Annotated in this window: 206 protein-coding genes, 12 pseudogenes and 1 riboswitch (1 of these 219 running past the window's edge); of the genes and pseudogenes, 100 read left to right on the top strand and 118 right to left on the bottom strand. The window is 72.2% G+C overall.

What is annotated here, in order from left to right; translation table 11 throughout:
• Positions 1–7 precede the first annotated feature (7 nt).
• Positions 8–2,800, bottom strand: coding sequence for a lysylphosphatidylglycerol synthase transmembrane domain-containing protein (locus tag DRB89_RS14935; RefSeq protein ID WP_239516151.1), 2,793 nt, complete (start codon positions 2,798–2,800; stop codon positions 8–10).
• A 158-nt stretch (positions 2,801–2,958) separates the two neighbouring features.
• Here DRB89_RS14935 and DRB89_RS14930 point away from each other — a divergent pair, with 158 nt between their 5' ends.
• The 5 genes from DRB89_RS14930 (at position 2,959) to nudC (ending at position 13,264) form a co-directional block, all read left to right on the top strand.
• A complete protein-coding gene (locus tag DRB89_RS14930; RefSeq protein ID WP_239516150.1) occupies positions 2,959–3,315 on the top strand; it encodes an MGMT family protein in 357 nt (118 codons plus the stop codon).
• A gap of 222 nt (positions 3,316–3,537) precedes the next feature.
• Positions 3,538–7,146, top strand: coding sequence for an ATP-dependent DNA helicase (locus DRB89_RS14925; protein WP_112463858.1), 3,609 nt, complete (start codon positions 3,538–3,540; stop codon positions 7,144–7,146).
• 47 nt (positions 7,147–7,193) lie between these two features.
• Entirely contained in the window at positions 7,194–10,784 is a 3,591-nt protein-coding gene (locus DRB89_RS14920; RefSeq protein WP_239516149.1) for an ATP-dependent DNA helicase, read from the top strand.
• 10 nt (positions 10,785–10,794) lie between these two features.
• Positions 10,795–12,249, top strand: a complete 1,455-nt coding sequence (locus DRB89_RS14915; protein WP_204357883.1) for a dipeptidase — start codon at positions 10,795–10,797, stop codon at positions 12,247–12,249.
• Between the two features lie 79 nt (positions 12,250–12,328).
• Positions 12,329–13,264, top strand: coding sequence for an NAD(+) diphosphatase (nudC, locus tag DRB89_RS14910; protein ID WP_112451929.1), 936 nt, complete (start codon positions 12,329–12,331; stop codon positions 13,262–13,264).
• Positions 13,265–13,334: 70 nt separating this feature from the next.
• Here the strand turns inward: nudC and DRB89_RS14905 are convergent, their stop codons facing one another.
• On the bottom strand, positions 13,335–13,595 hold the full coding sequence (locus tag DRB89_RS14905) for a mycoredoxin (RefSeq protein WP_112451930.1): 261 nt from the start codon (positions 13,593–13,595) through the stop codon (positions 13,335–13,337).
• 182 nt (positions 13,596–13,777) lie between these two features.
• On the opposite strand from DRB89_RS14905, the gene DRB89_RS14900 reads away from it, so the two are divergent.
• The 5 genes from DRB89_RS14900 (at position 13,778) to DRB89_RS14880 (ending at position 17,707) form a co-directional block, all read left to right on the top strand.
• Complete coding sequence (locus DRB89_RS14900; protein WP_204357885.1) at positions 13,778–15,955, top strand: ATP-dependent DNA helicase UvrD2; 2,178 nt, start codon at positions 13,778–13,780, stop codon at positions 15,953–15,955.
• 168 nt (positions 15,956–16,123) lie between these two features.
• A complete protein-coding gene (locus DRB89_RS14895; RefSeq protein ID WP_112451932.1) occupies positions 16,124–16,465 on the top strand; it encodes a hypothetical protein in 342 nt (113 codons plus the stop codon).
• A 196-nt stretch (positions 16,466–16,661) separates the two neighbouring features.
• Positions 16,662–17,033, top strand: a complete 372-nt coding sequence (locus DRB89_RS14890; RefSeq protein ID WP_112451933.1) for a WhiB family transcriptional regulator — start codon at positions 16,662–16,664, stop codon at positions 17,031–17,033.
• A complete protein-coding gene (locus tag DRB89_RS14885) occupies positions 17,030–17,362 on the top strand; it encodes a hypothetical protein (protein ID WP_112451934.1) in 333 nt (110 codons plus the stop codon). The genes DRB89_RS14890 and DRB89_RS14885 overlap by 4 nt, the downstream gene beginning before the upstream one ends.
• 138 nt (positions 17,363–17,500) lie before the next feature.
• The gene (locus DRB89_RS14880) at positions 17,501–17,707 is read left to right on the top strand and encodes a hypothetical protein (RefSeq protein WP_112451935.1); all 207 of its coding nucleotides are present in this window, start codon (positions 17,501–17,503) and stop codon (positions 17,705–17,707) included.
• 40 nt (positions 17,708–17,747) lie between these two features.
• Here DRB89_RS14880 and DRB89_RS14875 read toward each other — a convergent pair whose 3' ends face one another.
• The 3 genes and pseudogenes from DRB89_RS14875 to DRB89_RS14865 form a co-directional block, all read right to left on the bottom strand.
• Positions 17,748–19,079 carry an AarF/ABC1/UbiB kinase family protein gene (locus DRB89_RS14875; protein WP_112451936.1) on the bottom strand — a complete coding sequence of 444 codons (1,332 nt, stop codon included), beginning with the start codon at positions 19,077–19,079 and terminating at the stop codon, positions 17,748–17,750.
• 93 nt (positions 19,080–19,172) lie between these two features.
• Positions 19,173–19,712 (bottom strand): annotated as a pseudogene (locus DRB89_RS14870) (TOMM precursor leader peptide-binding protein); the annotation flags it as partial.
• Positions 19,713–19,885: 173 nt separating this feature from the next.
• Positions 19,886–20,107: pseudogene (locus tag DRB89_RS14865) on the bottom strand (proton-conducting transporter membrane subunit); the annotation flags it as partial.
• A gap of 32 nt (positions 20,108–20,139) precedes the next feature.
• Between DRB89_RS14865 and DRB89_RS14860 the strand changes: the two are divergent.
• On the top strand, positions 20,140–21,837 hold the full coding sequence (locus DRB89_RS14860; RefSeq protein ID WP_112448918.1) for an NAD(P)/FAD-dependent oxidoreductase: 1,698 nt from the start codon (positions 20,140–20,142) through the stop codon (positions 21,835–21,837).
• Positions 21,838–21,909: 72 nt separating this feature from the next.
• Here the strand turns inward: DRB89_RS14860 and DRB89_RS14855 are convergent, their stop codons facing one another.
• From DRB89_RS14855 to DRB89_RS14840, 4 genes are all read right to left on the bottom strand, one after another.
• Positions 21,910–22,536, bottom strand: coding sequence for a hypothetical protein (locus tag DRB89_RS14855; RefSeq protein WP_112448919.1), 627 nt, complete (start codon positions 22,534–22,536; stop codon positions 21,910–21,912).
• A gap of 43 nt (positions 22,537–22,579) precedes the next feature.
• Complete coding sequence (locus DRB89_RS14850) at positions 22,580–23,230, bottom strand: DUF5995 family protein (RefSeq protein WP_112448920.1); 651 nt, start codon at positions 23,228–23,230, stop codon at positions 22,580–22,582.
• A 76-nt stretch (positions 23,231–23,306) separates the two neighbouring features.
• A complete protein-coding gene (locus DRB89_RS14845) occupies positions 23,307–24,746 on the bottom strand; it encodes a solute carrier family 23 protein (protein ID WP_112448921.1) in 1,440 nt (479 codons plus the stop codon).
• A gap of 65 nt (positions 24,747–24,811) precedes the next feature.
• Positions 24,812–26,062, bottom strand: a complete 1,251-nt coding sequence (locus DRB89_RS14840; RefSeq protein ID WP_112448922.1) for an MFS transporter — start codon at positions 26,060–26,062, stop codon at positions 24,812–24,814.
• Positions 26,063–26,296: 234 nt separating this feature from the next.
• Here DRB89_RS14840 and DRB89_RS14835 point away from each other — a divergent pair, with 234 nt between their 5' ends.
• Positions 26,297–27,379, top strand: a complete 1,083-nt coding sequence (locus DRB89_RS14835; protein WP_239516790.1) for an ROK family transcriptional regulator — start codon at positions 26,297–26,299, stop codon at positions 27,377–27,379.
• A 119-nt stretch (positions 27,380–27,498) separates the two neighbouring features.
• Entirely contained in the window at positions 27,499–28,962 is a 1,464-nt protein-coding gene (locus tag DRB89_RS14830; RefSeq protein WP_239516148.1) for a S41 family peptidase, read from the top strand.
• A gap of 102 nt (positions 28,963–29,064) precedes the next feature.
• Here the strand turns inward: DRB89_RS14830 and DRB89_RS14825 are convergent, their stop codons facing one another.
• Positions 29,065–31,434, bottom strand: coding sequence for a chitinase C-terminal domain-containing protein (locus DRB89_RS14825; RefSeq protein WP_112448923.1), 2,370 nt, complete (start codon positions 31,432–31,434; stop codon positions 29,065–29,067).
• Positions 31,435–31,792: 358 nt separating this feature from the next.
• Positions 31,793–31,922, top strand: a riboswitch (FMN riboswitch).
• Between the two features lie 252 nt (positions 31,923–32,174).
• Here DRB89_RS14825 and ribD point away from each other — a divergent pair.
• The 10 genes from ribD (at position 32,175) to DRB89_RS14775 (ending at position 40,895) form a co-directional block, all read left to right on the top strand.
• Positions 32,175–33,275, top strand: a complete 1,101-nt coding sequence (ribD, locus tag DRB89_RS14820) for a bifunctional diaminohydroxyphosphoribosylaminopyrimidine deaminase/5-amino-6-(5-phosphoribosylamino)uracil reductase RibD (RefSeq protein WP_239516789.1) — start codon at positions 32,175–32,177, stop codon at positions 33,273–33,275.
• A complete protein-coding gene (locus DRB89_RS14815) occupies positions 33,276–33,899 on the top strand; it encodes a riboflavin synthase (RefSeq protein ID WP_112448925.1) in 624 nt (207 codons plus the stop codon).
• Positions 33,896–34,552: a nicotinamide mononucleotide transporter family protein gene (locus DRB89_RS14810; protein WP_112448926.1), complete on the top strand. Its 657-nt coding sequence runs from the start codon at positions 33,896–33,898 to the stop codon at positions 34,550–34,552. Before DRB89_RS14815 ends, DRB89_RS14810 begins: the two co-directional genes overlap by 4 nt.
• Positions 34,549–35,853 (top strand): bifunctional 3,4-dihydroxy-2-butanone-4-phosphate synthase/GTP cyclohydrolase II, encoded by a 1,305-nt coding sequence (locus DRB89_RS14805; protein WP_239516147.1) that lies wholly within the window; start codon positions 34,549–34,551, stop codon positions 35,851–35,853. Before DRB89_RS14810 ends, DRB89_RS14805 begins: the two co-directional genes overlap by 4 nt.
• 85 nt (positions 35,854–35,938) lie before the next feature.
• The gene (ribH, locus tag DRB89_RS14800) at positions 35,939–36,427 is read left to right on the top strand and encodes a 6,7-dimethyl-8-ribityllumazine synthase (RefSeq protein ID WP_112448927.1); all 489 of its coding nucleotides are present in this window, start codon (positions 35,939–35,941) and stop codon (positions 36,425–36,427) included.
• Positions 36,428–36,459: 32 nt separating this feature from the next.
• Positions 36,460–36,741, top strand: coding sequence for a phosphoribosyl-ATP diphosphatase (locus DRB89_RS14795; RefSeq protein WP_112448928.1), 282 nt, complete (start codon positions 36,460–36,462; stop codon positions 36,739–36,741).
• 113 nt (positions 36,742–36,854) lie between these two features.
• Positions 36,855–37,703: an ATP phosphoribosyltransferase gene (gene hisG, locus DRB89_RS14790; RefSeq protein ID WP_112448929.1), complete on the top strand. Its 849-nt coding sequence runs from the start codon at positions 36,855–36,857 to the stop codon at positions 37,701–37,703.
• A 92-nt stretch (positions 37,704–37,795) separates the two neighbouring features.
• A complete protein-coding gene (locus tag DRB89_RS14785) occupies positions 37,796–38,260 on the top strand; it encodes a PH domain-containing protein (protein ID WP_112448930.1) in 465 nt (154 codons plus the stop codon).
• Positions 38,261–38,463: 203 nt separating this feature from the next.
• Positions 38,464–39,855 (top strand): hemolysin family protein, encoded by a 1,392-nt coding sequence (locus DRB89_RS14780; protein WP_112448931.1) that lies wholly within the window; start codon positions 38,464–38,466, stop codon positions 39,853–39,855.
• Positions 39,852–40,895, top strand: a complete 1,044-nt coding sequence (locus DRB89_RS14775) for a hemolysin family protein (protein WP_112448932.1) — start codon at positions 39,852–39,854, stop codon at positions 40,893–40,895. The genes DRB89_RS14780 and DRB89_RS14775 overlap by 4 nt, the downstream gene beginning before the upstream one ends.
• A 58-nt stretch (positions 40,896–40,953) precedes the next feature.
• On the opposite strand, the gene DRB89_RS14770 is transcribed toward DRB89_RS14775, so the two are convergent.
• On the bottom strand, positions 40,954–42,906 hold the full coding sequence (locus DRB89_RS14770) for an AAA family ATPase (protein WP_204357727.1): 1,953 nt from the start codon (positions 42,904–42,906) through the stop codon (positions 40,954–40,956).
• Between the two features lie 400 nt (positions 42,907–43,306).
• Positions 43,307–43,951, bottom strand: a complete 645-nt coding sequence (locus DRB89_RS14765; RefSeq protein WP_112448934.1) for a hypothetical protein — start codon at positions 43,949–43,951, stop codon at positions 43,307–43,309.
• Positions 43,952–44,155: 204 nt separating this feature from the next.
• Here DRB89_RS14765 and DRB89_RS14760 point away from each other — a divergent pair, with 204 nt between their 5' ends.
• The 3 genes from DRB89_RS14760 to DRB89_RS14750 all read left to right on the top strand — a co-directional run bounded on the left by DRB89_RS14760 (position 44,156) and on the right by DRB89_RS14750 (position 46,382).
• Complete coding sequence (locus DRB89_RS14760; protein WP_112448935.1) at positions 44,156–45,592, top strand: peptidase C39 family protein; 1,437 nt, start codon at positions 44,156–44,158, stop codon at positions 45,590–45,592.
• Positions 45,593–45,683: 91 nt separating this feature from the next.
• Entirely contained in the window at positions 45,684–46,106 is a 423-nt protein-coding gene (locus DRB89_RS14755; RefSeq protein ID WP_112448936.1) for an SPW repeat protein, read from the top strand.
• A gap of 117 nt (positions 46,107–46,223) precedes the next feature.
• Positions 46,224–46,382 (top strand): SCO1431 family membrane protein, encoded by a 159-nt coding sequence (locus DRB89_RS14750; protein ID WP_112448937.1) that lies wholly within the window; start codon positions 46,224–46,226, stop codon positions 46,380–46,382.
• Here the strand turns inward: DRB89_RS14750 and DRB89_RS14745 are convergent.
• The 3 genes from DRB89_RS14745 to DRB89_RS14735 are packed head-to-tail and all read right to left on the bottom strand — an operon-like array spanning position 46,357 to position 49,033.
• Positions 46,357–47,301 (bottom strand): hypothetical protein, encoded by a 945-nt coding sequence (locus tag DRB89_RS14745; RefSeq protein WP_204357728.1) that lies wholly within the window; start codon positions 47,299–47,301, stop codon positions 46,357–46,359. The genes DRB89_RS14750 and DRB89_RS14745 overlap by 26 nt on opposite strands.
• The gene (locus DRB89_RS14740; RefSeq protein WP_239516146.1) at positions 47,298–48,347 is read right to left on the bottom strand and encodes a DUF6114 domain-containing protein; all 1,050 of its coding nucleotides are present in this window, start codon (positions 48,345–48,347) and stop codon (positions 47,298–47,300) included. Before DRB89_RS14740 ends, DRB89_RS14745 begins: the two co-directional genes overlap by 4 nt.
• Positions 48,338–49,033, bottom strand: a complete 696-nt coding sequence (locus DRB89_RS14735; RefSeq protein WP_343234518.1) for a DUF6230 family protein — start codon at positions 49,031–49,033, stop codon at positions 48,338–48,340. Before DRB89_RS14735 ends, DRB89_RS14740 begins: the two co-directional genes overlap by 10 nt.
• A 100-nt stretch (positions 49,034–49,133) precedes the next feature.
• Between DRB89_RS14735 and DRB89_RS14730 the strand changes: the two genes are divergently transcribed.
• Together DRB89_RS14730 and DRB89_RS14725 are read left to right on the top strand one after the other, a co-directional pair.
• Positions 49,134–49,745 (top strand): TetR/AcrR family transcriptional regulator, encoded by a 612-nt coding sequence (locus tag DRB89_RS14730; RefSeq protein ID WP_239516145.1) that lies wholly within the window; start codon positions 49,134–49,136, stop codon positions 49,743–49,745.
• A 144-nt stretch (positions 49,746–49,889) separates the two neighbouring features.
• Entirely contained in the window at positions 49,890–51,062 is a 1,173-nt protein-coding gene (locus DRB89_RS14725) for an acyl-CoA dehydrogenase family protein (RefSeq protein ID WP_112448939.1), read from the top strand.
• A 261-nt stretch (positions 51,063–51,323) separates the two neighbouring features.
• On the opposite strand, the gene DRB89_RS14720 is transcribed toward DRB89_RS14725, so the two are convergent.
• Positions 51,324–51,548 carry a hypothetical protein gene (locus tag DRB89_RS14720; RefSeq protein WP_112448940.1) on the bottom strand — a complete coding sequence of 75 codons (225 nt, stop codon included), beginning with the start codon at positions 51,546–51,548 and terminating at the stop codon, positions 51,324–51,326.
• 131 nt (positions 51,549–51,679) lie between these two features.
• Between DRB89_RS14720 and DRB89_RS43730 the strand changes: the two genes are divergently transcribed.
• Positions 51,680–52,261, top strand: a complete 582-nt coding sequence (locus DRB89_RS43730; RefSeq protein WP_204357653.1) for a MarR family transcriptional regulator — start codon at positions 51,680–51,682, stop codon at positions 52,259–52,261.
• Positions 52,262–52,575: 314 nt separating this feature from the next.
• On the opposite strand, the gene DRB89_RS44515 is transcribed toward DRB89_RS43730, so the two are convergent.
• Positions 52,576–52,851, bottom strand: a complete 276-nt coding sequence (locus tag DRB89_RS44515; protein ID WP_239516144.1) for a hypothetical protein — start codon at positions 52,849–52,851, stop codon at positions 52,576–52,578.
• Positions 52,852–52,862: 11 nt separating this feature from the next.
• A complete protein-coding gene (locus DRB89_RS44510) occupies positions 52,863–53,135 on the bottom strand; it encodes a hypothetical protein (RefSeq protein ID WP_239516143.1) in 273 nt (90 codons plus the stop codon).
• Positions 53,136–53,467: 332 nt separating this feature from the next.
• Between DRB89_RS44510 and DRB89_RS14705 the strand changes: the two genes are divergently transcribed.
• The 3 genes and pseudogenes from DRB89_RS14705 to DRB89_RS14690 all read left to right on the top strand — a co-directional run.
• Complete coding sequence (locus tag DRB89_RS14705; RefSeq protein WP_112447396.1) at positions 53,468–54,262, top strand: hypothetical protein; 795 nt, start codon at positions 53,468–53,470, stop codon at positions 54,260–54,262.
• 436 nt (positions 54,263–54,698) lie between these two features.
• Entirely contained in the window at positions 54,699–55,184 is a 486-nt protein-coding gene (locus DRB89_RS14700) for a hypothetical protein (RefSeq protein WP_112447394.1), read from the top strand.
• A gap of 482 nt (positions 55,185–55,666) precedes the next feature.
• Positions 55,667–56,032 (top strand): annotated as a pseudogene (locus DRB89_RS14690) (tyrosine-type recombinase/integrase); the annotation flags it as partial.
• A 370-nt stretch (positions 56,033–56,402) separates the two neighbouring features.
• On the opposite strand, the gene DRB89_RS14685 reads toward DRB89_RS14690, so the two are convergent.
• Both DRB89_RS14685 and DRB89_RS42920 read right to left on the bottom strand, forming a co-directional pair.
• Positions 56,403–56,873 carry a hypothetical protein gene (locus DRB89_RS14685; RefSeq protein ID WP_112447390.1) on the bottom strand — a complete coding sequence of 157 codons (471 nt, stop codon included), beginning with the start codon at positions 56,871–56,873 and terminating at the stop codon, positions 56,403–56,405.
• A gap of 86 nt (positions 56,874–56,959) precedes the next feature.
• Positions 56,960–57,142 carry a hypothetical protein gene (locus tag DRB89_RS42920; protein ID WP_162688586.1) on the bottom strand — a complete coding sequence of 61 codons (183 nt, stop codon included), beginning with the start codon at positions 57,140–57,142 and terminating at the stop codon, positions 56,960–56,962.
• 1,986 nt (positions 57,143–59,128) lie between these two features.
• Between DRB89_RS42920 and DRB89_RS14670 the strand changes: the two genes are divergently transcribed.
• Positions 59,129–59,581, top strand: coding sequence for a hypothetical protein (locus DRB89_RS14670; protein WP_112447386.1), 453 nt, complete (start codon positions 59,129–59,131; stop codon positions 59,579–59,581).
• 392 nt (positions 59,582–59,973) lie between these two features.
• A complete protein-coding gene (locus tag DRB89_RS14665; protein WP_162688585.1) occupies positions 59,974–60,495 on the top strand; it encodes a hypothetical protein in 522 nt (173 codons plus the stop codon).
• Positions 60,496–60,726: 231 nt separating this feature from the next.
• Here the strand turns inward: DRB89_RS14665 and DRB89_RS44505 are convergent.
• Positions 60,727–60,901, bottom strand: a pseudogene (locus DRB89_RS44505) (IS110 family transposase); the annotation flags it as partial.
• Between the two features lie 99 nt (positions 60,902–61,000).
• Between DRB89_RS44505 and DRB89_RS14655 the strand changes: the two are divergent.
• Entirely contained in the window at positions 61,001–61,273 is a 273-nt protein-coding gene (locus tag DRB89_RS14655) for a hypothetical protein (RefSeq protein ID WP_112447382.1), read from the top strand.
• A gap of 414 nt (positions 61,274–61,687) precedes the next feature.
• Here DRB89_RS14655 and DRB89_RS14650 read toward each other — a convergent pair whose 3' ends face one another.
• Together DRB89_RS14650 and DRB89_RS45965 are read right to left on the bottom strand one after the other, a co-directional pair.
• Positions 61,688–62,011, bottom strand: a complete 324-nt coding sequence (locus DRB89_RS14650) for a hypothetical protein (RefSeq protein WP_112447381.1) — start codon at positions 62,009–62,011, stop codon at positions 61,688–61,690.
• Between the two features lie 152 nt (positions 62,012–62,163).
• A complete protein-coding gene (locus DRB89_RS45965) occupies positions 62,164–62,289 on the bottom strand; it encodes a hypothetical protein (protein WP_275431883.1) in 126 nt (41 codons plus the stop codon).
• A 285-nt stretch (positions 62,290–62,574) separates the two neighbouring features.
• On the opposite strand from DRB89_RS45965, the gene DRB89_RS14645 reads away from it, so the two are divergent.
• Positions 62,575–63,624: an amidinotransferase gene (locus DRB89_RS14645; RefSeq protein ID WP_162688584.1), complete on the top strand. Its 1,050-nt coding sequence runs from the start codon at positions 62,575–62,577 to the stop codon at positions 63,622–63,624.
• Between the two features lie 156 nt (positions 63,625–63,780).
• Here DRB89_RS14645 and DRB89_RS14640 read toward each other — a convergent pair whose 3' ends face one another.
• On the bottom strand, positions 63,781–65,493 hold the full coding sequence (locus DRB89_RS14640; protein ID WP_162688583.1) for a hypothetical protein: 1,713 nt from the start codon (positions 65,491–65,493) through the stop codon (positions 63,781–63,783).
• A gap of 322 nt (positions 65,494–65,815) precedes the next feature.
• Between DRB89_RS14640 and DRB89_RS14635 the strand changes: the two genes are divergently transcribed.
• From DRB89_RS14635 to DRB89_RS14630, 3 genes are all read left to right on the top strand, one after another.
• Positions 65,816–66,169, top strand: coding sequence for a PRC-barrel domain-containing protein (locus DRB89_RS14635; RefSeq protein ID WP_112453240.1), 354 nt, complete (start codon positions 65,816–65,818; stop codon positions 66,167–66,169).
• Positions 66,170–66,198: 29 nt separating this feature from the next.
• Positions 66,199–66,366: a hypothetical protein gene (locus tag DRB89_RS42915; protein WP_162688401.1), complete on the top strand. Its 168-nt coding sequence runs from the start codon at positions 66,199–66,201 to the stop codon at positions 66,364–66,366.
• A gap of 145 nt (positions 66,367–66,511) precedes the next feature.
• On the top strand, positions 66,512–66,700 hold the full coding sequence (locus tag DRB89_RS14630; RefSeq protein WP_112447375.1) for a DUF6381 family protein: 189 nt from the start codon (positions 66,512–66,514) through the stop codon (positions 66,698–66,700).
• A gap of 179 nt (positions 66,701–66,879) precedes the next feature.
• Here the strand turns inward: DRB89_RS14630 and DRB89_RS42910 are convergent, their stop codons facing one another.
• A complete protein-coding gene (locus DRB89_RS42910; protein WP_239516787.1) occupies positions 66,880–67,035 on the bottom strand; it encodes a DUF6131 family protein in 156 nt (51 codons plus the stop codon).
• A gap of 242 nt (positions 67,036–67,277) precedes the next feature.
• Between DRB89_RS42910 and DRB89_RS14625 the strand changes: the two genes are divergently transcribed.
• Complete coding sequence (locus tag DRB89_RS14625) at positions 67,278–67,820, top strand: GNAT family N-acetyltransferase (RefSeq protein ID WP_162688582.1); 543 nt, start codon at positions 67,278–67,280, stop codon at positions 67,818–67,820.
• A gap of 81 nt (positions 67,821–67,901) precedes the next feature.
• Here DRB89_RS14625 and alaS read toward each other — a convergent pair whose 3' ends face one another.
• The 6 genes from alaS to DRB89_RS14595 all read right to left on the bottom strand — a co-directional run bounded on the left by alaS (position 67,902) and on the right by DRB89_RS14595 (position 74,349).
• Entirely contained in the window at positions 67,902–70,556 is a 2,655-nt protein-coding gene (alaS, locus tag DRB89_RS14620; RefSeq protein WP_112447371.1) for an alanine--tRNA ligase, read from the bottom strand.
• 225 nt (positions 70,557–70,781) lie between these two features.
• Entirely contained in the window at positions 70,782–71,453 is a 672-nt protein-coding gene (locus tag DRB89_RS14615) for an HAD-IA family hydrolase (RefSeq protein ID WP_112447369.1), read from the bottom strand.
• Entirely contained in the window at positions 71,450–72,001 is a 552-nt protein-coding gene (locus DRB89_RS14610) for a phosphoribosyltransferase family protein (protein ID WP_239516142.1), read from the bottom strand. Before DRB89_RS14610 ends, DRB89_RS14615 begins: the two co-directional genes overlap by 4 nt.
• Positions 71,998–72,597, bottom strand: coding sequence for an LOG family protein (locus tag DRB89_RS14605; RefSeq protein ID WP_239516141.1), 600 nt, complete (start codon positions 72,595–72,597; stop codon positions 71,998–72,000). The genes DRB89_RS14610 and DRB89_RS14605 overlap by 4 nt, the downstream gene beginning before the upstream one ends.
• Complete coding sequence (locus DRB89_RS14600; protein ID WP_112447367.1) at positions 72,594–73,466, bottom strand: hypothetical protein; 873 nt, start codon at positions 73,464–73,466, stop codon at positions 72,594–72,596. Before DRB89_RS14600 ends, DRB89_RS14605 begins: the two co-directional genes overlap by 4 nt.
• A gap of 49 nt (positions 73,467–73,515) precedes the next feature.
• Positions 73,516–74,349, bottom strand: a complete 834-nt coding sequence (locus DRB89_RS14595; protein WP_112447365.1) for an aspartyl/asparaginyl beta-hydroxylase domain-containing protein — start codon at positions 74,347–74,349, stop codon at positions 73,516–73,518.
• Between the two features lie 384 nt (positions 74,350–74,733).
• Between DRB89_RS14595 and DRB89_RS14590 the strand changes: the two genes are divergently transcribed.
• Both DRB89_RS14590 and DRB89_RS14585 read left to right on the top strand, forming a co-directional pair.
• Positions 74,734–76,143, top strand: coding sequence for an XRE family transcriptional regulator (locus tag DRB89_RS14590; RefSeq protein ID WP_112447363.1), 1,410 nt, complete (start codon positions 74,734–74,736; stop codon positions 76,141–76,143).
• 23 nt (positions 76,144–76,166) lie between these two features.
• On the top strand, positions 76,167–76,787 hold the full coding sequence (locus tag DRB89_RS14585) for a GNAT family protein (protein WP_239516140.1): 621 nt from the start codon (positions 76,167–76,169) through the stop codon (positions 76,785–76,787).
• Between the two features lie 428 nt (positions 76,788–77,215).
• Here the strand turns inward: DRB89_RS14585 and DRB89_RS14575 are convergent, their stop codons facing one another.
• The 5 genes from DRB89_RS14575 to DRB89_RS14555 form a co-directional block, all read right to left on the bottom strand.
• Positions 77,216–78,088 (bottom strand): ParB N-terminal domain-containing protein, encoded by an 873-nt coding sequence (locus DRB89_RS14575; protein WP_162688581.1) that lies wholly within the window; start codon positions 78,086–78,088, stop codon positions 77,216–77,218.
• Positions 78,089–78,237: 149 nt separating this feature from the next.
• Positions 78,238–79,905, bottom strand: a complete 1,668-nt coding sequence (locus DRB89_RS14570) for a mobilization protein (RefSeq protein ID WP_112447356.1) — start codon at positions 79,903–79,905, stop codon at positions 78,238–78,240.
• A complete protein-coding gene (locus tag DRB89_RS14565; RefSeq protein ID WP_112447354.1) occupies positions 79,906–80,553 on the bottom strand; it encodes a plasmid mobilization relaxosome protein MobC in 648 nt (215 codons plus the stop codon).
• 119 nt (positions 80,554–80,672) lie between these two features.
• Entirely contained in the window at positions 80,673–81,617 is a 945-nt protein-coding gene (locus DRB89_RS14560; RefSeq protein ID WP_112447352.1) for a DUF2637 domain-containing protein, read from the bottom strand.
• Between the two features lie 628 nt (positions 81,618–82,245).
• A complete protein-coding gene (locus tag DRB89_RS14555; protein ID WP_239516786.1) occupies positions 82,246–83,367 on the bottom strand; it encodes a DUF3631 domain-containing protein in 1,122 nt (373 codons plus the stop codon).
• Positions 83,368–83,572: 205 nt separating this feature from the next.
• Between DRB89_RS14555 and DRB89_RS44500 the strand changes: the two genes are divergently transcribed.
• A complete protein-coding gene (locus DRB89_RS44500; RefSeq protein WP_239516139.1) occupies positions 83,573–84,973 on the top strand; it encodes a VWA domain-containing protein in 1,401 nt (466 codons plus the stop codon).
• Positions 84,974–85,078: 105 nt separating this feature from the next.
• Here the strand turns inward: DRB89_RS44500 and aspS are convergent, their stop codons facing one another.
• Positions 85,079–86,896 (bottom strand): aspartate--tRNA ligase, encoded by a 1,818-nt coding sequence (gene aspS, locus DRB89_RS14545; RefSeq protein WP_112448862.1) that lies wholly within the window; start codon positions 86,894–86,896, stop codon positions 85,079–85,081.
• Positions 86,897–87,034: 138 nt separating this feature from the next.
• Between aspS and DRB89_RS14540 the strand changes: the two genes are divergently transcribed.
• The 5 genes from DRB89_RS14540 (at position 87,035) to DRB89_RS14520 (ending at position 92,611) form a co-directional block, all read left to right on the top strand.
• A complete protein-coding gene (locus tag DRB89_RS14540) occupies positions 87,035–89,227 on the top strand; it encodes a SpoIIE family protein phosphatase (RefSeq protein ID WP_112448863.1) in 2,193 nt (730 codons plus the stop codon).
• 39 nt (positions 89,228–89,266) lie between these two features.
• Positions 89,267–90,328 (top strand): AI-2E family transporter, encoded by a 1,062-nt coding sequence (locus tag DRB89_RS14535; protein WP_239516138.1) that lies wholly within the window; start codon positions 89,267–89,269, stop codon positions 90,326–90,328.
• 92 nt (positions 90,329–90,420) lie between these two features.
• Positions 90,421–91,326, top strand: coding sequence for an NAD(P)-dependent oxidoreductase (locus DRB89_RS14530; protein ID WP_239516137.1), 906 nt, complete (start codon positions 90,421–90,423; stop codon positions 91,324–91,326).
• 68 nt (positions 91,327–91,394) lie between these two features.
• Complete coding sequence (locus tag DRB89_RS14525) at positions 91,395–92,312, top strand: RNA polymerase sigma-70 factor (RefSeq protein WP_112448866.1); 918 nt, start codon at positions 91,395–91,397, stop codon at positions 92,310–92,312.
• Complete coding sequence (locus DRB89_RS14520; RefSeq protein WP_112448867.1) at positions 92,309–92,611, top strand: hypothetical protein; 303 nt, start codon at positions 92,309–92,311, stop codon at positions 92,609–92,611. The genes DRB89_RS14525 and DRB89_RS14520 overlap by 4 nt, the downstream gene beginning before the upstream one ends.
• A gap of 74 nt (positions 92,612–92,685) precedes the next feature.
• On the opposite strand, the gene DRB89_RS14515 is transcribed toward DRB89_RS14520, so the two are convergent.
• The 7 genes from DRB89_RS14515 to DRB89_RS14490 form a co-directional block, all read right to left on the bottom strand.
• Entirely contained in the window at positions 92,686–93,687 is a 1,002-nt protein-coding gene (locus tag DRB89_RS14515) for a pirin family protein (protein ID WP_112448868.1), read from the bottom strand.
• Between the two features lie 160 nt (positions 93,688–93,847).
• Positions 93,848–94,204: a hypothetical protein gene (locus DRB89_RS42905; RefSeq protein WP_162688580.1), complete on the bottom strand. Its 357-nt coding sequence runs from the start codon at positions 94,202–94,204 to the stop codon at positions 93,848–93,850.
• Between the two features lie 2 nt (positions 94,205–94,206).
• Complete coding sequence (locus tag DRB89_RS14510) at positions 94,207–94,590, bottom strand: hypothetical protein (RefSeq protein ID WP_162688579.1); 384 nt, start codon at positions 94,588–94,590, stop codon at positions 94,207–94,209.
• Positions 94,591–94,721: 131 nt separating this feature from the next.
• On the bottom strand, positions 94,722–95,681 hold the full coding sequence (locus tag DRB89_RS14505; protein ID WP_112448870.1) for a helix-turn-helix domain-containing protein: 960 nt from the start codon (positions 95,679–95,681) through the stop codon (positions 94,722–94,724).
• Positions 95,682–95,704: 23 nt separating this feature from the next.
• Positions 95,705–96,157 carry an SseB family protein gene (locus DRB89_RS14500; RefSeq protein WP_112448871.1) on the bottom strand — a complete coding sequence of 151 codons (453 nt, stop codon included), beginning with the start codon at positions 96,155–96,157 and terminating at the stop codon, positions 95,705–95,707.
• A 48-nt stretch (positions 96,158–96,205) separates the two neighbouring features.
• The gene (locus tag DRB89_RS14495) at positions 96,206–96,409 is read right to left on the bottom strand and encodes a DUF397 domain-containing protein (protein ID WP_112448872.1); all 204 of its coding nucleotides are present in this window, start codon (positions 96,407–96,409) and stop codon (positions 96,206–96,208) included.
• Positions 96,390–97,247 (bottom strand): helix-turn-helix transcriptional regulator, encoded by an 858-nt coding sequence (locus DRB89_RS14490; protein ID WP_112448873.1) that lies wholly within the window; start codon positions 97,245–97,247, stop codon positions 96,390–96,392. Before DRB89_RS14490 ends, DRB89_RS14495 begins: the two co-directional genes overlap by 20 nt.
• A gap of 114 nt (positions 97,248–97,361) precedes the next feature.
• On the opposite strand from DRB89_RS14490, the gene DRB89_RS14485 reads away from it, so the two are divergent.
• The 5 genes from DRB89_RS14485 (at position 97,362) to DRB89_RS14465 (ending at position 102,263) form a co-directional block, all read left to right on the top strand.
• The gene (locus tag DRB89_RS14485) at positions 97,362–97,568 is read left to right on the top strand and encodes a hypothetical protein (RefSeq protein WP_112448874.1); all 207 of its coding nucleotides are present in this window, start codon (positions 97,362–97,364) and stop codon (positions 97,566–97,568) included.
• The gene (locus DRB89_RS14480) at positions 97,565–97,978 is read left to right on the top strand and encodes an ATP-binding protein (RefSeq protein WP_112448875.1); all 414 of its coding nucleotides are present in this window, start codon (positions 97,565–97,567) and stop codon (positions 97,976–97,978) included. Before DRB89_RS14485 ends, DRB89_RS14480 begins: the two co-directional genes overlap by 4 nt.
• A 67-nt stretch (positions 97,979–98,045) precedes the next feature.
• Positions 98,046–99,872, top strand: coding sequence for an acyl-CoA dehydrogenase (locus DRB89_RS14475; RefSeq protein ID WP_112448876.1), 1,827 nt, complete (start codon positions 98,046–98,048; stop codon positions 99,870–99,872).
• Between the two features lie 199 nt (positions 99,873–100,071).
• Positions 100,072–100,812: a hypothetical protein gene (locus DRB89_RS14470; protein ID WP_112448877.1), complete on the top strand. Its 741-nt coding sequence runs from the start codon at positions 100,072–100,074 to the stop codon at positions 100,810–100,812.
• A 155-nt stretch (positions 100,813–100,967) separates the two neighbouring features.
• The gene (locus DRB89_RS14465) at positions 100,968–102,263 is read left to right on the top strand and encodes a M18 family aminopeptidase (protein WP_112448878.1); all 1,296 of its coding nucleotides are present in this window, start codon (positions 100,968–100,970) and stop codon (positions 102,261–102,263) included.
• 30 nt (positions 102,264–102,293) lie between these two features.
• Here the strand turns inward: DRB89_RS14465 and DRB89_RS14460 are convergent, their stop codons facing one another.
• From DRB89_RS14460 to DRB89_RS14440, 4 genes are all read right to left on the bottom strand, one after another.
• On the bottom strand, positions 102,294–104,132 hold the full coding sequence (locus DRB89_RS14460) for an NHL domain-containing thioredoxin family protein (RefSeq protein WP_112448879.1): 1,839 nt from the start codon (positions 104,130–104,132) through the stop codon (positions 102,294–102,296).
• 165 nt (positions 104,133–104,297) lie between these two features.
• Positions 104,298–104,933: a hypothetical protein gene (locus DRB89_RS14455; protein WP_239516136.1), complete on the bottom strand. Its 636-nt coding sequence runs from the start codon at positions 104,931–104,933 to the stop codon at positions 104,298–104,300.
• Positions 104,911–105,441, bottom strand: a complete 531-nt coding sequence (locus tag DRB89_RS44495) for a recombinase family protein (protein WP_239516785.1) — start codon at positions 105,439–105,441, stop codon at positions 104,911–104,913. The genes DRB89_RS14455 and DRB89_RS44495 overlap by 23 nt, the downstream gene beginning before the upstream one ends.
• Positions 105,442–105,572: 131 nt before the next feature.
• Entirely contained in the window at positions 105,573–106,376 is an 804-nt protein-coding gene (locus tag DRB89_RS14440) for a hypothetical protein (RefSeq protein WP_112448882.1), read from the bottom strand.
• 32 nt (positions 106,377–106,408) lie between these two features.
• On the opposite strand from DRB89_RS14440, the gene DRB89_RS14435 reads away from it, so the two are divergent.
• Positions 106,409–106,924: an LURP-one-related family protein gene (locus DRB89_RS14435; protein ID WP_112448883.1), complete on the top strand. Its 516-nt coding sequence runs from the start codon at positions 106,409–106,411 to the stop codon at positions 106,922–106,924.
• Here DRB89_RS14435 and DRB89_RS14430 read toward each other — a convergent pair.
• Positions 106,921–107,382: a hypothetical protein gene (locus DRB89_RS14430; RefSeq protein ID WP_112448884.1), complete on the bottom strand. Its 462-nt coding sequence runs from the start codon at positions 107,380–107,382 to the stop codon at positions 106,921–106,923. The two genes, DRB89_RS14435 and DRB89_RS14430, sit on opposite strands and share 4 nt — an antisense overlap.
• 55 nt (positions 107,383–107,437) lie before the next feature.
• On the bottom strand, positions 107,438–108,217 hold the full coding sequence (locus DRB89_RS14425) for a carbon-nitrogen family hydrolase (RefSeq protein WP_112448885.1): 780 nt from the start codon (positions 108,215–108,217) through the stop codon (positions 107,438–107,440).
• A gap of 155 nt (positions 108,218–108,372) precedes the next feature.
• Here DRB89_RS14425 and DRB89_RS14420 point away from each other — a divergent pair, with 155 nt between their 5' ends.
• Entirely contained in the window at positions 108,373–109,203 is an 831-nt protein-coding gene (locus DRB89_RS14420; protein ID WP_112448886.1) for a maleylpyruvate isomerase family mycothiol-dependent enzyme, read from the top strand.
• Between the two features lie 55 nt (positions 109,204–109,258).
• Here the strand turns inward: DRB89_RS14420 and DRB89_RS14415 are convergent, their stop codons facing one another.
• From DRB89_RS14415 to DRB89_RS44490, 6 genes and pseudogenes are all read right to left on the bottom strand, one after another.
• The gene (locus DRB89_RS14415) at positions 109,259–110,755 is read right to left on the bottom strand and encodes an MFS transporter (protein WP_112463297.1); all 1,497 of its coding nucleotides are present in this window, start codon (positions 110,753–110,755) and stop codon (positions 109,259–109,261) included.
• Entirely contained in the window at positions 110,752–111,402 is a 651-nt protein-coding gene (locus tag DRB89_RS14410; RefSeq protein WP_112453424.1) for a GntR family transcriptional regulator, read from the bottom strand. The genes DRB89_RS14415 and DRB89_RS14410 overlap by 4 nt, the downstream gene beginning before the upstream one ends.
• A gap of 63 nt (positions 111,403–111,465) precedes the next feature.
• Complete coding sequence (locus tag DRB89_RS14405; RefSeq protein WP_162688578.1) at positions 111,466–111,783, bottom strand: protease inhibitor I42 family protein; 318 nt, start codon at positions 111,781–111,783, stop codon at positions 111,466–111,468.
• Positions 111,784–111,821: 38 nt separating this feature from the next.
• Entirely contained in the window at positions 111,822–113,762 is a 1,941-nt protein-coding gene (locus tag DRB89_RS14400) for a C1 family peptidase (RefSeq protein ID WP_112448889.1), read from the bottom strand.
• Positions 113,763–113,980: 218 nt separating this feature from the next.
• Complete coding sequence (locus tag DRB89_RS14395; protein WP_112448890.1) at positions 113,981–114,811, bottom strand: hypothetical protein; 831 nt, start codon at positions 114,809–114,811, stop codon at positions 113,981–113,983.
• A gap of 621 nt (positions 114,812–115,432) precedes the next feature.
• Positions 115,433–115,558 (bottom strand): annotated as a pseudogene (locus tag DRB89_RS44490) (metal-sensing transcriptional repressor); the annotation flags it as partial.
• Positions 115,559–115,560: 2 nt separating this feature from the next.
• Here DRB89_RS44490 and DRB89_RS14380 point away from each other — a divergent pair.
• Positions 115,561–115,791: pseudogene (locus DRB89_RS14380) on the top strand (YbjN domain-containing protein); the annotation flags it as partial.
• Between the two features lie 39 nt (positions 115,792–115,830).
• Here DRB89_RS14380 and DRB89_RS14375 read toward each other — a convergent pair.
• Positions 115,831–116,892 (bottom strand): annotated as a pseudogene (locus DRB89_RS14375) (3-deoxy-7-phosphoheptulonate synthase); the annotation flags it as partial.
• Between the two features lie 603 nt (positions 116,893–117,495).
• Between DRB89_RS14375 and car the strand changes: the two are divergent.
• Positions 117,496–120,924, top strand: a complete 3,429-nt coding sequence (gene car / locus DRB89_RS14370; protein ID WP_343234699.1) for a carboxylic acid reductase — start codon at positions 117,496–117,498, stop codon at positions 120,922–120,924.
• A 551-nt stretch (positions 120,925–121,475) separates the two neighbouring features.
• Here the strand turns inward: car and DRB89_RS14360 are convergent.
• On the bottom strand, positions 121,476–122,090 hold the full coding sequence (locus DRB89_RS14360; protein ID WP_112448840.1) for a DUF308 domain-containing protein: 615 nt from the start codon (positions 122,088–122,090) through the stop codon (positions 121,476–121,478).
• Between the two features lie 407 nt (positions 122,091–122,497).
• Between DRB89_RS14360 and DRB89_RS14355 the strand changes: the two genes are divergently transcribed.
• Positions 122,498–123,331 carry a class II glutamine amidotransferase gene (locus DRB89_RS14355; RefSeq protein ID WP_112448839.1) on the top strand — a complete coding sequence of 278 codons (834 nt, stop codon included), beginning with the start codon at positions 122,498–122,500 and terminating at the stop codon, positions 123,329–123,331.
• Positions 123,332–123,361: 30 nt separating this feature from the next.
• On the opposite strand, the gene DRB89_RS14350 is transcribed toward DRB89_RS14355, so the two are convergent.
• A complete protein-coding gene (locus DRB89_RS14350; RefSeq protein WP_112448838.1) occupies positions 123,362–124,984 on the bottom strand; it encodes an MFS transporter in 1,623 nt (540 codons plus the stop codon).
• A gap of 246 nt (positions 124,985–125,230) precedes the next feature.
• Between DRB89_RS14350 and DRB89_RS14345 the strand changes: the two genes are divergently transcribed.
• Complete coding sequence (locus tag DRB89_RS14345) at positions 125,231–126,571, top strand: DUF2252 domain-containing protein (RefSeq protein WP_112448837.1); 1,341 nt, start codon at positions 125,231–125,233, stop codon at positions 126,569–126,571.
• Between the two features lie 91 nt (positions 126,572–126,662).
• Here the strand turns inward: DRB89_RS14345 and DRB89_RS14340 are convergent.
• Positions 126,663–126,854: pseudogene (locus DRB89_RS14340) on the bottom strand (calcium-binding protein); the annotation flags it as partial.
• A gap of 85 nt (positions 126,855–126,939) precedes the next feature.
• Between DRB89_RS14340 and DRB89_RS14335 the strand changes: the two are divergent.
• The 3 genes from DRB89_RS14335 to DRB89_RS14320 all read left to right on the top strand — a co-directional run bounded on the left by DRB89_RS14335 (position 126,940) and on the right by DRB89_RS14320 (position 131,449).
• Positions 126,940–128,217: an Nramp family divalent metal transporter gene (locus tag DRB89_RS14335; RefSeq protein WP_112448836.1), complete on the top strand. Its 1,278-nt coding sequence runs from the start codon at positions 126,940–126,942 to the stop codon at positions 128,215–128,217.
• Between the two features lie 869 nt (positions 128,218–129,086).
• Positions 129,087–129,929 carry an acetylxylan esterase gene (locus DRB89_RS14325; protein WP_239516134.1) on the top strand — a complete coding sequence of 281 codons (843 nt, stop codon included), beginning with the start codon at positions 129,087–129,089 and terminating at the stop codon, positions 129,927–129,929.
• A gap of 119 nt (positions 129,930–130,048) precedes the next feature.
• On the top strand, positions 130,049–131,449 hold the full coding sequence (locus tag DRB89_RS14320) for a carboxylesterase family protein (protein WP_112448835.1): 1,401 nt from the start codon (positions 130,049–130,051) through the stop codon (positions 131,447–131,449).
• 13 nt (positions 131,450–131,462) lie between these two features.
• Here the strand turns inward: DRB89_RS14320 and DRB89_RS14315 are convergent, their stop codons facing one another.
• Positions 131,463–132,611 (bottom strand): helix-turn-helix domain-containing protein, encoded by a 1,149-nt coding sequence (locus DRB89_RS14315; RefSeq protein WP_112448834.1) that lies wholly within the window; start codon positions 132,609–132,611, stop codon positions 131,463–131,465.
• Positions 132,612–132,794: 183 nt separating this feature from the next.
• Positions 132,795–133,477, bottom strand: a pseudogene (locus DRB89_RS14310) (AMP-binding protein); the annotation flags it as partial.
• A gap of 177 nt (positions 133,478–133,654) precedes the next feature.
• Here DRB89_RS14310 and DRB89_RS42895 point away from each other — a divergent pair.
• The 3 genes from DRB89_RS42895 to DRB89_RS43725 all read left to right on the top strand — a co-directional run bounded on the left by DRB89_RS42895 (position 133,655) and on the right by DRB89_RS43725 (position 134,829).
• The gene (locus DRB89_RS42895; protein ID WP_162688577.1) at positions 133,655–134,050 is read left to right on the top strand and encodes a hypothetical protein; all 396 of its coding nucleotides are present in this window, start codon (positions 133,655–133,657) and stop codon (positions 134,048–134,050) included.
• Positions 134,020–134,436, top strand: a complete 417-nt coding sequence (locus tag DRB89_RS42890) for a helix-turn-helix domain-containing protein (RefSeq protein WP_162688576.1) — start codon at positions 134,020–134,022, stop codon at positions 134,434–134,436. The genes DRB89_RS42895 and DRB89_RS42890 overlap by 31 nt, the downstream gene beginning before the upstream one ends.
• A 210-nt stretch (positions 134,437–134,646) precedes the next feature.
• A complete protein-coding gene (locus DRB89_RS43725) occupies positions 134,647–134,829 on the top strand; it encodes a hypothetical protein (protein ID WP_204357723.1) in 183 nt (60 codons plus the stop codon).
• A 47-nt stretch (positions 134,830–134,876) separates the two neighbouring features.
• Here the strand turns inward: DRB89_RS43725 and DRB89_RS14300 are convergent, their stop codons facing one another.
• Both DRB89_RS14300 and DRB89_RS14295 read right to left on the bottom strand, forming a co-directional pair.
• Positions 134,877–135,290: a recombinase family protein gene (locus tag DRB89_RS14300; protein WP_239516133.1), complete on the bottom strand. Its 414-nt coding sequence runs from the start codon at positions 135,288–135,290 to the stop codon at positions 134,877–134,879.
• Between the two features lie 105 nt (positions 135,291–135,395).
• Positions 135,396–136,826 carry an NAD(P)/FAD-dependent oxidoreductase gene (locus DRB89_RS14295; protein ID WP_112448832.1) on the bottom strand — a complete coding sequence of 477 codons (1,431 nt, stop codon included), beginning with the start codon at positions 136,824–136,826 and terminating at the stop codon, positions 135,396–135,398.
• Positions 136,827–137,128: 302 nt separating this feature from the next.
• Between DRB89_RS14295 and DRB89_RS14290 the strand changes: the two genes are divergently transcribed.
• The 3 genes from DRB89_RS14290 to DRB89_RS14280 all read left to right on the top strand — a co-directional run bounded on the left by DRB89_RS14290 (position 137,129) and on the right by DRB89_RS14280 (position 138,525).
• Positions 137,129–137,485: a hypothetical protein gene (locus tag DRB89_RS14290; RefSeq protein ID WP_112448831.1), complete on the top strand. Its 357-nt coding sequence runs from the start codon at positions 137,129–137,131 to the stop codon at positions 137,483–137,485.
• A gap of 381 nt (positions 137,486–137,866) precedes the next feature.
• Positions 137,867–138,037, top strand: a complete 171-nt coding sequence (locus DRB89_RS42885; RefSeq protein ID WP_162688575.1) for a hypothetical protein — start codon at positions 137,867–137,869, stop codon at positions 138,035–138,037.
• Entirely contained in the window at positions 138,034–138,525 is a 492-nt protein-coding gene (locus DRB89_RS14280) for a hypothetical protein (protein WP_112448829.1), read from the top strand. The genes DRB89_RS42885 and DRB89_RS14280 overlap by 4 nt, the downstream gene beginning before the upstream one ends.
• Before the next feature lie 75 nt (positions 138,526–138,600).
• On the opposite strand, the gene DRB89_RS14275 is transcribed toward DRB89_RS14280, so the two are convergent.
• From DRB89_RS14275 to DRB89_RS14215, 13 genes and pseudogenes are all read right to left on the bottom strand, one after another.
• The gene (locus DRB89_RS14275) at positions 138,601–138,906 is read right to left on the bottom strand and encodes a hypothetical protein (protein ID WP_112453416.1); all 306 of its coding nucleotides are present in this window, start codon (positions 138,904–138,906) and stop codon (positions 138,601–138,603) included.
• Entirely contained in the window at positions 138,903–139,370 is a 468-nt protein-coding gene (locus DRB89_RS14270) for a hypothetical protein (RefSeq protein WP_162688574.1), read from the bottom strand. Before DRB89_RS14270 ends, DRB89_RS14275 begins: the two co-directional genes overlap by 4 nt.
• Positions 139,371–139,612: 242 nt before the next feature.
• Complete coding sequence (locus DRB89_RS42880; RefSeq protein WP_162688573.1) at positions 139,613–139,804, bottom strand: hypothetical protein; 192 nt, start codon at positions 139,802–139,804, stop codon at positions 139,613–139,615.
• 86 nt (positions 139,805–139,890) lie between these two features.
• A complete protein-coding gene (locus DRB89_RS14265) occupies positions 139,891–140,733 on the bottom strand; it encodes a helix-turn-helix transcriptional regulator (RefSeq protein ID WP_112448827.1) in 843 nt (280 codons plus the stop codon).
• Positions 140,730–141,263 carry a DUF6879 family protein gene (locus DRB89_RS14260; protein WP_204357721.1) on the bottom strand — a complete coding sequence of 178 codons (534 nt, stop codon included), beginning with the start codon at positions 141,261–141,263 and terminating at the stop codon, positions 140,730–140,732. The genes DRB89_RS14265 and DRB89_RS14260 overlap by 4 nt, the downstream gene beginning before the upstream one ends.
• A 2-nt stretch (positions 141,264–141,265) precedes the next feature.
• Positions 141,266–141,469 carry a hypothetical protein gene (locus DRB89_RS14255; RefSeq protein ID WP_112448826.1) on the bottom strand — a complete coding sequence of 68 codons (204 nt, stop codon included), beginning with the start codon at positions 141,467–141,469 and terminating at the stop codon, positions 141,266–141,268.
• Positions 141,470–141,595: 126 nt separating this feature from the next.
• Positions 141,596–142,132 (bottom strand): hypothetical protein, encoded by a 537-nt coding sequence (locus tag DRB89_RS14250; RefSeq protein WP_162688572.1) that lies wholly within the window; start codon positions 142,130–142,132, stop codon positions 141,596–141,598.
• Positions 142,133–142,576: 444 nt separating this feature from the next.
• Positions 142,577–143,008 (bottom strand): thioredoxin family protein, encoded by a 432-nt coding sequence (locus tag DRB89_RS14240; RefSeq protein WP_239516132.1) that lies wholly within the window; start codon positions 143,006–143,008, stop codon positions 142,577–142,579.
• A gap of 108 nt (positions 143,009–143,116) precedes the next feature.
• On the bottom strand, positions 143,117–144,556 hold the full coding sequence (locus DRB89_RS14235) for an aldehyde dehydrogenase family protein (protein WP_112448824.1): 1,440 nt from the start codon (positions 144,554–144,556) through the stop codon (positions 143,117–143,119).
• 200 nt (positions 144,557–144,756) lie between these two features.
• On the bottom strand, positions 144,757–145,956 hold the full coding sequence (locus DRB89_RS14230; protein ID WP_112448823.1) for a thiolase family protein: 1,200 nt from the start codon (positions 145,954–145,956) through the stop codon (positions 144,757–144,759).
• Positions 145,957–146,326: 370 nt separating this feature from the next.
• Positions 146,327–147,403 carry a LacI family DNA-binding transcriptional regulator gene (locus DRB89_RS14225; RefSeq protein ID WP_112448822.1) on the bottom strand — a complete coding sequence of 359 codons (1,077 nt, stop codon included), beginning with the start codon at positions 147,401–147,403 and terminating at the stop codon, positions 146,327–146,329.
• A 277-nt stretch (positions 147,404–147,680) separates the two neighbouring features.
• A pseudogene (locus DRB89_RS14220) lies at positions 147,681–148,298 on the bottom strand (ATP-binding protein); the annotation flags it as partial.
• A gap of 131 nt (positions 148,299–148,429) precedes the next feature.
• Entirely contained in the window at positions 148,430–148,969 is a 540-nt protein-coding gene (locus DRB89_RS14215) for an RNA 2'-phosphotransferase (protein ID WP_112448078.1), read from the bottom strand.
• Positions 148,970–149,102: 133 nt separating this feature from the next.
• Between DRB89_RS14215 and DRB89_RS14210 the strand changes: the two genes are divergently transcribed.
• Complete coding sequence (locus tag DRB89_RS14210; RefSeq protein ID WP_112448077.1) at positions 149,103–149,999, top strand: aquaporin; 897 nt, start codon at positions 149,103–149,105, stop codon at positions 149,997–149,999.
• 105 nt (positions 150,000–150,104) lie between these two features.
• On the opposite strand, the gene DRB89_RS14205 is transcribed toward DRB89_RS14210, so the two are convergent.
• The 4 genes and pseudogenes from DRB89_RS14205 to DRB89_RS14190 all read right to left on the bottom strand — a co-directional run bounded on the left by DRB89_RS14205 (position 150,105) and on the right by DRB89_RS14190 (position 153,946).
• Positions 150,105–151,019 (bottom strand): MerR family transcriptional regulator, encoded by a 915-nt coding sequence (locus DRB89_RS14205; RefSeq protein WP_112448076.1) that lies wholly within the window; start codon positions 151,017–151,019, stop codon positions 150,105–150,107.
• A gap of 10 nt (positions 151,020–151,029) precedes the next feature.
• A pseudogene (locus DRB89_RS44485) lies at positions 151,030–151,182 on the bottom strand (metal-dependent hydrolase); the annotation flags it as partial.
• A 128-nt stretch (positions 151,183–151,310) separates the two neighbouring features.
• On the bottom strand, positions 151,311–153,083 hold the full coding sequence (locus DRB89_RS14195; protein ID WP_112453313.1) for an SDR family oxidoreductase: 1,773 nt from the start codon (positions 153,081–153,083) through the stop codon (positions 151,311–151,313).
• Between the two features lie 5 nt (positions 153,084–153,088).
• A complete protein-coding gene (locus DRB89_RS14190) occupies positions 153,089–153,946 on the bottom strand; it encodes a M24 family metallopeptidase (RefSeq protein WP_112448075.1) in 858 nt (285 codons plus the stop codon).
• Between the two features lie 227 nt (positions 153,947–154,173).
• Here DRB89_RS14190 and DRB89_RS14185 point away from each other — a divergent pair, with 227 nt between their 5' ends.
• The 5 genes from DRB89_RS14185 to DRB89_RS14165 all read left to right on the top strand — a co-directional run bounded on the left by DRB89_RS14185 (position 154,174) and on the right by DRB89_RS14165 (position 158,475).
• A complete protein-coding gene (locus DRB89_RS14185) occupies positions 154,174–155,181 on the top strand; it encodes an ABC transporter ATP-binding protein (RefSeq protein WP_112448074.1) in 1,008 nt (335 codons plus the stop codon).
• Complete coding sequence (locus DRB89_RS14180) at positions 155,171–156,058, top strand: ABC transporter permease subunit (protein WP_112448073.1); 888 nt, start codon at positions 155,171–155,173, stop codon at positions 156,056–156,058. The genes DRB89_RS14185 and DRB89_RS14180 overlap by 11 nt, the downstream gene beginning before the upstream one ends.
• Positions 156,055–156,966, top strand: coding sequence for an ABC transporter ATP-binding protein (locus DRB89_RS14175; RefSeq protein WP_112448072.1), 912 nt, complete (start codon positions 156,055–156,057; stop codon positions 156,964–156,966). The genes DRB89_RS14180 and DRB89_RS14175 overlap by 4 nt, the downstream gene beginning before the upstream one ends.
• A gap of 14 nt (positions 156,967–156,980) precedes the next feature.
• Positions 156,981–157,700, top strand: coding sequence for an ABC transporter permease subunit (locus DRB89_RS14170; protein ID WP_112448071.1), 720 nt, complete (start codon positions 156,981–156,983; stop codon positions 157,698–157,700).
• Between the two features lie 103 nt (positions 157,701–157,803).
• Positions 157,804–158,475 (top strand): rhomboid-like protein, encoded by a 672-nt coding sequence (locus DRB89_RS14165; protein ID WP_112448070.1) that lies wholly within the window; start codon positions 157,804–157,806, stop codon positions 158,473–158,475.
• On the opposite strand, the gene DRB89_RS14160 is transcribed toward DRB89_RS14165, so the two are convergent.
• Both DRB89_RS14160 and DRB89_RS14155 read right to left on the bottom strand, forming a co-directional pair.
• Positions 158,476–159,120: a response regulator transcription factor gene (locus DRB89_RS14160; protein WP_112448069.1), complete on the bottom strand. Its 645-nt coding sequence runs from the start codon at positions 159,118–159,120 to the stop codon at positions 158,476–158,478.
• A gap of 10 nt (positions 159,121–159,130) precedes the next feature.
• Positions 159,131–160,117 carry a histidine kinase gene (locus tag DRB89_RS14155; protein ID WP_239516131.1) on the bottom strand — a complete coding sequence of 329 codons (987 nt, stop codon included), beginning with the start codon at positions 160,115–160,117 and terminating at the stop codon, positions 159,131–159,133.
• Positions 160,118–160,277: 160 nt separating this feature from the next.
• Between DRB89_RS14155 and DRB89_RS14150 the strand changes: the two genes are divergently transcribed.
• Positions 160,278–160,871, top strand: a complete 594-nt coding sequence (locus tag DRB89_RS14150; protein WP_112448068.1) for a hypothetical protein — start codon at positions 160,278–160,280, stop codon at positions 160,869–160,871.
• 142 nt (positions 160,872–161,013) lie between these two features.
• Here DRB89_RS14150 and DRB89_RS14145 read toward each other — a convergent pair whose 3' ends face one another.
• From DRB89_RS14145 to DRB89_RS14105, 9 genes are all read right to left on the bottom strand, one after another.
• Positions 161,014–161,826, bottom strand: coding sequence for an HAD family hydrolase (locus DRB89_RS14145; protein WP_112448067.1), 813 nt, complete (start codon positions 161,824–161,826; stop codon positions 161,014–161,016).
• Positions 161,823–163,100: a serine--tRNA ligase gene (gene serS / locus DRB89_RS14140; protein ID WP_112448066.1), complete on the bottom strand. Its 1,278-nt coding sequence runs from the start codon at positions 163,098–163,100 to the stop codon at positions 161,823–161,825. The genes DRB89_RS14145 and serS overlap by 4 nt, the downstream gene beginning before the upstream one ends.
• Positions 163,101–163,627: 527 nt before the next feature.
• Positions 163,628–164,563: a prephenate dehydratase gene (gene pheA / locus DRB89_RS14135; RefSeq protein ID WP_112448065.1), complete on the bottom strand. Its 936-nt coding sequence runs from the start codon at positions 164,561–164,563 to the stop codon at positions 163,628–163,630.
• 42 nt (positions 164,564–164,605) lie between these two features.
• Complete coding sequence (efeB, locus tag DRB89_RS14130) at positions 164,606–165,907, bottom strand: iron uptake transporter deferrochelatase/peroxidase subunit (RefSeq protein WP_239516130.1); 1,302 nt, start codon at positions 165,905–165,907, stop codon at positions 164,606–164,608.
• 5 nt (positions 165,908–165,912) lie between these two features.
• Complete coding sequence (locus DRB89_RS14125; protein WP_112448064.1) at positions 165,913–167,955, bottom strand: copper resistance protein CopC; 2,043 nt, start codon at positions 167,953–167,955, stop codon at positions 165,913–165,915.
• A 22-nt stretch (positions 167,956–167,977) separates the two neighbouring features.
• Positions 167,978–168,487, bottom strand: a complete 510-nt coding sequence (locus tag DRB89_RS14120; protein WP_112448063.1) for a copper chaperone PCu(A)C — start codon at positions 168,485–168,487, stop codon at positions 167,978–167,980.
• Positions 168,484–169,137, bottom strand: a complete 654-nt coding sequence (locus tag DRB89_RS14115) for an SCO family protein (RefSeq protein ID WP_112448062.1) — start codon at positions 169,135–169,137, stop codon at positions 168,484–168,486. Before DRB89_RS14115 ends, DRB89_RS14120 begins: the two co-directional genes overlap by 4 nt.
• Before the next feature lie 97 nt (positions 169,138–169,234).
• On the bottom strand, positions 169,235–169,951 hold the full coding sequence (locus tag DRB89_RS14110) for a YcnI family protein (RefSeq protein WP_112448061.1): 717 nt from the start codon (positions 169,949–169,951) through the stop codon (positions 169,235–169,237).
• 109 nt (positions 169,952–170,060) lie between these two features.
• Entirely contained in the window at positions 170,061–170,885 is an 825-nt protein-coding gene (locus tag DRB89_RS14105) for a hypothetical protein (protein WP_112448060.1), read from the bottom strand.
• Positions 170,886–171,143: 258 nt separating this feature from the next.
• On the opposite strand from DRB89_RS14105, the gene DRB89_RS14100 reads away from it, so the two are divergent.
• Positions 171,144–171,602 carry an ATP-binding protein gene (locus tag DRB89_RS14100; RefSeq protein WP_112448059.1) on the top strand — a complete coding sequence of 153 codons (459 nt, stop codon included), beginning with the start codon at positions 171,144–171,146 and terminating at the stop codon, positions 171,600–171,602.
• A 57-nt stretch (positions 171,603–171,659) separates the two neighbouring features.
• Here the strand turns inward: DRB89_RS14100 and DRB89_RS14095 are convergent, their stop codons facing one another.
• On the bottom strand, positions 171,660–173,126 hold the full coding sequence (locus tag DRB89_RS14095) for an aminopeptidase P family protein (RefSeq protein ID WP_112448058.1): 1,467 nt from the start codon (positions 173,124–173,126) through the stop codon (positions 171,660–171,662).
• A 126-nt stretch (positions 173,127–173,252) separates the two neighbouring features.
• Positions 173,253–174,866 (bottom strand): PP2C family protein-serine/threonine phosphatase, encoded by a 1,614-nt coding sequence (locus DRB89_RS14090; RefSeq protein ID WP_112448057.1) that lies wholly within the window; start codon positions 174,864–174,866, stop codon positions 173,253–173,255.
• A 420-nt stretch (positions 174,867–175,286) separates the two neighbouring features.
• On the opposite strand from DRB89_RS14090, the gene DRB89_RS14085 reads away from it, so the two are divergent.
• A complete protein-coding gene (locus DRB89_RS14085) occupies positions 175,287–175,985 on the top strand; it encodes a bifunctional DNA primase/polymerase (protein ID WP_112448056.1) in 699 nt (232 codons plus the stop codon).
• Positions 175,986–176,079: 94 nt separating this feature from the next.
• The gene (locus DRB89_RS14080) at positions 176,080–176,736 is read left to right on the top strand and encodes a hypothetical protein (RefSeq protein ID WP_239516129.1); all 657 of its coding nucleotides are present in this window, start codon (positions 176,080–176,082) and stop codon (positions 176,734–176,736) included.
• Positions 176,737–176,974: 238 nt separating this feature from the next.
• On the opposite strand, the gene DRB89_RS14075 is transcribed toward DRB89_RS14080, so the two are convergent.
• The 3 genes and pseudogenes from DRB89_RS14075 to DRB89_RS14065 all read right to left on the bottom strand — a co-directional run bounded on the left by DRB89_RS14075 (position 176,975) and on the right by DRB89_RS14065 (position 179,590).
• A complete protein-coding gene (locus DRB89_RS14075; protein ID WP_112448054.1) occupies positions 176,975–177,949 on the bottom strand; it encodes a DUF5926 family protein in 975 nt (324 codons plus the stop codon).
• A gap of 153 nt (positions 177,950–178,102) precedes the next feature.
• Positions 178,103–178,704 (bottom strand): annotated as a pseudogene (locus tag DRB89_RS14070) (ATP-binding protein).
• 85 nt (positions 178,705–178,789) lie between these two features.
• On the bottom strand, positions 178,790–179,590 hold the full coding sequence (locus tag DRB89_RS14065) for a glycerophosphodiester phosphodiesterase (protein WP_112448053.1): 801 nt from the start codon (positions 179,588–179,590) through the stop codon (positions 178,790–178,792).
• A 511-nt stretch (positions 179,591–180,101) separates the two neighbouring features.
• Here DRB89_RS14065 and DRB89_RS14060 point away from each other — a divergent pair.
• The 12 genes from DRB89_RS14060 (at position 180,102) to DRB89_RS14010 (ending at position 189,447) form a co-directional block, all read left to right on the top strand.
• On the top strand, positions 180,102–181,037 hold the full coding sequence (locus DRB89_RS14060) for a DUF2520 domain-containing protein (protein ID WP_112448605.1): 936 nt from the start codon (positions 180,102–180,104) through the stop codon (positions 181,035–181,037).
• Positions 181,034–182,056, top strand: coding sequence for a pantoate--beta-alanine ligase (gene panC / locus DRB89_RS14055; protein WP_239516128.1), 1,023 nt, complete (start codon positions 181,034–181,036; stop codon positions 182,054–182,056). The genes DRB89_RS14060 and panC overlap by 4 nt, the downstream gene beginning before the upstream one ends.
• Positions 182,053–183,801: an L-aspartate oxidase gene (locus tag DRB89_RS14050; RefSeq protein ID WP_112448607.1), complete on the top strand. Its 1,749-nt coding sequence runs from the start codon at positions 182,053–182,055 to the stop codon at positions 183,799–183,801. The genes panC and DRB89_RS14050 overlap by 4 nt, the downstream gene beginning before the upstream one ends.
• Before the next feature lie 2 nt (positions 183,802–183,803).
• Positions 183,804–184,826, top strand: a complete 1,023-nt coding sequence (gene nadC, locus DRB89_RS14045; RefSeq protein ID WP_112448608.1) for a carboxylating nicotinate-nucleotide diphosphorylase — start codon at positions 183,804–183,806, stop codon at positions 184,824–184,826.
• Positions 184,827–184,829: 3 nt separating this feature from the next.
• Positions 184,830–185,639: a type III pantothenate kinase gene (locus DRB89_RS14040; RefSeq protein ID WP_112448609.1), complete on the top strand. Its 810-nt coding sequence runs from the start codon at positions 184,830–184,832 to the stop codon at positions 185,637–185,639.
• Positions 185,640–185,751: 112 nt separating this feature from the next.
• Complete coding sequence (locus DRB89_RS14035; RefSeq protein WP_112448610.1) at positions 185,752–186,501, top strand: GntR family transcriptional regulator; 750 nt, start codon at positions 185,752–185,754, stop codon at positions 186,499–186,501.
• Between the two features lie 125 nt (positions 186,502–186,626).
• A complete protein-coding gene (locus DRB89_RS14030; protein ID WP_112448611.1) occupies positions 186,627–186,812 on the top strand; it encodes a DUF397 domain-containing protein in 186 nt (61 codons plus the stop codon).
• Positions 186,813–186,878: 66 nt separating this feature from the next.
• Positions 186,879–187,541, top strand: a complete 663-nt coding sequence (locus tag DRB89_RS14025; protein ID WP_112448612.1) for a hypothetical protein — start codon at positions 186,879–186,881, stop codon at positions 187,539–187,541.
• Between the two features lie 77 nt (positions 187,542–187,618).
• Positions 187,619–187,792, top strand: coding sequence for a hypothetical protein (locus tag DRB89_RS43720; RefSeq protein ID WP_204357709.1), 174 nt, complete (start codon positions 187,619–187,621; stop codon positions 187,790–187,792).
• A 131-nt stretch (positions 187,793–187,923) separates the two neighbouring features.
• Entirely contained in the window at positions 187,924–188,397 is a 474-nt protein-coding gene (locus DRB89_RS14020) for a BlaI/MecI/CopY family transcriptional regulator (protein ID WP_112448613.1), read from the top strand.
• A gap of 9 nt (positions 188,398–188,406) precedes the next feature.
• Entirely contained in the window at positions 188,407–188,937 is a 531-nt protein-coding gene (locus DRB89_RS14015; protein WP_112448614.1) for an amino-acid N-acetyltransferase, read from the top strand.
• 165 nt (positions 188,938–189,102) lie between these two features.
• A complete protein-coding gene (locus DRB89_RS14010; protein WP_112448615.1) occupies positions 189,103–189,447 on the top strand; it encodes an Lsr2 family protein in 345 nt (114 codons plus the stop codon).
• On the opposite strand, the gene DRB89_RS14005 is transcribed toward DRB89_RS14010, so the two are convergent.
• Positions 189,420–190,055, bottom strand: a complete 636-nt coding sequence (locus DRB89_RS14005; RefSeq protein WP_239516127.1) for an SCO3374 family protein — start codon at positions 190,053–190,055, stop codon at positions 189,420–189,422. The genes DRB89_RS14010 and DRB89_RS14005 overlap by 28 nt on opposite strands.
• Before the next feature lie 475 nt (positions 190,056–190,530).
• On the opposite strand from DRB89_RS14005, the gene DRB89_RS13995 reads away from it, so the two are divergent.
• Entirely contained in the window at positions 190,531–193,056 is a 2,526-nt protein-coding gene (locus DRB89_RS13995; protein WP_112448616.1) for an ATP-dependent Clp protease ATP-binding subunit, read from the top strand.
• Between the two features lie 78 nt (positions 193,057–193,134).
• On the opposite strand, the gene DRB89_RS13990 is transcribed toward DRB89_RS13995, so the two are convergent.
• Positions 193,135–196,116: an NACHT domain-containing protein gene (locus DRB89_RS13990; protein ID WP_239516126.1), complete on the bottom strand. Its 2,982-nt coding sequence runs from the start codon at positions 196,114–196,116 to the stop codon at positions 193,135–193,137.
• A 370-nt stretch (positions 196,117–196,486) separates the two neighbouring features.
• Between DRB89_RS13990 and DRB89_RS13985 the strand changes: the two genes are divergently transcribed.
• Positions 196,487–197,107, top strand: a complete 621-nt coding sequence (locus tag DRB89_RS13985) for a M23 family metallopeptidase (RefSeq protein WP_112453389.1) — start codon at positions 196,487–196,489, stop codon at positions 197,105–197,107.
• Between the two features lie 52 nt (positions 197,108–197,159).
• On the opposite strand, the gene DRB89_RS45960 is transcribed toward DRB89_RS13985, so the two are convergent.
• The 7 genes from DRB89_RS45960 to DRB89_RS13950 form a co-directional block, all read right to left on the bottom strand.
• Positions 197,160–198,458 carry a LamG domain-containing protein gene (locus DRB89_RS45960; protein ID WP_112448617.1) on the bottom strand — a complete coding sequence of 433 codons (1,299 nt, stop codon included), beginning with the start codon at positions 198,456–198,458 and terminating at the stop codon, positions 197,160–197,162.
• 63 nt (positions 198,459–198,521) lie between these two features.
• Complete coding sequence (cseC, locus tag DRB89_RS13975; RefSeq protein ID WP_112448618.1) at positions 198,522–199,850, bottom strand: two-component system sensor histidine kinase CseC; 1,329 nt, start codon at positions 199,848–199,850, stop codon at positions 198,522–198,524.
• A complete protein-coding gene (cseB, locus tag DRB89_RS13970) occupies positions 199,847–200,557 on the bottom strand; it encodes a two-component system response regulator CseB (protein WP_112448619.1) in 711 nt (236 codons plus the stop codon). Before cseB ends, cseC begins: the two co-directional genes overlap by 4 nt.
• A 26-nt stretch (positions 200,558–200,583) precedes the next feature.
• The gene (locus tag DRB89_RS13965) at positions 200,584–201,240 is read right to left on the bottom strand and encodes a hypothetical protein (protein ID WP_112453390.1); all 657 of its coding nucleotides are present in this window, start codon (positions 201,238–201,240) and stop codon (positions 200,584–200,586) included.
• A gap of 38 nt (positions 201,241–201,278) precedes the next feature.
• On the bottom strand, positions 201,279–201,839 hold the full coding sequence (locus DRB89_RS13960; protein ID WP_112448620.1) for a SigE family RNA polymerase sigma factor: 561 nt from the start codon (positions 201,837–201,839) through the stop codon (positions 201,279–201,281).
• 175 nt (positions 201,840–202,014) lie between these two features.
• Positions 202,015–203,001: an A/G-specific adenine glycosylase gene (locus DRB89_RS13955; RefSeq protein WP_239516125.1), complete on the bottom strand. Its 987-nt coding sequence runs from the start codon at positions 202,999–203,001 to the stop codon at positions 202,015–202,017.
• A 17-nt stretch (positions 203,002–203,018) separates the two neighbouring features.
• Positions 203,019–203,627 carry a phosphatase PAP2 family protein gene (locus tag DRB89_RS13950; protein WP_112448621.1) on the bottom strand — a complete coding sequence of 203 codons (609 nt, stop codon included), beginning with the start codon at positions 203,625–203,627 and terminating at the stop codon, positions 203,019–203,021.
• A 222-nt stretch (positions 203,628–203,849) separates the two neighbouring features.
• On the opposite strand from DRB89_RS13950, the gene DRB89_RS13945 reads away from it, so the two are divergent.
• Positions 203,850–204,581, top strand: a complete 732-nt coding sequence (locus tag DRB89_RS13945; RefSeq protein WP_343234823.1) for a hypothetical protein — start codon at positions 203,850–203,852, stop codon at positions 204,579–204,581.
• Between the two features lie 46 nt (positions 204,582–204,627).
• Here DRB89_RS13945 and disA read toward each other — a convergent pair whose 3' ends face one another.
• Both disA and radA read right to left on the bottom strand, forming a co-directional pair.
• Positions 204,628–205,752 (bottom strand): DNA integrity scanning diadenylate cyclase DisA, encoded by a 1,125-nt coding sequence (gene disA / locus DRB89_RS13940; RefSeq protein ID WP_112448623.1) that lies wholly within the window; start codon positions 205,750–205,752, stop codon positions 204,628–204,630.
• Between the two features lie 156 nt (positions 205,753–205,908).
• A complete protein-coding gene (gene radA / locus DRB89_RS13935; protein WP_112448624.1) occupies positions 205,909–207,324 on the bottom strand; it encodes a DNA repair protein RadA in 1,416 nt (471 codons plus the stop codon).
• 228 nt (positions 207,325–207,552) lie between these two features.
• Between radA and DRB89_RS13930 the strand changes: the two genes are divergently transcribed.
• Entirely contained in the window at positions 207,553–209,367 is a 1,815-nt protein-coding gene (locus DRB89_RS13930; RefSeq protein WP_112463295.1) for a sigma-70 family RNA polymerase sigma factor, read from the top strand.
• A 67-nt stretch (positions 209,368–209,434) separates the two neighbouring features.
• On the opposite strand, the gene DRB89_RS13925 is transcribed toward DRB89_RS13930, so the two are convergent.
• Complete coding sequence (locus DRB89_RS13925) at positions 209,435–210,277, bottom strand: hypothetical protein (protein WP_112452959.1); 843 nt, start codon at positions 210,275–210,277, stop codon at positions 209,435–209,437.
• 63 nt (positions 210,278–210,340) lie between these two features.
• On the opposite strand from DRB89_RS13925, the gene DRB89_RS13920 reads away from it, so the two are divergent.
• Together DRB89_RS13920 and DRB89_RS13915 are read left to right on the top strand one after the other, a co-directional pair.
• A complete protein-coding gene (locus DRB89_RS13920) occupies positions 210,341–211,279 on the top strand; it encodes a Ppx/GppA phosphatase family protein (protein ID WP_112452958.1) in 939 nt (312 codons plus the stop codon).
• 3 nt (positions 211,280–211,282) lie between these two features.
• A complete protein-coding gene (locus DRB89_RS13915; protein WP_239516124.1) occupies positions 211,283–212,269 on the top strand; it encodes a sugar phosphate isomerase/epimerase in 987 nt (328 codons plus the stop codon).
• Positions 212,270–212,297: 28 nt separating this feature from the next.
• Here the strand turns inward: DRB89_RS13915 and DRB89_RS13910 are convergent, their stop codons facing one another.
• Entirely contained in the window at positions 212,298–213,077 is a 780-nt protein-coding gene (locus tag DRB89_RS13910) for a hypothetical protein (RefSeq protein WP_112463294.1), read from the bottom strand.
• A 112-nt stretch (positions 213,078–213,189) separates the two neighbouring features.
• Between DRB89_RS13910 and DRB89_RS13905 the strand changes: the two genes are divergently transcribed.
• Positions 213,190–213,921 carry an HNH endonuclease family protein gene (locus tag DRB89_RS13905; protein WP_239516123.1) on the top strand — a complete coding sequence of 244 codons (732 nt, stop codon included), beginning with the start codon at positions 213,190–213,192 and terminating at the stop codon, positions 213,919–213,921.
• Between the two features lie 36 nt (positions 213,922–213,957).
• Here the strand turns inward: DRB89_RS13905 and DRB89_RS13900 are convergent, their stop codons facing one another.
• The 4 genes from DRB89_RS13900 to DRB89_RS13885 form a co-directional block, all read right to left on the bottom strand.
• Positions 213,958–215,019: a hypothetical protein gene (locus DRB89_RS13900; RefSeq protein ID WP_239516783.1), complete on the bottom strand. Its 1,062-nt coding sequence runs from the start codon at positions 215,017–215,019 to the stop codon at positions 213,958–213,960.
• Positions 215,020–215,268: 249 nt separating this feature from the next.
• Entirely contained in the window at positions 215,269–215,802 is a 534-nt protein-coding gene (locus DRB89_RS13895; RefSeq protein ID WP_112453269.1) for a GNAT family N-acetyltransferase, read from the bottom strand.
• A gap of 49 nt (positions 215,803–215,851) precedes the next feature.
• A complete protein-coding gene (locus tag DRB89_RS13890) occupies positions 215,852–216,889 on the bottom strand; it encodes a 2-oxoglutarate and iron-dependent oxygenase domain-containing protein (RefSeq protein ID WP_112463293.1) in 1,038 nt (345 codons plus the stop codon).
• Between the two features lie 47 nt (positions 216,890–216,936).
• Entirely contained in the window at positions 216,937–218,004 is a 1,068-nt protein-coding gene (locus DRB89_RS13885) for a GNAT family N-acetyltransferase (RefSeq protein ID WP_239516122.1), read from the bottom strand.
• 200 nt (positions 218,005–218,204) lie between these two features.
• Here DRB89_RS13885 and DRB89_RS13880 point away from each other — a divergent pair, with 200 nt between their 5' ends.
• Positions 218,205–218,960 carry a VOC family protein gene (locus tag DRB89_RS13880; protein ID WP_112453267.1) on the top strand — a complete coding sequence of 252 codons (756 nt, stop codon included), beginning with the start codon at positions 218,205–218,207 and terminating at the stop codon, positions 218,958–218,960.
• On the opposite strand, the gene DRB89_RS13875 is transcribed toward DRB89_RS13880, so the two are convergent.
• A complete protein-coding gene (locus DRB89_RS13875) occupies positions 218,920–219,963 on the bottom strand; it encodes a PHP domain-containing protein (protein ID WP_112447678.1) in 1,044 nt (347 codons plus the stop codon). The two genes, DRB89_RS13880 and DRB89_RS13875, sit on opposite strands and share 41 nt — an antisense overlap.
• Positions 219,964–220,035: 72 nt before the next feature.
• Entirely contained in the window at positions 220,036–221,088 is a 1,053-nt protein-coding gene (locus DRB89_RS13870) for a hypothetical protein (RefSeq protein ID WP_162688571.1), read from the bottom strand.
• Positions 221,089–221,272: 184 nt separating this feature from the next.
• Between DRB89_RS13870 and DRB89_RS13860 the strand changes: the two genes are divergently transcribed.
• Together DRB89_RS13860 and DRB89_RS13855 are read left to right on the top strand one after the other, a co-directional pair.
• Positions 221,273–221,785, top strand: a complete 513-nt coding sequence (locus DRB89_RS13860) for a DinB family protein (RefSeq protein WP_112447675.1) — start codon at positions 221,273–221,275, stop codon at positions 221,783–221,785.
• Complete coding sequence (locus DRB89_RS13855; protein ID WP_112447674.1) at positions 221,785–223,488, top strand: carboxylesterase family protein; 1,704 nt, start codon at positions 221,785–221,787, stop codon at positions 223,486–223,488. The genes DRB89_RS13860 and DRB89_RS13855 overlap by 1 nt, the downstream gene beginning before the upstream one ends.
• Here the strand turns inward: DRB89_RS13855 and DRB89_RS13850 are convergent.
• Both DRB89_RS13850 and DRB89_RS13845 read right to left on the bottom strand, forming a co-directional pair.
• Positions 223,485–225,008, bottom strand: coding sequence for an MFS transporter (locus DRB89_RS13850; RefSeq protein WP_112447673.1), 1,524 nt, complete (start codon positions 225,006–225,008; stop codon positions 223,485–223,487). The genes DRB89_RS13855 and DRB89_RS13850 overlap by 4 nt on opposite strands.
• 54 nt (positions 225,009–225,062) lie before the next feature.
• Positions 225,063–225,620 carry the 3' portion of a TetR/AcrR family transcriptional regulator gene (locus DRB89_RS13845; protein ID WP_112447672.1) on the bottom strand. 3 nt of this gene lie beyond the right edge of the window, so 558 of the gene's 561 nt are visible here — the last part of the coding sequence; its start codon lies off the right edge, out of view; it ends in the stop codon at positions 225,063–225,065.

Raw genomic sequence — 225,620 nt, 5'->3', positions numbered from 1 at the left:
CAAGGCTTTAGATCGCTTCCTTGCGCGTCAGGAAGTTGAACGAGATCCACCCCGGCAGCACCGGCAGCCAGAACGTCATCACCCGGAACAGCAGGACCGACGCCGCGGCGACCTGCCCGTCCAGCCCCGCCGCGATCAGGCCCAGCGTCAGCGTGGTCTCCACCGCGCCGATGCCGCCCGGGGTCGGCGCCGCCGAACCGAGGGCGTTGCCCGCCAGGAAGACGACCGCGATGCTCGCGTAACTGATGGCCTCGCCGCCGCCGAAGGCGCGGATCGAGGCGTCCAGGCACATCACGAAGCAGCCGGTCAGCAGCAGCATCCCGCCGATGCCCGTCAGGAGCTTCTGCGGCCGCTGGAGCACGTCCAGCATGCGCGGGACCACTCCGGCGAACAGCGCCCGTACCCGGGTCGCCACGAACTTGCGCAGGAACGGCACGGCCGTGACCACCAGCACCAGCACCGCCACCGTGAGCAGACCCGCGATGACCGTCCTCGACGGGGTCATCTCCGGCGTCTTCTCCGTCCCCGTCAGATAGCCGAAGGACAGCAGCAGCAGGATGTGGCTGGCCAGGCCGAAGAGCTGCGAGGCGCCGACACTGGCCACCGCCAGCCCCGGCCGGATCCCCGCCCGCTGCAGGAAGCGGGTGTTCAGCGCGACCCCGCCGACCGCCGCCGGCGCCACCAGCTTCACGAAGGATCCGGCGACCTGCGCCAGTACCGTCCGCAGGAACGGCACCCGCTCGGGCACGAAGCCCAGCAGGCTCATCGCCGCGGCGAAGTAGGTCAGCGCGGAGAAGCCCAGCGCCGCCCCGACCCAGCCCCACCGCGCGTCGCTGATGGTCGTCCCGAAGTCCACGTGCGCGAGCTGCGTGATCAGGAAGTACGCACCGAAGGCGCCCGCGATGAACGACACCAGGGTGCGCGGCCGGATCCGCTCCAGCCGGGCCGGCTCCACCGGCGCCTGCGGGCGGATCAACAGCACCTGCTGGCGGATCTGGCTCAGCAGGTCCTCCTCGCGGGCCCCGTCGAGCGCATCGTCCAGCGCCTTCTTCTCGGCCTTGCGGTCGGCCGCCGAGCGCGCCGCGGACGAGGCGGAGTCGGCCCCGCGCGCCGCCTTCGCCGCCCGCGAGGACTCTAGTACCGCTTCCCGCTCCCGGTCCGCTCGCTCCCGCGCGAGCCTGCGCAGCGTCGCCCGGGTGGAGCGGCTCAGCGCGATCGGCTGGAGCAGCGGCAGGCAGTCCGCCACCGCGTCCGGACCGAGCACCGACACCGCCGAGGCGACCGAACGCTCGGCGCCGACCCGCAGGCCGAGGGTGGTGAGCAACTGCGCGATGTCCATGCGCAGCACGAGGTCGCCGGCCGCGATCTCGCCGCCGCGCATGTCGGTCAGGGTGATGGTGCCGGTGGTGCCGGTGCCGGAACGATCCACCACCAGGGCGTCCCCGGTCAGCCGCCGGTGCGCGATCCGCCGCGACTGCAGCGCCCGTACCTGCTGCCACGCGTTGCGGCTCAGCTCGTCGGTGATCTCCTCGTCGGCCAGCTGGTCCAGGCTCCGGCCGCCCAGGTGCTCGTAGACGAGCATCACGGCGTCCGGGCCCAGCTCGGAGGTGGCGATGAGCTTGGGCGCGTTGGCCCCGGCGGCGATGGCCGCGTACGCGAGCAGTGCCTCCTGCTCCAGGGCCTGGCGCAGCGACTGCAGGCTGCGCCGGGTGGTGATGCCGCGCAGCGTCAGCCGGCGCCAGACCCGGTAGTAGAAACCGTGGGCCTGCTGCTCCCGGTCGACGACGGTGACGTCGAGCGGCGGGCCGTCCTCCAACGTGACGTGGTAGCGCCGGCCGCGGTCGCTGACATCCGTGCTGTCGGGCCCCTCGGGGGACTCGGCCCGCATCGCGCTGACCGGCTGGAAGCCGACCCGGCGCAGCCCGGCGAGGAGGTTCTGCCCGGTGGGCCGCACGTTCGGAGAGCCGACCGCGTACAGCGTTCCGTACGCGACGCTCCAGCCGATCAGCACGGTCAGGACGATCGAGAAGGGCGTGGTGTAGCCGCTGACCAGCATCGCGAAGGCGTCCAGCAGCAGGACCACCCACAGCGCGACCCGCCAGCGCGGCCGCCGGGTCATCCCGACCGCCGTCATGTACGCGATCACGGGCGCGAGATAGCCGTGCACCGGGTCGGTGAGGGCCCCGCCGGCTCCGGTGGGGCGGGTCAGGGCGTCCTGGATGGTCTCGGAGGCCGCTTGGGAGACCCACAGGTCGGTGGCGAGGGTGACGCCGTGCGCGAGGACGGCGGCGAGCACGCCGTCGGCGATGCGCAGCCCGTCGCGTTTGATCAGCCGCTCGATGGCGAAGGCCACCGGCACGAGGAGCACGGCGATGCTGGACACCAGTCCGGCGACCTTGATCAGCATGTCCGGCGCCTGGCCGGTGCCGTCGCTGATGTCCTGCTCCAGACCCGCGGTGGTGCGCTGGGCGAAGGCGGCGATGCCGAGGACCAGGGCGATGCCCAGGATGCCGACGAGGAGCCGGACGAGGTCGGACGGGCGGTGCACGCGGGCGGCCAGCAGCGGTTCGTCCACTTCGACCTGGTCGACGGCGGCCGGCGTGTGGTCGTGCGGGGCCGCGGGCGCCGGGGAGCCTGTGGGGCCTGTGGGGCCTGTGGGGCCCGTGGGGCCCGTGGAGTCCGGGTGGCCCGGCGAGTCCTCGGCCGCGGGGTCCCCGGCCGCGGGGTTCTCGGGGCCCTTGGTGTCTCCGGCGCCCGTGGAGTCCCCGGCGTCTCTGGAGTCTCCGTCCGGAGGACTCACACCCTGCTCCCTTCCCGTCACTGCCGTCTCTTTTTGATCACGTATCACGCGTCACCGCCCGGAAGATGGTGGCACGGACCGGCGGCCGACCGGGGCATCAGGGTGCGAGCCGGTACGGAACCCGGGCTTCCACACCCGTGCCCGTCCCGTGCGGCACCATGGGCCGAATGAGCGAAGAGCTGCCCGCGTACGCGGAGCGGGTGCTGGAGGCGGCCGAGCGGATTCCGCCCGGCCGGGTGATGACGTACGGCGACATCGCCGAGTGGCTCGGCGAGGGAGGCCCCCGCCAGGTCGGCCGCGTGATGGCGCTGTACGGGGGAGCCGTGCCCTGGTGGCGCGTGGTGCGGGCGGACGGCCGCCCGCTGCCCGGCAGTGAGGCGCGCGCGCTGGAGCACTACCGCGCCGAGGCCACCGCGCTGCGCCTGACCGGTGACGGCGAACCGCGCCTCGACATGCGGCGGGCGCGCTGGGACGGGCACGGCGGGGACGCAGCGCGGGACGAAGGTCACATCTGACAGCTTCGGCCATGTGCGGCCCGAACGGGCGGTCGAAGGGACGTCCGAAGCCCCGTACGAGGGATGCGTGGGACCGGATGGCACTGCGCGGGGCGCGCGGGTTGCCGTAGCGTTGCCTCTTCGGCTCCGGCCGGCACCACCGCGACGCCCGCAGACCCACCAGGACCGGCACCCCACGTGAACACCTCTTCCTCCGACGGCCACCGCTCCGAGCGGCGGCGCATGCGGACCCCCGACGCGTACCGCCTGGTGCGCACCGGGCCGCAGCGGGTGGATCCCCCTGTGCTGGACGCAGCACAGCGCGCGGTGGTTGACCACACGGGCGGCCCGCTGCTGGTGCTCGCCGGACCGGGCTCCGGCAAGACCACCACACTGGTCGAGGCCGTCGCCGCCCGCGTGGAGGCCGGCACCGACCCCGCCCGCGTCCTGATCCTCACCTTCAGCCGCAAGGCCGCGGTGGAACTGCGCGACCGGACCGCCCTGCGGCTCGGCGGCGCCCGCGCCCCGCAGGCCACCACCTTCCACTCCTTCTGCTACGGACTGGTCCGCGCCCACCAGGACACCGACCTGTTCGCGGACCCGCTGCGGCTGCTCTCCGGTCCGGAGCAGGACGTCATGGTCCGCTCCCTGCTGGAGGGCCAGCGCCGGATCCGCCCCGGCGCCGCCATCCGCTGGCCGGACGACCTGCGGGCCGCGCTGACCACGCGCGGTTTCGCCGACGAGGTCCGCGCGGTGCTGGCCCGCGCGCGCGAGCTGGGGCTGGGACCGGCCGCCCTCTCCGACTTCGCCTCGCGCCTGGGCCGCCCGGACTGGAAGGCGGCCGCGGCCTTCCTCTCCGAGTACCTGGACGTCCTGGACCTCCAGGGCACCCTGGACTACGCCGAACTGCTGCACCGCGCCGTGCTGCTGGCCGAGCGCACGCCCGAGGTGTCCTCCCTGTACGACGTGATCTACGTCGACGAGTACCAGGACACGGACGCCTCGCAGCTGCGGCTGCTGCGCGCGCTGGCCGGTCCGGCCGGCCGGCTGACCGCCTTCGGCGACCCGGACCAGTCGATCTACGCCTTCCGCGGCGCCGACATCAACAACATCCTGGACTTCGAGACCTCCTTCCCGGGCGCGGCCGTGCGGGCCCTCACCGTCTCGCGCCGCTCGTCCTCCGTGCTGCTGGCCGCCACCCGGCAGCTGACCGCGCGCATGCCGATGCCGCGCCTGCCCTCGGCGGCGGTACGGGCCCACCGCGCGCTCGCGTCGACCCGCGAGGGCGGCCGGGTCGAGGTGTCCACCTACCCGACCGCGGGCGCGGAACTCGACAACATCGCCGACATCCTGCGCCGGGCCCACCTGGAGGAGGGCGTGCCGTGGCAGGACATGGCCGTCCTGGTCCGCGCGGGCGGCCGCACCCTCCCGCAGATGCGCCGCGCGCTGATCGCGGCGGGAGTCCCGGCCGAGACGGACGGCACGGACATCCCGCTGCGCCACGAACCCGCCGTGGCCCCCCTCCTGACGGCCCTGCGCATCCTCGCGCTGACCGGAGCGGAAACCGCCCCGGAGCCGGAACCGGCCGCGAAGCCCTCCGAACCCGCCGAGCCCTCCGAACCCGCCGAGCCGGCCGAACCCTCCGAACCCGCCGAGCCGGCCGAACCCGCCGAGCCCTCCGAAGCCGCCGAGGGGGCCGAAGCCGCCGGGTCCCCCGAGCCAGCAGAGCCGGCCGAAGTCGCCGGGTCCGCCGAGCCGGCCGAAGCCGCCGAGCCCGCCGAGGGGGCCGAAGCCGCCGAGCCGGCCGGGTCCGCCGAGCCGGCCGGGTCCGCCGAGCCGGCCGGGTCCGCCGAGGCGGCCGGGGCGGGCGACGCCGCCGAGGGCGCGGAAGCCGCCGGGCCCGCCGACGCCGACCGGGCGCCGGACCCGGCCGACGCGCCCGCCGACGCCGACGCCCGGGACGAGGGGTGGATCGGGGTCGAGGCCGCGCTCGTCCTGCTCGCCTCGCCGCTCGGCGGCATGGACTCCGCCGACCTGCGCCGCCTCGGCCGCGCCCTGCGCGACGAGGAGCGGGCCGCCGGGATCAAGACCCCCGCCCCCTCCGACGTACTCCTCGCCCGCGCCCTCGCCGAGCCCGAACGGCTCGTCGCGCACGACCCCTCCTACGCCCGCGGAGCGCAGCGCCTCGGCCTCCTGCTGCGCAAGGCCCGCGAACTCCTCGCCGGCGGCGGCACCGCCGAAGAGGTCCTGTGGACCCTCTGGGACGGCACCCCCTGGCCGCAGCGCCTGGAGCGCGGCGCCCGCCGGGGCGGGCCCGGCGGCCGCAACGCCGACCGCGACCTCGACGCCGTCTGCGCGCTCTTCGACACCGCCGCCCGCGCGGAGGAGCGCACCGGCGGAGCGGGCGCGCTCAACTTCCTCGAGCAGCTCGAAGCCGAGGACATCGCGGGCGACACCCTCACCCCCCGCGCCACCCGCCGCGAGGCCGTCCGCCTCATGACCGCGCACCGCTCCAAGGGCCTGGAGTGGTCCCTCGTCGTCGTCGCCGGCGTACAGGAAGGGCTCTGGCCGGACCTGCGCCGCCGCGGCTCCCTCCTCGAAGCCGACCGCATCGGACGCGACGGCCTCGCCGAGCCCCTCACCCCCGGCGCGCTCCTCTCCGAGGAGCGCCGCCTCTTCTACGTCGCCGCCACCCGCGCCCGTGACCGCCTCGTCGTCACCGCCGTCAAGGCCCCCGCCGACGACGGGGACCAGCCCTCCCGCTTCCTCACCGAGCTCGGCACACCCGTCAAGGACGTCACCGGACGCCCCCGCCGCCCCCTGGCGGTCCCCGCGCTCGTCGCCGAGCTCCGCGCCACCACCGTCGACCCCGCCGCCTCGCCCGCGCTCCGCGAGGCCGCCGCCCGCCGCCTCGCCCGCCTCGCCGTGCTCACCGACGACGAGGACCGCCCGCTCGTCCCCGCCGCGCACCCGCAGCGCTGGTGGGGCCTGTACGAGCCCACCCGCAGCAGCGTCCCGCTCCGCGACCGGGACCGCCCCGTCGCCCTGTCCGGCTCCGCCCTGGACCAGCTCGCCAACACCTGCTCCCTCCAGTGGTTCCTGGGCCGCGAGGTCAAGGCCGACGCCCCCTCCACCGCCGCCCAGGGCTTCGGCAACGTCGTCCACGTCCTCGCCGACGAGGTCGCCTCCGGCCGTACCCCCGCCGACCTCGCCGTCCTGATGGAACGCCTCGACACCGTCTGGGACTCGCTCGCCTTCGACGCCCCCTGGAAATCGCGCCAGGAGAAGGACAACGCCCGCGCCGCCCTGGAGCGCTTCCTGCGCTGGCACACCACCGACCGCGGGGGCCGGGCGACCGTGGCCACGGAGCACGACTTCGACGTCACGCTCGAAGCGGGCGAGTACGCCGTCCGCGTCCGGGGCTCCATGGACCGCGTCGAGGCGGACCCGCAGGGCCGCGCGTACGTCGTCGACTTCAAGACCGGCAAGTCCGCGCCGACGGCCAAGGAGGTCGACCGCCACCCGCAGCTCGCCGTCTACCAGCTCGCCGTGCGCGAGGGCGCCGTCGACGAGGTCTTCGAGGGACTGCGCCCCGAACCGGGCGGCGCCGAGCTCGTGCAGCTGCGCCAGGGCGCCGCCCAGCGCGAGGGCGGCGACACGGTCCCCAAGATCCAGGCGCAGCAGGCCCTGGAGGGCGGCTCCTCCGGGGAGTGGGTCGGCGACCTCCTCGCCACCGCCGCCGGCCGGGTCCTGGAGGAGCGCTTCGCCCCCGTCCTCGGCAAGCACTGCGACCACTGCTCCTTCCGCAACGCGTGCAGCGCCCGTCCCGAAGGCCGCCAGACGGTGGAGTAGTCCGGCCGACGGCGGGGAGTGTCGGTGCGGGCGGCTAGCCTTTTTACGTGTCCGCGCGTCCGCCCGCCCCTCCGGTACTCACCGATCCCGAGCAGCTCAAGGAGCTCCTGGGGATCCCCTTCACGCCCGAACAGATGGCGTGCGTCACGGCCCCCGCGGCCCCGCAGGTCATCGTGGCCGGCGCCGGATCCGGCAAGACCACCGTCATGGCCGCCCGCGTGGTGTGGCTCGTCGGCACCGGCGCGGTCGCGCCCGAGCAGGTCCTCGGCCTGACCTTCACCAACAAGGCCGCCGGCGAGCTCGCCGAGCGCGTGCGCGGGGCCCTGGCGCGGGCCGGCATCAGCGATCCGGACCCCTCCCCGGCCGAGGCCGACTCGGCGGGCGGCGAGCCCCGCATCTCGACGTACCACGCCTTCGCCGGACAGCTCCTGAAGGACCACGGCCTGCGCATCGGGCTGGAGCCCAGCGCCCGGCTCCTCGCCGACGCCACCCGCTTCCAGCTCGCCGCCCGGGTGCTCCGCGAGGCCCCCGGACCGTATCCGGCGCTCACCAAATCCCTTCCCGACCTGGTCAGCGACCTGCTCGCGCTCGACGGGGAGCTCTCCGAGCACCTCGTACCGCCGGAGCGGCTGCGCGCGTACGACACGGAGCTGCTCTCCGTCCTCGCCGGCACCAAGCTGAGCAACGAGGACCTGCGCAAGGTGCCCGAGGCCGTGCGCGGCCGGCTCGAACTGCTGGAACTGACCGAGCGCTACCGCACCGCCAAACGATCCCGCGACCTCCTCGACTTCAGCGACCAGATAGCCCTCTCCGCACAGCTCGCCACCACCCGGCCCGAGGTCGGGGCGCTGCTGCGCGAGGAGTTCCGCGTGGTGCTGCTCGATGAGTACCAGGACACCTCCGTCGCGCAGCGACTGCTGCTGTCCGGGCTGTTCGGCGCGGGCACCGGGCACGCGGTGACCGCCGTCGGCGACCCCTGCCAGGCCATCTACGGCTGGCGCGGCGCCTCCGTGGCCAACCTCGACGACTTCCCGGAGCACTTCCCGCACGCCGACGGCAGCCCCGCCACCCGCTTCTCCCTCAGCGAGAACCGGCGCAGCGGCGGCCGCCTGCTCGAGCTGGCCAACGAGCTGGCCGCCCCGCTCCGCGCGATGCACGAGGGCGTCGAGGCCCTGCGCCCCGCGCCGGGCGCCGAGTACGACGGCACGGTGCGCTGCGCCCTGCTGGAGACCCACGCGCAGGAGCTCGACTGGCTCGGCGACTCCGTCGCCCACCTGGTCCGCACGGGTACGGAGCCGCGCGAGATCGCCGTCCTGTGCCGCTCGGCCGGGGACTTCGCGCGCATCCAGGCGGTCCTGGTCGAGCGGGACGTCCCCGTCGAGGTGGTCGGGCTCGCCGGGCTCCTCCACCTCCCGGAGGTCGCGGACCTCGTCGCCGTCTGCGAGGTCCTCCAGGACCCGGGCGCCAACGCCTCCCTGGTCCGGCTGCTCATCGGGCCGCGCTGGCGGATCGGCGCGCGGGACCTGGCACTGCTGGGCCGCCGGGCGCGCACGCTGATCGCCCGCGGGCCGGGCGGCGAGGGCGACGCCGACGACCGCCTGGCGGCGGCCGTGGAGGGCGTGGACCCGGCGGAGATCGTGTCACTGGCCGATGCGCTCGAAACGTTCCTCGACGGCTCCGGATCCGGTTCCGGTTCGGGCCCGGGCTCCGGTTCGGGCTCCGGCCCCGACGAGCTCCCCTTCTCCGCCGCCGCCCGGGTCCGGTTCGCCCACCTCGCGCAGGAGCTGCGGGACCTGCGGCGCTCACTCGCGGACCCGCTGATGGACGTACTGCACCGGGTGCTGTCGGCGACCGGCCTCGATGTGGAACTGGCCGCGTCCCCGCACGCGCTGGCGGCCCGCCGCCGGGAGACCCTGTCGAGCTTCATGGACGTGGCGGCCGGCTTCGCCTCCCTCGACGGCGAGGCCTCCCTCCTGGCCTTCCTGGCCTTCCTGCGCACGGCCGCCCAGTACGAGAAGGGCCTGGACCACGCGCTGCCCGGCGGGGAGAACACGGTCAAGGTGCTCACGGCCCACAAGTCCAAGGGCCTGGAGTGGGACGTGGTGGTGGTCCCCGACCTGTGCGCGGGCTCCTTCCCCAAGGAGAAGGCCCCGGAGGCCTGGACCTCGTACGCGAAGGTCCTCCCGTACGCCCTGCGCGGGGACGCGCCGACCCTGCCGCCCGCCCCGGAGTGGACCTCGCAGGGCATGAAGGCCTTCAAGTCCGCCCTCAAGTCCCACAAGGCCGTCGAGGAGCTCCGCCTCGGCTACGTCACCTTCACCCGGCCCCGCTCGCTCCTCCTGGCCTCGGGCCACTGGTGGGGTCCGACACAGAAGAAGCCGCGCGGCCCCTCCGCCTTCCTCTCCGCGCTGTACGACCACTGCGTGTCCGGCCACGGCGAGATCGAGGCCTGGGCCGACACCCCGGAATCCGGCGCCGAGAACCCGGCCCTGGCCACCGAGTCCACCCCGGACACCTCCTGGCCCCTCCCGCTCGACCCCGGGTCCCTGGCCCTGCGCCGCGCGGCGGCGGCCCTCGTCGAATCCCACCTGACCGCCGCGGCCGCCTCCCCACGGGCGCCGGCGTCGACGCAGGCGTCCCCGTCCCCGTCCCCGTACACGTCCGCGTCCCCGGACGAGGACGGCTACCTCTGGCCCCCGGACTGCGAGGACCCGGCGTACGAGGAGGAGCCCGCCTGGCCGGACCCCGGCCCCGCCGACGACGACCTCCGGCCCGAGGCCGCTCCCGCCGACGACGGCGCCGGCGACCTCTGGCCGCGGGCCCCGGCGCCCGCCGGGCAGGACCTGTGGCCGCAGGCCCGGGACGAGGCCCCGGCGGAGCCGCGCCCCGCCGCGCCGGCCGGCCTCACCCCGGAGGACGCCCGCGCCATCGCCTCCTGGGACCGCGACCTCGACGCCCTGGAGGGCGAGCTCCGCCGCGCCAGGGCCGCCGTCCGCGACGTCGAGCTGCCCGCCGCGCTCTCCGCCAGCCAGCTGATGCGCCTCGCCGCCGACGAGCAGGGCTTCGTCCGCGACCTCGCCCGCCCCATGCCCAAGCCCCCGCAGCCCGCCGCGCGCCAGGGCACCCGCTTCCACGCCTGGGTGGAGTCCCGCTTCGACGAGCTCCCCCTCCCGCTCCTCGATGTCCTCGACCCCGCGACCGAGCTGCCCGGCGCCGGCGCGGAATCCGGCCAGGACATCGCCGACGAGGCCGACCTGGACTCCCTCAAGGCCGCCTTCGAGCGCAGCGAGTACGCCGACCGCACCCCGTACCGCATGGAGGTCCCCGTCCAGCTGACCCTCGCGGGCCGGGTGATCCGCGGCCGGATCGACGCCGTGTACCGCGGCCCCGACGGCACGTACGAGATCGTCGACTGGAAGACCGGCCGGACGGCCGAGGCGGACCCCCTCCAGCTCGCCGTCTACCGCCTGGCCTGGGCGGAGGCCACGAACACCCCCCTCGCCGAGGTCACCGCCGCCTTCCTGCACGTGCGCAGCGGCCGCGTCGTCCGCCCCCGCAACCTCCCCGGCCGCGCGCGTCTTGAGCAGATCCTCCAAGGCAAAACGGACACGGAAAGCGACCTCCGAACAGAAGGCTAGGCTCGTGTCCATGAGCGACACCCCGGCGGACAGCGTCGTCCGCACGTACATCGACACGCACCGCGCCGCCTTCCTCGACGACCTCGCCGAGTGGCTCCGCATCCCTTCGGTCTCGGCCCAGCCCGAGCACGCGGACGACGTACGGCGCAGCGCCGACTGGCTGGCGGCGAAGCTCAAGGAGACCGGTTTCCCGGTCACCGAGGTCTGGCGGACGGGCACCGCGGACGCCCCCGGAGCGCCCGCCGTCTTCGCGCACTGGCCCAGCGACGACCCCGCCGCGCCCACCGTCCTGGTCTACGGGCACCACGACGTGCAGCCCGCCGCCCTCGCCGACGGCTGGCACACCGACCCATTCGAACCGGTCGTCAAGGACGGCCGGATGTACGGGCGCGGCGCCGCCGACGACAAGGGCCAGGTGTTCTTCCACACCCTCGGCGTGCGCGCGCACCTGGCCGCGACCGGCGCAGCAGCCCCCGCCGTGCACCTCAAGCTCATCGTCGAGGGCGAGGAGGAGTCCGGCTCCCCGCACTTCCGCGCCCTGGTCGAGCGCGAGGCCCGGCGCCTCGCCGCCGACATCGTGATCGTCTCCGACACCGGGATGTGGTCCGAGACCACCCCCACCGTCTGCACCGGCATGCGCGGCGTCGCCGACTGCGAGATCGACCTGTACGGCCCGGACCAGGACATCCATTCGGGCGCCTTCGGCGGCGCCGTGCCGAACCCGGCCACCGTCGCGGCCCGCCTCGTCGCGGCCCTGCACGACGCGGACGAGCGGGTCACGGTCCCCGGCTTCTACGACGGCATCGCCGAGCTCACGGACGCCGAGCGCGAGCTGATCGCCGAGCTGCCCTTCGACGAGGGCGAGTGGCTGCGCACGGCCAAGTCGTACGCGGCCGCCGGCGAGGCGGGCTACTCCACGCTGGAGCGCGTCTGGGCCCGCCCGACCGCCGAGGTCAACGGCATCGGCGGCGGTTACCAGGGTCCCGGCGGCAAGACCATCGTGCCCGCCTCCGCGCACCTGAAGCTGTCGTTCCGCCTGGTCTCAGGGCAGGACCCGTACGCGATCGAGGCCGCCGTCGCGGGCTGGGTCGCGGAGCGCGTCCCCGCCGGAATCCGGCACTCCATCACTTTCGGCGCCCCCACCCGGCCGTGCCTGACCCCGCTGGACCACCCGGCGCTGCAGTCGGTCGTCCGGGCCATGGGCCGGGCCTTCGGGCAGAAGATCCGCTTTACCCGCGAGGGCGGTTCGGGTCCGGCGGCGGACCTCCAGGACGTGCTGGCCGCACCCGTACTCTTCCTCGGGATCTCCGTGCCCTCCGACGGCTGGCACGCGCCGAACGAGAAGGTGGAGCTCGACCTGCTCGCCAAGGGGGTGGAGACGACGGCGTACCTCTGGGGCGACCTGGCCGCCCACTGGAAGCCCGCCGGACCCGCCGGGCCCGCTGGAGCCGCCGTCACCGCCTGATCCGCCGCCGTCACCGCCCGCCGCACACCGTCCTGCTGAGCCTGCCCGTGTCCCGCCACCGGGGGAGTTGGAAGTACCTGTGAGCACCCATACCGAGCACGAGCGCCCGATCTCGCTGGCCGCGCCCAGCGGAATCGACCGGGCCGCGCACCACCGCCTCGACGAGGCGTGGCTCGCCGCCGCCTGGAGCCACCCGAGCACCCGCGTCTTCGTCGTCTCGGGCGGCCAGGTCCTGGTCGACGACACCCCCGACGGCGGCACCGGCATCCTGATGACCCCGGCCTTCGAAGCCCCGGTCACCGAGACCCACCGGTACTTCCTGGGCACCGACGAGGACGGCGTACGGTACTTCGCGCTCCAGAAGGACTCGCTGCCCGGCCGCATGGACCAGTCGGCCCGCCCGGCGGGCCTGCGCGAGGCCGGCATGCTGCTCTCCCCGCGGGACGCCGGGCTGATGGTGCACGCGGTGGCGCTGGAGAACTGGCAGCGCATGCACCGCTTCTGCTCGCGCTGCGGCGAGCGCACGGTGGTCGCGGCCGCCGGGCACATCCGCCGCTGCCCGGGCTGCGGCGCCGAGCACTACCCGCGCACCGATCCGGCCGTGATCATGCTGGTCACGGACGAGCAGGACCGGGCGCTGCTGGGCCGCCAGGTGCACTGGCCGGAGGGGCGCTTCTCGACGCTGGCCGGGTTCGTGGAGCCGGGCGAGTCCATCGAGCAGTCCGTCATCCGCGAGGTGTGGGAGGAGGCGGGCGTCAAGGTCGGCGAGGTCGACTACGTCGCCAGCCAGCCCTGGCCGTTCCCGTACAGCCTGATGCTGGGCTTCACGGCCCGCGCCACCACCTCCGAGATCAACGTCGACGGCGAGGAGATCCAGGAGGCCCGCTGGTTCTCCCGCGAGGACCTGCGCGCGGCGATCGAGGCGGGCGAGGTGCTCCCGCCGGCGGGCATCTCCATCGCGGCCCGGCTGGTCGAGCTCTGGTACGGCGAGCCGCTGCCGAGGCCCACGGCGTAACGTTCGTCACAGCAGAAGGCCCCCGCCGAGGCGGGGGCCTTTCCTGTGCGCGCGGCGGGGCGGGCGCCGGTCAGACGGCGAGGGCCTGCTTGACCTGGGCCAGCGACGGGTTGGTCATGACCGACTCGCTGCCCGCGGAGGACGTCACGAGCACGGTGGGAACCGTCTGGTTGCCGCCGTTCGCCTTCTCCACGAACGCCGCGGACGCCGGGTCGAGCTCGATGTTGATCTCGGTGTAGGCGATGCCCTCGCGGTCCATCTGGCTCTTGAGCCGGCGGCAGTAGCCGCACCAGGTCGTGCTGTACATCGTGACCGTGCCCGTGTCCTGCATGCTGCGCTCTCCTCTGTGAAGGCTCGTTGGTCCGAGTACTCGAACGCACGGGACCGCGCCGCCATTCCCCCGCGCGGCCCCTCGTCCGTGAGCGGGCCGCTCCCGGTCCGTAAATACGACCGCACCCGCGAGCCTGTGGACGAGTTTCCCGCCCTCCCCACGAGACCTGGCAGCATGGCGGGGTGACATCAGCAACGCACTCCTCATCCTTCACGGCCGGCGCCGACTCGGCCGACGCGGTGCTCCTGGGCCTGGACCCGGAGCAGCGCGAGGTCGCGACGACCCTGCGCGGGCCGGTGTGCGTGCTGGCCGGAGCGGGCACCGGCAAGACCCGGGCGATCACCCACCGCATCGCCTACGGGGTCCGCTCGGGGCAGCTGATGCCGGCGAGCGTGCTGGCCGTCACCTTCACCAACCGCGCCGCCGGAGAGATGCGCGGCCGCCTGCGCGAGCTCGGCGCCGGCGGGGTGCAGGCGCGCACCTTCCACTCCGCCGCGCTGCGCCAGCTCCAGTTCTTCTGGCCCAGGGCGGTCGGCGGCGATGTGCCCCGGCTGCTGGAGCGCAAGATCCAGTTCGTCGCGGAGGCCGGCGCCCGCTGCCGCGTCCGCCTCGACCGGAACGAGCTGCGCGACGTCACGGGCGAGATCGAGTGGGCGAAGGTCACTCAAACAGTGCCCGCGGACTATCCGGCGGCCGCCGTCAAATCGGGCCGCGAGGCCCCCCGGGACCTGGCCGAGATCGCCCAGATCTACGGGATGTACGAACAGCTCAAGCGTGACCGCGGCATGATCGACTTCGAGGACGTGCTGCTCCTCACCGTCGGCATCCTGCAGGACCGCCACGACATCGCCGAGCAGATCCGCACCCAGTACCAGCACTTCGTGGTCGATGAGTACCAGGACGTCAGCCCGCTCCAGCAGCGCCTGCTCGACCTCTGGCTCGGCGAGCGCGACAGCCTCTGCGTCGTCGGCGACGCCAGCCAGACCATCTACTCCTTCACCGGCGCCACCCCCGACCACCTGCTGAACTTCCGCACCAAGTACCCGCAGGCCACCGTGGTCAAGCTGGTGCGCGACTACCGCTCCACCCCGCAGGTCGTGCACCTCGCCAACGGCCTGCTGAACCAGGCCAGGGGGCGCGCGGCCGAGCACCGCCTCGAACTGGTCTCCCAGCGCGAGCCCGGCCCCGACCCGGTCTACGCCGAGTACCCCGACGAGCCCGCCGAGGCCGAGGGCGTCGCCCGCCGGATCCGCGACCTCATCGCCGCCGGCGTCCCGGCCGGCGAGATCGCCGTGCTCTACCGCATCAACGCCCAGTCCGAGGTCTACGAGCAGGCCCTCGCCGATGCCTCGGTCCCCTACCAGCTGCGCGGCGCCGAGCGCTTCTTCGAGCGAGGCGAGGTGCAGAAGGCGATCCTCGCGCTGCGCGGAGCCGCCCGCTCCGGCGGCAACGACCCCCTGCTCGACGACGTCGTGGAGCTCGGCTCCCAAGTCCGGGCCGTGCTCAGCTCGACGGGCTGGACGGGCGAGCCGCCCGCCGGCTCCGGCGCCGTGCGCGACCAGTGGGAATCGCTGGCCGCGCTGGTCCGGCTCGCCGAGGACTTCGCCCGCGCCCGGCCCGGCGCCAACCTGTCCGACCTGACCGCCGAGCTCGATGAGCGCAAGGCCGCCCAGCACGCGCCGACCGTCCAGGGCGTCACCCTCGCCTCGCTGCACGCGGCGAAGGGCCTGGAGTGGGACGCGGTGTTCCTCGCCGGCCTGACCGACGGCATGATGCCGATCACTTACGCCAAGACCGACGAGCAGATCGAGGAGGAGCGCCGGCTGCTCTACGTCGGCGTCACCCGGGCCCGGCACCACCTGACGCTCTCCTGGGCCCTCTCCCGGGCTCCGGGCGGCCGGGGGTCCCGACGGCCCAGCCGCTTCCTGAACGGCCTGCGGCCGGGCTCCGTGGCCCCGGGAACCGCGGCGGGCGGCGCGGGCGGGCCCGCCGGCACGGGACCGGCCCGCAAGCGCGGCCGCCGCGGCCCGGTCCTGTGCCGGGTCTGCGGCAAGACGCTGACCGAAGCCGGCGAGCTGAAGCTGATGCGCTGCGAGGACTGCCCGTCGGACATGGACGAAGGGCTCTACGAGCGGCTGCGCGACTGGCGCGCCGTCCAGGCGAAGGAACAGGGCATGCCCGGCTACTGCGTCTTCACGGACAAGACGCTGATGGCGATCGCGGAGGCCACGCCCGCCGAGCCGGGGGAGCTCGCGATGATCTCCGGAGTGGGTGCGCGCAAGCTCGAGCGGTACGGAGCCGATGTGCTGGCCATCTGCGCAGGTGGGGAGCCGGAGGGGGCGGATCCTGACGGCGCGTAGAAACTCGTCGGAAAAATAGTTTGCACATGCCCAGCGAATCCCCATAGGTTCTTAGCAACGGAAACGGTGGCTTCTCCGAAGCCCCGGATCCGTGCTGTACTTATCCGAATACGCATGGGACCAGGCCTCCGGGCCGGGTCCCCGAGACGCCGAGAGGAGGCGAGACCAGTGACCAGCTTCATCACCACCACCAAAATGACCGATCGCTCGGTTGCCGCTTCCTGCACGCTCGGCTCCTCCACGCTTGCTGCCCTCAGGGGTACCGGTCTGTCCGCGATCTGCGCCGGCAGCCCCGCCCTGATCGCCGCCCCCGTGGCGCTGCTGGTCAGTGAGCGCAATGAGCGACCGGCGCAGGCACCGGTGGCAGTACTGGCAGCAGAAGCGCAGGCGCATGGCGCCTATGGCTTTGCGGCCGCAGCCGGTGCCGGATCCAAGACGAAGCAGACGAAGAAGCAGCACCACCTGATGTGGGCCCACCGCGGGCTTGAACCCTGGAGTGATCCAGTCTGATCGCATGATCAGACCGGCGCCTTCAGGGCCGCGGAACCCCACCCGGGATCCGCGGCCCTTCTGTTTGTCCCCGAACAGGGGGCGACGGAGCGAAGGGGCCTCGGGACTGGCAAGTCAGTCGGTGTGACGAGGTAGACCAGCAGCCCCGGCCGACCGGCCGGAACGACCAGACGCAAAAGACGAGGAAGAAACCACCGTGCAACTCGAAGCGCACGCCCCGTCCGTACCGAAGTCCCAGACCCTCTCCCCGCCCGCAGTCCCGGAGGACTCCACCTTGACTCCCCTCACCGCGCTGACCGCGCTCGACGACGCCATCGAGAACCTCGGCGTACCCGTCGCCTGTCGCACCTACGACCCCGAGGTCTTCTTCGCCGAGTCCCCGGCGGACGTCGAGTACGCGAAGTCCCTCTGCGGCACCTGCCCGCTGGTCGAGGCCTGCCTCGCCGGTGCGCTCGAGCGCCGCGAGCCCTGGGGTGTCTGGGGTGGCGAGCTCTTCGTCCAGGGTGTCGTCGTAGCCCGGAAGCGTCCCCGTGGCCGTCCGCGCAAGAACCCGGTTGTCGCGGCATGACCGCCAACGGAACCATCGACCGCCCCCTCACGCGCGACCCCCTGAAGCAGGCCCTCATGTCCCCCCACGCCACCACGAGCGAGCAGCCGCACGGCTCCGCCACCGCAGACTTCATCACCGCCGGCGCGATCACCTCGCGCCAGAACAGGACCCGCGAAATGCAACTCATCCCAGAAGCCATGGCTCGTGCCCATATGGCCGACCGTATGCGTGAGGTCGACGGCGAGCGTCGCGCCCTGCGCGTGGTCGCCGCGCGGCGCATGCAGAAGCGAGCCGAGCGCGTCTCGCTGCGCGCCCGGCGCGCGCTGGCCATGGCCGTCATGCACTAAGAGCGCAAAGGAAGCAGCGCCACAGGCAGCAGGGAGCGTCCGCTCCCGCTGAGACACCCGGGGGGACCGGTCCGAACGGACCGGTCCCCCCGGTGCGTTGCGGACCGCCTCCCGCCCCGGCGGGGATATCGTCTGGAGGTGGACCAGCCGAAGCCCCGCCCGGCCCCGCCGGGAACCGAGGCCCCGCCCGTCGACTGTGCGCGCTGCGGCGCCCAGGCCCCGGCCGGCGCCCCACCCACCTGGACCTGCTCCGTGGAGAACGGGACCAGACAGTACTTCTGCGTCGACTGCGCGCGCGCCAACCTCCGCGCCATCGAGAGCCGGCTCGACTCCGCCTGGTGGTGAGTGCCGGCCGCGCCCCCCGAGGAAGACGCGGCCGGTCCGCTCAGTCCTCCACGGGCCGGAACCCGGGCAGCCAGGAGTCCAGTTCGTCGCGGAGCCGGACCGTCGCACCCAGCTGGCACAGCACGCCGATCGTGCTCAGCGTCACCCGGTGGATCAGCAGGTACGAGGGCGGCAGGTTGATCTGGCGCCCCAACTGGTGGGCGGGGGAGCGGGGATCGGCGATCCGCGCCGCCTGGCCGCGCAGCCACGGCCGGGTGAAGGTGAACTCCTCGGCCTCGGCGGGCTCGAGCATCGGCTTCAGGTAGTCGAGCACCGCGTCGGGATCCAGCTTGATGGACTCGCGCACGAACCCCTCGCCGCGCAGGTGCCCGTAGACCCCCTCGGCGTCACCGTCCAGTCCCAGCCGCAGCGAGGTGCCGATCGACTTGGGCCAGCCGCCCGGCAGCCGGTCGACCGTCCCGAAGTCCAGTACGCCCAGCCGGGTCCGGCCGTCCGCCCCGGACACCAGCCGGAAGTTGCCGGGGTGCGGATCGGCGTGCAGCAGACCGGTGCGGGCGGGGCCGGAGAAGAGGAACCGGGCCAGCAGCTGCCCGGCGCGGTCGCGCTCCTGTGGGGTGCCGTCGGCTATGACCTCCGACAGCGGGGTCCCTTCCATCCACTCCGTCACCAGCACCTGGTCGCCCTGGTGCACGACGTCCGGCACGAGCACGTCCTCGTCGCCGTCGAAGGCGTCCGCGTGCGTCCGCTGCGCCTCGGCCTCGAGCTCGTAGTCCAGCTCCTCCGAGACCCGGTCGCGCAACTCCTTGATGAGCGGCTTGATGTCCATGCCCGGGATCAGCGGACCCAGCAGCCCCGCGAACCGGCCCAGCTGCTTCAGGTCCGACAGCAGCGCCTCGCCGGCCCCCGGGTACTGCACCTTGACCGCCACCTGCCGGCCGTCGTGCCACACCGCCCGGTGCACCTGCCCGATCGAGGCCGCCGCGGACGGCTTGTCCTCGAACTCCTCGAACAGCTCCCGCCAGTCCGCGCCCAGCCGCTCCGCCAGCACCTGGTGGACGGTCGCCGCGGGCAGCGGCGGGGCCGCCTCCTGCAGTTTGGTCAGCGCCGCACGGTAGGGGCCGGCGACCTCCTCGGGCAAGGCCGACTCGAAGACCGAGAGCGCCTGCCCGAACTTCATGGCGCCCCCCTTCAGCTCGCCCAGCACGCGGAACAACTGCTCGGCGGTGCGCTGCTGGAGCTCGCGCGCCACGATCTCCGCCGACTTGCCCCCGATCCGCTTGCCGAGCCCCCACGTGGCCCGCCCGGCGATGCCGAGCGGCAGCGCGGCCAGCTTGACGGTACGGGTGACCGCCTTCCGGGGAAGATCAGACATACGCCCCTCCAGTTCCCAGACAGCTGAGCCGCGAGCGGCGCTTCGGGAGAGCCCCGACGGCCTTGGACGGCACCTCGGTCACGAGCAATCCTGTCATGGCCCCCTCCGCGTCCCGGAGCCCGATCCCACAGTCGTGCCGAGCGGTGCTCCCGCGGTCGACTCCATCCCGACAGACTCCGGGCCTCCGCTCGCGCCGCACGGGCAGTCGGGGTGGAGGAGCACCGGGTTCGGCTGCCAGTGCAGGGCGGGCAGGGAGGCCTCCCAGCGGGTGGCCGTGGAGGCGGGCAGCTCCCCGTCGAGGAAGGACAGCGCGTGGGCCGCGGCCAGCCCGGCCACCGCCGTGGACAGGCCCAGATCGCAGGCGCCGACGCTCCGGCGGCGGTGGGCCGAGCGCCACTGGACCAGCATCCGCGGCCAGGCCGGATCCCGCTCCACCCGGTCGCGCTCCATGCACCCGGCGCAGGCCGTGGCTCCGGGGAGCACCAGCGGCCCCACCAGCCCGGTCCCCTCCAGCACCCCCGCGTACAGATGGGGGGTGCCGGTGGCGATCCAGTCGGCCGCGGCCTGCGGGTCGGGGGCCCAGGCGTGCAGCCCGTCCCGGGGCGCGACCACCACCAGCGACAGCCCCGGCTCCGGCCCGCCCTCCTCGCGCACGACCCGCCGCACCTCCCCGCCTCCCCCACGGACCCGCCCACGGACGGCTCGGCCGCGGTCGGCGGCGGGGGGGGAGCCGTGAAGGTTCTCGAGTCCGCCCCGGGGGCCACGGAGGGGGGAACCAGGCGCTTGTGGGGCTGCCCGGGCGCCGGCGGGCCGTCCGTCGCGTCGCGGAGCCAGGACTGCCGCGGCACCTGAGCCGACTTGCGGCAGGCGGCGAGCCGCAGCATCAGGGCGATGGCAGTCAGCTTGCCCTGGCCGGCCTCGGAGACCGAGCCGGGGAGCGGGCCGAAGGCGAAGGTTCGGAAGGTGGTGAACATCAGCATGATGGCGATCGAAAGGCCCATGTCGCCGACCCGGTTGACCAGGAAGGCCGCAGCGTCCAATGTTGATAAGAGCCCGCCCCATGACGTCCACGGTGCCCACCACCGCCGTCCCGCACAGCGACGGTCAGCCGCCGATCACGATGTTCGGTCCGGACTTCCCCTACGCGTACGACGACTTCCTCGCCCACCCGGCGGGCCTCGGCCAGATACCGGCGACCGAGCACGGCACCGAAGTCGCGGTCATCGGCGGCGGGCTGTCCGGCATCATCTCCGCGTACGAGCTGATGAAGATGGGCCTCAAGCCCGTCGTGTACGAGGCCGACCAGATCGGCGGCCGGCTGCGCACCGTCGGCTTCGAGGGCGCGGGCACCGAGGAGCTGACCGCGGAGATGGGCGCCATGCGCTTCCCGCCGTCCTCCACCGCCCTCCAGCACTACATCGACCTCGTCGGCCTGGTCACGGAGCCCTTCCCGAACCCGCTCGCCGAAGCCACCCCCTCGACGGTCGTCGACCTCAAGGGCGAGACCCACTACGCCGAGACCATCGCCGACCTCCCGCAGGTCTACCGCGACGTGTCCGCCGCGTGGAACGCCTGCCTCGACGAGGGCGCCGACTTCTCCGACATGAACACCGCGATGCGCGAGCGGGACGTCCCGCGCATCCGCGAGATCTGGGCCAAGCTCGTCGAGAAGCTCGACGACGAGACCTTCTACGGGTTCCTCTGCAAGTCCGAGGCCTTCAAGTCCTTCCGCAAGCGCGAGATCTTCGGCCAGGTCGGCTTCGGCACGGGCGGCTGGGACACCGACTTCCCGAACTCGATCCTCGAGATCCTGCGCGTCGTCTACACCGAGGCCGACGACCACCACCGCGGCATCGTGGGCGGCTCGCAGCAGCTCCCGCTGCGCATGTGGGACCGCGAGCCCGAGAAGATCGTCCACTGGGCGCAGGGCACCTCCCTCTCCTCGCTCCACGGGGGCACTCCGCGCCCGGCGGTGACCCGCCTGCACCGCACGGCGGGCAACCGCATCACGGTGACGGACGCCTCGGGCGACATCCGCACGTACCGCGCCGCGATCTTCACGGCCCAGTCGTGGATGCTGCTCTCGAAGATCGCGTGCGACGACACGCTCTTCCCGATCGACCACTGGACGGCGATCGAGCGCACCCACTACATGGAGTCCAGCAAGCTCTTCATCCCCGTGGACCGGCCGTTCTGGCTGGACAAGGACGAGCAGACGGGCCGCGACGTCATGTCGATGACCCTGACCGACCGCATGACCCGCGGCACCTACCTCCTGGACAACGGCCCGGACAAGCCGGCCGTCATCTGCCTCTCGTACACGTGGTGCGACGACAGCCTCAAGTGGCTGCCGCTGTCCGCGAACGAGCGGATGGAGGTCATGCTGAAGTCCCTCGGCGAGATCTACCCGAAGGTCGACATCCGCCGCCACATCATCGGCAACCCGGTGACCGTGTCGTGGGAGAACGAGCCGTACTTCATGGGCGCGTTCAAGGCCAACCTGCCGGGCCACTACCGCTACCAGCGGCGCCTGTTCACCCACTTCATGCAGGACCGCCTCCCCGAGGACAAGCGCGGCATCTTCCTCGCGGGCGACGACATCTCCTGGACGGCGGGCTGGGCCGAGGGCGCGGTCCAGACGGCGCTGAACGCGGTCTGGGGCGTCATGCACCACCTCGGCGGCTCCACGGACTCCACCAACCCGGGCCCGGGCGACGTCTACGACGAGATCGCCCCGGTCGAACTCCCGGAGGACTGAGCCCTCCCGGCCCCTCCCGGCCCCGTGACCACGGGCCGCCCCCGCGCGCGCGAGCGCGGAGGCGGCCCGTCCTCATGCCTCCAGCGCCCGCGTCCAGATCAGGTGCTCGTGCCGCCGGAACGCCTCGCGGACCTCGTTGCGCTGCCGCGTGTCCGGGAAGGCGGGCGGCCGGCGGGTCAGGCCGAGGCCGCACCCCGCGCACAGGGCGTGGATCCCGAAGCCGTCGCCGTCCCACTCCACGGTGCCGCGGTCGCAGCGGCACACCGGGCAGGTGCCGTCCCGTCGCGCCTGGTGGACTCCGAGGATCGTCCGGCCGCGCATCACCCCGGGCAGTACCTCGACCAGGCGCCCCCCGGGGTGGAACTCCGGGTTCGGCCAGTACAGCCCCTGCGAGGGCTGCGGGGGATCCGCCCGGCGCCTCCCGGCCCGCTTCTGCGCCCGCCGTCCGATCTGCCAGGCGGCGAGTTCCGCCAGCCACAGCTGCCGCGCCTCGTGCAGTTCCTCCACCGCCCGCACCAGCGACTCGGGATCCTCGTCCAGGTCGCGCGGGATCCCCGCGCTGCGGCACAGGTGGTGGTAGGTGGCGTAGAAGCCGTACGGGGCGAACTCGGTCAGGCAGGTGCGCAGCGCGGACAGCCGGCGGTACGGCGGGCGGGCGGTGTCGTGCACCCGGAGCCGGTGCGTGGCGAAGCTGGTCACCGCCCCAGGCTATGGGGGTGCCCGGCCGGGCCGCACCGGAACATCAGCCCGTCGGGGTCAGCAGGCAGCGGCCGACCAGGCCGACGCCCGCGTCGAGGGACTCGGTGAACTCCTCCGCCAGCTCGGGGGAGCGGCGCAGCGACCACAGCAGGCGGGCCGAGGCCCAGGCCCCCGCGCGGGCGCGTTCCAGGCTCCAGGCGCCCAGCAGGTGCGTCAGCGGGTCCGCGATCTCCAGGAGGTCCGGACCCGGCATCAGGTCCTCCCGGATGTGCTCCTCCAGGGAGACCAGGGTGTCGCCGACCCGGTCGAAGTCGGCTTCGAGGGCGGCTGGCTCGCAGTCCAGGGAGCGGCACGTGGAGACCACCGCCAGCGCCAGGTCGTGGCCGATGTGCGCGTTGATCCCGGCCAGGGCGTGCTGGAGCGGCCGGATGCCGGGGTGGCGGCGGTACTGGAGCAGCGGCCGCCAGCACGCCGGTGCCCGGTCCGACTCCACCGCCGCCAGATAGCGCTCGGCGAAGCGGACGCTGAGGGTCTCCGCCCTGCGCGGCGAGGGGAACGCCCCGTACGAGATCCGCTCGTGGAGCGTCTGCGTCACCGTGAGGTACACCCGGTTGAAGACGGCGACGCCGTCCCGCTCGGGGAGCCGCTCTTCCAGGGCGCGCATCCGCGCCAGCACCGCTTCCATGGGGACCATGGGAGGCAGCGTCCCAGTCGCGGGCCGGGATCCGGGGAACTTGGCCGTACGCTTCGCCGGTTCGGGCGAAACCGCGTCAACCGCGCTTGTCCCGGGAGCCCTCGGAGCCCTCAGTACCCGCGGAGCCCTCGACGCCCGCGCCGCCCCGGTCGTCGTAGGCGGAGGTGCCCGAGTCGAGCAGCGGCTCCTGCTGCTTCAGGTGCGCGGGGGCGAAGTACCGCAGCGCGTGGTAGCCCGTGATGACGACGATCGTGCCGAGTGCGATCCCGCCGAGCTCGAAGCTGTCGCCGATGTTCAGCTCGACCCCGCCGACGCCGATGATGATGCCCGCGGCGGCCGGCACCAGGTTCAGCGGATTGCGCAGGTCCACCCGGCCGTTGATCCAGATCTGCGCGCCGAGCAGGCCGATCATGCCGTAGAGGATCACGGTGATGCCGCCCAGCACCCCGCCGGGGATCGCGGCGACGACCGCGCCGAACTTGGGGCACAGGCCGAAGAGGAGCGCGAACCCGGCGGCCGCCCAGTAGGCCGCCGTCGAGTACACCCGGGTGGCGGCCATGACGCCGATGTTCTCGGAGTAGGTGGTGTTCGGCGGACCGCCGAGCGCCGTGGAGAGCATCGACGCGGCGCCGTCGGCCGCGATCGCGGTGCCGAGCTTGTCGTCGAGGGGGTCGCCGGTCATCTCGCCGACGGCCTTGATGTGGCCGGCGTTCTCCGCGATCAGCGCGATGACGACGGGCAGGGCGATCAGGATCGCCGACCACTCGAAGGCCGGCGCGTGGAAGGCGGGGAGGCCGATCCAGTCGGCCTTGCCGACCCCGGACAGGTCGAGCCGCCAGTGGTCCACCGCCTCGGGCCCGCCCATCGTGGAGTGGATCTTCCCGAAGACCAGGTCGAAGACCCAGGAGATGCCGTACCCGAAGATCAGGCCGAGGAAGATCGCGATCCGCGACCAGAAGCCCCGCAGGCAGACCACGGCCAGCCCGGTGAACAGCATGGTCAGCAGCGCCGTCCACTGGTCCTGCGGCCAGTACGTGGAGGCCGTCACGGGTGCCAGGTTGAAGCCGATCAGCATCACGACCGCGCCCGTCACCACCGGCGGCATCGCCGCGTGGATGATCCGCGCCCCGAACCGCTGGACGGCGAGCCCCGCCAGGAACAGCGCCGCGCCGACGACGAACACGGCGCCCGTGACGGTCGCGCTGTTCCCGCCGCCCGCCCTGATCGCCGCCGCGACGCCCACGAAGGACAGTGAGCAGCCCAGGTAGGAGGGGACCCGGCCGCGCGTCGCGAGCAGGAAGATGACGGTGGCGACGCCCGACATCATGATGGCGAGGTTCGGGTCCAGCCCCATCAGGACCGGGGCGACGAAACTCGCCCCGAACATCGCCACGACGTGCTGGGCGCCCAGCCCGGCGGTCCGCGGCCACGTCAGCCGCTCGTCCGGCCGCACCACCGCGCCGGGGGCGGGGGTCCGCCCGTCTCCGTGCAGGGTCCAGCGCACGCCGAGGCCCATGTTCCACCGCTTTTCGTTCGTCAGGTCAGGTCGAGCTACGAGGCCGCGGGCGACCAGGCGACATATTACGGCTGGATAGCAGCAGGTTCGTCCTGGTTGGCGCCATCGCCGGACCCGGACCCGGACCCCGGCCCCGAGGCGGCTCCGGCCGCCGCCGGCCGCTGCCGCAGTACGGCCGCCCCCACGATCAGTGCGAAGGACAGCAGCGTGACCAGCCCGAACGACACCACCAGCGAGGTCGCGTCGGCCACCGCGCCGATCGCGGACGGGGCGATCAGCCCCGAGGTGTACGTGATCGTCGCGACGCCCGCGATGGCCTGCGCCGGGGCCGGGCCGCTGCGCGCGGCCGCCGCGAAGGCCAGCGGGACCACCACGGCGATGCCGAGCCCGATCAGCCCGAACCCGGCCAGGGCCGCGGCCGGATGGTGGACCGCGACCACGAGCAGCCCGCCCGCGGTGGCCAGCGCACCGCCCGCGCGGACCGTGCGCACGGCCCCGAACCGGTCCACGACCTTGTCGCCGACGAGCCGGGCCAGCGCCATGGTGAGCGCGAAGGCGGTGGTGGAGGCGGCGGCGAGGCCGGCGTCCGTGTGCAGCACGTCCCGCAGGTACACCGCCGACCAGTCCAGGCTGGCGCCCTCCGCGAAGACCGCGCAGAAGCCGATCGCGCCGATGAACAGCGCGGACTTCGGCGGCAGCGCGAAATGCGGCGGCGCCTCCTCCCCGCCGGTGTCGGTGCGCAGGTCCAGTACGCCCCGTACGGCGAACAGCCCGCCCGCCGTCAGGGCGAGCGCGGCGATCAGGTGGTGCAGGCGGGCGTCGGCGCCGACGTGCGCGGCCAGCGTGCCGGCGGCCGAGCCGATCAGGGCGCCCACGCTCCACATGCCGTGCAGCGAGGACATGATCGAGCGCTTCAGCCGGTTCTCGGTCTCCACGCCCAGCGCGTTCATCGCCACGTCCGCCATGCCGGCGGTGCCCCCGTAGACGAAGAGGACGAAGCAGAGGGTCGCGAGGTTCGGGGCGAGGCTCGGCAGGATGAGGGAGAGCGTCCACAGGGACAGCAGGATCCGCAGGGCGGTGCGCGCGCCGAGCCGGTGGTTGATCCGGCCGGCCAGCGGCATCGTGAGCGCGGCGCCGAGGGCGGGGAAGGCGAGGGCCAGGCCCAGGGTGCCCGCACTGAGCTGCGCGTGGTCCTGGATCCAGGGGATGCGGGTGGCGAAGGAGCCGGTGACGGCGCCGTGCGCGCAGAAGACCCCGGCTATGGCGAAGCGGGCATGGCGCAGTCGCGCCGGGCTGAGGTTGGTTTCCCCGGTCATGGCACGCAAACTATCAGGGACCCTGCCTGATGGTTAATCCCCCGGAGCTCCTAGGATGGCGGAGTGACTCCCGCCAACGCCCTGACGAGCGCCGCTCCCGCCCCGCTGCCCGAACCTTCCGCGTCCGCGCCGTCCGTGCCCTCTGCGCCGTCCGCGTCCGCGTCTGCGTCCGCGTCTGCGCCGTCCGCGTCCGCGTCCGCGCCGTCCCCGGCCTCGCCGAGCACGGCCCGCGCCATCAACGACCGGCTGGCCCTGCGGCTGCTCCAGGACGAGGGCCCGCTGACGGCCACCCAGCTCAAGAAGCTCACCGGTCTGTCCCGCCCCTCCGTCGCCGACCTGGTGGAACGGCTCGCCCAGGCCGGGCTGATCGAGGTCGTCGGAGAATCCGGCGAACAGCGGCGCGGACCCAACGCCAGGCTGTACGGGATCGTCGCGCGGCGGGCCTACCTCGCGGCGCTCGACGTGCGCACCGACAGCGCGACCGCGGTCGTCGCCGACCTCCTCGGACGGCCGCTGGCCCAGGCCGCGCTGCCGGTCGACGCGGTCGACGAGGCGGTGGACCGGCTGGAGGAGCTCGCGCGCGAGGCGGGCGCGGACCGGCTGCACACGGTGGTGATCGGCGCGCCGGGGCTGGTGGCGCCCGGCAGCGGCGAGCTCGGCAACACCATCGGACTGCCCGCCTGGCACCGGGACCTGGTGGCCGCGCTGCAACGGCGGCTGCCCGCACAGGTCGTGGTCGAGAACGAGACCAATCTGGCGGCCCTGGCCGAACAGCGCGTCGGGGCGGCGCGCGACGTGGACTCCTTCGTCCTGCTCTGGCTCGGCGAAGGGGTCGGCGCCGCGGTCGTCCTGGACGGCCGGCTGCGCCGGGGAGCCTCCGGCGGGGCGGGGGAGATCGGCTTCCTGCCGGTGCCGGGCGCGGGCGGGCTGCCGTCGGCCACGGACTGCGCGGGCGGCTTCCACTCACTGGCCGGGCGGGGCGCGGTGGCCGCGCTCGCGGCCTCGTGCGGATTCCACGGCCCGGTGGAGGAGGCGGCCGCGGGCGCCGCGGGCGGGGCCTTCCTGGACGTCCTGGCCGACCGGCTGGCGCTGGGCGCGGCCGCCGTGGCGGCGATCCTGGACCCCGGCTGCGTCGTGCTCGGCGGCGAGCTGGGCCGCGCCGGCGGCCCGGCGCTGGCGGACCGGGTCGCGGCCCGCCTCGCCGCGATGTCCCCGGTCCGGACCGAGGTCCGCGCCACCGCCCTCGGCGATCCCGCGGTCCTCACGGGCGCCCGCCTGGCGGCGCGAGAAGCGGTCCAGGCGGTGCTCTTCGGCTGAGCACGGATCGGGTGGGCCCCGCCGGCGGTCGGGTTTCCCCTACCAGGGGCCGGGTGGCTGCAGGATGTCGCCGCCCCCTCGCCGCCCCGGATCCTGGTCAGCGTCAAGGGACTTCCACCATGGGGGACAGCACGATGGCCGACACCGGTACACCCACGCCCATCCACACCTCTGCACCAGCGGGGCGGCGTCCGCGTCCGCACGGGCGCACGCTCCGCCGCGCGGCCGCCACCGCCGTGCTCCTCGCCCTCGCGGCCGCCGGCCCCGCCGCGGCCACCGGGAACACGGGGCGCCCGACCGCCGCCCCCGTCGGCGTATGGCAGCTCGACGGATACGGCACCGTGCTGAGCGTGGAGTCCGACCGCCTCCAGGAGTACCAGCTCACCGGCATCAGCTGCCTGCCCGGCGCGAGCGTCGTGCGCGTCCCGGGCGGCGGCCCGGCCCGCTACGCCACCGGGGACAACGAGGTCCTGACCGTGCGCCCCGGGTCCGTGCACATCGACGGCTCGGTCGGCGACCGCGGCGCCCGGCGCCTCGGCGCCCTGCCCGACCTGTGCCGCAACGCCCCGGCCCCCGACCCGACCGCGGACCCGGTCGCCACCTTCGACGTCTTCTGGCAGACCTTCGCGGAGAACTACCCCTTCTTCGCCGCCAAGGGCGTCGACTGGAACGCCGTCCGCGAGAGCCACCGGCCCCGCGTGCACGCCGGCACCACCGAGGACGAACTCTTCGCCGTCTTCCGGGAGATGCTCGCCCCCCTGCACGACGCGCACGTCCGCCTCGTCGGCGGCGATCGGTTCTTCGGAGAGGGCCGCCCCGGCACCGCGGTCCCGACCCTCGAACTGGAGACCCGCGTCAAGGAGTACATCCAGGAGGTGGACCTCGGCGGACGCGCTCCGCAGGAGTTCGCCCAGGGCCGCGTCTCCTACGCGGACCTCCCCGACGGCCGCGGCTACCTGCGCCTGTCCGGCTTCGGCGGCTACACCGAGAGCGGGGACTTCGCCTCCGAGAGCGCCGAGCTCGACCGCGTCCTGGGGACCGTCTTCACCGCCGAGCGCACCGCGCGCCTGCGCGGCCTGGTCATCGACCTGCGGATCAACGGCGGCGGCTCCGACGAGCTCGGCCTGCGCCTGGCCGCCCGGCTCACGGACCGCCCGTACTTCGCCTACGCCAAGCGCGTGCGCAACGACCCCGCCGACGCGACCCGGTTCACCCGCCCGCAGCCCCTGTACGTCCAGCCCGCGCGGGGCCCCCGCTACACCGGGCCGATCGCCGTGCTCACCGGCGGCTCCACCGTGAGCGCGGGCGAGACCTTCACCCAGGCCCTGATCGAGCGCCCCGGCCGCACGCTGCGCATCGGGCAGCCGACCCAGGGGGTCTTCTCCGACGTCCTCGGCCGCACCCTCCCCAACGGCTGGGAGCTCGGCCTGCCCAACGAGCAGTTCCTGACCCGCACCGGGAAGACCTTCGACGGTCCGGGCATCCCGGTCGACGTCACCACCCCGGTCTTCACGGAGGAGGAGTTCGACGCGCGCCGCGACTCCGCCTTCACCGCGGCCCTGCGCCGTCTTCCCCGGTCCTGACGACGCTCCGCGCGCCCGCGAAGCGCACCTGCGCGCACGCGAGAGGACCCGGTGGCCGCCGGGCCACCGGGTCCTCACGTCGTCCCCTTTCCGGTCACGGCACTAGCAGGCGCCCTGGTCCTTCCAGACGCCCCACTCGCCGGTGGTGCCGGGCTCTTCGTTCTGCGTCCACCACTGGGCCTTCCAGTTGCGGCCCTTGTGGGAGACGACCGTCCCGCCCGTGGTCACACTGCCCGCGACGTACGCCGGGTTGGTGCAGGTGCCGCCCGGAGGCGTGGTGGGAGGCGTGGTCGGCGGCGTCGTGGGAGGCGTCGTCGGGGGAGTGGTGGGCGGCGTGGTCGGCGGGGTGGTGGTGCCCGGCTGGACCACGGTGGTGCCGCGTGCCAGGTCGCCGGCGAGCGCGTACGTCGTGCCGGAGATGTTCACCGTCCAGTTGGAGGGCGTGGAGACCGGCAGGTAGTAGTTGAAGGCCAGGTCGACCGAGGCGCCCGGGGCGAGCGTCTGCCAGGCCGGGAGCTTCAGCGAGACCCGGTGGAAGTCGCCCTTCAGGCCGCCGACGTTGCTGCCGGTGTGGTCGCTCTTGATCACCTTGGTGCCGAAGCCCGACTGGTCCGAGGCGTTGGCCGGAGCCGCCGTCGAGTAGTCGAACTGGAACTCGGTGCCACCCGGAAGCGTCGCGTTCGTGTTGTTGGTGATCTTGAGCTTCGGGGTGATCGGGTAGTTGGAGTCGCCGAGCTTGAACTCGCCGAACTCCGTCTTGATGTCCACGGCCTGCGTCGGCAGCGCGGTGTTGGACTTCTTGGCGCCGTACGGGGAGGCCGCCTTGAACTTGTCGTACATCACGGAGGTCAGCGTGTCGCCGATCTCGTACTGGCCCTTCGCGGCGTTCCAGCCGTAGTCGCCGGCCATCTCCCAGACCATGGTGCCGCCGATGCCGCGGTCGACCACGTAGTCGGCCTTGGCCGCCACCGACTGCTCGTCCTCCGTGGAGAGGAAGACCTTCTTCTGCGCGTTCCACAGCCACGGGGCGACCAGGGTCGCGTCGTACTTGCGGACGTAGGTGCCGGTCAGCGTGGTGTTCGCCGGGAAGCCGTACTTGGTGACGTAGTCGCCGACGATCCCCTTCTCGAGGTTCTTGGCGTGCCACATCGGGTTGGAACCGGCCGGGGACTCGGCCCCGTTGGTGTCCTTGTCGTGCCACAGGTTGTCGATGCCGACCGCGCCGTCGCCGCACTTGGTCAGACCCGCGCCGGCCGGGCAGTTGGTCGCTGCCGCCTTGCCCCACAGGCCGTCGGTGCCGCCCTGCACGTTCTTGTGGCCGCGGGTGTAGTAGGGCAGGCCGATGTTGATGCGGCCGGCCGGCATGGAGCCGCGGAAGTAGTGGTAGGCCCAGTCGGTGTTGAGGTAGCCGACACCGCCGTACTGGGAGCTGCCGTAGACGTTCGCGGCGGCCAGCTCGGCGTCCTTGCCGTCGTCGAAGAGCGAGGCGTTGGGGCCGACGAATTCGTTCCAGGCGCCGTGCAGGTCGTAGGACATGATGTTGACGTAGTCCAGATACTTCTGCATCTGGAAGGTCTCCATGCCGCGCAGCAGGTAGCCCGAGGAGGGGGCGGCGACGGTCAGCAGGTAGTGCTTGCCGTCGGTGGCGCCGGCCCGGTCGAGCTTCTCGCGCAGGGACTTCATCAGGACGTCGTAGCCCTTGACCAGTCCGGCCCGGCGGGCGTTGGAGAGCTGCCAGTCCAGCGGGTTGCCCGCGTCCTTCATGGTGGTCGGGTACTCGTAGTCGATGTCGACGCCGTTGAACCCGTACTTGCGGATGAACTCGACCGAGGAGTCCGCGAAGGTGTCGATGCCGGCCTGGTTGACCGAGCCGTCGGCGTTGGTGGCCATCGAGTAGAAGCCGCCGGAGGCGACGCGGTTGCCGTCGTCGCCGAAGTAACCGCCGGTCTCCGCCCAGCCGCCGACCGAGATCAGCGTCTTGACGTTCGGGTTCTGCTTCTTGAATTTGTTCAGCAGGTTGAAATTGCCCTTGTAGGGGAGGGCGGGGTCCATCTCGGCGCCCGCGACGCCCGGCCAGGTCATCCCGGTGGCCGAGTTGTTCGCGTTGTCGGCGCCGACGGAGATCTTGTTGTTGCCGTCGACGTGGGCGAAGGCGTAGTTCAGGTGCGTGACCTTGGACCACGGGATGTTGTGGGGCAGGTAGGCCGGCGTGCCGTCCTTGCCCGTGCGCCAGCCGGTGAAGTAGCCGATGACGCGGCGCTGGTGGTCCGCGCCCATCTTCTCGCGGCCCTCGGTGTCGTAGACCGAGCAGTAGGGGACGTCCACGCCCGCGGTCTTGTACAGACCGTCGGGGCGACAGGACTCGTTGTCGGCGGCGTGCGAGACGCCCGCCGAGAGACCCGCTACCAGCAGACCGGCGATTGCGGCGCCGGACGTCAGGAGCATGGCCCTCGTCCGAGTGGGGGACAGCATTGTGCCTCCTGGGGAGGGGAGGATGGCAGGACACAACAGGCTGAAACGTGGTGCGTGTTGGCCCGCGACGTGCGCACATCTGACGGGCTGACTCCCGGGGAAGATGAAGGGAACGTTAAGAGGACTAGACCAACCCGTCAATAGGTCTGGACCAAAGTTGCCGCCGGACCGGTGAGGGTCCGCGCCGAATCGATCCGGATTCGGGCAGGACCCCGGTGTCGCCCGAGCGGAACCCGGCGGGATCGGCCGAACGGCGCAAAGAAGGCGCCGGAGAGTGACCGAATGTGTGACCCAGGCCACATTGACTCACTCGCATGGCTGCCGATCACCCGTGGCACACTGGCTCTAGTACCAGTAGCAGCGCACTCCGGGGTCGGTGTAATTCCGAACCGGCGGTATAGTCCGCGACCCGTCCGCAGCCAGCGGCCGGTTGACCAGGTGAAATTCCTGGACCGACGGTGAAAGTCCGGATGGGAGGCAGTGCGCGGCGGGCCAGTCACCGGTACGCCGCCGTCGGCGGTCCAACGGCACATCCCTCGGGGTGTGCGAGCGAGCGGACCGTTCTCTTCCGGCCTCGGCGTCCCCGCGTGTGCTACCCGCTTCATCTGTCGTATCCCGACAGGCCCCGGAGTCCGTGCCCTATGAGGCAGGAGGACCCGGTGGCGACACACGCCGACGCGCAAGACAACGGCAAGCCCGTCAACGGCACCGCCGACGCGGCAGCCCGCGACGCATCCGCCATGGCCCGTGCCATCGAGCTCGCCGCCCGCGGAATCGGCTCCACCCGCCCCAACCCGGTCGTCGGATGCGTGATCACCGACGCCGCGGGCACCGTCGTCGGCGAGGGCTGGCACGAGCGGGCCGGCGGCCCGCACGCCGAGGTCAACGCCCTGCGCGCGGCGGGCACCGCCGCCCGGGGCGGCACCGCCTACGTCACCCTCGAGCCCTGCAACCACACCGGCCGCACGGGCCCCTGCGCACAGGCGCTCGTCGAGGCCGGGGTCACCCGCGTCCTCTACGCCGTCTCCGACCCGAACCCGCAGGCCAGCGGCGGCGCCGCCACCCTGCGCGACGCCGGCGTCACCGCGGAGGCCGGGTTGCTGGCCGCCGAGGCCGAGGAGGGCAACGCCGCCTGGCTGACCTCCGTACGGCTCGGGCGCCCGTACATCCTCTGGAAGTACGCCGCGACCCTCGACGGCCGCGTCGCCGCCGCGGACGGCACCAGCCGCTGGATCAGCTCCCCCGAGTCCCGGGCCGACGTCCACCGGCTGCGCGCCGAGGCCGACGCCGTCGTCGTCGGCTCGGGCACCCTGCACGCCGACGACCCGCACCTCGCGGTGCGCGGGCGGGACGGCTTCGCCGCCGCCGACCAGCCGCTGCGCGTCGTGCTCGACACCCGCGCCACCATCAGGCCGACCGCCCGGGTCCTCGACGAGGCGGCTCCCACCCTGGTCGTCGTGGCCGAGGACCTCGAGGACGGGGCCACCCGGCACCTCGCCGGAGTGGAGCTGGCCCGCCTGCCCCACGACAAGTACGGGATCTCGGTCGACGCACTGCTCGCCGAACTCCACCGCCGCGGGGTCCGGTCCGTGCTCCTCGAAGGCGGTCCGACCCTGGCCGGCGCCTTCGTCGCCGCCGGGGCCGTCGACAAGGTCGTCGGCTACCTCGCCCCGGTCCTCCTCGGCGCCGGCCCGAACGCGCTGGCCGACGCCGGCATCTCCACCCTCTCCGAAGCGCTCCGGCTCGAGATCACCGAGACCGTCCGCATCGGCACGGACATTCGCGTCACCGCCGTACCCGCAGCGGCCCCTTCCGCCCCCACAGCCCTCAAGGAGCACTGAGTGTTCACCGGAATCGTCGAAGAACTGGGCGAGGTCGTCGCCGTCGAGGAGCTCGCCGAAGCCTCCCGCTTCCGCCTGCGCGGCCCGGTCGTCACCGAGGACGCCAAGCACGGCGACTCCATCGCCGTGAACGGCGTCTGCCTGACGGTGGTGGAGACGGGCGCGGGCGAGTTCACCGCCGACGTCATGCAGGAGACCCTGAACCGCTCCAGCCTCGGCGCCCTCACCCAGGGCTCCCGGGTCAACCTGGAGCGCCCGATGGCCCTGGGCGGACGTCTCGGCGGCCACCTGGTCCAGGGCCACGTGGACGGGACCGGCGAGATCCTCTCCCGGACCCCCTCGGAGCACTGGGAGATCGTCAAGGTCGCGCTCCCGGCGAACCTCTCCCGCTACGTCGTCGAGAAGGGCTCCATCACGGTCGACGGCGTCAGCCTCACCGTGGTCGAAGCCGCCGCGGACTGGTTCACCATCAGCCTCATCCCCACCACCCTCGCGCTGACCACCCTGGGCATCAAGAAGCCCGGCGACCCGGTCAACTTGGAGGTCGACGTCCTCGCCAAGTACGTGGAGCGCCTGCTCGCCGCCGGCGTCAACCCGCTGCACGGTGAGGGGGAGCCGAAGTGAGCGCCCTGACCTGGCTCAACACCGAGGCCTTCGAGGTCTTCGGCCAGCGGGTCATCTGGTCCGACATGATCGGCAACCTGATGGGCCTGGGCGCCCTCGCCCTCGGCTGGCGGCGTTCCATATGGACCTGGCCCGCCCAGCTCCTCTCCGGCCTGATCCTCGTCGGCGCCTACGCCTCCGTCCCGTTCGCCGGCGGCGTCGGCAAGCAGCTCCTCGTCATCGGCATGGCCGTGTGGGGCTGGCGCGCCTGGCAGAGCGGCAGGCAGAAGGCACAGGACGGCTCCATCGCCGTACGCACCGCCACCTGGAAGGAGCGCGGCTACCTCCTGGCCGGCGCGGCCGCCGGGACCCTGGCCGTCGGCGGGCTGTTCACCCTCTTCCCGAGCCTGTCGCCGTGGAGCCCGTGGGCCGACGCCTACATCTTCGTCGGCACGATCGTCGCGATGGTCGCCCAGGCCCGCGGCCTGGTCGAGTTCTGGTTCGCCTGGCTCCTCGTCGACCTGGTCGGCGTCCCCCTCGCCTTCAACGGCGGACTGGCCTTCTCCGGCCTCGTCTACGTCGTGTACTTCGCCCTCGTCGTATGGGGCGCCTACGACTGGTACCAGCGCTCGCGCACCACCCCCGCCCCGGCCCTGGAAGGAGCAACGGCATGATCTCCCCGAACCCCGTCCTGAAGCCCGTGCCCGACGTCGAGCTCGAAGAGGCGTTCCGGCTCGACCCCGTCGAGCAGGCCATCCGCGACATCGCGGCCGGCCGCCCGGTGGTCGTCGTGGACGACGAGGACCGCGAGAACGAGGGCGACCTCGTCATCGCGGCCGAGAAGGCCACCCCCGAGATCATCGCGTTCATGATGAGCGAGTGCCGCGGCCTGATCTGCGCCCCGATGGAGGGCGACGAGCTGGAGCGGCTCGAACTCCCCCAGATGGTCCAGCACAACACCGAGTCCATGCAGACGGCCTTCACCGTCTCCGTCGACGCGAGCGGCGCCCACGGCGTCACCACCGGCATCTCCGCCGCCGACCGCGCCACCACGTTGCGGCTGCTGGCCGACGGGGTCTCGGGTCCCGGCGACTTCGTCCGCCCCGGCCACATCTTCCCGCTGCGCGCCAAGCCCGGCGGCGTCCTGGTCCGCAACGGCCACACCGAGGCCGCCGTCGACCTCGCCCGCCTCGCGGGCCTGCGCCCGGCCGGCGCCATCGTGGAGATCGCCGGCGAGGACGGCGTCATGCTGCGGCTGCCCGAGCTGATCCCCTTCGCCCGCAAGCACGGCCTGACGATCATCTCGATCGAGGACCTGATCGCCTACCGCCGCTCCGCCGAGCCGACCGTGCGCCGCGAGGCCAAGGTCAGCCTGCCCACCGCCTTCGGCCACTTCACGGCGTACGGCTACCGCTCCACCGTCGACGGCGTCGAGCACGTCGCCCTCGTCCACGGAGAGGTCGGCGACGGCGAGGAAGTCCTGGTCCGGATGCACTCCGAGTGCCTGACCGGAGACATCTTCCAGTCGCAGCGCTGCGACTGCGGGCCCCAGCTGCACACCGCCATGGAGCGCGTCCAAGCCGCGGGCCGCGGTGTGATCGTCTACCTGCGCGGCCACGAGGGCCGCGGCATCGGACTGCTGTCCAAGCTGCGCGCGTACGAGCTCCAGGAGCGCGGCCGTGACACCCTCGACGCCAACCTGGAGCTGGGCCTGCCCGCGGACGCCCGCGACTACGCGGCCGGCGCCCGGATCCTCGCCGACCTCGGCGTCCACAGCGTCCGGCTGCTGACCAACAACCCCGACAAGGCGGCAGCCCTCGTACGCGGCGGCATCAAGGTTTCCGACCGGGAGCCGATGCCCATGGAGGCGGGCGAGCACAACCTGCGCTACCTGCGCACCAAGCGGGACCGGATGGGCCACGACCTGCCCTGGCTGGAGGCGGTCACCACCACGTCCGCCTGCGGCAACCAGTAGGGCGTCCCGTCACCCCCCGCCTCCACCTTTTTCACCCCGAGACACCTTTCATCACCAGACCCGGAAACACCTGAGGAGCAGAGCTGTGAGCGGCAAGGGCGCACCCGAACTGAGCGTGAAGAACTGCGGAGACCTCCGAGTCGCCGTGATCGCGGCCCAGTGGCACGAGAAGGTCATGGACGGCCTGGTGGACGGTTCCCTGCGGGCCCTGCACGAGCTGGGGATCGACGAGCCCACCGTGCTGCGCGTCCCGGGCAGCTTCGAGCTCCCGGTCGTGGCGAAGGTACTGGCCGGTCGCGGTTACGATGCCATCGTCGCCCTCGGCGTGGTCATCCGCGGCGGCACCCCGCACTTCGACTACGTCTGCCAGGGCGTCACCCAGGGCCTGGTGCAGGTGTCGATCGACACCGGAGTCCCCATCGGCTTCGGCGTACTGACCTGCGACAACGACGAGCAGGCGCTGGACCGCGCCGGGCTCGAGGGGTCGAACGAGGACAAGGGGCACGAAGCGGTCACCGCCGCCGTCTCCACCGCCATGACGCTGCGGACCGTCAGCGAACCCTGGCGCCAGTAGCCGGCCGCGCACACCGTATTCTGAGGACCATCATGGCGAACACAACCCCCAAGAGCTTCGAAGAGCTTTTCACCGAGCTCCAGCTCAAGGCCGCCAACGGCGACCCCAGCACCTCCCGCACCGCCGAGCTCGTGGGCAAGGGCGTCCATGCCATCGGCAAGAAGGTCGTCGAGGAGGCCGCCGAGGTCTGGATGGCCGCCGAGTACGAGAGCAAGGAAGCCGCCGCCGAGGAGATCTCCCAGCTGCTCTACCACGTCCAGGTGATGATGGTGGCGCGCGGGATCTCCCTCGACGACGTCTACGCGCACCTCTAGGCCGCGCAGTTCTCAGGCCGCCGCAGTTCCGCGCGGGCCCCGGCACACCCTGCCGGGGCGTCCGCGCGCCCGTACCCGCACACCTTTCGCACCTACGCACCAAAGGAAGCCCCATGCTGCGCATCGCCGTCCCCAACAAGGGTTCACTCTCCGGACCGGCGTCGGCGATGCTCCATGAGGCCGGCTACCGGATGCGCAAGGAGTCCAAGGAGCTCGTGGTCGTCGACCCCGACAACGAGGTGGAGTTCTTCTACCTCCGCCCCAAGGACATCGCGATCTACGTGTCCTCCGGCAAGCTCGACATCGGCATCACCGGCCGCGACCTGCTGCTCGACTCCGGCGCCAGCGCCGAGGAGATCCTGCCGCTGAACTTCGGCCGCTCCACCTTCCGCTACGCGACCATCCCCGGCACCGCGAAGGGCCCCGAGGACTTCCACGGGATGACCATCGCGACCTCGTACGAGGGAATCGTCGCCAAGCACCTCGCGGAGAAGGGCATCGAGGCCTCCGTCGTCCACCTCGACGGCGCGGTCGAGACCGCCATCCAGCTCGGCGTCGCCCAGATCATCGCGGACGTCGTCGAGACCGGCACCAGCCTGCGCAACGCCGGCCTGGAGGTCATCGGCGAGCCGATCATGACTTCCGAGGCCGTCGTCATCCGAGGCAACGGCACCGACCCGGAGGACCCCCAGGCCCAGCAGTTCCTGCGCCGGCTCCAGGGCGTCCTGGTCGCCCGCAGCTACGTGATGATGGACTACGACTGCCGCGCCGAGCACCTGGAGCGCGCGGTCGCCCTCACCCCGGGCCTGGAGTCGCCGACCGTCTCCCCGCTGCACAACGAGGGCTGGGTCGCCGTCCGCGCCATGGTCCCCGCCAAGGAGGCCCAGCGGATCATGGACGACCTGTACGAGCTCGGCGCCCGCGCCATCCTCACCACCTCGATCCACGCCTGCCGCCTCTGACGCGCACGTCGGCCCCCCGGGGCCGGCGCCCGATCCGCCCCACACCACCGCCCCACACCGCCGTCCCGGCACCACCGAAGGCACTGACGAACATGGCCGACGCCACCGCCCAGCCCGCACCGCCCGCACTCCCGGTCACCTTCCGGCCGACCCGCACCCGGGCCGTCCTGCTGGGCGTCGGCGCCGCCATGTTCGTCACGATCACGGCGATCGCCCTGATCCTCGAGACCCTGCACCCCGGTGAGCGGATCGCCTTCGTCTTCACCGCGGCCCTGCTGTCCTGCGTCCTCGTCCTGCTCAGCCGCCCCAAGGTGGTCGCCGACGAGGCCGGGGTCACGGTCGTCAACCTCACCACCACCCGCCGGCTGGAGTGGGCGCAGATCCTGCGCGTCAACCTCCGCCCGGGCGACGCGTGGGTGTTCCTCGACCTCAGCGACGGCACCAGCCTGCCCGCCCTCGGCATCCAGCCCGGCGTGGCCAAGGCCCAGGCGATCGCCGACGCCCGCGCCCTGCGCGCCCTCGCCGAGATCCACGGAACCGGCTCAAAGAACGACTGAGCCCGGCCGACCTCGTCGCTGCGTCCCATTGCGGCGGCGATCCCAGTGACTACCCTGGTGGGCGGGGCGCGCGCACGCGTGCCCTCCCACACGCCCCGGGACCCCGTGGCCCGTGGGCACCATCGACCTGAGGAGTGACTCCCTCCAGCAATGGACGGATCGTCCGGTAGTACACGCGCCGCCCTCCCCCCGGAGGCGGCGGCATGACCATCCCGCTACTCCTGCTCGGGGCGGCATTCGCCCTGATCCTCGCCAACGGCTTCTTCGTGGCGGCCGAATTCGGCCTCGTCACGGTCGAGAGACCCGAGGCCGAACGCGCCGCAGCCGAAGGCGACCGCCGTGCCCGCACGGTCGTCAAAGCCCTGCGGGAGCTGTCCTTCCAGCTCTCCGGCACCCAGCTCGGCATCACCATCACCTCCCTCGTGGTCGGCATGCTCGCCGAGCCCGCCCTCGCCGCACTGCTGACCGGGCCGCTCGCCGCGACCGGCCTTCCCCGGGGCGTCGTCCCCGGCGTCGCCGTCGTCATCGGCATGCTGCTCGCCTCCGCCGTCCAGATGGTCGTCGGCGAGCTCGTCCCGAAGAACTGGGCGGTCTCCCGGCCGCTCCAGGTGGCCCGCTTCGTCGCCGGCCCGCAGCACGCCTTCTCCAGCGCCTTCCGGCCGGTCATCGCGGCCCTCAACGCCATCGCCAACCGGCTCGTCCGGGCGTTGGGCGTGGAGCCCACCGAGGAGATGGCCTCGGCCCGCACCCCCGGCGAACTGGTCTCCCTGGTCCGCCACTCGGCCCAGGCCGGCGCCCTCGAACAGGACACCGCCGACCTCTTTGTGCGCACCCTCTCGCTGGGCGAGCTCACGGCCCAGCTGGTCATGACCCCCCGGGTCAAGGTCAGCGCCCTGCAGCACACGGCCACCGCCGCCGACGTGCTCAACCTGACGCGCGCCACCGGCCTGTCCCGCTTCCCCGTCTACCGCGAGCGCATCGACGAGATCACCGGGGTCGTCCACCTCAAGGACGCCCTCGCCGTGCCCGAGTCCGAGCGCGCGCGCACCAGCGTCAGCCGGATCTGCGTCGCCCCCCTGCTGGTGCCCGGCTCCCTGCCGGTGCAGCCGCTGCTGGAACGGCTGCGCAGCGAACAGCCGATGGCCGTGGTCGTCGACGAGTACGGCGGCACCGCTGGTGTCGTCACCCTGGAGGACATCGTGGAGGAGCTCGTCGGCGAGGTCCGCGACGAGCACGACCTCGCGGAGGACCGGAGGCCCGAACTGGCCGCCGTACCCCCCGAGGACGGCCGCCCCTCCTGGGAGGCCGACGGCAGCTGCCGCGTCCAGACCCTGCGCCGGATAGGCCTGGAGGTCCCGGAAGGCCCGTACGAGACCGTCGCCGGCCTCGTCGCCGACCTGCTCGGCCGCATCCCCGCCCCCGGGGACCGCGCCGAACTCCCCGGCTGGAAGCTCTCCGTCCGCCAGGTCGGCCGCTACCGCGCCGAACGCGTCCGCCTCGTGCGCACCGCACCGCTGGGCTCCGTCCCGCCGGGCTCCATCCAGCTGGGCTCCGTCCCCGCCCCCGCCGAGCTCGAATCGGTGGGCGGCCGGTGAACGCGCTCCAGCTCCTGTTCGCCCTGCTCCTCGTCCTGGCCAACGGCTTCTTCGTCGGCGCCGAGTTCGCGCTCGTCTCCGTCCGCCGCAGCCAGATCGAGCCGCTGGCCGCCGGCTCCAAGCGGGCCCGCCAGGTGCTCCACGGCCTGGAGAACCTGCCGCGCATGATGGCCGCCGCGCAGTTCGGCATCACCATGTGCTCGCTCACCCTCGGCGCGGTCGCCGAACCGACCGTGGCCCGGCTGCTGGAGCCCGTCTTCCACGCCGCCCACGTGCCCGAAGGCCTGATCCACCCCCTCGGCTACGCGCTCGCGCTCGCCGCCGTGGTCTTCCTGCACCTGGTCATCGGCGAGATGGTCCCCAAGAACCTCGCCATGGCCGCGCCCGAGAAGACCGCCCTGTGGTTCAGCCCCGGCCTGGTCGCCTTCGCCCGCGTCTGCGGGCCGGTCACCACGGCCCTGGGCGCCTGCGCCACGCTGGTCCTGCGGCTCTTCAAGGTCGAGCCCAAGGACGAGGTCGAGGCCGTCTACACCTCCGCCCAGCTCGGCCGCCTGCTCAAGGACTCCCGGCAGGCCGGGTTCCTGGAGCCGGTCGAGCAGGAGCGGCTGGAGGACGCGCTGGAACTGGGCAGCCGCCCGGTCACCGACGTCCTCCTCGCCCCGGACCGGCTGGTCACGGTCGGACCCGCCGTCACCCCGCGCGAGATCGAGCAGCTCACGGTCCGCACCGGCTACTCCCGCTTCCCGGTCCGCGCCGAGAGCGGCGCCTTCATGGGCTACCTGCACGTGAAGGACGTACTCGACCTCGAGGACCGGGAACGGGCCGTGCCCCAGCGGGTCTGGCGGCGGATGACCACGGTCTGCTCCACGCTCCCCCTGGACGACGCCCTGACGGTCATGCGCCGCGACGCCACCCACCTGGCACAGGTGGCGGACCCGTCCGGAAGGGTGCTGGGCCTCGTGGCCATGGAGGACGTCCTGGAAACCCTGGTCGGCGAGGTCCGCGACCCGGCGCACCGGGGGTACGCGCGCAGCGCGTAGAGGGTCCCGGTTCGGGGGCCGGAGATGCCGCGGCGCGACATCTCCGGCCCCCGAACGGCTACAACGGCGGCGGCTCCGGCCGCTCCTGCGGACCCCGGCCCGACAGGACCTCCCCGTACGCCTGCATCAGGTCCGCCAGCCGCAGGGTGGAGAGATCGTCCCGCGAGGGATCACCGGCGAAGCCCGCCAGCCGCAGATCCCGGTACGCGCAGCTCTTCTCGTACAGCGTCCGCAGGAACCGGCCGTTGCCGAGCTCGTCGATCCAGCCCTGCTCCACCACGTGCCCGCTGATGCTCCGCAGCTCCTCCAGCGCCTCCTCGTCCCACCGGTCGCCGTTGGCGTCCGCCAGCACCCCGCCGATCGCGGACAGCTCCAGCGGCCGGTAGCTCGGGAAGTCCACCCGGGTGGTGAACCGCGAGGACAGGCCGGGATTGGTGGCCAGCAGCCGGTCCATCCCCGCCGGATAGCCCGCCAGGATCACCACGAGGTGGTCGCGGTTGTCCTCCGCCCGCTTCAGCAGCACCTGCAGGGCCTCGTCGCCGTACGCGTCGCCCTTGCTGTACCCGGAGTTGGACAGGCTGTACGCCTCGTCCACGAACAGCACCCCGCCGATCGCCGAGTCGATCAGCTCGTTCGCCTTCACGGCCGTCTGCCCGAGGAACTCGCCGACCAGGTCCGCGCGCCCCGCCTCCACCAGGTGGTCGCCGCCGAGCAGGCCCAGCGCGTAGAAGACCCGGCCCAGGATCCGCGCCACCGTCGTCTTGCCCGTGCCGGACGGCCCCGAGAAGACGAAGTGCCGCTTCGGCGGCTGCACCGGCAGTCCCGAAGCCGCCCGCAGCCGGGCCATGTGCAGCTGCGCGGAGAGCGCCTTCACCTGCCGCTTGACCGGCTCCAGGCCCACCATCCGCTCCAGCTCCGCGAGCGCGTGGGCCAGCGCCGCCGGATCCGCCGGCCCGGACGGCAGCCCCACCGGCCCCGGCTGGGCGGGCAGGGCCACCTTGTGCCGCACGCCGGCCGGCCGGCCCGGGCCGGGACCCGGCGGCGCCGCCCCCGGGCCGTGTCGCGGCTCCGGCGGCTCCGCCGAAGTCAGCGGGTCCGCCTCCGCCTGCCCGTCCGCCGCGAGGTCCTGGGCCGGGCCGCCGCCCAGGACCACCGCCGCGAAGTCACCGCCCGAGGGGGACAGGCCGTGGCCGCCGATCCCCTCGTGGCCGTAGCCGCCCGCGAACCCGGCCAGTCCGTCGGCGTCCTCGCTGTCCTCGATCGCCGTCAGCCGGGCCGCCGTGTCCATGAACGCCGGGTCCACCCGGTGCACCGCCCGGTAGAGCGGCAGCGCCGCCGCGCTGCGCCCGGTCCCCTCGTGCGCGCGGGCCAGCCAGTACCGCAGCTCCTTGCGCTGCGGCTGCTCGCTGCGGCAGCGCATCAGCGAGGCCGACAGCAGCGGCTCCGCCTGCCCGTACATCTCGAGGCGGACCCGGGCCATCCCGCCGAACAGGCCGGCCTCGATGCCCAGCAGCGGGTCGTCCACCAGGGATTCGGTGTGCCGCACCAGCTGCTCCCAGTCCTTGACCAGATAGGCCCGGCAGGCGTGCAGGAAGCGGACCTGCGGATCGGTGTCCACGGGCGGCAGGGCGGCGAGCGCCTGGTCCAGCTCGGGCACATGGCGGCCGTCCAGCCAGTGCGAGGCGTGCGCGAGCAGCAGGTCGCGCCGGCTCTCCAGCACCGGCTGCACCCACCAGCCCAGCCAGTACCAGGAGTTGAGCGTCCGCCGGTGCCGGGCCCGCTGTTCCCCGAAGCGGTCCCGGTGGGCGTACATCCGGAGTAATGCGTTGGTGGTGTCGACCCGGAGCGCGTGCAGGCCCAGCCAGGCGTCGGCCATCGCCGGATCCAGTCGTACCGCCGTCCGGAACTCCTCCTCGGCCTGCGGATAAGCGCCCATCGTGCAGGCGTCGACGCCCCGCAGCCAGGCGAGTTCGGCCGGGGCGTGTGCGCTGCCCACCGCGGCGAAATCCATCACGTCCCCCACAAGCCTGCCCCCGTGGTGCGCGACAACCCCCGCGTCGCGCACGCGAGTTGTCCCTGCGCTGATGAAATCAGGGGTGCATCGTACCTGCGGTTACGCACCTTACGTAGGGTGCGGTGAAGACGGGTCGGGTGGATACCCGTGGCACCCGTGGTGACACAGGGTGAGAATACGGGGCGGATTCGCCCGTCCGTGCCGCGTCGCCGCGCCGCCGGGAAGGCCGTGGAGTCCCGCGGTCGGGGCAGGGCGAAGCCCCCGATCACGGGGGAACAATCGGGGGCTTCGCGTCCGTGGCGGCCTGTGAGGGCCGCGTATTCAGAACGTAAGGCCGTCCTCGTCCCCGGGTCAAGCGGCCGGGTGGAGCCTGCGCGCGGCGGAGTTCCGGGGCCCGTCAGGCCCGGGGGAGTCCGTCACCCTCGGTGACGGAAGTCGTGGTTCCCGCCGTCGCAGCAGTCCCGGAAGACCACTCGTATCCCGTACCGCTCTGCCGTACCAGGGTGTCCGCGAAGGGGCGCGAAGGGTCATCCGAGAAGTGCGCGAGCTCCGCGCGCTCCCATCCGTCCCAGAAGTCGGAAAGTTCACGCCCGTCCCGGTTTCGCCCGCGCCCCCAGGACTGCGCACGCGGTGTCTCCATCCACAACAGCCGCGCCAGCCGCGGGCGCAGCGCGCGCCGGCCGGCGCCGACCCCCTCGACGAGCAGCACCGGGGCCGGCTCCAGCAGCCGCTCCGCACCGAACCGCCGTTCGATCCAGTCGTACGGGGCCCAGTGCGCGGGCCGGCCCGCGGCGAGCGGCTCCAGCACCTGGGCGCGCAGCCGGTCGTCCCACGCGAAAAGCTCCTCGTGGCTGGCCACATCGTCGAGGTGCAGCACGGGAGCCCCGCCGAGCGCCTCGGCGAGCGCCCCCGCGAAGGTGCTCTTCCCGGACCCGGCGTGCCCGTCGATCCCGATCAGGCGCACCGCCCCGAGGGAGGTCGGCAGTCCGGCGAGCTCGTGCGCGAGCGCCGGGAGGGACCGTGATGCCGCCTGGAATTCCACGGCCCCAGCGTAGTGCCGTGGCCAAAGCACTGCCGGGCCCGCCGGGCCCGGCGGCCCGGACCGGGGTCTCTCACGTATGCCGGGTTCTCGCGTGCACCGGGGTCCCGCGTCACCCCGACACGTGCCCCCGGCTTCGCCGCCCGGCGGGCGGGAACTGGAAGGGTGGAGCAGTCGACACCGCACCGACCCCTGGGGGCCACGCCGATGACCGCAGCCACACCACGCCGGGCCCTGCTGGCCGTAGCCCTCGCGGCGGCCGCCGCGGCCACCGTCCCCGGCGGCCGGGCCTCCGCGGCCGGGGCCGGACCGGAGCCCGCGACCCCGGCCGGACCGGCCCCCGTCCCGGCTCCCGTCCCCGCTCCCGGACCGGCACCCGCCGCCAACGCCCCCGCCGGGGCCGCCACCCGCAAGACCGTGGACAACCGGTTCTGGCACTCCCACGCCCACTGGAGCGCCGGCACCCACCAGGGCACCACCGCCATCGCGGGCGCCCGCCCCGGCCTGGAGATCAAGACCGCGGTCGGCCGCACCGAGTACGCCGACCCGCACACCGGGAAGAAGAGCACCTGGGAGTACGCCGTCTGGACCTCGCCGGTGCACGCCTCCACCGTGCCCGCCACCGAGGCCATCGCCTCCTGGAACGCCCGTACGCCGGCCGGCACCTGGATCCAGACCGAGCTGCGCGGCACCTACACCGACGGCACCGCCACCCCCTGGTACGTGATGGGCCGCTGGGCCTCGGGCGACGGGGACATCCGCCGCACCTCCGTGGACGGCCAGACCGACGGCAAGTCCACCGTCTGGACCGACACCCTGGCCGTGGACGCCCCCCCGAGCGGGCTGCGGATCAAGGACTGGCGGCTGCGCCTGACCCTCCACCGCAAGCCCGGCGCCGTCCGCGGACCGACGGTGTGGCTCGCGGGCGCCATGGCCTCCGACGTTCCGGACCGCTTCACCGTCCCGGCCTCCGTCCCCTCCGGCGGTGCCCACGAGCTGAAGGTGCCGAGGTACTCGCAGGAGACGCACGCGGGCCAGTACCCCGAGTACGACAACGGCGGCGAGGCCTGGTGCAGCCCCACCTCCTCGCAGATGATCATCGAATTCTGGGGCCGCAGGGCCAGCGCCAAGTCCCTGACCTGGGTCAAGAAGGGCTACGCCGACCCGCAGGTCTGCCATGCCGCCCGCTCCACCTACGACGCCGCGTACAAGGGCTGCGGCAACTGGCCCTTCAACGCCGCCTACGCCGCCACCTACCGGCAGCTGGCCGGGGTCGTCACCCGGCTGGGCTCGCTGTCCGACCTGGAGGCCCTGGTCCGGGCCGGCGTCCCGGTCATCACCTCGCAGTCCTTCACCGACCGGGAGCTCACGGGCGCGGGCTACGGCACGGCCGGCCACCTGATGACCGTCATCGGCTTCACGGCGACCGGCGACGTGATCGCCAACGACCCGAACTCGGCCGACAACCCGGCCGTGCGCCGCGTCTACCGGCGGCGGGAGTTCGAGAACAACTGGCTGCGGACCAAGCGCCTCAACGCGGCGGGCAAGACCGTCTCCGGCACCGGCGGCATCTGCTACCTCTACGGACCGGTCCGGCCGAGCGCCGCCCAGATCCTCGTGCTGCGGGCGGTCGGGGTGCTGTGAAACTTCCCGTTGACCCGAAGGCATGACAAGCGGACCATATGGGAATAAAGGGCACATAAAGGCTTCGCGCTTCAGTAGGAGGCGGCCCACCATGACCACCCACAGCATCGAACACCACCCCGACCTCGCCGAGATGCGCACCCGGTTCGAGCGGGTCACCAGCACGCCGGCCGCCCAGGCCGTCGAGGCGATGGCCCTCCTCACGGGCCTCTACATCGCCGCTTCGCCGTGGATCGCCGGATTCAGCGGGCTCAGCGCGCTGGCGATCAACAACCTGATCGCCGGCCTGGCGTACTGCCTGTGCATGAGCGGGCTCGGCTCCGCTTACGAGCGCACCCACGCCATGGCCTGGACGGCGGTCGGTCTCGCGGCGTGGACGATCGTCGCGCCCTGGGTCATCGCCGGCAGCGTCGACACGACGCGCACGGTGATGAGCAACGTGATCGCCGGGGCCGTCGCCCTCTGCCTCGCCCTGGCCATGTCGGCCATGGCGGGCCGGGAACGCGCCACCTGATCCGGCGCACGCGCCCCTCACGCCCCGGCCCGCATCCACGGACCGGGGCGTGAGACATGCCACGGCGTGACCATCGTCTCTACCGCGAAGGCCGCCCCCGCTGTCACATTGGGAGGCATGACCGCACACAGCGCCGCCCTGACCTCCCGAGCCCGTGACCTGGTCCGCACCGGCGGACCCGACGACGGCTCCTCCTCCTGGACGGAGCACGTGCTCGGCTGGATCCTGGTCGTCGTCGTGGCCATGTTCGTCACCCAGGTGGGCTGGTTCTTCTAGTCCCCGCCGCTTCTTCCCGCTCCCCGGGCTCCCGCGGCTCCACCCGCCAGTGCCCGTCCGGAATCCCCACCAGCGCGTACAGCTTCCGCACCGGCGAGCTCCGGGGCAGCAGCACCACCCCGGCGAGCACGGCGAACACCCCGGCGCCGAGCCACCAGCCCAGCAGCCGCACCAGTACGCTCGCGCCCAGCGCCCCCGCGAACGGCAGCGCGTGGACCCCCGCTCCGGCGATCGCCACCGCGACCACCCGGGGCACCTTGAGGTCCGCCGCCGCCCCGGGCAGCCGCCAGCCCTCCACCAGCCAGCCGATCTCCATCAGCAGCATCGTGCCGATCACGGCCGTGCCGAAGACCAGCAGGGCCAGGAAGGTCCCCGAGGTCGCGAAGGCGAGGCAGTGGTTGAGGACCGACCCGCCGCCGGCGCCGTCCGCGCCGTCCGCGGACCAGCCGGCGAAGGCCCGCGGATCGGCGCTCAGCAGCCGCTGGTACCCCGTGCCGTCCCACCCGTGGATCAGGGTGAAGAACAGCAGGAAGTACCCGGCCACCGCCTGGAGGTACCCCCAGTACCCGGCGCCGACCAGGACGAACAGCCGCGCCGCCAGGAAGCCGAGCAGCGCGCCGGCCACCGGCGAGGCCGCCTGGAGGAGGGCGAAGCCGGCCCATACGCCGTCGTGCCCGTGCGCCGCGTGCATGGTGGACCAGGCAGGGTTCTGCCACATCAGGTACACCCCGGTCGGCGCGGGCAGCAGAGCCGCGTAGAGCAGGGTGAGCGCCAGGTACGGATGGGCCGCGCGGCTCCTCGTACGGACCCCCTCGCCCCGGACCGACCGCTCCCACCACTGCAACTGGCGCCCGGCCGCCACCGCGAGGGTGGCGCCGATGCCGTACGCCCACAGCGGCGCGGCCTGGACGGGGATCACGAGGCCTCCAGCCGCAGGCCGTCGGTCTCGATCACGTCCGAGGTGACGAGCGCCTGCTCCGCGCTGACCCGGGTCATGAAGACGAACGGCGGGATGATCGGGGGAGCCGGCAGTCCGTCCGGGCTGAAGGTGACGCACAGCAGCCCCTCGATGCAGCCGCTGAACCTCGTCAGGTACAGGGTGACGTCGCCGCGCAGGTCGAGCCTCCGGGCGGCCAGCCCGTACTCGTCCCGGCCGTCCCGGGTGCGCAGCCGGTAGTCGGTGAGGGTGGCCGCGCGCATCCGCAGCACCAGCACCTTCAGCGGGCCGTCCGCCGTGGGCACGTGCGTGACGCCCGCGAAGGTGAAGCCCTGCGGGGCGAAGAGCGAGGTGGTCACGGTCGGGGGCGTGCGCGCGGCCGTCGGCGCTGTCGGCGCCGCGGGAGCCTCCGGGGACGCGGGCGCCGCGGGAGCTGCCCGGGCCGCGAGTGCGGCCGGGGCCGCCCGGGCCGTCCCGGCCGCCTCCGCCCGCGGGGCGCCCGCCCCCGCCGCCAGCGAGGCGAGCAGTACCACCGGCAGCGCGGCGGCCAGGGTGCGCGGCCCGCTGCCGTCCAGGCTCGGGAGGTACGGGGCGCCCTCCTCGGCCGCCTCCGGATCGGGCAGCGGGGTCCAGCCGAAGGCCAGCGCGCTGCCGGCGATGCCGAGCAGCATGCCCAGCAGGAAGCCGCCGAGGTTGGTCGCGACGAAGGACAGCACCGAGAGCAGCAGTGCGTGGATCGAGACGTAGGCCCGGGCCTGCGGCAGCAGCCACAGGAACACTCCCGCCGCGATCAGCGCGATGCCGATCCCGATCGCGGCGATCCCGCCGAGGCCCAGGCTGACCAGCACGGTGAGCGGCGAGAGCGGGACCAGCAGGAGCTCGGTCCCGCCCAGGATCACCAGCAGCCCGCCCCAGAAGGGTCGGGTGCGGCGCCAGGCGCGCAGCCGCAGCCGGGGGCCGGGCAGCGGGAGCCGCCGTTCCAGCCACCCGCTCCCCGGGCCGACGGGTCCGCGCGGACCTAGAAGCACTTGCCGCCGCCCAGGCTGACGTTCAGCTTCAGGCCCTTGAGGTGGAAGTTGCCGCCGGTCGCCGACCAGGCGTGCGACTTCACGTCCACGACCTCGATGTTCCCGGCCTGGAGGCCGAACTTGCCGGCCTCGCCCGTGACCCCGCTGACCTGGTCCAGGGTGGAGGCGTCGCGGCCGATCTGGGCCGTCCCGAAGACGGCGTCGCCGGCCAGGTCCTCGCCGTCGATGACCAGGCTGCTGGCGGTGACCTCGCCGGCCGGGCCGCCGGCGGTCAGTTTGAAGACCACCTTGCCCACCGGGGTGTCCACCTCGGCGGCCTGGCAGATGTCCGTGAGGGTGGCATCGCCGATGCCGAGCAGCGCCACCGGGTGCCCCTTGCCGTCGACGGAGCGGTCCGTCTGCACGTAGGAGGCCAGGCCCTTGCTGCTCAGCTTGGAGGAGGAGACCTGGAAAGTGGTCCCCGAGACGGCGAAGGAGGCGGCGAGCGCGCCCTGTGCCATGACCATGGCCATCGCCCCGACCGCGACGATCGCGGGCATCGCGACGGCGGCCGTCTTCTTCCAATTGACCCGGCCCTCGGCCGTGTTGGTCCTCGTGCTCGTCTTGCCGTTGCCCATGAGGTGTTCCTCCCGTACGTCGTCCGTGCGCAGGGGGAGTGCAAGGGGGAGTGCGCGCAGGTCTGCCATACTTCGGGCATCCTGTGGCAGTTCGAGGCTAGGGCTGAATTTGAATAATAGTCAACAGCGCGGAACGAGCGGGCGTTCGCAGGTTCGGCGGGCCGAACTGATGGCGATCGGGCGCAAGTTGTTCGCCGACACCTCGTATGACGCGCTCTCGATGGACGACATCGCCAAGCACGCGGGCGTCGCCAAGGGGCTCATCTACTACTATTTCAAGAGCAAGCGCGGCTACTACCTGGCCATCGTCGAGGACTCGGTGGCCGAGCTCGTCGCCCGCGCCGCCGCCGAGGACCGGGTGCCGGCCGCCGAGCGCGTGCGCACCACGATCGACGGCTACCTGTACTACGCCGAGCACCACCAGGCCGCCTACCGCACCATCGTCACCGGAGGCGTCGGCTCCGACTCCGAGGTCCTCGCCATCCGCGACGCCGTGCGCGAGGAGCTCGTCGCGACCATCGCGGAAGGCGCGTACGGCCACCGGTCCGTCCCCCCGCTGGCCCGGCTCGCGCTGGTCGGCTGGCTTTCGGGGGTCGAGGGCAGCACGCTCGAGTGGATCGGCACGCCGGAGGCCGCCGGCCGGCCCGGCCGGGCCGAGGTCGGCGCCCTGCTGGTGCGGACGCTGCGCGCGACACTGACGGTGATCGAGGAGTTCGTCCCCGGGTGCCCGGCCCCGCCCGTCCCCGAGGGCGATCCCGTACCCGTGACGGGAAGCCCCTGATCGGGCATACTCAACCGCCGCAGCCCCTTGAACTGGACCTTCCCGCGATCCGGGAGGGCACCATCGGCTGTGAGCCCCGAGACCCGGCGACGCGTACCACCCTCACGCGCCGCCCCGTGCTTGACGAGTGAGGAGAGCGCCGCCATGACCGACCGCGCGCAGCAGCCAGTGGAACGCCAGCTGCCCACCGAGGAGTCCCGCGACCTGCTCGCACTCGTCCGCGAGATCGCGCAGCGCGAGATCCGGCCCCGGGCCGCCGAGGAGGAGGACGCCGGCCGCTTCCCCCGGGAGGTCTTCGGGCTGCTCTCCGAGTCCGGTCTGCTCGGCCTGCCGTACGCCGGCGAGTTCGGCGGCGGAGACCAGCCGTACGAGGTCTACCTCCAGGTGCTGGAGGAGCTGGCCGCGGCCCGCCTGACCGTGGGGCTCGGCGTCAGCGTGCACTCGCTGGCCTGCCACGGCCTGGCCGGCTACGGGACCAAGGAGCAGCAGGGCGCCCACCTGCCCGGGATGCTCGGCGGCGGCCTGCTCGGCGCGTACTGCCTCTCGGAGCCCGGCGCCGGTTCGGACGCGGCCTCGCTGACCACCAAGGCGGTCCGGGACGGCGACGACTGGATCATCGACGGCACCAAGGCCTGGATCACCCACGGCGGGGTCGCCGACTTCTACACCGTCCTGGCCCGCACGGGCGTGGACGGCCCGAAGGGCATCACGGCCTTCCTGGTTCCGGGCGACGTGGCGGGCCTGACCGCAGCCGTCCCCGAGAAGAAGATGGGCATGAAGGGCTCGCCCACCGCCCAGCTGCACTTCGACGGCGTACGGGTCCCCGACACGCGCCGCATCGGCGAGGAGGGCCAGGGCTTCACGATCGCCCTGGCGGCCCTGGACGCGGGCCGCCTCGGCATCGCGGCCTGCGCGATCGGCGTGGCCCAGGCCGCCCTGGACGAGGCCCTGGTCTACGCACTGGACCGCAAGCAGTTCGGCCACCCCATCGCGGACTTCCAGGGCCTGCGGTTCATGCTGGCCGACATGGCGACGAAGATCGAGGCGGGCCGCGCGCTGTACCTGGCGGCGGCACGGCTGCGGGACGCGGGCAAGCCGTTCTCCCGGCAGGCAGCGATGGCGAAGCTCTTCTGCACCGACGCGGCGATGGCCGTCACCACGGACGCGGTGCAGGTGCTGGGCGGCTACGGCTACACGGCGGACTTCCCCGTCGAGCGGCTGATGCGCGAGGCGAAGGTCCTCCAGATCGTGGAGGGCACGAACCAGATCCAGCGCATGGTGATCGCCCGCCACCTGGCGGGCCCGGAATCCCGCTAGTGCTGTGACCGGAAAGGTTCACCGGGTCGCGGCGCCCGGCACGGCACCTCGCCGCGTTGTCGGACCACCGAAGTACGTCCAGTACGAGCGGCGGCCCTCCGCCTTGCGAGGCACCGCACCGAACACCGCGACCCGGCAAACCTTCCCGGCCACAGCACTAGGCGACTTCCGCGCCGCCTGCGGCCGGACTGCTCGGGCTCCGATCGGGGCGGCCCTCAGGCGGCGCGGAAGTCGCCGAGGTGCGGCCCGCCCGCCGGTCGGTCAGCCGCCGAAGAGGGGGCCGCTCGGCCAGATGGGCGAGGAGGCGATCTTGGACCACTCCGGATCGCGCAACCCGGGCACGGTCCGGCCGTCCTGCTCCCAGCGGGCGAGCAGCGCGCTGTAGATGGGCGGGTCGGGGGTGAGCTGAACCGATTCTTCGTGCCCTGGTGCCGGTGCCCGCCGGCGGCGCCCCACCCTCGGCGCGGAAGTCTCCATCGTGGTCATGCCGGGCCAACGCGCCACCGGACCCACGGGTAACCCCGCCCATCCGTTCGACCCTTCAGCAGCGCCCCGCCCCCGGCCGGGCCGAGCAGCACGGCTCAGTCCGCCCGGCCGCCCGCCCGGCGGACTGAGCCGTGCCGGTCGCCGCCGCCGCCGCGCCCGCCGCCGTCCGGGCGAGCCGCCCGGCGGGTCTGTTCCGCCTCGCCGACCTGCTGGCACAGGCCGTGGAGGAACACACCCGCCCGGTGTGCCGCCGGTACGGACTGGGGCGTACGGGGCTGCGCGTGCTGACCGAGCTCCGGTACGCGGGCGCCCCGTACACCCTGGCCGCCGGCGAGCTCGCCCGGGCCGTGGGGGTCACCTCGGGGGCGCTGACCGGCTGCCTGGACCGGCTGGAGGAGGCGGCGCTCGCGACCCGGCTGCCGGTCCCGGGCGACCGGCGCCGCCTCGCGGTCCGGCTCACCGCGCAGGGCGTCCGCACCGCCGGCCTGATCCTGGCCGACCTGGACCGCGTCCAACGCGAGGCCCTGCCCCCGTCCGACCCGCGGGCGGACCTCCTCGTCGCCCTGCTGGACACCCTGACGGACGCCCTCCCCCGGATCAGCGACCGCGTACGACCGGCACGGGCCCGGGAACGACCGAGCGCCCCGCCCGGATACCCGGACGGGGCGCTCAGCAGCAGGTCAGAGGATCTCTCCTCGACCCCGGAGCAGTAGGCCATGTCGGACTCGAACCGACAACCAACGGATTAAAAGTCCAGGCAAGATCGTGCCGGACCATCCCGCTCGGTCCGCCGAGATCCGGCAATGCCTGGTCAGAGACCTGCACCGTGCCGCTTGATCCGCTCCAGACCAGGCCGTGCCAGCACATCCGCTCACGCATCGCTCACGCATTCGGCGACGCTGACCAGGCCTCTTCCCGTTCGCTTGCACGCAGGGCGGTGTCTGACAGGTCCGGCGCGTGGGAGGACGGCGTCGGTGATCACGAGAACGCGAGGCACCCGGCGAGGGTCAGGAGAGGCTCGTCGCAGTCAGTCGTGACGGGCCAGCTTGACCGCGGAGACGAGCAGAATCACGGCCAGCAGGGGGATGAGGACCAGGTCCGGGAACACGCCGAGCAGTAGCCCGTCCAGAACGGCGCCGGCGATCGAGCCTGCGGCCATGACCGCGATGAAGCGGAGGTTGGCGCCGAGGACGGCGAAGCTTCCGTCGCGGCTGTAGCGACCGAAGGCCACCAGCATGGTTGGCAGGGAGACCAGAAGGGAGAGGCTTCCGGCGGTTTTGATGTCCTCCCCGAACAGCAGCACGATCGTCGGGATCAGACCGGCCAGCGTGCGGCCACGTCGGCGGCCGGGACCGCGGCCAGCCGGGCGGGCAACGCGACCAGGACCACGACCAGGCTCATCGCCTTGTTCAAGATGACCGCAGAGAGCGCCGCGAACCCGAAGAGGCCGATCAGCAGCGGCAGGCGGAACTCCGCGCCGCCCAGACCGATCATCCCGCCCAGAACGCCGATGGCAGCTCCCGTACCGAAGACGACGGGCGCCGATCGCGTCGAGCCGTGGGAGGCAGGGTTCTGGTCTGTGCGCATGACGGGCATCCTCGCTGGTCACGAACCCGCCCTCTACGGACCGACCCCACCTTCGGGGAAAGCCACCGGATGCCCGCCCAGGACTTGTCAGGATCTCTGAGCACCGGATTCGACCCGGCCCCTCTGACCCTGCCCGGCAGGCCTGGTGCTGTCGGAACTCACCAACAAGGCCAGGACCACTTGCCGCTATCCGGCTTCACCCCAGTCGCCATGTCCAGAAGCTGCTTGGCGCTGCTGCATCCGGATCTTGTCATCCGTTGCAGCCGCGCGGCATCCCCGATCAGGCCCCGCAGCCGAGCAGCCTGTAACCCAGCCTCAGGAGGTGGGATCGAATGGACGCTGAGCCGCCAACGCAAGACGAGAATCCGGTGCCCGGGCCGGATCCTTCCCAGCCCTTCGTGAGAAGGTTTCTGGCCGCGGCCAAGCACTGGCAGACGCTGCTGGCCGCTCTCATCGCCGGGGCGGTCGCGCTCACCGTCTTCGTTCTCGGCCCCGGGGATGAGGGGAACGGTCCCGACAGGAGTGGGAAGGTCACCCCTCCCGTCGTCTCGGAAACACCAGATCTCCTGCGGGTCGAGCCTCCTTCCCCTTCCAAGGGGGCTGAGGTCGCGTTCACAGGCTCGTCGCAGCGGCCTGCCCCCAGGTATTCCGGGGACCCCGCGGTGCGGGTGAGGTTCATCGGAGGGAAGTACACCAACCTGCCCAACGGAGACGTCCGGCCCTGCGGCCGAGCCGGCCCCCTCAAGGGGGAGCCTGCCCCCAGCGGCAAGGAGATGTGGGCGGTCGCGTACGCCGACGTGGACACGGCGAAGCACACCTGGGACCTCAACATGCTCGTCGCCAAGCCAGTTGCCTTGCTCGGCGCTCAGGCAGGAATCTGTTCCGACAGCACCATCGAACCCACCTGCACCAGCGAGAGTCCCTGCTCCCTCCCGTACACCAAATCGGACGATCCACACGCGCAGCCGGAGAAGGACGGATTCACGCCCACCACCGACGTCGTGCCGGTGAGCGGCTCCGTTCCCGGCCTTCCCTCATCCGTTGGACGCCCCACCGAACTTCTGCCAGGGCAACCCCGCGAAAGTGGGTCGGCAGCCGCCACGGCAGCCCCGCCGGATGGCGGCTGAGAACCGACTCTTCGCCCCTGGCTCTCCGAGACCTCCCGCGGCCAGCTGTTGGTCGGTCGCGAGGGAAAACGCGAACGGGGTGGTGCCGCGGAAGCCGGACGTGTCCTGCTGGGGTGGGGTGGCCGCCGCTCCTGAGCTGGCTGTCCGGTGTCATCGATTGCTTGAGCGTGGGCCATCGACCGCTGATGGATGCGAGTTGGTGCCATCGAAGGTTAAGCGTGCAGGTCAGAGACGCGGGCGGGCGCGTTCCGATCGCCGGGCCCCCCAGATAGGGCCGGAACTGACCTGCTGAGGTAGAGCCACGGCTTTCTCGCCCATAGAGCCAGAAGGGTGAACCCGGCGGACGCCTCCGAATGGGCACACCTCTCCGAGGCTGTTGATCGTTTGCTGCTGGCCGTCTCGTCTAGCAATGACGACCCTTCTCTCAGGAGTGCCTGTGATCCCTGTTCGTTCGGTTCTGTCTCTCGGCGTTGCCGCCGCCGCTGTCCTGGCCCTTGCCTCGCCCGCCGGCGCTGTCGATGACGTCACCTACCGGTTCAAGGACAAAGTCAGCGGCCAGTGCGTCGCCCTCGCGCCCTTCGGCGGCGCGGTCGCACTGGAAGACTGCGTGACTGCCGACACCCGGGGGCAGTGGACCGTCTCCAACCAGAACGACGAGGACGAGACGGTTCAGCTCATCACTCGGGCACGCGGCGACGGCTCCTTGTGTCTGGGCACGCCCCGCCGTGGTGGGAACGAGGCGCGGATCAACCAGTGCACAGACGACACGACCCGGTGGAACATCTATGAGGTGTCCAGCAGCGAGGGAACCGGACTGTCTCTGGTCCACGCGACGCTCTACACCGCCTTGAGTTCCCAGGGCGAGGGATTGGGCGTCGGCGCGGGCCGAATCCTCCTCCTCGACCTGGAAAAGGTCCAGTAGCAACCACGAAGCCGTAAGCGCCCCGCTTCTCCCGCGAGAGCACATCAGCTCTCCGGGGGCGACGGGCCGCGTTTCGCCGCCGAACCTTCGATGGCACAAGCTCAAGGTTCGATGACACAGGACACTGGCCGACCGAGCCCTTCTCGGGCCGCCTGCCCGGCCTATTCGTACGTCGGTTCGATGTAGGCCTTGGTCCGGTCGGGTGGCGGAGGACGCCCGGGCCGTGTTGTGGGTGGTGTCGGCGTGCGGATCGGGGTGGGATGGGTCTGCCCCAGGGTCGCGGCCGTACCGAGCGACGGCCGCAGCAGGCCGTCTCCTTGCCGTGGAAGATGTCACGTCGCCCGGGGGCCGGGAGACGGCCCTGCGGGCGCGGGGCCTTCTTCCCCGACCGGCGGGAGCCGATACGTGCTGGAACGCAAGCTGCGCAAGGGCCGTACCGAGGTCACGTTCCTTCTTCCCGCCGATACACCGCCCGGGCCGGGCACCGGATGATGCAGAGCGTCCAGCGCGACCGCGCGGGGGAGAAGTGGACGGAGAGCGGGCACATCTTCACGACGCGTACAGGCCGCCCGGTGGAGCCGCGCAACGTCTACCGGTCCTTCACCCGTGTCGCTCAGGGCGCCGGCCTCCGGGTGATCCGGCTGCACGACGCCCGCCACGGCTGCGCGACGCTGCTGACCGCCGCCGGGGTCGCGCCCCGCGTCGTCATGGAGATCCTCGGGCACAGCCAGATCAGCATCACCATGGACGTCTACACGCACGTGGTCCAGGACACCCAGCGCGAAGCGATCACCCACATGGACCGCCTGCTCAAGAGGCGCCCGGCCGACAGTGACCGCCCCCGTTGATGTCAGGCGTAGATGCCAAAGACCCCCAGTCATGATCGACTGGGGGTCCTTGCCTTGTGCCCTCGGCAGGATTCGAACCTGCGACACCCGCTTTAGGAGTGGGATCGAATCCGTGCCGGGCGGGTCCAAGCCATGCTGCGTGGTGCTGCGGGTGACGACTGGTGCAGACCCGTCCGCTCACGCATCGCGCACGCATGGGGCCCCAGTGATTCCAGGCGACTGCGACGGCTGCTACCGGCGCCCGTGCACGCAGAAAGTGCCTTCCGCCTGGAACAACAGAACCCCTCGAAAAGGCCCATCGTTCCTGTTCGGAAGGCACTTTCATGTCTACGCCACAGCGGTCGCCCTCACCGCAGGGGAGGCAGCGAGGCTAGTGCTGGACCGCGACCAGGCGGCTGCAGACGATCGCCACGTCGTAGGTGTGCGCAGCCATGTCCCTGTTGACGACTGTGGTCTCCCAGGACTCACTGACGCCCTTGATGGACTTCTGCAGGATCAGCTGCGGGATGCTGAGGGCGACGCCGCCGCTGTCGATGAGCCAGCCCGAGTCACAGGCGACGCTGCCGTTGTGCGTCTGGCCGCCCGGGACGGTGAAGGTCTTCTCGATGGTGCGGGACTGGAGCTCGTAGCTGATGCGGCCCTTGGAGTCGTGGCAGTAGCCGGAACCGGAGCGCTTGTCGTCGTCACAGTCGTCGCCCTTCGAGTGGCTCGGGGGGTCGGCCGCCACGACGGGCTCCACCGCGGCGTAGGCCGGGGCGGCGAGACCCGTGAGGGCGAAGGCCAGGGAGGCCGCCAGCCCGGAGACGAGTGCGGCAGGGCGGGAGATGCGGTAGACGTTCAACTTCGCTCCTTGTGTCTGGGGTGTTGGGCGACCGGGGATGCGGCGGCCCGGAAGTCCTCGGGGACGGGTGCCCTCGGGGACGCGTGTCAGAGGCTCTTGTGGTCCGGCTTCTTGTGGTCGAGCTTCGCGCAGTGCGCGTGAACCTCCGCGACCCAGGTGCCGGACGTGGGGTTCTCGGTTCTGGCGTCGTTGGTCACCGCCGCGACCCAGTTCTGGGCGTCGCCCGAGTTGTCCCACAGGACCCTGAGGTCGGGGCTCCGGAGCGTCACGCCGCCTCCCGTGACGAAGTACCCACGGGGGCAGACGGCCTCCAGGATCGTCGTGCTGCCGGGGCGCAGGCTTTCGCTGACGGTGACGACCCGCCGCACCTCGAGTTCGGCGTGACCCTTATGCCCCGGCTCGCCCTTGTGGCCCCGCGGGCCCCTGTCACCCTTGGGCCCGGGAGGCCCCGGCTGTCCGTGGCCGGAATGTGTGGTGGGACCAGGGGGACCCGCCGGGCCTGCGGGGCCGGCCTGCCCCGCAGGTCCCGCCGGGCCTCCCTGTCCGGCCGGGCCGGCCGGACCCTGGCTGCCGGTGTCGCCCTTCGGCCCCCGCGGGCCGGTGTCACCTTGCTTACCAGGGTGGCCCTGCGGGCCGCGCGGGCCTGGCCGCCCTTCCTTGCAGTCCTTGCGATTGTCCTTGCGACCGCGCGTGCGCGGGTCGTCTTCCCTCTCCCGTTCGCACGGCGCCAGTTGGAGGTCCTTCGCCTGATGCGACGGAGCCTTCACCCGGTACCCGGCGGCCGAAGCGGCCATGGCCGGAGCGCTTCCCGCCCCCAGAGCCAGCGATGCCAGAGCCGCGCACACCAGCCACGCGCCGCCCGAGCGCACCCTCGCCTTATGACGAGCATCCATCTACACCGCTCCTTGTCGAGTCAGGACCTCACTGGAGATCCGAATGTCATCTATCTACGCAAAACCGACATCGCGCAATCAGGTACAGGCTCCGATTCACCCCCCGCCCCAGCAGTCCCCGCGTCACCAACGGCCACACCGTCGCGAGCCCTAGGCGAGATGGCCGCCGGGCAGGAGAGGTGGCCGGGGCGGCAATTGGCGCCCCGGCACCCCTCTGGGTCGGCGAACTCCACATACGCCGCATCCTCGAGCCGCTCGCCGGCATCTGCTCTGTTCGCGCCGGTCACTCCTTAGTGACCTAACGCCCTGTCGCCGCGGGCCCGGTCCGGTCGGGTGCGGGGCGCACGGCCCCGGTGCGCGCTACGTTCAGGGTCTGCATGAGCGGGATGAACATCGGGCTGTCTCCGCGCTGACCGGGCGAGTCCAGCCGGACCAGGGGGCGGCCACGGTCGTCGGCCTGCAGCTGGACCCTGCTGGTCAGCCTGCCCCTGGAACGTCCCAGGGCCTAAGGCCCTCTGGGGCCACACGTGCGCCGCCCCCTTTTCGGTGTGGTCGCCCGGGGACGGTGCCGGGCTCCGGCCGCGTGTTGGTTGGACCGGCAGGTGGTGGAGTGGCGTTGACCGCCCACGAGCCGTCCATGTCCGGCGCGGTGGCGTCGGCACCAGCCTGCGGGGCACGCAGGATCTTCGATCAGGTGCCGTATGCCGACCAGCGGTGGTGGCGTTCGTACACGGTCTGTCAGGATCCGTAGCGTTTGGGCAGGTCACGCCAGGGAGTCCCGGTCCGAGTGGGATCGAATCCGTGCGGACGTTCTGGACCGTGCCGCGTGACGAATGGTGCCGCCTCGTCCGCTCGCGCACGCATCCGACCGTTCTGGCCTGGGCTCTCGTGCCCACCGACGCCGACGTCAGTAGCCGTTCGGCCGGCCCTCTCCCGCACCGTCTCCCTGTCCTCGGGCGACGTGACTGAGGCTTCGAGGGACAAGGAGACGGCTGGGTGTGCCCGCCGTTCCGGAACGCCGCGTCCTGGCGGGCACTTACATCTGACACCCTCCGGGCTGTCACGCCATTCACCACGCGGTGTGAGTGTCGTATGTACGCCCGCTCGGACGATGCAAGCACCGTAGGTCTGTCCCGTCACCGCCACCAGAGCCGCAGACCGCAGCGGGACAGAGGTCGCTTTTGATCTGCTCGGGCGACCTTCAGCGTCCGACCGAGTGCGGTCGTGGTGCGGCCGTAGGGCTGAGTGCGACCCGGCCGGTGGGTGACCGTGCGGCGTGGAGAGGTGAGGACCGTCCTGCGTGGCGAGGAGAGTGGTGCGGGGTCGCCGCAGGCCCGAACCCATGAGACGGGAGAGCCGCCGATGATCAACGACAGCTTGCAGGGCGAGGAGCTCGCCGAGATGCTGACGAGGGGTATGCGCAACGACCATGTGAAGGCGGCGATCCGGCTCCTTGGGGCTGATCGCGACGGCTACTGGTTGCGTCGTCTGCTGGACGACGAGGAACTCAACGCCGCGTCCGATGTCCCGCTCATCGACCGGAGCGGACGACCTCCTCTGGTGGAGTGGGACGCGCTCGAACGTCTCCTCGCGAGGAACCCCGGCGTGTTCGCCGGCAGCGACACTGCTGTGCTGACGGTGGCCCTGTCGCTCGTCGGACCCTGGAAGCGTTCCTCGACGTCGATGCCGCGTGACGGAGTGGTCCGTAGAGGCTTTGGTGACGCAAGCCTGCCCCAACCTCCGGCCCCGGGCAAGGGACGACAGCGCAACCCCAAGCGGTATACCGGTCCCGGCCTGCCCTTGTCTGGTCGGTGATGAGAGGGGGATCTCTCCCCGTTCGGGTACCCAAGCCCGCAAGCGGCGCCTGAGCCATCACTCATGCCCGGCAGGTGTCCAGAACCCCGGCGGCCGGCTGTCACGCAGACCCCCAGTTCGCCGCGGCCATCGTCGTTCGGCGCAGCCTCGCCCCCAACTGACAGTTGTCAGGCTGACCGGATCGCGGTCGGATAGCGCAGTACCCAACGAGCCCTGCCTCCTCCGTGTGCACGGAAGAGGCAGGGTTCCTGCCTTTCTCCCCCGGAATTCCGCCGCGGGGCGGGCGAATCCTGCTCTCGAAGAGTGACGATTCATCACATTCTGTGTATATCCGGAGCGTGGCGGGGATGTTCGGTCGGGACAGCAGGCCTGCACTCTCGGAGAGGAATGACATGAAGAAGCTCGCTTGGGCTGCACGGGGGATTTCGGCGGTTTCAGGGGCCCTGCTCCTCGGAGCGCTCATGGTGCCGTCGGCAGCCGCCAGCGGAGTCATGAACCCCGACCCCCAGCACAAGAAGTCCGAGCAGTCCGAGGATGGCCAGAAGGATGAGCACAAAAAGAAGTGCTCCACGGGGCGCGACATCAGCACCGCCGCGCCGGACTACGTCGGCTTTCCCGTCGGGACGATCTTCCGGGTAGCGACCGACCGGGAAGGACACGCCTTCCTCAACGACAGCCGGAACCCGGGCGTGTGGATCAACCTCGGGACCCTCGCCAACGCGCCGAAGTGCGTCACGGACACTGCCGTATCGGTCACCGAAGGCAACCCCGGATACCTCTACGTCAGCCTGCTGGCCAAGGACGGGGTGGTCCACCAGGCCCGCTGCGGCACTTCGTCCACGCCGTTCACCCCGGTGAACCTGCCGACCGTGTGCGGCACCGGCTTCGCGGCCGTCCAGGACACCCCCGTATAGGCGGATCGCGGCGGTACGAAGAAGCGACACGGCTGGTCGCGACGGGTAGATCCCGGTGCAGGGCCCGGTTGACGGCTTCCTCGATCTCGCTTGGTGCGGTGACGCAGGTAGCCGGGCAAGAGCATGTATGGGCCCCGCCGACCGTCAGGTCGGCGGGGCCCATTGATCGCGTGTCCTTGCCATTGGCACGCGAGCGATGCAGTGGGTCACGCCTTCACGCCGTACGCCGCCGGCGCCGGGGAAGTACTCGCGCAGGTGAGGGGAGCCTGTCGCCGGCCTGGGCGCGGCCCCAGACCGCGTCTTGCTGGGCCCCGGCGACGACAGCGACAGCCCGGGCTGGCTCGCTGTCCGCGGGAAGCGCGGGATGGGCGGCGGCGTCGGTCCGCAGGATGCTCGCGAGCGCTAGGCCGCCGCCGAGCCGGTGCCCCGTCGCCGGGGCGGCGGCCATGGTGGGCTGTGTGGGTCATCAGCCGTCACGAGCGAGGGCATTGATCGTTGCCCCGGCATGACTGACTTCATGGTGCAGATTCCGGCTGACTGGTTGGCCCGGGTGTTCCTCTCACTGCGGCGTAGCACGTCGGACGACGCACACACCCTGGCGGCAGAACTTCAGCCGTTCACGGAGAAGCCGGGCCAGCGGGTCCCCGTACCCAGAACCACGATCCTGCGCACCGAGCTCGCACTGCGCGGCGAAATGCGGCAGGTGAACGAGGACGAGCGGCGCCAAAGGCTCACCGAGGAAGCCGCGTACCTGATCAGCGCCCGCTTGGGGCAGTAGGAGCTGCAGGCGCCGCACGGGCGTAGGCCGCGCTGCCCGTCCACCTCACCACCCGCCGTTCGCTATGGCCGCGCAGGCGGAGTTCCGTCGGATGGACCTGCTCAGGCGCCGGCCGGCTGGATGCCGACGGCACCCCCACCGCATGTTGGTGTCAGGCGGACAGCGGCTCAGTGACGGGTCATCGGCCGCAGGGCCTCGGGCCGCATGACGATGCCTTCCTGTCGACCTGGAGGACGAGCATGGTGGACGCGGTCCCCGGCATTCGGCGTCGTGGCCCGGGACAGCCTCGTCTTCTACTGGCAGCACGTGCATCTCCTGCCCGCACAACTCTGCGAGCACGAGCGTTGTCGCCCGGCCTGGCGAGCAGGACAGGGCGTGCCGCGCCGAGGGCCCCGGCGCGGCCTGCGGGAGATCTCAGTTCGCCGTGGCGTTCTGCCAGACGACCCGCCCGTTGATCTGCACCGTACCGGTCAGGTCTTCGGGAAGGGCGGCGGTGATCGTGCCCTCGGACTTCTCGCCGGCCCCCAGCGTCTCCCATCGGCTCTTGACGACCTCGCCGACAACCTCGGACGGCCCGGTCAGGCGGTCGAACACCACCGTCGGCGTCACACGGTGCGTGAGCACCACCTTGGTGACCGGCTCGGAGCCGTTGTTGACGATGACCCAGTGCCAGGTGACGACGTCCCCCTCCTCGGAGATCTCGGGGGCTTCATAGGCGAACTCGACTACCTCGGCCATGACGATGCCTTCCCACAGGGGTGCGCGGACCGCGCACGTAACCCGGTGATCGTCCTCGGACCGGCCGACGACATGTGGCCGCTTCGCCGATCTTCACCCTCAGGAGCGGTGATCGTTCCACGCCCGCCCGCGGTCAGCGATCACGCGCGTGGTCACCGTGGCGCCCTGTGGCCGATGCCGTCGAACGTCTGCCACAGCAGCTCGTCCAGCAGCGCGCCGGTCGGGGCGAGCGACCGGTGAGGTTCCAGCCGCCTGGCCATCGGGCGGGCTCGGCCCATCGGTGTGATCGACGCGAGTCCCTCGGAGAGTCTGACCTGTACATCGGCAGGTCGAGTTTCAGGCTCAGACACTTCGCCGAGCAGCCCGCTTCGCGTATGGGGGCCTCGCTGTGGGCTGTCGGGCAAACACGGCATCCCCGATTCGAGTGGACTCCCAGCGAAGGGATCACCTTGCCCACTGCTGGCGGCTAATGATGTCCAGGGTGCCTCACCGGCTGATCGATGGGGCGTCCGGACGGCACCGCTGTGGGGGCAGCGGTGCCCTGGCCGCCCGGGAGAGCCGACATGATCGTGGTGGACGCGTGCGACGAGTGGAGTCCGCTACGCGAGGTGGTGGTCGGCACGGCGTACGGGGCGATGTTCCCCGCCGAGGACCCCCGCATGATCGAGGCGACCATGCCCCGCGAGCACTGGGCGGAGTTCCGGCCCGGCCACCCCTTCCCGTCCTGGATCGTGGAAGCCGCGGAGCAGGAGCTGCAAGCCCTTGCGGAATTGCTGGAGAGCCTGGGCTCAGTGGTGCACCGGCCGCGGCGCGTGCCCTGGTCGGGCCTGGGCGGCTACTGCGCCGCCATGCCGCGCGACTCGCTGCTCGTCCTGGGCAACCGTGTCGTCGAGGCGCCGATGGCCTGGCGCAGCCGCCGCCACGAACTGCTCGCCTACTGGCCGCTCCTTCAACAATTCCGCCAATCGGGTGCGCACTGGCTGCCGTCGGCGGTGGACCTGGCCGTCGACCCCCTCACCAGTGGGCCGTCCCGCTCGGGCCAATGGGTGATCGGAGAGGGCCGACCAGCCTGGGACGCCGCCGATTTCCTGCGCCTGGGGCCTCGTACCCTCGTGGGCCAGCTCAGCCACGTCACCAACCGCTCGGGCATCGCGCACCTGCGCACCCAGCTCGGCCCCGACACCCGCGTCCATCTGATCCAGCCCGATGACCCGCACGCCATGCACATCGACGCGACGCTATGCCCACTGCGCGAGGGGCTGGCCCTGTACAACCCGGAGCGGCTCGATCCCGCCCAACTTGCCGGCTCCCCGATGGAGGGCTGGGAGCTAGTCCCCGCCCCGGTCCCCGAGCTCCGCGACAGTCCCCCGCTCTACATGACCAGCCCCTGGGTCAACATGAACCTGCTCGTGGTCGACCACCAGCACGTCCTCACCGAGGCCCGGGACGAAAAGCTTCAGGCACTGCTCGTCTCCTACGGCATGACCCCGCTGCCGTTGCCCTTCCGCAACGTCCAGGCGCTGGGAGGCTCCTTCCACTGCGCCACCCTCGACCTGCGCAGGGACCGCCGCCGCACCGAAACCCGCGGCAGCGCCGGCGCAACCGGCGGCTAGAACCGTCCGAACGATCAGATCGCCGGGAACGGGAGCAGACCCATGCGACCCTGACCGCGATTGCATCATTGTTCCGGAACGGCCGCTGGCCCCTTCTTGTGAAGGGGCCAGCGGTGGTGCGTTCCGGTCCCGGCCTCGTGACGATGATGTCGGCTGCTACTTGGCGGTGATGGACACCGAGTGGTGTTCCATGTCGACGTTGGAGTAGTAGTGCGGCTGGTCGACGGAGTGGGGGAAGTAGTAGCCGCCGGTTCGGTGGGTCTTGGCGATGGTGACCTGGTAGTCGCCGGGCTCGACCTCCCAGGTGACCTCGACCATGACCTGGCCGTCGATGATCTCCGCGGTGAAGTGGTGGTCGGTGACCAGCCAGGAGCCCCGGGTCAGCTTGATCTTCCCGGAGACGTGCCCGCCGTCGCGGGTGGTGATCCCGAACCAGTCCGACACCTTGAACACGTCCGCGTGCCACCACGCCTTGATGTGGGTGGCGCCAGCCGGGTTCCGGTGGAGCTGTGCGTTGATGGAGTGGTTGACCTTGGCGTAGTGGCCGTTGCCGTAGTCGGTGCGGCCATGGGTCACCCGGCTGCCTGAGACGAGGGCGCCGACGGGCTGCGGCGGCGGCGGGGGCGGCGGGATGTAGGACTCGACACCGGAGTAGACGAGCAGGAGCCGGCCCGAGTCCGGGTCGCCGGGCTCCTTGTAGGCGACCACGGTCGGAGGTTGGTTGGCGTGCACGGGGAGCATGACTTCACCGGACCAGGCGGTGCCGTCGTAGGTCTGGTAGCCGACACGGTGAGTGGTCACCTGCACTGTGTCCTTGGCCGTGCCCTCCTCCAGGCCGTCCAGGATGTCCAGGAGCGTCTCCGACGTCCCGTCTGCCGTGCGGATGTTCTCGGCCACGTCATAGACGACGTCGGGGTTGGTCGCTTTGGCCTTGACCAGTTCCTCGTAGGTCAGCGCGAAGCGGTCCTGGGAGCCTTCGATGGGGAGCACCAGGTATCCGAGCCCCAGGCGCGCGACCTCCTGGTCGAAGTACTGCGCCGTCGGGATCTCCTGGACATCGGCGACGTTGTACGCGGTGTGGATCTTCCCGTCGTAGACGGTGCTGTCCGCCCCGTACTGCTGCGTGCCGGTGCGCGGGCTGTCCGGCTGGGCCTGCCAGGCGCTCCCGTCGTAGGCGAGGTGGATCAGCCGGTCCTTGTGGGTGTAGATCAGGTGCAGCTTCCCGCCGTAGGAGACCAGCGACAGCCGCCGGTACGGGCCTACGGGCAGCTTGACGTCCGCGACGTGCAGGAGCTGGTTCTTGTCGTCCAGGACCCGCAGAATCGCCTTACGGCCGCTGGCCCGGTAGGTCACCAGGTGCAGCTTGCCGTCGTGGACGGCAACCGCGGGCACGCAGTCGCTGTACGTCCTCTGGCTGGAGATGTATCCGCCGGGCTCGTCCTGGATCTTGTCGGTCGACATCGCCCATTTCCCCGCGGGATCCATCACGGCGTGCAGGACCTCGTCGGCGCTACGGCCCACCACGGAGAAGACGTGCAGGTGGCCGTTGTGGGAGGCGATGGCGGGCGCGGAGCGGGTGTACCCCTTGGGCAGACGACCTGCTTCCTTCCACCCCTCACCAGGCGTGTACACGCGCGCCTCAAGGCTCGTGCCCTGGACGTTGGCGTACACCAGGAACACCTTGCCGTCGTACAAGGTCACCCGCGGGAGAAGACCGCCCCACTCCTCCCGAAACAGCTCGTACTTCTGCCAGCCACCAACGACCGCCTGGTCCGACTCCTTCGCCTCCGGCGCCGTACTCCCGGGCGCGATCGGCTTGTCCGGCCGGGCCACGAACGTCGTCTGCCAAATACCCTGGCGCTCCGCCACGTTGCTCCCCTTATTCACTGCAACGAAGGCGACTACGCTCCGAAGCCGCCCACCGTAACGCTATGGAATCATGTATTGGACGGAGAGTGACTATCAAGCCGATACGGGAGCTCCCTTGGCGTGAATCCCTTTTGCCGTCGCTCGAACGAGTGAATGCCCGCGCCCGTCCTTCGTCGGGCTCGGCCCAGAGGCCGCCCGAGGGCATTTCCGCCCTCGGGCGGATTCGTGCGGCTGGGGCAGTCACTCGCTGGTGTCCTCGGTCAGGCGGGGGCAAGCTGAGAGGTACACGGGTCGGTCTGTGGTCGCCGAAGGGGACAGCAGGATGATCCAGGCAGCGGATGTCCGCGAGTGGCTTGGTAACGACGTGGTCGACTCGGGCTGGCACAGGATCGGCGCGCTGGAGACCATCTACGTGGACACGAGCACGGACGAGCCGGCCATGGCTACCGTGCTAGTGGGGCTGCCCACCCGCCACAGGCTGGTCTTCGTTCCTCTGGACGGTGCGATCGTCGGGCCGGGCTACGTCAAGGTCGATGACAAGGCCCTGGTGATGAAGTCACCTTCGATCGGTACGGACGATGTTCTGCCGGCCGAGGATGAGGAAGTCGTCTTCCAGCGCTACGGCCTCACCTATCGGCCCGGCGCGGGCGGCGAACGGCAGCTGGCCCGCCGCTGACCGCCCGTACCCGAGGAGGTGTCCGCGTCGTGAAGGTCTTCTTGATCCTGGTCATCGTGGCGATGGTGCTGGGCATCATCGGCGCCGCCGTCGAAGGGCTGCTCTACCTGCTGGTCATCGGCATCCTCGTCTTCGTGGCGGCCCTGGTGTACCTGGGCACCCACCGACGGCGCCCTGTCCGCCGCCACCTCCGCTGAGAGGGGCGGAGGTGCGTCGGGCTGGTGACCTCCTGCACGTGGCCTGTGCTGCGGGGATAGCGGTGGGTGACCGTTCGGGATGCGCGGGAGCGGAGGCACTGTTTCGCTGGTGGCATCCGCTCTCCCCCAGATCCCAGGAGTGATCATGAGCGTTGCAGGTGAGTCCGGCAGCCGCGCCCAGCAGATGCGTGACCAGGCGCAGAAGTTCGAGAAGGCCGCGGAGCGTGCCACCGACCCGGCGGAGCGCCAGCGGCTGAAGGACAAGGCCCGCCGGATCTTGGACCAGAGCAAGAAGGAGAGCGAGCGGGGCAGCGAGGGCATCGACCCCATGTGACGGCCCAGTACGTACACTGGCCGGTGGCTGCCCGCGCGATCTTCTAAACGTGAGGGTGACACCGGCCAGTGTTGTGCGCGTCCGGAAGCTCGGCAGGATGCGGCGCGGCGGCCGTCCTGTACGCGTCCTCGGCCTCGGGCCGTGTGGGACGGGCGGACTCCCGTGCGAGGTCAGGGGGGCTACCAGTAGTGCCGCCGTCCGCCGACCTTGTGTCCGACGGATCCCAGGATCCACAGAATGACGCCGACGACGACCAAGATGATCCCGATGGTCGACAGGATGGCGAAGCCGACCACATAGCCGATGACCAGCAGGATGATGCCGAGGACGATCATGATGTCCTTCGATCTCACGGAATGAGGCAAGGCCCCTGTTTCCAGGGTAGATCCGGCCTTCGCTGGCGGCTTCCCGGAGAGCGCAGTCCTGGCGTGGCGGCTCGCAGATCGGCGCCGCTCGCCTCGCTCGACGAGCGTCCCGGTGGCGGTTGGCGCAAGCTGAGGTTGGCAGGCGCCCGCCCCATGTGGATGAAGCGTCCAGGTCAGAGCCGCTTCAGCGGATCGGTTTGGAGGCCGACGCCGTGACTGAACCCGTGAAGGCTGCGAAATGGGCGCCGTCTGGCGAGGCAGCGATCCGGCCGTTTACTGAGGAAGATTCGGTGCAGGAGCTGACCTGTCTGCTCCACCGGGCGTATGCCGATCATGCTGCCGCCGGACGGGTCTTCTTCGCCTCGTACCAGTCTCCGCAGGACACGGCTCACCGGCTGCGGAGTGGCGAGTGCTGGCTGGCGCTTCGGGGGAACTCGCTGGTGGGCACGGTCACCGTTGCGGCTCCGTACGTAGCCCCGGATGGGTACCCCGCGCCGTCTGGCGCGGGGTCTTTCTGGCAGCTTGCGGTGGATCCGTCTCAGTGGGGGACTGGACTGGGGCAGCGGCTTCTGTGGGTTGCTGAAGAGCGGGTCGCAGCGCGCGGCGCCTTGCAGGTCGTCATCGACACGTCGTCCCAGGCGACTGAGCTCGTCGGCTGGTACCGCCGGCGGGGCTATGTGCCCGTGGGTACCTGGCGGTGGGATGTGACCAACTACGACAGCGTGGTCCTCGTGAAGGACCTGCCGACGGGCTGATTGTGATGGCGGGAGGCACGCTGCTGGCGGCGGCCCCGGCTGGGGCGTTTGCTTGCCGTGTACCTCCCGCGTATGGGGCGCCTACTGGCCGAGTGTGCGGGTCGCTTCCTGGACAGCGATGCTGAGGGCTTCGTCGAGGGCTTCGACGCGGCGGCCTCCGGCATTGGCGACGGGGCCAGTGCCGCCGGCTCCGCCGCCTACGGTGCGGGCGGCCGAGGCGAGGATCTGGCTGGCCGAGGTTCCTGAGCCGAGGAGGCCGGGGGTGATGGCGGCTACGAGGAAGGCCTTGCCGTCGTGCTCGGTGCCGAGGACGACCACCGCCCGGTCGCTGCTGAGGCGGTCGGCGGTGCTGGTGGCGAGGCTGCGCAGGTCGCTCGCGCCGAGTCCTGAAATCCGCTGCGAGACGATCCGGCCGCCAGGTACCTGGCGGGAGGAGGAGGCGAGCTGGTCCGCCTGAATCCGCAATTCGGCCTCGCGCCGGCGGGAGACCTCCTTCTCCGCAGCGGCCAAGGAGCCCAGGCGCTTGTGAAGGGTCTCGGCGGCCTCCTTCGGGCGGGTGCCGAGGAGGGTGGAGACCTCTTCGAGGATGCGGCGTTCGACGTCGTGGTGGCGGAGGGCGCCATGGCCGGTCAGGGCTTCGATGCGGCGGAGGTTGGAGCCGATCGAGCCCTCGCTGAGCAGCCGGAAGGCGCCGACCTGGGAGCCGTGGGCGACATGGGTACCGCCGCACAGTTCGCGGGAGAAGTCGCCGATGTCGACGATGCGGACGGTGTCGCCGTACTTCTCCCCGAACAGGGCGATGGCGCCGGCGGCCTCGGCCTCGGCACGGTCGGCGTGCCAGGCACGGACGGCAGGGTCGTCGAGGACGTGGCCGTTGACGGCGGCTTCGATCCGGGCGAGCTGCTCGGGGGTGACGGCGGAGAAGTGGGCGAAGTCGAAGCGCAGGCGGTCGGATTCGACGAGTGAGCCCTGCTGGCGGGCGTGATCCCCGAGGGTGGCGCGTACGACGGCGTGCAGGATGTGGGTGGCCGAGTGGGAGCGCATGAGGCCCTTGCGCCGGTCGGCATCGACGGCTGCTTCGCCAGTCGCCCCGGTGCGGAGCTCACCGTCGACGACGCGGGCGCTGTGGACCCGGAAGCCCTCCAGGCCATACCGGGTGTCCGTAATCCGCAGCAGGGCGCCGTCGGCGGTGCGCAGGGTGCCGGTGTCGCCGATCTGGCCGCCGGCTTCGGCGTAGAACGGCGAGCGGTCGAGGACGAATTCGACGTCGGAGCCCTCGGGGGCGCAGGTGGTAACGGCCCCGCTGGAGAGCAGGCCGAGCACGCTGACCTCGGCGGTGAGGTGCTCGTAGCCGAGGAACTCGGTGCGCGGCAGGTGGGCGGACAGTTCCCGGTAGGTGTCCTGGCGGCGCAGGGCGTCGGCGGTCTTGGCCTTGCCGCCGGTCTTGGCGCGCTTCCTCTGCTCGTCCAGCAGCGTGGCGAAGCGGTCTTCGTCCACGGTCAGGCCGGCGTCGTGGGCGGCCTCGACCGTCAGCTCCAGGGGGAAGCCGAAGGTGTCGGCGAGTTCGAAGGCGGTCTCGCCCGGCAGTGAGCCGGAGCGGCTCTCCCGGGTGCGGGTGATCGCGGCGTTCAGCAGCCGGGTGCCCTGTGCGAGGGTGCGGGTGAAGGACTCCTCCTCAGCGGTGACGACCTGCTCGATGAGGTTGGCCTGGTCGGTGAGTTCGGGCCAGACGTCGCCGAGGTTGGCGATCACGCTGGCGGTGGTGGGGGCGAGGACGGGCTGATCGATGCCGATTAGACGGGCGTGCCGGACCGCACGGCGCATGAGGCGGCGCAGGACGTAGCCGCGGCCGTCCTTGGAGGGCAGGACGCCATCGGCGATGAGGTAGGCGATCGAGCGGGCGTGCTCGGTGACGACCTGGAAGGAGACCTTCTCGTCAGTGCTGCCGGGGGAGGCGCGGCCGGCCAGTTCCTGGACGGTCTCCAGGGTGGGCAGGAGGAGGTCGGTGGTGCAGACATTCTCGACGTCCTGGAGGATCGCGGCAAGGCGGTCGAGACCGAGGCCGGTGTCGATGCTCTGCTGGGCGAGCTCGCCGAGGATCGGGAAGTTGCCCTTCTTGTCGCCCTCGCCGCGCTGGTACTGCATGAAGACGAGGTTCCAGATCTCCACGTAGCGCTCGCCGTCGACGGCTGGTCCACCCTCGCGGCCGAAGGCCGGCCCTCGGTCGTAGTTGACCTCCGAGCAGGGGCCGCAAGGGCCGGGGGCCCCCATGGACCAGTAGTTGTCCTCCATGCCCAGGCGCTGGATGCGCTCGGCAGGGACGCCGATCTTGCGCCAGAGCTGTTCGGCCTCGTCGTCGTCCTCGTAGACGGTGATCCAGAGGCGGTCCTTCTCCAGGTTGTAGCCCTGGGTGAGGAGTTCCCAGGCGTAGGCGATGGCGTCGGCCTTGAAGTAGTCGCCGAAGGAGAAGTTACCCATCATCTCGAAGAACGTGGCGTGCCGGTTGGTCCGGCCGACGTTGTCGATGTCGGAGGTGCGGGCGCACTTCTGGATGGTGGTGGCGCGGCGGTTCTCCGGGGTGACCTCGCCCAGGAAGTAGGGCTTGAACTGGTTCATGCCGGCGTTGGCCAGCAGCAGGGTCGGGTCGGAGGGGATGAGGGGGCTGGACGGGACCTGGCGGTGGCCGCGGGAGGTGAAGTAGTCCAGGAAGGTGGAGCGGATCTGCGTCGAGCGCATGGGTGTGGCCCTCACGGAAGAGTCGTGGAGAGGTGGGGGGTGATCACACGCCGAGCCGGGCCGAGAACGGGGACTGAGTGGTTCTCAGTTCTCCAGCTCGACGCAGATAGCTCGCGCCCCCACGGTGTAGACCATGACTCCAGATCCGTTGCTCACAGGTGGTGCAGCCCACACGGACCCGATGGTCCTGTGCGCGTTGCACCACCCAGAGTAGCGGGTCCGGTATCAAGATCGCTTGGTCTTCTGGTGGGAAGGCTCAGCTCCCGCCAGATGGAGGAGGAGTACGTCGGCGAGCGCGGCGGCGTGTGGCAGGACGAGGTCGGCGCCTGCCCGGGTGAGGACGTCGGGGCCGGCGAAGCCCCAGCCGGCGCCGACTGCCCTGATGCCGGCCGCGCGGGCGGCGTGGATGTCGATGTCCGTGTCACCGACGAACACGGCGTCCTTCGGTGCGACGTCGAGCTGTCGCAGGGCGAGCAGCAGCCCGTCGGGTGCGGGCTTGGGAGTTGCGTCCTCGAAGCAGACGATGGTGTCGATCAGGTCGAGGATGTCCGGGGGTAAGAGCCAGCCGACCCGGCGGCGGCTTCGCAGGGTCACGATGGCCGTGGCGACGCCGGCGGCCCGGAGGGCCGTGAGGGTCTCGCCGACGAACGGGAAGGTCTCGGTGTGGAGACCGGCCGTTGCGGTGGCCGCGTCCCAGCCGTCCTCGTTGATCACCCCGTTCAGGCCGAGTTCGGCCAATACCTGCTCGCGTGGCCTGGTCAGGGCTCCGGCGGGGAGGCCGTCGGTGGTGACGCGGTGGTCGAGAGCCGAGGTCGCGAAGCCTGCCAGCGTGGCGAGTTGCGCGGTGCGGCTGTCGAGGAGGACCCCGTCGAGGTCGAAGAGTACGGCCCGCTTCACGCTGCTTCACCGCCCTGCGTGGGCGGCAGGTCGGCCTCGGTGAGCAGGGAATGCAGGGTGACGCGGTGCTCTGCCAAGAGCAGGCGGCCTCCGAGCGGGCGCTCCAGTACGCACAACGCGTGGCTGACGGGAGCTCCGGCGATCCGCAAGGTGCGGGCCATCTTCAACAGCTGTCCACCGGAGCGGACCACGTCGTCGACCAGGACGGTACGGCGGCCGTCGAGTGGGGCGCCCTCGATCTGCCGGTGGGAGCCGTAGCCCTTGGGTCGGCGGCGCAGGAACACAGCGGGCAGGCCGGTGGCAGCGGACAGGGCGACGACGAGGGGGACGCCGCCGAGCTCGATGCCCGCGAGCAGCCGGGCGTCGCCGGGCACGAGGCAGGCCAGGGCGGCGGCGGTGTCGTGCAGGAGCGTGGGGTCGGCGGCTAGACGGTACTCGTCGAAGTAGGCGTCCAGCCGGGCACCGTCGGCGAGGCTGAACGGGGCGGTGACGCAGGCGGTTTCGGCGAGCCGGGCAGTGAGGCCGGCCAGCGAGGGGCTGGTGGTCATGCTCCTCCGATCGGGGCTGTGTCGAGCGTGGCGAGGCAGGTGTGGAAGGCGTCGGCGGACTCGACGGCGGTGAGGTAGCCGAGTGGCCGGGTCGGGGTCTCGTACAGCCACTTCTCCTGCCGCAGGAAGGCGAGTAGGCGCAGGGCGGCCGACCCGGTCAGGAAGATCGGTACGGGCCGGATGGTGGTCGCGTAGTACAGGGCGGCGGTCAGTTCGTGCAGAGTGCCGACGCCGCCGCCCATCGCGACGATCAGATCCGCGTGTGCCAGGTAGTGGTTGAGCCGTGCGCCGAGGTCGGGCAGGTGGACCGAGCTCGTGGCATGCGGGTTGAACGGTCCCCACTCGTCGTGCTTGCCGATCAGGGTGACCGCCGTGACCATGGCTCCCTCGGAGCTCGCTCCGCGGGCTGCGGCCTCCATCAACCCGTTGTAGCCGCCGTGCAGGAGCGAGTACCCGGCCCGGGCCAGGGCGCGGCCGATCTCCTCGGCCAGCTTCTCCTCCTCAGCCGAGGCAGGGACGACGCCGCCGAAGAAGACGGCGGTCAGGCCCTCGCGGGCCCAGCTGGTGGCCGGGCCGGCGAGGTGGAGTGCGTTCACACCAGCTCCTGGTAGGTGCGGTAGGCGGCGATGGCATCGCCCAGGCCGTCGAGGGCTTCGGGGCAGGCCCGCTCGACGAGGGCGAGCATCCGGTCGATGGCCGCCACGACGTCGGTGGCCGTCGGCACGGCGGGCCCGCTGATCGCCGCGTCCAGGTCGCTCAGGCAGGCCCGGCCGATCGGGGTGACGGCGATTTCCTCGCGCAGCTGGTACCAGCCCCAGAACCGGGATGCCGGGGCCAGAGCGGCCTTGATGAGGTCCTTCGTCGCGGTGTGCAGCCGGTGCCACTCCGAGTAGGCGACGAACCGCTGGCCCCGCTTGATGCGCTTGTGCAGCAGTACGGCCAGCACCAGGTGTTCGATCAGCAGCTCGGTGCACGTACGCGGCCGGGCGAGGAACTCCGCGGCGAAGCTCCCGGCTGCCCGGACCGCCTCGGGTCCAGCGGGTGTCGGCTCTCGGTCGAGGATCGAGGCGGTGGCGACCGTTGCGCGCAGGTGCGGGATGCGTGTGGCGGGCACGAGGTAGAGGTCGATCTGGTGCAGCCTGCCGTCGTCCGGGATGAGGAAGACCATCCCGATGCCGCCGAGGTCGGCGACGATCGTGTCGCGCCAGCCGGGCAGCAGGGCGCCGGCCTCGATGGACATCAGATCGTCCAGGGCCTTCACGAACGCGGGCAGCTGGGCGTCGTGGACGCCGACGACGAAGTCGACGTCCGAGAGGCGGTCGGCGGTGCCGTGGGCCAGCGAGCCCCGGATCATCAGGTGGGTGACGGCCCGCGAGGTCGCCAGGATGTCGGCGAGGCTCGCCAGGAGCGGGAGCTGGGCCGGTCGGTTGGCGTGGGTGAGTTCGGCCAGTTGCAGGGTGGGCATGCGCGTCCTCCGTTCGGATTCCGGCGGGGTGGACTTGCGGGGCAGCTGATCAGGCCGTGAGGACGAGGAGGCGCTGCTTGGCCGCCGTCCATCGCGTCGCGGCCTCCATGTCGCCGAGCGAGGTGTGCAGCTCGGCGATCAGGTCGTAGGCCGTGCCCTCGGGCAGGGCGTAGGCGTAGAAGAGCCTCAGCAGCATCCGCTCGGCGGCTTCCGTGTAGCCGAGCTCGGCCATGTTCCGGGCGGCCTGCAGACGCTCGGCGAGGACCGAGTGGTTCGCGGAGGGCAGCGGTTCGGTGGTGCCGGGGTGGAGCGAGGGGTGTCGGGCGAGCCGCCGGTAGGTGTCGTCGGCGTACACGTCGGCGATCAGGTGGATGCGGTCGGGGCCGAGGAGGTTGCACACTCCGTGGGCGTACGTCGGTGTCAGCCGCCAGATCCGTCCTCCGGTCATGTGCACCTTGGTGCCGCCGGTGACGAGGAACGCCGACGTGTTGGTGTGCAGCGGGATGTGCAGCCGGTGGCGCTCGATCTGGTCGAGGTCGTCGTAGTCGCGGTGCTCCCACAGGAACGCGTTGGGCTCCAGCCGCGCGAGCCGCACCCACATGTAGTTCAGGCCCAGTTCGTCCAGGAGTGCGGAGGTAGCCGGCATCTGGGCCAGCAGCTCGGTCGGTTTGGCGGCGCAGTCGCCGATCGTCACGTCGGCGGCCTTGCCGGAGGCGTTCATCAGCGAGGTCGTCCACCAGCCGCCCGACTGGTAGGCGCCGTACTCCGCCTTCCAGGGGGCCTGGACGGTCAGGGCCTCGTGGCGCATCCGCTCCAGCTGAGCGAGCTCGATCGAGTCCAGCTGGGCGATCTGCCCGGCCAGAGCGGTCACGGTGTTGTCCATCAGTTCCCTCCCGTTGCCGGCTCCCGAGTCGGGGGCCGGCGGGCACGTGGTGCTGGATGGGGGGTTGTTCGGGTGGCGCTGTAGCCGCGCTCCCGGTCTCACGCTTCGCTGTCGGCAATACACGGAAAGCGAGGTGCCGCTCAGCATGGCGACGGGCCGGAACGCATGGATACGACGCCGCTGCCGTCGCGAGGCCGTCCTCATCCCCGCCCTGCAGGCCGGTCCACGTCGTGGTGCGTCATCACCACCGTCATGGCTGCCGTCATCTGCTCCGTGGGCCGGCGGAAAGGGTTTCCCGCCGATCGGCCGGGGCTATCGTCAGACCAGACGAACAGGGACCGGAGGGGATCTGCGGTGGCTGAAACTCCCACGCTTTTAAGGGTCTTGACGCTGCGGAGGCACTGGCAGGTCTACAAGACCTTTCTGCTCCGGTTCGAGGAAGCGGCCCACCGCTTGGCGCTGGACGAGAACGACCCGTCGCTTGGGGGTCTGTCCGTCTCCAAGCGGCAGTTCGAGCGCTGGTACGGCGGCGCGGTGAAGACCCGCCCGTACCCGGATCAGTGCCGGGTACTGGAGGCCATGTTCGGCGTCGGCGTCGATCTCCTCCTCGCACCGGCACCCGCGCCTGCCGCCTCACCGACGACCCCGGTCGAGTCCTCACTCGTCATCCCACCGCCACGGCTGAGCTCTGTCCTCCTCCCATCCGAGCAGGCACAGGTGCTGCTTGCCGGTGGTCCGTTCAGCAGCGAGACCCGCTTCGAGGCGGGCACCACAGAATTGGAAAGGCAGGTTGCGATGGCGGCTCGTCGTGCGCTCCGGTTCACCGCGATGGCGGAGGGCAGCAGTGTCGGACCGGAGACCCTGGGCCAGATCCAGGACGAGGTGCGACGGCTGACCGTCGCGTATCCGAAGCTGGCGCTGCCGACCTTGCTCGGTGATCTGGTCGAGGTACAGGACCTCACCTTCCGGCTGCTGGAACATGGCAGGGTCAAGCCACTGCAGGCCCGCGAGCTCTACCTGCTCGCCGGGATCACCTCGGGCATGCTCGCCAAAGCCAGCCACGACCTGGGCAACCCGAGCGCGGCGATGATGCAGGCCCGCACCGCCTTCGTGTGCGCGGACAACGCCGACCACCACGCCATGCGTGCATGGGTCCGCTCCCTGCAGTCCCTCATCTCCTACTGGGCCGGGCGCCCCTCCGAGGCCGCTGACTACGCCACCCTCGGCCAGAACACCGCCGGGAGCGTCCGCGGCACCACCAGTGTCTGGCTGGCCTGTCTCTCCGCCCGCGCCCACGCGCTCCTCGGCGACGGCGAGGCCACCCGCACCGCCATTCAGCAGGCTGAGGAGGCCCGCACGACTCTCGAACCCGACGACCTCGATGCCTTCGGCGGCATCATGACCTTCCCGGTGCCCCGCCAGCTGTATTACGTCGCCGAGGCCACCGTGCACCTCGGCGAGGACCCCGCACTCGGCGAGAGCCAGTCGGAGGCCGCCGTCGCCGCGTACCGCAGCGCCACTGAGGACGAGTGGGCCTTCGGTGACGAGGCCGGCGCGCAGACAGACCTCGCCCTCGCCCGCATCGCCCGAGGCGAGATCGAGGGCGCCATCGAGGCGGTGCAGCCCGTGCTCGACCTCCCCATCGAGCAGCGGAACTTCGGCATCACCAGCAGCGCCCAGCGGGTCCACATCGCACTGCAGGCCGAGGGCCGGCGAAACCGAGGCGCGGCAGCAAGCCTGCGCGAGGAGATCGAAGCCTTCACGGCCACCCCGACATCGGTCCTCGTCCGGTGACCCCGCCGGTAGGCTCCGAAGGCATGACGTCAGTCCACCTGGCCAGCCCCCGCCTGGCGCTGCGCGAAGTCGAACCCGAAGACAACGCTGACCTCCTGGCCATCTACGGGGACCCCGAGGCCACCCGGCACCTCAGCTTCGAGCCCCGCACTCGCGACCAGGCCCAGGGGATCATCGACCGGTCCATCGCCTCCGCGAAGGACACCCCGCGAACCGAGTACTGCCTCGCCATCACCCCGCTCGGTGAACACCGGCTGATCGGCTACGCGCGCCTGGCGACCGAGCCTCAGCAGGCAGCCACCATCGGCTTCGCCTTGAACCCCGCGGAGTGGGGCAAGGGCCTCGGCACGGAGACCGTCCACCTGCTGTGCACGCTCGGCTTCAAGGCCCTGGGCCTGCACCGGATTTGGGCTGCGCGTTCGCCACTCAACGAGGCATCCGCGCGCACCCTCCTACGAGCAGGTATGACCGAGGACGGGCGGATCCGCGATCACGTCTTCGTTCACGGAGCCTGGCGAGACTCGATCACGTACTCGATCCTGGAGCACGAGTGGACACCGATCGACACCCTTGAGTCGGGTGCTGCCGGCGATGTTGCGGCGCCGGCGACCTCACCTGACGGTGACAGTGGACAGGAACCGTGACCTGGTGCGGCCCGAGCTGGGCCTGCCGCGCCACCCGGTGATCCCCGGCATCGCCGAGTTCGCGCGCGGTGGCCTCCCCGATCCGGCGGCGACCAACGACGGCAACCACTGGGTCGACGGCACCTGCTGGCTGTACTGCGGGCAGCGACAGACCCGCGTTCTGTGGATCGGCCCGGTCAGTGTCGCCGGAGCCCAGGCACCCATGTACGCCTGCGGCCCCTGCATCGGAGAAATCCAAGTACGCGTCTGGGAGTCCCTCCAGCTTCACGACAACCCTGGGTACCCCGTGCATCGGCCCGAGTGCGGTCGGGAAGACAGGTTTGGTGTCCGCGGGCGGGGTCGCCACCGACGCAGCCGGACGTGACCAGGTCGGGAACAACGCCTGTGGGGCCAACGCGTTCTGCGTTGGCCCACAGGCGTTGGTTGTGTCAGGTGGCCGTGGTGGTCAGGTGTGTGGTGAGTGCGTGTGCTTCAGGGGTGAGGCCGTCGAGGATCTCCTGGGCATAGGGGGTGTCGTGTCGGGCTGCGAGGTCACGGACGGCGGCCCAGTTGTCGGCGATCAGTTGCAGGGCCTGCTGTGTGCGGAGGATGGCCTCGTGCCGACGGGTGAGGTGTTCCTCGGCGAGCTGGGCTGCCTGCCCCCAGGTGATGTCGCCGCGGTCGGCGAGCGGGCTGAAGGCGGGTGTGGCGTCGCGGTCGGCGAGGAGGAGTGCGTCGGAGTCCCTCACGAGCTGGCGGAGCCGTTCCTCTTCGAGTCGCCTGTCGAGGGCGGCGATGGCGGCGTCAAGGGTGAGGTGGCCCTCGGCGGCCTTCTCGGCGAGGTCGGGGGCGTGCTGTTGCAGGCGTTCGTTCTGGGCGAGGAGCGCCTCGGTGTGGGTCTTGCGTTCGCGGGCCTGGTCGTGGGCGGCGTCGAGGCCGAGTGTGCCGAGGCGTACTCGTTCGGCTAGGTCGGGGGCGTGCTGGAGTACGACGTTGGCGGCGGAGAGGCGGCTGCGGCTGATGTCGTGGAGCTTGGCCTGGGTCCGCAGGGAGTGTCCCGAAACGGAACACGCCATGGCGGTGATCATGGCCTGCTGGCCCTTGCTGATGTGCCGGCGGACGATGTTGTTGCTGAAGATCAGGCGGGTGGGGTTGTCGCCGTCGTATGTGGTGAAGCGGGGTTCGATGCCGGCGCGCTTGCAGGCGGCGAGGCGGTTGCGGCCATCGAGAACGACGCCGTCTCGGTCGAGGATGATCGGCTTCTGCTGGCCCTCGGTCTTGATGGACTCGGCGAGGTCGTGCAGTTCGACCTCGGTGAGCATCGGGAAGGTGTCGGCGTAGGGGTGGATCTTCAGGGGGTGGCTCCTTTTGGCTGGTGTTGCCGCAGGCCCGGGAGGGTGCGGCGGGTGTGCGCTGAGGTATGCCGTTGCTGGGGGAGCGCGGGCTGAGGGATGCGGTGGGGTGGCTGGTGTCATCGGGTCGTGCGGGGGCGGTCGGCGGAGGTGGCAGGTTTGGTGACCCGGGGCGGGGCTGACCTGCGTGCGGCACCTGTGGTGGGTTGCTGGTTCAGGTCGGCGATGCGGTGCAGTCGCCAGACGAGGACTTCGCTGACGGAGCCGGCGGTGTCGAGCTCCCGGTGACGGGCGGCCTGGGTGAGCAGGGCGGCGGGGTCGTGGCCGGCGCTGCGGGTGTCGGTGAGGGTGGCGGCGAGGGCCGGCCAGCCGGGTTCGGCGAGGATCTGCTCGGCCAGGTCCGGCAGGGCCTGGCGGACGAGGACGGCCTGCCTCTGTTGCACGGGTAGAGGCAGGCGCAGGCCGCGTTGGTGGATCGCGGTCAGGGGCTGGATGGTGGCTGCCTGGTAGGCGGCGTGCAGGTGTTCGGCTGTCTGGCGGGCGGCTTCGGCCTGCTGGTCGTGGTGGCGGGTGTGGTGCCAGTGCTGTGCTGCGACGACGGCCAGAAGGACGGCGTCGAGGAGGATCGCGAGGAGGGCGCCGTCCTTGGGCGCGGGTTCCCGGACGATCGCCTTGATGGCGCGGCGTGTGGCCTGCGCCTGCTGGTGGCGGGCGCGGATGCGGGAGCGGCTGGCCCGCTCGAATGCGGCCGCTGCCTGAGCGAGCTGTGGCTTGTAGGCGGCGGGGGCGATCAGGGGGAGGACGTCGAGGGTTTCGGCGAGCACGGTGATGTGCGCCTGGCCCGCAGCGTCATCGGTCTCCGTCAGCAGATCGGGGATGCGGTCGGCCGTGTCGGTGACCTGCTGCCACGCCGTACGCCGCCGGCCAGCGTGTCGCTCTGTGGGGGCGGGGTTGGTGGGTGCGAGGCGTTCGCTGATCTTCGGGTAGGACAGGTCGGGTCCGAGGGTGGAACCGGAGAACCACACGGGCTCACCCTGGGCGTTGGTGTCACCGGGGAGGGCGACCTTGTAGCCGCGGATGTCGCCGGAGGGGAAGTGCTGGATGTCCACCAGCACCTTGGTGCTGTGGAGGATGGTGAAGAACTCCTCGGTGCTGGTGGCAGCCGCTACCGCGGTACGGACGGTGGTGCGCAGCCTCTCGCGGGGCGTAGTGGCCGTACCGGTGCGGCGGGCTTTCTCCTGTTCGGCGCGGGTCGGCTTCTTGGCGGCGGTGCGGTCGCCGAGTGTGACCTGGCGCAGGCCGTACTCCTTCTCGATCGCGGCCAGTTCCTTGTGGGCGCGGACGTAGTCGTTCCAGTTCCGGGGCTCGCGGAGGTCGCCTCGGACCTTGGTGGCGACGATGTGGATGTGGTCCTCCGCGTGGCGGACCGCGACCCACCGGCAGGCGTCAGGGTCGCCTGCCGGCGCGATGCCGGTGGCGTTGAGGACCCGGCGGGCGATCGTTGCCCACTCGTCGTCGAACAGGGTTCGGTCTTCGGGCGCGGCCCGGACCGAGCAGTGCCACACGTGCTTCTCCGGGGCGCGGTCTCCTGCCTGCTTCACCCGCAGGTCGAGGACGCTGGCGAGCCGGGCGAGGGTAGCCGTCTCGTCGCGGCCGGGGTCGGGGGCGAAGCCGTCCCACGAGGCCACGAGGTGGGGGTCGGTGTGCTCGTTGGCGCGGCCGGGGCCGTAGAGGTAGTTCAGGACGCCTCGGGTGTTGGCGCCGGCCTTGCCGATCTTCGCGATCAATCAGGCCGCCCGCTTCGCGATGGACGTCCGGCCGGCGGCGAGTTCGATCGCTTCGGCAGCAGTCCGGGCGAGGGCGAGGACACGTTCGGCCTGGGCCAGGACGGCCCTGTCCACAGGGTGGGGACGGCCGCCGGAGTTGAGCTTGAAGGCGATCTGGTTGACGTTGTTGCCGATCGGGGCGATCTCCGCGCGCAGGGCGACGAGTTCGTCGATCAGGTCGTCGTGGGACGTGCGCTGGCCGGGGATCTCGAAGTGGCCGTCGAGGTAGGCCATGACGATCGCGCCGACGAGGTGCGCGCCGGCGAGGCCGAGGCGACGGGCCTCGGCGAGGATCTCCGTCTTCTCGTCGGCGCTGTAGCGGACGTCGACACGCTGGGTGCGCTGGACTTCCTGACGGGCACGGCGGCGGGCGACGCGGTACAGCGCGGCCGCGTCAGCGGCACGTACGACAACCGGTAGTCCGGCGTCGACGACCGCCCCTTCCTGCCCCGGTGCGCCCTCGCGCCGGGGTTCTGTCTCCGCCACCCCCGGGGCGGAGGCTGCGTTGGACCGGCCCTTGGACGGTCCAACGCCATACCTTGCTGGGCTGTTGAGGCCGGTGATCATCTCCTTCTGGGTGGTGGGAAGTTCGCGGTGCGCATCGTGCATGGATCGGTTCTCCGTGGGGTGCTGGTGCCGGGTGGTTGGCTGTGCGCGGCCCCATGCTCGGTTGCACGGGGTCACGGGAAGAGCCGGAAGGGCCAGGCGGTCGGTGCCCCTTACGGGGGTCAGACGGCGCTGGTGGGGAAGGCGGCTTCGTCGAGTCCGTCGAGTGGCCCGGGCTGGCCGGTACGCTCGGCCTGCAGCTGGTCGCGCAGGCTGCGGGCGCGGATCTGGCCGATCCGTAGTTCGCTGCGCAGACGCTCGGCGGTCAGCTGGTCGTCGCTCCAGTCGGCGGTCAGGAGCTGAGCCTCGGCGAGAATTTCGGCGTCTGTGCGGGTGCGGTCGGTGGTCGACTTGGCGGCGGCGGGGACCCGACCGGTCGCCCGACGCGGGGCGGCTCCGGTCGACTCCGCCACGGCAGCCGACCGGGGCGGTCGGGCAGGGGGAGCGGGAGCCGATTCGTCGGCCTCGGTCGGCCCCGTCGAGGGCGCCTCGGCGACCTTCGTGGGGGTCGATTCGGTCGGCTGCTCGGGGTCCGACTCGGCCTGGTCAGACCTAGACTGTGCGGCCTGCTCGCTGGCCGACTCGTCAGCCTGCGGGCTAACCGACTGGTCAGAGGCCACTTCGGCAGCGTCGGCCGACTCTGGGTTGTGGTGCAGCACTTTCGCCACGAGGTCCGAGCCGAAGTAGATCGACCCGACCGGGAGTGAGGTCGCCAGCAGTACGAGCGCCCAGTTCGCGGGATCCCAGTTGGCCAGTCGGCCCCACTGGACCGACGCCGTGCGCAGGGCCGGAACGAGGCCGTGCACGTAGTTCAACAGGAGGCTGGCGATCGTGTAGGCAGCCAGGACCCGCAGCGCGAACTTGCGGTCGGCGCCGGTCAGCACGAGCGCGGCGACCAGCGCGAGGGCCATCAGCCCGTCGACCACGATCGGGTAGAGCAGGGCGGCAGTGGCGTCTGCGCCGATGGCGCGGGCCACGTCGGACAGCGCGTTCCACGAGACCCGGAAGGCCATGAGGACGACGGCCACCAGGCCGATGACGAGGGTGATGCGTCCCTTGTGGTTCACGCGATGACCGCGCGGCGCATCCGCGGTGGGTGTGGACAAGCGGCTGTACTCCAAGGGCAGGGATGGGGGCGGCCTCACCTGTACCGGGGCAGGGCCGGGCAGGGCTGAGCCGCCTGAGGGTGGCGGGTCTCGTTGCGACTCGTCGCAGGCCTGGTCAGCGCAGGTACGGGTGGAGTCCTGATGTCGAGTCGACTCGTCTCACCGGCCCGATACTGCGTGCCGGGCCGGTGAGACGAGTGGGGTACGGGTTGGGACGGATACCGACCCGTACCAGCTCCGGGGAGTCCCTTACCGGTGGCCGCACGCCATGGCTGGCGGGTTTGGCGAGGTCAGAGGCCTGCTGATGTCGCTTCGGCTCGTCGTTGCCTTCCCGCTCGTCCCCGCGCCGGGTCGCGCGGGGACGAGTGGGACGGGACGCGACGGAGGGATGGGGCGGCCTCACCCGTACCGGGGCAGGGCAGGGCTGGGTGAGGGGCACCTCGGGGGGGCGCGGTCTCGTTGCGACTCGTCGCCGGGCTGGTCAGAGCAGGTACGGGTCGAGTCTTGATGTCGAGTCGACTCGTTGCGGGCCTGCCACTCGTCCCTGGGTTGACCTGCGATGCGACGGGACGCGACGGGTCGTGCCGGGTCAGGCGCCGGTGGCGGATCCCGGCTGGGGTGCCGGCTTTGGCTGGGGGCAGTAGCGCGCCCAGGCGTCGGTGAACTGCTCGCGGGTGAAGCCCTTGGCCTGGTCGCCGTTGTGGAAACGGCGGTTGGCCGAGCTGATGTTGTAGTCCTGCAACAGGATCCCCAGGCCCCGGGCGGTCAGGCCCTTGGCCGTGTACTGCTCCCAGGCCGTTTCCTCGTCCTGGTTCAGGATGTCCAGCAGCCGGGCGGTGCGCATCACCGGCGGATCACCCTCGCCCGCGAAGGCGCGTCGGATGTCGGCGAGGAGGCGGATGCCCGTGCCGCCACTGTCCTGGTCCCGCTGCGCCTCATGGCTCGTCATCACCGCGCAGGCGGTGCGGGCCAGGATCGGCCATTCGCCGCCCGCGAGGTCGGCGATGGCGACCAGCGGCTCCCACGTATCGGCGGCGCGGTCCTCCACCGGCATCGGCGGCGCCAGCTCCATCGCCGCGGCGTGGAGCGGGGCCAGCCAGGCCACGAGGCGGTCGCGCAGGGCGTGGAGGGCGGGGATGTCGCGGGCGCTGCGGAACTCCGCGACCTTCTCGCCCGGCCCGCGCCGCCGCATCCGGATCACCACCGACCGGTCCATGATCGTGTCGGGGAGGTCACCGATACCGGCGAGCGCGGCCATGGCGAAGGTGGGGAACTTCGACACCTCATGGTTCGGGCCGGACACGCGCAGGGTCGGGCGGTTGCGCTGATGGCCCGCGTTCAGCAGGCCGCGCATCTCCTCGTTCTTCTCGGCCACCTTCGCCGACCCGAACAGCGTGTCGGCCTCATCGACCAGCAGCGTGGGCGGCGTCTCGGTGATCGACCGGAAGATCGCGGCAGCCGAGGCGTTCACCGTCACCAGCGGATCGTGGACCGTCTCCGTGACCACATCCAGCAGCCGCGACTTCCCGCAGCGTTTCGCCGGACCCACCACCGCCAGACGCGGCGCATGCTGCCAAGCGGTCTGCAGATGCGTGGCCGCTACCCACAAGGTCACCGCCGTGAAGGCGTCCTCGCTGGGCAGTACGACATACCGCCGAAGCTGGCCCCTCAGCTCCGCCAGCACCTGCTCGCCCTCACGAAGCGGCCCGATCGGGCGTGGCTTCGCCTCGGCAGGCCGGTCCTGTGCTGCGGGGGTCTGGGGTGTTGCCGCCTCCACAGGCCGGGGGTCCTGGCGGTGGGCGCCCGGCCTGTGGAGGCGGCAACACCCCAGACCCCCGCAGCACCAGGCCCTTATACACCTCCTGCAGCCCACGAGACAGGGGCTCTCGTCCGCGGGTGCTGGGGCGGGGAAGCGGGTGTCCGAGCGCGGCGCGTGGACACCCGGCAGCGCGATCAGGCCGGCGGGCAGAACCGCCGAGGCCGAGGCCGTTGCGGACAAGGCCGAGCCCGCCGCGGCGGACACCACCGCGCCGCAGGCGCAGACCGAAGCCCCCGCCGAGGCCGAGCCGGAGCCGGCAGCTGCCGTCGCTGAGGCCGAGCCGGAGCCGGCAGCTGCCGCCGCCGAGGCCGACACCGCCGACGCCGCCGTCGCGGACCAGGCCGAGCCGGAGGCGGAGGCCACCGCGCCCGTGGCCGAAGGCCACGACGAGGAGGCGGCCCCGGCCGCCGATACCGCCACCCCGGCGGCGGAGCCCGACACGGCCGCCACCGCTGTTGCGGACAAGGCCGAGGCGGAGCCGGAAGCGCTCCCCGAGCAGGTCCCGGTGGACGTGCCCGCGCCGCAGGCGCAGGACGAAGTCCCCGCCGAGGCCGAGCTGGCCGCCGAGGCCACCGCACCCGTGGCCGTGGACGGCGAGGAGGCGGCCCCGGCCGCCGAACCCGTCACCGCGGAAGCGGAGCCCGCCGCGGACGCCACCGCGCCGCAGGCACAGGCGCAGGACGAGACCCCTGCCGCAGCCCCGGAGGCAGAGCCCCTCGCGGCCGACGCCGCCACTGCGGACCAGGCCGAGCCGGAGGCGGAGGCCACCGCGCCCGTGGCCGAAGGCCACGACGAGGAGGCGGCCGCGGCCGCCGGAGCCGGGGAGGCCGACGCCGACGGCCCCGCGCGCGGGCTCGGTGACGTCAAGCGGCAAGCGCCCCCGCTCGCCGCCGCCCACAAGGCCGCCGGCCAGGTGCTGCGGGCCAAGGGCAAGGCCGGGGCACGGGCCACGGTGTACCTCGTCCTCGACCGGTCGGGCTCGATGCGGCCGTTCTACAAGGACGGCAGCGCCCAGTACCTCGCCGACCACGTCCTCGCCCTCGCCGCGCACCTCGACGACGAGGCCACCGTCCGCACGGTGTTCTTCTCCACCGAGGTGGACGGCACCGCCGACCTCGCCCTCGACGCGTACGACGAGGCCTGGGTCGAGACCCGCCACGCGGAGCTCGGCCGGATGGGCCGCACCAGCTACCACGTCGCCGTCGAGGCCGTCGTCGAGCGCTACCAGAAGGACGGCGGCGAGGGCCCGGCCCTGGTCGTCTTCCAGACCGACGGCGCTCCCGACAACCGGCAGCCCGCCAGGGCCGCCCTCGTCGAGGCCGCCGCCACCGCTCCCGGCATCCACTGGCAGTTCGTCGCGTTCGGCGACCACGACGCCAAGGCCTTCGACTTCCTGCGCAAGCTGGACGCCGAGAACGCCGGCTTCTTCCACGCCGGCCCCGCGCCGACCGAGCTGACCTCTGCCGCCCTCCTCAAGGGCATCCTCGAGACGTTCTAGTCCCCACCGCACGACGCACCACGCACCACGCACGACGCACCACGCGAAGGGCCCGGGATCCATGCGGATCCCGGGCCCTTCGTCGAGCAAGAAGACCTGGACGACCTAGCGCGCGGCGTCCGGGTGGACCGCCTCCGCGACCGGCTTGGCGTCGGCCGGCTTCGTCTCCACCGGCTTGCGCAGCGCGATGTTCAGCTCGCGCAGGCGGGACTCCTCCAGGACGGTGGGCGCGCCCATCATCAGGTCCTGGGCGTTGCCGTTCAGCGGGAAGGCGATGGTCTCGCGGATGTTCGGCTCGTCGGCCAGCAGCATCACGATGCGGTCGACGCCCGGGGCGATGCCACCGTGCGGCGGGGCGCCGAGGCGGAACGCGCGGAGCATGCCCGCGAACTCGCGCTCGACGGTCTCCGCCTCGTAGCCCGCGATCTCGAAGGCCTTCAGCATGACCTCGGGCTCGTGGTTGCGGATGGCGCCGGAGGACAGCTCGATGCCGTTGCAGACGATGTCGTACTGCCACGCCAGGATGTCGAGCGGGTCCTTCTCCTCCAGGTCCTTCATGCCGCCCTGCGGCATGGAGAACGGGTTGTGGGAGAAGTCGATCTTGCCGGTCTCCTCGTCCTTCTCGTACATCGGGAAGTCGACGATCCAGCAGAACCGGAAGACGTCCTCCTCGAACTGCCCGGCGCGCTTGGACGCCTCGACGCGGACGCCCGCCATGATCTTGGAGACCTCGTCGAACTCGCCCGCGCCGAAGAACACGGCGTGGCCGGCGGCCAGGCCGAGGCGCTCGGTGAGGACCTTGACGTTCTCCTCGGTGAGGAACTTGGCGATCGGGCCGGTCAGCGCGCCGTCCTCGCCCACGCGGACCCAGGCCAGGCCCTTGGCGCCCAGCGAGATCGCGTACTCGCCGAGGCCGTCGAAGAACTTGCGCGGCTGGCCGGCGGTGTCCGGGACGGCCAGGGCACGCACGTGCTTGCCGGCGAACGCCTTGAACTCCGAGCCCTCGAACACGTCGGTGATGTCGACGAGCTCCAGCTTGGAGCGCAGGTCGGGCTTGTCGTTGCCGTACTTGAGCATCGACTCGCGGAACGGGATCCGCGGGAAGGGCGAGGTGACCGCGCGGCCCTTGCCGAACTCGGTGAAGATCTCCGTCATCAGCCGCTCGATCGGCTGGAAGACGTCCTCCTGCTCGACGAAGGACATCTCGACGTCGAGCTGGTAGAACTCGCCCGGCGAGCGGTCGGCACGGGCGTCCTCGTCGCGGAAGCAGGGCGCGATCTGGAAGTACCGGTCGAAGCCGGAGATCATCAGCAGCTGCTTGAACTGCTGCGGCGCCTGCGGGAGCGCGTAGAACTTGCCCGGGTTCAGGCGGGACGGCACCACGAAGTCACGGGCGCCCTCGGGGGAGGTCGCGGTGAGGATCGGGGTCGCCATCTCGTTGAAGCCGAGGGCCACCATCTTGGAGCGGATGGAGGCGATGACGGCCGAGCGCAGCATGATGTTGCGGTGCATGCGCTCGCGGCGCAGGTCGAGGAAGCGGTACTCCAGGCGCCGCTCCTCGTTCACCCCGTCGTCGGTGTTGATGGTGAAGGGCAGCGGGGCGGAGGCGCCGAGCACCTCGACCGCGGTGACCTCGACCTCGACGTCGCCGGTGGCGAGCTCGGGGTTGACGTTGTCCGCGCCGCGGGAGACGACCTTGCCGTCGATGCGGACGACGGTCTCCTTGGTGACGCTGCTGAGCGCCTCGTTCGCGGCGGTGCCGGGACGGGCGACGAGCTGCGTGATGCCGTAGTGGTCACGCAGATCGATGAAGAGGATGCCGCCCAGGTCTCGACGATTGTGCAGCCAGCCACTCAGCCGGACGTCGGAGGCGACGTCGGAGGCACGAAGCTCGCCGCACGTGTGGGACCTGTACCGATGCATCAGTCATCCAGTTCTACGTGATACCAGGGTGGATTCAACCGTGCCAAGGTTACCGTCCGGGGCGGACCCCCGTGCGGGCGTGCCCGCACCGGGGTGGTGAACAGGCACGTCACGGGTATGACCTGTAAAGATGACCGGGTGCGCACAGAGGACGTCCTGGCCGCCATCGCGACCGGTTTGTGGCGATGGGACAACGCCTCCGGGACGGTCACCCTCGACGGCGAGGCCGCCCGGCTGCTCGGGCTGCCCGCCGAGCCCGTCGCGCTGCCCGAGGTCGCCGTGCGCTCCCGCTTCCACCCGGTGGACTGGAACGAGATCAACGGCATCGTGAACCTCGCGGTCGCCGAGGGCACCCTCGCCGAGGCCCGGCTGCGGATCATGGACGAGGACGGGCGGGTGCTACGCACCGTACGGAGCCGCTCGAAGCCGCTGGAGAACCGCAGCCCGGACGGCCGCGTCGACTACGAGCTGATCGGCACCATCCAGGAGATCGCCGAGGCGCAGCCCGGCACCACGGCCGTGCACACCCCGATCACCGGCGACTGGCGCCGCTCGCGCGAGGCGTTCCTGCTCGACGCCGGGCGGGCGCTGGCCGAGGCCCGCTCCACCTCCGAGGTGCTGCGGGTGGCGGCCTCGCTGTCGATGCCCGGCTTCATCCCCGACGGGCTGGCCGTCTTCGGCGTGGCCGGCACCCGGCTGTCGATCATCGGGCACCACGGGCACGACGTGGGGGACGAGGGTCCCTTCGCGGACATGCCGGTGGACACGGACTATCCGGCCGCGGAGGTCGTCCGTACCGGCCGGGCGATCTACCTCCCCAGCCCCGAGGACTACAAACGGCGCTTCCCGGCCACCTGGCCGCTCGCCCAGCGCTTCGACCGGATCTCCTGGGCCTTCCTGCCGCTGATCGTCGCCGGGCGGACCATGGGCGCCTGGATGGCCGCGTTCAAGCACCCGGTGTCCTTCTCGCCCGACGAGCGGTCCGTCCTGACGACCGTGGCCCGGATGCTCGCGCAGGCCCTCCAGCGGGCCGGTGTGGCCGAATCCGAGCGGGAACTCACCACCGGCCTGCAACGGTCGATGATGCCCCAGCTGGGCCCCGAGATCCCGGGCATGACGATCGCCGCCCGCTACGTGCCGACCGGCGGCGGGCTCCAGGTCGGCGGCGACTGGTACGACATGATCCCGCTGCCGTCGGGACGGTTCGCGCTGGTCATCGGCGACGTGCAGGGCCACGACGTCCGGGCGGCCGGGCTCATGGGCCAACTGCGGATCGCGGTGCGCGCGTACGCCTCGGAGGGCCACCGGCCGGACGCGGTGCTCTCCCGGGCCTCCCGCTTCCTGGCGGGGCTGTGCTCGGAGCAGGACACGGGCTCGGACTCCGGCGAGGACGCCGACTTCCTGAGCCCGCGCTTCGCGACCTGCCTGTACGTGGAGTGCGATCCGCAGACCGGACTGCTGGAGGTGGCCCGCGCCGGGCACCCCGACCCGGCGATCCGGATGACGGACGGCACGGTCCTGATGCGGCCCACGGCGGGCGGACTGCCGCTGGGCATCGTGCCGGACACCGACTATCCGACGACGCGCTTCACCCTGGAGCCCGGCGAGACGATGATGCTGTGCACCGACGGGCTCATCGAGACGGGCGGGCACGACCTCGACACGGGCTGGGCGCGGCTGCGGGCGATCCTGGAGTCGGAGACCCCCGATCCGCAGGACTCCGGTCCCGGCCACCTGGAGACCCAGCACCTCGAAAGACTCGCGGACCTGCTGGTCCAGGCGGTCCACGGCCCGTCCTCGCACCACACCACCGGACCGCTGGCCGACCGGCGCGAGGACGACATAGCCGTGGTCCTGCTGTGCCGCGAGGGCGCGGGCTGCGGCTGCGAGAGCCCGCTGCTGCACCCTTCGCGCCCGGCCCGGCGCACCATGCTCACCGTCGCGCAGGCGGAGCCGGAGCGGGTCGCGGGCGTGCGCCAGCAGATCCGGGAGCTGCTGCACGACTGGGCGGACGCGGAGCAGGTCGACGCGGCGGTGCTGATGGTCTCCGAAATGGTGACGAACGTACTGGTCCACACGGACGGGGACGCGCTGCTGATGGCGCAGGCGGTCGGCGAGCTCGGCTCGCGCCGGCTGCGGGTGGAGGTGGCGGACGCCTCCGACGAGCTGCCGCACAAGCGGCAGCCGGGTGAGATGGCGTCGAGCGGGCGGGGCGTGCTCCTGCTGGAGATGCTGGCGGACCTCTGGGGCGTCGACCCGCGCGGCGAGGGCAAGTCCACCTGGTTCGAGCTGGTGGAGCGCTCGAAACCCGATTCCGACCCGCTGGACTGAGCCCCGGGCGGCGGGCCCCCGCCGTGCTTGGATACAGCCGTGCCGACTTCCCTGCTGCCCGAGCCCGTGCGCCGAGTCGCCGCCTGGTGCCTCGTCGTCCTCCTCGTCGCCGCCGTGCTGGCCCTCTTCGTATGGCTGTGCACCGTCTTTAGGACGGTCGTCACGCCCGTCCTGCTCGCCGTGCTCGGCACGGCCCTGCTCGGGCCGCTGCACCGGCGGCTGGTCGGCATGAAGGTCAACCGCTCGCTCGCCGCGGCCCTCACCTGCCTGGCCGTGGTCGCGGTGGTCGGCGGGGCCTCGTACGTCGTCGTCCTCGCGCTCATCGAGACCGGCGACCAGATCATCGACTCCCTGAAGCGGGCCGGCAAGGGCCTCGCGGACCACTTCGGGGCGCTCGGGACCTCCGTCGAGGACATCGCCGAGAACTCCAAGGACCTGCTCACCAAGTTCGGCGGCACGGCCGCCTCCGGCGTGGTCGCGGGGCTCAGCGTGGTCGGGACGATGATCGCGACGGCCCTGCTGGCCCTGGTCCTGATCTTCTTCTTCCTCCGCGACTCCCACCGGGCCGTGGGAACGCTGCGCTCCATGGTGCCGAGCAGCGCGGGCGACCCGATGGAGGCGATGGGGCGGCGCGCCTACGGGGCCGTCGAGGGCTTCATGCGCGGGACCACCTTCGTGGCCCTGGTCGACGCCGTGCTGATCGGCGCGGGCCTGCTGGTCCTGGACGTGCCGGGCGCCGTGGGCCTGGCCGCCCTGGTGTTCGTCACCGCCTACATCCCCTACCTCGGCGCCTTCCTCTCCGGCGCCGTGGCGGTCCTCGTCGCCCTCGCCGACCGGGGCTGGGTGATCGGCCTGTGGGCGCTGGGCCTGGTGCTGGCGGTCCAGATGATCGAGGGGTACGTGCTCCAGCCCCTGGTGCAGAGCCGCACGGTGCAGATGCATCCGGCGGTGGTCATGCTCGCGATCACCGCCGGGGCGAGCGTCGCCGGCATCCTGGGGATGCTGCTCGCCGTGCCGCTGACCGCGGCCGTCTTCGGGATCATCTCCGAACTGCGCACCCGGTACGAGACGGGTCCGGCGCAGGTCCCCCCGACCGCCTGACGCCCCGCCCCGCCCCGCCCGGCCACCTGGTGTCCTGGGCCACGCCGCGCCGCCGGGTGTCACGTTCCGCGGCGCCCGCTTGTCCCATGGGCATGACTCACACCAAGAGCGTGCTGCTGGCAGGGGCGAGCGGGGTCTTCGGGCGCCACATCGCCGAGGAGCTCACCGCGGCGGGCCACACCGTCCTGGGTCTGGGACGGGGCGCCGGGAACGCGGTGGTGGCGGACCTGATGGACCGGGAGGGCCTGCTGCGGGCCGTGGACGGGCTGGAGGTCGACACGGTCGTGCACGCGGCCACCGCGCTCGCCAGGACGCCGATGCGGCACCGGGACATGACCGCGACCGACGCGCTGCGGGTGGCGGGGACCGCCCACCTGCTTGAGGCGGCCCGGGCGGTCGGAGCCCGGCGGGTGATCGCCGAGTCGATGGCGTTCGGCTACGGCTACCGCGACTTCGGCGACCGCGTGGTCACGGAGGAGGACGTCTTCGGCCCGACCGGCCTGGACGCGCACTCCCAGCGGCACGTGGACGCCATGCGGTACAAGGAGGAGACGGTCCTGGCGGCCGACGGGATCGAGGGCGTAGCGCTGCGGTTCGGCCTGTTCTACGGGCCCGGCGGCACCGAGGCGCTGCTGGCACCGCTGCGCAGGCGCGCGCTCCCGGCGGTCGCCGACCGGGGCCGGGTGCTGCCGTGGGTCCAGCTGCGGGACGCGGCGCGCGCGGTGGCGCTGGCGGTCGGGGGCGGGCGGCCGGGGCAGGCGTACAACATCGTGGACGACACCCCGACGGGCTTCGGCGCGCACGTGAGCGCGGTCGCCGCCGCGTTCGGCGCCCCCCGGCCGGTCGCGGTCCCGGCCTGGCTGACCCGGCCGATGCCGTACGCGCACAAGATGTTCACCACCAGCCTGCGGCTCTCCAACGCGAAGGCCGCGGCCGAGCTGGGCTGGACCCCGCGGTACGCGTCCTGCGCCGAGGGCCTCGCCGCGATGGCCGGTTGACCCCGCCCGGCCGGCCGGTTGACGGTGGATGCCCGTCACGGGCGGGTGCGGTTCGGCACGATATGCCCATGACGATCACGACTGACCCGGAGCAGGACCCCTTCACCGAGCACCGGCGGCTGCTGTTCGCCACCGCCTACCGGATGCTGGGGACGGTCACCGACGCGGAGGACGTGGTCCAGGACGCCTGGCTCACCTGGAACAGGGCGGACCGCACCGGGGTGCGCCACCCGAAGGCCTACCTGGTCCGGACGGTGACCAACCTGTCCCTGAACCGGCTGACCTCGGCGCGGGCCACGCGCGAGGAGTACGTCGGCCCGTGGCTGCCGGAACCGTTGGCGGCCTCGCCCGACATCGCGGAGGGCAGCGAGCTGGCCGAGAGCGTCTCGACGGCGATGCTGGTCGTGCTGGAGACCCTGTCCCCCGCGGAGCGCGTGGTGTTCGTGCTGCACGAGGTGTTCGGGTACGCCCACGGGGAGATAGCCGGGTTCCTGGACCGGCCGGAGGCCACGGTCCGGCAGATCTCGCACCGGGCGCGCGCCCACGTACAGGCCCGCCGGCCGCGCTTCGACACCGACGGCGCCCGGCGCCGGGAGGTCACCGCGCGGTTCATGGACGCCTGCGCCGGCGGCGACCTGAACGCCGTCATGGAGCTGCTCGCCCCCGAGGTCACGGCGTGGTCGGACGGCGGCGGCAAGGTCACCGCCTCCCACCACCCGCTGCACGGCCCCACCCAGGTGGCCCGCTGGCTGCTGCGGGTCATGGCGCAGGCGAAGACGGCGGGCGCCGCCGTCACCACGGCCGTCGTCAACGGCGAGCTCGGCGTCCTGTGCCTGCTGGCGGACGCGCCCGTGGGCGCGCTCACCTTCGACCTGGAGGACGACCTCCTGCGCAACCTCCGCTTCCAGGTCAACCCGGACAAGCTGACCGGCCTGATCCGGCCAGACTTCCCCGCACGGACGACGAAGACAGAGGACCCCCGATGACCGACACCACGTCCGACCGCCACGAACGCACCCGCACCGGTACCGGCGCCGGCGAAGCCGCGTGGACGCTGCCCCTGCTGTCGCTGGCCCCCGTCGCGGCCATCCGGCAGTTCACCGGGCATTCCCCGACATGGCTCGCCCTCGCCTGGGCGTTCTGCGCACTGTCCGCGGTCCTGCTGGCGGCGGGCTGGGTGACCACGATCCGCCGTGGACCCCGAAGAAGTCCCCGGGCGTGGGTCTGGTGCGTGCTCGCCCACGCGATATTCGCCGTGCAGGCCATCTGGCTGCTGCGGAGCTGAAGCCGCAACCGGCCGGGCCACCGGCCGGGGCCGGCAGCCGGTCGGGCCCGGTCGGGCCCGGCCCGGCCGGTGTGTCAGTCCTGCGCCGCCTCGCCCGTGCCGCGGTGGCCGAGGCCGGTGCGGGCGGTGGTGGGGATGCGGCCCAGGCGGCCGGCCTGGAAGTCGTCGAACGCCTGCTGCAGCTCGTGCTTGCTGTTCATCACGAACGGCCCGTAGTGCGCCATCGGCTCCCGGATCGGACGTCCGCCGAGCAGGACGATCTCCAGGTCCGGGGCGTTGGAGTCCTGGGCCTCGTCCGCCCGCAGGGTCAGCGAGCCGCCCTCGCCGAAGACCGCGGTCTGCCCGGTGTGGATCGGCCTGCGGTCCTCGCCGACCGAGCCGCGCCCGGCCAGTACGTACGCCAGGGCGTTGAAGTCCTCGCGCCAGGGGAGGGTGAGCCGCGCGCCGGGGGTGACCGTCGCGTGGATCATCGTGATCGGGGTGTGGGTGATGCCGGGGCCCTGGTGGCCGTCCAGCTCGCCGGCGATCACCCGGAGCAGGGCGCCGCCGTCCGGGGTGGAGAGCAGCTGGACCTGGCCGCCGCCGATGTCCTGGTAGCGCGGGGGCATCATCTTGTCGGAGGCCGGGAGGTTCACCCACAGCTGGAGGCCGTGGAAGAGCCCGCCGGACACGACGAGGGCCTCCGGCGGGGCCTCGATGTGCAGGAGGCCGGACCCGGCGGTCATCCACTGGGTGTCGCCGCCGTTGATGACTCCGCCGCCGCCGTTGCTGTCCTGGTGGACGAAGGTTCCGTCGATCAGGTAGGTGACGGTCTCGAAGCCGCGGTGGGGGTGCCAGGGGGTGCCCTTGGGCTCGCCCGGCGCGTACTCCACCTCACCCATCTGGTCCATCATGATGAACGGGTCGAGGTACTGGTAGTTGATCCCGGCGAACGCGCGTCGTACCGGGAATCCCTCGCCCTCGAAACCCCCCGGGGCGGTCGTGACGGCCAGCACCTTGCGGGCGGTCGTCGTCTCCTGGGCGGGCTCCGCGACGCGCGGGAGCGTCAACGGGTTCTCCACAGTCACTGCAGGCATGGTCGGAACCTCCTTCTGGCGTCGAGTTTAGTTGAAACCCGAACTTTCTGCCACCCGCCAGAACAGCCCGCCCTCCCGCCGCATTCCCGGCCCGGAAACACGCGTACGCCCGCCCCTGCCGCGCGGTCCGCGCGGTGGGACGGGCGTACCCGTACCGATCCTAGATCATGACGGCGATCATGGTCGGCGCCACGACGTCCACCCAGCCGTGGGGCAGGACGTCCACACACCCGCCGGGAGTGCCGGTGACCGGGCCGCAGACCCGCACGAGGCCGGCGTCACGGTTGTTGAGCACCCGGAGGGTCCCCATCTGCGGGTAGGGGAAGTAGGTGGAGCCCGGGTACATCACGAGCGACGGGCGGCCCGCCGGCCAGCTCCCGCCCTCCCCGTAGAGGCACGCCGTGCCCGCCGGGCACCCCCGCACCTGCACGGCCGCCTCGGCCCCCACCGCGCCGACCGTGGCCACCGCTCCCAGGGCGAGCGCGAGCGCCGCCCCCGCCCTGGCGATCCGGCGCACGGCTACCAGGTCGCGATCACGATGGAGTTGATCGGCGACAGGTTCTCGGGCCAGCCGTCGCCCGGGCGCATCTTGGGCAGGCAGTCGGTGCCGTTGCTGTTGCGACACAGCTTCACGGTCCAGCCGCCCGTCTGGTTGTTGTAGACGATGTGCTGGCCCTCCTGGTTGTAGAGCTTGTGCACACCCTGGGTCGTGTACCGCTGGTTCCACGGCACCGGCTCGTTCCAGTTCGTGCCCCGGTAGATGCAGACCGCGCCGGACGGGCAGCCGAAGGAGTCGGCCGCCTGCGCCGGGCCCGCCGCCAGGACCCCCGTGCCCAGCGCCAGCACCCCCGCGACCGCCGACGTCATGACCTTCGTGCGGATGGATGTACGCGTACGAGCCATCAATGCCTCCTGGTGGATGAGGCGGGGAGCCCCCCGTGTTCCAGCTCCCCGCGGCACCCACTCTCGGACGCGGCCCGCGCCGCCGCGATCCTTTCGGGCAGCGCCGAAAGGAAGCCCGTCCGCCCGTCCGCTCAGGCGCCGCTGTGCAGGAGGTCCACGCCCAGCGCCGTCGCGGAGTGCAGGACCGCCTTGCCGTCGCGGGCCGTGGTGATCAGGCCGGCCGCGCGCAGGGTGCGGGTGTGCTCCGAGACCGAGGGCAGGCTGATGTCGAGGTCCCGGGCCAGCTCGGACGTGGTCCGCTGCTGGATCAGCAGCTGGAGGACGGCTGCCCGCGTCCGCCCCAGCAGCGCGTCCAGCGCGCCGTCCGCCCGCTCCGGGGACACCAGCGGCAGCGGGGTCATCGCGGGGTAGAGGAGTACGTACGTCCCGTCCGGGTGGTCGTCCAGCAGCGGGCGGCCCGTCCAGAACGGCGAGGGCATCAGCACCAGCCCGCGCCCGCCGAGCCGGACCTCGTAGTCCGGCGGCCGGCCCACCTCGAAGACGGTGCCCGACCAGTCGGCCGCGGGGTGCGTGCTCGCCAGGCAGGCCTTGATCCCGTGGGCGGCCAGCAGCCGGGTCCGCCAGGCCACGTCCGCCTGGAAGGACTGGCGGATCCGCGGCCACTGCGGGGCGATGAGCACCTCGTACGCGGACCGGATCGCGGTGTCCAGCTGGTCCCAGGCCTCCCGGTCCTGGCTCCAGAGGGCACGCAGCCACGACGGGGAGCCGGGTGCGCGGGTGGCGGCGCGGGTCAGCCCCTCGGGGGTGAGGAAGGGCACCCGGTCCCGGATGACGGTGAGGCCCTCCTCCAGGCTGCGCGCGTACGGCTCCACGAAGTGCGGGTTGTCCCCGTCGGGCCGCAGCAGGTCGAACAGCGGCCGCACCCGGCCCGGCAGCTGCTGGGCTGCGAGGCTGCGCCAACGGCCGAAAACCGCCTGCTCGTCCGTGCGCTGCGCGGCGACGAGCGCGAGGGCCAGCTCCACGAGGGGCAGCGGCTCGCTCGCGAAGGTGACGTTGAAGAGGTCCTCGGCCTCGAAGTGCACGCGCAGCATGTCCGCCCCCGTGCCGTCGGTGGTCAGCCGTACATGCGGCGCATGGCGTAGTCGACCATCTGCTCGACCGCCTTCGCGTCGAAGACCATCCGGTGGTCGCCCTCCATGTCGAGGACGAAGCCGTAGCCGGTGGGCAGCAGGTCGATCACCTCGGCGCCGGTGATCACGAAGTACTTGGACTCCTTGCCGGCGTACCGGCGGAGCTCCTTGAGCGTGGTGAACATCGGGATGACCGGCTGCTGCGTGTTGTGCAGCGCCAGGAAGCCCGGGGTCTCGCCGCGCGGGCAGTAGACCTTCGAGGAGGCGAAGATCTGCTGGAAGTCCTCGGCGGACAGCGACCCGGTCGTGAAGGCGCGCACCGCGTCCGCGAGGGAGGGCGGCGAGGGCTCGGGGTACAGCGGCGGCGCGTAGCCCTGCTGGGGCTGCGCGTATTGCTGCTGCTGCCCTGCGCTCACGTTCTGGTCGTAGCCGTACATGGACCGAAGCCTACCGATGGCGTGGCCCGCCGGGACGACGAGTTCCGGTCAGTGGCCCTTCAGCCCCTCGACGAAGCCCGCCCATGCGGTGGCCCCGATCACCAGGACGGGCCCGTCCTGCACCTTGGAATCCCGGACCGGGACGATCCCGACCAGGCCGTCAGCGACCTCGACGCACACTCCGCCGTCGGTATTGCTGTAACTGCTCTTGCGCCAGCGCGCAGAGCTCAAGTCAACGTGTCTGTTTGCCATTTCGGAAGTCCTCTGCGGCCGCCTCGATCATGGCGAGGGACACCTCTGGCGGCAGCGCGGCAGCCCTCAAAAGATCGTACGACCTTCGGTAGCGCTTCACGATGGCCGGATCATCGATGGTGACACCGCTGTGCAGAGACTCCGTATAGACGAGCGGAGGAGCGTCACCGAAGGTCAAGATGAGGACGGTACCGGCCGACATGAAGGGATGCGCTCCAGCGTTCCACGGAAGGATCTGTGGAACGACTCGCCGCCGCCGCCCCAGGGTGGTGACGCGGTCGAGCTGGTCCGCCATCCCTTCCGGCGGAAGCACCGGCAGCCGTAGCAGCGATTCATGGAGGATCACCCAGTACTCCGCCGCCCTCTGGTCGTCCTCGAAGAGACGTGCCCGCCCCAATCGGGCGTTGACCTTCACGTCGGTCTCGTCCAAAGGCTCCAGGGGGCGTTCCGCCCGGAAGAGCGCCCGCATGTACGCCTCGGTCTGCAGTACGCCCGGAAGCACAATCGGGCACCACTCATCGATCGTTTCCGCCAGCTGCTCAGCCTCCAGAACCCTCTCGGCATACTTGGCCTGACCGATGGTCCGCGCCTTGCGCACGTCCTCGCACCGGCGCTCGAAGAACCCGTCCGCCCTCAGGACCCGGTCCACGTGCTGCGCCAGGTCCAGAGGCATGCGCCGCCGACCGTGCTCGATCTCGCTCAGGTAGCTGACCCCGTAGAAGCTGCCCTCGACGGCCTGTTGGAGCGTGAGCCCCGCCCCCTCGCGCCGCCAGCGCAACTCCTTGCCGTAGAAGGCCGGCACGCTCACCGAGCCGTCAATGTCCTTGCTCGCGGCCATCCTCGGAGCCTGCCTTCCACACTTCGCACTGTGGACTCGAAACTCTTCCCACGCTACGCCGGGGCACGCCAGCCTGTGAGCAGTTCGTCACTCCCCGCTGCGAAGGAATCCGCCATGAGCGACCACCCCCACGACCGCGAGGCGACCACGGCCCTCGAAAACCTCCGCGCCGCCCTCGCGGGCCACGGGATCACGCTCCCCTCCCTCGACCTCCAGCTCCTCTCCTACGCCGGGCGCTACAGCTCCACCCCCCTCATCACCCTCGGCAACTGCAACGCCGCCACCGCGCAGCGCCTCGCCGACGCCCTGGCCATGCCGTGACCGGCCTCACCATCCGGCTGCTCGCCACCCCCGGCGCCGTACCCCTCGCCCGCCACGCAGTGCGGGAGCATCTCGGACCCGGGGCGTCCGCCGACACGGAGCTCTGTGTGAGCGAGCTGCTCACCAACGCGCTCGCCCACCTCGGCCCCGGCACGCCCGTCACGCTGCGGATCACCGGAAGGGCAGCCCGTACGCGGGTCGAGCTCACCGACCCCGATCCGCGGGAACCCGTACTCCGGCAGGCGGCCGACACCGAGGAGTGCGGGCGGGGGCTGGCGCTGCTGGCCGCCGTGGCGCTGGAATGGGGCGTCCGGCCCGAAGGGGCCGGCGGGAAGACCGTCTGGTGTGAGCTCGAACTTGACCCTGGTCACAGTCCGACCGGAAGGGTTGCCGTTATTACCGGCGGGTAGCATCATTACGTTACCGATTGGTATGCACGAAGAACCACTCTCACCGAGCCTTAACGGAGCCGTCGCCATGGGGCACTACAAGTCGAATCTCCGCGACATCGAGTTCAACCTCTTCGAGGTGCTCGGGCGCGACAAGCTGTACGGCACCGGACCGTTCGGTGAGATGGACACCGAGACCGCCAAGACCATCCTCAGCGAGATCACCAAGCTCTCCGAGAACGAGCTGGCCGCCTCCTTCGAGGACGCGGACCGCAACCCGCCGGTCTTCGACCCCACCACGAACACCGCGCCCGTCCCGGCGTCCTTCAAGAAGAGCTACAAGGCCTTCATGGACTCCGAGTACTGGCGCCTGGGCCTGCCCGAGGAGATCGGCGGCACCACCTCGCCCCGCTCGCTCATCTGGGCCTTCGCCGAGACGATCCTGGGTGCGAACCCGGCCGTCTGGATGTACTCCTCCGGCCCGGCGTTCGCCGGCGTCCTCTTCGAAGAGGGCAACGAGGTACAGAAGAAGATCGCCGCGCTCGCGGTCGAGAAGCGCTGGGGCTCCACCATGGTCCTCACCGAGCCGGACGCCGGCTCGGACGTCGGCGCCGGCCGCACCAAGGCGGTCGAGCAGGCGGACGGCTCCTGGCACATCGAGGGCGTCAAGCGCTTCATCACGTCCGGTGAGCACGACATGGAGGAGAACATCCTCCACTACGTCCTCGCGCGCCCCGAGGGCCACGGCCCGGGCACGAAGGGCCTGTCCCTCTTCCTGGTCCCGAAGTTCCACTTCGACTGGGAGACCGGCGAGCTGGGCGAGCGCAACGGCGTCTACGCGACGAACGTCGAGCACAAGATGGGCCTCAAGGCCTCCAACACGTGCGAGATGACCTTCGGCGACCAGCACCCCGCCAAGGGCTGGCTGATCGGTGACAAGCACGACGGCATCCGCCAGATGTTCATGATCATCGAGTTCGCCCGGATGATGGTCGGCACGAAGGCCATCGCGACCCTGTCGACCGGCTACCTGAACGCGCTGGAGTACGCCAAGGAGCGCGTGCAGGGCCCGGACCTGGCCGAGTTCATGGACAAGGCGGCCCCCAAGGTCACCATCACGCACCACCCCGACGTGCGCCGCTCGCTCATGACGCAGAAGGCGTACGCCGAGGGCATGCGCGCCCTGGTCCTGTACACCGCGTCCATCCAGGACGAGATCCAGGTCAAGCAGGCCGCCGGCGAGGACACCAAGTCCCTCGTGGGTCTGAACGACCTGCTCCTGCCGATCGTGAAGGGCTACGGCTCCGAGAAGTCCTACGAGCAGCTCGCGCAGTCGCTCCAGACCTTCGGCGGTTCCGGTTACCTGCAGGAATACCCGATCGAGCAGTACATCCGCGACGCCAAGATCGACACCCTCTACGAGGGCACCACGGCCATCCAGGGCCAGGACTTCTTCTTCCGGAAGATCGTCCGCGACCAGGGCGCCGCCCTGAACGTCCTCTCCGAGACGTTCAAGAAGTTCCTGGCCGAGGGCCCCGGCGGCGAGGACCTCGCCCCGGCCCGCGACGCGCTCGCCAAGGCGGCCGTCGACCTGGAGGCCATCGTCGGCCAGATGATCGTCGACCTCACCGCCACCGGCGAGGACGTCAAGAACATCTACAAGGTCGGCCAGAACACCACCCGCCTGCTCATGGCCTCCGGTGACGTGGTCGTCGGCTACCTGCTCCTCAAGGGCGCGGCCGTGGCCGCCGAGAAGCTGCCGACCGCCTCCCCCAAGGACGTGCCGTTCTACACCGGCAAGATCGCGGCGGCGAAGTTCTTCGCCGCCCAGGTCCTGCCCGGCGTCTCGGTCGCCCGCGCGCTCGCCGAGAGCGTCGACAACACCCTGATGGAGCTCGACGAGGCCGCCTTCTAGGCCCCGTCCTCCCCATCCCACAGCTGTACGCGGTGTACGTACGCGCCGACGGCCGGGTCCTCCGCACGGGGGCCCGGCCGTCGGCGTGCGCCGGGGCGGGCGCGGTCAAGGGGCGCTCCGACGGCCACCGAGGGGCCCCGTACCGCCTGTGGGCTGCGGGGTTCCCGGGTTGTCGGTGCTTCGTGGGACGCTCGGGGGTATGAGTCCACAGGAGCAGCAGCGCGGCAGCAGGGGGTACTCCGTCCCGACGGGGCGGCCCTATGCCCTCAAGGAGCTGCAGTCCGCCGTGGGCAGCCTCGGCGACCACCTCAAAGAGCTCTACGACGGTGCCCACCCCACCGAGTACGAGTCCGTCGCCGACGCCCTCTACACCGCCTTCCAGACCGCCTCCGGGCTCGCGCCCGCCAAGAGCTACACCGGCTGTCCGGAGCACCCCAACGGCGCGCTGGACCCCGAGGCGCCCGAGGGCTGGGGCCGCTGCCTCATCTGCAACGACCGGCGGCGCCTGGGCATGCGCGCCCAGGGCGCCCGGGCGGCCGCCGCCGCCCCGCCCGCCGGGGAGCAGCGCCGGCTGGGCTACCCCGTGCCCGACCCCCCGTACACGCTCCAGGCGCTGCGCGAGCGCCTGCGCGCGGTCGAGGACCGGCGCTTCCACCTGAGCCTGGGATCGCCGCCCGAGGACTTCGTCGCGATGGCCGACGACCTGCACCGCGCCTTCATCGTGGCCCGCGAACTGTCCCGGCCGCGCAACGCCTCCGGCTGCTCCGAGCACCCCGGTGCGCCCATCGATCCCGACGCACCACCGGGTGAGGCCTGTATCTTCTGCGCCGGACGCAAAAGACGCGCACAGCGCTCCGCGCAGACCCCGGAGATGCTCCCGCGCATCCGCCGGGGCGAGCGCAGACAGCTGCAGCGCCGCTTCGAGCGTCCGCCGGGCTGACAAGCGGCCTCGGGGAAGTGCGGCGCGGAGACGTGCCCCTCTTCCCCGGGGCCGCTCGGCCCCGGGGTCCGGGCCACACCCCTCCCGTTCCCCTTCCTCCGGCCATCCGCCGCAGTCCGGCCATGACGAACACGACCGTCGTTAAGGTGAACCACATGAGCTCTCCCGCCGCCCGCTTCGACCGCGGCCACACCGACGACCTGATGACCTTCCTGACGGCGAGTCCGTCGCAGTACCACGCCGTGGCCAACGCGGCCGAGCGGCTGGAGAAGGCCGGATTCAGGCAGTTGGCCGAGACGGACGCCTGGGACGCGAGCACCGGGGGCAAGTTCGTACTCCGCGGCGGCGCGATCATCGCCTGGTACGTGCCCGAAGGCGCTGCCCCGCACACCCCGTTCCGGATCGTCGGCGCGCACACCGACTCCCCCAACCTCCGCGTCAAGCCGCTGCCCGACACCGGCTCGCAGGGCTGGCGGCAGATCGCCGTGGAGATCTACGGCGGCACCCTGCTCAACACCTGGCTCGACCGGGACCTGGGCCTGGCCGGGCGGTTGACCCTGCACGACGGGACCGACCGGCTCGTCAACATCGACCGCGCGCTGATGCGCGTGCCCCAACTCGCCGTCCACCTGGACCGGTCGGTGAACACCGACGGGCTCAAGCTCGACAAGCAGCGCCACATGCAGCCGATCTGGGGCCTGGGCGATGTCCACGAGGGCGACCTGATCGCCTTCCTGGAGGACGAGGAAGAACTGGAGCGCGGCTCCGTCGCCGGCTGGGACCTGATGGTCCACTCGATCGAGCCGCCCGCCTACCTGGGCCGCGACCGCGAGCTGCTGGCCGGCCCGCGCATGGACAACCTGCTGTCCGTGCACGCGGGCGTCGTCGCGCTGGCGGCGGCCTCGGCCGCCGAGAAGCTCGACCACATCCCCGTACTGGCCGCCTTCGACCACGAGGAGAACGGCTCGCAGTCGGACACCGGCGCGGACGGGCCGCTGCTGGGCAACGTGCTGGAACGTTCAGTCTTCTCGCGCGGCGGCACCTACGAGGACCGCGCGCGGGCCTTCGCCGGTGCCATCTGCCTCTCCTCGGACACCGGCCACGCCGTGCACCCCAACTACGCGGAGCGGCACGACCCCTCGCACCACCCGCGCGCCAACGGCGGCCCGATCCTCAAGGTCAACGTCAACCAGCGGTACGCGACGGACGGCAGCGGGCGGGCGGTGTTCGTGAACGCCTGCGAGCGGGCCGGCGTGCCGTGGCAGACCTTCGTCTCCAACAACTCGATGCCGTGCGGCACGACGATCGGCCCGATCACCGCCGCCCGCCACGGCATCCAGACCGTGGACATCGGCGTGGCCATCCTGTCGATGCACAGCGCCCGCGAACTGTGCGGCGCGGACGACCCGTACCTCCTGGCCAACACGATGGTGGCGTTCCTGGAGAGTTAGGCCGTCCGCGCGGCCGGCTGCGGCCGGGGCTCAGTCGTCCATGCCGGCGAGGACGAGGGGGAGCCGGGCGACACCCTGCGGGGTGATCCGTACCGGCACCCCCCAGTCCTGCTGGTGGACGTGGCAGGCGGGGTACTCGTTCTCCGGGTCGTCGTCGCAGGACGCGGCCATCGCGGAGACGTGCAGGACCCCCTCGGTGACGTCGGGGTTCAGCGCGAGCTCCCGGAACAGGTCGGTCCCGGCCCCGTCCCCGGCCGCCAGCAGTCCGGGCGGGGTCGAGGAGACCAGCAGCCGGGTCGAGGGCCCGTAGCGGGTGTCGAGCTTCTGCCCGGACGGCGCCCGGAAGACGATGTCGAGGCGGAGCGTGCCGGGGGCCACCTCGGTGGCGGCCCGCTGCGTGCGGTGGGCGACCGCGTCCACCCGTACGGCTTCCTCGGGGAGCCGCAGCCGGGTCAGCCGGTGCCGGGCGGACTCGACGACGACGATGTCGTCCCCGACGAGCACGGCGTCGCTGGGCTCGCGCAGGTCGGTGGCGAGGGTGGTCACCTGCCCGGTGGCGGGGTCGTAGCGCCGCAGGGCGTGGTTGTACGTGTCGCACACCGCGACCGAGCCGTCGGGCAGCGCGGTGACCCCCAGCGGGTGCTGGAGCAGCGCCTGGGCGGCGTCGCCGTCGCGGTGGCCGAAGTCGAAGAGGCCGGACCCGACGGCGGTGGTGATCGCGTAGCCCCCGTCGACGGGGTGGACGTACCGGACCGAACTGGTCTCGGAGTCGGCGATCCACAGCCGGTTCTGCGTGGCCGCGAGCCCGGACGGCTGGGCGAACCAGGCCCCGGCGGCCGGCCCGTCGTGCAGCCCCTCGTTGGTCGTCCCGGCGGCGAGCTCCACGGTCCCCGCCTCCGGGTCCCACGTCCACAGCTGGTGGACGCCCGCCATGGCGATCCACACCTTGCCCCGCCACCAGGCCACGTCCCACGGCGAGGACAGGTCCACCCCAAGGGCCGGCCCGGAGGTCGGTGACCCCTGCCACCACTGGCGGCCGGTCCCGGCGACGGTCTCCACGGCCCCGGTCGCGGGGTCGAAGCGGCGCAGCGCGTGATTGACGGTGTCGGCGACGACCACGGTCCCGTCGGGCAGCAGGGCGAGCCCCTGCGGCTCGCTGAAGCTCTCGGCGGTGAACCCGCGCACGCCGCTGCCGACGCGCCGTACGACGCTCTCCCCGTCGGCGGCCAGCTCCACCAGCTGGTGGCGCGTCGTATCGGAGACGAGCAGGTTCCCGGAGGGCAGCACGAGCGCCTTCCCGGGGAACCGCAGGTCCCCCGCGACCGGCTCGGGCGCCACGTACGGCCCGTCCCCGCGCCGCAGCGTCCCCTTGGCCCCGTGCTCGGCCTCCAGCTCCTCGACGAGCCGCTCGATGGCGTGCGCGTGGCCCTCGCCGGCGTGCTGCGCGACGACGTACCCCTCGGGGTCGATGACGACGAGCGTCGGCCAGGCGCGGACGGCGTACTGCTTCCAGGTGGCGAGCTCGGGATCGTCGAGCACCGGGTGGTGCACCCCGTACCGCTCGACGGCGTCGACGACGGCGGAGTGCTCGGCCTCGTGCACGAACTTCGGCGAGTGCACGCCGATGATCACGACGGTGTCCCGGTGCTTCTCCTCCAGCTCCCGCAACTCGTCGAGGACGTGCAGGCAGTTCACACAGCAGAAGGTCCAGAAATCTACAACAACGCACTTACCTCGCAGGTCGGCGAGGGTGAGCTCTTTACCACCGGTGTTCAGCCAGCCGCCCTTGCCGATCAGCTCGGGGGCACGGACACGGGCACGTCGGCGGGGCGCGGGCGCGGGGGTGAGCGCCGGGGCAGCATCGTTCATCCTTCAAGCTTGCCATCCACCTGTGAACGCAGGATCACGCCCGTACGAAACGCCTGCTCAGGGCATACGCTCCACCACGGCTGGCAGTCCGGGGGACCAGAGGTAACCGGGCGAGAGCGTCATTCCGTCATTTCGTCACTCCTGTCCGCTGCGCGCTTGCCGTGGTCAGGTAGGAGTGTCGGTTCCCGCCGGCTCTGCCCAATGGATCTGGATGCGTTGCTCGGGGATGATGCGCTGCCCGCGCACTCCCTTGTTCACCTCAACGCGGTCTATGGCGAGCGACAGCCGTTCGCGCCGGTCCTCGTTCGTCGCGTCCGTCCATGCCTCGCGCAGAGTGACGCCATCGAGCATCGGAGACACGTCCACGGACGGCATGGGGAGCCTGTGGAGATCGCCGCGGAGGCCGTCGACACGTCCCCTCAGGCGCTCTGAAAGCCGGTTGTAGCGTTCCACGGCTGCCGCGCCACTGAACTCACCACGCACGTAGCGTGCATCCTCCAGATCAGCCAGACGGGCTCCTCGTCCTGGATCTCCGCGGTGAGCGCATCTCGTTTCGCGAAGAACCGCGCAGTAGACAAGTCCTGTGAGCAGCGCCGTCCCCTCGGGCTTCGGGCGCCGCTTTCCCGCGTGCACGAACGTTCTGGATTCCAGCGTTCGGATGATCCGTTCGCGCTCTCCGACCGTGATGATCCCCTCGCCGATCTCAATCGTGTCGAGTGTCTCGGGATCTCGGTACGGAAAGACCCTGCCCGTGTACTTCCGCTCGCCGTCGTCCGTCTCAACGGTCTCGGTCTCCGGCATCAGACCAGCGAAGGCCGGTGAACGCAGGAGCTGCATGATGCTGGCCGCGTTCCACTGCCCGCCCCTGGGCGAGAGGATCTCGTACTCGTTGAGGAGTCGGGCAATCTTGAACCAACGATGCCCCGGCGAGCGCTTCATCCGCGATCAAACGGGCGTAGACAGCGTGCTCCGGGTCGTGGACCAGCTTCTTGGTCTTCGCGTCGATGAGCAGCCCGTACGGGGGCTGTCCGCCGATCCACTGCCCCTTGCTGCGGAGGTAGCGCTTCGCATGCCCTACACGCGTGCCGAGATTCTTCGACTCGGACCGGGCGAGCTCAGCAAGCATCGCGACGACCATGCGCGCGGAGTCATTCGAGGTGTCGAGGCCGTCCACGACTGAGACGAGACGGCCGCCGGCCTCCTCGATGTCGTCCAGCACCTTGCCCACCTGGCCGCTGCCCTTGCGGGACAGACGGTCCAGTTTCCAGACGATCAGCGTGCCGACGACGCCCGCCGTGACGGCCGCCAGCGCGGCGTCGAAGCCTTTGCGCTCAACGGTCTTGTAACCGGAACGCCCTCACCCCTTCGGGACCCCGGTCCGGCTCCCGGAGCCGTTCGGGATCGACCTCGACACCAGCGAGCTCTAGGAGGTCCTGGCCGTCAGGCTCCGAAGCCTTGGAGCGAGCGGACCAGGGAAGTGATGAAGGTGTCCTGGACCTCGGTGGGGAGGAGGTCCAGGGAGAGGTACGGGTTCAGGTCCTCCAGCTCGACCAGGAGGAGCTCGCCCGAGGGAGCTCGGCAGGCGTCCACGCGCTGGATGCCGTGGTCGAGGGTGTTCCAGTCGATGAAGGTGCGGGCGAAGGCCAGGTCCGCCGGGGTGGGCTCGTAGGGGGTCAGCTCCCAGCGGCGGTCCGGGTCGGGGGCGTACAGGGCGTACTGGAAGGCGTCGTCCACGAAGTAGAAGGACACCTCGTACGCGAAGTCGATGCGCGGCTGGATCAGGAACTCTCCCGGTGCGCAGTCCGGGTGCGGGGTGAAGGTCAGGCCGATCGAGTCCGCGCCCTGTTTCGGCTTCACCGCGTACGAGGGGGAGGCGGGGAGGAGGGACAGGTCCGCCGGGTCGTCGATCGTCGGGATGACCGGATGGCCGGCCTTCGTCAGGTCGAGGAGGTACTGCTTGCCCGCCATGTCGCCGCGGCCCGTGAGCGGGTTGTAGACCCGGGTGCCGGCGGCGAGGGCGGCCGCGCGGAAGGAGTCGTAGGCCTCTTGGTGGTGGATGACCGGGCCGCTGTTGCGGACGACGACCGTGTCGAAGCCCTTCGGCAGAAGGGCCTCCGCGTCCAGCGGGTGGCACAGGGCCAGCGGGAAGTGCTCGCGCAGGCGCGAGGTGAGGAAGACGTCTTCGTCGCCGTAGCGGCGGCCGCGCGCCGGGTACGCCAGGTCGGTCACGTAAAGGAGTGGCATGACGCGAACCTATCGCGGGCAGCGATGACGGCATGAAATACCTGGTTCGGGACAAACTGCTGGCCGTCGGGGACGACTACTGGATCGAGGACGAGGACGGCCGGCACGCCTTCCTCGTCGACGGGAAGGCGCTGCGCTTCCGGGACACACTGGAGCTCAAGGACCCCGACGGGCGGATCCTGATCACGCTGCGGGCGAAGATGTTCGCCCTGCGCGACGCGATGACGCTGGAGCGGGACGAGCGGCGGCTCGCGGTGATCCGGAAGAAGCGGTTCTCGCTGCTGCGCAACCACTACCTGGTGGTGCTCAACGAGGGCACCGAGCTCGATGTCAGCGGGCGGATCCTGGACCGGGAGTTCAAGGTCGAGTACGACGGGGAGCTCCTCGCCCTGGTCTCCCGCCAGTGGTATCGGGTTCGCGAGACGTACGCCGTCGACGTGGTCCGCGAGGACGCGGACGCCTCGCTGCTGATCGCGGTCGCCGTGTGCGTGATCCGGATGTCCGAGAAGGAGCGCGAGGGGGACGGGGACCGGGACGGGGAGGACTAGTCGCAGCCGCGGCGGTCGCAGGTCTTGACCGGGCCCGCGCCGGGGATGCGGGCGAGGTGCTCGCGCAGGGCGGCCCGTTCGGCTTCGGTGAGGTCCGGGTCGTACGTGACCTCCAGCCGGGTCCCCGATTCGAGGGTGGCCTGGGAGGTGCTGGTCACTCCGTACTCCCAGAGGACCGGCGTCTCGCGGCCCTCTTCGTCGAAGGGGCCCGATATCTCGACGGAGTACGCGTACACGGGCCGCAGCACGTCGCGCGCGACCGGGGCCACGGCGGTCAGCAGCGCGGCGGCAGCTGCCGCGGTGACGACCGCGAGGACGCGGGCGAGGACCCGCTCCGCCGGGGCCGGCGGAGCGGACGGGGCCGGCGCCGCGGGCGGGGCCTGGGCCGCGGGCGGGGCCTGGGCCGGCTCGCCGGTCCCGGCCCTCGCCGCCTCGTCCGCCGTGTCCCCGTCCGTCATGTTCCGTGCTCACCTTTGACCTCGTGCCGACTTCGCACAAGTAAACCCCACCGGGTCAGCGTCCCAGTCGGCGGTCCTTCAGGGCCGGGAACTGCTCCCGCGTCTCGGCGACCTTCGCCGGGTCCAGCTCCACCGTCAGCACGCCCTCCCCCGGGCCCGCCTCCGCCAGGACCTCGCCCCACGGGTCGACGACCAGGCTGTGCCCGGCCTGCTCGACGCCGCCGTTCGTGCCGGACGACCCGCACGCGAGGACGTACGCCTGGTCCTCGACGGCCCGGGCCCGGTTCAGCAGGGTCCAGTGGCCGCGGCGGCGGGCCGGCCAGCCCGCGGCCACCACCATCGTCGTCGCCCCGGCGTCGACCAGGCCGCGGAAGAGTTCCGGGAAGCGAAGGTCGTAGCACGTGGCGAGGCCGAGGGTCTGCTCCGGCAGGACGACCGTGGTCAGGGACTCGCCGGCGGACATCAGGACGGCCTCGCCCTGGTCGAAGCCGAAGCGGTGGATCTTGCGGTACGTGGCCGCGAGCTCGCCCGTCGGGGAGAGGACGAGCGCGGTGTTGTAGAGCGAGCCGTCGCCCGCTCGCTCCACGATGGAGCCGGCGTGCAGCCAGACCCCGGCGTCGCGGGCCGCCTTGGACATGGCCTCGTAGGTCGGGCCGTCCAGCGGCTCCGCCTCCGTCTCGAACTGCTCGTAGGCGAAGGCCCCGATGGTCCACAGCTCCGGCAGGACGACGAGGTCGGAGGCGGACTGTTCGCGTACGAGGTCGGCGGCACGGGAGCGGCGGGAACCAGCCGACTCCCCCTCATTCACCGCGATTTGGATCAGGGAAGCGCGCACAGTACCACCGTCCTGGCATTCAAGCCGTCAACTCGGGCCTACGATCGTCACACGAAAGCACTGCCGGGGTGCTCTCCGGCAGCGTAGTTTTGAAGCCATTGCACAAGCTTCCAGAACGCGCCAACGCGCCAATGAACAGCACGCGAGGGGTCCCGTTGACCGTCCATCCGCATCCCAGCCTTCAGCCCTACGCCGACGCGTGGACCCACTCCATCGAGGCGATATCCGAGCTGGTCCTTCCGCTGACGGACGGCGCGTGGAACCGGGCGACGCCCTGCCCGAACTGGTCCGTGCGTGACGTCGTGTCACACATCATCGGCATCGAGTGCGAGCAGCTCGGCGACCCGCGGCCGATCCACACCCTCCCCCGGGACCTGCGGCACGTGGTCGACGAGTTCACCCGGTACATGGAAGTGCAGGTCGACGTACGGCGCCACCACACGGCGCCGGAGATGACCTCGGAGCTGGAGTACACGGTCATCCGCCGCTCGCGCCAGCTGCGCAACGAGAAGCGCGATCCGGACACCACGGTGCGCGGGCCGCTGGGCGAGCCGACGACGCTGGAGCACGCGCTGCGGCTGCGCGCCTTCGACGTGTGGGTCCACGAGCAGGACCTGCGGGCGGCGCTGGGGGCGCCGGGCAACTGGGACTCCCCGGGCGCGTACGTGGCGCGGGACATGCTGCTGTCCGGGCTGCCGAAGGTGGTCGCGAAGAAGGCGGGGGCGCCCGCGAACTCGGCGGTCGTCATCGACGTGCACGGCGCGCTGGAGTTCATGCGGACGGTACGGGTCGACGCGGAGGGCCGCGGCACGATCGACAAGGCCCCTTCGCTGGGGCCGGCGGTGACGCTGACGCTGGACTGGGAGACATACGTACGGCTCGCGGCGGGCCGGGTGCGGGCGCACACGGTCGCGGACCGGGTGAAGGTGGAGGGCGACCAGGCGCTGGCCGAGGCGATCCTCGCCCAGTTCTCCGTGACCCCGTAGCCGGAGCCGCAGCAGGAGCCGCAGTCGTTGCCGTTGCCGTTGCCGTTGCCCGGGACTACGGGAGCCCCGGGCCGGGGGCCGCCGCGCGGTCCGGGGCCGGCGCGGCGGCCTGCCCGGGCGGCGCCGCCGGCGCCGCGGCCCGCCCCGCCGGCGGCGCCGACCGTGCGCGTGCGCGTTCCCGTTCGCGGGCCAGGGCGCGGCCGCGCAGGCGCAGGACCTGGGTGATGCCGAGCAGTTCCAGGACGAAGACCGACGAGAACGCGACGCGGTAGTCGTCGCCCGTGGCGTCGAGCAGCAGGCCCACCGCCAGCAGGGTCGTCATCGACGCGATGAAACCGCCCATGTTGGTGATTCCGGAGGCCGTGCCCTGGCGCTCCGGCGGGTTGGCCGGGCGGGCGAAGTCGAAGCCGATCATCGAGGCCGGGCCGCAGGTGCCGAGCACCAGGCAGAGGCAGACCAGCAGCCACATCGGCGCCCGGTCCCCCGGATAGGCGAGCACCGAGCCCCACAGCAGCGCGGTGAGGGCGACCGTGCCCAGCGCGAGGGGGATCCGCGCGGACTGCCGCCCGGCCACGATCTGCCCGTAGACCAGGCCGAGCGCGATGTTCGAGGTGACGACGAGCGTCAGCAGGCCGCCCGCGGTGGTGCGCGAGAGCCCCTGCGCCTCGACGAGGAAGGGCATGCCCCACAGCAGCAGGAACACCATCGCCGGGAACTGCGTGGTGAAGTGCACCCACAGGCCGAGCCGGGTACCGGGCTCCTTCCAGGAGTCGGCGATCTGGCGCCGCACGAAACCCCCCGGGCCGGAGCCCCCCGTACCGAAGCCCGCCGTACCGGAGCCCCCCGCCCCGGCGGGCCGCGGCGCGGGCTCATGGGCCGCGGCGTTGTCGGGGCTGTCGGGGCTGTCGGGGCTGTCGCGCAGGAACAGCACGAGCGGGACCAGGACGACCAGCCCCGCCACCGCGCTGCCCGCGAACGCCGGGACCCAGCCGACCCCGTGCAGGACGGGCGCCAGCACCAGGGTGGAGACCAGGTTGCCCGCCATCCCGACCAGGCCGGCCAGCTGCGCCATGAACGGGGCCCGGCGGGCCGGGAACCAGCGGCTCCCGAGCCGCAGCACGGAGATGAAGGTCATGGCGTCGCCACAGCCCAGCAGGGCGCGGGCGGCCAGGGCCATCCCGTAGGAGGGGGAGAGGGCGAAGCCGAGCTGGCCCGCGGTGAAGAGCACCGCGCCGAGGGTGAGGACCTTCTTGGTGCCGAGCCGGTCCACCATCAGGCCGACGGGTATCTGCATGCCCGCGTAGACCAGCAGTTGGAGGAGGGAGAAGGTGGACAGCGCGGAGGCGTTCACGTGGAAGCGGTCGGCGGCCTCGATGCCGGCGACGCCGAGGCTGGTGCGGAAGATGACCGCGACGAAGTAGACGGCGACGCCGATCGACCACACCAGGACCGCCTTGCGGCCGCCCGGAGGATCCTTGACGACGGGACCGACCGGACCGACGGGACCGACCGGACCGACCGGACCGGCGCCGCCGCCGGCTCGCGCGCTCATCGGGCGGACCCCCGCACCAGTTCCGCGACCCGGCCCACGTGCGCCCGTACGGCCGCCGCGGCCGTCTCCGCGTCGCCCGCGCGCAGGGCGTCGAGGATCTCCGTGTGCTCGCTCAGCGTCCGCTCCACCCGGTCGGGGTGCGCGTGCAGCACGGCGACGCCCATCCGCAGCTGGCGGTCGCGCAGCTGGTCGTAGAGGCGGCACAGGATCTGGTTGCCGGCGCTGCGCACGATCTCCGCGTGGAAGGCCCGGTCCGCGGCCATCATCGCGCCGAGTTCACCGGCGGCGCCGAGCCGGCGCTGCTCCCCGATGAGCTCCGCGAGCCGGTTCAGCAGCCCGGGCGGGGCGGGCACGGCCCGGCGGACGCTGAACTCCTCGACCAGCAGCCTGGTCTCGATGACGTCGGCGATCTCCTGGGCCGAGACGGGCAGGACGAGGGCGCCCTTCTTCGGGTACAGCTTCAGCAGCCCCTCGGTCTCCAGCCGCAGCAGCGCCTCGCGGACCGGCGTGCGGGAGACCCCGACCGCGACGGCGAGCTCGCCTTCCGTGAGGAGGATCCCGCCCTCGTAGCGGCGTTCGAGCACGCCCTGCTTGACGTGCTGGTAGACCCGTTCGGCGGCGGTCACGGCGGTGGCGGCTGATGACATGCGCACAGCATAGATACAACAAGGGTGCAACCCGCCGCACGTCCACGATGCGGACCCGGTGCCTCACTTCCCCGGCGCCGCCACCACCACGTCCAGGACGAACTCGTCGTACGGGGCCTCCTGCGGGTACGGCGGCCGGACCTGCGCGAAGCGGATCCGGGCCCGGCCGTCCGCCCGGGCCCGGACGACGTACACGCGCTCGACGGGCGCCCCGGGCAGCGGCGGCCGCGCCGGGGCCGGCAGCGGCGGGCCCTCGGCCACGGAGACGGCATCGGAGTCCCCGGTCACCTGCCAGGTCCACACGTAGCCGCGCGCACCGCGCCCGGTCAGCCGCAGCTCGTACGGCTCACCCGGGGCTAGCGCCACCTCGCGTACCTCCACGCGCACTCCTCTCGCGCCGGCCGCTCACGCCGGGCCACTCACGCCGGGCCGATCACGGTCCCCTCGTGCCAGCCCGCGCCGTCGCGCCAGTAGTGCTGGAGCAGGCGGTCGGTGCGCAGGGCGATCACCTCCAGGTTGAACCCGAAGCTGCCCTGCAGCATCCCGGTGACGGCCAGCACGTCGTGGCCGAAGACCGCGGAGCGCTGCCAGGCGGCGCCGCCCGCGTTGCCGCGCCACCAGTGCTCGATCCGGCCGCCCGCGCCCGTCACGCACAGCTCGTAGTTCCCGGCGGTGTCCTCGTCGGCCGCCCCGTACTGCGCCTCGATCATGCAGGGCGCGGAGGTGGTCCCGGCGCCGAAGATCTCGCCGGGGCGCCAGGCGAAGCCGTTCGGGTCGTCGCGCCACCACAGCTGCATCCGCCCGTCGGTGCGGGCGGCCACCAGGTCGAGGTGGCGGGAGCGGGTCTGGACCAGGGCCGGGCCGTAGTGGGCGATGCCGGAGGCGAAGCGGCCGCCGTCGTTCCAGGTCCAGGGGGCGCCGTTGATCCGCCACCAGTGGTTCAGCCGGCCGTCGGCGGTGCGGACGACCACCTCGAAGTTGCCCGGCGCCCCGTAGTCGCTCTGGATGAAGGCCGGGGTCGAGCCGACCGCCGCGTCGCCCGGGCCGAAGGCGCCGCCGTCGCGCCAGGCACCGCCGAAATGCTCGTAGTACCAGTGGCGCAGCCGGCCGCCGGTGGTGACGTGCAGCGACTCCATGTTCCGGTTGTAGGTGGTCCCCGTGAAGGCGGGCTGGCCGGAGGCGTCGGAGGCGAAGGTCCGGGCACGGGCCCACGGGAAGGGGGCGTCGCCCTCGCGCCACCAGTGCCGCAGGGAGCCGCCCTCGCCCCGCGCGGCCAGCTCGAAGTTGCGGTGGGCGCGCCCGTTGCCGCTCTCGTAGACGTTCCCGGCGTGCAGGCGGCGTTTGCTCCACGGGTCGATGTTGGTGCCGCGCAGACCGCACTTGGCCCAGTGGTCGATCTTCGCCTCGCCGTACGCGATCCGGCCGTGGCCGCCCACGTGGTAGCCGGGCCCCCAGGAGTTCTTGAAGAGCCAGCAGCCGGCCGCGTCGTCGTAGCCGGTGATCAGGACGCAGTGGCCGCCCGCGAGGCGGTCGCTGGTGCGGTGGTAGACGCCGGCGCCGAGGCCGAAGAAGTCGTCGTACACGTCGAAGCAGGCCGTCAGCGGCCCGACCGTGTCCAGCCACACCTTCTGCTGCTCCACGTCGCCGAGCCGGACGTAGTCGGTGATCCGGACGGTGCGGCCCGAGCGGTCCCAGCTCGGCGTGTACTCGGCCCGCCAGGCGTCGCGGCGGTCGGCGGGCGTGCCCGGCGGGGGCGGGGAGTACGGCCAGCAGCCCGGGTCGGCGAGGCCGCCGTTGCCCTTGATCCAGTCGAGCGCCGCCTCGGGGCTCCCGGTCTGCCCGCAGGGTGCCTTCAGCCCGTCGTGCACGTCGCCCTCGGACCGCTCGGCCCATACGTGGTGCTCGATGCGGGCCATCGACTCGACCAGGCCGGCCGCCCCGAACGACCAGCAGGAGCTGCAGGGGTTCTGGTCCTTCACCTTGGTGATCCAGGGCCAGCCCCAGCGGGTGCGCCAGTCCACGGCGGCGGGCCGGGCCGCCGGTGCCGGACCCCCGGTCCGCGACGGCGACGGCGCCGATGACGGCGACGGCGACGGCGCACCCGGCAGCAGGCCGTGCGCCGCCCTGCGCCGGGTGAGGTGCGGATTGCCGCTCGGCCGCCCGATGAGCGCCCTCAGGTCCACGGGCGGCGCGGCCGCGGCGGGCGTGATCGGCGATCCCTCCCCCAGGCCCAGCGCGGGCCTGGGGACGGGATCGTCGTCGGCGAGGTGTTCGCTCACGGACCATCGCGCCCCGTGGGCCGCGAGCTGGGCCCGCAGCTCCCCCGCCGACTGGACGGACTGGTCCGACTGCTCCGGCATTCCGGCCCCCCATGCACCCTCGCGGATCCGAGCCCGGGGAGCGTCCACCGGGCCGGGGCGCACGTCAAGGGGGTCCGTGCGGTCGCGCGGCGGCACGGCGGTCGCACGGCGGTCGTACGCCGTTCGCGCGGTGGCGGGCGCCGTGCCGCGCCGTCGTGCGCTGCCGCCCTGGCGGTCGGCCCGGGCACGGTGCGGCGGCGCGGCGGCCGGGGCCCCGGCTACCCGACGGGCAGCGCCGGAACCGGAAGGGCCGGCGCCGGGACCGGGAGCGGGGGCAGGCCGGGCAGCCCGGCGCCGGTCAGCAGCGCGAGCAGCGCGGCGACGAGGTCGGTCACCACGTCGGTGGCCTTGGCCTTGGCGTCGGTGGAGCAACCGCAGGGGCCCGCGGCCTTGGTGAGGCCGTCCACGGAGGCCTTGAGCTTGTCGATGGCACCGGTGACCAGGTCCAGCGGACCATCGGCGGCCTTGCGGGCGGCCACGGGCAGCGCGACGGGCAGCTTGGGCGCGTCGACCGGCAGCTTCGGGGCTTCGACGGGCAGCTTCGGGGCCTCCACCGGCAGCGCCGGCGCGTCGACCGGCAGCTTGGGCGCTTCCACCGGCAGCTTCGGGGCTTCGACGGGCAGCTTCGGGGCCTCCACCGGCAGCGCCGGGACGTCGACCGGCAGCTTCGGCGGGTCCACCGGGAGCTTCGGCACGTCCACCGGCGGGACCGGCACGGGCAGGGCCGGGACGGCGGGCAGGGTCTTCCTCAGCTCCGCGAGCGCCGCGTCGATCTTCTCCTTGAAGGCGGCGAGGTCCGCCTCCGGGAGCTTGCCGTCGGGGGACTTCAGGATGGCGGCCAGCAGATCGGTGACCGGTTTGAGCAGCCCGCCCAGACCGCCCAGCGACTGGACCTGCGCGAGCAGCGCCTCGGTGCCGGGGATGGCCTTCCCGGCCACCGCGGCCTGCGGCTTCGCGGGCTCGGCGGTGGCCGATGCCAGGCCGGGGGACACGGCCAGCAGGCTCAGGCAGAGGGCGGCGGGGACGGTGTAGCGCGTGATGCGGTGCAACGGAACTCTCCTGTCAGGGGGACAGCGGGGACAGCGGTGACAGCGGGGACATGGGACGTGTCCCCGCCCACTCACCGACACCCCGTCACCCCCCGCAACCCGAAGCCCGGTTGACACCCCCGCGACACGCCGGGCAACCGGGCTACGTACGCCTGTGACCTGCCCCGATGCCGTCACCCCCCGGGTGTGCTGCACCCTCGTGAAGACACCCCCGAAGTCGCCGCCCGCTCCGCGGCCCCCGGGCAGGGCCCCACAGCCGCCCCGTTAGGCTGACCCGCATGGATGGGTGGATGGCGCCGAGCTCCATCGAGCGGGAGCTCTACGGGGCCAAGACGCGCGGCGACTGGCCGGGATACCTCGACGCACTCGCGCGCAGCGAGCTGTTCATGCCCCAGTTCCGCGCCCACGTCGACGCCGAGCCCGCGCAGGCCCGCTTCCACCCCTCGCCCGGCGGGCGCAGCCTCGCCGTCTACACGCGCGGCATGCTGCCCGTCCCCGACCCGCACACCGTGTACGTCCGCCAGTCCCTCGCCTGGTTCGCCGAGGCCTGGGACTCCGCCGACCCGCCCCACCCTGTACGTCCCCGGGGTGCTCCGGCCCGACCCGCGCCCGCCGCGGCCAGGTGCGCAGCAGCCGGGCGATCGCCTTCGTCGCTTCCTCCACCTTGTCGTCGATCTCTCCGCCGCCCTTGACGGCCGCGTCCGCGACGCAGTGGCGCAGGTGCTCCTCCAGCAGCTGGAGCGCGAAGCAAGCTGAGCACCACCTGCTCGCTCAAGGTCGGCAAGCACTCGCTGTCGGTCAACGCCTTCGTGATCCGCCACCCCGACGAGAACGAGGCGGGCGTCCACCGCTGGCTGCTGGAGCGCAACCTCAAACTCTACGGGATGGGCTACGCCGGGGACGCGCTCGGAGACGTACACCTGACGGCCAGCCTCCCCCTCCCCGTGATCAACCCCGACGACCTCGACCGCCTGCTGGGGGTTGAGCCGCGGATCGCAGAAGCTCAGGTACTTCTCGCCGAGGCGCCCCAACTCGCCTTCGTCGCGCACGCACTCGACGACGGCCTCCGGAGTGGTCTCCAGGTGGAGCCCGGCGGCCACCCCGCCGTTCTGCGTCACGGCCTCCTGGAAGTTCAGGACCTCCTGGACCACGGTCTTCACGAACCGGGTCTTGGTCCCGTCCGGGCCGCTGACCGTGTTGCCGTGCATGGGGTCCGAGAGCCACAGCACGGGATGTCCCGCGTCGTGAACCGCCTTGACCAGTGCGGGAAGTGTGGCGGCCGCGTGCTTCGCACCCATCCGCGCGATGAGCGTGAGCCGGCCGGGCTGGCGCTGCGCGTCGAGGCGGTCGCACAGGGCCAGCAGCTCGTCCGGCGTCATGGTGGGCCCGACCTTGACCGCGACCGGGTTGGAGACGGCGGCGAGCAGTGCGATGTGCGGGCCGTCGAGCTGCCGGGTCCGCTCCCCCACCCACGGCCAGTGGGTCGACGTCAGGAGCAGCGATCCGTCCGACTCACGGCGCAGCAGCGGCAGTTCGTAGTCGAGCAGCAGCGTCTCGTGGCTCGTCCAGACCGGTGCGTCGAGGTCCGTCCTGCTCTCGGTGCCGCGCCAGCCCAGGAAGTGGATGATGTCGCTGGCGGCACGGTACCCGGACAGCAGGTTCCGGGGGTCCGGACGTCGCAGATCAGCGTGGGCCTCCGGACGGTTCACCATGTGGCCCCGGTAGACCGGGAGTTCACGGCCGTCCACCGTCTCTACGGGTGAGGACCGGGGCTTGGCGAACTGTCCGGCGATCCGGCCGACCCGCAGCACGGGCAGTCCGGAGGCCAGTCGCATCGTCCCGGCGAGGATGTCGAGCAGGGCGCCCTTGCGCCTGACGTCCGTCGGAGTCGCCTCCGCGGGGTCTTCCGCGCAGTCGCCGGCCTGGACGATCTGGAGCCGGCCGGCCGCGGCCTCCATGAGCAGGGACCGCAGCCGCTGTGCGGCCTCGGCGTCCACGAGGGCGGGCATCTGGCTCAGGCCCGTGCGGACCGCTTCGAGTTCCGGATGGTCTTCCCATCCGGGCTGCTGGAGTGCGGGCATGGAACGGAGGTAAGAAACTATGTCGATCATTGAGTTCCCTCGAATTGGCCGGACACGATCGGTCCGGCTGTCGACAGACCTGGTGATGCGCCGAGTCGCCCGGAAATGCAGGCGCAAGGTGCGGATACGGGTCCGAATACGGGTGCGGATACAGATGCACTCGGCGACTTCGCGTACCCGTCGGCGGCTTTCGACCGGAGAGTGCCTTCCGGCACGAAATCCATTGGAGATTCCGGGGCGTTGAGCCGTCTGTCCGGTGCTCAGGGTGGAGAATCGGCGCTTCTCTCAGCGCCGTCCGACCGGGACCGTCTCTCGGACGAGTGCCACTCTTCGGGCAGGGGCGGCAGGCGGGCAACGCGGCGGAACATAGTCCGTCAGGTGGGGCGTCGGCAGGGGCCGAGTCATGCCATTCGGCGGGCCGCGCGGGGCCGACCTGATGGATTGCGGCTCCTGGGCTCAGAGCTGTGGTTCGCCCGTGCTTAGCATCACGGCGCGCCCTGGACGAGGGGGAGGGAATCCGCCGACCGCACCCCGTGCGGATGATTCCCCGCTCGTCCGGCTTCGAGCGTCCGACGTCAATACTTGGCGTAATCCAGTTATGCGATACGGAGATTCATCATGCGACTTGCGCGAGTGATGGCCGAGACAATGGAGAAGTACGCCGATCGCCCCGCCCTCGGGGAACGCGCGAGGGAGCTCGTGAAGGAACCCGACACGGGCCGCACCCGTATCGGCCTGCTCCCGCGATACGACATGACCACCTATGGCGAACTGTGGCTGCGCGTCCGCGCCGTGGCCAGTGCGTGGCAGCACGGCGACGCGTACGCGGTGCGGGCCGGGGACCGGGTGGCGATCCTCGGATTCGCCAGTGTCGACTACACGACGGTCGATCTCGCCTGTGCCCATCTCGGTGCGGTCGGCGTTCCCCTCCAGACCAGTTCCTCGGTGTCACAGCTCAACGAGATCGTCGAGGAGACCGAGCCGGTCATCGTCGCGACCAGCATCGAGCGCCTGGACGCCGCGGTCGAACTGGCCCTGGGGAACCCGTCGGTGCAGCACCTGGTGCTGTTCGACTACGAGCCGGCGGTGGACGACCAGTCCGCCAGGCTCGCGGCTGCCCGGGACCGTCTGGCGCAGCACGGGCGCGAGTTGGGCGTCGAGCTCCTGCGGGACCTGCGCGCGCGAGGTGCCGAATTTCCCGAGGCGCCGCTGTTCGATCCCCAGGGCGACGCCGACCCTCTCGCCATGCTCATCTACACGTCGGGCAGCACGGGAACCCCCAAAGGCGCCATGTACACCGAGCGGCTGGCCCGGGCCATGTGGGGCGGCGCCTGGTCGCAGCTGTTCTCCGACGAGTACGCGGCGAATCTCCACTACATGCCGATGAGCCATGTCGCCGGGCATTCCTCGCTGAAGAACACGCTGGCCCGCGGCGGTACCACGTACTTCACCGCGAACAGCGATCTGTCCTCCTTCCTCGATGACATGGCGCTGGCGAGGCCCACGGAGATGTCGCTGGTACCGCGCGTGTGCGAAATGCTCTTCCAGAAGTACCAGAGCGAGCTCGACCGCCGTTTGGCCAGGGGTGGCGACGTGGAATTGGGGCAGGTCGAGACGGAAGTCAAGAAGGACATCCGCGAGAACGTCCTCGGCGGCCGCGTGGGGTGGGCCAGTTGCGGGTCCGCTCCGCTCTCCGCCGAACTGAAGGAATTCACCGAGTCCCTGCTGGGGATCGAGGTGCACATCATCTACGGCTCCACCGAGGCCGCCGCCGTCTCGGTCGACGGCAAGCTCCTGCGGCCCCCGGTCACCGACTACAAACTCATCGACGTCGCCGAACTCGGTTACCGCACAACAGACTCACCGCACCCCCGGGGTGAACTCCTCCTGAAGACCGAGGCGATGGTGCCCGGCTACTACAACCGACCCGGACTGAACGCGGAGATCTTCGACGAGGAGGGCTACTACCGGACGGGCGACATCGTCGCGGAAGTCGAGCCGGGCCGCCACGTCGTCGTGGACCGGCGCAAGAACGTGCTCAAGCTGTCGCAGGGCGAGTTCGTCGCCACCTCACGCCTGGAGGCGGTATTCGCCGTCAGCCCGCTGGTCCGGCAGATATTCGTGTACGGAAACAGCGAGCGGTCCTATCTGCTCTCGGTCGTCGTCCCGACCGCGGACGCCCTCGAACAGTGCGGCGACGACGAGACGATGCTCAAGAAGCTGCTCGGAGAGTCGTTCCAGAAGATCGCGCAGGAGGTCGGGCTGAACTCCTACGAGATACCGCGCGACTTCCTCATCGAGACCGAGCCGTTCGGCCAGGGCAACGGCCTGCTCTCGGACCACCGCAAGCTGCTGCGCCCCCAACTCCTGCGGAAGTACCGGCAGGCCCTCGAGGAGACGTACTCCGCCATCGCCTCCAGGGAGAAGGACGAGCTGCGCGACGTGCGCCGCAGCGGCAAGGACCGTCCGGTACTGGAGACCGTCCAGCGGGCCGCGCAGGCGCTGCTGTCCACCGCGACGTCCGGGATCGGCCCCGACACGCGCTTCCGGGAGATCGGCGGGGACTCCATGTCCGCGGTGACCTTCTCCGATCTCCTCCACGACATCTTCGGCGTCCGCGTCCCCGTGGACGTGATCATCAGCCGCGGAACCGACCTGCGGCGACTCGCCGGCTACGTCGAGGAGAAGCTCGCGGCCGGGCCGCCGCGGGTGAGCTTCGCATCGGTCCACACGGAGGGGAGCTCCCGGGTCCACGCCAAGGACCTCACCCTGGAGAGGTTCATCGACGAGGAGACGCTCGCCGGCGCCCGGTCCCTCACCCGATCCGTCGGAGAACCGCACACCGTGCTGCTCACGGGCGCGAGCGGCTATCTCGGCCGGTTCCTCTGCCTGGAATGGCTGCGGCGGCTCGCCCCGGTGGGCGGAAAGCTGATCTGCGTCGTGCGCGGAACGGACGACGCCGCGGCACTGGCGCGGCTCGCCGAAGCCTTCGGCAGCGAGGACGGCGAGCCCGCCCGTACCTTCCAGGACCTGGCCGCCGACCACCTGGAGGTCATGGCCGGCGACATGGCGGAACCCCAGCTCGGTCTCGGCGACCAGGTGTGGCAGCGACTGGCCGGCGAGGTGGACCGGATCGTCCACGCCGGCGCCCTGGTGAACCACGTCCTGCCCTACAACCACCTGTTCGACGCCAACGTGGTGGGGACCGCCGAGCTCATCCGCCTGGGGCTCACGGGCCGGCTCAAGCCGTTCACCTACATCTCGAGCGTGGCGGTCGCGGCCTCCCTGCCCGGCGACCGGCCCCTGGACGAGGACGCCGACGTCCGCCTGGCACTTCCCGACCAGCCGGTCGACGACGGCTACGCCAGCGGCTACGCGACGAGCAAGTGGGCCGGCGAGGTGCTGCTGCGGGAGGCGCACGAGCTGCACGGCCTCCCGGTCACCACGTTCCGGTCGAACATGATCCTGGCGCACACCGGTTACGCGGGACAGCTGAACGTCCCCGACATGTTCACGCGGCTGCTGCTCAGCCTCATCATCACGGGAATCGCACCGCGCTCCTTCTACGCGACCGACAGCACGGAGGATCGCGGGCGCGCGCACTACGACGGCCTTCCCGTCGATTTCACCGCCGAGGCCGTGGTGACCCTGGGCGGTGCGGCACGTACGGGATACCGGACGTACAGCCTGGTGAACCCGCACGACGACGGCATCTCGCTCGACACCTTCGTCGACTGGCTGAACGAGACCGGTCACCGCATCGACCGCGTGGAGGACTACGACGACTGGCTCACCCGGTTCGAGACGGCCCTGCGCGCGGCCCCTGAAACGCAGCGCAAGCACTCGATCCTTCCGCTCCTCGACGCACACCGGACCCCGGAGGACGTCATCAGCGGATCCGCCATCCCGTCCGCTCGCTTCCAGGCCGCCGTGGAGAGCGCACGCCTCGGCCGGACGGGCGAGATTCCGCGGCTTTCCCCGGTCTTCATCAAGAAGTACGCGGACGACCTCGCGCATCTGAATCTCACGTGACCCGGGGGGCCGGCCGCAACCGGCCCCCTGTCGGTGGCGGCCACGCCCTGTACGCCTCCAGCAGGCGACGCAAAGCACGAGCGTCGCTGATGGACGGCGTGCAACCTTGGGCTGTAGCCCAAGGTTGCACGCCGCAGCCGCGACCAGGAGCCGGGCCATCGCCTCCCTGGTTCCGCGGCCGGGTGGGCCAGGACCGCTTTGGGTTCGGATGTTCGGATCCGAACCGGACGCCACGGGGCCCGAGGCTCGCGCCACGGTTCACGGCGTTTTCGTGGCGGACCGCTTCGTGCTCTTGCCCCCATTGGTGCCAGTGCTGCTGTGACGGGGCTTGGCGGCGGACGCCGTCTTCCGCTTCGGGGCCTCCGTGCCTGCGGCGACCGCCTGCGACGTCGCTGTCGGGCCCTTCCCTCAGCATGGCTGCGAGTGCCGTGAGCTGGTCAGCCGCCTCAAAACGCGACAGCAAGCGCTTCTGCTCGAACTTGAGGTCCGTCATGCTTCCCCTCAGGAATGGGCTTGTGCGCTCCGGAGCGCGAGCCTGTCACCACCGGCACTCACCCTGAACGCGTGGGCGTGATCTGTCGGGTGGCGGAGCGCAGTGCGAAGGCCATCACCACTTCGAAGACACCGAGCAGGACGAGCCACAGTCCCAGCAGTCGCGTCAGGGCGACCGCGGAGTCCACCGGGAAGCAGAGCACCACGATTCCGGCGACGGCGCCGAGGGCGCCCAGGGCGAAGAGCAGGCCGCGGTGCACGAGCGCACGGTCGGCGATCGCGACGTACGCCGTGAGTACGCCGGTCAGCAGCCAGAACACTCCGACGATCAGGGACAGCGCGCCGATCGTCTGCATCGGGTGCCGCAGAACCAGGACACCGGCCAGGAATGCCAGCATGGAGATCAGGATTCCCGCCAGTCTGCTGCCGCCCCCGTCGTCGCTGTGCGAGAAGGCCGTGACGAAACGGAAGCCGCCGGCCACCAGGAGCTGGAGACCGATGATCACAGCCAGGATGTGCAGAGTCTCGTCGGGCCAGACGAGTACCAGGATGCCCGGGATCAAGGTTGCGAGGGCGAAACCGAGTGCCCAGTGCCACGAGCCTCCCAGCTGCTTGAGGACGTCCTCGGCATCGCTCTGCCTGCGCTGCGGCGTCGCGTCGGGGGATACGGTCATCACGCCTCCCGTGCCGATCGAAGGACCCTGTCGAGGCCCTTACAAGCCATCGGACATGCCTTGTTCGCCTAATGCTGTGACAGACCCATTTTAGGCCGGTGGGACACGGCTCGCTGCTCCGGACGTGTCCTCGACCGGTCCACCCAGCCCCGACCCCTGGAGCGCCCTCGGCTGTTCCGGGGCAACGTGACTGCGGGTCCTCGTCGTCCCGGGTCCAGTCGGCGGCCGCCTGCGTGGCGATCATCTGAGGAGGTCGCGAGAATGAGAGGGCCGGAGAGACAGGGCCCCGGCGGGCCTGCCCGGACTGGGTGCCTCGCGACGCCCTCGCACGAGGGCCGCGCGGGACAACGCGGGATTCTCGCCCGTGGAACAGCAACAGGTAGCAGTGGGAACACAGGTGATGACACATGTGTCGATGGCTCGCCTACTCGGGAACCCCCATGCTCCTCGACACCATCCTGTACAAACCGGCGCACTCGCTGATCGACCAGAGCCTGCACTCCAAGCTGGGCGTCGAGACGACGAACGGCGACGGATTCGGCGTCGGCTGGTACACCGAGGACAACGACACGCCGGCACTCCTCAGGGACGTCGGTCCCGCCTGGAACAACCGCAACCTGCGGGAGATGGCCGACCACGTCCGCTCCCCGTTGTTCTTCGCCCACATCCGGGCGTCGACCGGGACCGCGGTGCAGCAGTCGAACTGCCACCCGTTCCGGCACGGCCGCTGGATGTTCATGCACAACGGCGCGATCACCGGCTTCCACCTCATGCGCCGGGACCTCACCCTGCTCGTCGATCCGGCCCTGTACGCCGACATCGAGGGAACCACCGACTCCGAGGTGATGTTCTTCCTGGCCCTCACCTTCGGCCTGGCCCAGGACCCGCCGACCGCCGTCGCCAGGATGGCGGGAGTGGTGGAGCGCGCCGGCCGCGACCACGGCGTGGAGTTCCCCCTCCAGATGACGCTCGCCATCACCGACGGTGAACGCGTGTGGGCCTTCCGCTACTCCAGCGCGCACGATTCCCGGTCGCTCTTCTACAGCAGTCGGGTGGACGCGCTGCGCCGGCTGCACCCCGATGTGGCGTTCCTGCGGGACGTCTCGGAGGAGACCCGACTGATCGTGTCCGAGCCCCTCGGCGACCTGCCCGGCGCTTGGAACGAGGTACCGGAGAGCAGCTACGGCGTCGTGCAGCCCGGCGCGGACGAGATGTATCCCTTCATGCCGGTACCGGCATGACAGGGGGAACCAGGCAAGGGGCGGGTCGCGTCATCCGTCCGGTTCTGCCGTCTTCGCGGGGGTCGACGGAATCCGTTGGGTGAAGAACATGGCGAGGAGGGCGGTCAGGGCAAGGATGGCGAGTGCGGCGCGCAGTCCGTCGAGTCTCGCGGCGGTATTCGCGTCGAGGGCGGCCTCGGCCACCTCCGGACTCGTGCCCGCTCCTTCGAGGGCGGTCTTGAGCTGGGCGTCCGACATGAAGGCCACGCCGCTTTCGAGGCTGAGGGTCGCCTGGCTCTTGACGTCGGCGGAAATGGCGGGATTCTGCTCGATGTTGGTGAGGAAGGAAGAGGTGAGCGCGGCGATCAGGATCGATCCGGCGAGTGCCGTCCCGATCGACGCACCCAGGTTGGTCACGGCGTTTTGGATGCCGCCGACTTCCGCACTCTGCTTGTCGGGTACCGCGGAGACGGTGACGGCCCCGAGCTGGGAGGCCAGTGCTCCCATGCCGAGTCCGATCAGCAGGAGCGGGATCGTGACGATCTCCGCGCCCGCGTCGGTGTCGAGCGCGGCGAGCAGGGCGACCGCGCCCGCGAGCAGCGCCAGAACGCCCAGTCGCACCACCCGCCGCGGTGAGACGTCCGGGAGGAAGCGCGGGATCAGGATGGCGGCGGCCAGCAGGGTCAGGGAGAGCGGCAGGATGCGTGCGCCGGTCATGAGCGCGGACAGGCCGAGGGCGACCGACAGGTAGAGCGGTACGACGAAGAACACGCCCATCTGTACGAGGTACTGGAAGAAGAACATCGTCAGGCCGCCGGTGAGCTGCCGGTTGCGCAGCAGGGCCGGGTCCACCAGCGGCTCCCTGTGCCGCTCCACGAGGCGGGCCTCCCATCGCAGGAAGAGCCATACCAGGAACAGGCCCACCAGCATCAGCCACACGACCAGGGAGATCCCGAGCCAGGCGGGCGCACCGGGCTTCGGCAGGAACCAGCCCCACTCGCTCGAGCGGAGCACCCCGTAGACGAAGACACCCAGCCCCAGGGCGGACAACACGGCGCCGAACAGGTCGATGGGCCGGCGCTCGCCGACCGGCGCGTCGGCGGTGCGGCGGGCGAACACCAGGATGGCGAGCACGATCACGACCTCGCCGGCGAAGACCCAGCGCCAGGAGAAGTACGTCGTGGCGACACCCCCGATGATCGGCCCGACCGCGATCGCCACGGCTCCCGAGGCGGCCACGAGCCCGTACGCACCCGGCCGGCGCTCCGCCGTGAAGTTCCCGGCGACCAGCGCGACGATCGCGGGCAGGATGAGCGCAGCCCCGAGCCCCTCGAGGAACGACCAACCCAGCAGGAGTACGGGCAGGCTCGGCGCCAGAGCCGTCATCAGCGACCCACAGCCGTAGATCACGCAGCCGATCAGGAACGCCTTCTTGTGTCCGATGAGCCCGCCGACCTTGCCGCCGGGGATCATGAACATCGCCATCACGAGGGTGTACGCCGTGATGGCGCCCTGGATCCCGGTCACCGTGGTACCGACGTCGTCGGCCACCGTCGCGATCGAGACGTTCATGACGGAGCTGTCCAGCGCCATCAAGAACTGGCCGGCAGCGAGGGTCAGCAGCACGACCCCCGCCCCGGCCGCCTTCGCGGGTGCGCCTGCCTCGGGTGCCATGACAGCACGCTCCCAGCGGCCCCGGCCCGCCGGACACAGACCCGCCGGGAAGGTCAGCTGGTTGGCGGCAGCTGAGCACAGACCGTGCGCCCCGCGCGGGCCGGGCGGGGCGGGCGGGGCGGGGCGCTCGGTCTCGTCCGAGGCCGAGCGGGGTTCCGTGCGGGACGCGGTGTCCGTGTTCGAGCCTGTGGACGTGCGCGGGGGGCCCGGCGCGCCCAGGCTTAGGTGGGGACAAGGAGATGGGGTATGACCAGTCCGACCGAGAAGGCCCGACGTGGCCGGGCCGCCCGCAAGCAGGTGACCCGGACAGCGCACGGGCGGTGGACCGCCGCGGCGGACCGGCCCGACCCGCTCGACGTGCTGGAGCGGCAGGCTGCCGACCGAGTCGTCGAGCTGCTGCCGATCCGCTACGGACGGATGGCCGCCTCCCCGTTCGCGTTCCTGCGGGGCGCCGCCGCGGTGATGGCCGCGGACCTGGCGGCCCGGCCCGACACCGGCCTGACCGTCCAGCTCTGCGGCGACGCCCACCTGCTGAACTTCGGCCTCTTCGCCTCACCCGACCGGGCGCTGCTGTTCGACCTCAACGACTTCGACGAAACCCTGCCCGGACCCTTCGAATGGGACGTCAAACGGCTCGCCGCCAGCGCGGCCGTGGCCGCCCGGGAAGGCGGCCACGGCGACGACCGAGCGTGGCAAGCGGCCCAAGCCACCGCTCGGGCCTACCGGTCGTCCATGCGACGGCTCGCCGAGCTGGGCGAACTCGCCGTCTGGTACCAGCGGTTCGACACGGCCGAGCTCCTCCCGATGATCCGCGAGACCAAGCTGCGAAGCCGGGTCGAAGTGAGTCTGGCGCGTGCCCGACGGCGTACCAGCCTGCACGCACTCGCCAAACTCACCGAGACCCGGGAAGGCCGCCGGCACATCGTTCACGACCCGCCCTTGCTCGAACCCCTCACCTCACCCGACAGCCGGGCCGTCGGCGAAATCTTCAGCGAATACAGGGACACGCTCCCCGAAGAGCGACGCCTCCTGCTCGACCGCTACCGGTTCGTCGAAGCAGCACGGAAGGCAGTCGGCATCGGGAGCGTCGGCACCCGCTGCTTCATCGTCCTGCTGACGGGCCGCGACGAGCAGGACCCGCTCTTCCTCCAGATCAAGGAGGCCGGACGTTCGGTACTGGAAGACCACCTCCCCGCCGACAGCCACGGCCACCACGGTCACCGCGTGGTCGCAGGTCAAAAGCTCCTCCAGGCGGCCGGAGACGTCTTCCTCGGCTGGACGACCGGACCGGCCGGGCGCGACTTCTACGCCCGACAACTGCGCGACATGAAGGGATCCGCCGAAGTGGAGACCATGACCCCGGTCATGCTCCGCCAGTACGCGGAACTGTGCGGCACGGCATTGGCCCGAGCCCACGCCCGCTCCGGCGACCGCATCGCCATCGCCGGGTACCTCGGCAACGCCGACACCTTCGACCGCGCCATCGCCGACTTCGCACTCCACTATGCGGACCAGACCGTCCAGGACCACGCCCTGCTCACCGCAGCCATCTCCGACGGCTCCATCACCGCCACCCACGGCATCTGACGTCCTCGGCGGCGGTGGCTCACCCCTGTACGTCTCCAGGAGCCGCCGTTAAGGACAAACGTAGCTGATGGGCGGCGTGCAACCGTGCTCGTCAGGCGTCGGCGAGGAGGGGGTCGTACGGCGTGCCCGTGCGGCGGCCGGCCATGAAGGCGAGGAAGTCGCCGACGAAGGAGCTTGTGCAGTAGGCGCCGTCGGTGGTGGTGAGGTCGCGGTGGAAGGCGGTACGGAAGAGGGTTCGGTACTCGTCCGCGTCGATGCTCCCGTTGCCGTCCTCGTCGGTGGCGTGGGCGGAGGGCCTCTTGCGCAACCGCCACCGAACCGTTTTGGTGGCTCCCGTCACTCAGGGGGCGACGGGAAGGCAACCACAGATGGCGGACACCACACAGACGGACACCGTGGGGAGCGAGAACCACGCTCCGCGCAAAGCGAGTTGGCGATCCATCGGCCCCGGAATCGTCGTAGCGGCGACCGGTGTCGGGGCCGGCGACCTCGTTGCCACGCTCCTCGCGGGCAGCAAGTTCGGCTACACACTGCTGTGGGCCGCGGTCATCGGCTGCCTCGTCAAGATCTCGCTCGCCGAGGCGGCCGGCCGCTGGCACCTCGCGACCGGCCGTACCCTCTTCGACGGCTGGCACAGCCTCGGCTCCTGGACCACCGTCTACTTCGCGGGGTACGTCGTCGTCTGGGGCTTCGTCTACGGCGCCGCCGCGATGTCCTCCAGTGCGCTCCCGCTGGCCGCGCTCTTCCCGGACACCATGGACCTGAAGCTCTGGGCCGTGCTGTGCGGTCTGGCCGGGCTGGTCTTCGTCTGGTTCAACCGGTACGCCGTCTTCGAGAAGGTCATGACCATCCTGGTCGGCGTGATGTTCCTGGTCACCGTGTATCTGGCGATCCGCGTCACGCCCCGCCTCGACGCGGCCTTCGCCGGCCTCGCGCCCGTACTGCCGGACGGTTCGCTGGTCTACACGCTCGGGCTGATCGGCGGCGTGGGCGGCACGATCACCCTCGCCGCGTACGGCTACTGGGTGAACGCGAAGGGCTGGACGAACACGAGTTGGATGAAGGTGATGCGGCTCGACAACCGCGTCGCCTACCTCACCACCGGGATCTTCGTGGTGGCCATGCTCATCGTCGGGGCCGAGCTGCTGCACTCGTCCGGCGTGGCCCTGGCCAAGGGTGACAAGGGGCTGCTCGATCTGAGTGCCGTCCTGGAGGAGCACTACGGAAGGGTGACCGCCAAGCTCTTCCTGGTCGGGTTCTTCGCCACGTCCTTCACCTCCCTGATCGGCGTGTGGCACGGAGTGAGCCTGATGTTCGCCGACTTCGCCGCGAAGTTCCGGCCGTCGCTCGTCCCGGCCGGGACGAACCCGGCGAGGTCCCTGCCCTTCCGGGTGTATCTGCTCTGGCTCACCTTCCCGCCCATCAGCCTGCTCTTCCTGGACCAGCCCTTCGGTCTCATCGTCGTGTACGGAATGATCGGCGCACTCTTCATGCCCTTCCTCGCCTTGACGCTGCTGTGGCTGCTCAACTCCTCGCGCACACCGGCCCAGTGGCGCAACGGCCTGCTGAGCAACGCGATGCTGGGGGCCGCCGGCCTGTTGTTCGTGGTGCTGTGCGTCCAGCAACTGTGGGAGCTGCTCAGGTAGCGGGCCCAGCCTCGAACCAGCACGAGGACGGCGCCCGCGACGGGCGCCGCCGCACCGAGGAACAGGATCTGAACGACGAAGACGAGGTCCCGAACGGAGGAGCGGCGGGAGGCGGCGGGTTCCAGGGCGAACGACTTCGGGCCGTCGGGCGCGTAGTGGACGGTCACGTCCCGGCCGTGCGCGCCCTCCGGGTCCCGCGGCGGGGTGGGGAGGCGTGCGGTGACGGTCGTTCCCTCGCGGGCGGTGAAGGCGATGACCTCGGTGTAGCTGGTCCAGGCACCCTCGGCGTCGTCACGGACGGACTTCGTGACGGCTATGACACGGCCCGGACCGCGGACGGCGGCGGCCGGCCAGGCGGACTCGCGGGTCAGCCGGAGGCCGTGGCTCAGGACGAACAGCATGGCGACGGTCAGCGGCCCGCCGACGCCGAGCAGTGCCCACGGGTAGCCGTACCGAATCGCCGTGTCGGTGACCAGCCCGGCGTACAGCAGTAAGACCGCGAAGTTCGGCCGGCCCCGACCGCTCAGGCCGTCCTCGAGCGTGTAGCCGACCTCGAACCGCAGCGAATCGCCTCCCGGGCCCCCTGTTCGCCGCGGAGCGCAAGATCCACCACGAGAGCTTCTCCCCGGGCGAGATGGGCGTCTCCACGTGCCGGCCGGCCCCGCGGCAGGCGCCCCGCCGCAGCGGCAGAACCGAGCATGGCACCCCCTGCACACCGTCGCCTCTCGGCAGGTTGCACGAACTCCGGCCCCGCTGCTTGCCGCGATTGCGCAGAGACGGGCTTCGAACCGTGCTTCAGGATGTGCGATCAAACAAGGTGTGAGCCGGATGTGACGGCCGGTTCACCGTGACGACATGGGGAGTCGACCGTGCTCTGGAGAAGACTGCTCGTACCTCTGACCTCGCTCGTGCTCGTGCTGACGGCCTCCGCCGGCGCGGGTGCGGCAGCGGCGCCCACCGGTTCCGCTTCCGAAGCGGTCGCGGCCGACTACGGCGCTCCCGGCCCCTACGCCACCGCGGTGGAAGTCGGGGTCGTGACCACCCTCTACTACCCGCGCGACATCTCGACCAGCGGCCGCCGCCACCCCGTGATCGTGTGGGGAAACGGCACCTTCGCCTTCCCGGTCGTCTACCGCGACCTGTTGCTGCACTGGGCCAGTCAGGGCTTCATCGTCGCGGCCGCCAACACCCCCCAGTCAAACCTCGGCGTCTCCATGCGCGCCGGCATCGACCTGCTCACCCGTCGGAACGCCGACCCCGGCAGCGCCTTCCACGACCACGTCGATCTGGAGCACATCGGCGCGTCCGGCCACTCGCAGGGCGGAGCCGCCGCCATCGTCGTCGGCGCGGACCCGCGCATCGACACCATCCTGCCCATCCAGCCCGGACCGCTCGCCAACATCAACGACGTGCGCGTACCCGCACTCCTCCTGGCCGGACAGAAGGACAGCATCGTCTTCCCCTTCCTGGTCCAGGCCTTCTACGAGGCCGCCGACCACATCCCGGCCGTCTACGGGGAACTCCGCGGCGCCGACCACTTCACGATCGTGGGCGACCCGGGCCCGTTCGCCGCGCCCACCACCGCCTGGTTCAGGGCCCACCTGATGGGAGACCAGGCCGCGCGTGCCCAGTTCTTCGGGACCGGCTGCGGGATCTGCACCGACAGCAGCACCTGGTCCGACGTCCGTCGCAACGGCCTCGTCGCCCGGTGACCCGCCCCCGAAGACTTCTTCCGCCCTGACCGGTAGCCGACCCGATCCACACGTCGCCGCCCGTCCCCGACGCCGTCTCGGCCGGGGGCGGGCGGCCCTCCTCACACGAAAGGACTGCGATGGACCTCATCGCGACCACCGGGCAGGGCAAGGTCCGGGGCCGTTTCCACAACGGGATCGCCGCCTTCCTCGGCATCCCGTACGCCGCTCCGCCCTTCGGCCCCCACCGCTTCCGCGCTCCCGCCCCGGTCGAGCCCTGGGAAGGGGTGCGAGACGCGCTGGAGTACGGGCCCACCGCCCCCAAGCGCCCCTACCGTCCGCCCCTCGACCGGCTGATACCCGACCCCTGCATCGCCGGGGACGACTGTCTCAACCTCAACGTCTGGACGCCGTTCGTCGGCGAGGGCCGGCTGCCGGTCATGGTCTGGATCCACGGTGGTTCCCTGCGCAACGGCTCGGCGAGCCTGCCGCTCTACGACGGGCGCGCCTTCGCGCGCGACGGGGTGGTCCTCGTCTCCGTCAACTACCGGCTCGGCGTCGAGGGGTTCGGGGTCTTCCCCGACGCCCCCGCCAACCGGGGCCTCCTCGACCAGGTCGCGGCCCTGCTCTGGGTCCGCGACAACATCGCCTCCTTCGGTGGGGATCCGGCGAACGTCACCGTGTGCGGGGAGTCCGCCGGGGCGATCAGCGTCGCGGCCCTCATGACCAGCCCCGCCGCGGCCGGGCTGTTCCGCCGGGCGATCCTGCAGAGCGGCCCCCCGCACACGGTGTCGCGCCGCGAGGGCGCGAAGGCCGTGCGGGCGATGGCGAGAAGACTGCGGATCCCGGCCACCGCCGAGGCGTTCGCGGGCGTGGACCGGGACCTGCTGCTGGACACGCAGGCCGCCGTGGTCGACCGGTCCGACCCCATCGGCGGCGGTCCCGGGTTCCACATCGTGGCCGACGGCGACCTCGTACCCGCCGACCCGCCCCTTCCCCAGGCCGACCTTCTGCTGGGCTGCAACCGGGAGGAGTACCGGCTGTGGTTCGTACCCGGCGGCACGGTGGACCGCGTCAGCCGGCTCACCCTGCGGCTCGCCCTGCTCAAGTTCCGTGTCCCGCAGCGGGTGGCTCGGCTGTACAAAGCCACCCGCCCGCACGCCAAACCCGGTGAGCTCCTCGGGGAGATGGCCACCGACCTGCTGCTGCGGGGGCCCCTGAACCGCCTGGCCGACTCCCGGCCCGACCGCACCTTCCTCTACGAATTCGCCTGGCGCTCGCCCGTGATGGGGCTCGGCGCGTGCCACGCGCTGGAACTCGGCTTCGTCTTCGACAACCTGCGCGCCGCCGAGGACCTGACCGGGCCGGACGCCCCCCAGCCACTGGCGGACGCCATGCACCGCGCCTGGGTCGCCTTCGCCGCCACGGGGCACCCGGGCTGGCCGGGCTGGAACGCGGACCGGCCCGTCATGGTCTTCGGCCACCCCGGCTCCGGCCCGGTCCTCGCGCCCCGGCACGAGGAACTCCGCGCCTGGCTGTGACCGCTGACGGGTGTCATCCTGCGATGCCACGGTGATCCGCGGGCCCGGCCAGGTCCCTGGCGACGAGCGCTGCCTGGATCAGCCGGGCCTGTGCGGGAACCGCGAGGTCGAGGCCGGTCAGCGTGCTCACTCGCTGCAACCGGTAGTCCAGGGTGTTGCGGTGCACGCACAGATCCGACGCCGTCCGGCGGCGGTTGAGCCCGTGCTCCACGAACACGCGCAGCGTCTCGAGCAGGAAGGGATGCTCCGCCAAGGGGTCGAGCTTGGCCGCCAGCCGTACGAGGCCGTCCCCGGGGCGCGCGATCTGGTGCTCCAGCAGCACGTCGTCGAGGCGGTAGCACCCGGGCGGGCGTCCCAGGCGCTGTACGAGATCCAGTACGCGGCCGGCCTCCTGCGCCGCCGCCGAGACGGCGGCCGGGACGGAGGAGCGGGCGGCGGCGGCGCGCACGCTCTGCCCCACGTCCTTCTCCAGCCGGGCCACCAGGCCGGGCACGTCGGGGCTGCCCGGCAGCAGGGCGATCCAGGAGACGTGGTCCATCAGCACGGGGATCCCGGTGAAGGCGTCGAGCGAGGACTGCACCAGTCGCGTCGGCGGGTCGGACTCGAACGCGAAGGCGACCACCTCGTGCTCGCCCACCACGGACACCCGTGCCACGTCGGCCAGCTCCTCGTACGGACGTCCCGCCAGCAGGGCGCCGAGCAGGGCCCGGCGTACCCGCTTGTCCTCGCTGTGGAGGTCCTCCTGGGCGTTCTGGTGGGCGAGGACGACCGCGGGCAGCGCGGCGTGCAGGCAGGCGAGGAGCCTGCCGCCCGCTCCGGCCAGCTCTCCGGGCTCCGCGATCTCGGTCAGCGTCTGCCACCACACCTCGGCGCCGATCAGGTACGCGGTGATCACCGCTTCGAGGGGGACGCGCTCCTCGGCCCGGCGCGCCGACCACTCGATGAGCCGGGTCAGGTCGCCCGGACCCATCGGACCCCCGCCCCCGTCACGCAGGGCCCTGAGCAGCAGCGCGTGCACCGCCGCGATGGACCGCGCGACCTCGCCCTGGAGGGTGGCGCGGGGCAGCGCCCCGTAGAACGGCGCCTCGGCCGCGCAGCGCGCGACCACGACGGCGGTGAGGTCACCGACGCGTGCGGCCATCCGGGCGTGCAGGTCCGACATCGGCGCATCGTCACACCGCCCCGGCCGTGCCGTCAATCGCGGCTCCCGGTCCGGCGACGGGGGCCGTGCGCGCGGCGTGTCCCCGAACCGCTCCCGGACGGCGTCTGCCGGGCCTTGCCCGCGCACGGCCGCGGCCCGCTGCTCCCTCATGCCCGGGCCTTGCCCACGCGGTGGCGCCCGCACTCATGCGCGGGCTTCTCGCAGCTCGCGCTTGAGCACCTTGCCGCTGGGGCCCAGGGGCAGCTCGGGGAGGAAGCGTACGATCCGCGGGTACTTGTGCCGGCCCAGGCGCTCCCGGCTCCAGGCCACGAGCTCGCCCTCGGTGACTTCGTGGCGCAGCACCACCACGGCGCAGACCTCCTCGCCCCGGGCCGGATCGGGCAGACCTATGACGGCGACCTCGGCGACGGCGGGGTGGCGGGGTGGCGGGCGAGCACCTCCTCGACCTCGCGGGGGTAGACGTTGTAGCCGCCCCGGATGATGAGGTCCTTCTTGCGGTCGACGATGGTGAGGAAGCCGTCCTCGTCGCGCACGCCCAGGTCGCCGGTGCGGAACCAGCCGTCGATCAGGACCGCGGCGCTCGCCTCGGGGTCGTCGAGGTAGCCGGCGAAGACGTTGTGCCCGCGGATGACCACCTCGCCGACCTCACCGTCCGGCAGGAGCGCTATCTGCTGCTCCCGCTCGGGGTCGGTGATCGCGGCCTCGGCGCCCCACACGGGGTGGCCGACGGTCCCGGGACGGCGGCCGGTGGCGTGCTGGTTGAAGGTGGCGGCCGGGGAGGTCTCGGTCAGCCCGTAGCCCTCCAGGATCTCGGTGCCGAAGGCCGCCTCGAAGCGCTCCAGCAGGGCGACCGGGAGCGCCGCGCCGACGGTGCATATGCCTAACCTGCTGCCATGAACGACGAGGAGCGGGCGCTGCGTCGGCAGCTTGCGACAGCTCTGCTCGCGGACATCGGCCCCCTCACCGATGCCCTGACCGCCGACATCCGCGCGCACAGCCCCTTCTACGCGTCCGGCCGGACCGTCTCCCATGCGGATCTGCGGGTGACCTGCCGCCGCAACGTGGAACTGGCGCTCAACGATTTCGGCGAGTTGCCGTCCAGCGGCCGCCACATCGAGGCCGCTGCCACCGAGACCGGACGGCTGCGCGCCGAGCAGGGCGTCCCGCTGGCCACCGTGCTCCAGGCGTTCCGACGCGGCGGCCGGGTCATCTGGCAGGCGCTGGCGGACCGGATGGGCGACCGGCCACCGGCACAGCAGCAGATGCTCGGCGACATCGCCGGCGCCCTGTGGGAGACCATCGACCGGTTCTCGTCCGCCATGGCCGACGCGTACGGGCTCACCACCGTGGAGCTGCAGCACCGGAAGGACTCCCGGCGCGGATCCTTCGGGGGGCGGTGCGCTGTGCCGTGGGGATTTCGCCGCCGTTCGATCAGCTGACCGCGGCCGACCGGGGGCTGCGGCTGGCGGGGCGTGCGCTCGCGACCCTCCCGCCGGGCACCGGACAGGTCGCGGCGCTCGACGACCGGCTGGTGCACGCCGTGCTCTGCGCCGACCCGGAGATCGCTCAACGAACGGTGGGGCGCTATCTCGGGGGTGTGCTGCGCAGCGGTTCCGAGCGGGCGGTGCTGCTGGAGACGCTGCGCGTCTGGCTCGACGAGGGCTGCTCGGCCTCCCGCACCGCCGAGCGGCTCTACTGCCACCGCAATACGGTGCGAGGCCGCATCGGACGCATCGCCGAACTGACCGGCTGGTCGGCGGAATCCGGCGAGGCCCGGCTGGACTGGGCGCTCGCGCTGCGGGCACCGGGAGGAGCAACGTCCTGAGCTCGTACGGGAGGTGCCTTCGTGCCGGCTCTCGACCTCGGCCCTTCCCCGGCGGCACACGTCCCCGCGGGCCGGTCCGCCCCGACCGGATCAGTTCGTCGGCTGAGCCGGCCTCCCGGCCTCCCGGCCTCCCGGCCTGAGTACGAACGATCGGGCAACTGAGTACGAGACCCCGGGCACTTACGGCACCCGGAGCGGTTCAATGGATCCATGGTCGATACGAACAGCGCGCAGACGCAGGCTTCGTCGGCACGGCGCACGAGGCCGTGCCAGTGGTGCGGGCGCCCCGTACCGCAGCGCTTCCTGCTGATGCCCAAGCTCCACTGCAACAGGAACCACTGGCTGAACGACGTGCGCGACAATTTCTGGCGCAAGCTGTTCGAGCACGGCTGAGCGCCCGCCCACGGCACTGCGAGCACCCCGCCATCCAGCAGGACTCCTCACGCCCCTTCGCGACAGCCTCGCCGCCTCGGACGATGCCGTGACGTTGTCCACGCGTACGAACTCGTATCCGTAGACATGGTGAGGCGACTCTCATCGTTCGTGTCCGAGAGGTCCCAGGGCCCGTCGTGCCCGTAGGTGACCAGTCGCTTGCCCGTGTCCCGCATCATGTAGCCGGTGTTCAGGCAGTCGACGAGGTTGCGGCCGAGGCGGTCCACCGCGGCGCCGGCGATGCTGCTGTACGGACCTCGCTCGCCTCGTAGCCAAGGCCCGAGCTTCGGGCGCGTCATGGGGTCGGTGGCCCCGGACACCTCCCAGTCGTCGGCCCAGGCGATCTCGTGCCCACCCACTGACGACACGGCCGCGAGGACGTTGGCGCGTTGACGCTCCGGGGAGCTGGTGGTGGCGGACATCTGCGAGAGGCGGCGGACGCCGACGAAGCATCGCCCACATCCGCCGTCAGCACGTTCGGTCACATGTTCCGACATGCCATGCACGCAGACCTCCGCCGTTTGTCCTTAACCGCGATACGTCTCCAGCAGCCTGAGCCAGATCTCGCTGATCGTCGGGAACGCCGGAACCGCGTGCCACAGGCGGTCGATCGGCACCTGCGCCGCGACCGCGATGGTCGCGGCGTGCAACAGCTCGGCCGCACCCGGCCCGACGAAGGTGACGCCGAGCAGGATCTCGCGGTCCAGGTCCACCACCATGCGGGCCCGGCCCCGGTAGCCGTCGGCGTACAGGCCCGCGCCGGAGACCTTGCCGAGGTCGTGGTCGACGGCGCGGACCCGGTGGCCCGCCCGCTCGGCCTCCGCCAGGGTCAGGCCCACCGACGCCGCCTCCGGGTCGGTGAAGACCGCCTGCGGGAGGGCCTGCGTATCGGCGGTGGCCGCGTACGCGCCCCAAGGGGCGGTGTCGAGCCGCGTGCCGCCCGCCGCGCGGGCGGCGATGGCGGCGCCCGCGATCCGGGCCTGGTACTTGCCCTGGTGGGTCAGGAGCGCCCGGTGGTTGACGTCGCCGACGGCGTACAGCCAGTCGATCCCCGGGACCCGGCAGCCGTCGTCCACCGCGATCCAGCCGCCCGGCGCGAGGCCGACGGTGTCCAGCCCGATGTCCTCGGTGCGCGGCGCACGGCCCGTCGCCACCAGCAGTTCGTCGCCCTCCAGCGTCTCGCCGCCTTCGAGCACCACGCGCACGGGCCCGGTCGAGCCGTCCCGTACGACGGACTCGACGGCCACCCCGGTACGGACCACCGCGCCGGCCTCGCGCAGCGCCTCCGCGACCAGCTCCCCGGCGAACGGCTCCATGCGCGGCAGCAGCCCCGAGCCCCGTACGAGCACGGTGACCTGCGAGCCGAGCGCCTGCCAGGCGGTGGCCATCTCGGCCGCCACCACCGAGCCCCCGATGATCAGCAGCCGCCCGGGCGCCGCCTGCGCGGACGTGGCCTCGCGGCTGGTCCACGGGCGGGCCTCGGCGAGGCCCGGCACATCCGGGACCACGGCCCGCGTGCCGGTGGCGACGACCACGGCGTGCCGGGCGGAGAGCACGTGGTGCTCCCCCTCGGGGCTGGTGACGGCGACCTTGCGGACCCCGTAGAGCCGCCCGTGGCCCCGGTACACGTGGGCGCCGACCGACTCCAGCCAGTCGATCTGGCCGTCGTCCTTCCAGCTGCCGGTCCAGTAGTCGCGGTGCGCGAACACCGCCTGCGCGTCCAGCGGGCCGGCCACGGCCGCCGCGAGCCCGGGCACGCGCCGCGCGTCGGCCCGCGCCAGCGCCGGGCGCAGCAGCGCCTTGCTGGGCACGCAGGCCCAGTACGAGCACTCGCCGCCCACCAGCTCGCTCTCGACCAGGGCCGTGCTGAGCCCGGCGGCGCGGGTCCGGTCCACGATGTTCTCGCCGGCCGGTCCCCCGCCGAGCACCACTACGTCGTACTCCACCGCATCCGACATAGACACCTTCCAAGGGTTCCAAGAGGTCCACCAGGACCCGCAGGAATCCCGGTCAGGGGCTCATATCCCGTCACCATACGTGTGGTCTGTGAGACATGCGTGAGATGCGGGCGGGCCCGGCGTGGTGCAGTAACACCCAGCCAGGGCAGTAATCCACAAGCCTTCTGATCAAGGAGTCCAGAAACGATGCGCGACGCTCCACCCGAGCCTGACGCAGACACCCGGGCGAGGCTCTGTGCCGCCGTGCACCTGGAGACCGCCCCGCGGGATCTGCTGGCCGCCCTCGACAAGGCGGCCGGCCGATGAGCGGGGCCCGCACCGTCGAGGTGCTCACGCTGGACCGCGGTCCGGTCGCCCTTCCCGAGCCCTCCTGGTGCGCCGGCCACACCGACGAGGTGCCCGGGCACCAGGTCGACTTCCACCACTCGCGGCCCTTGGACGTCCCCCAGGGCCTGGTGGACCTGGACGCCGAGCTCGTCGAGTTCCCGTTCGGCCGGCGCCCCGTAGCGCTCAGCGTATATGTCGAGATCGTCGCGCCCGGAGCGACGCTGGACCCGGACGGCCTGCGGGAGTTCGCCGCGGACCTGACCGCGCGGGCAGCGCTGCTCGTCGAGTTCGCCGACCGGCTGGCCACACTCCGCGCCGGGGGTGATTGGTGAGTGCTCCGCCGAAGGTGCCGCAGCCCGGCAAGAGCCTCTCGTCCGTGTCGACGACATCCTGTCCGACGACCTCGCCATCGTCATGGGGACCGGTACGACGGCGTCCGACGCGATCCGGTACGCGGTGGCGTTCCTCGCTCACGGCTACGCATGGGTGTGGGAGTCCGGGCTCTACCCGGACGGCGTCCCACCTCGGCGTATGGCGGTGCGAGTGCCCTCGTATGACGGCGATCCGCCAGCCCTGACCCCGCGTGTGACGGACAGCCCGGGCGCGGCGTAGCCGTGTTCTCCGCTGCGGCAACGGGGATGAGTGATCCGCTCCATTACGGGCGCCGCACTGCCAAACTGGGGCCACCTCCCTACCCGAGAGATGAGAGAGCGATGGCCGAGCAAACGTCCGGCAGCAGCAACGGCCAGGGGGCCAGCCAGGAGCCGACACCAGCGACCCCCGCGACCACTTCGACTGGCGCCGACGACTACCCCGTACTCGTCCTCAAGAGCATCACTGCGGGCGCGGGCAAGGACCCGAAGCGCAAGAAGAGCGGGCGGTGAGTGCGGGTGATGTGGCTGCCGAGTTCATCGACAATCAGCTGGCCTACCTGCGAGAGCGCCGGGCGAGCATCGAGACTCGCGCGATCTCGCTGATCACGATTGCCGCGCTTCCCGCACCCATTGCCGCGGCGTTCGTCACCCTCACCGCCCCAGGAAAGGCGATCAAGGGCCCTGCCCTCGCTGGCGCCGTCGTCGCAGTAGCCGCCCTCGCGATGGCGGCGGTATGCGGTGTGAAGGCGATGGCCCCCCGGAAGACCTCAGACCTCGTTGACACCACGGTGCTTCGCCGTCTGATTTCCGCTGATCTCTGGGACAGGCCGCCAGAAAACGCGCGGAGAGCCATTGCGGTTGCTCAGTTGGAGATGACTGACGCTACCGAGAAGGTGGTCAGCCGTAAGGGGACTTGGCTGCGCGGCGGCTTCGCCTTGGCAGTGCTCGGCCTGTTGGTGCTGGCCGTAACCGTGCTCCTTGTCACCCGAGGGCCGTGATCTGGTTCTGCAACAAGGCGCACAAGGGCCCCCGATGCGTGCGGATCGCATCGGGGGTCCGCTCATGGGGCGGTTCTACACCGGCGGGCGGCCGGGGGTCGGGGTGGGCGACGGCAGCGGCGGACCGGGATCCGGCGGGAGCTGCGGGCCGCCGGGGGCGCCGTGCTTGCCCATCTTCAGGCGCCGCGTCGGCAGGCCGTAGATGCCCAGCGGCGGGAACATGTCCACGCGCGGCGCGTAGCCGGCCTCCGCACAGGGGATGCACAGTAGGTCCCGGCCGTGGGTGTGGTTCGCGGCCCGGGCGGTCTCGACCGGCTCGCGCCAGCATGCCTCGCAGGTGGTGACGTCCGTCGCGGACGTGTGGAACTCGGTCGTGATCACGTCCACATCTCCTTGTCCTCGGTGAAGCCGGCCCGACGGATCGCGTCGACGGTCCGCTGCAGCCAGCCGGGCGCGATCGACGCGACGCCGTCGACGGCGGGGTAGTGGTGCACGAAGACACCGAGGCGCGCGCTGAGCGCGTGGTGGATCTCGGTGTTCACGAGGAGCGCGTGGAAGCCCTCGTCGACGATCGGGGACGGCACGAGGCGCTCGTCGCTCTGGGCGGCCGCGGCCACGAACTTGAGGGTTTCCACGATGACCTGCTCGGCGTTCACCCAGCGGATGTCCGGCTGACTTCGCGTGAGCGTCGCGGTGACGGTCATGAGCTCGTCGGCGTCGAGGAGGCTGCGGGCGTCGCGTTCACCGGGCGCGGCGGTGAGGACGTTGCCGGCCACCGCAGGCGTCGGGGTGGTTCCCTTGCCAGCACTGCACGGCGGCGGGGGTGTCGGGGTCGGACTGGACATGCGTCTCCCAGGAGTCGGAGTGCAGGGTCAGCGGGCTTTCGTGCAGCCCTCGTTGTGGACGAGGGCGCCACCCTCAGGGCCGCCGAGCGGCAGGGGCTTCGCATCGCATTCAGGGCACCGGGCTGGAGCGGTCCACCGGCCTGCGGGGTACGTGGGCGGGCTGGTCGCGCTGGATTCCATAGGGGTGCTCCCTGCCGTCGTCAGCGGGACGTCTTGGTAGCGGGTGACCACTGCGGTGGGGGTCACGGCTGGGCCGCGCGTACGGTCAGCCCGCGCTGCTCACGGCAGGGCGCACACGCATACATCAGGACCGGGGGTCCGGAGGAGCGGGCGCCGAAGCTGATCGGCTGCGCGGTCTGGGAGGAACCGATGTGCCAGTGGCACCAGTTCACGGGGCTGGTCTCGGCGCCCGTGGCGCCCCCTTGTGTCGCCATGACCAGCACCGTAGGAAGCCACAGGAGGGCCCGTCTGGCCGATTGCGGCGGATTGCGCGGACGCCAGGAGCGTTGGCGCTGGTTGCTCACACAGGTGCGAGTAGGTGCCGCGCTCGGGCGATCAGCCGGTGAGCCTGAGGCCCGTACGCGGCGGCCTCGTTAAGTCCGTCCCACACCCGCCCATACAGGGCGAGGTCGTCGGGAGAGTCGAAGGACAGCTCGGTGTTGATGGTCTCGACGATCACGCGTTCCTCGTCGAAGATCCAGAACCCGTGCTTGGGGGTCAGCTCCAGGGGAGCACCGAGGGGGACGATGCCGAGCTCCACTGTGCTCATGCCGATCAACCCGACGAGGCGGTCGAGTTGGCCCGCCATGGTCTCACGCGGGCACACCAGCGCGTGGAGAGCTCCCTCCCACACCAGGACCCGGAACAGCTTCCCCGCCTCGTACAGCACCTCCTGGCGGCGCATGCGAGCGGCAACGGCGGCCTCAGTGTCGCGCGGGGACTGCATCAGCAGGGCGTTCTTCGCGAACAGGTGCCGCGCGTAGTCGGGGGTCTGGAACAGACCCGGGATCACAGTGGCTTCGTAGCCACGCATCGTCGCGGTCTGCTGGTACTCGACGACGTACCGGTCCTGCACGGGCCTGTTGCCCGCGGCGAGCTGGCGGCGCCATGACCGCTGCTGGGACTCCAGGCCCCGGAGGCGGCTCGTCAGGTCACCAGCCTGCTCGGGCGCCCCGGCGGCGGCCGCCCATGCGGCGAGGTCGTCGGCGGTGGCGGTCTGCTTGCCGTTCTCCAGTCGGGACACCTTCGAGCGCTGCCAGCCGAGGAGGCTGGCGAAGTCCTTGCCATTCGCGCCAGCCTCGGCGCGCAGCTCCCGAAGGCGCGCACCGAGAGCCACCCTGGCGCTCTGAAAGTCCGTACTCACACCGACGAACGTACCTGCGCCCACACCTCGACAGTAGGGACGGCGACGGGCCAGGCACGGTCACGGGCCCGGCACGCGGCCAGCACCTCGGTGGGGTCGTCAATGACCTCGACGCCGGTCGTGACGTCGTCCTCGTCGATGTGCAGGCGCACCAGGGTCCGGGAGTCGAACAGCCACAGGTCGTAATCGGGCAGCTCGAGCCGGACGGCCTCCGCCCGGGGCAGTACCCGGATGTCCTCGCCTGCGGGCTCGTTCGCAGCGGCGGCCATGAGGAACCGCTGGCCGTCGGTGGGCGGCTCGTCGATGACCCGGACGCGGGAGAATCGCGCTCCCTGCTCGGCCTTCTCCCGAACGTTCACGTTCCAAGGATGCTCGGGCTGCGGCTCGGGTTCGATGCCGCGCATGAACGCCTGGAAGCGGGCGCCGGCGCGGTCGGTGGCGTACCCCCTCCGGGTCTCCAGCCGGAACGCGGTGTGCTGGAACTCGGCGAACAGGTGAGTGATGTACTCGAAGGGAACCAGGGCGGGCACCTTCACTCCTTCGGGGCGAAGCGGGTCAGGAGGTCGCGCGGGATGACGACGAACGTCTCGTGCTCGCCGACGTCGCGCAGCTGTGCGAGGTGCTCGGGGTCGGTGAGGCTGTCGCCCTGGACGACGATGTCGCCGGTCTCGACGACCTCGTACAGCGTCGGGCAGTTTCCGTACTCGGACGTGGTGCCGATGAACCGCAGGGTCATGGCTCGCTCCGTTCTGGTCGGGGCTTCAGGATGCTGGCCGTGCCGGGCAACGGGGGCAGATTGCGGGAGATTGCTTCTCCGCCAGGCCCAGGGCCGGATTGCCGGCAATCGGCACACGCGGCCCTCTCACGCGCCTGGTGGGATGCGCAGGCGAACCGGCTCGTCCTGGCCTTGCCACACGAATTCGAGAAACGCTGGCATGGACGTGCCGAAGGCGGTGTGCAGACGAATCTCGTATACCGCCCCCGCTGCCAGCTGCATCCCATCAATCAGCTCTTGCGGTGCGTTGGAGAGCGAGGTCAGAAGCCTCAAGTCATCGGCCGCGCCAGTACCTGCATTGACTAGGTGAAAGAGGGTCCGGTGGTGGTGATGGAGCTCCAGCCGCGGGCGAGGCCGACGAGCCTCCTCCTCAGCTGTGCGCCGAGCTGAGGCTTCCTCGTGTTGCAGCGTCAGGGCCTCCTCTGCCGCTGCGGCCGAGCGGACAGCTCCATCCGCCGACTTCCGAGCCTCGGTCAGGGAGGCCTCCGCAGCGTCGGCCGCTCGCACTGTCGCCTCCGCCGACTTCTTGCTGTCTCCGCGCGCCTTCAGGCTGACGAATGCCGCAGCGCCTGCCAACGCGAACGCGGCCCAAGAGGCCGCGTCTCCCCACTCTGGTCCGCTCATGGCGTGACAATAGGGCAGCAACCGCCCACGAGCTAGAGATCAGCAGAACGCCCGGCCCCTCCCGCAGTGGGGCCGTGCGTACGAGCTCATGGCCGTGCTAGGCCTCCGGCGGGTCCGCCTGCAAGCCGCGCGGCGCTGGTGCCTGACGTTCCTCGCGGTGAACGGGGTCCCGGACACGATCCTTGCCGCATGGGCCGGCCACACGAACGCGAACTTCACCAAGCGTGCCTACGTACATCCGACAGCCACCGACATGCGCGCGGCGGTCGTCCACCTGAACGGACTCCTGGGGGTCGCAAGCAACGCCTCCGACCCCCAGTGTGAGATTTCCGCTCTCCAGCGGATCAACAAACAGCCCCTGATCTGCGAAGCAGTCGGACGTGGTAGAACACCGCATCAGTCATACGGGCCAGTCTCACCTCAGGGCGGGGGCCCGTCACGCACTCAGGCTCCCGGCGTGCCGGGCTCCCGGTCCGCGGCGTCGGCGGCGCCCTCGGAGCCGTCGACCGCCGCGCCGTTCTTCTCCGCGGCGATCTTCGCGCGGACCTCCTCCATGTCCAGGGCGCGGGCCTGCGCGATGAGGTCCGTCAGGGCCGCCTCGGGCAGGGCGCCGGGCTGGGAGAAGATCGCCACCTGGTCCCGGACGATCATCAGGGTGGGGATCGAGCTGATCTGGAAGGCGCCGGCGAGCTCCTGCTGCGCCTCGGTGTCCACCTTGGCGAAGACCAGGTCGGGGTTGGCCTCGGCGGCCTTCTCGTAGACCGGGGCGAACTGCAGGCAGGGGCGGCACCAGCCCGCCCAGAAGTCGATCAGGACGAAGGGGTTCTCGCTCACCGTCCGGTCGAAGTTCTCCTTGGTCAGTTCGACAGTAGCCACGGTTATCCAGTCCTCCTGAGTGGTGTATCGCTTCCGTCCGGTGAACGAACGGCCGCCCCGAAGCATTCCTGGGCGCTCCCGGGGATCTGCGCACCCCCGGGAGCCGGTCTAGAAGGGGTGCCCGCCCGGGGTGGTGCGGACCGTGGTCCAGCGCAGCTCCGTGAAGGCGCCGAGGTTGGCCTCGCCCCCGAAGCGGGCGCCGGTGCCGGACGCGCCGACGCCGCCGAAGGGGGCCACCGCCTCGTCGTTCACCGTCTGGTCGTTGACGTGCGCGATCCCGGTCGGGATCCGCCCCGCCAGGTCCAGCCCGCGCCCCGCGTCGCGGGTCACGATGCCGAGGGCGAGCCCGTAGGGGCCGGCCGAGGCCAGCTCCACCGCCTCGTCCTCCGTCGCGAAAGACCGTACGGGCGCCACCGGGCCGAAGACCTCCTCGGTGTAGGCGGGGGTGTCGTCGCCGACGCCCGCCAGCACCGTGGGCCGGTAGAAGAGCTCCCGGTCCGGCCCGCCCGTGACGAGCTTGGCGCCCTGCTCGGTGCTGGCCTCCACCAGGCCCCGTACCCGCTCCAGCTGGGCCCGGTCGATCAGCGGGCCCAGGTGCACCTGCTCGCGGTACGGGTCTCCGACCGCGAGCTCGTCCGCGCGTGCGGCGAGCCGCTCCACGTACTCGTCGTAGAGCGAGGCGTGGACCAGGTGCCGGCCCGCCGTCATGCAGATCTGGCCCTGGTGGAAGAAGGACCCCCAGGAGGCCTGGGCGACGGCCGCTTCCACATCGGCGTCCCGGAGCACGACGAGCGCCGAGTTCCCACCCAACTCCAGGTGGGCGCGCTTGAGGTGACGCCCCGCCAGCTCGCCCACGAGACGGCCGCTCGCGGTGGATCCGGTGAACGACACCACCCTGACCAGCGGGTCGGCGACCACCGCCGCACCCGTCCCGGCGCCGCCGGGCAGGACGTGCAGGAGCCCGGCCGGCAGGCCGGCCGCCGCGAAGACGGCGGCGAGCGCGAGGCCACCGCAGACCGCGGTGCGCCGGTCCGGCTTGAGGAGCACCGCGTTGCCGAGGGCGAGCGCCGGTGCCACCGAGCGGATCGCGAGGATCAGCGGGGCGTTGAAGGGCGCCACCACCCCGACCACGCCGACCGGTTCACGGCGGGTGAAGGACAGCCGCTGCGCCTCGCTGGGCAGCACCTCGCCGGCCGGGCGCGAGGCCAGCGCGGCCGCCTCGTAGCACTCCTGCGCGGCGATGTGCAGCTCGAAGTCGGCCTTGCCGGGGATCGATCCGGACTCCCGCACCAGCCAGTCCCGCAGCTCGGCGGGGTGGGTGGCGAACAGGTCCCCGGCGCGGCGCAGCACGGCGGCCCGCTCCGGATGGGTGGCCCCGGCCCAGTCGCGCTGGGCCGCGTGGGCCCGCACGGCGGCTTCCGCGACATCGGCGGGGGCCGCCAGGTCCAGGGTCGCGAGGATCTGACCGGTGGCGGGTTCGGTGACCGGGGCGGTGCCGCCGGTGAGGGTGGGTCCGTCCTGCCAGAGCGTCGGGTCGAGGAGCGGCATGGCGCGGGGCCTCCGGATGCGGGTGGGCGTGGCGGGGGGTGGCAGCACGCCGCCATCGTTCCATCGCACCGGATCGGAGGCATCAACTTTCTTTGCCCGCACAGCAGTTGCCCGCCGACTCTGACCGGAAACGATCGGCTGCGGCGGGCAACGGACTGCGGCGGAAATGCCGGGTCGCGGCGGGGTCGCGGCGCCCCGGCTCAGCGTTCCAGGACGAGGGCGATGCCCTGACCCACACCGATGCAGAGCGCCGCGACACCGGTACCGGACCCGGCTGCCGCCAGCTGGTGCGCCACCGAACCCGCGAGCCGGGCTCCCGAGGCGCCGAGGGGATGGCCGATGGCGATCGCCCCGCCGCGCGGGTTGACCACCGCCGGGTCCAGCTCCGGCCAGGCGGCCAGACAGCCCAACGCCTGTGCGGCGAAAGCCTCGTTGAGTTCGAAGGCGGCCAGATCCGCGAGGGAGCGGCCCGCCTTGGCGAGGGCGCGTTCGACGGCCTCCACCGGACCCAGGCCGAAGAGCTGGGGCTCGATCCCGGTGACGGCGGACGCGCTGATCCGGGCCAGCGGCTCCCGGCCGGTGGCGGCGAGCCCCTCCTCGTCCGTCAACAGCAGCGCCGCGGCACCGTCGTTGAGCGGCGAGGCGTTCCCGGCGGTCACCGTGCCCGTGCCGTCGGTGCGGAAGGCGGGCTTCAGCCGCGCCAGCGCCTCGGGGGTGGAACCTTCCCTGATGCACTCGTCCCGCAGGAGGGCGACGCCTTCGAACGGGACGACCTCGGAGTCGTAGTGCCCGGCGGCCCAGGCGGCCGCCGCCTTGTGGTGGCTCTCCAGCGCGAAGGCGTCCTGCGCCTCGCGCGTGATGGCGTGCTTGTCGGCGACGAGCTCGGCGCCTTCACCGAGGGAACCGGTCCACTCGGCGGGCATCCGGGGGTTGGTCATCCGCCAGCCGAGGGTGGTGGACCACATCTGCTGGTGGCCCGCCGGGAAGGCGCGCTCCGGCTTCTGGACCACCCAGGGGGCGCGGGACATCGACTCGACCCCGCCCGCGATGGCGACGGAGGCGTCGCCGAGGGCGATCGCGCGGGCCGCCTGGATCACGGCCTCGAGTCCGGATCCGCACAGGCGGTTGACGGTGACCCCCGGCACGGTCACGGGCAGGCCGGCGAGCAGCACCGCCATGCGGGCCACATCGCGGTTGTCCTCGCCCGCGCCGTTGGCGTCGCCGAAGACCACGTCGTCGATGCGGGCCGGATCGAGACCGGGCGTACGGTCCACGAGCGCGCGCACCACGTGGGCGGCCAGGTCGTCGGGGCGGATCCCGGCGAGGGCGCCGCCGAACTTCCCGATCGGGGTGCGGACGGCGTCGACGACGTAGACGTCGCGGACGGTACGGATGCTCATGGGGTCCCTCCTGGACGGGCGGGTGGCGGCGCGGCACGCCGAAGCCGCTGTCCGGCACGGCGCACGCTCCGCCCGCGCCCGGTGGGGCACGCCCGCAGTTTCCGTCCGGCCCTCCCCGCCTGTCAACGCCCGCCGGGCCCCGTCGGCGCGCCGCCGCCGGGGCCGGGCGGGCGGAACGCCCGGGACACCTGGGGCACCCGGGGTACCCGGGGCGCCCGGGGTACCCGGGGCCGCTCAGGTCGCGCGGGACCGCTCAAGTCGTCCGGGGACCGCTCAGGTCATCCGGGATCCGCTCAGGTCGTCCCGAGCCGTTCAGGCCGTCCGGGACCGCTCAGGTCGCGGCGGACCCGCTCAGGCCGTCCGGTACCGCTCAGGTCGACTCGCGCGGCAGCGCCACCGCCGCCATCAGGTCGTACCGCCGGACGACGGCCGCGGGCTCCCGTACCGCGCGGTCCACCAGGCCCGCCAGCCGCTCCCCCGTGGGCATCTCGATCTGCACCGTGCTCAGCCGCGGCCGCAGCAGCCGTCCGATCAGCAGATCGTCCGCGCCGATGACGGCGACGTCGTCCGGCACGCGCAGCCCCTCGTCCTGGAACGCCCGCATCAGCAGCATCGCGTACTCGTCGTTGTACGCGAACGCCGCGTCCAGCCCGAGCGACCCCCACCGCCCCGCCAGCGCCGCCGCCGACTCCTCCGAGTACGCCATCGGCAGGGCCACGACCTCGGCCCCCGCCACCGACCGCGCGCCTTCCAGCCGGGGTGTGGAGAACAGCTCCAGCCCCTCCTCCTCCGGGACGACCACGCCGATCCGGCGCCGGCCCCGCTCCACCAGGTGCGCGGCCGCCCGTGCGCCCACCTCCGCCTGGTCCATGACCAGAGCGTGCGCCCCGGGGACACCGGCCGGCCCCATCGTTATCACCGCGCGCGCCCCGGCCCGCTTGAGCGTGGCGACGTTGTGCGCGGACAGGGTGATCTCGCCCAGGGAGATCACCGCGACCGGCCGCAGCTCCGCCCAGGCGCGCGCGGCCTCGTCCCCGGTCAGGCCGAGGCTGCCGTACTGGACGACCGTGTAGTCGAGGGCGCGCAGCGCCCACTGGAGCTCGTTGAGGAAGTTGCTGTAGAGCGGGCCGATCGGCACGTGCGAGGTCGGCAGCAGCACGATCCGCGTGTGCCCGGCGCGCAGGCTGCGGGCGGCCGCGTGCGGGACGTAGCCGAGCTCCTCGGCGGCCTCCCGGACCTTGCGGCGGGTCGGCTCGCTGATGCGTACCGCTTCCGCGTTGTTCAGGACGTACGAGACCGTCGCGCGCGAGACCCCGGCGAGACGGGCGACATCCGCGCTGGTCGGCACGGGCGGGGGCGGCGCGGCGGCGGAGGGCGCGGCGGTGCCCGGCGCGGCCGGCGGCACGGCGGGTGACGGCGACTTGGGCGGCTTCGATGACTGAGACATTGCCGTGGCATCTTTCCAGACCGGTTGGGCCCAGGGGCTAGCGGATGGCCGGAAACGAATGCTACACAGTGGTTACACGTTTAAGTGACACGTGTAACCAGGCGTCACACCGGCTTCACCGGAGGTGTCTCCACACGTGCCCACCGTGTCCAGCCGTGCCGTCGCCCTGTCGCGTTCCGACGCACCCCCGCCGTCGCGACAGGGCGGCGCGCACGTCCCATACGGCGGGGCGGTCGGTGACCTGGCGCGGCCGGTCACCGGAGCCGTCGTCGAAGGTGATGTCGTAGGGCAGGAGCGAGCCGTAGTCGCGGGCCAGCTGCTCGACCTTGGCCGGGGCCATCCATTCCTCGGCGCCCGGGCGGGCCTCCAGGATGACGGTCGTACCGGGCTCCGGGCGGGCGTCGGCGGGCAGTTCGCGGACGGTGTACGAGCCGTCGTCCGTGGCCAGCCATTCGACGGGCGCGGCCCGGGGGTCGCGGGCGGAGCGGGTGATGACGCGGATGCGGCGGGCGACGACGAAGCAGGCGAGCAGGCCGATGCCGAACTGGCCGAGGAACTCCTGGCGGGTGGTCTCCAGGCCGTGCCCGTTGAGGCCGGCACCGTCGTCCCCGCGCTTGGAGCTGCGGCCGATGGTGGCGAGGAGGGAGTGGGCCTCGGCGGCGGTCAGGCCGATGCCGCTGTCCTCGATGGTCACCCGGTTTCCGGCGGCCGACAGGCGGATGCGGATCTCGGCCCCGGGTTCCAGGGCGTGGCGGGCGGTGACCGCGTCGACGGCGTTCTGCAGCAGCTCGCGGACGTAGACGCGCGGGCTGGAGTAGAGGTGGTGGGAGAGCAGGTCGACCAGGCCGCGCAGATCGACCTGGAAGGTGTTCGGATGGGGCTGTTCGGACGTCATGGTGCGTCACCTCGCGTGCTGGCGTTTCGTGTTCGGCGACCGCGAGGTACCCCCCCTCACAGATCCCGGAGTGAGGAACAGAGTAGGGGGATGATCTGACAATCCCTCGGTGAATTCCCGTGCTTTTCCCGCTACTGGAAGCGCAGGAATTGCGGCGGCACCGAATCGACCAGCCACACCCCGTTGGCGCTGATCCGGAAGACGTGTTCGGCGGCGCGCATCGCCCCCGCGTCCACGCTGAGGACGACCGGCCGCCCGCGCCGCGCGCCCACGCGCGTCGCGGTCTCCCGGTCGGGGGACAGGTGGACGTGGTGGCGGGCCATCGGGCGCAGGCCCTCGGCGCGGATGGCGTCCAGGGCCGCGGCGACCGTCCCGTGGTAGAGGTACGCGGGCGGTTCGGCCTCCGGCAGGCCCAGGTCCACGGGGACGGTGTGGCCCTGGCTGGCCCGGATGCGGGTGCCGTCGACGGCGAAGCGCTGTTTGTCGTTGGCGGCGACGACGTGGTCGAGTTCGGCGCGGCCGATCGGGAAGTTGTGGGCGGCCGCCGCGTTCAGCAGGTCGTCGATCTCCACCCAGCCCTGTGGATCGAGCACCAGTCCGATGCGTTCCGGCTGGTGCCGCAGGTGTTTCGAGACGTATTTGGACACCTTCACGGTGCGTCTGTCGTCCATCCGCCCAGGGTGCCGGGTCGGCGGCGGTCGGCGCAGCGAATTTCCGCGGTCCTCCGGAGGTGGACTCCCTCTATCGCAGTTCCAAGATACGGAATACATTTTCCGCTGGACTGCCGCCTAAGGGGAAGAAAATATGATAAATAGTGCGTCTCTGTCGCGTCGAGCGGCCGCCGAGTTCATCGGCACCGCCGCGCTGCTCGTGGTGGTGATCGGGTCCGGGATCCAGGCCGCCGCCCTCACCGCCGACATCGGCGTCGCCCTCGTCGCCAACTCGCTCGCCTCGGCCATCGGGCTCGGGCTGATCATCACGCTCTTCGGGCCGCTCTCCGGCGCCCACCTCAACCCGGTGGTCACCCTCACCGCCTGGTGGGGGCGGCGTACCGGCGGCGAAGGGCTCGACGGCCGGGAGGCCCTGGTCTACGTGGCGGCCCAGACCGCCGGGGCCATCGGCGGCGCGGTCCTCGCGGAGGCGATGTTCGGCCGGGTGCCGGGCACCTTCTCCACCCAGGTCCGCGACGGCGGCCATCTGCTCGTCGGCGAGGTCGTGGCCACGGCCGGACTGGTCCTGGTGATCCAGGGCCTCGGGCGCATCGGCCGCCCGAAGCTCATCCCGGCCGCCGTCGCCGCGTACATCGCCGCCGCGATCTGGTTCACCTCCTCGGGCTCCTTCGCCAACCCGGCCGGCACCATCGGGCGCAGCTTCAGCGACTCCTTCACCGGCATCGCCCCGCAGTCGCTGCCGGGGTTCGTCGCCGCGCAACTGCTCGGCGGGATCCTCGGCCTGGCGCTCGCGGCCCTGCTCTACGGGACCACCCGCCGGGCCGCGGCCGGGAGCCCGGCGGCGAAGACCGGGGTGGCGGACGTGGCCGACACGATCGACACGACGGACGTGGCCCACGCGACCGACGCGACCGAAGTGACGGATGTGGCTGACGTGGCCGGGCCGTCCGGACCGTCCGGATCGTCCGGGATCAGCCGTCCGGTGGCCGAAACAGGCCCCTCCGGTTCGGCGTACCAGACCGTCGGATGACCTCCGGGGCATGGTTCCCCACAGGGTGGGGGGAGTTGTCCACAGCCCTTTGGGCCGGTTTCGGCGGCAAAAGAGCGATCCGCCCTGTGGACTACTGATCGAGCACTACCGGCCGCCCCGGCTCGCCAGATCGTTCATCGTCCGGGCCTGCAGCTCCCGCTCCGTGGCGGCCCGGACGAACTCCGCCACGTGGTCGGCGCCCACCAGCTCCTGCACCGCCCGCACGGTCTCGGCGGGCAGCGCCACCGGAGCCGGCCCCGAAGGCTGCGGGGTCCCGACGGCTCCGAGGTGCCGCTGCAGGTGCCGGGTCGCGAAGAGCCGCATCGCCCGGGCCAGTTCCGCGTCCACCGACTGCTGCGCCAGCGGCCGCAGTCTGCGCACCATCGTCGCCGCCTCGGCCGCGTCCGAGTCCGTGGGCGGGACGGCGCCCAGGTAGCGGGCGAAGACGTGCTCCGTGGTGAACTCCAGGAAGCGCGAGGCGATGTGCTCCACCTGGCCGCGCAGCTCCCGCAGGTGACCGGTGATCGCGGGCAGCGGGACCCCGGCGGCATACAGCTCGGCGGCCACCGCCAGCTCCTGCGGGGAGGGCACCAGGTACTGGTCAGGGCGCCCCGGGATCCGCTCCAGCACTCCCAGTTCGCAGGCCTCGCCGACCGCGTCGTCGTCGGGCTTGCCGCCGAACCGGTCGTTCAGCTCGTCCCGGGTGATCCGGGCCGCCTCCTCGTCCGTCCACGGTCCGTGCACCTCGGCGACCAGCCCGAGGACGCCGCCGAGCCCGCGGCCCGCGTCCCAGGCCTCCAGCAGTTCCTTGATGGAGGCCAGGGTGTAGCCGCGGTCCAGCAGGTCGGCGATCTGGCGCAGCCGCGCCAGATGCGTGTCCCGGTAGACGTTGGAGCGGCCTCGGCGCTCCGGCTTCGGCAGCAGACCGCGGTCCTGGTACGCCCGGATCGTGCGGACGGTCGCACCGCTGTGGTGCGCCAGATCCTCGATCCGGTACTCGGCTACTGCCTGCTCGGACAATCCCGGCTCCCTACGACATGGCGGCTCGGCCGACCGCGCCCGCCGCGGAGCGGGCGGCAGGCGAAGCCGCAAGGTACTCGACCGCCCTGCGCAGCGAGCCCTCCTGCGAGGGATGGTACGACCGCCGCAGGTAGCGGGGTATGGCCATGCCGAGCTCTCTCCAACCTCCTCCGCGCCGGGACCGGTGCTCCGAAGGGCGGGCTCTCCCTCAGCAGCCGCTCGAAGAGGAGGTGGTCTTCCCGTCGAAGGCCACCCGCCGCGGCGCGATCGCGTACGCGTACGCGATCGCGCTCACAGCCTGGGCTCCACTCTCGCGAGCCGGCGCAGCGTCCCCGGCGCGAACCGGGACATCCACAGGGCGCCCTTGGACTCGGGAGTCACCGGGACCACGGCCTGGTTCTGCACCACCGCGAGCAGGATCGCGTCGGCGACCTTCTCCGGCGGGAAGTTGCGCAGCCCGTAGAGCCGGGAGGACTTCTGCTGGCGGCGCTTCTCCTCGGCCTCGTCCACCCCGGCGAAGCGGGAGGTGGCGGTGATGTTGGTGTTGACGATGCCGGGGCAGATCGCAGAGACCCCGATCGACTGCGACGCCAGCTCCGCGCGCAGGCACTCGCTCAGCATCAGCACCGCCGCCTTGGAGGTGCTGTAGGCGGGCAGCGTCCTGGACGGCAGGTAGGCGGCGGCGGACGCGGTGTTGACGATGTGCCCGCCCTGTCCCCGCTCGGCCATCTGCTTGCCGAAGATCCGGCAGCCGTGGATGACCCCCCACAGGTTGACGTCGAGGACCTTCTTCCAGTCCTCGGCGGTCGTCTCCAGGAACGGGCCGGAAAGGCCGATCCCGGCGTTGTTGACCAGGACGTCCACGATCCCGTACTCCGCGGCGACCTTCGCGCCGAGCTTCTCCATCGCCTGCTCGTCGCTGACGTCGACGCACTCGCCCCACGCCTTCGGCGAGCCGACGAGCCGCGCCATGTCGGCGGTGCGGGCCGCGCCCTCCGCGTCCCGGTCCACGCACACCACGCGGGCCCCGGACTCGGCGAACGCGAAGGCCGTGGCCCGGCCGATGCCGCTGGCGGCTCCGGTGACCAGGACCAGCTGCCCGCCGAACCGGTCGGCGTACTTGCCCGGGGCCTTCCGCTCGGGCGCCCGTGCGGCGGGCTCCTCCCGCGCGGTGACGAACTCGGTGATCCACGCGGCCAGCTGGTCGGGCCGGGTCCGGGGCACCCAGTGCTTGGCCGGCAGGGTGCGCCGCACCAGGTCCGGGGCCCACAGCTCCAGCTCGTCGTAGAGCCGCTCGGACAGGAAGGCGTCCCCGGTGGGGGTGATCAGCTGGACCGGTACGTGCGCGTACGCGTCGGCGCGCGGCCGGCGCAGCCGGGGCCGGACGTTGTCCCGGTAGAGCCAGGCGCCGTGCGCGGCGTCAGAGGGCAGGGAGGCCGTGGGGTAGTTCCCGGCCGGGACCTTCTCGATCCGCTGGAGGATCTTCGGCCACTGCTTGCCGAGCGGCCCGCGCCAGGCGAGCTCCGGCAGCACGGGCGTGTGGAGCATGTACACGTACCAGGACTTGGCGCCCTGGCTCAGCAACTGGGCGGCCCGCCGCGGGGTGGGCCGCGCCATCCGCTTCTTGATCCAGTGCCCGAAGTGGTCGAGCGAGGGCCCGGACATCGAGGTGAAGGAGGCGATCCGGCCCTCGGTCCGGGCCACCGTCGCGAACTCCCAGCCCTGGACCGAGCCCCAGTCGTGGCCGACGAGGTGGACCGGGCGGTCCGGGCTGACCGCGTCCGCGACCGCGAGGAAGTCGTCGGTCAGCTTCTCCAGGGTGAAGCCGCCGCGCAGCGGCTTCGGGGCCGTGGAGCGCCCGTGGCCGCGCACGTCGTAGAGCACGACGTGGAAGTGGGAGGCCAGCCGCTCGGCGACCTCCGACCAGACCTCCTTGCTGTCCGGGTACCCGTGCACCAGCACCACGGTCGGCCGCTGCGCGTCACCGAGCTCGACGACGCAGAGCTCGACCCCGCCGGTGCTCACCCAGCGCTCGCGCGCGCCCGCCAGACCCGTCTCCGTCATCCCGCTCATGCCGCCTTCTCCTCAGCCCAGCGCCGCACGTGCGGCAGATCGTCGTCCAGCCAGAACGCGCTCTCCTCGGGGTCCCGGGAGTCGGTGACGACCAGGATCTCCTCGAACTTCGCGCCGGTGCCCCGGAAACCCAGGTGCGGCTCCACCGCCCACAGGCCGGGCTGCGGCAGGTGGTCGGAGAAGTGGTACGGGCTCCACAGCGGGGACCAGCCCTCGCGGTGGCCGTGCAGGGCGTCGGAGGCCAGCCCCTTCAGGGCCTGGGTGCCGAACCCGAACGCGGTCGGCGACCAGCGCCGCTCCTTGACCCGGTCTATCTTGTGCGCGATGACGCCGAAGGGGTAGGCCCGGTGCCGGTTGGCGTACCCCTGGCTGATCATCAGCCGTTCCACGTTCTCGTAGATGTCGCGCAGGGAGCGGCGCTCGCGCACCTGGTCCAGGATCAGCGCGCGGTGCGCCTTCAGGTCGGACATGAGCCGGTCCTGCACCGGGTTGAGGCCGAGGCTGCCCGAGTACCCGATGTCGGCGGTGTAGCCCTTGTAGACCGGGGCCATGTCGAGGATGAACGGCATCCCCGGCTCCAGGGCGCGGTTCGTCGGGAAGAACTGCAGGGGGATCTTGAAGTCCGTGAAGGCGGTGCGGTCGCCGAACCACGCGAACGGCATGTGGAACCAGTCCCGCACCCCGCGCTCGCGCAGCCATTCGCGCTGCATCCGCGCGGCCTCGCGCTCGGTGACACCGGGGCGCAGCTGCGCCGCGACGGCCTCCGCGCACTCGTAGGAGAGTCGCTGCACTTCCTTGAACCCGCGCAGTTCGGCGGAGAGTTCTGTGGTGCGTTGCTTGGTGTCCCCAGCCATGCCAGCCGTCCGTCCGTGTAGCCGTACGCGCCCGTAACTTGACACTGATGAATGTGACAATGACCGGAGGTCACGTCAAGGCCCGTGCACGGACCTGTGGACAAACTTGTCCGGTGCGCGTCAGCCTGGAGTCAGCCTTCTGCCAGGGTCCGTAGTCCTGAAGGCGGAGAAAGGATCGAGCTCCAGGTCTGACGATCGGACCGTCCACCGCCACTAACGTCGGTGACGTGACTGTCATCGCGACCGAAAGCCTGAGCAAGCGGTACCCCCGAGTGACCGCGCTCGACCGGCTCTCCCTGGACATCGGGCCCGGCGTAACCGGGCTCGTGGGCGCCAACGGGGCCGGCAAGTCCACGCTGATCAAGATTCTGCTGGGACTCTCCCCCGCCACCGAGGGCACCGCCGCCGTGCTCGGACTCGACGTCGCCACCCATGGCGGCACGATCCGTGAACGCGTCGGCTACATGCCCGAGCACGACTGCCTGCCTCCCGACGTCTCGGCCACCGAGTTCGTCGTGCACATGGCGCGCATGTCCGGGCTCCCGCCGACCGCGGCGCGCGAGCGCACCGCTGACACCCTGCGCCACGTCGGGCTGTACGAGGAGCGCTACCGCCCCATCGGCGGCTACTCCACCGGCATGAAGCAGCGCGTCAAGCTGGCTCAGGCGCTGGTCCACGACCCCCAGCTGGTCCTCCTCGACGAGCCCACCAACGGACTCGACCCGGTCGGCCGCGACGAGATGCTGGGCCTGATCCGCCGCGTCTACACCGACTTCGGCATCTCGGTCCTGGTCACCTCCCACCTCCTCGGCGAGCTGGAGCGCACCTGCGACCACGTGGTGGTCGTCGACGGCGGCAAGCTGCTGCGCTCCAGCTCCACCAGCGACTTCATGCAGACCACCACGACCCTCGCGGTCGAGGTCACCGACTCCGACGCCCACCCGGACGGCACCGCCGCCCTGCGCAAGGCGCTGGCCGAGGCGGGCGTCACGCTGCACGCGGGCGAGGAGGAGGGCCTGCCCGGAGCCGGCCACATCCTCCTCGTCGAGGCCACCGGCGAGGCGACGTACGACGTCGTCCGCGACGCCGTCGCCGAGCTCGGCATCGGCCTGGTCCGCATGGAGCAGCGCCGCCACCACATCGCGGAGGTCTTCCGCGACAGCGACGCGAAGGCCGTCCAGGCCGCCGCGCTGTCCGCCACCCAGCAGAAGGGAGCCGGTTCCGATGGCGCCTGACACCTCGACCCAGATCCACAACATCGGCTACCGGTCCTACGACGGCCCCCGGCTCGGCCGCGCCTACGCCCGGAAGTCGCTGTTCGCGCAGTCGCTGCGCGGTGCCTACGGACTCGGCCGCTCGGCCAAGTCCAAGGTGCTGCCGATGCTGCTCTTCGCGGTGATGTGCGTCCCCGCGCTGATCCTCGTCGCCATCGCCATCGCCGTGCCCGGCTCCACGGACCTGCCGATCAAGTACACGACGTACGCCCTGACCACCCAGGTGATCATCGGCCTCTACCTCGCTTCGCAGGCACCGCAGTCGGTCTCCCGGGACCTGCGCTTCAAGACGGTGCCGCTCTACTTCTCGCGGCCCATCGAGCGCGTGGACTACGTGGTGGCCAAGTTCGCCGCCATGGCCTCGGCCCTCTTCATCCTCACGGCCACCCCGCTGGTGATCATGTACATCGGCTCGCTGCTCGCGAAGTTCGACTTCGGTGACCAGACCAAGGGATTCGGACAGGGACTGGTGTCGGTACTGCTGCTGTCGCTCCTCTTCTCCGGCCTCGGCCTGGTCATGGCCGCGCTCACCCCGCGCCGCGGCTTCGGCGTCGCCGCCATCATCGCCGTGCTCCTGATCCCCTTCGGCGCGGTCACGGCCGTCCAGGGGATCGCCTACAGCACCGGATCGACCGGAGTCGTCCAGTGGCTGGGGCTGTTCTCCCCGATCAGCCTCATCGACGGGTTCCAGGCCGCCTTCCTCGGCGCCACCTCCGCCTTCCCCGGCCAGGAGGCCCCCTCGGCCGCCGCCGGCACCGTCTACCTGCTCGTCATCCTCGGCCTGATCGCCGGCTCCTACGCCGCCCTGATGGCCCGCTACCGGAAGGCCGGGCTGTGACCATCATCGACATCGACCACACTTCCCGCTGGTTCGGGAACGTCGTCGCCGTCAACGACGTGACCATGCGCATCGGTCCCGGCGTCACCGGCCTGCTGGGCCCCAACGGCGCGGGCAAGTCCACCCTCATCAACATGATGGGCGGCTTCCTCGCCCCCTCCACGGGCACCGTCACCCTCGACGGCACCCCGATCTGGCGCAACGAGCAGGTCTACAAGCAGATCGGTGTCGTGCCCGAGCGCGAGGCCATGTACGACTTCCTCACCGGCAAGGAGTTCGTCGTCGCCAACGCCGAGCTGCACGGGCTCGACGGGCTCGCCGCCCAGCGGGCCCTGGCCACGGTCGAGATGGAATACGCGCAGGACCGCAAGATCTCCACGTACTCCAAGGGCATGCGCCAGCGCGTGAAGATGGCCTCCGCCCTGGTCCACGACCCGTCCGTGCTGCTGCTCGACGAGCCGTTCAACGGCATGGACCCGCGCCAGCGCATGCAGCTCATGGACCTGCTGCGGCGGATGGGCGACGACGGCCGCACGGTGCTGTTCTCCTCGCACATCCTGGAGGAGGTCGAACAGCTCGCCTCCCACATCGAGGTGGTCGTCGCAGGCCGGCACGCCGCCTCCGGAGACTTCCGCAAGATCCGCCGCCTGATGACGGACCGCCCGCACCGCTACCTCGTCCGCTCCTCCGACGACCGGGTGCTCGCCGCGGCCCTGATCGCCGACCCGTCCACCGCCGGGATCGAGGTCGACCTGAAGGAGGGCGTCCTGCGCATCCAGGCGGTCGACTTCGGGCGCTTCACCGAACTGCTGCCGCGGGTCGCCCGCGAGCACGGCATCCGGCTGCTGACGGTCTCGCCCTCCGACGAGTCCCTCGAGTCGGTCTTCTCCTACCTCGTCGCGGCCTGAAGGAGCTGGCATCCATGTACAACCCCACCGTTGCCCGGCTCACCTACCGGGCCCTGCTCGGCCGCCGTCGCGCGCTGATCCTCTTCGCGCTGCCCGCCCTGCTGATCCTCATCTCCATCGCCGTCCGCGCCTTCACGGGTCTGGACGACAAGGTCGCCGCCGACCTCCTCGGCGGATTCGCCCTGGCCACGATGGTCCCGCTGATCGGTGTCATCGCCGGCACCGGCGCCATCGGCCCGGAGATCGACGACGGCTCGATCGTCTACCTGCTCTCCAAGCCGGTGAAGCGCCCGACGATCATCATGACCAAGCTGATCGTCGCGATCGCCGTCACCATGGTCTTCTCCGCGATCCCCACCCTGATCGCCGGCTTCATCCTCAACGGCAACGGCCAGCAGATCGCCGTCGCCTACACCGTCGCGGCGCTCATCGCCTCGATCGCCTACAGCGCGCTGTTCCTGCTGCTGGGCACCGTCAGCCGGCACGCGGTCGTCTTCGGCCTCGTCTACGCGCTGATCTGGGAGTCGCTCTTCGGCAGCCTCGTCGACGGAGCCAAGACCCTGAGCGTCCAGCAGTGGTCGCTCGCCCTCGCGCAGAAGGTCGCCGGCGAGGGGTACGTGGACGCCACCGTCGGGCTGCCCACCGCGGTGATCCTGCTCGTCGCGGTCACCGTCGGCGCCACCCTCTACGCCGGACAGAGGCTTCGCCGCCTCACCCTGGCGGGCGAGGAGTAGGGCACGAACCACCCGCACCCGTGCCGGGTGTTTCACGTGAAACAGTGCCCCGCCCGGCCCACCGGCCAGGCGGGGCACAGGTTCGCGCGGCATCATCGGGGACATGATCGAGCACCCCGAGCCCGAGCCGTCCAGGCCGATACGGTCCTGGATACGGTCCGCGCCCGGAACCCACATCTGGTTGCTGATCATCGCCCTCACCAGCGTGGTGGTCGTGATCGTGCCCGACCACCTCGAGCACGTCCTGCTCCACCGCAACAGCAGCAACATCCACGAGCTCGCCCGCCACCCCATACGGGCCCTGCTCAGCAGCGCCTTCTGGATCGAGGACCCGGCCTCGCTCCCCCTCTACGTCGTGCTCTTCGAGGTCTTCCACGCCAATGTCGAACGCTGGCTCGGCACGCTGCGCTGGCTCTTCATCATCACGACCGGCCACGTCACCGCCACCCTGATCAGCCAGAAGCTCGTCCTGATGGCCATCCAGGACAACCGCGCCCCGCGCAGCATGGTCCGTGTCGTCGACATCGGCGTCAGCTACGGCCTCGCCACCGCCATCGGAGTGCTGGCCTACCGCCTCCCCGGCCCCTGGCGCTGGCTCTACCTGGCGGGGTCCGTGGCGTTCTTCGGGATCCCGCTCCTCACCGGCGCCACCTTCACCGATTACGGCCACGCCATCGCGCTCGCCGTAGGACTGCTCGCGTGGCCGCTCACCCGGCATCCGCACCCGCGCGCAGCGCGGGCCGCCCCGGCCGCGCGTGTTTCACGTGAAACATGATCAGGCGCGTTCCGGCTGCGCCACCCCGTGCTCCCAGGCCCACGAGGCGATCCCCACCCGGTTGCGGACCCCCAGCTTCGCCTGCACGTTGGCGACGTGCGTCTTCGCGGTCCCGGCGCTGATGAAGAGCTCGGCACCGATCTCCGCGTTCGTGTGCCCCTTCGCCACCAGCCGTACGATTTCCACCTCGCGCCCCGTCAACGGGTGGCCGCCGCGCGGCGCGACCGGGTGCTCCTGGGCCAGCCGGCTCAGCAGACGCACCGTGATCTGGGGACTGATCAGCGTGTCCCCGGCCATGGCCGCCCGCACCCCCTCGATCAGCAGCGCCGGTCCCGACCGCTTCAGCAGGAAACCGCAGGCACCGTCCCGCAGCGCGGTGTGCACGTACTCGTCCAGGTCGAAGGTGGTCACCACCACGACCCGGGTCGCGGGTGCCAGCAGCCGCGTCACTTCCAGCCCGTCCAGCAACGGCATCCGGATGTCCGTCAGCACCACGTCCGGCCGCAGCTCCCGGGCCAGCGCCACCGCACGCTCCCCGTCCGCGGCCTCCCCCACGACGGTCATGTCGGGCTGCGAATCGAGGATCAACCGGAAGCCGCTGCGGATGTCCTCTTGGTCGTCGGCTATCAGGATGCGTGTGGTCACTCGGACATGATCACCCGGCCGGGCGCCCCGCCGCCGGGAAGACGGCGGAAACCCTCCAGCCGCCGTCGGCTCCCGCCCCGGCCCGCAGGGTCCCGCCCGCGGCCTCCACCCGGGCGCGCAGACCGGCCAGTCCCGTACCGCTGCGGCGCCGACGGCCCAGCAGCCCCGCCGGGCCGCGCGGGGCGGCGGAGTTGGCCACGCTGACCTCCATGCCCGACCCGGCCCGCTGGAGGGTGACCAGCACCGAGGCCGCCCCCGGCGCGTGCCGGCGTACGTTCGTCAAGGCCTCGACGGCCACCCTGTACGCGGTGGTGTCCGCCTCCCGTGACAGCTCTTCCAGCACGCCGGGGTCGGCGGCCAGTTCCGCGCCCTCGAACCGCTCCACCAGCTCCGGCAGTTCGGCCAGACCCGGCACCGGGGCCGTGGGCCCGCCGGCGGCCTCGTGCAGCGCGTGCACGGTCCGGTCCATCGACGCCAGGGCACTCAGACCGGCGGCCTCGATCCGCTCCAGGGCGAGGAGCGCCTGTCCGGGATCCCGCTCGGCCACGAACCGGGCCGCCTGTGCCCGCACCACGATCGCGCTCACGTCGTGCGCGACGAAGTCGTGCAGGTCCCGGGCCAGCTCCAGTTGCTGGTCGCGCCGCGCGTCCCGTACGGCCTGCCGGACCCGACCGGCCTGACGGCGCAGGTAACCGCCGGCGGCCACCGCGCCGACGGCCGGCAGCGACCAGAACGCCGCCGCTCCGCAGACCTCCAGCCACGATCCGCCGCCCCACACCAACGGGACCGGCCACCCGGCCACCGCGGCCACGCCCAGGAAGCCCGCGGCGCACCCGGACCGCACCGGGGACCAGCGCGCCACCAGGGCCAGCAGCGGCAGCAGGAGGACCATCCCGGCCAGCGTCCACGCCTCGGGAACGCGCACGACGGAGCAGACCAGGGACAGCAGGCCGGCCGAGGCCAGCGCGGGAGCGTACGCGTTCGGTTTCGCAGGCACGCCCCGACCCTACGAGGCCGCCCCCACCGGGGCCATCTGCCGTTCGGCAGAGGCGGACCGGCGCCGGCCGGCCCGGAGACCTGCTGATCGGCGGATGGTTCCGAGGGCTTCGCCGCACGAGGCTTGAGGCATCACCCCGCCTCCCGGACAGGACTTGACGATGACCGTGCACACCACCCCCGCCCCGACCGTCCCTGACTCCGTCTCCGCCCCTCCCGCCTCCACGGACCCGGCGCTCGCCACGGTTCCCGGTGTCTCGCGGGCCGCCCGCTGGGCCGCCAAGGGCGCCGCCCTCACGCTCCTGCCCACCGGCCTGTGGCGCACGGCCATCGCCTTCGGCATCCCGTCGGGCTTCAAGGAGGGCGATGTGCTGCACGTGAGCAACTACCCGAGCAGGTACTCCTTCTACCTGATCGCGCTCAGCGTCGTCGCCGAGCTGATCGGTCTGCTCGCCCTGGGCCTCGTCCAGCGCTGGGGAGAGGTGATGCCCCACTGGGTGCCGTGGCTCGGCGGCCGCCGCATCCCTCCGCTCGCCGCCGTCATACCCGCCGCCACCGGCGCCGCGCTGGTCACCTTGATCACTGTGTACTGCGCGTTCGGCTGGAGCGACCCCGAGAACATGGGCGGTGAGTTCGCCCCGACCGGCATCGCCCGGTGGGTCATGACCGCGAGCTACGCGCCCCTGCTGCTGTGGGGGCCGCTGCTGGCCTTCGCCACGGCGGCGTACTGGCGGCGGCGCCGGATCCACGGCTGAGGCACGGAAATTGACTGGTACGAGGCGTGCGGCAGGGGCAGAGTGAGCCGTGCGGGGAGAACAAAGAGGGTCCGGAACAGCCACTTCGAGCGCGCCTCGCGGCGCGGGCTGTTCCGGACCCTTCCCTGTGTGCCGTCCCGGGTTATGCGGTGCCGAGCAGACGCTCCAGGACCACCGCGATGCCGTCCTGCTCGTTGGAGGCGGTCACCTCGTCGGCCACCGCCTTCAGCTCCGCGTGGGCGTTGGCCATCGCCACCCCGTGCGCAGCCCAGCCGAACATCGGGATGTCGTTGGGCATGTCGCCGAAGGCGATCGTGTCGGCGGCCTTCACGCCCAGCCGGCGCGCGGCCAGCGAGAGGCCGGTGGCCTTGCTCAGCCCCAGCGGCAGTATCTCCACGACGCCCGGACCGGCCATGACGACGCCGACCAGATTGCCCACGGTCTGCCGGGCCACCTCGACGAGTGCGTCCTCGTCCAGCTCGGGGTGCTGTATGTACAGCTTGTTCAGCGGGGCCGTCCAGACATCGGCGGTGTCCTCCAGGTAGACCGCCGGAAGACCCTCCTGCACCTGGTAGCCGGGGCCGAAGAGCACGTCGCCGTCGACTCCGTCCCGGCTGGCGGCCAGGGCCAGCGGACCCACCTCGGCCTCGATCTTCTCCAGCGCGATCGCGGCCAGCTTCCGGTCGAGCGTCACCGAGGTGAGCAGCCGGTGCGTGCCCGCGTCGTAGACCTGTGCGCCCTGCCCGCAGACCGCGATGCCCTGGTAGCCGAGGTCGTCGAGGATGTGCCGGGTCCACGGCACGGCGCGGCCCGTGACGACGATGTGCGCCGCACCCGCCGCGGTGGCCGCGGCGAGTGCCTCACGGGTGCGTTCGGAGACGGTGTCGTCGCCGCGCAGCAGCGTGCCGTCCAGATCGGTCGCGACGAGCTTGTACGGGAACGGGGCCGGGCTCACTTGGCGATCGGCTCCAGGAACTCGCGGCCGCCCAGGTAGGGACGGAGCACCGGGGGCACCCGGACCGTGCCGTCGGCCTGCTGGTGGTTCTCCAGGATGGCGACGATCGTGCGCGGGACGGCGCACAGAGTGCCGTTCAGCGTGGACAGCGGAGCGGTCTTCTTGCCGTCGCGGTAGCGGATCGACAGGCGGCGGGCCTGGAAGCCGTCACAGTTCGAGGCGGAGGTCAGCTCGCGGTACTTGCCCTGGGTGGGGATCCACGCCTCGCAGTCGAACTTGCGGGAGGCGGAGGAGCCCAGGTCGCCGGTGGCGACGTCGATCACCTGGAAGGGCAGCTCGAGGCTGGTCAGCCACTGCTTCTCCCACTCGAGGAGACGCTGGTGCTCGGCCTCGGCCTCCTCCGGCGCGACGTACGAGAACATCTCGACCTTGTCGAACTGGTGGACGCGGAAGATGCCGCGGGTGTCCTTGCCGTACGTGCCGGCCTCGCGGCGGAAGCACGGGGAGAAGCCGGCGTAGCGCAGCGGCAGCTTGTCCGCGTCGATGATCTCGTCCATGTGGTACGCGGCGAGCGCCACCTCGGAGGTGCCGACCAGGTAGTAGTCGTCCTTCTCCAGGTGGTAGACGTTCTCCGCGGCCTGGCCGAGGAAGCCGGTGCCCTCCATGGCGCGCGGGCGGACCAGCGCCGGGGTGAGCATCGGGATGAAGCCGGCCTCGGTGGCCTGGGCGATGGCCGCGTTGACGAGCGCGAGCTCGAGCAGGGCGCCGATACCCGTGAGGTAGTAGAAGCGCGAGCCCGACACCTTGGCGCCGCGTTCGACGTCGATGGCGCCGAGGGACTCGCCGAGCTCCAGGTGGTCCTTGGGCTCGAAGCCCTCGGCGCCGAAGTCGCGGATGGTGCCGTGCGTCTCGAGGACGGTGAAGTCCTCCTCGCCGCCGACGGGCACGTCGGTGTGGACGATGTTGCCGAGCTGCAGGAGCAGCTGCTTGGCGGCGTCGTCCGCCTCGTTCTGCTCGGCCTCGGCCGCCTTGACGTTCTGCTTGAGCTGGTCGGCCTTCTTCAGCAGCTCGGCCCGCTCCTCCGGAGAGGCCTTGGGGATGAGCTTGCCGAGCGACCTCTGCTCGTTGCGGAGTTCGTCGAATCGCATGCCGGAGGACCTGCGGCGCTCGTCGGCGGAGAGCAGGGCGTCGACGAGGGCGACGTCCTCTCCACGGGCGCGCTGCGAGGCGCGGACACGGTCAGGGTCTTCACGGAGCAGCCGGAGGTCAATCACCCCTCCAGGCTACCGGGCCGGGCTTCCTGGGATCACACCGATATCACGCTGCGTGTCGCTATGTCCCAATTGCCGCGAATGGAAAACTTTCGACAGGTGACCGGAAGTGATCCTTCCTCCGGAGTCGATAAAAGCGGTCCCATTCCCCGAAATGGGACGGGGCGCCGGCGGCCGGGCACCCCCTGAGCAGGGCCGCAGCGCGTTCCTTGTCCACAGGGATTTCCCCCTGGACCGGCTTATCCACAGGCTGTGCGCCGCATCTGTGGACACAGGAATAGTTCAATCCCGGCGGCGGAGCGAGCGGGCTCAATCAGGGTTCAAACCACCCTCACACACTCATTCGGGTGGGAATGGCTCGCCCCAAAGAGTTGATCGACGATGCGGGGGTGACGCCGTTCACCTCTCGCTCCCCAGCGCGAAACCTGTGCCACCCGACCGATTTGTCGACCTTGTCGTGCTGCTCTGTCGACTTGTCCCCAGGTTCACATCTCTGCCTGTGGATAACTCTGTGGACAGTGGACGGAGCGCTACGGACGCCCGTCGAGGCAGCGCGTCAGCCAGTCCGAGGCCGCCGTGAAATCGCCGTCCGAGGTGCCGGGCCGGGCCCCCTGGACGTCACCCTGAGCTACACCGGCGCGCGGATACGAGCCGAGGAACCGGATCTGGGGACAGGTGCGCTTGAGGCCCATGAGCGCCTCGCCCACGCGGCGGTCGGAGATGTGCCCCTCGGCGTCCACGGCGAAGCAGTAGTTGCCGATCCCCTCGCCCGTCGGCCGGGACTGGATCAGCATCAGGTTCACTCCGCGGACGGCGAACTCCTGGAGCAGCTCCAGCAGGGCACCGGGGCGGTCGTCGCCGAGCCACAGCACCACCGAGGTCTTGTCCGCGCCGGTCGGCGCGGCCGGCCGGGCCGGGCGGCCCACGAGCACGAAGCGCGTCTCCGCGTTCTGCGCGTCGTGGATCTCGGTGACCAGCGGCACGAGCCCGTAGGTGGCGGCCGCGAACTCCCCCGCGAAGGCGGCGTCGAAGCGGCCCTCCTGGACGAGGCGGGCCCCGTCGGCATTGGAGGCGGCCGACTCCCACAGCGCGTCGGGCAGGTTCGCTCGCAGCCAGTTGCGCACCTGGGGCTGCGCGACCGGGTGCCCGGTGACGGTCTTGACGTCCGACAGCTGCGTGCCCGGCCGGACCAGCAGCGCGAACGCGATCGGGAGCAGCACCTCGCGGTAGATCATCAGCGGGACGCCCGAGGCCAGCTCGTCCAGGGTCGAGGTGACCCCGCCCTCCACCGAGTTCTCGATCGGGACCAGCGCCGCCGCGGCCTCGCCGTTGCGTACGGCGTCCAGGGCGGCCGGGACCGAAACCATCGGGACGAGCTCCCGGGTCGCGGCTTCGGGCAGTGTGCGAAGGGCGGCTTCGGTGAACGTGCCCTCGGGACCGAGATAGGTGAAGCGGGTGGCCGACATGCGATCAGCCTAATGCCGGGGCCCCGACGCGACCTGGGCTGTTCACCCTTCGAGCAGCCGCTGACCCACGTACTCCCCGGCGCGCGCGCCGGGCGGCACCGCGTACAGCCCGCTGGACTCGTGCCGGATGAATTCCGACAGCGCGTCGCCGCGATCGAGCTTGCGCTGGACCGGGACGAAACCGCGTACCGGATCGGCCTGCCAGCAGATGAAGAGCAGCCCGGCATCGGGGGCCCCGTCGGCGGCGGTCCCGTCGTGGAAGGAGAAGGGGCGCCGGAGCATGGCCGCCCCGCCGTTCTGCGCGGGCGCCGAGATCCGCGCGTGCGCGTTGGAGGGGATGACCGGCTTGCCGTCGGCGCCGAGCTTGTCGAGGGCCATGGCGGTGGTCTCGCCGCCGCCGGTCAGCGGGGCGCCGGTGGCCTTCGTACGGCCGATGACCTGCTCCTGCTGGGTGAGCGACTGCTGCTCCCAGGGGTCGAGGAGCATGCGGATGCGGCGTACGACGGCGTACGAGCCCCCGGCCATCCAGGCGTGCTCGGCCGGCCCCCCGCCCTGGACGAAGATCCGCTTGTCGAAATCGGCCTCGGAGGGCTTCGGATTGTTGGTGCCGTCGACCTGGCCCATGAGGTTGCGGGCGGTCATGGGGGTGGCGGTGGCGCCGGGAGACCGATTGAAGCCGTTCATCTGCCAGCGGAGGCGGGCCGCCTGCCCGGCTTCCTTCTGCAGGGCGCGCAGCGCGTGGAAGGCGACGAGCGCGTCGTCGGCGCCGATCTGGACCCACAGGTCGCCGTTGCTGCGCTGGGGGTCGAGCCGGTCGGAGGAGAAGTCCGGCAGCGGGTCGAGGGCGACGGGACGGCGGCCCGCCAGGCCCGTGCGCTCGAAGAAGGAGTGGCCGAAGCCGAAGGTGACGGTGAGCGAGGAGGGGCCGGAGTCCAGGGCGATGCCGCTGTCGGCGATCGGCGCGTTCTCGCCCGCCGTCAGCCGCCGGGCGGTGTCGGACCAACGGCGCATCAGGGCGGCGGCCTCGGTGCGACCGGCACCCGGCGCCAGGTCGAAGGCGAGGACGTGGCCCTTGGCCTGGAGGGGCGTCGTGATGCCGGCCTGGTGCGTCCCCTCGAAGGCCACCCGGGTGGCGCCGATGGACGCCAGCGTGCCGGCGGCGCCGCCGGAGCCCGTCGTCCCCGGCCCGGACACGGCCGAGTGCACGAGGGCCCCGCCGGTGGCGCCGAGGGCGAGCCCGGCGGCGCCCGCGGCGCCGACCGTGCCCAGCAGCCGGCGCCGGGAGATCTCGACGTCGGGGCTGCCCTGGGCGTTCTCGGTGGTCTCGCTGCTGTTCTGGGTCACGCTGGTCAGCCGATCTTGACGTTCTTCTGGACGGTCGTCTGGTCGATGTCGGAGGTGCGGACGGTCACGTCGATCTGCCAGTCGCCAGGGAGCGGCAGCTGGACGCCCGAAGCGCTCCAGTGTCCGGCCGCGGCCCGCTCGGGTGCGACCGGCAGCGGGCCGACGTCCTTGGCCCGGAGGGTGAACGCCACCTTGACCTCGGGGAGGTCGAGGGGCTTGCCGTCGGGGGTCTCGGCCCACACGTGGAGGGTGTTCGCACCGACGCGGCCGGGGTCGAGCTGGAGCCGGACGGAGCCCTTGCCGTTCTGGCCGCCGGTGTCGAAGGGCATCGTGATCTTGACCGCGCGGTCGGGAACGGCGGTGGCGGTGGACCCGCTGCCGGCTTCCAGCTCCGCCGCGCGGCCGGGCTCCGTACTGGTGAGGACGGTGGTGACGGCCAGCAGGACCACGGCGACGCCCGCCTCGGCCAGCACGGACCGGCGAAGGCCCGCGCGGTCCGGGTCGGCGTCGCGCGCCTGCTTCTCCCGTGCGGTGCGCCGGGCGGCGCTCTGGCGGGCCAGCTGGGCGGCGCGCCGGGGGTCGGCGGGAAGCGCCCCGGCCGTTGTTTCACGTGAAACATCGCCCGGCTCGGCGGCCCCGACCCTGGCTTCCTCGTCCTGCTCCACCCCGTTCTCGGCCCGGGCCGTCCCGGTGAGCCGCGAGGTCCACTTGCGGGAGACGTAGGCGACGCCGACGAGGACGAGGACGAGGCCGATCTTGACGAGCAGCAGCCGGCCGTAGTCGGTTCCGGTCAGCGCCGACCAGCTGCCGACCTGGCGCCAGGACTGGTAGGCGCCGGTGGCGGTCAGCACGAGAACGCTGGTGAAGGCGACGGCGGAGAACCGCCGGATGGCCTCGCGCTCGATCCCGGGGACCTTGTGGAGGGCGACGAGCAGGGCGGTGAGTCCGCCGAGCCAGGTGGCGACGGCCATCAGGTGCAGGATGTCGACGGGCATGGCGAGGGCGGGCTGGATGCCGGTGGAGGCGTGCTCGGACAGCGCCCATGTGGCGGCGATGCCCGCGGCGACCACGGCTCCGCCGACGCCGAGACCGAAGAGGAGGTCGCTCTCGTCCTTGGCGTCGGCGGAGTCCTTGGCCTCGTCTCCGGAAGCCTCGTCCACGGAAGCCCCGTCCACGGGACCTCCGTCCACAGGGGTCCCCTCCCCGGAGGCCCCGTCACTCCGGTGGCGCCGCGCGTAGGCGCCGAACAGGACGGTGATGAAGAGCGCGGCGGCGCCGAGGAGGAGCAGTCGCGAGACGAGCGAGGCGCCGGACTTGGTCTCCAGCACGGACTTCAGCCCGGCCAGGTCGAAGACGTCGGCGAACTTGCCGGACCCCGTGTAGGGGTTGCGGAGCACGAGCATCGTGAGGGTGGCCACGGTGAGCGTGACCCAGGCCCGTACGACCAGCTTCTGCATCGACCGCTCCGCGGCCCCCCGGCGCCAGCACAGGAGGATGAAGGCGGCGGCCCCGACGAGGACGGCGAACCCGGCGTAGGCGACGTAGCGCGCGATCCCGTAGGCGATGGCGACGGGCCCGTCCCCCGCCGCCCGCGAGGGCAGCGAGACGGTCGTCGCGGAGGGGGCGCCGATGGAGAAGGTGAAGGCGCCGGCGATCGGGTGGCTGTCGGCGGATATGGCCTGCCAGGCGACCGTGTAGGTGCCGTCCGGCAGTCCCGGGCGCAGGGCGGTTCCGTAGCGGATGGTGTTCCCGCTGCAGAGGTCGCGCAGTTCACCGGTGTCGACGCGCTTGCCCTGCGGGTCCAGGACGCGGATGGAGTCGCCGTTCATGGCGACGCCCTCCGAGAACGAGAGGGTGATCTGGGCGGGTGCCGCGGCGACCACCGCCCCGTCCCCCGGATCGCTCGCGGTGAGTGCGGCGTGCGCCGAGGCCGGGGCGGCCGCGGCGAAGAAGGCTGCCAGCAGCGCGGCGAGGACCAGCGTGAGCCGCGGCAGCAGTGCCGTGGCACGCACGCGGGCCGTGGAGGGGGGCGGGGCGGTGGCCGTCATGGCGTGTCAGTCCCTCGGTCCGTCAGTGGGCGGTGCCATTGGTGGGCGTTGAAGCCTGTGCCTTGTACGTCCGCTCCTTGACGTCCAGCTCGACCTTGACCGGGTCGGACTTCTCGAAGCGCAGCTCGACGGTGACCTTGTCACCGACCTTGGGGGTGCTCTTGAGACCCATGAACATGACGTGGCTGCCGCCGCGTTCCAGCTTGAGCTGACCGTTCGCGGGCACGTCCAGGGACTGCACCTGCTGCATCTTCTGGTCCTTGGTCTCGTGGATCTGCAGATCGTCGGAGAGCGTGCTGGTGACCCCGGTCAGCTTGTCGGCCGTCTTGGAGCCGTTGTCGATGACCATGAACGCGCCGGCCATCTTGTCGTTGACGGGCTCGGGCATGTAGCCCCCGCTGACCGTCAGCTCGGGCTTGCCGGCGGAGTCCTTGCCGTCCGAGGAGCAGCCGGATATGGCGAGCGCGGCCGTCAGGGAGAGGACGGCGGCGAGGGCGCGGGTGGTGCGGGAGCGGGTGGTGCGGGCGTTCACGGGTTCTCTCCCTTGGCGATCTTCGGCAGGTCCTTCGTGTAGTCGTCGACGGTGGTGCTCTCCCCGTAGAGGAGGTACCCCTCGTCCGTCTTGGGCGAGAACGCGATGACCTGCGCGCCGTGCATGGAGACGACGTTGCCGTTGGCGTCCGTCGTCGCGGCCTCGATACCGATGCCGAGGGTGCGCGCGGCGGCCTGGATGGTGGCGAAGTCCCCGGTCAGCCCGGTGAACGCCGGGTCCTGGCCCTTGAGCCACGAGCGGAGGGTTTCGGGAGTGTCCCGCGCCGGGTCGGTGGTGATGAAGACGACCTGGAGCTTGTCCTGGTCGGCCTTGGGGAGCGCCTTCTTGGCGACGGCGATGTTGCTCATCGTCAGGGGGCACACGTCGGGGCAGCTGGTGTAGCCGAAGTAGATGAGCGTCGGCTTGCCCTTGGTCTGCTCGCGCAGGTTCCACGGCTTGCCGGTGGCGTCCGTGAGGACGAGGTCGGGCTTGTCGAAGGGCCGCTCGAGCACGGTCGCGGAGCCGGCCTTCGCCTGGCCTCCGCTGATCTGGGTGACCTGGTCGGTCTTGGCACCCTCGCCGCCGCAGGCGGTGAGGGTGAGGGCGGCCGCCGCAACGAGGGCGGCGACCGTCACACGTGTGGTGCGCATGGGAATGTCCCTGGGATCGGGGAGCGTACGGGTGGATCGGCGGGGTCCGGCGGGTCCGGCGGCCGTCAGGGGCCGGCCGGGCCGCGGGACCTGCGGGTCAGGAGGTGCGGCGGCGCGAGGCGATGCCGAAGGCCACGCCACCGAGGCCGATGACGATGCCGGCGATGCCCAGGGCCCGCGCGGTCGTGTCGGAGCCGCTCTTGGCGGCCTCGGAGTGGCCGTCCTCGTGGGCGGCTGCGTCCTTCGAGCCGTCCGCCTTGGCGTCGTCGTGGTGGTCGCCCGCGGCCGGGGCGGCGATCAGCTTCAGCACGGGCGCCGGGTTCTGCGGCTCGGCGGCGCCGTCCTTGGCCTCTTCGATCCAGCGCACGGTCTCGCCGTTGTCGTACGTCTGGATCGCCTTGAAGACCATCTTGTCGACGTTGTCGGGCAGCTTGCCGATCGACAGCGGGAACTGCTGGAACTTGCCGGGCTCGATCTTGCCGCCCGACCAGGTCACCTTGGTGACGGCCTCGTTGATCTGCTTGCCGTGCACGGTGAGCGGCTTGTCGAGCTTGCTCTTCTCCACCTTCACGGTCCAGCCGGGGACGTCCTGCGGCATGACGGACGACAGCGGCTGGTCGACCGGGAAGTTGACCTCGAGCTGGGTGGTCGAGGCGGCGTCGCGCTCGTTGGGGACCTTGAAGTCGATGGTCGCGTAGCCGCCCTTGGTGGCCTCGCCGGGCTGTACGCCGACGTGGGCGAAGGCGGTGCCGGACAGGACGAGCACGGAACCGGCGGCGAGGGCGGCGGCGAAGGAGACGCGAGAGGTCTTCATGGCAGGAACACTCCACGGAAGCTGTGGTGACGGTGGCTCCGCGTGCGGCGCGCGCGGAGTTCCGCGGCACCGCTGCTCCCGTTCGTGTGTCCCGGGAGGGTGTGCCGCGTCAGGCTGCGAGGGCGAGCGCCGAGGCCGGCGGCCCGCGCCTGATCACCGTGTGCTGCAGGGAGTCCCGGCCGGTGGAGACGGCCGGTCCGGCGGCCGCCCGGGCCGTGCGGAGGGTACGGTCCGGCGTGCCCGGCAGCCCGGCGCCGAGCGCCCGTACGTAGGCCAGCGCGGCACGCAGCGCGCGCACCGGCCCGGCTTCGGCGGAGAGCCTGGACAGTTCGAGGAGTCGGAACAGCGCGGCGTCGCCGCGCCCGAGCAGCCAGCCGGCGGCGAGCGCGGCCAGCAGGTGGCCGATCAGCATGGCCGGGCTGAGCAGCCCGACCGGCCCCGTGGCCGGTGAGATGAGGTCCTGCCCCAAGTGGGCGTGGGCCGAGTGGCCCTGCGCTTGGGCCTGTGCGGCCAAGGCGGCCGGGTCCAGTCCCGCGTTCTCCAGGATCCGGCGTGCCTCCGCCGGGGCGATCGTGACGGAGTTGCCCCCGCACACCAACTGGGCGGCGAGCGCCGCGAGCGAGGTGTCCGAGGCCGCGGCGCCGCCCGCCGGGGCCGTGGCGCCGTGCTGGCCGAGGCCGAACAGCGCGTGCAGCGCCAGCTGTCCGCCCGCCAGTCCGGCGGCGATGCCGGGGAGCGAGCGGCGGCGGCCCGCGAGCGGGGCCGCGACCGCGAAGAGGGCGAGGAAGCCCGCGCAGAGCGACCACCAGGGGACCGTCGCGCAGGAGGCCAGCGCGTGCCCGGCGGCGGACAGCACGACACAGACCGCGGTGAACACCGCGGCCCGGATCAGCCTGAGGCCGGGTCCGGCCTGCGTCGCGTGGGGGGCAGTCATGGCCTGGTCATCATCGCACTGGGCTTAGGCGCCTCATACGGCAGGTGCGCCACATACTTTGCGTTCCCGCGCACGGGCACCGCGGCCGGAGCCAGGGCCTCCGCTCGTGGACCGCTCGTGCGGGGGCCCGTAGCAGCCGGCCCACGGGCGCCCATACCGTCGCATACACCGCCGGCCGGGAGCGCCGCATCGGCCGAACGGGGGCTCTGTCGCTCCTCGGGGGCTTACCCGGCCCCCAGGGCGGCAATAGGTAACCGTATGAGCATCTGGTGGTCTCTCCACTTGAGGCGCGAAGCAGCGAGCGTGCCGCTGGCCCGGCGGCTGCTGCTGGGAACGATGGAGACCGCTGGGGTGGACCCGGACATCTCCTTCGACCTGTCGGTGGCGCTGAGCGAGGCCTGCGCGAACGCGGTGGAGCACGGTGGCCGCGAAGCCGCCCCGCGCGCGGGAGCCCCGGACGAGACCGGGGCGTACCACGTCACGGCCTATCTGGACGGGGACCGCTGCCGCATCGAGGTGAGCGATTCGGGTCCCGGCTTCCCCGCCGCGACGGTGGCCCGCCGCAGACCCTCCCTGGCCGAGCACGGCCGGGGCCTGCACCTGATCGCGGAGCTCGCCGACCACGTCCGCTTCCGCAACCGGCCGGGCCGGGGAGCCGTGGTGAGCTTCGACAAGATGCTGAAGTGGCGTGACGACGCGCTGCTGAAGGCCTCGTAGACGACGTGCCGATGGGCCGGAACCCGTGCGGGTTCCGGCCCATCGGCACGTGAGCGATCAGCCCTTGAGGCGGGCCATCCACGCCTCGACGTCGTCCGAGGTGCGGGGCAGCCCGGCCGACAGGTTCCGGTTGCCTTCCTCGGTGACGAGGATGTCGTCCTCGATCCGGACGCCGATGCCGCGGTACTCCTCGGGCACGGTCAGGTCGTCGGCCTGGAAGTACAGACCGGGCTCGACCGTCAGGCACATGCCCGGCTCCAGCGTGCCGTCGACGTACGCCTCGGTGCGCGCGGCGGCGCAGTCGTGGACGTCCATGCCGAGCATGTGGCCGGTGCCGTGCAGGGTCCAGCGGCGCTGCAGGCCGAGCTCCAGGACGCGCTCGACCGGGCCCTCCAGCAGGCCCCACTCGACGAGCTTCTCGGCGAGCACGTGCTGCGAGGCGTCGTGGAAGTCGCGGAACTTCGCCCCGGGCTTGACGGCGGCGATGCCGGCTTCCTGGGACTCGTACACCGCGTCGTAGATCTTGCGCTGGATCTCGGTGTACGCGCCGCTGATCGGCAGGGTGCGCGTGACGTCGGCGGTGTAGAGGGAGTGGGTCTCCACACCGGCGTCGAGCAGCAGCAGGTCGCCGGAGCGGACGTCGCCGTCGTTGCGGACCCAGTGCAGGGTGCAGGCGTGCGGGCCGGCGGCGCAGATGGAGCCGTAGCCGACGTCGTTGCCCTCGACGCGGGCGCGCAGGAAGAAGGTGCCCTCGATGTAGCGCTCGGAGGTGGCCTCGGCCTTGTCGAGCACCTTCACGACGTCCTCGAAGCCGCGGACGGTGGAGTCGACGGCCTTCTGCAGCTCGCCGATCTCGTAGGCGTCCTTCACGGCGCGTGCCTCGGAGAGGTAGACGCGCAGCTCCTCGTCGCGCTCCTTGGTGACCTTGTCGGTCAGGGCGGCCTCGATGACGGAGTCGTGGCCGCGGACGGCGCGGACCGGGCCCTCGGCCTCGGCCAGCTCCTCGGAGAGCTTGCGGACGTCCTTGGCGGGGATGCCCAGGAGCTGCTCGGCCTCGGTGAGGGAGTGGCGCCGGCCGACCCACAGTTCGCCGCTGCCGGAGAGCCAGAACTCGCCGTTCTCGCGGTCGGAGCGGGGCAGCAGGTAGACGCTGGCGGTGTGGCCCGTCTCCCCCGAGGGCTCCAGCACCAGGACGCCGTTCTCGGTCTGGTCACCGGTGAGGTACGCGTACTCGGTGGAGGCGCGGAAGGGGTACTCGGTGTCGTTCGAGCGGGTCTTGAGCCGGCCGGCGGGCACGACGAGGCGCTCGCCGGGGAAGCGCCTGGACAGCGCGGAGCGGCGGGCGGCGGTGTGCACGGCCTGGGCGATCGGCTCCAGTCCGCGCAGCTCGGTGTCGGCCCAGCCGGTGCGCATGCTCTCCGCGAGTTCCTCGCTGACGCCCGGGTACAGCCCGTTCTTGCGCTGCTTGTGCTTCTTCTTGGGCTGCTCTTCTTCCGGGGTCTCCGGGGTGAGCTCGTCAGCCACGTCTTCTCCTCAGTACGACGGACACGGACCGGGTATGGACCTCATCCATCGTATGTGTGAGCGGACGGCGCCCGGCGGGTCGTGTGACAAATCAGTTAAACCGGACCTCGAACCGGACCTGCCGCCTCACTCGAACCGGGCCGCGAGCAGCACGATGTCCTCGTCGGGGACCGTGCCGGGCCGGGGCGCGGCGGCGGCCGCGTCCCCCTCCGGCAGCACGGTCCGCAGGATGTGGTCGCAGATGGCGGCCGGGTCCTCGCGGGCGCTGCGGGGGATCCCCGCGGCGGCGGCGTGCAGCCGCGCGTAGGCCCGGTCCATCGGGTCGCCGGTACGCCGGAGCAGTCCGTCCGTGTACAGCAGCACCGTTTCTCCGGGCGCGGGCTCGATCTCCACGCTCGGCGCCTCCCAGCAGGACAGCATCCCGAGCGGCGCGGAGAGGGTGGTCTCCACGTACTCGGTGCGGCGCTCGCCGATCAGCAGCGGCGGGGTGTGGCCCGCCCCGGCCAGGATGATCTTCCTCCCCCGGCCGCCCGGCCGGGGGCTCCCGGCGGGCTCGCAGTACGCGAAGAGCGCGGTCGCCGAGCGCGCGGGCTCGGTCAGGCGCAGCAGCAGCTCCAGGTCGGACAGGACCGCGACCGGGTCCTCGCCCTCCATGACGGCGTACGCGCGCAGCGAGGCCCGCAGCCGGCCCATCGCGGCGACGGCGCTCGGGCCGGAGCCGGTGACGGAGCCGACGGCGAGCCCGAGGGCGCCCTCCGGTAGCGGCAGCGCGTCGTACCAGTCGCCTCCGCCGCGCGGACCGGTGTGGTGCCGGGCGGCGAGCTGGACCCCGGAGATCCGGGGGAGCCGGCTGGGCAGGAGTTCCTCTGCGACGGTGGCCAGGTCGGAGCGGGAGCGTTCCACCTCCACGATCCGGGCCAGGTGCTCGGCGGCGTGCCGTACGTAAAGCCCGGCCAGGTCGCGCTGGCGGTCGCTGGGCTCGGCCTGCTCGTCGTAGAGCCAGACGGCCGCGCCGAGCCGGCCGGTGGCCTCAGCGGTGATCGGCAGCGAGTAGCTGGCGGCGAAGCCGAGACGGGCGGCCACCTCGCGGTGCCGGGGGTCGACGGGGGTGGCGTATCCCCCGGAACCGGGGGCCGTACCGGGTTCGGGGAGCACGTCGGAGCCGCCGTGGGCGTCGGGCAGCCCGTCGAGGATGCGGCCGTAGGAGGTGGCGCTGCGCGGCACCGTCTCGATGTGGCCGAGGTCGGCGTGGCCGAGGCCGAGGCCGATCGTGGTGGTGGGGCCGAGCCCGTCGGAGGGTTCCAGGACGATCAGGCCGCGCCGGGCGCCGACGAGGGCCGCTCCGGCGCGCAGGAACTCCTGGAGGGAGGAGGCCAGGTCAGCGGCGCGGGCGAGCCGCTCGGTGAGCTCGTGGAGCGTGGTGAGGTCGGAGACCATGCCCGCCAGGCGGTCCTGGATGACAGAGCTCGCCGCGGGGGCCGGCGCCGGAGCGTGGGCCGTCCGCGGGGTCGTCGAGGTGGGCACGGGAGAGGATGAGGGCGCCGGTGCGGGCGCCACAGTGTGCGGGGACGCTGTAACTGCTGGATCGATTCCAGCCACTTTCGGCAAATGTGGGGCGCTCATGGCGTCCGCCCTTCCAGCTGGTGCGATTCGCCATATAGCATCGCAAACCCCCAGATCATGCTGCGCCGCCATCAATGAATCCACATCTACACGCACACAAGGAGCGATGTCCAGCATTGCCCAGGTGGGAATCCTGGTGTCCGTGAGACGGCAACTCACTGTCCGGTCGAGGCTAGAACTTGGCCGGAAAATGGGGGAAGCAGGCGGTTTTTGCGGTCGACTGGGCAGGTCCGTCAGCCGGTCCGGGTACGTAATCGGTGACAGCCGTGGACAGTTGGCGCACTCCGGCACCCGCCGGGAACCGTCCGGCGCGGTCCGTCGTCCCCATCGACGACAGCCTTTCCCGCCTCGGCCCGGGGTCGCGGCCCGAGGTCGCGTCCCGCCCCCGCCGGACGTTTCATGGACCCGTAAGAAAACTGCACGAAGCGTGTGAACCTGCTTCTCGTGGACAGTGACGCGAAACGTGTACGTGTGGTGAACCACCGCTCACGTGGTGTGATGTGGCCCTCGGCGTTCAACGGAAAGGAACGAGCGCTCATGCGCGAGATCCTCGGAAGGCGTCTCCAGCGGCTCCGCAATCGCTTGCAATCCCTGCGCCCCGCCCCGCCTCAGGCCGACGGGGCGGCCCTGCTCGAAGCGGCCCTCACCTGCGCCGCGACCTGGCGGTGGCCCGTACTGCCCGGCGTCGGGCGCTCCGGCGCCGACAGCTCCCGCTGCGCCTGCCCCGACCCCGACTGCGTCGTTCCCGGCGCGCACCCCTTCGACCCGGGGCTGCTCGCGGCCACCACCGACCCCCGGATGGTGGCCTGGTGGTGGGCCAACCGGGCCGGTGCCCCCATCCTGCTGGCCACCGGCGGAACCGCGCCCTGCGCGGTGAGCCTGCCTGCCGCGGCGGCCGCGCGTGCCGTCGTACGGCTGGACGCGCAGGGCCTGCGACTCGGGCCGGTCGTGGCCACGCCCACGCGGTGGTCGCTGCTGGTGGCGCCGTACTCGCTGGAGCGGCTCGGCGAACTCCTTTACGCCAAGGACCACGTGCCCTCCTCGCTGCGCTTCCACGGCGAGGGCGGCTACCTGCTGCTGCCGCCCTCCGCCGCGATCGGCGGCGGCCAAGTGCGGTGGGAGCGCGGGCCGGCGGCGGACGGGGGGATCTGGCTGCCGGAAGTGGAGGCGGTCGTGGACGCGCTGGTCGAGGCGAGCAGCGGGGCGCCGGGCGGCGGCAGCCGGCTCGCGTACTGACAGATCACTCGTACGGGTGCCAGCAGGACGGGTTTCCAGGGGAATTGGGCGCGGGGATGTCCGTGCCCCATTCCCGCGTCGCTATGTTCGGCGAATGAATCTCCGCCTGATCGGTATCGGTGCCGGTGTGCTGATCATCTTGTCGCTCCCGCTGGCGGGAGCGATCGCCGGGCCGGATTTCGCCGGTCAGAGCGACGGAAAGGGCGGTGGGCTGCTCTCCACCTTCGGCCTCGGCCGTTCCTCCCCGGGCTCTTCCGACTCCAACTCTTCTGACCCCGGCGATTCCGACTCCGGCGATTCCGACTCCGGCGATTCCGACTCCGGCGATTCCGACTCCGGCGGTTCCGAAGCGAGTTCCGCCGCCGCCGGGGCGCCGGCCCGCCCGGGTCCCTCCGAGCAGCCGCGTACGGACGCGCGCTGCGGGCCCGAAGTGTCCTCCCCGCAGGGGGTGGAGGCACAGACCTGCGTGCTGGTCGGCGAGGGGCGGACGTGGGGGCGCAGCTACTACCGCAACACCAGCGGCCGTCCGCTCGACGCGGTGCTCACGGTGATGGGTCCGGCCGGCCGGACGGTGCAGATCCGCTGCGCGGTCGGCGCGGGGGACGAGCCGGGTCTGTGCGAGACGCCCAAGGATCCCTCGGCCGGGGCGCCCGACGCCTACTCGGCCATTGCGGAATTTGCAGTTCCGGATGATGAAGGGGCGCTGCTGCTGCGGTCCGGGAGCAACTCACCGGCACCGGGCGACGGTTGAGCACCGCCGAAAATCAAGGGCCCGGTCGCTGGCGACGGGGGATGCACCAGCGACCGGGCTACAAGAACGGTAACAAGAGATCGCCTGCTTGCAAATTCGATCTCTGATATTCGGACATCGATTTGCAGGCGATTAGCGGGAGTTGTGACACCGGTCACCGGTGAGCGGTCACCTGTGGCCCTCCCGTCAGGGGCCCGCGAGCGGCCCGCCGGAGGCCGCGAGCGGCCCCCGGCGCCGGTCAGCTGAGCGTCACCTGGCGGTTGGTGAGGCCGCCGCGGGCCCGGCGCTCCTCCGTGGTCAGCGGCGCGTCCGTGGCGAGAGCAACGGCCAGCCGCTCGGCGAGCTCCGCCGCCGGCTTCTCCACGTCGTCCGCGGAGACACCGGTGGGCAGGTCCCAGACGGGGACCATCAGGCCGTGCGCGCGGAAGGAACCGACGAGCTTGGTGCCCTCGCCGAGCGAGGAGGTGCCGGCCGCGTGCAGTCGCGCGAGCGCGTCGAGCAGCTTCTCCTCCGGGTGCGGCATGACCCAGCGCAGGTGGTTCTTGTCGGGGGTCTCGCACCAGTAGGCGGAGTCCACGCCGGTCAGCTTGACCGTCGGGATGGCGGCCGCGTTGGCGCGCTCCAGGGAGGCGGCGATCTCCGGCGAGGCGTTCTGCGCGCCGTCCGCGTCCGGAATCCAGAACTCGAACCCGCTGTGCACAACCGGCTCGAAACCGCCGTCCGCGGCCAGGAGATCCTGAAGTCGGGTGCCCTCGGCAGGGACCCGGCGGGCCTCGATGACGGTGCCCGGCTCGGCGGCGAGCGCGCGCTCCAGGGTGTCGGCCATGTCGCGGGCGAGGTCGCCGCTGGTCGAGTCGTTCTGCAGGCCGAGCAGGACGGAGCCGTCCTCGCGGCGCAGCGCCGGCGAGGCCAGCGGGAGTACGGTCACCAGCGTGACGGAGGGGACGCCCTCGGGCAGGCCGCCCTTGAGGGTGAGCGGCACGGTGGCGGCGGGGACGAGCTCGCGCAGCGCGACCCAGTCGCACTCGCCGGGCAGGCCCTCGAAGGGGCGCCGCACGTGCTCGGTGACGGCGTGCGCGGCGGCTGCGCCGTGACAGGCCTTGTAGCGGCGCCCGGATCCGCAGGGGCAGGGCTCGCGAGCGCCCACCACCGGGATCTCACCGTTGTTGAGCTGCGGCTTTGCGGTCTTCGCTGCGGGGCGCTTCTTGGCCATCGTGGGTGTCTCCCGGTTGCGGCGGTACGGCGTAGGTCTGGGCGCGAGCCTAGCCGTTCGTACCGCCGCAGCCGGTGGGGTGCGGCCGGGAGCACGGTCGGCGTGCGCTCCCGGACGGCCGCCATCCAGTTGTTCGGGGCCGGGGACCGGGGATCAGGGATCCAGGTCGCCGAAGGCCGTACCGAAGTCGATCGCCGGGGCCGCGACGCGCGTAGCGAAATCCTCGTGCCGGGCCCCACAGGCGACGATCACCCAGACGGTGACCTCACCCGCCGCTCCGTCCCGGACACCCCAGTCCTGGGCCAGGGCGCTGATGATGTTCAGCCCCCGCCCGCCTCGCGCGGTGACCGAGGGCGTGGCCGGGACCGGGCGGGTGGGACCGCCGCCGTCCGTGACCTCGACCGTCAGCCGCCCCGCTTTGTCCACGCGCCACGACGCGCGTATCCCGCCGTCACCGATGTCCCGCGCGCCCAGCGGCCTGCCGTGTCGGCAGGCGTTGCTGAGCAGTTCGGAAAGGATCAGTACGGCATCGTCCACGACCGATTCGGGCACCCCGCTGACACGCAATTGCTCGCGCATCCGGTGCCTCGCCTCGCCCACGCCCGCAGGACCATGGCGTACGTCCATGCACGACGACGTGGGCACTTCTTGTGCCACCATCAACGCCACCCCCGGAACCTCCTTAGCCCCACGCATGGTCTGGATGCCCCAATGGCCTGGACCGGAAACCGCCCAAGCGGAGCCCTCTGGCGCATTGACGACGGCCGAATGCGGAGCGGATGCGCCGGTGCACACCCTGTGACGTCCGGTGTTCGTGTGACGGGTGGGCAAAAAGGGGCGTCAGCGCCCTAGTTGTGACAGAACCTGGCGTGGTCTGTTCGTGATGATCGCTTCTACACCCAGATCAGCGCAGAGCTGAACGTCTTCGGGATCGTTCACAGTCCATACGTGCACGGAGTGGCCCGCGGCTTGAAGTTTGCGGATGAAGCCCGGATGGCCGCGCACGATCCGCATGCCCGGCCCCGCGATCTGCACCCCGGCCGGCAGCCGGCCGTCCCGCATCCGAGGCGAGATGAACTGCATCAGGTACACGGTCGGGACCGTCGGCGCGGCCGCCCGCATCCGGTGCAGGGAGCGCGCGGAGAAGCTCATCACCCGGACCGGGTGCGGCCCCTCGGCGGGCGGCGCGTCCAGGCCGAAGCGCTTGAGGAGGAAGAGCAGGCGCTCCTCCACCTGTCCGGCCCAGCGGGTCGGGTGCTTCGTCTCGATCGCCAGTTGCACCGGCCGTCCGGCGTCGGCGACCAGCTCCAGCAGCCGCTCCAGGGTGAGGACGGAGGTCCGCTCGGGGTCGGCGTCCCAGTCGGGGGACTCCTCGCGGTCCTTCCACGAGCCGAAGTCGAGCGCGGCGAGATCGGCGAGCTCCAGGGCGGAGACCGCGCCGCGGCCGTTGGAGGTGCGGTTCACCCGACGGTCGTGGACCAGGACCAGATGGCCGTCGGCCGTGAGCCGTACATCGCATTCGAGGGCGTCGGCCCCGTCCTCGATGGCCTTGCGGTAGGCGGCCAGGGTGTGCTCGGGGGCATCCTCCGAGGCGCCGCGGTGGGCGACGACTTGGATGGGGCGCGGCGTTGCGTGGGTCACCGGGTCATGGTGCCACCGAGAGGCTCCGGATGTCGGGGGGAGCTCTGGGGAGAGCCCTGGGGAGAGCCCTGTGGGTGCTTCTGCGGATGCGTCCGATATGTCGGAGATAAAGGATGGGGGGAGACGCACAGGTCCGGCTTACAGTGCTCTGACGGGTCATGGGAAAGGCTTCGCCCTGGAACTTGTACGGCACGTCGAACGTTCAGTCGGACCGATCGCCAGTATTTCTGAAGCCGTGTGTGACGAGGAGAGAGCGCTGTGCGGGCTCTGATACACATTAGACGCCGGTACCAACGAGAACAGCACAGAGGAGATCGTCGGCATCGTCAGAGGTGTATAAGAGCCGGACGTCGTCCGCCGCCCGCTCCGCCACCCGTACCGCGTCCTCGCTCATCCCCCGATCATCGCCGACCGGGGGAGGGGGAAGCGCACCCCATTTCCCCGGGACGGCTTAGCATGGCGACGTATCGTCCGGTACCCCCCGCGGACTGGAACGGAAGGCTTTCCCCGCGTGAACACATCCCCTCAGGCGGAGCGCCCCGCCAGGCTCGCCGTCGGTGTCGTCGGAGCCGGCCGGGTCGGCCCCGCGCTGGCCCGCGCCCTCCAGCAGACCGGGCACCGCCCCGTCGCCGTGTCGGGCGTCTCCGACGCCTCGCGCCGCCGCGCCGAGCGGATGCTGCCCGACGTGCCGGTCGTGGCGCCCGCGCAGGTCCTCCAGGCCGCCGACCTCGTCCTGCTCACCGTCCCCGACGACGCCCTGCCGACCCTGGTGCAGGGACTCGCCGAGACCGGCGCGGTCCGCCCCGGCCAGCTCCTCGTGCACACCTCCGGGCGGTACGGGGTCGCCGTGCTGGACCCGGCCCGCCGCGCGGGCGCCCTCCCGCTGGCCCTGCACCCCGCGATGACCTTCACCGGCACCGAGGTCGACGTCCAGCGCCTCGCCGGCTGCTCCTTCGGGGTGACCGCCCCCGACGAGCTGCGGCTCGCCGCCGAGGCCCTGGTCATCGAGATGGGCGGGGAGCCCGAGTGGATCGCCGAGGCGAACCGCCCGCTCTACCACGCGGCCCTCGCCCTCGGCGCGAACCACCTGGTCACCCTGGTGGCCCAGTCCATGGAGCTGCTGAGCAAGGCCGGCGTCGAGCACCCCGCCCGGATGCTCGGCCCGCTCCTCGGCGCGGCCCTCGACAACGCCCTGCGCTCCGGTGACGCCGCCCTGACCGGCCCGGTGGCCCGCGGTGACGCCGGCACCGTGGCCGCGCACGTCTCCGAACTGCGCAAGCACGCCCCGGGCACCGTCGCCGGCTACCTCGCGATGGCCCGTTCCACCGCCGACCGGGCCCTCGCGCACGGCCTGCTCAAGCCCGAACTCGCCGAGGACCTGCTCGGCGTGCTCGCCGACGGCGCGGCCGGATTCGACGCCCACGACCCCGAAGGCGGCGACCGGTGATCCTCCTCGACACCGCCGAGCAGCTCCACCGGCTCCCCCGGGACGGCACGACCTCGGCCCCGGGCGCCGACAGCGGCCGCCGCGCCGTCGTCATGACCATGGGCGCCCTCCACGACGGCCACGCCACCCTGGTCCGCACCGCCCGCGCGCAGGTCGGCCCCGCCGGCCAGGTCGTGGTCACGGTCTTCGTCAACCCCCTCCAGTTCGGGGCCAACGAGGACCTCGACCGCTACCCCCGCACCCTCGACGCAGACCTGGCCCTCGCCGAAGCGGCCGGCGCCGACGCCGTCTTCGCCCCCGCCGTCGACGAGGTGTACCCCGGCGGCGACCCCCAGGTCCGGATCAGCGCCGGACCGATGGGCGGCCGCCTCGAAGGCGCCACCCGCCCGGGCCACTTCGACGGCATGCTGACCGTCGTCGCCAAGCTGCTCCACCTCACCCGCCCCGACCTGGCCTTCTTCGGCCAGAAGGACGCGCAGCAACTGGCTCTGATCCGGCGGATGGTGACCGACCTCAACTTCCCCGTGGAGGTGTGGGGCGTACCGACCGTCCGCGAGGAGGACGGGCTCGCGCTGTCCTCCCGCAACCGCTACCTCTCCGCCAAGGAGCGCGGCACCGCCCTCGCCCTGTCCCGCGCCCTGTTCGCCGGCCGCGACCGGCTCGCCGCCCAGGCCGCGCTGCGCGACCGCGCCGAGGCCCAGTCGCCCCCCGCCGGCGACGAGCGGGCCACCGGCCTGGCCCGGCTCGGCGAGATCCGCGCCTCCGCCGACGCCCACGCCGTCGCGGCGGCGGGCGCCGGCCTGCCGGAGGCCGTACGGGCCGCCGCCCGGCACGTCCTCCACGAGGCGGGCCGGCACGACCCGCCCCTCGTACTGGACTACCTGGCGCTGGTCGACCCCCAGGACTTCACCGAGGCCGGCCCCGGCTTCACCGGTCAGGCCGTGCTGGCCGTCGCCGCGAAGGTGGGCGCGACCCGGCTGATCGACAACATCCCATTGGAGTTCGGAGCACACGCGTGAGTACCCCAGGCAGAGGCCCCGCGACAGCGGGCACCAGCACCGGCATACGGCTGCACGCCCCGGCCCCCGGCTGGTCCGTCGACGCCGACGTCGTGGTCGTCGGGTCCGGAGTCGCGGGCCTGACCGCCGCGCTGCGCTGCGCCGCCGCGGGCCGCCGCACCGTCGTGGTCACCAAGGCCCGGCTCGACGACGGCTCCACCCGCTGGGCCCAGGGCGGCATCGCCGCCGCCCTCGGCGACGGGGACACCCCCGAGCAGCACCTCGAAGACACCCTCGTCGCCGGCGCCGGCCTGTGCGACGAGGCCGCCGTCCGGCTCCTGGTCACCGAGGGCCCGGACGCCGTGCGCCGGCTCATCGCCGAGGGCGCCGTCTTCGACACCTCCGCCGAGACCGGCGAGATCGAGCTGACCCGCGAGGGCGGCCACCACCGCCGCCGCATCGCGCACGCCGGCGGCGACGCCACCGGCGCCGAGATCTCCCGGGCACTCGTCGAAGCCGTCCAGGCGGCCGGCATCGAGACCGTCGAGAACGCCCTGGTCCTGGACCTCCTCCTGGACGCGCGGGGGCGCACCGCGGGCGTCACGCTGCACGTCATGGGCGAGGGCCAGCACGACGGGGTCGGCGCCGTCCACGCGCCCGCCGTGATCCTGGCGACCGGCGGCATGGGCCAGGTCTTCTCCGCGACCACCAACCCGTCCGTCTCCACGGGCGACGGCGTGGCCCTCGCACTGCGCGCCGGCGCCGAGGTGTCCGACCTCGAATTCGTCCAGTTCCACCCCACCGTGCTCTTCCTCGGCGCCGACGCCGAGGGCCAGCAGCCCCTGGTGTCGGAGGCCGTCCGCGGCGAGGGCGCGTACCTCGTCGACGCCGACGGAGTCCGCTTCATGACCGGCCAGCACGAGCTCGCCGAGCTCGCGCCCCGCGACATCGTCGCCAAGGGCATCATGCGCCGCATGCAGGAGCAGGGCACCGAGCACATGTACCTGGACGCCCGGCACTTCGGCGCCCGGATGTGGGAGCAGCGCTTCCCGACCATCCTCGCCGCCTGTCGCTCCCACGGCATCGACCCGGTCACCGAGCCCATCCCCGTGGCCCCGGCCGCGCACTACGCCTCCGGCGGCGTACGCACCGACCTGCACGGCCGCACCACCGTCCCCGGCCTGTACGCGTGCGGCGAGGTCGCCTGCACCGGCGTGCACGGCGCGAACCGGCTGGCCTCCAACTCCCTGCTGGAGGGCCTGGTCTTCGCCGAGCGGATCGCCGACGAGATCATCGGGAACCCGCCCGCCGGCAACGGCCCCGGCATCCCCGTCCCGGCCACCGGCCCCCTCCAGCCCGCCGAGGCGCGGTACGAGATCCAGCGCATCATGACCGACGGCGCGGGCGTGCTCCGCTCCGCCGCATCGCTGGCGACGGCCGCCGCCGCGCTCGAAGCGCTGTACGCGACGGCCCTGACCGAGCTGGAGACCCGGGGCAAGACGGCCGTCCCCGGCACCGAGACCTGGGAGGCCACCAACCTGCTGTGCGTGGCCCGGGTCCTGGTCGCCGCCGCCCAGCGGCGCGCGGAGACCCGCGGCTGCCACTGGCGCGAGGACCACCCCGACCGGGACGACGCCGCATGGCGCCGCCACCTCGTCGTACGCCTGTCGGCGACCGAGCGGCGGGCCCTGGTCGTCACCTCCACCGACTCGGCGGACTTCCCGCCCGTACAGATCCCCCTGAGCACCGACAGCCTGGAGCGGTAACCGTGAGCACGCACGAGCAGGAAACCCCCCACGAGCACGACCACACCCACGAGCACGAGGAGCTCCCCCTCCTCGGCCGGCCCGCCGGCGGCGACGGCGGCTGCGGCGACGACTGCGCCTGCGGCGAGGGCGAGGAGACCGGCCTCGACCCGGCACTGGCCCAACTGCTCGCCGACGCGGGCCTGGACCCGGTCGAGGTCGAGGACATCGCGCACATGGCGATCTCCGAGGACCTCGACGGCGGGGTCGACGTGACCACCGTCGCCACCGTCCCCGAGGAAGCCGTCGCGACGGCCGACTTCACCGCGCGCGAGGCGGGCACGGTCGCCGGCCTGCGCGTCGCCGAGGCCGTCCTGTCCGTCGTGTGCACCGAGACGTTCGAGGTGGAGCGGCACGTCGAGGACGGCGAGCGCGTCGAGCCCGGCCAGGTGCTGCTGTCGGTCCGGGCCCGCACCCGCGACCTGCTCACCGGCGAACGCAGCGCGCTCAACCTGCTCTGCCTGATGTCGGGCATCGCCACCGCGACCCGCGCGTGGGCCGACGAGCTGGAGGGCACCAAGGCCAAGGTCCGCGACACCCGCAAGACCACCCCCGGCCTGCGCTGCCTGGAGAAGTACGCGGTCCGCTGCGGCGGCGGCGTCAACCACCGGATGTCCCTCTCGGACGCGGCGCTGGTCAAGGACAACCACGTGATCGCGGCGGGCGGGGTCCGCGAGGCCTTCAAGGCCGTGCGCGAGCAGTTCCCCGACCTGCCCGTCGAGGTCGAGGTGGACACCCTCCAGCAGGTCCGCGAGGCCCTGGAGGCGGGCGCCGACCTGATCCTGCTCGACAACTTCACCCCGATCGAGACCGCGGAGGCGGTGGCGCTCGTGCACGGCCGCGCGGTGCTGGAGTCCTCGGGCCGCCTCACCATGCACAACGCCCGCGCCTACGCCGAGACCGGCGTCGACTACCTCGCGGTCGGCGGCCTCACCCACTCCTCCCCGATCCTGGACATCGGCCTCGATCTGCGCGAGGCGGTGTAACCGGTGCTCCTCACCATCGACGTGGGCAACACCCATACGGTCTTCGGCCTGTTCGACGGTGACGAGATCGTCGAGCACTGGCGCATCTCGACCGACCCGCGCCGCACGGCCGACGAGATGGCCGTGCTCATGCAGGGCCTGATGGGCATGCACCCGATGCTCGGCAACGAGCTGGGAGACGGCATCCACGGCATCGCGATCTGCTCGACGGTGCCGGCGGTCCTGCACGAGCTGCGCGAGGTGACCCGCCGCTACTACGGCGACGTTCCGGCGGTGATCGTGGAGCCCGGGACCAAGACGGGCGTCCCGATCCTCATGGACAACCCGAAGGAGGTCGGCGCGGACCGCATCGTCAACGCGGTCGCGGTGGTCGAGCTCTACGGCGGTCCGGCGATCGTCGTCGACCTCGGTACGGCCACCACCTTCGACGCCGTGTCCGCGAAGGGCGAGTACGTCGGCGGGGTGATCTCCCCGGGCATCGAGATCTCGATGGAGGCCCTCGGCGTACGGGGCGCCCAGCTCCGCAAGATCGAGCTGGCCCGCCCGCGCAACGTCATCGGCAAGTCCACCGTCGAGGCGATGCAGTCGGGCGTGGTCTACGGGTTCGCCGGCCAGGTCGACGGGATCGTGACCCGGATGGCCAAGGAGCTGGCCGGCCCGAACGGCGCCCCGGACGAGGTCCGCGTCATCGCCACGGGCGGCCTGGCCCCGATCGTCCTCGGCGAGGCCTCGGTGATCGACGACCACGAGCCCTGGCTCACCCTGGTCGGCCTGCGCCTGGTCTACGAGCGCAACGCCCCGACCTTCGACTGACGCGCCGGCCCCCGCCCCCGGGTGGGGGCCCGGGCCCGTGCCCGTGCGCCCGCGGCCGGGGTTGACCGGGCCGGCCGGGCGGCGGGTCCACGACGAGCACAGGACGGCCGAAATGCCCCGCGACACCGCGTACGTGAAGGTGGCCGACGCGCTCCGGACCCGGATCCGGGCCGCGGAATGGCCCGTCGGGTCGAGGCTCCCCTCGCGGGCCCGGCTCGCCGCCGAGTACCGCGTGGGGCAGTCCGTCACCCAGCGGGCGATGGAACTCCTGGTCATCGAGGGCCTCCTCGAAGGCCGGCCCGGCGCCGGCACCTACGTCCGCGTCCCGCGGCAGCGCCCGCGCGTCCTGCGCTCCGGCCCCGCCGATCCTGTAGGGCCCGCCGGGCCCGACGGCTCCGGCCGCGTGCGCCGGGAGTCCCACACCAAGGCCCGCGTCGCCGCCACCGAGGCCATCGCCGAGCGCCTCGCCATCGCCCCCGGCGACCCGTGCGTGCTCACCACGTACGCGCTCTTCGACGGGGAGCTCCCCTTCGAGGTCTGCGAGTCCTGGGAGCCGATGGCGCTCACCGGCGGAACCCCGGTCGTCCTGCCCGAGCTGGGCCCCCACAAGGGCGCCGGCGTCGTGGCGCGGATGCGCGCGATCGGCATCGCGGTCACCTCGGCGGTGGAGGTCCCGCGCCCGGCCCGCGCGGACCGCCGCCAGGCCGGGCTGCTCGCCATCGGCGTCGGCGACCTGATCACCCGGATCGAGCGCACGCACTACGCGGCGGACGGCCGCGCGGTGGAGACCGCCGACATCGCGGTCGCCGACCGGCACGCGGAGATCGCCTACGAGATCCCCGTACCTCTTAGCGCCTCCTGACGCCCGGCGCAGCGAATTCCCCGGAAATGGCCGGAGTGCGGCCGCCATGGGGTTACGGTCCCCCCACGAGAAATACCGGGAGCTCGTCCACGGCGCCGCACGCGCCTGTGAGCTGAGGAGACACCATGACCACTCGGACCGCCTGGCAGAAGTCCTCGTTCTGCGGCGAGGGGGACAACTGCGTGTACGTCAGCGCGGCCCCCGGCACCCTGGTCCGCGTGGCGGACCGCGCCGATCCGGCCCACCTCGTCCTCGCCACCACCCAGGCCGCCTGGGCCGATTTCCTCCGCGTGGTCAAGGAGTCCGGCTGAAGGTCCGGCGCGCCGGGCGCGGGTTCCCTGAGGGGATTTTGTCCGATTAGCGCGTATCTTCGGCCCATGCCCACGCCCTACGGATCCCGCGGCGGCATGGCGTTCAGCGCTGATGAGCTTCACGTGCTCAGGCGTTCGCTCGCTCACGCCCTCCAGTCCTCCACGGCCCCTCTGACGGCCGCCGAGGTCCAGGACTGCCTGCGCCTCGCGCAGTCGGTGGACGAAGCGGTCCAGGAGGCGGGGCGGCTCAGAGCGTTCCTCCTCGCCGACCTGGCCCGGTACAGAGCCGCGCTGCCGGGGAGCCTCACGGGCTACCTGGAGCTGCTCCAGGACGCCCTGGCCGCCGGTTACGAGCCCGTGCCCGACGACCTCGCCGCCCTGCGGGCCCTGCGCGCCAACCCGGTCGCGGCCGCCCTGCTGGAGCGGTCGCAGGTGATCGCGGAGCGCTCCGTACGCCGCAGGCTCTCCACCGCGCCCGCGCCGCGGACCCGGCTGCTGGCCATCGCCGGCGGCGCCGGGACGGCCAGCGGCCCCGCCGGCTCCGGCTCGGCCCAAGGCGCGGTGTCCGGATCAGGGTCCGGCTCCGGCTCCGGCAAGGAGAAGGAGCCGCGCCCGCGGGAGCCCGAGCCCGACGACCGGCCCGCGCACCCGATCCCGACCCCGGGCGAGGTCTTCCCGCCGCGCCGCAAGCCCGCGCCGCCCCCGGCGGCGGGCCGCGCGGCCGGCTAGTGCTGTGGCCGGGAAGGTTTGCCGGGCGCCGCGACCCGGTGAACCTTTCCGGTCACAGCACTAGCTAGGCTGGGGGCATGGACTACGTTTCCGCGCTCGTGCCCCCCTTCGTGATGGCCGTGTTCTTCATCGCGCTCGTCGTGACGATCGTGAAGAGCCAGGGCGGTGCCAACAAGGGCAAGGAGGACGCGGCGGTGGACGCCGTGCTCGCCCGCGCCGAGGCCGCCCGGCAGTCCAAGCCCCAGAACTAGTACCCCCCCGAGGGGGACGGGCGTACGGCTCCTCGAGCCGTACGCCTTCTGCGTATGCCCTCCCACATTTCGCCGCGCGTTGCCGTCCGAATAGCCGGGCAATTCGCCGCATCCCGCACTATCGTGCTGCTGTGCCTCGCCCCTTGGGAGAACTCGAAGACTCAGTCATGACGCGGGTGTGGCAGTGGAACCGCCCGGTCACCGTTCGCGAAGTCCTGGAAGACCTGCAGCAGGAACGGTCCATCGCGTACACCACGGTCATGACCGTTATGGACAATCTCCACCAGAAGGGCTGGGTCCGCCGGGAAGCGGAAGGCCGCGCCTATCGATATACGGCGGTCTCCACCCGCGCCGCCTACTCGGCCGCGCTGATGAACGAGGCCTGGTCGACGAGCGACAACCCCGCGGCCGCCCTCGTGGCCTTCTTCGGCATGATGTCCGCCGAGCAGCGCGAGGCGCTGCGGGACGCCGTGCGGATCGTGCAGCCCGCCGAGGAGCCGGCGGAACCGGCGGGCCCCCCGCCGGCGGCCGCCGCCCCGCCGTCGGCCGATGCCGCCGACGCCGAAGCGGACTCCGGCGGGCGGCAGGGCGAGCCGGGGCGATAACGTCCGGGCATGGGTGAGTTTTCCGCTGCAGATGCAAAAACAGTGACGATCCGCCGAGCGCGCACCGGTGATGTTCCCGCGCTGCGCCGCCTGCTCGACCAGTACGTGCAGCAGCGCATCCTGCTCGACAAAGCGCCGGTCGTCCTTTACGAGGACATCCAGGAGTTCTGGGTCGCCGAACGCGACACCGACGGCCAGGTGGTCGGCTGCGGGGCGCTCCACGTGATGTGGGAAGACCTGGCCGAAGTCCGCACTCTCGCCGTCGACCGAGAGTTGAAGGGCGCCGGAGTCGGCCATCTCGTGCTCGACCAGTTGTTGCGGACGGCCCGCCTGGTCGGGGTGAGCCGGGTTTTCTGCCTGACCTTCGAAGTGGACTTCTTCGCGAAGCACGGCTTCGTCGAGATCGGCGAGACCCCGGTCGAGACCGATGTGTACATGGAGCTGCTGCGTTCCTATGACGAGGGTGTCGCCGAGTTCCTCGGTCTCGAACGAGTGAAGCCGAACACCTTGGGCAACAGCCGGATGCTTCTGCACCTCTGATCGATCACAGCGGGATTTCCCGGGACCACGGTGCGTGTGGCCTATGTCCGAATCGCGCACGTTTCCCTACCCGTTGCGGACCCGAACCTCTCACCGGGGGTTTGTGTTTTCCAGGCAAAAGCGGTTTCCTTTCCGCGTACTGCTTTTCGATGAAAGGAAATCCCGGTGGCACAGAAGGTTCAGGTCCTTCTTGTCGACGACCTCGACGGCGGCGAGGCGGACGAGACGGTGACGTTCGCTCTGGATGGCAAGACCTACGAGATCGACCTCACCACCGCCAACGCTGAAAAGCTCCGCGGTCTGCTCGACCCGTACACCAAGGGCGGGCGCCGCACCGGTGGCCGCGGCGCCGCGACCGGCCGTACCAAGGGGCGCGCTGTCGCCGCTTCGGCCGGAAACCCGGACACCGCCGTCATTCGCGCGTGGGCCAAGGAAAACGGCTACAGCGTGAATGACCGCGGCCGCGTTCCCGCGGAAATCCGTCAGGCGTTCGAGGACCGCAAGGTCTGACCCCGGCGCAGGCGGGCCCGGTGGCATTCCGTCGCCGCCGCCGCGACCAGGCGTACGAGATCGGGTCCGCGCGCGGACCCGGACGGGCCCTGTCCGGGAGCGGGCAGGGCGGGAAGCAGTGCCTCACACCCCTGCCCGGGGGGCCGCAGCCACACGGCGGTTCCCCGGGGGCTCCTCTGTGGATCCGCCTCGCCGCCCGTACCCCCGGCGGGGGGTCCCGGGGGGACCGGTGCCGTGATCCGGCCACCCGTACCCAGGGCGGCGAGATCCAGGGCGACCCCGCCCCATTCCAGCCAGGCGAGCAGTCCTTCCAGCTCGTCGGCGCTCCCCGGGGCCACCAGGAACCGCATCCTGCGGCCCATGACGGCGACAGGACCCGTGGCGACGCGTCCGCGCAGCACCGCGGTCCCGGCGTCGGCCGGCAGTTCCAGCACGTCGAACCGCAGGCCGGTCTCCAACTGGACGGGCGGTCCGCCGACGACGGTCCAGCCGAGCTCGCGCTCGTACCAGGAGGCGGTCGGGGAGACCGGATCGCCTTCCGATCCGCACCCCCCGATCGGGGCGCGGGGGAGCGGGACGACGGCGGCGGGCGGCGCGGTGAGAGCCATGACCGGAGCAACTCCCCAATCGCTGCGGGGTTACGCGCGATGTGACGTTCCGCACGCGGGTCAATGCGGAACGTAAACGTCCGTGGCGGCCGAGTCCCACATTCGGGACGGAGGCGTGTTCGCCCGTAGCGGAGGGATCGGGCGTCACTGACGTGAACTGTCCGCGCTTAGGGGGTAAGACATTCCTAGTGGATCGGGGCGACACGCTGATTTGCACGGTCCGGGACCGGCTTCCGTTCGCCATCGGCGTACACCTGTGACGGGTATCTGCCTGGCCTGCGGGAACATCGTCTCGCACCATCGGGTTGGAGCAGTTGTCGGCACTTGCAGCCGGGTTTTCCCACGGACGTGAGGGTGAGCCGCGGACGGATGTCGGCAGTTGGAATGAGCTGTCCCGCCCCGCGGGACTAGCATGCGGAAGGACAGGGCGGGGACCGACCCCGAACTGCCCGACCGCTCTGAGGAGCGATAAACGATGTTCGAGAGGTTCACAGACCGCGCGCGGCGGGTTGTCGTCCTGGCTCAGGAAGAAGCCCGGATGCTCAACCACAACTACATCGGCACTGAGCACATCCTCCTGGGCTTGATCCACGAGGGTGAGGGTGTCGCCGCTAAGGCCTTGGAGAGCCTCGGGATTTCGCTCGAGGCTGTTCGCCAGCAGGTTGAGGAGATCATCGGCCAGGGGCAGCAGGCCCCGTCCGGCCACATCCCCTTCACCCCGCGGGCGAAGAAGGTCCTGGAGCTTTCGCTCCGAGAGGCCCTCCAGCTCGGCCACAACTACATCGGCACCGAGCACATCCTGCTCGGCCTCATTCGCGAGGGCGAGGGCGTCGCCGCCCAGGTCCTGGTGAAGCTGGGCGCCGATCTCAACCGAGTCCGGCAGCAGGTCATCCAGCTGCTCTCCGGCTACTCCGGCGGAGGCAAGGAGTCGGCCACGGCCGGCGGCCCGGCCGAGGGCACGCCCTCGACCTCGCTCGTCCTGGACCAGTTCGGCCGCAACCTGACGCAGGCCGCTCGCGAATCCAAGCTCGACCCGGTCATCGGGCGCGAGAAGGAGATCGAGCGGGTCATGCAGGTGCTGTCCCGCCGGACCAAGAACAACCCGGTCCTCATCGGCGAGCCCGGCGTCGGCAAGACCGCCGTCGTCGAGGGCCTCGCCCAGGCGATCGTCAAGGGCGAGGTGCCCGAGACCCTCAAGGACAAGCACCTCTACACCCTTGACCTGGGTGCCCTGGTGGCCGGTTCCCGCTACCGCGGTGACTTCGAAGAGCGCCTCAAGAAGGTGCTCAAGGAGATCCGCACCCGCGGCGACATCATCCTGTTCATCGACGAGCTCCACACCCTGGTGGGTGCGGGTGCCGCCGAGGGCGCGATCGACGCCGCCAGCATCCTGAAGCCCATGCTGGCCCGTGGCGAGCTCCAGACCATCGGTGCCACGACGCTGGACGAGTACCGCAAGCACCTTGAGAAGGACGCCGCTCTCGAGCGCCGCTTCCAGCCGATCCAGGTGGCGGAGCCTTCCCTCCAGCACACCATCGAGATCCTCAAGGGCCTGCGCGACCGCTACGAGGCCCACCACCGCGTCTCCATCACGGACGAGGCCCTCGTGCAGGCGGCCACCCTGGCCGACCGGTACATCTCGGACCGCTTCCTCCCGGACAAGGCGATCGACCTGATCGACGAGGCCGGCTCCCGGATGCGCATCCGCCGGATGACCGCGCCGCCGGACCTCCGCGAGTTCGACGAGAAGATCGCGAACGTGCGTCGCGACAAGGAGTCGGCCATCGACTCCCAGGACTTCGAGAAGGCGGCTTCCCTCCGTGATTCGGAGAAGCAGCTGCTGGCGGGGAAGGCCAAGCGCGAGAAGGAATGGAAGGCCGGCGACATGGACATCGTCGCCGAGGTCGACGGCGAGCTCATCGCCGAAGTCCTCGCGACCGCGACCGGCATTCCCGTCTTCAAGCTCACCGAGGAGGAGTCCTCGCGTCTGCTCCGCATGGAGGACGAGCTCCACAAGCGCGTCATCGGCCAGAAGGACGCCATCAAGGCGCTCTCCCAGGCGATCCGCCGCACCCGTGCGGGTCTGAAGGACCCGAAGCGCCCGGGTGGCTCGTTCATCTTCGCCGGCCCGTCCGGTGTCGGTAAGACCGAGCTCGCCAAGACGCTCGCCGAATTCCTCTTCGGCGACGAGGACGCGCTGATCTCCCTCGACATGTCGGAGTTCAGCGAGAAGCACACGGTTTCCCGCCTCTTCGGTTCGCCCCCCGGCTACGTGGGCTACGAAGAGGGCGGCCAGCTGACCGAGAAGGTCCGCCGGAAGCCGTTCTCCGTCGTCCTCTTCGACGAGGTCGAGAAGGCGCACCCGGATATCTTCAATTCCCTTCTCCAGATCCTGGAAGACGGTCGTCTGACCGACTCCCAGGGCCGGGTCGTGGACTTCAAGAACACGGTCATCATCATGACGACCAACCTGGGTACGCGGGACATCTCGAAGGGCTTCAACCTCGGCTTCGCCGCCGTGGGAGACACCAAGACCGGATACGACCGGATGAAGGTGAAGGTCAACGAAGAGCTCAAGCAGCACTTCCGGCCCGAGTTCCTCAACCGCGTCGACGACACGGTCGTCTTCCACCAGCTCGCGGAGGAAGACATCATTCAGATCGTCGACCTCATGCTCGCCAAGGTCGACGACCGCCTGAAGGACCGCGACATGGGCATCGAGCTGAGCGGCGACGCGAAGCTCCTGCTCGCCAAGCGCGGCTACGACCCGATCCTGGGTGCCCGTCCGCTGCGCCGGACGATCCAGCGCGAGATCGAGGACGTGCTGTCGGAGAAGATCCTCTTCGGCGAGCTGCGCCCCGGTCACATCGTGGTCGTCGGCAAGGAGGGTGAGGGCGAGGAAGCCAAGTTCACCTTCCGAGGCGAGGAGAAGTCGGCTCTGCCGGACCTCCCCCCGATCGAGGCCACGGGCTCCGGCCCGGACCTGTCGAAGGGCGCGTAACGCGAAGCGGTACGAAGGGGCGGCCCCGGGACCGAAAGGTTCCGGGGCCGCCCCTTTTCGCGTGGCGCGCGGGCGCCGTCAGATGTCGTACATCTGCGGCACGCTCTCCAGCCGCGCCTGCGGGAAGCGGCGCAGCACCCGCTCCTCCAGGCCCGCGTCCCACTCCTTGTCGTCGTCGTAGACCATGACGCTCCTGAGCGAGGGCAGGTCCGCGTACGCGGCGAGGCCGTCCAGCGTCTCGGCGTGCACGGCGATCTCCAGCAGGTCGCCCAGCGCCGAGACCTGGGCCCAGGCGGCCTTTCCGCCGGGGCGCCAGGGGTGGCCGAGCCACAGCCGCCGCAGGCTCGTGAGCCGCCCCAGGCCGGCCAGGTCCGGATCCGCGTCGTCCACCTCGAGCACCTCGGGGCGGGCTTCGGGGGAGAAGTCCTCGAAGGACCACGGACCGTGCCCCGCGTGCAGCTGGAAGGCGCGCAGCCGGGGCCAGGCCGCGAGGGCCGGGCCGAGGGGGACGGTGCTGTCCACGTAGAGCGACACGTCCTCCAGGGGCAGTCCGTGCAGCGGGGCCAGGTCCCGCAGTCCGGACCAGGCGTTGATGTTGAGCCGTCGCAGCGAGGTGTGGCCGCGCAGGAACTCCGCGTCGCTCCCGCCCTGGAAGCTCCACAGGGTCAGGCCCGACACCGGCTGGCGGGCCAGGAAGCGGGCCAGGGCGCCGCGGGTCACCTCGTGGCGGATGAACAGGTCGGGCGGGGCGGTGAAGCCGCGCAGCGCGTCGAGCCCGTCGTCGGAGCCGATGACGAGGTCGCGGGGCGGCGGGTCCATGCGCGCGAGCACCTCGGCCGCGTAGTGGGGGGTGCCGAACCGCTGCCACCCGCGGGTCAGCGTCTCGCGGACCCGCTCGTCGGGGTCGCGGCAGTAGCCGGCGAGGAAGCCGACGGCCGTCTCGGACCCCGTCTCCATGGCCGCGATCACCGACAGGTGGGCCTCGCTGCGCCGGGCCTCCTCACCGCGGGGCAGCAGGTCAAGGACCAGCGGCCCGATCCGGCCCAGGGCCCGCGCCGCGTCCTCGTCCTTCGGGGGGACGAGCCGGCGGGCGGCCGCCCGGACGCGGTCGCGCAGCTCCGGCTCCAGCTCGGCGGCGTACTCCACGGCCGCGAAGGCCAGCAGCACGGCCCGGTCGGAGCCCCGTACGAGCAGGTCGCCGATGATGGCCGCGCGCTCCAGCGGGCGGCCCTGGGCGACCGCCATGCGGATGACGTCCTCCCACTGGTCGTCCTCCGCGTGCCGGGTGATGACGCCGAGACTGCCCTCGTCCAGGGCCGCCCGCGCCCCCAGGTAGTCCTGGAAGGTGCGGTGGACGAACTCGACGGTGTCTTCCGTAGCGGCCCGCAGCAGGCCGGTGCGCTCCACGAAGCGCCGCAGGACCGCCGGGGCGTCGCCCAGGGCCTGCGCGGCCGGTACGGCGGGCAGCGCGTCGGCGATCAGGGCCGTGGCCCGGTCCCGGCTCATCTCGGTGCGGCCGTTGCGGATGAGCCAGTACGCGAGCCGCTGCAGGAGCTGGAGCTGGGGCTCCTCCGCCAGCCGGGGCAGGCGCAGCTCCCGCTCCACGTCGCGGTCGTGCAGCAGCATCGACAGGGCGGCCGTGTACAGCTCCCTGCGGCCCGCCGGCAGGAAGCCCCGGCGCTCGCGGTGCAGGGCGCAGATCAGCCCGCACAGCAGCGGGCTGGTGGCGAGCCGGGCCAGTTCCGGCTTGGTGCGCAGGGAGTCCAGCAGCTGTTCGCGCAGGTCCCCGCCGGCCTCGGCGGCATCGTGCCAGCGGGTGACGAAGGCGGCCACGTCGGCCCGGTTCATGGGGGCGAGGGTCAGCTCGGTGAACTGCTCGTCGGCGAGCCAGTCCTGCCGGACGGCCGAGGGGCGGGAGGTCACCACCCACCGGTTGCCGGGGTAGGCGGTGAGCAGGTCGCAGAGCCAGTCGCGGGCGCGGGCCCGCTCGGCCTCCGGGATCTCGTCGATGCCGTCCACCAGGATCAGGCCGCGTCCCGCGCTCAGGACCCGGCTCTCCCACCCCTCGGGGGCCTGTCCCTTGAGGGCGGTGGCGACCAGGAAGTCCTCGGGGGCGGGCAGCCGCTCCCCGTAGCGGGTCAGGCTGCGCAGGGGCAGGACGTACGGGACGGGGCCGCCCTCGGCCGCCTCCCGGGCGGTGGAGACGGTCAGCCGCTGGATCAGCGTGGTCTTGCCGGAGCCGGCCTCGCCGCGCAGGAGCACGCGGGGCTCGCGGGCCAGCGCCTCTTCGGCGGTGCCGGGGGTGCGGGCCCTGGGGGCGCCGGCGTCAGGGCCCTCGGCGCCGCCGCGCTGCCGGGGCAGGGAGGCCACCTCCAGGCTCACGTACGCCGTGTCCAGCGGCCAGCGCGCCGAGCCCGGGGGCAGCTCGATGCCGAAGATCGTCAGGCTGCTGTGCCGTTGGGCGAGGTACGCCAGGTACCTGGTCTCGAACCCCGGGTCCCTGGCGTCCTCGCGGGTGGTCCGGGACAGCAGCTCGTCCATCTTGGCGATCAGCTCGGCCTGGCGGCGGGCCTGCTCGACCAGCGCGCGCGGGATGTAGGTGGAGCGGGTGGTGAAGAAGTGCAGGACGTGCAGGCAGGTGAGCTCGAGCAGCCGGTCGTGGAAGAGCTCGGCGTCCCGCCCCAGGCCGGTCGCGGGCGCGGCCCGGCGCAGTGCGGCGGCGAAGGCGGCCGGGCCCATCTCGACCGCCTGGACGTCCTCCATGGCGAGGTCCCCGAGCGCGTGGAGGGTGGCGGCCAGCGCGGCCGCGACGCCCGCCTCCTCGCCCGGCGGCAGCGGCCGCTCGCCGGGGGCCCGCAGGGCGCGGTCGACCAGCTTGTCGGCGAGCGCGCGCAGGTCGTCGCGGGACAGGGTGCGATGCTCGCGCAGGGAGACGTAGGAGGAGATCCGCACGGGCCGGTCCACGAGGTCGGCGCCGGCACCCTCCCCGCGCAGGAGCTTCTTCACGAGGGGGGTCACGACCCCCGAGGCCAGCCGGATCCCCATCACGGATGCGTCCACGAGGCGTGAGCGTAGCTCCAGCCGGAACGGGGCGCAGGGCTTTGGCCCCGGCCGGGGGCCGCAGAGGTCCGGCGCCGGTGACAAGCCGCACAGGGCAAATCGGACCTACTAGGAACATTCGTAGAGTTGGGCGTCCGATTTGCCCCACCCCGAACCCAGTGCGGGGGCGGTCAACAGGCCGGACAGCCTTCCCCGCTCCTACGAGCCCCGTTAGTAAGCGGGGGGTTTGGGGAAGCGCGGGGGCGCGGGTTACCAAGGATGTCGAGCAAGCCCGGCGCCCCCCTCGGAGTGCCGGGCGGCTTCTTGCCCGAAGTGCCGGAGCACCGGTACCGAAGCACCGTCCTTGTCCCCGGCCCCGGAGGTCTCCTTCATGTCCGCGAAGCGCGTCACCACCCGTCGTACCCGTATCGCCGTCGGCGCCACCGCTCTCGGTGCGGCCCTGGCTCTCGGGGCCGGGACGACCGCCGCCTTCGCCGACGAGGCCCAGACCGCCCTGAGCGGCACCGCCCAGCTGGTGGCCGCCCAGGCCGGCGCGCAGGCCGCGGCCGCGGCCGCCGCCGCGAAGCCGGCCGGCCTGTGGGACAAGCCGCTGTCGAAGTACACGCTCTCGGCGACCTTCGGCAAGGGCGGCACCATGTGGTCGCACAAGCACTCCGGCCAGGACTTCGCCGTCCCGGTCGGCACCCCGGTCGACGCCGTCTCGGCGGGCACCGTGGTCAAGGCCGGCCCGAACGGCGGCGGCGACGGCCCGGCGTACGGCAACGCCATCGTGATCAAGCACGCGAACAACACGTACTCGCAGTACGCGCACCTCTCGAAGATCAAGGTCAAGATCGGCCAGAAGGTCTCCAAGGACACGCAGATCGCCCTGTCCGGCAACACCGGCAATTCGAGCGGCCCGCACCTGCACTTCGAGATCCGCACCACCCCGAACTACGGCTCGGCCGTGAACCCGGTCAGCTTCCTGCGCGCGGTCGGCGTCACTGTCTGATCCCCTGCCGCACCCTCCGGGTGCCTCTGATCGCGCCCGGGCCCGGGCGCGATCAGAACAGCATCCAGGAGCCGACCGGCCTGATCGAGGCGTCGATCTTGCCGGGCTTCTGGTCGTTGACCTGCTCCGGCGACAGCGCGATCCGGTAGACCCGCACGCTGTCCATGGCACCGCTCCAGGCCCCGGCCCAGTTGTCCTGCGCGCGGGTCCGGCCCAGTTCCAGCGGCCCGGGGGCCTTGTAGACGCCGGGGACCTTGGTCTCGTTGATCTGCTTGCCGTCGACGAACAGCGTGATCATCTTCGTCGAGTCGTTGTAGGTGCCGGTCAGCTCCGTCATGGTGTTGTCCATCTTGCGGCCCTCGGCCACGACGGTCTTGGTGGTGGCGTCCGCCCCCTCCTTGTCCGTCTGGATCCGGAAGATCCACGCCGGCTTGCCGTTCACCTCGTCCGAGCCCAGCTCGAACGAGAACGTCTTCTCGTTGCCCTGGCTGACGGCGATCTGCCGCCCCTTGGGGGCGCTGTTCGAGACGCGGGCCGTGACGGTGAAGCTCTTGGACACGTCGAGCAGGGCCTTCTCGGACTCGGCGTACGAGTTCGCGGTGCCCGTCGTGCGGAACTCGAACCGCTTGTCCACCGGGACGGTCGAGGCCTCCGCGCCCATCTTCAGGTGCGCCTTGGCGGTGCGGTCGCGCAGCTTCGTCGGGTCGTCCGCCAGGGTCGGGCCGTTGTCCACCGGCGGCTTGGACCCGCTCGCCGAGGGCGAGGCGGAGGGCGAGGCGGAGGCGTCGGCCTTCGCGTCGTCGGGGGCGCCGCCGTCGTCGCCCAGCAGCAGGAAGGCGCCGCCGCCGGCCAGCAGGGCCAGTACGGTCACGCCACCGCCGATCGCCCACAGCCGCTTCTTGCGCCGCTCCCGGTCGGCCCCGTCCGCCAGCGCACCCCAGTCGGGCGCGTCGGACTGCGGCTGGAACCCGCCCTGGAAGCCGTCCTGGCCTCGGAAGCCGTCCTGGCCTTGGAACCCGTCCTGGGGCTGGAAGCCGTCCTGGCCCTGGAACCCGTCCTGGCCCTGGAAGGCGTCGGGCACCGGGGCGCCCGGACCCTGCTGGTACGGGCCCGCCTGCGGGTAGCCGTAGCCGGCGGGCACCTGCGCGGGGCCGCCGGGCGGCGGGCCGAAGGCGCCGGGCTCGGCCGCAGCGGGCGTGGCGGGCGGGTACCCGTAGCCTCCGGGCTGCCCGGCCTGCGGATAGCCGTACCCGGCGGCGGGTATCTGCCCCTGGGGGTGGCCGTCGCCTCCGGGGTGGTGGGCGTCGGGCTCGGGCTGGGGGCTGTGCGGGCGATCCGTACCGTCAGTCATGGATCGGATGCTAAAACATCGGCGTCCGCAATCGAACAGCCGATGGTCGCGATAAGGAACCGATCAGCCCGCCGGGGGCACGACCGGGAAGCTCCCCGTCGCCGTCGGAGCGTGCTCCGGCAGCCACAGCACCGCCACCGCGCCCGCCGCCTCGCCCGCCGCCTCGGCCGAGCGGGAGCGGCCGCCCGGCGCCGCCACGTTGCGGAAGGTCAGCCGGGCGCCCAGCACCCGCGCCTGCCCCTCCGCGATGGTCAGCCCCAGCCCGTGCCCCACCCCGGCCCGGTCCGTGGACCCGGTGCGGAAGCGGCTCGGCCCCTCGCGCAGCAGCGCCTCCGGGAAGCCCGGCCCGTGGTCCCGGACCCGCACCACCCGGCCCTCGACATCGACCTGGACCGGCGCCCGCCCGTACCGCGCGGCGTTGGCGAGGAGATTGCCGAGGATCCGCTCCAGGCGGCGCGGATCGGTGCTGACGATCTCGTCCGCGACGATCCGTACGCTCGCCTCCGGCATCAGCGAGGTGACCCGGCGGCTCACGAACTCGCCCAGCGCCACCTCCTGGAGCTCCGCCCGCTCGGACGCGCTGTCCAGCCGGGCCACCTCCAGCACGTCCTCGACCAGCGCCCGAAGCGCCTGGGCGCGGTCCCGGACGAGCTCGGTCGGCCGGCCCGGAGGCAGCAGTTCCGCCGCCGTGAGCAGGCCCGTCACCGGGGTGCGCAGCTCGTGCGCGATGTCGGCGGTCACCCGCCGCTCGGCCTCCAGCCGCTGCTGGAGCGCGTCCGCCATCGCGTCGACGGCCCGCGCGAGGTCGTCGGTCTCATCGCGTACGACGCCCCCGACCGCGTCCCGCACCCGTACCTCGGGATCCCCGTGCGCCACCCGCTGCGCGGCGGCCGCGGCCTTGCGCAGCCGGCGCGAGATCTGCCCGCCGATGAGCACGCCGAGCGCGGAACCGCCGATCACCACGGCGAGGGAGCCGACGACCAGCGCCCGGTCCAGGTCGCGCACCATGTTGGCGCTCTCCCGGAAGGGATGGTGCAGGGAGAGCACCTGGCTGTTGCCGAGCGGCACGGCGGCCCACACCTCCGGCGCCTTGTGCGGACGCTCCTGCACGTACGTGCCGCGCCGCCCCGAGCGGGCCTTCTCCCGCAGCTGCGGGGGCAGTTCCGGGTCGTTGAGCTTGGCGCCCCAGATCGGCTTGCGGCCCATGTCGGTGTTGCGCGTGGCGATGTACTGCACGCGCTCCAGCTCCGCGTCGCGGGCGCTCTCCAGCATCGAGACGCGGGCAGCACTGTGCACGACCAGGCTCAGCGCGACCGCGGTGAGGGCGCCCACGGCGGCGATGGCGAGTGTGATCTTCCAGCGGATCCCCGTACGGAGGGTGAAGCGCCTCATGCCTTCAGCTTGTATCCGAAGCCCCGGACCGTCTCGATCCGGTCCTGACCGATCTTGGTGCGCAGCCGCTGGACGTGGACGTCCACGACACGGGTGTCGCCGCCCCAGTCGTAGTCCCAGACCCGCTCCAGCAGCCGGTCGCGCGAGAGCACCGTGCCGGGGGAGGTGGAGAACTCCAGCAGCAGCCGCATCTCGGTGGGCGTCAGCGCCACCGAGACGCCCGCCTTGCGCACCTCCATGCCCTCCGTGTCGACCTCGAGGTCGCCGAAGACCAGCACCCCGCGCTCGTCGGAAGCGTCGCCGTCGCCCCCGGCGCCGCCGTTGCGCGGGCCGCCGGCGTGGCCGAAGCGGCGGAGCACGGCGCGGATCCGGGCGACGAGGACGGAGCCGTCGAAGGGCTTGGTGACGTAGTCGTCGGCGCCCGCCTCCAGGCCCAGGACCACGTCGATGGAGTCGGCGCGCGCCGAGAGCATGATGACGGGGACGGTGGACTCGTCGCGGATGCGGCGGCACAGGCTCACGCCGTCCATGCCGGGCACCATCACGTCGAGCAGCGCGATGTCGGGCCGGTTCGCCCGGAAGGACTCCAGCCCGGACAGCCCGTCGGGCATGGCGGTGACCACGAACCCGTCGCGTTCCAGCGCCAGGGTCGTGGCCTCACGGATGACGTCGTCGTCCTCGACGAACAGGACATGGGTATCGGCCATGGGGGAGCTTCGCCTCGCCTCGGTACTCAGTTCTTCTGGCTGACGGCCGGGGCGGGAACCGCTCCGCCGTCCACCACGTTGCTGTAGTCGGTGTGCACCCGGTCCTGCTCGGTGAACCTCTCCCCGTCCCAGCGGTACGTGATCAGGTCCTCGCCCGAAGGATAGGAGAGCGCGTCGCTCTTCCCGTAGACCTGCCTCGTGACGACCAGGTCGCCCCGGTCGATCTCGGCGTAGACGGGCTGCTGCTCGTCCGAGAAGACATTCTCGTACTTCCCGTGGTCCGCCCGGTACACGTACGAGCCGCGGCCCAGGGCGTCGGCGCAGGACAGGACGTTGACGACGATGTCGACCGCCGGACCGCCGGTGACCTTCCCGTAGCTCACGTCCACCGGGTACTCCTTGCCGGAGCACGGTTTCAGGTCCCGTTTGACGGCGGCGCTGACCTTCGGGTCCGCCTTGAGCAGCACGATCGGGTCGATCTTCTCGCCCGGCTTGCCGGACGCACGGGGAGCCGGGGCGGAGGCGGTGCCCCCGTCGGCCTCGGAGGGCGCGGACGACGGCGGGGAGGTCTTGGCCACCGACTCGGTGCGGGCCGGCCCGCCGTCACGCAGCCCCGTACCCCCGGTGGTGCAGCCGGCCGCGAACAGCACGGTGCCGGCGAGGACGACCGTCCCCGCCGACATCAGTACCACTGAGCTCTTGCCGCTCAGACATGGGCCGTTCAGGCCGCGCACCGCTCACGCCCCTCGTACCGGATGGTGTGGTCACCGCGTTCCAGCGCGCGCATGTCCAGGTCCCTGCTCTCCAGTTCCTGCCGGAGGCGGGCCAGTGCGCGGTGCAGGGTGCTCTTCACGGTTCCCGCCGACATGCCGAGCGCCGCGGCCGTCTCCTCGGTGCTCATCTGCTCCCAGTGTCGCAGCACGACCACGCTGCGCTGCTTGGGCGCGAGCACCTTGAGGATGTCCATCAGCAGGGCGCGGTCGGCGCGCTGGTCGGAGCCGTCCCCGACGGAGGCGTCGGGGAGCTGCTCGGTGGGGACCTCTTCGAGCTTGCGGGCACGCCACCACTCGGTACGGGTGTTGATCATGACGCGGCGCAGGTAGGCGTCGGCGAGGGACTTGTCGGCGATGCCGTCCCAGCGGCCGTAGGTGCGGACGAGGGCGGTCTGCAGGAGGTCCTGGGCGTCGGTCGGGTCCGGCACCAGGCGGCGGGCGCTGCGCAGCAGCGCGTCCTGCCGGGTGCGTACGTACTCTTCGAATTCGAGTACCTCGCCGTGCGCCATCTCCGACCGCCTCCGCTGACGTTCAACCGCTGATCCGCTGCCTTACGAGTTCGAAGGTACGGAGGCGTTGTCACGGGCCTGTGCGGGTGAGCCTTCGGTGGGCGCACGGACACCCATAGGTTGTGTAACAGCGGTCGTGAGCTGCGGTTTCTCCGATCCAAGCGGAATCTGCGAGTCAGCTTGAGGGGGCCGGTACGGGCACTGCGGCGGGGTCCGCGGAGGCGCCGGCGGCGGGGCTCGCGGACGCACCGGCGGCGGGGCCCGCGGGCAGCCGGTACATCTGCCCGGCCAGCGGCTCCACCAGTCCGTCCGAGACCAGCCCGTCCAGGGCGCGGGCCCGCTGCACGGGCTCGTCCCAGACGGTGTCGAGGACGGACTGCGGCACCGCGCCGACCGCCTCCCGGAGCACCGCGAGGAGCTTGCCGCGCACCTGCCGGTCCGTCCCGGCGTACGTCTGCCCGCGCCGGGGCGGCCCCTCGTGCGCGGGCTTGCCGGCGAGCCGCCAGGCGCAGAGCCCGGCCACCGGGCAGCGGCCGCACTCCGGGCTCTTGGCGGTGCACACCAGCGCCCCGAGCTCCATGGAGGCCGCCGCCCAGCGGGCCGCGGTGTCCTCGTCCTCGGGCAGCAGGGCGCGCGCCAGGCGCCGTTCGGCGGCGGTCGTGGCGTTCGGCGGGTACTCGACCCCGGTCGAGGTGCGCGCGAAGACCCGGCGCACGTTCGTGTCGAGGACCGCGTGCCGCTGCCCGTACGCGAAGGAGGCCACGGCGGCCGCCGTGTACTCGCCGATCCCGGGCAGGGCCAGCAGCTGCGCGTGCTCGCGCGGTACGTCGCCCCCGTGCCGTTCCGTTATGGCGGCGGCCGCGCCGTGCAGGCGCAGGGCCCGGCGCGGGTAGCCGAGCCGTCCCCAGGCCCGTACGGCCTCGCCGGGGGCCTCGGCGGCCAGGTCGGCGGGGCGGGGCCAGCGGGCGAGCCAGTGCTCGTAGACCGGAAGGACCCGGTTGACGGGGGTCTGCTGGAGCATGAACTCGCTGACCATCACCCCCCAGGGCCCGGCCTCGGGACGGCGCCAGGGCAGATCGCGGGCATGCGCGTCGAACCACGCGATGACGGGGGCGTGCAGCGCGGCGGGGGGTGTGGTGGATGCAGTCATGGCAGACGGCATCCTGGCACGTTTCGTGCCTACCGCGTGGGGCCCGGGCCGGTGATCAGGACAGCGGAGCGGACACCGCTCGCCCGTACGGCCGCGACGACCCCGGCCGTGGGACCGGTGAGCGCGAGGACGGCGAGCGCGGCCAGGCTCGCGCCCAGCACCAGGCCCAGCGCCACGTCGTGCGGGTAGTGCACCCCGACGAAGACCCGGGAGAAGGCCATGAGCAGGGCCAGGGGCACGGTCAGCAGTGCGAGCCGGGGCAGGGCCATGGCCAGGGCGACGGCGGCGGCGCCCGCTATGACGGAATGGTTGCTGGGGAACGACCAGTCGCCGGTGGCCGGGCACGGGATCAGCGAGGCCGCCGCCCCGGCCACGGCCCGGCAGGGGCGCTCCTCGTCGACGGCCGACTTCACCAGCTCGGAGGCGACGTAGGCCAGCGCGGTGACGAGCGGCGCGAGGACGGCCAGGGCGACGGCGCGGGAGTCGCCCTGCCCGCGCGAGCGCCACCACACGGCCACGAAGAGGGCGCCGAAGGCGAACAGCCCGTACTCCGTCCAGAGCTCGAAGGCCGACTGCACCCAGGCGGGGGTCGAGTGGGCGAAATCGGTGACGTCGAGGTAGAGGCCGGAGCTGTCCATGGTGACCGACGGTACTCAAAGCGGAATAACGTCATCGTCAGCCTCCTGGCTGATTCCGGGCGCCAGGACTCCCCCCGCAGGATGATCATCGGCAAAACAAGCCGAGTGCGCGGCATGTGGGGCACGGATCGCGCCGCGAACTCTCGTAAAGTTCCGTCCGTGGGATCTCTGCGCAATCCGGTCGGGCCGCTCCCCTCCTCCATCTACTGGCGACGGAGGGCCGTGCTGGCGTCCGTTGCCGCGCTCCTCGCGCTCCTCGCCGTGTGGACCATCAGCTCCGGCGGGGGGAAGCCGGGTGCGAACGGCAAGGGCCAAGGCCCCGATCCCGTCACCCAGATCACCCCCGGGCCGTCCGGCTCGGGTCCGGCGATCAGTCAGGCCCCGGGCGGGCGCGGCGAGTCGGGCTCGGGCGGCGCCGGTACGGGTACCGGCTCCGACGCCGGCGCGAGCCCCGGCACGGGCAAGAACGGTGAGCCGGGCGGCGGGCCGGGCTCCACCGACGCGGGCGGCTCCGGCGCGGGCCAGGCCGTCCCCGCGGACTCGCCGGTGCCCACGTGCGCGCCGGGCGCGCTGCAGTGGGAGGTCAAGAGCCTGAAGAACGAGTACGAGGCGAGCGAGAAGCCCCGCCTCGAACTCATCGCGCGCAACGTCTCGGGCACCACGTGCAAGGTCGATCTCGGCCCGAAGCAGGCGGTGCTGACCATCACTCAGGCGAGCAATGCCAAGCCGGTCTGGTCCTCGGCCGACTGCCCGGCGGGCGCGGGCAACGCGTTCTTCCGCGTGCCCTCGCAGGGCGAGACCAGGCAGTCCCTCGAATGGGACCGGCACTTCAGCGCGGCCGCCCAGTGCCAGTCGCCTCCGGCGGGGGCAGCCGCGCCGGACACGTACGTGGTCGAGGTCAAGTCCCCGGGCATGCCGGTGGCGCGCACGTCCTTCGTCCTGAAGCAGGACTGAGCCCCGGCCGGCCCGGGACGCTCCCCGGGCCGGCCCTCAACTCCGCCTAGACGTAGCGCTCCAGGATCGAGGACTCCGCCAGGCGGGACAGGCCCTCGCGCACGCTCCGCGCCCGCGCCTCGCCCACGCCGTCCACCGTCTGCAGGTCGTCCACACTGGCGGCCAGCAGCTTCTGCAGCCCGCCGAAGTGCTCCACCAGCCGCTCCATGATCGCCCCGGGCAGCCGGGGAATCTTCGCGAGCAGCCGGTACCCGCGCGGGGACACCGCCGAGTCCAGCGTCTCCGGCGACCCCGTGTACCCCAGGGCCTTCGCCACGATCGCCAGCTCCAGCAGCTCCGGGTGCGTCAGCGCGTCCAGCGCCGGCAGCGCCTCGTCCACCGTGCGGGAACGCTTCGCCGTCGGCTCCGGGACGTAGTCGCGGATCACCAGCTCCCGCTCCTGCTCGATGCCGACCGTCAGCTCGTCCAGTTGGAGCGACAGCAGTCGGCCGTCGGTGCCCAGCTCGATCACGTACTCCGCGATCTCCGTCGCGATGCGCCGCACCATTTCCAGCCGCTGCGCCACCGCCGTGACATCGCGGACCGTCACCAGGTCCTCGATCTCCAGCGCCGACAGCGTCCCCGCCACCTCGTCCAGGCGGAGCTTGTACCGCTCCAGCGTGGCCAGCGCCTGGTTCGCCCGCGACAGGATCGCCCCGGACTCCTCCAGCACGCGCCGCTCGCCGTCCACGTACAGCGCGATCAGCCGCATCGACTGCGACACCGACACCACCGGGAATCCGCACTGCTTCGAGACGCGGTCCGCGGTCCGGTGCCGGGTGCCCGTCTCCTCCGTGTGGATGGACGCGTCCGGCACCAGCTGGACGCCCGCCCGCAGGATCTTGGTGATGTCCTTGTCCAGGATCAGCGCGCCGTCGAGCTTGCACAGCTCGCGCAGCCGGGTCGCGGTGAACTCCACGTCCAGGACGAAGCCGCCCGTGCACATCGCCTCGACGGACTTGTCCATGCCGAGGACGATGAGGCCTCCGGTATTGCCGCGGACGATCCGTTCGAGCCCGTCACGCAGGGGCTGACCAGGTGCGACCGCGCTCAGCGAGGCACGCATCATGGCCTCCTGCTTGGAGCTCGCGCCCGACTTCCCGGATGCTGCTGCCCCGTCCTTGGCTGCCACTGCACTCCTCCGGTCGCGGGTTTGTACCGCCTGCGTACGGCCGGGCGGACCAGGCCAAAGTCTACCGGCGCGGCCCGCGCCCCCGCCGTGCCTTGGCCCGGCCGGGCCGAAGGGCACCCCGTCCGGGCCCCCTGACCTGCGAAGGGGAGCCGTTTGCTAACCGGCGTCGGCGTCCTTCGCCGGCGTACGCGACCGCCCGCGCGGCAGGACCCGCAGCGCGTCGCCCATGTCGGCGACCTCCGTCACCTTCATCCCGGCCGGCACCTTCCCCGGATCCGACGGCACCAGCGCGTGCGTGAAGCCCAGCCGGTACGCCTCCGCGAGCCGCCGCTGCACGCCCGTCACCCGGCGCACCTCGCCCGCGAGGCCGACCTCGCCGATCGCGACCAGGTTCTTCGGGAGCGGTACGTCGCTGGCGGCCGAGGCCAGCGCCAGCGCGACGGCCAGGTCGGCGGCCGGCTCGGTCAGCTTCACCCCGCCCACGGTCGCGGTGTAGATGTCCCGCTTGCCGAGCGCCGTGATCCGGCCGCGCTGCTCCAGGACGGCCAGCATCATCGAGACGCGCGAGGTCTCCAGTCCGGAGGTGGTCCGGCGCGGCGAGGGGATCTGCGAGTCCACCGTCAGCGCCTGCACCTCGGCGACCAGCGGGCGCTTGCCCTCCAGCGTCACCGTCAGACAGGTGCCGGGGACCGCCTCGGCGCGGCGGGTCAGGAACAGCCCGCTCGGATCGGCGAGGCCGTTGATCCCCTCGTCGGTCAGCTCGAAGCAGCCGACCTCGTCCGTGGTCCCGTACCGGTTCTTCACACCGCGGACCAGCCGCAGGCGCGCGTGCCGGTCGCCCTCGAAGCTCAGGACCACATCGACGAGGTGCTCCAGCAGCCGCGGACCGGCGATCGCCCCGTCCTTGGTGACGTGGCCGACGAGCAGGGTGGACATCCCGCGCTCCTTGGAGGCCCGGATCAGCGCGCCGGCCACCTCCCGGACCTGCGCCATGCCGCCGGGCGCGCCGTCGATCTCGGGCGAGGCCACGGTCTGTACGGAGTCCATGATCAGCAGCGAGGGCTTCACCGCGTCGAGGTGCCCGAGTACGGCGGAGAGGTCGGTCTCGGCGGCGAGGTAGAGGTGGTCGCTGAGCGCGTTGATCCGGTCGGCCCGCAGCCGCACCTGGCTCGCCGACTCCTCGCCCGTGACGTACAGCGTGCGGTGCTCGTCGCTGGCCGCCTTCGCCGCGACGTCGAGCAGCAGCGTGGACTTGCCGACGCCCGGCTCGCCCGCGAGCAGCACGACCGCGCCGGGTACGAGGCCGCCGCCCAGCACCCGGTCCAGCTCGCTCACGCCGGTGCTGCGCGCGGTCGCCGTCCGGACGTCGACCTGCCCGATCGGCACGGCGGCCGTGGTGACCCGGCCGGCCGCGGTGGTCCGCACGGCGGGCGCGCCGCCGAGCTCCTCGACGGTGCCCCAGGCCTGGCACTCGGGGCACCGGCCGAGCCACTTGGCGGTGGAGTACCCGCACTCGGTACAACGGTAGGACGGCCGGTCCTTGGCGGATGAACGAGATGTACGGGCAGCCATGCGGCCCACCGTAGCCGCCCCCACCGACAGCCCCGCCGGCCGCGGCCGCCGACCGCCGAGGGCCACCGCTGCCGGCCGCCACCGGCCCCGGTCGGCGGCCCCGCCACCGGCCGCCGTGGCGTGCACCGTCAGGGCGGCTGTCAGCGCGGAGCCGATCTGTTCACCCGTAAGGGCTAAAAGTGGTGAAGGCTTCCGGAGCGCCACCGGCGCGCCGCCTACGGTCGCCGAGTGACGAGCAGCAACCAGGGACACCCCGCACCGCGCACCGGCGCACACCGGGCGCACGGGCGCACGCCCCCCGAGGGGACCAGGGTGGAGCAGCCGCCACCGTTCCGGCACGAGCCCTACCTGGACGGCCTGTTCACGTACTGCCTCTCGGTCCTGTGCGACCACGACACCGCCACCGACGTGCTCGGAGATGTCCTCGCCGTCGCCGAACGCCATCCGGGCCGCTGCCCCGACGAGGGGGACCGGCGCGCGTGGCTCTACGCCCTCGCCCGCTGGGCCTGCCTGCGGCGGCTGGCCGAGCGACGGCGCACGCGTCACGGGTACGGCGGAGCGCACTCCGCCCGGCGTACACCGGAGCACACCGGTCCGGGCCGTGCGCCGGACCCGGTGGCCGCCGATGTGAACGCCGCCGCGAACGCCGCGAACGCCGGCGCGCCCACCGCCGCGAACGCCGCCGTGCCCGCCCGCACGGGCACCCTCGACGTATCCGCCTACCGCCGCACCGAGCTCGCCCGCCTCGCCTGGCCGGAGGCCGCCGGCACCACCCCCGAGCAGCGCGAGGCCCTCGAACTCGCCGTCCGCCACCGCCTCGGCGTCCCCGAACTCGCCGCCGTCCTCGGCACGCCCCCGGCCGCCGCCCGCGAGCTGCTCTCCGGCGCCGCCTGCGAGGTCGAGCGCACCCGCGCCGCCCTCGCCGTCGTGGAGACCGGCAACTGCCCGACCGTGTCCCGGCTCACCGGCGACGACGGCGAAGGCGGCGGGGACGGCCGGGACTTCAACGTCCTGCTGTCCTCGTCCCTGCGCGCCGAACTGGTCCGGCACGTCGACGACTGCCCGCGCTGCCGCCGCGTCGCCGAACGCGTCGGCGCCGGCGGGCCCTGGCCCGGCTCGGGCGGCATCGACACCGCCGCCCTCCCGCTGGTCCCGGCCCCGCGCACCGCCGTCCGCGCCGCGATGGTCCGCTCCGGCAGCCGCCGGGGCGGCGGACCCGGCCCGCGCTTCGACCGCACCGGCTTCCCGATGGACCCCAAGGACCGCGCGGCCCGCCGCGACCGGCTGCGCGCCCGCGCCGTGACCACCACCGTGGTCGCCACCGTCGTCGCGGCCCCGGTGCTGGCCCTGTGGGCGGCCTACCGGGGAGCCCCGAGCACCGGGGAGTCCGTCGGCACCGGCTCCACCCGCATCTCGGCGAGCGATGCGCAGCTCCCGCCGCGCACCGACGGCCGCCCGCTGACGGCGTACGAGAACGCGGGCAACGCGGCCGCCGTCACCGACGGCCCCGGCTTCGCCCCGCCCTCCGCCGGCCCCGACGTCTCCGTCGAGGTCATCAGCAGCGGCGCGCCCTCCGCCACGCCCAGCGGGCCCGGGGCCCCGGGCCGGCTGACCGCGACCGCCGCCTCGCGCGGCTCGACCACCCTGCTGACCCTCACCGCGTCGGGCGGCGCACCGGTCGACTGGCGGCTGTGGTCCGACGCCCCGTGGCTGCGCGCGAGCCTCACCTCGGGCCGGCTGTCACCTGGAGAATCGGTCACCCTGCGGATCGCCGTGGACTCCGAAGCCCAGCCCGTGGGGGCCTGGAGCGCCCGGGTCGGCGTGGACCCGGCCGGCGCGGTGATCTCGATCCGGGGCCGGGGCCGCCCGGCGCCGACCCCGACGCCCACCCCGACCGACCCGGCCCCGTCGCCCACTCCGACCCCGACGCCCACCTCCACGCCGACCCCGACGCCCACTCCGACCCAGCAGCCGACCCCGGGCCCGTCGGACGGCCCCGCCTCACCGGGCCCGGGTCCGGACCCGACGCCGAGCCCGACGTGAGCCGACGTAGGCCGACGTGAGCCGACGCGGGCCGACGTAGGCCGGCCGGGCGCCCCACCTGCCCCGCCTACGCCGGCGGGACCGGGTCCGGGTCCGCCGGGTGCGGGGCCATCGGGAGCAGCGAGGCGAGCCGCGCCTCGCAGAGCAGGACGAGCGCCTCGTACGCCTCCTTGCCCATCAGCTCCGTCAGCTCGGGCCGGTACGACACGTACACCGGGTCGCCGGCTCCGTGCGCGGACGTCGCCGACGTGCACCACCAGTGCAGGTCGTGACCGCCCGGACCCCAGCCGCGCCGGTCGTACTCCCCGATCGACACCTGCAGCACGCGCGTGTCGTCGGGCCGGTCGATCCAGTCGTAGGTCCGCCGGATCGGCAGCTGCCAGCACACGTCCGGCTTGGTCTCCAGCGGCTCCTGGCCGCCCTTCACCGCCAGGATGTGCAGCGAGCAGCCCGCGCCCGCCGGGAAGCCGGGCCGGTTCAGGAAGATGCAGGCGCCGTCCCAGCGGCGGGTCTGCTTCTCCCCGTCGTCGTCGAACTGCGTCCACCCGGTCTCGCTGCCGACGTCGTGGAACTGCCACAGCTCCGGCGTGAGGCGCGCCACGTGCTCCGCGACCCGCTTCTCGTCGTCCTCGTCGGAGAAGTGCGCGCCGAGCGTGCAGCAGCCGTCGTCCGCCCGGCCGGGCTGGATGCCCTGGCAGCCGCTGCCGAAGATGCAGGTCCAGCGGGAGGTCAGCCAGGTGAGGTCGCAGCGGAACACCTGCTCCTCGTCGGCGGGGTCGGGGAACTCCACCCAGGCCCGCGGAAAGTCGAGCCCCTTCTCGTCGGCGACGAGGCCCTTCTTCGTCAGGGCGCCCTTCGGGGGCTTCGCGGGCTTCGTCTTGGACTTGTTGGCCTTCTTCGTATTTGGCACAAACTCAAGCGTAAGGGCCCCTTACTCCATCCCTACGCCTTCGGCCCAGTAGCGTCTCCCCCCATGAGACTCGGTGTCCTTGACGTGGGTTCGAACACGATCCATCTGCTGGTGGTGGACGCGCACCCCGGCGCGCGCCCGATCCCGGCGCACTCGCACAAGGTGGAGCTGAGGCTGGCGGAGCTGCTCGACGAGTACGGCGCGGTGACGCCGGAGGGCGTGGAGCGGTTGGTTTCCGTCATCGGGGGTGCCGTGCAGGCCGCCGAGGACAAGGGCTGCGAAGACCTCCTGCCCTTCGCGACGAGCGCGGTACGGGAGGCCACGAACGCCGACGAGGTCCTGAGCCGGGTCAAGGTGGAGACCGGCATCGACCTCCCCGTGCTGAGCGGCGGCGACGAGGCCCGCCTGACCTTCCTCGCCGCGCGCCGCTGGTTCGGCTGGTCGGCGGGCAAGCTCCTGGTCCTCGACATCGGCGGCGGCTCGCTGGAGATCGCGTACGGCATCGACGAGGAGCCGGACGCGGCCGTCTCCCTCCCGCTGGGCGCCGGCCGGCTGACGGCGGGCTGGCTGCCGGGCGACCCGCCGGGACCGGACGCGATCCGGGCCCTGCGGCGCCACGTGCGGGCCCAGATCGCGCGGACCGTCGGCGAGTTCCGCCGCTTCGGGACCCCGGACCGGGTGGTGGCGACGTCGAAGACGTTCAAGCAGCTGGCCCGCATCGCGGGCGCGGCCCGGTCCGGGGACGGCCTGTACGTCCAGCGCGACCTGACCCGCAAGTCCCTGGAGGAGTGGGTGCCGCGCCTGGCGGCGATGACCACCGACCAGCGCTCGGCGCTCCCCGGGGTCTCCGAGGGGCGCTCCTCGCAGCTCCTGGCGGGCGCGATGGTCGCGGAGGGCGCGATGGACCTGCTGGGCGTGGAGTCCCTGGAGATCTGCCCGTGGGCCCTGCGCGAGGGCGTCATCCTGCGCCGCCTGGACCACCTCCCGGCGCCCGGGGTCTGAGGGATGCGGGGGGCGCGCCCCCGATACCCTGTCCCCGTGGCAAAACCAGTCCGGATCCCGACCGCGAAAGTCGCCCTCTCCACCGCCTCCGTCTATCCGGAGTCGACGGCGACCGCCTTCGAGATCGCCGCGCGCCTCGGCTACGACGGCGTGGAGGTCATGGTCTGGACGGACCCGGTGAGCCAGGACGTCGATGCCCTGCGCCGGCTCTCCGACCACCACGGGGTCCCGATCCTGGCCGTCCACGCCCCCTGCCTCCTCATCACGCAGCGCGTCTGGTCCACCGATCCCTGGACCAAGCTCCAGCGCGCCCAGGCGGCGGCGGAGAAGCTCGGGGCGTCCACGGTCGTCGTGCACCCCCCGTTCCGCTGGCAGCGCCAGTACTCCCGGGACTTCGTCACCGGCATCTGGCGGATGGCGGACGAGACCGACGTCAAGTTCGCCGTCGAGAACATGTATCCCTGGCGCTACCGGGACCGCGAGATGCTCGCCTACGCGCCCGAGTGGGACGTCACCAAGGACGACTACCGCCACTTCACGGTCGACCTCTCCCACACCGCGACCGCCCGCACCGACGCGACCGCGATGATCGACCGGATGGGCGACCGCCTCGCGCACGTCCACCTCGCCGACGGAAACGGCTCCGCGAAGGATGAGCACCTGGTGCCCGGCCGCGGCAGCCAGCCCTGCGCCGAACTGCTGGAGCGGCTCGCCACCACGGCCTTCGACGGACACGTCGTCATCGAGGTCAACACCCGCCGCGCGATGTCCTCCGCCGAGCGCGAGGCCGACCTCGCCGAGGCCCTGGCCTTCACCCGCCTCCACCTCGCGACGGCCGCGGCCTCCCCGCCGACGGTCGGCCCCCTCCTCCGGCCGGCCAGCCCGGCCCGACCGGCCAATCCGCCCGCCCCGGCGACCGCGTGTGCAGCGTGCCGTCCCCGTCCCTTTTATACATTTCCGCGCCCCCGAGCCACGCAAACACTGCGCTAGATCAGCACGGAGTAGATCGTGGGCAGCGTCAGAGTTGTATAAGAGACAGCCAGGAGTCGGTCACCACGACCGGGTAGGACTCGCGCGAGCGGACGGTGACCGTACCGCTGTCCCCGTACACCTCGCGCCGCCAGTCCGCGAAGACCCGTGCCACCCGGCGCGCGTCGTCGCCCCTGCTCTTGCCCTTGCCCGCGGTGGTGAAGGCGACCTCGGCGAGGCCGGACCCGCCCACCTTGCGGACGCGGACGGCGCCGATGCCGTCGGCGGGGACGGTCCAGTCCGCTTCGGTGCGGTGCTCGCCGTAGTAGGCGGCGAAGTCACGGGTCATGTCGAACCATCCGGCGGCGCCGCACGGGCCCGCGCCGTTGGTGACGGCTCCGCCCCCGCCGCCGGGCGCGGCCGTGCCGTCCGTGGGCGGGTCCGGGGTGCCGGAGTCCTGATCGGTCGGCGGGTCCGGGACGCCCGTGTCCTGGTCCGTGGGCGGGCCCGCGTACGTGCCCGTCTCCTCGTCCGTGGGCGGGCCCGCGTAGGCACCCGTGTTCTCGTCCGTGGGCGGGCCCGCGTACGCGCCCGTCTCCTCATCCGTCGGGATGTCAGGGGCCGCCGTGCCGACGCCCGCTCCGCCGTCCGTCGGCCCGTCCAGATCGCAGATCGCCGGGCTCGGCGCCGCGACGGGGGCGGGCCCCGCCGCCTCCCCCGCCCGTACGGTGCCGCAGCCCGCGAGCACCGCGCACAGCAGTGCCGCGAGCACGGTCGGCGCCGTCCGCGCGGTCGCGGACCGGGCCGTCCTCTTCGTGGTCGCCTTCATGTCGTCGCCCCCTTCCCCGTACAAGAGGGGCCAGCGGTAGCCGTGGTTCCCTCCGGGGCCGGCTTGGGTAGTCTTCCCGGGACACAGTGCACGGCAGGCTCGGGGTGGGGTAATGGGACGTCAGACACGCGTGTCCGGAGCGGTGGTGGCGGCCGCGTCGCTGCTGCTCCTCGCCGGATGTTCCGGAACCGGGACGGCCCCCGGTGACGACCCGAAACCCGGCACCGCCACCTCCGCGCCACCCTCCTCGTCCACCGCGCCCGACGACGGGAAGCCCGCCCCCGGGGACGTGCTGCCCGGTTTGGCCACCACGGCCGAGGCCCGAACCCGGCTGGCTGCGCTGAAGGTCGCCCCGCCGGGGACCATGTCCGGTTACAGCCGGGACAAGTTCACGCACTGGGCGGAGCAGGGGAACAAGTGCGACACCCGCGAGGTCATCCTGCAGCGGGACGGCGCGAACGTCACCCGGGACTCCGAGTGCAAGGCCGTGTCCGGGACCTGGAAGAGCCTGTACGACGATGTGGTGGTCACCGAGGCCTCGAAGATCGACATCGACCACATGGTGCCGCTCGCCGAGGGCTGGCGCTCCGGCGCGGCCGGCTGGGACGCCGCGAAGCGCAAGGCCTTCGCGAACGATCTGACACACCCCCAACTGCTCGCGGTGACCGCCTCCTCGAACCGCTCGAAGGGCGATCAGAGCCCCGACCTGTGGCAGCCGCCGTCGAAGGCTTCCTGGTGCCAGTACGGTCGCGCCTGGACGACCGTGAAGTCGGCGTACGGCCTGACCGTCACCGAACCCGAGAAGCGGATGCTCGCCACCATGCTCGACACGTGCGCGGCGTGAGACCGATCCACACGCCCTCCTGACGCCCGGACCGGATCACAGCACCGCGATGCCCAGCGGCCGCGAACCCGCCGCGAGGCGGCGGCTGTTCCCGCTGTCGAGGTCCACGACCGTGATGCCGTTCCAGTAGCCGTCGCGGGTGTATCCACCGGTGACGTAGGCCGTGCGCCCGTCCCGGGAGACGGCCACGTCCTCGTGCGGCCCCTCCAGCGGGTACACCCGTTCCGCCCCGTCCGGGGAGCGGACCGTGAGGGACGGCCCCTCGCCCTTCCCCTGTTCCACCGCCCCCGTGCCGACCACCAGCAGCCGGCCGTCCGGCGTGGCGGCGACCCCGTGCTGGTGGGTGTCCGCGGTCAGCCTCTCGATCGTGGTCCGTCCCGTCCGCGGGTCCACCACGGCGAGCCGCTCGCCCTCGAAGGGGAGCAGCAGCATCCCGTCGGCCGGCCGCACGGCGGTGTAGTGCGGCTTCAGCCAGGAGCCGAGCCCGCCTTCCGTCCCGTACGGGGCGACCTCGATGCGGCGCGGCAGCAGCGAGCCGGCGGGCACGACGGTCACGTCGAAGGAGTCGTGTCCGGTGACGTAGATCTCGGACCCGTCCTTCGACACGTCCACGTCGAAGGGGCGACGGCCCACCGGGACGACCGCGGTGACGGCGGCCTTCGCCGTGTCGACGACCTCGAGGACCCCGGTGGTCCCGGGGACGTTGACCCCGACGTAGGCGCGGGCGCCGTCGGGCGAGAGCGCGATGCCCATGCCGCCGCCCCGGTACTCGCCGCCGGTGACGGGCCCGGCGGCGGTGGTGCGGTACGGGACGCGGGTCTGCAGGGTGCGCGTCCGCGTGTCCACGACGGCGACCCCCTCGGCCGTCGCCACCCAGGCCCGGCCGTCCGCGCCGACCGCCAGGCCGTACGGAGCCCTGCCGACCCGGACGGAGCCGACGGAGCCGCGCTCCGGGTCCACGAAGGTGACGGTGTCGGCGCCGAAGTCTGCGACGAGCAGGGTCCCGGCAGGGGTCTGCGCGGCCGTCGGCAGCGGGGAGGCGGCGGGCGCCGAGGGCTGCGGCGCCGAGGCGGGCTGAGTGCAGGCGCCGAGCAGCAGGGCCCCGGCGAGGGCCGCGAGGGCGGTACGGGTCGTCCGCGTCGCCCGCTCGCGGCGGCGCGGGTGCGGTCGGTCGTGCTCCGGCACGGGTGCCCCTCTCGTTTCCGGGGGCGGGGCCGGTGGTGCGCCCGCTCCCCCGTACCCATCCTCACCTCGCGGGAGGGGCCGGCCGTTCGGCCCGCCGGCCGACCGCCGGGTCGACCGATCGGTTGATGCGAAGGCGGGACGGGCCCGGGAGCGGCGGAACGTTCAGCCCTCGTACTCCGTGAGGTCGATGCCGTGGATGTTGAGCAGGGCCCCGGACTCCGGGTGCGAGGTGTCCTTCTCCGCCACCATCCCCAGCTTGCGGATCACGTTCTCGGACTCGTCGTTGCCCGCCCGGTTCACGGCGACGACCCGGTCGAGGCCCCGGTCCTGGAGGGCGAACTCCAGCGTGGCGTGCGCGGCCTCGGAGCCGTATCCCTGGCCCCAGTAGGAGCGGCCGAGGCGCCAGGTGATCTCCGCCGCGGGCAGCACCTCGGGCAGCCACCACGGCATGGACAGGCCGACGGCACCGATCAGCTCGCCGGAGGCCAGCAGCTCGACGGCGAAGATCCCGAAGCCCTCCTCGTCCCACTCGTCCTCCCACCGCTCGATGGTCTCGGCGGTCTCCTCGAGGTCGAGGGTCTCGCCGTCGCCGATCCAGCGCATCACCTCGGAGTCGGCGTTGATCTCCGACAGGGGGACGAGGTCGTCCTCGGACCAGCGGCGGAGGAGGAGGCGGGGGGTGCGGATCTCGGTCATGGAGCCCATCCTGCCGAACGCGCCCGCCATCGGGTAATCGGGTCCCCCGCTAGCCCTCCGCACCCGCCTGACCAGCCGGGTCCCGCGGGTCCCCGGCGCGGCCCGGACCGGCCGGATCCCCCGCCGGGACGGTGATCGCGTCGAGCTGCGCCCGCAGGTAGGCGTGCGAGTCGACCGGCTCGTGCGTGAGGCGGCCCAGCGGCGCCGGAAGGGACTCCACCCGGGTGTGCGGGTCGCACTCGTAGAAGTAGACGAGCGAGATCAGCTCCTCGGCCGGTGCGTCGGCGGGCGGCGGCAGCACCCGGTGGCGGCCGGCCCGCCACCGGTCGCCCGTCCAGCGCGCCATCAGGTCACCGATGTTCACGGTGAGCGCGGCGGGATCGTACGGGGCGTCCTGCCAGCCCTCGGCCTCGGTGTGGATCTGCAGCCCGCCCGCGCCCTGCTCGCGGTCCAGGACGGTGACGGTGCCGAAGTCGGTGTGCGCCCCGATGCGGAACTGACCGGGCAGCGGCGGCCCGACGGTCTCGGTACCGGGGTACCAGTTGACGTTGAACCCCCAGGTGGGGTGGCTGGTGTGGCGGGTGAAATGGTCCGCCTCCAGGCCCAGGGCGGCGGCCAGCAGCCCGAGCAGTTCGTCGGAGAGCGCCCGCATCTCGGCCAGGTACCGGACCACCAGCGGCCGCAGCGCGGGCGCCTCGGCCGGCCACGCGTTGGGCCGGAACCACTCCGCGTCCACCGCCGGGATCCCGGTCGGGTCCTCCGCCGCCCAGGACCAGGACTCCTTGAGGTCCGGCGGGGAGGCCGCGCCCTCCGCGTAGCTGTTGGCCTCCGCGCCCGGACCGAGCCAGCCGCGGCCGCCGACCGCGACGGCGTACGGGGCCTTGGCGGCGGCCGGGAGCCGGAAGAACGCGCGGGCCGCCTCCCGGATCCGCCCGGGCAGCTCCGGATCCTCCCCGTGCCCCGCCACCAGGAGGAAGCCGGCGCTCTGCAGGGCCTCGTCGACGCGGGCGGCGACGCGCCGGCGGGCTTCGGGTCCCCCGGAGCGCCACGGGCCGAGATCGATCACGGGGACCTGGGAACTCACCACGGCGGGACCTGCTTTCCGGATCGGTGCGGGCGCCGCGCGGACCGGATTCAGCCCGCGGAGCCCCGTAGGACGTACCGGACCAGGCCCTCCCCGGTGCCGGCCTCGGTGAAACCGGTCCGTCCGAGCACCCCCTGGGAGGGTGTGTTGTCCGCGTCCGTCGTGGCCGCCAGCAGGGTGGTGCCCGGCTGTCCGAAGGCCCAGGCGGTCAGCGCCTTCAGGGCCTCGGTGGCATGGCCGTTGCCGCGCGCCGAGGGCAGGAGGTCGTAGCCGACCTCGGCGCGGCCGTCGGCGTCCGGGGCGCCGTGGAAGCCCATGCCGCCGATGGCCCGCCGGTCGCTCGCGCGGATGATGGCGTACGGTCCCCAGCCCGGCCGGTACGTCCCCGCGTCGCGCGCCTTCGTCACCATCCCCGCGGCGTACCGGGTGCCGTCGCCGGGTCCTTCCCCGGCCCAGGCGAAGCCTCCGCTGCCGCCCGCGTGCAGGTCGGCCGCGGCCATCGGGGAGATCTCGCAGAGCAGTACGCTCCCGGCCTCGACGGGTTCGGCGTACCAGCGCCAGGACGCCTGGCGGGCGAGGCCCGGCAGTTCGCCCCGGCCGGTCGCCCACAGCAGGGTCCGCCAGGAGTCGTGGCCGCGCGGGACGTGCGGGAAGAGGCGGTCCAGGGCCCGTTCGGCCAGGGCGGGGCCGGGCTCCCAGTCGTGGATGCCGAGCCCGCTGAGGATGTCGTGGGTGTGCAGCAGGGTCTCGACGACGCCCATCGCGGCGAAGCCGTCCGCGCCCGCGCTGCCGTACGGGTGCCAGGCGCGGTCGTCGGGCCGGGCGGCGGCCACGACGGCGGAGAGCATGCCCCCGGTCGCCGTGATGATCTCCAGCAGGCCGGCGGGGGTGGTGCCCGGGTCCGCCGTGATCTCGAAGGGCACCCAGGCCGTGCGCGCACGGCCGGTGACCTGCGCGGCGTAGGCCGTGTAACAGCTCGCGACATGGACCGCGGTGTCGTAGCAGCTCCATTCCAGCCCGGCCGCCGGGACGGACCAGTCGAGGTGCACCGCCTCCCCCAGTGCCCTCGTGCTGAGTGAAACCGCTTCGTCCATGTCCTGCGGACCCGTGATCGCCATGCGCCGAACCCTAGGTCGGCGCCCGGACGCGGCCAAGGGATTATCCGCGGGCCCGGTGGCGCGCCTGCGGGCCACGGCCGGGGACGGGGCGCTACTGCTTGTGCTCGGACGGCGCGCTGACCGCGCCCCGGTGAAGGGCGGAGCAAACGGTGGAGATTTCGACGAGGGACGTCTTCGGGGCGCCGTGCTGGGTGAGCCTGATGGCACGTGACCTCGGCGCGGCGCAGCGGTTCTACGGTGCGGTCGTGGGCTGGCGGTTCCAGCCCGCGCGGCTCGGCGAGGCGTTCTCCGTGGCCGAGCTGGACGGGGCGGAGGTGGCCGGGATCGGGGCGCTGGCCGTGGATCTGGCGGTGCCGGTGGCGTGGACCCCGTACTTCGCCGTGGACGACGCCGATGTGGCGGCGGACCGGGTCCGGGAGCGCAGCGGCACGGTCGCGGTGGGCCCGTTCTCCTTCGAGTCGGGGGGCCGCGCGGCGCTGGTGGCGGACCGGGACGGGGCGGTCTTCGGGATCTGGGAGGGCCCGGTGACGGCGGGCTGGCGGGTGGGCAGCGGCCACGCGCCGGCCTGGCTGGAGCTGCGCACCCGCGACGCCTTCGAGTCGGCGATCTTCTACGGGGAGGTCCTGGAGTGGGCCACCGATCGCGACGGGTGCTGCGAGGTCTCCTACGAGGAGGACCGGGTGGTGCTGCGGCAGGGCGGGGAGCCGGTGGCCCGGCTGGACAGCGGGCCGGTGGAGCCGGGCTCGTACAGTCCGTACACGCGGCCCCGCTGGCACGTCCACTTCCGGGTTCCGGAGCTGGAGCCGGCGGTGGCGGCGGCGGTCGCCCTGGGCGGGCGGGCGGTCTCGGAACCGGGTGAGAGCGCGACCGAGCGGTGGGTGGCGCTGCGCGATCCGGACGGGGCGCTGTTCACGCTCACGGCGTTCCGGGCGGCCGACGGGTCCGGGTCCAGGTGAGGAGGTCGGCCGCGGACCAGGTGTTGACGATCCGGTCGGCCGGCACCCCGCATTCCAGGGCGCGTTCGCAGCCGGTGGTCTGCCAGTCGAGCTGGCCGGGGGCGTGGGCGTCGGTGTCGATCGCGAAGAAGGTGCCCGCGGCGACGGCGAGCCGCAGCAGCCGGCGCGGCGGGTCGAGCCGTTCGGGTCTGCTGTTGATCTCCACGGCGGCGCCGGAGTCGGCGCAGGCCGCGAAGACGGCCTCGGCGTCGAACTCCGACTCGGGGCGGGTCTTTCCCGTGACCAGCCGTCCGGTGCAGTGACCGAGGACGTCCAGGTGCGGGTTGCGGACGGCGTTGACCATCCGCCGGGTCATGGCGGGAGCGTCCATCCGGAGCTTGGAGTGGACGGAGCCGACCACCAGGTCCACCTCGGCCAGGAGTTCGGGCTCCTGGTCGAGGGAGCCGTCGGCGAGGATGTCGCACTCGATGCCGGTGAGCAGCCGGAACGGCGCCCAGGCCGTGTTCAGTTCGGCGACGGCCCGCAGCTGTTCGCGCAGGCGCTCGGGCGGGAGTCCGCGGGCGACCGTCAGGCGCGGCGAGTGGTCGGTGAGCACCGCCCAGTCGTGGCCGAGGGCCGCGGCGGCCCGGCCCATGGCCTCGATCGAGCCGGATCCGTCGGACCATTCCGAGTGCACGTGGCAGTCGCCGCGCAGGGCGGCGCGCAGCGCGCGGGCCTCCGGGCTCGGCGGCGGGCCCTCGGGGTGGGCGGCGGCCTTGTCCTCGAGCCGCTGGAGGTACTCGGGCACCTCGCCGGCGAGGGCCTCCCGGACGGCCTGGGCGGTCTTCGGGCCGATGCCCTTGACCGCTTCGAGCGTGCCGGCCGCGACCCGCTCGGCCACCTCGCGCTCCCCCATCCGTTCGAGGGCCGCGGCGGCGGTGCGGAAGGCCTGGATCCGGTAGGTCGGTTCTTGGGCGCGCTCCAGCAGGAAGGCGATGCGGTCCAGTGCCGCCTCCGGGTCCATCGAGCGCCTCGCTCCGTCCGACGGCGGGGAGGGGACCCGGGCCGTGGGGCCCGGGTCCCCTCCCCGCCTGGGTCAGGCTCCGTCGGCCGGGTCGGCCGCCGGGCGGTACTGCAGGGCCAGGCCCGCGAGGACGGCGCCGGTCGCGGCGCTCAGCACCGCGGTGACGCCCGCCCAGGCGACGGAGCCGGCGACCGCGCCGGCGAGCGGGTCGAACTCCACGGCGCCGCCCACCACGTGGAGTGCGGCGACGCCCAGCGCGACGATCGCGCCGGTCCGCCATGCCGCGGCCGTGTCGCGCACCGCCAGCAGTGCGCCGGCGGTCAGGCAGAGCAGCGTGACGGCGAGGGCGAGCAGCCCGCCGGGATCACCGGAGGCCAGGCCCGCGAGATCGCCGGGCACGTGCAGCGCGCCGCAGAGCAGCAGCGCGAACGCCACCGGCCAGCGCAGTACGCGGCCGAGCGCGCCGCCCGGGGGCCGGGCCCCCGCGGACCGGACTCCCGCGGCTCGTCCCGGAGCCGGGACCGGGTTCGGGACCGGGGCCGGGGCCGAGACCGGGCGGGCGGTGGCGCGCCCCGGGGGAGCCGGTGCGCGCACCGCCCCGCGCTCGGGGGCCCGTCCGTCGCCGGTGCCGAGGATGCTGACCAGCAGGGCCACGTCCTCGATGGGCCGGCCGAGGGCGGCGGCCCGCAGGGTGATGTCGGTTTCGACGACCTCGTGCGGGGGCTCTCCCAGCAGGGTGACCATCTCGCGGACTTCGTGGACGGGCCGGGACACGGCGGCCGCGCGCAGCGCCGTGTGTCCGGGGTTGGGCACCTGTCCGGACTCCTTGAGGAGGCTCACCAGTGCGGCGACCTCCTTGACCGGCCGGCCGGTGGCCGCGGTCTCCAGGACCGTGCGTATGGGCGCCGCCCCGGTCCCTTCCGCCCGCGCGGGCCCGGCCTCGCGGTCCCGGTCCGTGCCGGGGCCGTCGCCGGGGTCGGCGGCGGAGTCGGAGTCGGCGGCGGAGTCGGAGTCGGCGGCGGCGGGGCCGTCGTCGGGGCCGGCCGGCGGCCGGACTTCCGTGGTGTCGGGGAGCCCGCGCGGTTCTTCGTACTCCGTCGCGGCGAGCGTGATGGGGTCATTCATGGAAAGCTCCGTTCGCCGACGCGCGGGTCTACACATCGCGCGCCGGTCATCGTGCGTCATGGGAAGCGCACGCTTTGTTACATTCAGCGCCACCCCGCGGCGCTGCGCCATTCGGGGCGGGCAAACGGGGGTCCCCCGCGGTGCCGCGGGGGGTCCCGGCACCCGTCGTGGGCATGGTGGGGGCATGAAGGGTACGGAGTTGCTCGCCGACGCGTTCGGCCGGATCCACGGTGTGGTGCACGAGGCGGTCGAGGGGCTGGACGCGGAGCTGCTGGACGCGCGGATCGACCCCGGCGCCAACTCGGTCACCTGGCTCGTCTGGCACCTGGCCCGGATCCAGGACGACCACGTGGCGGACGCGGCGGGCTGGGAGCAGGTCTGGCACGCGCGGGGGTGGGACGAGCGGTTCGGCCTCGCGCTCCCGGCCGGGTCGACCGGGTACGGGCACACCGCCCGCCAGGCCGCCGCCGTGCGGGTGGCTTCCGGGGACCTGCTGCTGGGGTACTTCGACGCCGTCCACGCGCAGACCGGGCGGTTCCTGCGCGGGCTGGGCGCCGCCGATCTGGACCGGGTGGTGGACGAGCGGTGGGACCCGCCGGTGACCCTGGGGGTGCGCCTGGTCAGTGTGATCGGCGACGACCTCCAGCACGCGGGACAGGCGGCCTTCGTACGGGGCGTGCTGGAGCGGGGGCGCTGATGGCGTCCGGGACGGCGCTCCTGCTGGCCCTGCTCCTGCTGGCCGGCGGGCCCGCCGGCCGGCAGGCGGCCGACGCGCCGGGCGCCGACGGGCCGGGCGCCCGCGCGAGGGCCGCCCGCGCGACGGCCCACGGCGACGGCTTCCGGCCCGTGGTGGAGACCGACCGCGGCGCGGTGCGCGGGCGGGAGTCGGCCGGGGTCCGGACCTTCGAGGGCGTCCCGTACGCCGCCCCGCCCACCGGCCCGCTGCGCTGGCGGCCGCCGGAGCCGGCCGCGCGCTGGGCGGACGTACGGGACGCGGGCGCGCCCGGGGCCCGCTGCGTCCAGCTGCCGGCGGTGGGGCCGGGCGGACCGAGCGGCTCGGAGGACTGCCTGTTCCTCAACGTCACGGCGCCCGCCCCCGCGCGGGAGGGCGAAGGCGAGCAGCCCGGCCCGGGCGGCGAGCGGGCGCGCCGGCCGGTGATGGTGTGGTTCCACGGCGGCGGGTTCATGAACGGCGCCGGTGACCTGTACCGGCCGGGCCGACTGGCCGCGGCGGGCGGGGTCGTGGTCGTCACCGTCAACTACCGCCTCGGGATCTTCGGCCTCTTCGGGCATCCCGCGCTCGGCGGGGCCCCCGATCTCGCGCTCGCCGACCAGCAGGCGGCGCTGCACTGGGTGCGGGCCAACGCCGCCCGCTTCGGCGGCGATCCGGGAAGCGTCACCGTGTTCGGCGAGTCGGCGGGCGGCCTCAGCGTCTGCGCGCACCTCACCTCCCCGGCCTCGGCCGGCCTCTTCCACCGGGCGATCGCCCAGAGCGGCTCCTGCTCGCTCGTGGTCCCGCCGCGCTCGTTGCTCACCACCCTGGGCGCCTACGAGCCGTTCGTGCCGCAGGAGCGCACCGTGGCCGACGGGATCGCCGCGGCGGCCCGGCTCGGCTGCGGCCGGCCCTCGGACGAGGAGGTCCTGCGGTGCCTGCGCGGCCTGGCCCCCGAGGTCCTCGCGACGCCCGAGCTGATGCTGCGGTTCTCCGGCGTGTCCCACGGCAACGCGCTGCTGCCCGTCGAACCCCGACGGGCCCTGGAGCGCGGGGAGTTCCACCGGGTCCCGGTGGTGCAGGGCTCGACCCGCGACGAGATCCGGATCTTCCTCGGGCAGACGCTGGCCGCCTACCCGCTCCCCGACGCACAGGCCTACCGGGCCAGGCTGCGGGCCTCGTTCGGCGCGGCAGCCGGACGGATCGAGGCGGCCTATCCGGTGTCGGGCCACCCGACGCCCGCGCTGGCCTTCGCCGCCGTGCTCTCGGACGCCTCGTTCCTGTGCCCGCAGCTGCGGGACAGCCGGGCGCTGGCGCGGCACGTGCCGACGTACGACTACCGCTTCGACGACCGCGAGGCGCCCGACTTCACCGGGCTGCCGCCGGTGGCGGGCTTCCCCTACGGGGCCTCGCACGGCTTCGAGCTGCCCTATCTCTTCGACACCGGGCTGCCGTTGGCCGCGCCGCAGCGGGCACTGTCGGAGCGGATGATCCGCCACTGGACCCGGTTCGCGGAGACCGGGGATCCGAACCCGCCCGGTTCGGATCCCCGGTGGCCGCGCTCCCCCGCCGTACTGTCCCTCGCGCCGGGTCCGAGGGGGATCCGCACGGTGAACGCGGCGGCCGAGCACCACTGCGCCCTGTGGAACCGGATCGGATCCGGACGCCCGGGACCGTCACAGCACTAGTGGTTCTCGGTCGGCCGCAGATCGCGCGGGATCAGGGCCCACGTCGTCACGGCGGCCGCGACCGCGAGCGCTCCCGCCATCAGGAACGCCGGGGTGATCGCGAGGGTGTAGGCCTGCGACGCGGCGTCGAGCAGGTTCTGGCCGACCGTGCCGCCGAGCCGTTCGGCGGTGTGGGCGGCCTCGCCCACGGAGTCCCGTACGGCCGTCAGCGTGGTGGAGTCCAGGTCGAGGGCCGGGAGGTTGGCCCGGTAGAGCGCGGCGGCGGTGGAGCCGAGGATGGCGACGCCCATGGCGGAGCCCAGTTCGTAGCAGGTCTCCTCGATGGCCGCGGCGCTCGAGACCTCCTCGGCCGGGGCCGTGGAGATCAGGGTCACCGAGGCGACGGTGGTGGCGATGCCCGCGCCCAGGCCCATGACGCCGAGGGCGACGGCGAAGGCGGGGTAGCCGAGGCCGGTGAACTGCTGCAGGGTCCAGGGCAGGGCCATGCCCGCCGCGAGGATCACCAGGCCGCTGCCGAGCACGTGCCGGATCGCGAAGCGCTGCATGAGCGACGGGGCGATCATCGAGGCGCAGATCAGCGCGAGCGGGGCGGGCAGCAGGGAGAGCCCGGCTTCGAGCGGGGTGTAGCCCTGGCCGTACTGGAACCACTGGGTGACCAGGAACAGGATCGCGCCCATGCCCACCATGGGCAGGAAGATCGCGGTGGCGGCCACGCTGAAGGCGGGCTTGGCGAACAGCCGGACCTGGAGCAGCGGGTTGTCCAGGCGGAGCTGGCGGCGTACGAACACGGTCAGGCAGACGGCGGCGAGGGCGAGCAGGGCCCACGGCAGCGGGTCGGCGACGCCGCTCTTGCCGAGCTGCTTGATGCCGCCCGCGAGGGCGAGCATGCCGACGATCGACTGGCCGACGCCCCACCAGTCCCACGTGCCGGCGGAGCGCGGGGAGCGGGATTCGGGGAGGTAGCGCAGGCCGGCCGCGACGATGAGCGCGGCGACGGGCAGGTTGAGGAGGAAGGCGGAGTGCCAGCCGTAGTCCTGGACGAGCAGGCCTCCGACGACCGGGCCGAAGGCCATGCCGCCGCCGAAGACGGCGGCCCAGACGGCGAGCGCGAAGGCGCGTTCCTTGGCGTCGGTGAAGACGCTGCGCAGGATCGACAGGGTGGACGGCATGATCGCGGCGCCGCCGACGCCGAGGAGGGCGCGGGCCGCGATGACGTGCCAGGCCTCGGTGGAGAAGACGGCGATGAGCGAGGCGACGGCGAAGATGCCGAAGCCCGCCATCAGGAGCCGCTTGCGGCCCCAGCGGTCGCCGAGGGCGCCGGCGGTGACGAGCAGGCCGGAGAGGGCGAGCGCGTAGACGTCGATGATCCACAGCTGCTGGACGGCGCCCGGCTGGAGGTCGCCGACGAGCGAGGGGAACGCCACGTTGAGGATCGTGGTGTCCATCGAGATGAGCAGGAGGCTGCCGGAGAGGATCGCGAGCACGATCCAGCGGCGCGGATCCTGCGTGGGGGTGTGCATGGGGGTTCCGTTCACGGTGGTACGCGGGGGTGGTGGTACGGGTCCGGAGGCCGCTCAGGCGGCGGCGGACGGCCTGGTTCCGGTGAGGAAGGAGGCGAGGACCAGCCGGCCGATGTCGCGGCGGGCGAGGTGGCCGTCGCGGACGCCTTCGGCGGCGGCGTCGAGCAGTCCCCAGAGCGAGTACCAGATCCAGTACGCGGGCAGGTCGACGCGCAGCCGGCCGAGGCGCTGGCCGAGGCCGAGGAAGGCGAGGGCCCGCTGGTCCTGTCGCTGGATGCCGGCGCGGAAGGCGGGGTCGGCGAGCACGGTGGCGTCGCGCGAGGTGAATCCGTAGAGGTGCGCGGCGGGCAGCAGGCCGGTGACGAGCCGCTCCAGCGCGGCGTCGAAGGCGGCGCCGTCGGCGGTGTCGGGCAGGTCGGCGGGCGCGAGGCAGCCGTCGACCACGTCGATGGCCCGCACGGCGACGGCTTTGAGCAGCGCCTCGCGGGTGGCGTAGCGGCGGCTCAGCGTGGCCCGGCTGGTGCCGATGCCGGCGGCGATGTGCGTCATCGAGGCGCTGTGGTCGCCCGCGAGGACGCGTGCGGCGCCGTCCAGCAGCTCTTCTTCGTTCAT

It is taken from the genome of Streptomyces sp. ICC4 (assembly GCF_003287915.1).
Lineage (GTDB): Bacteria > Actinomycetota > Actinomycetes > Streptomycetales > Streptomycetaceae > Streptomyces > Streptomyces tritrimontium.
This window is presented reverse-complemented; position numbering and strand designations above follow the sequence as displayed.

What these genes read in the sequence shown, in the direction of transcription:
- DRB89_RS14930 (WP_239516150.1), top strand. Translation starts at nt 2,959, where the DNA reads ATGGGCCGAATGAGCGAAGAGCTGCCCGCGTACGCGGAGCGGGTGCTG.
- DRB89_RS14925 (WP_112463858.1), top strand. Translation starts at nt 3,538, where the DNA reads ATGCGGACCCCCGACGCGTACCGCCTGGTGCGCACCGGGCCGCAGCGG.
- DRB89_RS14915 (WP_204357883.1), top strand. Translation starts at nt 10,795, where the DNA reads ATGAGCGACACCCCGGCGGACAGCGTCGTCCGCACGTACATCGACACG.
- DRB89_RS14905 (WP_112451930.1), bottom strand. Translation starts at nt 13,595, where the DNA reads ATGCAGGACACGGGCACGGTCACGATGTACAGCACGACCTGGTGCGGC.
- DRB89_RS14885 (WP_112451934.1), top strand. Translation starts at nt 17,030, where the DNA reads ATGACCGCCAACGGAACCATCGACCGCCCCCTCACGCGCGACCCCCTG.
- DRB89_RS14875 (WP_112451936.1), bottom strand. Translation starts at nt 19,079, where the DNA reads ATGTCTGATCTTCCCCGGAAGGCGGTCACCCGTACCGTCAAGCTGGCC.
- DRB89_RS14860 (WP_112448918.1), top strand. Translation starts at nt 20,140, where the DNA reads ATGACGTCCACGGTGCCCACCACCGCCGTCCCGCACAGCGACGGTCAG.
- DRB89_RS14850 (WP_112448920.1), bottom strand. Translation starts at nt 23,230, where the DNA reads ATGGTCCCCATGGAAGCGGTGCTGGCGCGGATGCGCGCCCTGGAAGAG.
- DRB89_RS14845 (WP_112448921.1), bottom strand. Translation starts at nt 24,746, where the DNA reads ATGGGCCTCGGCGTGCGCTGGACCCTGCACGGAGACGGGCGGACCCCC.
- DRB89_RS14840 (WP_112448922.1), bottom strand. Translation starts at nt 26,062, where the DNA reads ATGACCGGGGAAACCAACCTCAGCCCGGCGCGACTGCGCCATGCCCGC.
- DRB89_RS14830 (WP_239516148.1), top strand. Translation starts at nt 27,499, where the DNA reads ATGGGGGACAGCACGATGGCCGACACCGGTACACCCACGCCCATCCAC.
- DRB89_RS14825 (WP_112448923.1), bottom strand. Translation starts at nt 31,434, where the DNA reads ATGCTGTCCCCCACTCGGACGAGGGCCATGCTCCTGACGTCCGGCGCC.
- ribD (WP_239516789.1), top strand. Translation starts at nt 32,175, where the DNA reads ATGGCCCGTGCCATCGAGCTCGCCGCCCGCGGAATCGGCTCCACCCGC.
- DRB89_RS14805 (WP_239516147.1), top strand. Translation starts at nt 34,549, where the DNA reads ATGATCTCCCCGAACCCCGTCCTGAAGCCCGTGCCCGACGTCGAGCTC.
- DRB89_RS14795 (WP_112448928.1), top strand. Translation starts at nt 36,460, where the DNA reads ATGGCGAACACAACCCCCAAGAGCTTCGAAGAGCTTTTCACCGAGCTC.
- hisG (WP_112448929.1), top strand. Translation starts at nt 36,855, where the DNA reads ATGCTGCGCATCGCCGTCCCCAACAAGGGTTCACTCTCCGGACCGGCG.
- DRB89_RS14785 (WP_112448930.1), top strand. Translation starts at nt 37,796, where the DNA reads ATGGCCGACGCCACCGCCCAGCCCGCACCGCCCGCACTCCCGGTCACC.
- DRB89_RS14780 (WP_112448931.1), top strand. Translation starts at nt 38,464, where the DNA reads ATGACCATCCCGCTACTCCTGCTCGGGGCGGCATTCGCCCTGATCCTC.
- DRB89_RS14770 (WP_204357727.1), bottom strand. Translation starts at nt 42,906, where the DNA reads ATGGATTTCGCCGCGGTGGGCAGCGCACACGCCCCGGCCGAACTCGCC.
- DRB89_RS14760 (WP_112448935.1), top strand. Translation starts at nt 44,156, where the DNA reads ATGACCGCAGCCACACCACGCCGGGCCCTGCTGGCCGTAGCCCTCGCG.
- DRB89_RS14755 (WP_112448936.1), top strand. Translation starts at nt 45,684, where the DNA reads ATGACCACCCACAGCATCGAACACCACCCCGACCTCGCCGAGATGCGC.
- DRB89_RS14750 (WP_112448937.1), top strand. Translation starts at nt 46,224, where the DNA reads ATGACCGCACACAGCGCCGCCCTGACCTCCCGAGCCCGTGACCTGGTC.
- DRB89_RS14735 (WP_343234518.1), bottom strand. Translation starts at nt 49,033, where the DNA reads ATGGCAGACCTGCGCGCACTCCCCCTTGCACTCCCCCTGCGCACGGAC.
- DRB89_RS14730 (WP_239516145.1), top strand. Translation starts at nt 49,134, where the DNA reads ATGGCGATCGGGCGCAAGTTGTTCGCCGACACCTCGTATGACGCGCTC.
- DRB89_RS14725 (WP_112448939.1), top strand. Translation starts at nt 49,890, where the DNA reads ATGACCGACCGCGCGCAGCAGCCAGTGGAACGCCAGCTGCCCACCGAG.
- DRB89_RS14720 (WP_112448940.1), bottom strand. Translation starts at nt 51,548, where the DNA reads ATGACCACGATGGAGACTTCCGCGCCGAGGGTGGGGCGCCGCCGGCGG.
- DRB89_RS44510 (WP_239516143.1), bottom strand. Translation starts at nt 53,135, where the DNA reads ATGCGCACAGACCAGAACCCTGCCTCCCACGGCTCGACGCGATCGGCG.
- DRB89_RS14705 (WP_112447396.1), top strand. Translation starts at nt 53,468, where the DNA reads ATGGACGCTGAGCCGCCAACGCAAGACGAGAATCCGGTGCCCGGGCCG.
- DRB89_RS14670 (WP_112447386.1), top strand. Translation starts at nt 59,129, where the DNA reads ATGATCAACGACAGCTTGCAGGGCGAGGAGCTCGCCGAGATGCTGACG.
- DRB89_RS14665 (WP_162688585.1), top strand. Translation starts at nt 59,974, where the DNA reads ATGAAGAAGCTCGCTTGGGCTGCACGGGGGATTTCGGCGGTTTCAGGG.
- DRB89_RS14655 (WP_112447382.1), top strand. Translation starts at nt 61,001, where the DNA reads ATGACTGACTTCATGGTGCAGATTCCGGCTGACTGGTTGGCCCGGGTG.
- DRB89_RS14650 (WP_112447381.1), bottom strand. Translation starts at nt 62,011, where the DNA reads ATGGCCGAGGTAGTCGAGTTCGCCTATGAAGCCCCCGAGATCTCCGAG.
- DRB89_RS45965 (WP_275431883.1), bottom strand. Translation starts at nt 62,289, where the DNA reads ATGGGCCGAGCCCGCCCGATGGCCAGGCGGCTGGAACCTCACCGGTCG.
- DRB89_RS14645 (WP_162688584.1), top strand. Translation starts at nt 62,575, where the DNA reads ATGATCGTGGTGGACGCGTGCGACGAGTGGAGTCCGCTACGCGAGGTG.
- DRB89_RS14635 (WP_112453240.1), top strand. Translation starts at nt 65,816, where the DNA reads ATGATCCAGGCAGCGGATGTCCGCGAGTGGCTTGGTAACGACGTGGTC.
- DRB89_RS14630 (WP_112447375.1), top strand. Translation starts at nt 66,512, where the DNA reads ATGAGCGTTGCAGGTGAGTCCGGCAGCCGCGCCCAGCAGATGCGTGAC.
- DRB89_RS42910 (WP_239516787.1), bottom strand. Translation starts at nt 67,035, where the DNA reads ATGATCGTCCTCGGCATCATCCTGCTGGTCATCGGCTATGTGGTCGGC.
- alaS (WP_112447371.1), bottom strand. Translation starts at nt 70,556, where the DNA reads ATGCGCTCGACGCAGATCCGCTCCACCTTCCTGGACTACTTCACCTCC.
- DRB89_RS14610 (WP_239516142.1), bottom strand. Translation starts at nt 72,001, where the DNA reads ATGACCACCAGCCCCTCGCTGGCCGGCCTCACTGCCCGGCTCGCCGAA.
- DRB89_RS14600 (WP_112447367.1), bottom strand. Translation starts at nt 73,466, where the DNA reads ATGCCCACCCTGCAACTGGCCGAACTCACCCACGCCAACCGACCGGCC.
- DRB89_RS14595 (WP_112447365.1), bottom strand. Translation starts at nt 74,349, where the DNA reads ATGGACAACACCGTGACCGCTCTGGCCGGGCAGATCGCCCAGCTGGAC.
- DRB89_RS14585 (WP_239516140.1), top strand. Translation starts at nt 76,167, where the DNA reads ATGACGTCAGTCCACCTGGCCAGCCCCCGCCTGGCGCTGCGCGAAGTC.
- DRB89_RS14575 (WP_162688581.1), bottom strand. Translation starts at nt 78,088, where the DNA reads ATGCTCACCGAGGTCGAACTGCACGACCTCGCCGAGTCCATCAAGACC.
- DRB89_RS14565 (WP_112447354.1), bottom strand. Translation starts at nt 80,553, where the DNA reads ATGCACGATGCGCACCGCGAACTTCCCACCACCCAGAAGGAGATGATC.
- aspS (WP_112448862.1), bottom strand. Translation starts at nt 86,896, where the DNA reads ATGCATCGGTACAGGTCCCACACGTGCGGCGAGCTTCGTGCCTCCGAC.
- DRB89_RS14530 (WP_239516137.1), top strand. Translation starts at nt 90,421, where the DNA reads ATGACTCACACCAAGAGCGTGCTGCTGGCAGGGGCGAGCGGGGTCTTC.
- DRB89_RS14525 (WP_112448866.1), top strand. Translation starts at nt 91,395, where the DNA reads ATGACGATCACGACTGACCCGGAGCAGGACCCCTTCACCGAGCACCGG.
- DRB89_RS14520 (WP_112448867.1), top strand. Translation starts at nt 92,309, where the DNA reads ATGACCGACACCACGTCCGACCGCCACGAACGCACCCGCACCGGTACC.
- DRB89_RS14515 (WP_112448868.1), bottom strand. Translation starts at nt 93,687, where the DNA reads ATGCCTGCAGTGACTGTGGAGAACCCGTTGACGCTCCCGCGCGTCGCG.
- DRB89_RS14510 (WP_162688579.1), bottom strand. Translation starts at nt 94,590, where the DNA reads ATGGCTCGTACGCGTACATCCATCCGCACGAAGGTCATGACGTCGGCG.
- DRB89_RS14505 (WP_112448870.1), bottom strand. Translation starts at nt 95,681, where the DNA reads ATGCTGCGCGTGCACTTCGAGGCCGAGGACCTCTTCAACGTCACCTTC.
- DRB89_RS14500 (WP_112448871.1), bottom strand. Translation starts at nt 96,157, where the DNA reads ATGTACGGCTACGACCAGAACGTGAGCGCAGGGCAGCAGCAGCAATAC.
- DRB89_RS14495 (WP_112448872.1), bottom strand. Translation starts at nt 96,409, where the DNA reads ATGGCAAACAGACACGTTGACTTGAGCTCTGCGCGCTGGCGCAAGAGC.
- DRB89_RS14490 (WP_112448873.1), bottom strand. Translation starts at nt 97,247, where the DNA reads ATGGCCGCGAGCAAGGACATTGACGGCTCGGTGAGCGTGCCGGCCTTC.
- DRB89_RS14485 (WP_112448874.1), top strand. Translation starts at nt 97,362, where the DNA reads ATGAGCGACCACCCCCACGACCGCGAGGCGACCACGGCCCTCGAAAAC.
- DRB89_RS14475 (WP_112448876.1), top strand. Translation starts at nt 98,046, where the DNA reads ATGGGGCACTACAAGTCGAATCTCCGCGACATCGAGTTCAACCTCTTC.
- DRB89_RS14470 (WP_112448877.1), top strand. Translation starts at nt 100,072, where the DNA reads ATGAGTCCACAGGAGCAGCAGCGCGGCAGCAGGGGGTACTCCGTCCCG.
- DRB89_RS14465 (WP_112448878.1), top strand. Translation starts at nt 100,968, where the DNA reads ATGAGCTCTCCCGCCGCCCGCTTCGACCGCGGCCACACCGACGACCTG.
- DRB89_RS14460 (WP_112448879.1), bottom strand. Translation starts at nt 104,132, where the DNA reads ATGAACGATGCTGCCCCGGCGCTCACCCCCGCGCCCGCGCCCCGCCGA.
- DRB89_RS14455 (WP_239516136.1), bottom strand. Translation starts at nt 104,933, where the DNA reads ATGCCGGAGACCGAGACCGTTGAGACGGACGACGGCGAGCGGAAGTAC.
- DRB89_RS14440 (WP_112448882.1), bottom strand. Translation starts at nt 106,376, where the DNA reads ATGCCACTCCTTTACGTGACCGACCTGGCGTACCCGGCGCGCGGCCGC.
- DRB89_RS14435 (WP_112448883.1), top strand. Translation starts at nt 106,409, where the DNA reads ATGAAATACCTGGTTCGGGACAAACTGCTGGCCGTCGGGGACGACTAC.
- DRB89_RS14430 (WP_112448884.1), bottom strand. Translation starts at nt 107,382, where the DNA reads ATGACGGACGGGGACACGGCGGACGAGGCGGCGAGGGCCGGGACCGGC.
- DRB89_RS14415 (WP_112463297.1), bottom strand. Translation starts at nt 110,755, where the DNA reads ATGAGCGCGCGAGCCGGCGGCGGCGCCGGTCCGGTCGGTCCGGTCGGT.
- DRB89_RS14410 (WP_112453424.1), bottom strand. Translation starts at nt 111,402, where the DNA reads ATGTCATCAGCCGCCACCGCCGTGACCGCCGCCGAACGGGTCTACCAG.
- DRB89_RS14400 (WP_112448889.1), bottom strand. Translation starts at nt 113,762, where the DNA reads ATGCCGGAGCAGTCGGACCAGTCCGTCCAGTCGGCGGGGGAGCTGCGG.
- DRB89_RS14360 (WP_112448840.1), bottom strand. Translation starts at nt 122,090, where the DNA reads ATGACCGTATCCCCCGACGCGACGCCGCAGCGCAGGCAGAGCGATGCC.
- DRB89_RS14355 (WP_112448839.1), top strand. Translation starts at nt 122,498, where the DNA reads ATGTGTCGATGGCTCGCCTACTCGGGAACCCCCATGCTCCTCGACACC.
- DRB89_RS14350 (WP_112448838.1), bottom strand. Translation starts at nt 124,984, where the DNA reads ATGGCACCCGAGGCAGGCGCACCCGCGAAGGCGGCCGGGGCGGGGGTC.
- DRB89_RS14345 (WP_112448837.1), top strand. Translation starts at nt 125,231, where the DNA reads ATGACCAGTCCGACCGAGAAGGCCCGACGTGGCCGGGCCGCCCGCAAG.
- DRB89_RS14335 (WP_112448836.1), top strand. Translation starts at nt 126,940, where the DNA reads ATGGCGGACACCACACAGACGGACACCGTGGGGAGCGAGAACCACGCT.
- DRB89_RS14320 (WP_112448835.1), top strand. Translation starts at nt 130,049, where the DNA reads ATGGACCTCATCGCGACCACCGGGCAGGGCAAGGTCCGGGGCCGTTTC.
- DRB89_RS14315 (WP_112448834.1), bottom strand. Translation starts at nt 132,611, where the DNA reads ATGTCGGACCTGCACGCCCGGATGGCCGCACGCGTCGGTGACCTCACC.
- DRB89_RS43725 (WP_204357723.1), top strand. Translation starts at nt 134,647, where the DNA reads ATGGTCGATACGAACAGCGCGCAGACGCAGGCTTCGTCGGCACGGCGC.
- DRB89_RS14300 (WP_239516133.1), bottom strand. Translation starts at nt 135,290, where the DNA reads ATGTCCGCCACCACCAGCTCCCCGGAGCGTCAACGCGCCAACGTCCTC.
- DRB89_RS14295 (WP_112448832.1), bottom strand. Translation starts at nt 136,826, where the DNA reads ATGTCGGATGCGGTGGAGTACGACGTAGTGGTGCTCGGCGGGGGACCG.
- DRB89_RS14290 (WP_112448831.1), top strand. Translation starts at nt 137,129, where the DNA reads ATGAGCGGGGCCCGCACCGTCGAGGTGCTCACGCTGGACCGCGGTCCG.
- DRB89_RS42885 (WP_162688575.1), top strand. Translation starts at nt 137,867, where the DNA reads ATGGCCGAGCAAACGTCCGGCAGCAGCAACGGCCAGGGGGCCAGCCAG.
- DRB89_RS14270 (WP_162688574.1), bottom strand. Translation starts at nt 139,370, where the DNA reads ATGTCCAGTCCGACCCCGACACCCCCGCCGCCGTGCAGTGCTGGCAAG.
- DRB89_RS42880 (WP_162688573.1), bottom strand. Translation starts at nt 139,804, where the DNA reads ATGGCGACACAAGGGGGCGCCACGGGCGCCGAGACCAGCCCCGTGAAC.
- DRB89_RS14255 (WP_112448826.1), bottom strand. Translation starts at nt 141,469, where the DNA reads ATGACCCTGCGGTTCATCGGCACCACGTCCGAGTACGGAAACTGCCCG.
- DRB89_RS14250 (WP_162688572.1), bottom strand. Translation starts at nt 142,132, where the DNA reads ATGAGCGGACCAGAGTGGGGAGACGCGGCCTCTTGGGCCGCGTTCGCG.
- DRB89_RS14235 (WP_112448824.1), bottom strand. Translation starts at nt 144,556, where the DNA reads ATGCCGCTCCTCGACCCGACGCTCTGGCAGGACGGACCCACCCTCACC.
- DRB89_RS14230 (WP_112448823.1), bottom strand. Translation starts at nt 145,956, where the DNA reads ATGAGCATCCGTACCGTCCGCGACGTCTACGTCGTCGACGCCGTCCGC.
- DRB89_RS14225 (WP_112448822.1), bottom strand. Translation starts at nt 147,403, where the DNA reads ATGTCTCAGTCATCGAAGCCGCCCAAGTCGCCGTCACCCGCCGTGCCG.
- DRB89_RS14215 (WP_112448078.1), bottom strand. Translation starts at nt 148,969, where the DNA reads ATGGACGACAGACGCACCGTGAAGGTGTCCAAATACGTCTCGAAACAC.
- DRB89_RS14210 (WP_112448077.1), top strand. Translation starts at nt 149,103, where the DNA reads ATGATAAATAGTGCGTCTCTGTCGCGTCGAGCGGCCGCCGAGTTCATC.
- DRB89_RS14195 (WP_112453313.1), bottom strand. Translation starts at nt 153,083, where the DNA reads ATGACGGAGACGGGTCTGGCGGGCGCGCGCGAGCGCTGGGTGAGCACC.
- DRB89_RS14190 (WP_112448075.1), bottom strand. Translation starts at nt 153,946, where the DNA reads ATGGCTGGGGACACCAAGCAACGCACCACAGAACTCTCCGCCGAACTG.
- DRB89_RS14180 (WP_112448073.1), top strand. Translation starts at nt 155,171, where the DNA reads ATGGCGCCTGACACCTCGACCCAGATCCACAACATCGGCTACCGGTCC.
- DRB89_RS14170 (WP_112448071.1), top strand. Translation starts at nt 156,981, where the DNA reads ATGTACAACCCCACCGTTGCCCGGCTCACCTACCGGGCCCTGCTCGGC.
- DRB89_RS14165 (WP_112448070.1), top strand. Translation starts at nt 157,804, where the DNA reads ATGATCGAGCACCCCGAGCCCGAGCCGTCCAGGCCGATACGGTCCTGG.
- DRB89_RS14150 (WP_112448068.1), top strand. Translation starts at nt 160,278, where the DNA reads ATGACCGTGCACACCACCCCCGCCCCGACCGTCCCTGACTCCGTCTCC.
- pheA (WP_112448065.1), bottom strand. Translation starts at nt 164,563, where the DNA reads ATGTCGGCCACCCGCTTCACCTATCTCGGTCCCGAGGGCACGTTCACC.
- DRB89_RS14125 (WP_112448064.1), bottom strand. Translation starts at nt 167,955, where the DNA reads ATGACGGCCACCGCCCCGCCCCCCTCCACGGCCCGCGTGCGTGCCACG.
- DRB89_RS14115 (WP_112448062.1), bottom strand. Translation starts at nt 169,137, where the DNA reads ATGCGCACCACACGTGTGACGGTCGCCGCCCTCGTTGCGGCGGCCGCC.
- DRB89_RS14110 (WP_112448061.1), bottom strand. Translation starts at nt 169,951, where the DNA reads ATGAAGACCTCTCGCGTCTCCTTCGCCGCCGCCCTCGCCGCCGGTTCC.
- DRB89_RS14105 (WP_112448060.1), bottom strand. Translation starts at nt 170,885, where the DNA reads ATGACTGCCCCCCACGCGACGCAGGCCGGACCCGGCCTCAGGCTGATC.
- DRB89_RS14100 (WP_112448059.1), top strand. Translation starts at nt 171,144, where the DNA reads ATGAGCATCTGGTGGTCTCTCCACTTGAGGCGCGAAGCAGCGAGCGTG.
- DRB89_RS14090 (WP_112448057.1), bottom strand. Translation starts at nt 174,866, where the DNA reads ATGCTGGACATCGCTCCTTGTGTGCGTGTAGATGTGGATTCATTGATG.
- DRB89_RS14085 (WP_112448056.1), top strand. Translation starts at nt 175,287, where the DNA reads ATGCGCGAGATCCTCGGAAGGCGTCTCCAGCGGCTCCGCAATCGCTTG.
- DRB89_RS14080 (WP_239516129.1), top strand. Translation starts at nt 176,080, where the DNA reads ATGAATCTCCGCCTGATCGGTATCGGTGCCGGTGTGCTGATCATCTTG.
- DRB89_RS14075 (WP_112448054.1), bottom strand. Translation starts at nt 177,949, where the DNA reads ATGGCCAAGAAGCGCCCCGCAGCGAAGACCGCAAAGCCGCAGCTCAAC.
- DRB89_RS14035 (WP_112448610.1), top strand. Translation starts at nt 185,752, where the DNA reads ATGCCCCGCGACACCGCGTACGTGAAGGTGGCCGACGCGCTCCGGACC.
- DRB89_RS14030 (WP_112448611.1), top strand. Translation starts at nt 186,627, where the DNA reads ATGACCACTCGGACCGCCTGGCAGAAGTCCTCGTTCTGCGGCGAGGGG.
- DRB89_RS14025 (WP_112448612.1), top strand. Translation starts at nt 186,879, where the DNA reads ATGCCCACGCCCTACGGATCCCGCGGCGGCATGGCGTTCAGCGCTGAT.
- DRB89_RS43720 (WP_204357709.1), top strand. Translation starts at nt 187,619, where the DNA reads ATGGACTACGTTTCCGCGCTCGTGCCCCCCTTCGTGATGGCCGTGTTC.
- DRB89_RS14015 (WP_112448614.1), top strand. Translation starts at nt 188,407, where the DNA reads ATGGGTGAGTTTTCCGCTGCAGATGCAAAAACAGTGACGATCCGCCGA.
- DRB89_RS14005 (WP_239516127.1), bottom strand. Translation starts at nt 190,055, where the DNA reads ATGGCTCTCACCGCGCCGCCCGCCGCCGTCGTCCCGCTCCCCCGCGCC.
- DRB89_RS13995 (WP_112448616.1), top strand. Translation starts at nt 190,531, where the DNA reads ATGTTCGAGAGGTTCACAGACCGCGCGCGGCGGGTTGTCGTCCTGGCT.
- DRB89_RS13985 (WP_112453389.1), top strand. Translation starts at nt 196,487, where the DNA reads ATGTCCGCGAAGCGCGTCACCACCCGTCGTACCCGTATCGCCGTCGGC.
- DRB89_RS45960 (WP_112448617.1), bottom strand. Translation starts at nt 198,458, where the DNA reads ATGACTGACGGTACGGATCGCCCGCACAGCCCCCAGCCCGAGCCCGAC.
- cseC (WP_112448618.1), bottom strand. Translation starts at nt 199,850, where the DNA reads ATGAGGCGCTTCACCCTCCGTACGGGGATCCGCTGGAAGATCACACTC.
- cseB (WP_112448619.1), bottom strand. Translation starts at nt 200,557, where the DNA reads ATGGCCGATACCCATGTCCTGTTCGTCGAGGACGACGACGTCATCCGT.
- DRB89_RS13965 (WP_112453390.1), bottom strand. Translation starts at nt 201,240, where the DNA reads ATGTCGGCGGGGACGGTCGTCCTCGCCGGCACCGTGCTGTTCGCGGCC.
- DRB89_RS13960 (WP_112448620.1), bottom strand. Translation starts at nt 201,839, where the DNA reads ATGGCGCACGGCGAGGTACTCGAATTCGAAGAGTACGTACGCACCCGG.
- DRB89_RS13955 (WP_239516125.1), bottom strand. Translation starts at nt 203,001, where the DNA reads ATGCCGTCTGCCATGACTGCATCCACCACACCCCCCGCCGCGCTGCAC.
- DRB89_RS13950 (WP_112448621.1), bottom strand. Translation starts at nt 203,627, where the DNA reads ATGGACAGCTCCGGCCTCTACCTCGACGTCACCGATTTCGCCCACTCG.
- radA (WP_112448624.1), bottom strand. Translation starts at nt 207,324, where the DNA reads ATGGCTGCCCGTACATCTCGTTCATCCGCCAAGGACCGGCCGTCCTAC.
- DRB89_RS13920 (WP_112452958.1), top strand. Translation starts at nt 210,341, where the DNA reads ATGAGACTCGGTGTCCTTGACGTGGGTTCGAACACGATCCATCTGCTG.
- DRB89_RS13915 (WP_239516124.1), top strand. Translation starts at nt 211,283, where the DNA reads ATGCGGGGGGCGCGCCCCCGATACCCTGTCCCCGTGGCAAAACCAGTC.
- DRB89_RS13910 (WP_112463294.1), bottom strand. Translation starts at nt 213,077, where the DNA reads ATGAAGGCGACCACGAAGAGGACGGCCCGGTCCGCGACCGCGCGGACG.
- DRB89_RS13905 (WP_239516123.1), top strand. Translation starts at nt 213,190, where the DNA reads ATGGGACGTCAGACACGCGTGTCCGGAGCGGTGGTGGCGGCCGCGTCG.
- DRB89_RS13895 (WP_112453269.1), bottom strand. Translation starts at nt 215,802, where the DNA reads ATGACCGAGATCCGCACCCCCCGCCTCCTCCTCCGCCGCTGGTCCGAG.
- DRB89_RS13885 (WP_239516122.1), bottom strand. Translation starts at nt 218,004, where the DNA reads ATGGCGATCACGGGTCCGCAGGACATGGACGAAGCGGTTTCACTCAGC.
- DRB89_RS13880 (WP_112453267.1), top strand. Translation starts at nt 218,205, where the DNA reads ATGGCACGTGACCTCGGCGCGGCGCAGCGGTTCTACGGTGCGGTCGTG.
- DRB89_RS13875 (WP_112447678.1), bottom strand. Translation starts at nt 219,963, where the DNA reads ATGGACCCGGAGGCGGCACTGGACCGCATCGCCTTCCTGCTGGAGCGC.
- DRB89_RS13870 (WP_162688571.1), bottom strand. Translation starts at nt 221,088, where the DNA reads ATGAATGACCCCATCACGCTCGCCGCGACGGAGTACGAAGAACCGCGC.
- DRB89_RS13860 (WP_112447675.1), top strand. Translation starts at nt 221,273, where the DNA reads ATGAAGGGTACGGAGTTGCTCGCCGACGCGTTCGGCCGGATCCACGGT.
- DRB89_RS13855 (WP_112447674.1), top strand. Translation starts at nt 221,785, where the DNA reads ATGGCGTCCGGGACGGCGCTCCTGCTGGCCCTGCTCCTGCTGGCCGGC.
- DRB89_RS13850 (WP_112447673.1), bottom strand. Translation starts at nt 225,008, where the DNA reads ATGCACACCCCCACGCAGGATCCGCGCCGCTGGATCGTGCTCGCGATC.